We start from the raw sequence: 199,905 nt of genomic DNA, 5'->3' as shown, positions 1-199,905 counted from the left end.
GGGCCGTCGGCTCCGGCACCGAGGGCTACCAATGGCTCTACGCCGGCAGCGCCACCACCGTCGGCGCAGCCAGCGGCCGCGACGAGGACGGCTGGAACACCTTCCTCACCATCGGATAACCAGGCCACGGAACCTGAACACACACGAGCGGCGCCCTGCCCCGGACACCCGTCCGGGGCAGGGCGCCGCCCTCGTTCATCCGCGTCCGCATCGCCCTCAGAGCTCCCGGTCCTCCAGGATCCCCGAGCGGGCGATGAGGAAGCCCAGCTGGGCCCGGCTGCCGCTGCCCAGGGAGGCGGCCAGTTTGGCGATGTGGGCGCGGCAGGTCCGTACGTTCATCCCCAGCCGGCGGGCGATGGCCTCGTCCACGTGTCCCTCGATGAGGAGCTGGGCGATGGACCGCTGCACGCCGGAGATCCCGCCGGGGGTGTGCTGGTAGGTCACCTCGGCCGACAGGGGCACGGCGCGATGCCACAGCTGCTCGAAGACCTTGATGAGGTAGTCGACCAGCCCGGGGTGGCGCAGTTCCAGGGCCGTCCTGCGGTCGTCGCTGGTCGGGATGAAGGCCACCGTGCGGTCGAAGATCATGAGACGCTCCATGAGCTCTTCGAGCGTGCGGATCTCCACCTTCCCCGCGGAGATCCGGTCCACGTAGGCGAGCGTGCCCTGGCTGTGCCGCACGGTGTGCTGGTAGAGGGTCCGTATGCGCACCCCGCGGTTGACGAGGGGGGCGGCGCGCTCCAGCGCCTCCGTGAGGACGGAGGTGGACCGGGCGCCGCCCGGCTGTACGGTCAGCACTTCGGTCCGGCACTCCGCGGTCGCCTGGTCGAGGGCGGTGTGGATCTGGTCGAAGCCCTCCAGCACGGTGATGGCGTGGGTGTTCGAGGGACTCTGGGCGCTGATGGTCAGAAACGGCTCGAATGCGTCGGTGAGATCTATGGTGTCGCGGCGCCGGTCCTGAATCTCCCGTTCCAGCGGATGGAGCCGCTGGGCGAGTGCGACGGACGGGGGAACCGCGCGGAGCTGGTTCGCGTCATCGGGGTCGGGCCGCAGCAGAGCGAATTCGAGCAGGCAGGGGGCGTTCTCGACCTCGCTGCGGGTCACCCGGCCGGTGCTCAGCGCCGCCGTGTAAAGCCGCGTCCCCTCGGCGCACATGGACGTGACGGGGTGGGGATGTGTCGGCTTTGTGTTGTTTCTGGGCAAATCTCCACCCCCCAGGGTCCTGAACATGCAAGAACATGATGCATCGTCCCTGTGGCAGCGACGTGCCCGAATGAGCCATCGTCTGACACACGGGGGAGAAGATTTCCATCAAGTGAGGACGAAGCCGACCATGTACAAGAGAATGCTTCGCTCGGTACTTGCCATTGGGTTCTCCGCCGCCGCGGTCATTGGGGCAGTCAACGCCTTCGGTGGGGACGTGGGGGGTACCGACGCGCCCGCCGTGTCGATAGGCAAGCCCGACCTGGGCTGGGATTCGGCGCCCAACGACTTGGGCTGGGACTCGGCCAACGCGTCGACCAACGACCTCGGCTGGGACTGATGACGCCCGACGATCACGGCTTCCGCCGTGAAATGGCCTCTGCCTACCGCTCCGGCTGGCAGTTCATCGATCTCACCAGCGCCATCCCTTACGTCGGCGACTCGCTGAAGGTCACCCTGTTCGGCCAGCCGATCATCGTGGTGCGGGAAGAGGACGAAGACGTCCGTGCCTACCGCTGTCTGCGCCGTCCCCGGGGCGCACCGCAGCCCGTCCGCTGCGAGATCCGGTACGGCATGGTCTTCGTCAATCTGGACCAGCGTGATCACCAACTTTTCGAGCCCGAATCCGCCGCCACCCCCCGCAGTGCCTGAAGCGATTCCCCTGTCGTCGCAGATCGCTCAGGCACTACCCCCACACAGCGACGCCATCGTGGACCTGACCACGATGGCGTCGCTGTGATGTCCGTGTCCAGTGGTTGAACGAGACAACCGCATGCGGCCGAACCGGACAGCCGCACCAGGCAGACCGGGCGGAAGCGCCGGCTACGCGCGCCCCATCGCCCGGTCCAGGCTGATCTCCACGACCACCCGGTCCGGGTTCGGCGAGGGCGTGCGCCCGTACCGCTCCGCGTAGCGCCGGACCGCCTCCGCGACCGAGGCCTCGTCCGAACGGACCACCGCGCGGCCCTCCAGGGTCGCCCAGCGCCGCCCCTCCAGCTGGCACACCGCCACCCGGGCCCCGCCCTGCGGGCCGCCCTGCGACGCCAGCACGTTGCGGACCTTCTTGCTGTGCTTGTTGCTGATCACCCGTGCCAGCCCGGCCTCCGGGTCGTACGTCACGCCCACGGGCACCACGTGCGGACTGCCGTCGGGGCGGTGGGTGGTCAGCGTGCAGATGTGCCGTTCCCGCCAGAAGGCGAGGTACTCCGGCGTCGGGTTGAGTACGTCCTGAGGCGGGCGGGCCGTGCCGGCCGGGCTGGGAGTCGACATGCGCGAAGGGTACGTCGCTCCACCTTGAGTGGAATAGACTCAACTTTGTGCAGGTTACTCATGTAAAGCACACACAGTAGGGAAGGGAGAAGCCGCCCGTGGATGCGGAGCTGACCAACCGGAGCCGGGACGCGCTGAACGCGGCCACCACCAGGGCCGTCAAGGACGGGCACGCGGACCTGACGCCCGCGCACCTGCTGCTGGCGCTGCTCGCCGGCGAGGACAACGAGAACATCACCGACCTGCTCGCCGCGACCGACGCCGACCAGGCCGCCGTACGCGCCGGAGCGGACCGGCTGCTCGCCGCCCTGCCCAGCGTCACGGGCTCCACGGTCGCGCCCCCGCAGCCCACCCGCGAGCTGCTCGCCGTACTCGCCGAGGCGGACGCGCAGGCCGGGAAGCTCGGCGACGAGTACCTCTCCACCGAACACCTGCTCATCGCCATCGCCGCCAAGGGCGGCGCGGCCGGTGAGCTCCTTTCCGGACAGGGCGCGACCGCCAAGAAGCTGCGCGAGGCCTTCGAGAACGCAAGAGGAGGGCGGCGGGTGACCACCCCCGACCCCGAGGGCCAGTACAAGGCCCTGGAGAAGTTCGGCACCGACTTCACGGCGGCGGCCCGCGAGGGCAAGCTCGACCCGGTCATCGGCCGCGACCACGAGATCCGGCGCGTCGTCCAGGTGCTCTCGCGCCGTACGAAGAACAACCCGGTGCTCATCGGCGAGCCCGGCGTCGGCAAGACCGCCGTCGTCGAGGGCCTGGCCCAGCGCATCGTCAAGGGCGACGTCCCCGAGTCCCTGAAGAACAAGCGGCTGGTCTCCCTGGACCTCGGCGCGATGGTGGCCGGCGCCAAGTACCGCGGCGAGTTCGAGGAGCGGCTCAAGACGGTCCTCGCGGAGATCAAGTCCAGCGACGGCCAGATCATCACCTTCATCGACGAGCTGCACACCGTCGTCGGCGCGGGCGCCGGCGGGGACTCCTCCATGGACGCGGGCAACATGCTCAAGCCCATGCTGGCCCGCGGCGAGCTGCGGATGGTCGGCGCGACCACCCTCGACGAGTACCGCGAGCGGATCGAGAAGGACCCGGCGCTGGAGCGCCGCTTCCAGCAGGTGCTGGTCGCGGAGCCGAGCGTCGAGGACACCATCGCGATCCTGCGCGGGCTCAAGGGCCGCTACGAGGCCCACCACAAGGTCGTCATCAACGACAGCGCCCTCGTTGCCGCCGCCACCCTCTCCGACCGCTACATCACCTCCCGCTTCCTCCCGGACAAGGCCATCGACCTCGTCGACGAGTCCATGTCCCGGCTCCGCATGGAGATCGACTCCTCCCCGCTGGAGATCGACGAGCTCCAGCGCTCGGTCGACCGCCTGCGCATGGAGGAGCTGGCCCTGAACAACGAGTCCGACGCGGCCTCGCGCGAGCGCCTCGACAAGATCCGCAAGGACCTCGCGGACAAGGAGGAGGACCTGCGGGGCCTCACCGCCCGCTGGGAGAAGGAGAAGCAGTCCCTGAACCGGGTCGGCGAGCTCAAGGAGCGCCTGGACGACCTGCGCGGCCAGGCCGAGCGCGCCCAGCGCGACGGGGACTTCGACACCGCCTCCCAGCTGCTCTACGGGGAGATCCCCGCCCTGGAGCGGGAGCTCGCCGACGCCACCGAGGCCGAGGCGGAGGTCTCGCGCGACACCATGGTCAAGGACGAGGTCGGCCCGGACGACATCGCCGAGGTGGTCGGCGCCTGGACCGGCATCCCGGCCGGCCGCCTCCTGGAGGGCGAGACCCAGAAGCTGCTCCGCATGGAGGAGGAGCTGGGCCGCCGCCTGATCGGCCAGGGCGAGGCCGTGCGCGCCGTCTCCGACGCCGTGCGCCGCACCCGGGCGGGCATCGCGGACCCGGACCGGCCGACCGGCTCGTTCCTCTTCCTCGGCCCGACGGGCGTGGGCAAGACGGAGCTGGCCAAGGCCCTCGCGGACTTCCTCTTCGACGACGAGCGGGCCATGATCCGCATCGACATGTCGGAGTACGGCGAGAAGCACAGCGTGGCCCGGCTCGTCGGCGCCCCGCCCGGCTACGTGGGCTACGAGGAGGGCGGCCAGCTGACGGAGGCCGTCCGCAGGCGCCCGTACTCGGTCGTCCTCCTGGACGAGGTCGAGAAGGCCCACCCCGAGGTCTTCGACGTCCTGCTCCAGGTCCTCGACGACGGCCGCCTCACGGACGGCCAGGGCCGCACCGTGGACTTCCGCAACACCATCCTGATCCTGACCTCGAACCTGGGATCGCAGTTCCTCATGGATCCGTCCACAGCTGTGGACGAGAAGAAGGCCCGGGTCCTGGACGTGGTGCGGGCCACCTTCAAGCCGGAGTTCCTCAACCGCCTCGACGACCTGGTGGTCTTCTCCGCCCTGAGCGGGGCCGAGCTGGCCCACATCGCCGAGCTCCAGATCGGCCGCCTCGCCCGGCGCCTCGCGGAGCGCCGCCTGACCCTGGACGTCACCCCGGAAGCCCTGGCCTGGCTGGCGGACAAGGGCAACGACCCGGCGTACGGCGCCCGCCCCCTGCGCCGCCTCATCCAGACGGCCATCGGCGACCGCCTGGCCAAGGAGATCCTCGCCGGCGAGGTCCGCGACGGCGACACGGTCCGCGTCTCGGTGGCCGGCGACGGCCTCCTGGTGGGCAAGGCGCTGTAGCCCCCGGAAGTCACCCGTAAGCCGCCCGGAGCCGCCCGGAAGCCACCCGGAGCGACGCGGCGGTGACGCGGCGGTGACAAGGCGCTGCAATCCGCCGCAATACCGCCTCAGCCGGGCCACGGAATCCCCGGGGCCCGGCTTACCCGGCCCCTACTCCTGTCCGCCCTGCGCGGATCGGGACCTTCCGGGGTGGACACGAGGTGGGCGCGATGGGGGAGGATGGCCGCATCCGCACGAAGGGAAGTCACACGGTGAGCATCGACCCGGCCTCGATTCCGAACTTCGGAGGGCAGCAGCCCGATCCGCAGGCCACAGGACCGGCGGGCCCCGTCGTCCCCGACCAGGATCTGGTCAAGCAGCTCCTGGAGCAGATGGAGCTCAAGTACGTCGTCGACGACGAGGGCGACCTCGCGGCGCCGTGGGAGGACTTCCGCACGTACTTCATGTTCCGCGGCGAGGACGAGCAGCAGGTCTTCTCCGTGCGGACGTTCTACGACCGCCCGCACAAGATCGAAGAGAAGGCTCAGCTCCTCGAGTCGATCGACGACTGGAACCGCCGCACGCTGTGGCCCAAGGTCTACAGCCACACGCACGACGACGGCTCCGTCCGTCTGATCGGCGAGGCGCAGATGCTGATCGGCACCGGCGTCAACCTGGAGCACTTCGTGTCCTCCACGGTCAGCTGGGTCCGCGCGTCGATCGAGTTCGACAAGTGGCTCGTCGAGCAGTTCGGCCTGGAGAAGGACGTCGACTCGGCGGACTCCGCCGACAAGAAGGACGAGGGCACCGAGGGCGGCGACAGCGGGACCAACTAGGTCCTCGCGGTCCGCGCACCACCCCTCACGGCGCCACCCTCACGGCGCCACCCCGGACGCGAGCAGCAGGTACGGCCCGTATCCGTACGAGAGCCCGGCCAGCACCACGGTCACCACGACCGCGGTGCGCGGCCGGGCTCTCGCCATGAGGGCCGCCGCCGGCAGCAGCAGCGGGAACGCGGGCAGCAGGAAGCGCGGCTTCGACTCGAAGAAGCCGGCGCCGCCGTAGGTCATCACCAGCAGCACCCCCGTGTACACGAGCAGCGGCAGCGGGATCCGCCGGTCGGCCGCCAGCAGCCCGGCGAGCACCAGCGCGGCCGTCAGCAGGACCACCGTCACGGTGGTGGCGAGCTCCACCTGCCCGATGCCGGACAGCGCGTGCCGCGCCGAGCGCAGCGCGCCCGCGCCGAAGTCGAAGCGCGAGCCCCAGCCGCTCTGCACGGCGAAGTAGCCGCCCAGCGGATCCTCCCGGCGCACCCCGACGAGCAGGACGTACGAGGCCCAGCCCGCGGGAGCCGCGATCCCGGCGGCCCACACCCGCGCGGGTGCGCGGCCCCGCCGCCGCCAGATCTCGTAGGCCGCGGCCGCCGTCACTGCTGCGGCGACCGCGATCCCGGTGGGCCGGGTCAGCCCCGCGAGGACGGCGAGCCCGGCGGCCCACCCCCAGCGGCCGCGCAGCAGGGCGTACAGGGCCCAGGCGGCGAAGGCGGCCAGCAGGGGCTCGGTGTAGGCGAGGGTCAGCATGAGGGCGTGCGGCAGCGCGGCCCACAGCGCGACGAGCAGCACCCCGGCCCGGACCCCGAGCAGGTGCGCCCCGACCCGGTACACCCCGACGGCGGCCGCGCCCGCCGCGACCCAGGCGACGGCCAGTGCGGCCACGGTCAGGGAGCCGGGCAGCACGAGGGAGGCGCAGCGGATCAGGACGGGGTACAGCGGGAAGAACGCCGAGTCGCTCTGCACGGACCCGATGCCGGGGTAGACCTGGGTCCGGCCGTAGCCGTGCTCGGTGATCCGCAGGTACCAGACGGAGTCCCAGGACTCCCCGAGCACCCGGACGGGGCTGCGCCCGTTCCACCGGGCCGCCACGGCGACCGCCAGCACGCCGAGCCCGCGCACGGCGGCGTAGACCCCCAGCGCGAGGAAGGCGCCCGGGATCCGCCCGGCCCGGCCGGCGGGCCGCCCGGGCCGTGTGCCGTTCGACAGCGTGTCCGTCGCCATGCGTCCCGACTTCCTGGGGCGCTCCCGCACGGAGCCGCCACGATGGGCAAACCCTACGACGACAAGGCCGCCGGCCCCCCGGGGAACGGCCCCGGCGCGGAGGCGCCGGCGCCCGCGTCCGTCCCCCGCTCAGAGGCGGCGCAGGCGTCCCACCGGCTCCTCCAGGGCGTCCGTCCGCTTGCAGAAGGGCAAGGCATGAGCACGGAGCACCAGGGAAAACTCTGGCACTCAGAACACAATCTGAGTACAGTCTGAGTATGAGCCTTGCTTACCTGGGAGCCGAGCCCGAATCGGTCTCGTTCACGGATCTGTCGAGAAACCCGAAGGCCGTAGCCGCCCGGGCTGCGGCCCTCGGCGCTCTGCGTGTCACGCATCGGGACGCGCCCGACATGGTGCTGACGACGGCCGTGCACGCGGAGCGCACCGAGGAGAACCTCACGACGGCATCGCGGCTCTTCCTCGCACTCATGAAGCACGATGACGGAGCCCGGTCGCTCCTGCTGGCGCTGCCCGAAGTCTTCCCGTGGGTGCGGCACCTGGACGACGAAGAGATGCGCGCGTTCACCGTGGAACTCCTGGAAGCGCTTTCCGATGCGGCGGAGCTGGGTGCGCGGGAGGCCGTGCACCGCGCGCTCGTCTCCTGGAGGGCGACGGCTCGTATCAACGCGGATCCGGAGCAGCTCAAGGAGGCTTTGCGTCCGCTCGACGGGGATGACCTGGGGCCGGTCGAGGTGGGCGGTTGAGCCCGAAGAAGGGCGATCGGGTCAGCGTTCCACCCCTGAGCGGATGGAACGTCGTCTTCGGGACCACGGAGGCGGTGACGGGGTGGGAGGAGCTGTGTCGCGTGGCACTGCCCAGTGCCCACCGGTGCCTGGAGGCGCTGCGGACCGACCCGGTGTCGCGTGACAACTGGAATCGTCAGCACCGGTTGCGCGGGAGGCTCGCGACCAAGGAGTGGAAGGGCTCCGCGCTGGAGCAGTGGGAGTTCGAGGTCACGAGTGGCGGCCGCGTGCGCTACCTGGTCAGCCCTGAGACGTCGACCGTAATCATGGTCTACGCGTCCACGAGACACCCCAAGGACACCGAGTAACTCGTGCTGCCCGTGCGGCACGGGCACCGGCTGAGAGGCCGGGCCCTGTGCCCGCACGTCCATCTGGCTCGCGCTCAGCGAGTCAGCCGACCGAGGCGGTTCACCGCCTCCTCCAGGACGTCCGTCCGCTTGCAGAAGGCCCAGCGGACGTGGCTGGCTCCGGCGGCCTTGTCGTCGTAGAAGACCTGGTTGGGGATGGCCACCACCCCGCAGCGTTCCGGCAGGGACCGGCAGAAGGCGAGGCCGTCGCGTTCGCCGAGGGGGGTGATGTCGGTGGTGACGAAGTAGGTGCCCTGCGGGCGGAAGACCTCGAAGCCGGCCGCCGCGAGGCCGTCGGAGAGGAGGTCGCGCTTGGCGGCCAGGTCCGCGCGGAAGGAGTCGTAGTACGCGTCGGGCAGGGCCAGGGCCTCGGCGATCGCGTACTGGAAGGGGCCCGAGGACACGTACGTCAGGAACTGCTTCGCCGAGCGGACCGCCGTGACCAGCTCGGGCGTGCCGGTCACCCAGCCGACCTTCCAGCCGGTGAAGGAGAAGGTCTTGCCGGCGGAGGAGATGGTGACCGTGCGCTCGCGCATGCCGGGCAGGCCCGCCAGCGGGGTGTGGGAGCCCTCGAAGACCAGGTGCTCGTACACCTCGTCGGTGATGACCAGCAGGTCGCGGGAGACGGCCAGCTCCGCGACCGCGGCCAGCTCGGCGGGGGTCAGGACGGTGCCCGTCGGGTTGTGCGGGGTGTTCAGCAGCAGGAGGCGGGTGCGGGGGGTGACCGCCGCGCGCAGCGCGTCCACGTCGAGGCGGAAGTCGGGGGCGCGCAGGGTCAGCGGCACCCGGACGGCCCCGGCCATCGCGATGCAGGCGGCGTAGGAGTCGTAGAAGGGCTCCAGGGCGATGACCTCGTCGCCCGGCTCGAGCAGGGCCAAGAGGGAGGCGGCGATGGCCTCGGTGGCGCCGGCGGTGACGAGCACCTCGGTGTCCGGGTCGTAGGCCAGGCCGTAGAAGCGCTGCTGGTGGGCGGCGATCGCCGTACGCAGCTCCGGGACGCCGGGGCCCGGCGGGTACTGGTTGCCCCGGCCGTCGCGGATCGCGCGCGCCGCGGCCTCGGCGATCTCGGCGGGGCCGTCGGTGTCGGGGAAGCCCTGGCCGAGGTTGATCGATCCCGTGGCGGTGGCCAGGGCGGACATCTCCGCGAAGATCGTGGTGCCGAAGGCCGCGAGCTTGCGGTTGAGGAAGGGGCGGGCGGGGCCGTTGGTGCGTTCGGGATCGCTCATGGGCGCAATCCTGCGGGGAAGCTCTGGACTTGCTCAAGTGTGCTTTGGGTCGCGCAGGGCGCGGGCATCCCCCCAGCACGCGGGACGAAGGGGATCCCGCACCCCGGGGAACCGGGGGACCAGAGAGGGGTCGGGGGATGATCCTCGGAATAGTGATCTTCGTGGCGGTGGTCGTGGTGATCGTCGTGGTGGCGGTCAGGGCCGGACGGGGCGGCGGGGGCCGCGGGGGCCGCGGGGGCCGCGGCGGCGGCAGCGCGGCAGGTGGCGGTGCGGGCTGGTGGGCCGGGAGCGACTCCCACCACGGCTCCTCCCACCACGGCTCCTCGTGCGGCTCCTCCTCGTCCAGCTGCGGATCCTCGTCCTCCAGCTGCGGCTCTTCGTCCTCGTCGTGCGGCGGCGGTGGAGGATGCGGTTCCAGCTGACACGGGGCAGCATGGACTCATGGCTGCCGAAGGACCACCTTCGTACCGCGTCCCGCATACGTGAGGCGCCCGCCGGGCACAACTTCCGTCGGGCGTCTTCTTGTTCGGACGTCACGGCCGCGCATTACGGCGTACGGGCGGCATGTGGTTGAACACGTGAACTGTGTAGCCCCCGAGGGGATGTAAACCCCTGCAACTTGGGTAAAAACGCTGTGAGTGCCGTGCCTTTCATGATTCCCTCGGTTGAGTAGACCAGTCCTCGGACCTCCCTGGACTTCCTGCGGACCCGTGCCGGTGTCCCCCCACCCGTTGACTACCGCTGGCGGGCCCCGGCCCCTCTCCCTCGCGCGTTTGCGGAGCCGACTCATGCTCACGACCCTCCAGACCACCTATACCGACACGCGTGCCGCCGACCTCGCCTGGGCCCTGGGTCGGGAGCGGCTGCCCGCCCTGGCCGTACTGAACCTCGAACTGGGCGGCGCAACAGTGGAGTTGCGCCTCCTCGGGGCCTCCCACCAGGTGCTCCTGGAGGAGGGCGACGTGCTCTGCTCCGAGACCGTCGCCTGCATGCCCGGCAGCAGCACCCCGCTTCCGCTCGGCGTGGCCAAGCGGGTCGGCGACTGGGAGTACGAGTTCGCCGCGCGGGTCGAGAACCTCTCGCGCGGCTCCTTCGCCGGGCGGGCGCAGGAACTGCTCGCGCTGGTCGCCGACCACCCGAACGGGCTCGCCGGCACCTTCCCCGGCAGCCCGCACGCCTTCACCGCGATGCTCGCGCAGCGCTACGAGGGCCAGGTCCGGTGGCGGACCTGGCACGCGTACCCGCAGGAAGGCCAGTTGGTGGCCACCCGCACCCGGGTCGGCGTACGGACGTCCGCGACGGGCGCCGCAGCCGGCGCGGGTGCGACGGGCGCCGCACAGGTGGGCGCGCAGGCGCCGGTCCTGATCTAGTGCTGCGACCCGGATCCAGTGCCGTGACCCGGTGAACCTTTCCGGTCGCGGCACCGGGGGGCGTCCGGGGCGTGCCCCGGCCGGCCCCGGGCGCCGGCGCGGACCCGGCGTCCGGCCGGGGGTTCGGGGTCGCGGGGTGGCGGAGTTGCCGGGCGGTTACGCCAACTGCCCGAACCAGTGCGCCACTTACACCCATGTGGGTGACCGGATGTGAGCATCCCGTGACGTACGGTTCGCTTCATGATCGACCGTTCCACCCCGCGCGGGGTGCTCCGCACCCGGTGGCGCCGCCCCCCGGCTCCGGAGCCGCGCGGTGTGGGCAGCGCCCCCGGTGTCCCGGCCGCCCTGCCCGTACGGCCCAGGACCGGCCGACTCCTCGTCCTGGCCACCGTGTTCGTCTGCGCCGCCTGCGGGCTCGTATACGAGCTGGAACTGCTCGCCCTCGGGTCGTACCTCATCGGCGACTCCGTCACCCAGGCGTCGGTCGTGCTGTCCGTCATGGTCTTCGCCATGGGCGTCGGATCCCTGCTGGCCAAGGCCCTGCGCGCCCGGCCCGCCTTCGGCTTCGCCCTCGTGGAAGCGGGCCTCGCCCTGCTCGGCGGGCTCTCCGCCATAGCGCTCTACGCCAGCTTCGCCTGGCTGGGGGAGTCACGGCCGGCGCTGGTCGCCTTCTCCTTCGCCATCGGCGTCCTCATCGGCGCCGAGATCCCGCTCCTGATGGTCCTCATCCAGCGCATCCGCAGACAGGACGCGGGCGGCGCCGTCGCCGACCTGTTCGCCGCCGACTACGTCGGCGCCCTCGTCGGCGGCCTCGCCTTCCCCTTCCTGCTGCTGCCCGTCCTCGGCCAGCTCACCGGCGCCATGCTCACCGGCACCGTCAACATCGTGGCCGGCGGCGGCCTCGTCCTGTGGCTGTTCCGCCGGGACCTGAGCCGCCGCGCCCGCTGGCTGCTCATCGCCGTCAACATCACCGTCCTCACCGTCCTGGCCTGCGCCACCGTCCTCGCCGACGACTTCGAACGCGTCGCCCGCCGCGCCGTCTACGGCGGCGAGGTCCGCGTCGCCGTCCAGACCGGCGTACAGGAACTGGTCCTCACCGGACCCCCGGACGGCTCACCGCGCTCCCTCGACCTCTTCCTCGACGGCCGCCTGCGGGTCAGCGGCTACGACGAGTACCGCTACCACGAAGCCCTCGTGCACCCCGCGATGACCGGCCCGCACACCAGCGTCCTGGTCCTCGGCGGCGGCGACGGCCTCGCCGCCCGCGAGGTGCTGCGCTACCGCGACGTCGCCTCCGTCACCGTCGTCGAGCTCGACCCCGGAGTCGTGCGGCTCGCCCGGACCGACCCGATGCTCTCCGCGCTGAACGGGCGGGCGTACGAGGACCCGCGGCTCGCGGTCGTCACCGCGGACGCCTTCCGCTGGCTGCGCGCCCCCGGCGCCCGGGGCCGCTTCGACGTCATCGTCTCCGACCTGCCCGACCCCGGGATCACCCCCAGCACGAAGCTCTACTCGCAGGAGTTCTACGGGCTGGCCGCGCGGGCCCTGCGCCCCGGCGGGCGGCTCGCCGTCCACGCGGGACCCCCGGGCACCAGGCCCCGCACCTACTGGACCGTCGAAGCCACCCTGCGCGCGGCCGGCCTGCGCACCGCCCCCTACAGCGCGGGCGGCCGCCTCTCGGGCTTCACCGCAGGCCCCGACCGGGTGCTCGGGGCGGGCTCCGCCCCCGCCGCGAAGCTCCCGCAGGACTGGGGCTTCGTCCTGGCGGCCCGCGAGGGCGCGCCCCCGCTGCGGGTGGACCGGGAGACGCCCGCCCTGCGCTCCCTGTCCACGCAGTCCCTGGCCGACGCGGCCCGGGACACGGAACGCACCCGGGTGGCGGGCCTCCCGCCGTCGACGCTGCCGCACCCGAGGTACTCGTAGCCGGGGGTTCCGTGGCGGGGCTTCCCGTGGCGCGGGCTCCCCGGCGCGCGGGGTCTCGTGGCGGGGCTTCCCGGGGCGCGGGCTCCCCGGCGCGCGGGGTCTCGTGGCGCGGCCTCCTGTGGCGCGGGTTCCCGGGGCCGGGGTACTCGTGGCCGGGCTGCCGCGTCGGTAGGCTCGGGCGCATGGAGCATCAGGTGTTCGTACCGGTCCCCTCCGCCGAGGTCCGCGCCGTGCTGCGCGATCCCGCCCGGCTGGCGCGATGCGTGCCGGGGCTCCAGCAGGACGCCGATACCGAGGCCGGGCCGCTGTCCGGGCGGCTCAAGGTACGGGTCGGCGGACACACCGTCACCTACCGCGGCGCCCTCTCCGTCACCGAGCAGGACCCGGACCGCTTCACCCTCGCGGGCGAGGGCACCGAGGTGCGGGGGAGCGGGACCGTGAAGCTCTCCCTCGTGCTGCGCCTCACCGAGGCGGACGGCGGCACCCTGCTGGAGTTCACCGCCGAGTCCGCCGCCGACGGCCGCGCCGCCGCCTTCGCTCCCGACGCCGCCGCCACGGCCGCGCACCGCCTCCTGGACCGCGCCGCCGGGCACCTCGCGGCCCTCGCGGCGGATACCGCCGCGGACCCGGCCGCGGACGCGGTCGATGCCGCCGCGGACCTGGACCCGGACCCGAGCCCGGACCCGAGCCCGGACCCGAGCCCGGACCCGGAGGAGGACCCCGGCCCGGGGTACACCGAGGTCACCGCGTCCGTGTTCGACACCGACGTCCCGCCCCCGTCCCTGGACCCGTTCCTGGAGGGCACCTTCGAAGGCATGGCCGACCTCGGGGACCTGGGCGGCCCCCCGCGCCCGCCGGCGGAGGCCGCGCACGCCCGCCGCACGATGATCGGCCGCAGCGCCGAGGAGGTCGACCACGCGCCCCCGCGTGGCCGCTACGCCCCGGTCCCGGCCCCCTCCGCCGCCTCCGCGGGCGCGGGCCTGCGCTGGATCGCCCCGGCCGCCGCCGTGGCCGTCGCCTCGGCGGTCCTCCTGGGCCGCGCCCTGCGCCGCCGTCGCTGACCCGGGGACCCGCCGCTTTCCCGCACGGGCCTGATCACCCCGCCGGGCTGACTAAGGTCATGGCATGAGTACGCAACTGCGCGCCGGCGGCGCCGAGGTGACCATCGACCAGGAGAACGGCTGCCGGATCAGCAGTCTGCGCATCGACGGGACGGAGCTGCTGCGGCAGGGGGACCACTACGGGTCCTTCCCCATGGTCCCGTGGTGCGGCCGGACCAGGGACGGGCAGTTCCAGGACGGGGCGACCCTGCACCAGCTCCCGCTCAACCACCCGCCGCACGCCATCCACGGCTTCGGCCGTGACGCCGCCTGGCGCCCCGCCCGGACCACCGGCACCGAGGCCGTCTTCACGTACCCGCTGGCCGACCCGTGGCCCTACGAGGGCCTGGTCACCCAGATCTTCGAGCTCGGCGAGGACGCGCTGACCCTGACCATGGGCATCGAGACCTACCAGGACTCCTTCCCGGCGCAGGCCGGCTGGCACCCCTGGTTCCACCGCAACCTCGGCAACGGCGGCGAGGACGTGCGCATCGGCTTCGAAGCCGCCTGGCAGGAGGAGCGCGGGGCCGACCACCTGCCCACCGGCAACCGGATCGACCCCGAGCCCGGCCCCTGGGACGACTGCTTCGGCATGCCGTACGGGGTCGACGTCACCCTCACGTGGCCCGACGCCCTGGAGCTGAAGGTCACCAGCCGCTCCGAATGGGTGGTGGTCTACGACGAGGAGCCCGAGGCCGTCTGCGTGGAACCGCAGTCGGGCCCGCCGAACGGGCTGAACAGCCTCCCGCAGCTGGTCACCCCCGTGGACCCGCTGGAGATCTCCACGACGTGGACGTGGCGGCGGCTCGGGTAGTGCCCAATTAAGCTCGGGGCCATGAGTGACGTACGCGATGCGCTTCTGCAGCAGATCAAGGACAAGGCCGTCGTGCACGGCAAGGTGATCCTCTCCTCCGGCCGCGAGGCCGACTACTACATCGACCTCCGCCGGATCACCCTGGACGGCGAGGCCGCCCCGCTGGTCGGCCAGGTCATGCTCGACCTCACCGCCGACCTGGAGTTCGACTGCGTCGGCGGCCTGACGCTGGGCGCCGACCCGGTCGCCACCTCGATGCTGCACGCCTCCGCCGCGCGGGGCGCGCGCCTGGACGCCTTCGTCGTCCGCAAGGCGCAGAAGGCGCACGGCATGCAGCGCCGCATCGAGGGCACCGACGTGAAGGGCAAGCGCTGCCTGGTCGTCGAGGACACCTCGACCACGGGCGGTTCCCCGCTGACCGCCGTCGAGGCGGTCCGCGAGGCCGGCGGCGAGGTCGTGGCCGTCGCGACGATCGTCGACCGCGGCGCGGCGGACGCCATCGCGGCCGCCGGACTGCCGTACCTCACGGGGTACCAGCTCGGTGACCTCGGTTTGTCCTAATCCTCGGACAGTGGGCCGTGCTTCCGCACAACTGGTGACTTAGGTCCCCGAAAGTCCGGAAGTAGGCCCTGACCTGGGCTTTTTAGGCCCGGGGGAGTGTTTCACGTGAAACACTCCCCCCGGATCGGCCCGCGCGGCGCCGTCGCGGAGGTGGAGCGGGGGCGCGAGTCTGGAAAGATGGGCACGACGGCAACGTCGCCCCCAGGTCAGGGCCCGCAATAAGCACACTCCCCGCACATCCAAGGAGCGGACAGATGCCCATCGCAACCCCCGAGGTCTACAACGAGATGCTCGACCGGGCGAAGGCAGGCAAGTTTGCCTACCCGGCGATCAACGTGACCTCGACCCAGACCCTGCACGCTGCACTGCGCGGCTTCGCGGAGGCCGAGAGCGACGGCATCATCCAGATCTCCACCGGTGGTGCGGAGTTCCTGGGTGGCCAGTACAACAAGGACATGGTCACCGGCGCCGCCGCCCTGGCCGAGTTCGCGCACATCGTGGCCGCGAAGTACGACATCACCGTCGCGCTGCACACGGACCACTGCCCCAAGGACAAGCTGGACACCTACGTCCGCCCGCTGATCGAGATCTCGGCCGAGCGCGTGGCCCGCGGCCTCAACCCGCTCTTCCAGTCGCACATGTGGGACGGTTCCGCCGAGACCCTGGCCGACAACCTGGCCATCGGCCAGGAGCTGCTCGCCAAGGCCGCCGCCGCGAAGATCATCCTCGAGGTCGAGATCACCCCGACCGGTGGCGAGGAGGACGGCGTCAGCCACGAGATCAACGACGAGCTGTACACCACCGTCGACGACGCGCTGCGCACCGCCGAGGCCCTGGGCCTGGGCGAGAAGGGCCGCTACCTGCTGGCCGCCTCCTTCGGCAACGTGCACGGCGTCTACAAGCCGGGCAACGTCGTCCTGCGCCCCGAGCTCCTCAAGGACCTCCAGGCCGGCGTCGGCGAGAAGTACGGCAAGTCCTCCCCGTTCGACTTCGTCTTCCACGGCGGCTCGGGCTCCACGGCCGAGGAGATCGCCACCGCGCTGGAGAACGGCGTCGTGAAGATGAACCTCGACACCGACACCCAGTACGCCTTCACCCGCCCGGTCGTGGACCACATGTTCCGCAACTACGACGCGGTCCTGAAGGTCGACGGCGAGGTCGGCACCAAGTCGAAGTACGACCCCCGCACGTGGGGCAAGGCCGCCGAGGCCGGCATGGCCGCGCGCGTCACCGAGGCCTGCGCGAACCTGCGTTCCACGGGCACCAAGCTCAAGTAGCAGCGGCTCGCGCAGCAGCAGCTTCCCGGGAGGGCCCGGCTCCACCGTCCGAGGACGGCGGGGCCGGGCCCTTTCCGTAGGCCAGACTGTGGGCATGTCTCTTCACCAGAACCTGCTCGGGGGCCCCGCCCCCACCCACCTGCCCGACGAGCCGGGCATCGCGGCCATCGCCGCGGGCACCCCCGCCGTCGAGGTGGCCGCCGCGCACCCGACCTCCTCCCTGGCCTGGGCCCTCCTCGCCGACGAGGCCTTCGCGGGCGGCCGCACGGTCGAGTCGTACGCCTACGCCCGTACGGGCTACCACCGCGGCCTGGACGCGCTGCGCCGCGCGGGCTGGAAGGGCCACGGCCCGGTGCCGTGGGAGCACGAGCCGAACCGCGGCTTCCTGCGCGCCCTGAACGCCCTGGCCCGTGCGGCCGGCGCGATCGAGGAGAAGGAGGAGTACGAGCGCTGCTCGACCTTCCTGCGCGACTCCTCCGAGACGGCCGCGGACGTCCTCGCGGTCTGAGGCCCGAGGGCCCTGCACGCCCGGAGCCGGGCGGGTTCCCGCATGGGGCCCGCCCGGTCGCGGAAAGTGACGTGCGCCACTGACTATTGAAGCCCTGCGGCACGACGGTCTTATGATGCGGACAGGGGACCGGAGCTCCACTCACCTCACCGGAAGGAGCGGACCGCTACCCGGAAGCGCGTATCGAGGAGACAGCGATGTCGCACGCCCTTGATGCCTCCGGAGACGGCGGTTCGGACACCCCGAACCTCGACTTCGCCGGCACGACCCCCTACGAGGACTACGTCCAGGCGGACGTCCTCACCCACCTCCAGCACCTGCGCTCGGACGACCCGGGCGAGATGGTCTTCCTGGTCACCACCCAGGTCATGGAGCTGTGGTTCACGGTCATCGTCCACGAGTGGGAGACCGCCGCGACGGCGCTCCGCGAGGACCGGCTGCCCGTCGCGATGGACGCGCTGAAACGATCCCTCCGCGAACTGGAGGCCCTCAATGCCTCCTGGCGCCCCCTCGCCCAGCTGACCCCGGGCCAGTTCAACGCGTACCGCGCCGCCCTCGGCGAGGGCTCCGGCTTCCAGTCGGCGATGTACCGCCGGATGGAGTTCCTGCTCGGCGACAAGGCCGCCTCCATGCTGGTCCCGCACCGCGGCGCCCCGCGCGTCCACGCGGAGCTGGAGAAGGCCCTCCAGGAGCCCAGCCTCTACGACGAGGTGCTGAGCCTCCTCGCCCGCCGCGGTCTGCCCGTCCCGCGGTCGGTCCTCGACCGCGACCTGACCCGGCGCTACGATCCCTCGTCCGAGGTCGAAGCCGTCTGGACGGCCCTGTACGCGGACCCGGACACCCACCTGGACCTGCACCGCCTCGGCGAGGTCCTCACCGACGTCGCCGAGCTGGTCTGGCGCTGGCGCAACGACCACCTGGTCGCCACCCGGCGCGCGATGGGCGCGAAGACGGGCACCGGCGGCTCGGCCGGCGTGACCTGGCTGGAGAAGCGCGCCCAGAAGAACGTCTTCCCGGAGCTCTGGACGGCGCGCAGCCATGTCTGAGCCCACACCGATCCCGGATCTCGCGGCCCGCGCCGAAGCGCTGGACGCGGCCGACCCCCTCGGCAAGCTCCGCGACCGCTTCACCCTCCCCGAGGGCGTGGTCTACCTCGACGGCAACAGCCTCGGCGCCCTCCCCGCGGGCGTCGCCGAGCGCCTCGCCGCGGTGGTCACCGAGCAGTGGGGCACCCGCCTGATCCGCTCCTGGACCGAGGGCGAAGCGAACTGGTGGAACGCCCCCGAGCGCATCGGCGACCGGGTGGCCCCGCTGATCGGCGCCGCCGCCGGGCAGGTGGTCGTCGGCGACTCCACCAGCGTCAACCTCTTCAAGGCCCTGGTCGGCGCCGCCCGCCTGGCCGCCCCCGGGCGGACCGAGCTGCTCGTGGACGCCGCCACCTTCCCCACCGACGGCTACATCGCCGCATCGGCGGCCCGGATGACGGGACTGCGGGTGGTCCCGGTCGACCCGGCCGCCGCCGCGGGGGCCATGGGGCCGGACACCGCCGTGGTGCTCCTCAACCACGCCGACTACCGCACCGGCCGTCTGCACGACCTGCCCGCCCTCACCGCGGCGGCCCGTGCCGCGGGGGCGCTCGTCGTCTGGGACCTGTGCCACACCGCCGGCGCGCTGCCCGTGGGCCTCGACGCGCACGGGGTGGACCTCGCGGTCGGCTGTACGTACAAGTACCTCAACGGCGGCCCCGGCGCGCCCGCGTACCTGTACGTCGCCGCCCGCCACCAGGGCGCCTTCGATTCCCCGCTGCCGGGCTGGAACGGCCACGCGGACCCGTTCGCGATGACCCCCTCCTACGAGGCCGCGCAGGGCGTGGCGCGGGCCCGCGTCGGCACGCCGGACATCCTGTCCATGCTCGCGCTGGAGGCCGCCCTGGACGCCTGGGACGGGGTCGCGGTCGAGGACGTCCGCGCGAAGTCCCTCGCGCTGACCGACTTCTTCCTCGACTGCGTGGCGGCGTACGTCCCGGCGGGCAGGGTCGAGCTGGTGACCCCCATCGAGCACGAGCAGCGGGCCGGCCAGGTGTCGCTGCGCACGGAGGACGCCGAGGGGGTCATGCGCGAGCTGATCTCCCGCGGGGTGATCGGGGACTTCCGCGCCCCCGACGTCCTGCGCTTCGGATTCACCCCGCTGTACGTCGGGTTCGCGGACGCGGAGCGTGCGGCGCGCACACTGGGTCACATTTTCGGGTGAACCGGTAGCGAAACGTCACATCACCGCGCGGGCGGGGCTACGGCCCCGCCCGCGCCGGTATCTCCCCGGCCCGCCACGGAGGGGGCCGTTCCGGCCTGATACGGTCCCGCTCTGCCGGGACACCGGAACACCAGTCCCCCTCGTCCCACGCGTTACCGGAGGTTGAGCCGATGACGGACCCCGCTGTCGAACGGGACGCCGCCGAGGCCGCCTCGGCCTTCTCCCATCCGCCCGTGGCCCCCGACGCGACGGCCGCCTACGGTGAACACCCCGACCAGATCGTCGACTTCCACGCCCCGCGCGGAGAGCGGGCGCAGCCCGGCACCGCGCGCTCCGCGCCGCTGGTCGTCGTCCTGCACGGCGGGGCCTGGCGCGCCCCGTACGACCGGCAGCACGTCACCCCCTTCGCGGACTTCCTCGCCCGGCAGGGCTTCGCCGTCGCCAACATCGAGTACCGACGGGGTAGTTCGCTTCCCCATCAGGACGCCGAGGGCCCGGTCGCCGGCCGCTGGCCCGAGACCTTCGACGACGTGGCCGCCGCGCTCGACGCCCTCCCGGAGCTGGCCGCCGAAGCCCTGCCGGAGGCCGACCCCCGCCGCATGGTGCTGACCGGCCACTCGGCCGGAGGCCACCTCGCGCTGTGGGCCGCGGCCCGGCACGTGCTGCCGCAGGACGCACCGGCCGGCTGGAGGCTGCCCGCGCCGCCGCTGCTGCGCGGAGTGGTGGCGCTGGCCCCGATCGCGGACTTCACGGTGGCGCAGGAGCTCGGGGTATGCGGCGGCGCCTCTGCGCAACTCCTCGGCGGAGCAGCCCACTTCGCCGCCCGGCGGCCGTACGCCGATCCGGCGGCGCTGCTCCCGACCGGCATCGCGACGGCGGTGGTCCAGGGGCGCGGCGACATCGTGGTCCCGGAGTCGGTGTCGGAGGCGTACGTCGCGGCGGCCGCGCTGGCGGGGGAGATGGTCGGACTGACCCTGCTGGACGGAGTCGGCCACTTCCCCCTGATCGACCCGGCGGCGGACGGCTGCGCCGTGGTGGCCGAGGAGATCTCCCAGCTGGCCTGGTAGCCGCCGTCAGCGGTGGCCCAGTACGTTGACCACCCGTCCGCTGGGGTCACGGACGAAGAACCGCCGCACGCCCCACTCCTCGTCCTGCAAGGGGTGCACGATCTCCGCACCGCTCGCCCGCAGGAGCGCGTAGGCCGCGTCCACGTCGTCCACCTCGACGCTCATGTCGGGGGTGACGGGCGCGGTCTCGTCCCTGCTCATGATGCTGATCTGGGCGGCCGGACTGGACGGGGAGGCGAGCGTCATGATCCAGCCGTGGTTCATCACCTCCTCGAAGCCCAGCAGACCGTAGAACTCCCGGCTCTCCTGGGCGGCCTCCGACTGGATGTTGGGCACGACACGGCGAACGGCCATCGACGACTCCACGTGAGAGGAAACCTGTCCGTCCCCATGGTCCGCCAGAGCCGGCTCCGGCGGTGGCCCGCCGGACGAGGACGGCGTGGTCGAGGTCGGCTACAGCGTCGTCTCCGCCCACCGCCGCCGGGGCTACGCCCGCGCCATGCTGAGCGCCCTCCTGGCCAGGGCCGCCGAAGAACCTGCCGTCAGGACCGTCCGGGCCACCGTCCGATCGGACAACGCCGCCTCCCTGGCCACCCTCGCGGGCTTCGGCTTCACCCGCGTCGCCGAGCGGGGCAACGAGGCCGACGGCATCGAGATGGTCTTCGAACGCCCGGCGGACCCGGCCTCGGTACGCTGACCATGCATTCGAACATGATCGACCGTAAAGAAAAAAGGGGGAGGGCCGGTGCGTCATCACCGTCTCGTAGTTTCCGCTGCCTTCGTGGCAGCCGGCATCGGACTCGTCCCGGGGATCGCGCAGGCGGCCGGGCCCGTCGTTCCCGCGGCGCAGGGGGCGCCCTCGACCGGGGGCCCCGCCGACGCGGCACCGAAGCTCAAGGGCAGGACCTTCAGCAGCCCGGGCGACCGGACGGTGTCCACGACGCCGTCCGGTGCCAAGGCCGGGGGGACCGCGCGGGCGCAGGGGGCGCCCGCCGCGGGGAAGCAGTACCTTGCGGCCGACCTGTACGCGACGAGTGAGGGCGCGCACTCGATCGACCTGCGGACCATCGTGTCCAACGGGGAGTACACCCTGGTCGACGTCACGATCGCCTGGGGCGACGGGACCACGGACACGTTCCACACCGACCCCCCCTTCTCCGGCGACCTGCGCCACACCAAGCACCGGTACGCGGCCCTCGGCTCGTACGAGGTGAAGGTGACGGTGAAGGACCCGGTGACCGGCGGGGAGGGGGTCAACGGGCTCACGTTCGTCACCGAGGGGACCGAGTTCACCGCGCACGAGCCCACCCGGCTGCTGGACACCCGCGAGGGCATCGGCGCCGGGCGGGCCAAGGTCGGCGCGCGCACGTCGGTGGCGCTCAAGGTGGCCGGGGCCGCGAAGGTGCCCGCAGGGGTGCGCTCGGTGGTCCTGAACGTCACCGTCACCAACACCGTGGCGGCCGGCCACATCTCGGTCGCCCGGGACAAGGAGCTGGCGGAGGAAGCCGAGACGTCGAGCCTGAACTACGTGGCGGGCCAGTCCGTTCCGAACCTGGTGATCGCACCGGTCGGCGACGACGGGTACGTGCACCTGTTCAACGCGGGCTGGGCGCCGGTCGACCTGCTCGCCGACGTCACCGGCTACTTCACGGCGTCGAAGGCGGCCGGCTACGGCCCGGTGACCGCGACCCGTGTCGTGGACACCCGCGAGGGCCTGGGCACCGCGAAGGGCCAGGTCGCCGGGTACGGATCCTTCGGCGTGCCGATCGCCGGGCGCGCGGGCGTGCCCAAGAGCGCCACCGCGGTCGCGCTCAACCTGACGGTCACCAACCCGCGTTCGGCGGGGCACTTGACCGCCTACCCCGCCGGCCGGCCGGCCCCGGCCACCTCCAACCTGAACTTCTCCGCCGGCCAGACCGTCGCCAACGCGGTCATCGTGCCGATCGGCGCCGACGGGAAGATCAGCATCCGCAACGGCGGCTGGAACCCGGCCGACGTGATCGTGGACGTCGTCGGGTACTACACCCCGCAGAGCCGCTCCGCCTTCGTGTCCGCCTGGGTGCCCTTCCGGACCCTGGACACGCGCGTGAACTTCAGCTGGGGCGTGCGCCCGGCCGGTCAGGTGCCGGCCCGCACGCCCGAGGTGATGCAGTACGAAGCCGACACGCACTCGCCCAAGATCGACGCCTGGGCCGTGAACACGACGGTCACGAACGCGACCACCGACGGCTTCCTGTCGGTGGCCCCGGACCCGAACTTCTGGTCCGACTACGAGAAGGGCACGGCCGTCGCGCCGAAGCGGCCCGTCTCCTCGGCCCTGAACTGGACGGCCGGCGGCACCGTCCCGAACCTGGTGCAGACGCCCGGCGGCAAGGGCGGCATCGTCGACTTCTGGAACCAGGGCTGGTCGGGCATCGACCTGATCATCGACCTGACCGGTTACTACCTGACGGACTGAGCACGGGGAAGGGGCGCTGCTCCCGCCGTACGGCGGGAGCAGCGCCCCTTCCTGTGTGACCTGAGCCCGTTCCTAGAGGAACGAGTTGATCTCGATCGTCTCGGTGCGGCCGGGGCCGACGCCGATCGCGGAGATCGGAGCGCCCGACATCTCCTCCAGGGCCTTGACGTACGCCTGGGCGTTCTTCGGGAGGTCCGCGAAGGTCTTGGCCTTGGTGATGTCCTCGGACCAGCCGGGGAAGTTTTCGTAGATCGGCTTCGCGTGGTGGAAGTCCGTCTGCGAGTACGGGAGCTCCTCGACGCGCTTGCCGTCGATCTCGTACGCGACGCAGACCGGGATCTCCTCCCAGCCGGTCAGCACGTCCAGCTTGGTGAGGAAGAAGTCCGTCAGGCCGTTGACGCGGGTCGCGTAGCGGGCGATCGGGGCGTCGAACCAGCCGCAGCGGCGGTCACGGCCGGTGGTCACGCCGCGCTCGCCGCCGATGCGGCGCAGGGCCTCGCCGTCCGCGTCGAACAGCTCGGTCGGGAACGGGCCGGCGCCGACGCGGGTCGTGTACGCCTTCAGGATGCCGATGACGCGGCTGATCTTCGTCGGGCCGACGCCCGCACCGGTGCAGGCGCCACCGGCGGTCGGGTTCGAGGAGGTGACGAAGGGGTACGTGCCGTGGTCGACGTCGAGCAGGGTGCCCTGGCCGCCCTCGAAGAGCACGACCTTGTCCTGGTCGAGCGCCTTGTTGATGATGAGGGTGGTGTCGGCGACGTACTGCTTGATCTGCTCCGCGTAGCCGAGCAGCTCTTCGACGATCTGCGCCGACTCGATCGCGCGGCGGTTGTACAGCTTCGTGAGGAGCTGGTTCTTGCCCTCGAGCGCCGCTTCGACCTTCTGGGTGAGGATCGACTCGTCGTAGAGGTCCTGGATCCGGATGCCGACGCGGTTGATCTTGTCCGCGTACGTCGGTCCGATGCCGCGGCCGGTCGTACCGATCTTGCGCTTGCCGAGGAAGCGCTCGCCGACCTTGTCGAGGGTGACGTTGTACGGCGTGATCACGTGCGCGTTGCCGCTGACCAGCAGCTTCGAGGTGTCGATGCCGCGCTCGTTCAGACCGCGCAGCTCGGAGAGCAGGACGGCCGGGTCGATGACGACACCGTTGCCGATGACCGGGGTGCATCCGGGGGAGAGGATGCCGGAAGGGAGAAGGTGCAGCGCGTACTTCTGGTCGCCCACGACGACCGTGTGGCCGGCGTTGTTGCCGCCCTGGTAACGCACTACATAGTCAACGGATCCACCGAGCAGGTCGGTGGCCTTTCCCTTGCCCTCGTCACCCCACTGAGCTCCGAGCAGCACAAGAGCGGGCACAGGCGTACACCTCTTCCGGATGGGGCATGTCCAAGGTCAGGGGGCGTACGACGATGTACACCGCAGGCTGAGCCGTCGGACCGGTACCCCGGAATAGACGAAGGCCCTGGCGCAATAGCGCAAGGGCCTCTTGCACAAAGATGCTACCCGAGGAAGGACCGAGGTGTCGGCTCCAGAGCCCACCATGAGCCATGCGGGCGCGCCGGTAGGCGGCCTGCTCGTGCTCGTCGACCCGGTCGCCCGCCGTCTTGACGGCGAGTCCGTGCGAATCGCGAAAGATGTGCTGTCAGCGGGAGCGGCGGCAAAAATTTGTCTCCCGGACTCACAGGAGGAGTTTGCGCGGGCCCTCGCCCGCCGGGGTCATCGGCAGCCGGTGATCGTGGGCGACGATCGCGCACTCGTACGGGCCGTCGGGCTGCTGCACCGTGAGCGGGCGCTGTCCGAGGGGGCCGTTTCGCTGATTCCGGTGGGGCCGGCCGGGTCGCTGGTACTGGCGCTGCAGCTCGGCGTGCCGCTGTCGGCCGTGTCGGCCGCGCGGGCGGTCCTGGACGGGGCCGTCGGGATGCGGGACCTGCTGGTCGACGACAGCGACGGGGTGGTGCTGGGCGGGATCGGCATCCCGCCGCCGCCCGTGGGGGCCGGATCCGGATCGCGGTCCGGGGCCCGGTCCGGGGCCGGGGGCGTGCCGCGGCCGGCCGGGCCGTCGGTGTGGAACGCCTACCGCTCGCTGGTCCGTACGTTCGGCCGCCCGCCGGCCGGGGCTCCTTCCGCCGCCGGATCCGCTCGCGGCCACCGGCTGCGGGTGGAGGCCGACGGGGTGGTGCTGGCGGATGTGGACGGGATGGTGGAGGGCGTCACGGTGTCGGCCCGGGAGGGCGACGGGCTGGCGGACGTGCTGGTCCGGCTGGCGGCGGACCCGGACGGCGACCGCGAGCCCGTGGTGCGGGTGCGCGCGTCGGCGGTGACCGTGTCGGGGGCGGATTTCCGCTACCGGTCGGACGTCGCGATCACCGGCCCGGTCCGGCGCCGCACGTGGACCTTGCGCCCGGCGGCATGGGGGCTGACACTGCCGCTGCAGCGCTGACACCGAAGCGCTGACGCTGCGAGGCCGGCGCCGGCCCGGGGGAGGATCGGTGGCGGGGATCGTGGACGTTCCGTGGTGGATCATCGTGGCGGCAGCTGCCGCCCCCGGCAGCGGCAGCCACCGGAACCTCGCGTGGTGACCGGGGACGCCGGGCGCGCCCCGGCCGCCGGGGTTCCGGCCGCCGCGGACCCGGCCGCCGGGGATCCGGCCGCTTCGCCGGGGGCGGCGCCGGAGCCCGGTCCGCCCGGGGAGGCGGCCGTCCGGGACGCGCTCGGTGACTGGCGGCAGGACGCCGCACTGATCGGCCTGCTCCCGGTGCTGTGCTGGCCCGCGCTGATCGGGGCCCTGGTCACCCGCCCCGCGCCCCTGCAGGCAGTCCTGCTGGGGGTGCTGTGCCTGCCGGTGCTCGTCGCCCTCAGGGAGCTCTACGTCGCCCGGCGGGTGCGCCGGGCCCTGCGGGACCCGGAGCTGCGCTGGACCCCGTACGACCTCGGGGTGCTGCGCGGGCACGGGCTGCCCCCGCTGCTGGTCCTGAGCGGCGGCTCCGGCGGCCCGGGCCGCCGCGGGCCGTGGGTGCTGACCCTGGGGCCGCTGGGCCGGCGGGTGCTCCCGCCGCGGGCCTGGCCCCGCACCGACCCGGCCCTCCCGCAGTCGGCCCTGCCGCCTTCGCCGGCGGAGTCGCAGGCCGCGGACCCGCCGCCGGAGCGGTTCGTGTGGCTGGCCGGGGACCCGGGGCCGGGGGCCGTGGTGTGGGCGCCGCGGGCCCGGCAGCTGGGCCGGGCGCGCAGGCCGTGGCGGCGGGGCGCCCTCAGGAGGACGCCGCCGTCTCGATGAGATCGCGGACCGGGCCGGGGAGGGAGCCCGGGGAGGCGTGGCTCGCGTCGAGCTCGCCGGTCCTGCGGGGGTTCGTGGCCGATGGCCCTGGCCCAGTGGGCGTCGCCGCCCCAGAGGCCGTGGACGAGGACGATGGCGCGCATGCCGATGGCGCGCATGCCGATGGCGCGGATGCCGATGGCGCCCCGCGAATACCGCCGGACCGGGCTACGGCAGGTTCAGGGTCGCGCGGTGGGTGCGCCAGCGGTCCATCAGGTCCAGGAGCTCCGTCTGCATGAACTCGAAGAACGCCGCCGTCTCGGCGACCCGGGCGCCCGCGGGGGTGTCGGGGCCGAGGCCGGCCGCGCCGTCGCGGAGGGTCTTCTCCCAGAGGGTCAGGATCTGGTCCCGGCGGGTGAAGGTCTCGTACCAGAGCTCGTTGTGCAGCACGTAGCGATCGCGCCGCGAACCCGGCTCGCGCTCCCGGCTGACCATGTTGACCTGGGACAGGTAGGAGACGGCCCCCGATACCGCCGCGGGGCTGATCCGCAGGGCCTCGCCCAGCTCCGCCGAGGTCATCGCGCCGCCGTCGCTCGCGAGCAGCCGGGCGAAGACGCGCGCGGCCATCCGCTGCATCCCTGCGTCGGTCAGCTGCGCGGCGAACCGCTCGACGAAGCGGGAGACCGCCTCTTCGTCCCGGGAGTCCCCGCCGGTCTTCACGTCGTCGTTCACGTCTTCCGTCACCCTCCCGACTTTACGTGATTCCCGACCTTCACAAATTTGTGAAAGAAGCGTACGTTCAAAAGCATGACGAAGGCAATCAGCGCCGCCGGACTCCACAAGGCGTTCGGTCGCACCCGCGCACTGGACGGCCTCGACCTCACGGTCACCACCGGAGAGGTGCACGGATTCCTCGGCCCCAACGGCGCCGGCAAGTCCACCGCGATCCGTGTCCTGCTCGGCCTGCTGCGCGCCGACTCCGGCGCCGTCCGCCTGCTCGGCGGCGATCCGTGGGCCGATGCCGTCGAGCTCCACCGCCGCATCGCCTACGTGCCCGGAGACGTCACCCTCTGGCGCAACCTCTCCGGCGGCGAGGTCATCGACCTCTACGGACGCCTGCGCGGCGGCCGCGGCGGCCGGTCCGGTCTCGACCCGGCGCGCCGAGCCGAGCTGATCGAGCGGTTCGAACTCGACCCGACCAAGAAGGGGCGCACGTACTCCAAGGGCAACCGCCAGAAGGTGGCCCTCGTCGCCGCCTTCGCCGCCGACGTCGAGCTGCTCATCCTCGACGAGCCCACCTCCGGCCTCGACCCGCTGATGGAGGAGGTCTTCCGCGGGTGCGTCGCCGAGGCCCGGGCCGCCGGCCGCACCGTCCTGCTCAGTTCGCACGTCCTCAGCGAGGTCGAGGCCCTCTGCGACCGGGTCAGCATCATCCGCGCGGGCCGTACGGTCGAGACCGGCAGCCTCGCCGAACTGCGCCACCTGACCCGTACGTCGATCAGCGCCGAGCTCGCCGCCCCGCCGAACGGGCTCGCGCACTTGCCGGGCGTCCACGACGTGCAGGTGCAGGGGCAGAGGATCCGGCTCCAGGCCGACACGGACAAGCTGGACGCCGTACTGCGGTCGCTGGCCACCTCGGGCGTACGGTCCCTGACCGCGACCCCGCCGACCCTCGAAGAGCTCTTCCTGCGGCACTACGCCCGCACTGGGGAAACGGGGGAACCGCGATGACCACGCCGACCACGCCGACCACGCCGACCGCGAGGGCCACGCCGAGGAGCCGTCAACTGGCCGGGACCGGCACCCTGCTGCGCCTCGCCCTACGCCGCGACCGGGTCATGATGCCGGTCTGGATCCTGGCCGTGGCCGCCCTCCTGCTCAGCCTGCCCGCTTCCCTCGCATCGGTGTACGCGACTGCGGCCGAACGGGCCCACCTCCTCACCACCCTGAGCGCGAACGGCTCGCTCCGCGCCCTCTACGGCCCCGCCTTCGGCGATTCGATCGGTGCGCTGACCGCCTGGCGCGGCGGGGTCCTCGCCGGGCTGCTCACCGGATTCATGAGCCTGATCATCGTGATCCGGCACACCCGCGAGGAGGAGGAGTCGGGGCGTCAGGAGCTCTTGTCGGCGGCGATGGTGGGGCGCCGGGCCCCGCTGACGGCGGCCCTGCTGGCGGCCTTCGTGGCCAATGCGCTGGTCGCCCTCCTCGTCACGGCCGGACTCGCCGGGCGGGGCGCGGGCGGAGCGCTCGCCCTCGGGCTCGGGACCGGCGCCACCGGGATGCTGTTCGCGTCGGCGGCCGCCGTCACGGCGCAGCTCACCGAGAGCGCGCGGCTCGCCAAGGGCCTCGCCGGGACCCTGCTCGGCGCGGCCTTCGTCCTGCGCGCCGCGGGCGACGCGGGCTCCGCGGACGGTTCGTCGGCGCTGACCTGGATCTCCCCGCTGGGCTGGCTGGAGCACCTACGGGCCTTCGCGGCCGAACGCTGGTGGGTGCTCGCCCTGTTCGCGGCGGCCTTCGCCGTCCAGACGGCCGTGGCCTTCGTGCTCGCAGGCCGCCGCGACCTCGGCCTGAGCTTCCTGCCGGTCCGCCCGGGCCCGGCCGAGGGGCGGCTCGGCGGGGCCGGGGCGCTGGCGTGGCGGCTGCAGCGGGGCGGGCTGCTCGGCTGGAGCCTCGGATTCCTGGCGGCCGGTGTGGTGTTCGGGGGGATGGCCGACGGGGCCACCGAGCTGGTCGGCGACAACGCCCGGACCCGGGAGATCATCGAGCGGATGGGCGGCGCGGGCGGCGGAGCGGGCCTCACCGAGGCCTTCCTGGCGACGATGGCCGGGATGCTCGGGCTGGTGGCCGCCCTCTTCATCGTGTCGGCCGTACTGCGCCTGGGGACCGAGGAGTCGGGGCAGCGCGCGGAGCCCGTCCTGGCCCATGCCGTCGGCCGGCTGCGCTGGGCCTGCGGACATCTGGCCGTCGCCTTCGGCGGCTCGGCGCTGATCCTCCTGCTGGGAGGGCTCGGCCTGGGCATCGGCCATGGCGCGGACCTCGCGCGGACCGTCGGGGGCTGTCTCGTGCAACTCCCCGCGGTGTGGGTGATCGGGGCCCTCGCGGCCCTCCTGTACGGCGCCGTCCCCGGCTACGCCCCGGCCGGCTGGGCGGTGGCCGGGGCTGTGCTGGCCCTCGGCTGGATCGGCCCCGCGCTGAACCTCCCCGGGGCGGTCCTGGACCTGTCCCCCTTCGCCCACCTGCCCCGGATCCCCGGCTCCGAGGCCCTGACCTGGGCTCCTCTGCTGATGCTGAGCGCAGTGGCGGCGGCCCTCCTGGCGGCCGCCCTCACCGCCCTGCGCCGCCGGGACCTGCCGGCCTGAGCCCCGGGATTCCTTGATCCACGACGTTGCGAAAAGTTGTCCACAGCTGTGGACAACTTTTCGGAACCTCCTAAGCGGGGATCACCAGCCGGGTCTCGTAGGCGAAGACCGCGGCCTGGGTGCGGTCCCGCAGTCCCAGCTTGACCAGGATCCGGCTCACGTGCGTCTTGATGGTGGACTCGGCGATGATCAGCCGGTCGGCTATCTCCGCGTTGGACAAACCCTGCGCGATCAGCACCAGTACCTCGGTCTCCCGCTCCGTCAGCTCCGTGACCGCCGCGGAGCCCACCTGCGGCCGGGTCTCCGACAACTTCGAGAACTCCGTGATCAGCCGCTTGGTCACGGAAGGCGCCAGCAGGGCCTCCCCGGCAGCCACCACCTTCACCCCATCGGCCAGTTGGCGGGCGGAGGCGTCCTTGAGGAGGAACCCGGACGCGCCGGCCCGCAGCGCCTGGTACACGTACTCGTCGAGGTCGAAGGTCGTCAGGACCAGCACCTTCGCGTCCGTGTCGGCGGCCACGATCTCCCGTGTCGCCTCCAGGCCGTTCATCTCCGGCATCCGGATGTCCATCAGCACCACATCCGGCTTCAGCGCCGCCACCTGGGCGATGGCCTCCCGCCCGTTCACCGCCTCCCCGGCCACTTCGATTCCGTCCATCGCGTTCAGCAGGACGGAGAATCCCTCACGGACCATCATCTGGTCGTCGACGATGAGCACCCTGATCGTCATGCCGGGCCCTGCGCCGGGTCCTTCGCCGGATCCGGGCGGCTGCCGGCCACGGGTATGAACACCGCCACCTCGAACCCCCCGGAGGGCAGCTCCCCGACGGTCATCTCCCCTTCCAGCATGGCCACCCGCTCGCGCATCCCGGTGACCCCCTGCCCCGCCCCCGGCGAGGGCCGTACGTCCCCGGTGCCGGGCTCGTTGACGATGCGCAGGCCCAGCCCGCCCAGCACGTAGGACACCTCGACCGCGGCGCCGGCGCCGGGCGCGTGCCGCAGGGTGTTGCTCAGGGCCTCCTGGATGATCCGGTAGGCCGACAGCTCCACACCCGGCGGCAGTTCGCGCACCGCGCCCGTCACGGTCTTGTCCACCCTCAGTCCGGCCTCCCGCACATTGGCCAGCAGCCCGTCCAGCGAGGCCAGCGTCGGCTGCGGGGCGTCCGGCGCCTCGTAGTCCGCGGAGCGCACGACGCCCAGCACCCGGCGCAGCTCGGTCAGGGCCGCCACCGCGTTCTCCCGGATGGTGACGAACGCGGCCTCCAGCTCCGGCGGCGGATTCTTCACCCGGTAGGGCGCGGCCTCCGCCTGGATGGCCACCACCGACATGTGGTGCGCGACCACGTCGTGGAGCTCCCGCGCGATCGTGGTCCGCTCCTCCAGCAGCGTGCGCCGGTCCCGCTCGACCGCGGTCACCTCCTGCTGCGCGGTGACCTCCTGCTCGGCCTGCTTGCGGATGGTGCGGATGCTCACCGCCAGCAGGGCGATCGCCGAGGCGAACGCCATCGGGCCGACGTTGATGTCCTGACCGTGGCCGAGCACGATGGACGTCCCGATGCCGATCGACAGCGTGACCACCCACATCCAGCCGGCCGTCCGGGGACTGGTCCGCATCGCCACCAGCGTCACCGTCGCCAGGTACGAGAAGAAGGTGGCGGGGATCCAGGGCCAGTTGGGATCGGAACCGCTGACGACGGAGAAGATCATGGTGACCGCCACGGCGGCCCAGAACGCCGCCAGCGGCCGCACCAGGGTCATCGCGATCGGGGCGGCCGCGAGCAGTCCCATCACCAGGGAGGCGGCCTGCGGCAGGCCGCTGGAAACCGAGGTGAAGACCACCACGAGGAACGCCACCCCGCAGACGACCGCATGCGGCAGGTGGGCGGCCTCCACCCGTATCCGGTTCGGGAGCCGCCGGGTCAGCGGCCCGTCCGTGCGCATCGGCGGCAGCGGGCGGTAGGCGAAGGCATCGTCGATCAGAGACTGGCGCAGGCTCTGGACGAAGCCCGAAGCCAGCCGGATCTCTGGTGTCCGGGGGGTCGCCCCGGGAGTCGTCTCGGTCATGTTCCCCACGGTAGGCGGGCCCCGTCCTGGTCCGCGTCGCCGCTGAAGGGGATTTCCCGGGGTCCCCCTCAAGTACTACGGGGGTCCCTCAGTAGCCCGTCGGACGGATCAGCCCCGTCTCGTAAGCGAACACCGCGGCCTGGGTGCGGTCCCGCAGGCCCAGCTTCACCAGGATCCGGCCCACGTGCGTTTTGACCGTCTGCTCGGCCAGGACCAGGTGGCCGGCGATCTCCGCGTTCGACATGCCCTGGGCGACCAGGGACAGGACCTCCGTCTCCCGCTCCGTCAGCTCCTCGATCCGCGCCTTCGACGGCGCCCGCGGGGCCCCCAGCCGGGAGAACTCGGTGATCAGACGCTTCGTGATGTTCGGGGCGAGGAGCGCTTCCCCGGCCGCGATCACGCGGACCGCCTCCGCCAGCTGATCGGCGGAGGCGTCCTTGAGGAGGAAACCCGAGGCCCCGGCGCGCAGCGCCTCGTACACGTACTCGTCGAGGTCGAAGGTGGTCAGCACCAGCACCTTCACCGCGGAGCCCGGGGCCCCGGTGATGAGGGAGGTGGCCTCGATACCGCCCATCCCGGGCATCCGGATGTCCATCAGCACCACGTCCGGGGCCAGTTCGGCGACCTTGGCCACGGCCTCGGCGCCGTCGACGGCCTGGCCCACGACCTCGATGTCGGGCTGGGCGTCGAGGAGCACGGTGAAGCCCTGCCGGACCATCATCTGGTCGTCGGCGATCATCACCCGGATCGGGGCAGCAGTCATGAGTCCTTCTTCTTCGTCTCGGGGCCGGCAGAGGTCACGCCGCTCGGGGACACGGGATCCATCGGGAGCACGGCGCTCACCTCGTACCCCCCGTCGGGGCGGGGGCCGGCGGCCAGCTCGCCCCCCAGCATGCCCGCTCGCTCCCGCATCCCCAGCAGCCCGTGCCCCGCTCCCATGCTCGGCGGGGCCGGCCGGGTGGGCGCCGTGTTGGCGACGCACAGGTGCACATCGCGGGGCCCGTAGGCGATGCCGACCTCCACGACCGAGCCGGGCGCGTGGCGCAGGCAGTTGCTCAGCGCCTCCTGCACGATCCGGTACGCCGTGAGCTCCACCCCCGGGGACAGCGGCCGGCGGATGCCCGCGATCTCGGTGGTGACCTCCAGCCCGGCCGCCCGGACGTTGTCCACGAGGCCTCCCAACTCGGCCAGGGTGGGCTGCGGATGGTGTGCGTCGGCATCCTCGCCCGGCTGCTCCGAACGCAGCACCCCCAGGACGCGGCGCAGCTCCGTCAGCGCCTCCACGGCATTCGCGCGGATCCCGGCCAGGTTCTCCTTGAGTTCCTCCGACGGGTTCTCCACGAGGAAAGGGGCCACCTGCGCCTGGATGGAGATCACCGACATGTGGTGCGCGACGACATCGTGCAGCTCGCGGGCGATCCGGCTGCGCTCCTCCAGCAGGGTGCGCCGGGCACGCTCCTCCTCGGTGAGGGTCTCCTGCTGAACGAGCTGCGTCCGGGCCAGCCGGGTCGCGCGCAGGGCGTACCCGAGGAGGCCGGTGAAGGCGAACAGCAGGATGGCCCCGGGAGCGGTGGTGCCGCTGTGCTCGGGCCTGAGGAGTCCCTCGGCCAGTCCGGTGCAGGCGACGACGACGGTCACCGCGCCGACGGTCACCCGGGGAGGCACCCGCAGGGACACCAGCAGCAGCACCGGGGCGAAGGCGAACATCCCGGCGGGCATCCACGGCCAGCTCTGGCCCTGCCCGACGTGCCCGTGGATCTGCGCGGCGATCAGTCCCGCCCCGGTCAGGCCGAGCCAGTACCCGGCCATCGGCCACCGCATCGCGATCACGATGGAGGCGCCGACCAGGGTCGCCAGCAGCGGCCGGACGGAACCGTTGACCCCGTAGTGGTTGCCGAGCTGCTCGGTGGTCACCGCGAAGAAGGCCGCCGCCAGATAGAGCAGCACCAGGTGGGGGAGCCAGGCCAGCCAGCGCGGCTTCGACATCTTCGGGAGGGGAGCGGCCTTCAGGTCCAGGAGACCCCGGGCCACGCTCCGCACCACGGCCGAAGCCCCGTCGGGAGAATCTCCCGGCTGCCCGCCGGCCGCGGCCGGGGCGGGGACCTGGTTCGGGGCCGGGGCCGCGGGCTCGCTCTGCTCGTTCACATCGTCCAGCCTAGGCACCGAGGGTCTCCTTGACGTGGGCGGCCTGCCCGCTGACTGCGCTGTCACCGCCGGGAGTTGGCGCAGCACGGGCAACGGGGGAGGCGCTCTCGCGGGCCCGGGCGGACGAGGCGACGATCCGTGAGGGGGCGGCCGGGATACCGGAGGCCCGGCGCCGGGCCCTGCCCCGGGGGCGTCCGCCGGCCTGCTCGTAGGTGTGGAAGGCGGCCCGGCAGACCGCCAGCGCGGCCGCGAACACGGGCAGCCAGAGCAGCCGGACGGCTATCCATCGCGCGGAGCCGGGCACGGTGTGCAGGCCGGGCAGATCGGGGGAGACCAGCAGTCCCAGCGCGGTGACGGCCATCATCGCCGTCTGGTGCCACAGGAAGACCGTCATGGCGGACAGGTTCACCAGCGCCACCTTCGCCCAGGCCCGCGGCCGGCTCATCGCCTGGGCCAGCGGCTCCCGCAGCAGCAGCGCCAGCCCGCACTGGGCCAGACCGAACGCGACGGCGGCCAGCGTCGGCGGGTTCAGATTTGAGATCGCGGCACCGGGGACGCCGACCATCGAGGCGGGGTACCCGCCCCAGAGGATCAGTGCGGCCGTGGCGGCGATCCCGCCGCCGAGCAGCAGGGCGGCCGGGGTGCGCCGGGCGAAGGCGCCCCGGGACCAGGCGGCACCCAGGGTGTAGGGCACCAGCCAGCCGGCGGCCACATTGACCCAGCCGATCCACGCGGGCCCGCCGAACCCGAAGCGCCAGAGATCGACGGAGGCCACCAGGGCCAGCGGCCACAGCGGGCTCAGCCGGGCGACGAGCGGGGTCGCGGCGGTGAGCGCGGCGAAGACGAGGAGGAACCACAGCGGCGACAGAACGAGCTTGAGCAGGGTCCGCACCGTGTCGGTGCCGACCCCGCCGAGCAGCATGGCACCGGAGGCGACGCTCCAGAGGACCAGGACGGCGGCGACCGGCCGGAACAGCCTGCCCAGGCGCTGCCCGATCCACTGCCCGTACGGGACTGCGCGCCCGCGCGCCGACTCGTATCCCTGGGCGGCGACGTGACCGCCGACCAGGAAGAACACGGCCAGGGTCTGGAACACCCAGGAGACCGGGGCCAGGGCGCTCATGTGGGCCAGCGGGCTGGTGGCGCGGAGGCCGCCGTCGGCGCTCGTGAGCGCGGTGACCAGCCAGTGCCCCAGCACCACGCCGAGGATGGCGAAGGCCCGGAGGGCGTCCACGGCCCGGTCGCGGTGTGCGGGGGTTGCGGCGTCGATGCGGGCCGCGAGGGCGGACCAGCGGGCGAGCGGTTCACGCGTGCGCACGGGAGACCTCCGGGGAGTCGCCGAGGACGATGCCGGCCAGGTTGTCCAGGGACTCGGTACCGGGCTTGAGGTAGTCGCTGTGGCCGCCGCTGCCGGCCGCGAAGGGCAGGGCTCCGAAGGCCGGGTCCACGGGATCGGTGCCGAACCCGACCCCGGCGATCCGGACGTGCGGGACGCCGGAGATCCAGTCGGCGGCGCCCCGGCCGGCCCAGACCCGGGCCCGGGTCGGCAGCTGCGCGGCGGAACCGGACCCGGTGCCCGGGCTGCCGAACAGGGCGATGTCACTGACCTCGGAGCCGGTCCCGGTACGGGCGCAGACGACCGACCCGTAGGAGTGGCAGAGCAGGGAGAGGTGCGCCTGCGGGGCGGCCAGCCGGGCCAGCCGGGGGAGGAAGGCGCCCAGTTCGGCGGCGGCCCCGTCGGCGCGGCCGGTGGTCAGGACGGCCGGGCCGACCGTGTCCGGGGTGTCGTACCCGAGCCAGGCGACCACGGCGGAGCGGGGATGCCCGGCCCGGAGCCGCTGGTCGAGGGCGAGGGCTCCGGCGCGGAACCGCTGGTAGGTGTCCAGCGTCGTGTCCGAGCCGGGCACCAGCACCGCGACCCGGTCGGCGGTCTCCAGATCGCCGAACACCTCTATCGCCCGGCCCTTGCCGCGGCCGTCGAAGGCGAGGAACCGGGCACCGCCGCCCGCCTCCATCGCGCGGAGCTTCGCGGCGCGGTCGTTGCGTCCGGCGTTCCCGGCGGTACGGGCCGCCTCGGCGAGGTTGGCGAGGTTCGCGGCGTACCGGTCGGGGAGGGCGGCGCTCTCGCCGAGGACGGCAGGAGCCGGCGCGGGGACGCTCGGGGAGGCGGCGGCGGAAACGGGCAGCACCACGGCCGCTGCGACGAGCCCCGCCAGCAGCGTGCGGCGCAGACGGCCGCTGCTGCGGCCGTCGGGACGTGCGGTGGGTCGGCGCTTCATGGGCCCGTTCCTTCGCTTGTGCCAGAGGAGGTGCTGCGTCGTTCTCTGGTCACGAAGTTAGGAATCGGGAGCCCTCGTCGGCGTCCCACTGGAGAGCCCACTTGCCAGGTAGCTCTCAGGTATGACAGGTGCTACTCAGCGGCCGGCGCCGGCCCGGAGGAGTTGCCGACCCCGGCCCCAGCCCCAGCCCCAGTCCCAGCCCCAGCCCTCGTCAGTCGGCCGCCAGCGATTCGGCGAACGGCTCCACGAGCGGTTCGACGAAACCGGCGCGCCAGCGCGGGGCCGGGTCCTGGCCCGGGCTGGTCCAGTACTCCCGCGCCCCGGCGATCTGCCCGTCCCGCACGGTCCACAGGGAGACGGCACGATAGACGACGTGGTCCTGGGGTATTTCCACCTCGGTCACGACGAGATCGCCGTCCGCGAGGATCCGGAGCACCTCGACGGATCTCTCGTCCGCGTAGTCGTCATCGCTGATGACGGCGATGAAGTTGTCGCGACCGACGATGCGTTCGCTGCTCACGGGCCACTCGATCACCGCGTCCTCGGTGATCAGCAGGGCCACTCCGTCCCAGTCGCGTGCCTCGATCCGCTCCCACAGTTGTGCCACTACCTTCAACGGCTCCATGTGCCGCAGTGTGAGGGGGGACCGGCGATTGCAACAAGCTTTGCTTGCAGGCTTATTGACTTCGAAATAATTAGCGACGCCGGTACGTGAGCGGAGCGGCGGTGCTGCCGTCGAGCTCGCGCACCAGGTTCCCGTTGGGGAGCAGCCGCAGCGTGCTCCGGCCGCCCGGCGAACACGAGGGCGGCATACCGGAGGTCACCGTGGAGGGGTCGAGTCCGACGCTGTCGGCGGCCGCCGAGCGCAGCGGTGCGGTCCAGGAGCAGCTGAGTCCGGGGGCCTGGAGGGTCAGCGACATGACGTTGGCGCCGGCCGTGCCGGGGGTGAGGACGAGCTGCCAGCTCTGCCCGCCGTAGACGCTGCGCCAGGTCCCGGCGTAGGCCGCGGGAAGCGTCGCCGGAGGGGCGGAGGGAGAAGGGGAGGGGGTGGCGACGGCCTCGGACGCGGCCGCGCTCGCGCCCCCGGAGGCCCGCGCACCGGAGGCAGCGCCGGAGGAGGAGGGGGAGGCGCCGGAGCCGGGCGCACCCTCGCCGGACCCGCTCATGACGGTGTACACCGTGCCGCCCGCCGCCACGGCGACGACCGCGGCGACGGCGACGAGCAGGGCCGTGGAAACGGACCGGGAGCGCGTACGGGAGCCGGACCAGGGGCCGGCGGCGGGATCGTGTCCGGCGTCCGCGGTACCGGGCACGGGCACGGGGGTGAGCGTGGGCGCAGGAGCCGGGGCGGGGGCCGGTTCGGGGTCCGCCGCCGCGGGGAGCGGGGAGGCGGCGGGCTGTTCCGCGGCGCGCTGGGCGGGCAAGGTCACCGGATCGGGCCGGTCCGGGCCGGCGTCGACCCGGTCCAGCAGGGCTATGGCGTGCTGTCCGAGCCGGGCGACGAGCGGCGCGGGCAGCCAGGGCTCCGGGGCGTCCTCCGGGCCGGCGGCGAGCCGTTCGAGCAGCTCGGCGGGGGTGGGCCGGGCGGCCGGGTCCTTGTGCAGGCAATCGCGTACGACGTCACGCAGTGCGGCCGGTACGCCGGCCAGGTCGGGTTCCGCTTCGGTGACGCGCATCAGCAGCGCGGCGATGCCTCCGGGCTGGTCCGGGTCCCCGAAGGGCAGACGGCCGGTGGCGGCGTAGGCGAGCACGCCGCCGAGGCCGAACACGTCGCAGGCCGGGGTCACGGGGGTGCCGTTGATCTGCTCGGGGGCGAGGAAGCCGGGGGATCCGAGGAGTTCGCCGGTCTGCGTGAGGCCGGGGTCGGCGGTGGCGCCCAGGGCCCGGGCGATGCCGAAGTCGATGACGCGGGGGCCGTCGGCGGTGAGCAGGATGTTGCCGGGCTTCAGGTCCCGGTGGACCAGGCCGGCCCGGTGGATGTCCTGGAGGGCGTACGAGAGCCCCTCGCCCAGGACCCGTACGGAGCCGGCCGGCAGCGGGCCGAAGTCGCGGCCGACGGCCTGGCGCAGGCTCGGCCCGGCGATGTAGGCGGTGGCCAGCCAGGGGATCTCCGCGTCGGGGTCGGCGTCGAGGACGGCGACGGTCCAGTCCCCGCCGACGAGCCGGGCGGCGTCGGCCTCGCGGCGGAAGCGGGTGCGGAAGTCGGGGTGCGCGGCGAGGTGGGGGTGGATCAGCTTCACGGCGGCGGTGCGGGTGCCCGTACGGGTCCGGGTGCCGGTGGGAGCTCCGGTTCCCGCACCTGTAACCGCTCCCGCTCCGCTGCCGGTTCCCGTTCCGGGTGCGGTGCCCGCGGCACCGCCCGCGTGGGGGTCGTGGTCTTCGGCGCGGCCGAGGTACACCTGGCCCATGCCGCCCGTTCCGAGGCGGGCGAGCAGGCGGTACGGCCCGATGTGTTCCGCGTCGCGCGGCTGCAGTTGTTCCATGACAGGTGGTCCTCCCCCTCGGACTCGCCGGAGCCCGACAATAGTGCGGCCGGGCGCGATACCGGCTGCGGGGGTGCGGTTGCCGCAGGCCGGGCGAGGGGGCCGGGCCGCCGGGGGTCGGGGCGAACCGGCGGCTCGGGTCCCACCAGGCGTACGGGCGAGGAGCGTTGGGATCCGGTGGCGCTACGGGGCCGCTCCCCGGGGTACCCGATCATGTGAGGAGTCCAGCGAACCCAAGGGGCGGCCCGTGCTGTTGCGCAACGTCGAGCTCGTCGACACCGAGGCCTACGTCAGGATGCGGTGCGATCCCGCCATGATGGCCGACCTGGGCGGGCCCCTGCCGCGGGAGGGCATGGAGGACAAGGTCCGTCGGGACGTCCTCAGGGCGGCCGCGGATCTCGACTGGATCAAGATGATCATCCCGGACCCGGCCGCGCCCGAGGTGGTGGCGGGAACGGTGACCGTCTGGTCCCACGGCGCCGAGGACGGGCCCATGTCGCAGATCGGATGGATGGTCCTGCCCGAACACCAGGGGCGCGGACTGGCCAAACGGGCCGTCCGCACCGTTCTCGAACAGGCGCGGGACGCGGGCCGTTGGGGACTCGTGCACGCCTTTCCCGCAACGGACAACGGCGCTTCGAACGGCATCTGCCGCTCGCTCGGCTTCCGGTTCGTCGACGCACGCGAGGTGGCGTTCGCCGACCGCGTCCTCCGGGCCAACCACTGGGTCGTCGATCCCCGCACCACCCGCACCTGAAGCCCTAGGGGGCCGGGGTGTCAGGGAGGGGCGGCAGGGTGTCCAGGACGGCCGACAGGCGTTCCAGGACGCGGACCGTTTCCGCGAAGCCGTCCTCGCCGAGGGCTTCCGCGAGCCGGGTGGCCAGGGCCGCGTGGCCCGGGCCGATCCTGGCGACGGCGGCGCGACCGGCCTCCGTGGGGCTCAGCAGCTTCGCCCGGCGGTGGGCCGGGTTCGGGACGTACTCGGCGAGGCCCTTGGCGGCCAGCAGGTCGGCGATCCGCTGCACGCTCTGACGGGTGATGCCCATGGACCGGGCGATGCCGGCGACGGACAGCGGCTCGCGGAGCACGGCCCCGAGCACCTGCCACCAGGCCGCGGTCAGCCCCGCCGGGCGGGCGAGCTCCTCCGATACGGAGAGGAACTGCCCGTTGAGCCGGAACACCCCGAGGGCCGTGCGGCTCAGGAGGCCCTGACGGCCGCGTGCGCCGGGGTCGGTGCCGGCTTCGTCAGACATCGCTCGGTTCCCGCTCCTGCTCCTGCTCCGATGCGGCCATCAGGACGGGGTACGCGCTCTCGTCGGAGTCGTGGAACAGGCGGTACCAGGCGTCGAGCACATGTGCCTCGTACACCCCGAGGCGGGCGAAGACCTCGCGGGCGAACGCCACCGGTTCCGTCGGGCCGGCCGTGATCAGGTCGCCGTCGGTGACCGCGTCGGCCTCGACGTAGCGTGCGGCGCCCGCGTAGCCCGGCTGGCCGTCGAGGTAGAAGGGGGCCGCGCTGGTGTGCGTACGTCCGTCCAGGACTCCGGCGCGGGCCAGTCCGGCCGTGGCTCCGCAGATCGCCGCGACCGGGACGCCGGCCGCGAGGAACTCCTCGGCCTTCGCCGCGAAGGGGGCCAGCTCGTCGCCCGCGTCCCACAGGCCGGCGCCGGTCAGGACGAGGAGGGCTGATTCCTCGGGGCGCAGGTCCGCGAGGGCCAGGTCGGGCTGGATGCGGAGGCCGCCCATCGTGGTGACGGGCCGTCCCGTGGCGATGCCGACCGTGCGGACCTCGTAGCCGTGCTGGGTCAGGTGCGCGGTGGTGTGGCCCGTCTCCCAGTCGGCGTAGGTGTCGTACACCGCCACGTGGACCGTACGGACCGCGCCGCCGCCCGCGGGGTGCGTCCCCGCCCCGGCCTGCGTCTGCGCCCCGGTTTCCGCCTGGGTCCGTGCCCCGGGTTCCGCCTGCGTCTTCGCCTGAGTCTGCGCCTGCGTCTCGCTCATCGTGCTCGCCTCCGGTTCGCCGTCGCCGTCACATCCCTCTATGACAGCATGCTGACGGGATGACAGTCTGCTGTCAACCATTCCCCAGACAGACTGCCGAGACCCGCCCCCCACCCGCATACAGACCGCCGATATCCCTCCCCACCTGCACACTTCTACGGTTGCGGCCATGACCCCTCACGTCACCACGGGCGCCTCCGTCAAGGCCGCCGACCGCGCCCACGTCTTCCACTCCTGGTCCGCCCAGGCCCTGATCGACCCGCTCGCCGTGGCCAAAGCCGAGGGGTCGCACTTCTGGGACTACGACGGCAAGCGCTACCTCGACTTCGCCTCCCAGCTGGTCAACACGAACATCGGTCACCAGCACCCGAAGGTCGTCGCCGCCATCCAGGAGCAGGCGGCCACGCTCTGCACCCTGGCCCCCGGTTTCGCCGTGGACGTCCGCTCCGAGGCCGCACGCCTCATCGCGCAGCGGACCCCCGGCGACCTCGACAAGATCTTCTTCACCAACGGCGGCGCCGAGGCGGTGGAGAACGCCGTCCGCATGGCCCGTCTGCACACGGGCCGGCAGAAGGTGATGTCCACCTACCGCTCGTACCACGGCGCCACGGCCGCCGCGATCAACCTGACCGGCGACCCGCGCCGCTGGCCCTCCGACACGGCCGCGGCCGGTGTCGTGCACTTCTGGGGGCCGTTCCTCTACCGCTCGCCCTTCCACGCGGCCACCGAGGCCGAGGAGTGCGCGCGCGCCCTCACCCACCTCGCCGACACCATCGCCTTCGAGGGCCCGGCGACGATCGCCGCGATCATCCTGGAGTCGGTCCCCGGCACCGCCGGGATCATGACCCCGCCCCCCGGCTACCTGGCCGGCGTGCGCGAGCTCTGCGACCGCTACGGCATCGTCTTCATCCTGGACGAGGTCATGTCGGGATTCGGCCGGACCGGGAAGTGGTTCGCCGCCGAGCACTTCGACGTCACCCCCGACCTGATCACCTTCGCCAAGGGCGTCAACAGCGGCTACGTCCCGCTCGGCGGCGTCGCGATCTCCGGCGCGATCGCCGAGACCTTCGCCACGCGCCCCTACCCGGGCGGGCTGACCTACTCCGGGCACCCCCTCGCCTGCGCCGCCGCCGTCGCGACGATGAACGCGATGGAGGAGGAGGGCATCGTCGAGCACTCCGCTCACCTCGGCGAGAACGTGATCGGCCCGGCCCTCGCCGAGCTCGCCGAGCGCCACCCGTCCGTCGGGGAGGTGCGCGGGCTCGGCACGTTCTGGGCCCTGGAGCTCGTACGGGACAAGGAGACGCGCGAGCCGCTGGTCCCGTACAACGCCGCGGGCGCGGACAACGCGCCGATGGCCGAGTTCGCCGCGGCCTGCAAGGCGTCCGGTCTGTGGCCGTTCGTCAATATGAACCGCACCCACGTCGTCCCCCCGTGCAACATCACGGAAGCCGACGCGAAGGAGGGCCTCGCCCTCCTGGACGACGCACTGACCGTCGCCGACAGGCACGTTTCGGCCTGAGTCACCTGACCGGCCCCCGGTCGGCCTCCGTGCGCCCGTACCTCCCCGCGGGCCATCGGCATCCCCTCCGAGCAGCGAAAACGCTCCTGCGCGGGCGCCCCGAACGGGCCCCGCGCAGGAGCGTAACGATCAAGAACTGAGCCCTGATCCGTCCGGATAACGGGCACTAAATCCATATAGCGGCCACAAACCGATCGGTTTCGGCCGCGTCGCCTGGCCTAAGGTGTCCGAAGCCCACAGATGGAGACGGACCCCTATGCCAGGCAGCGGCGCTGTCACCCGCAACACACTTCGCCAGCAGATCGCGGACGCGCTGCGTGACGAGGTGCTCGCGGGGCGCCTGGCGGCCGGGAGCGAATTCACCGTCAAACAGATCGCCGAGCAGTACGAGGTCTCCGCGACCCCCGTCCGCGAGGCCCTGGTCGATCTCTCCGCACAGGGCCTGCTCGACTCGATCCAGCACCGCGGCTTCCGCGTCCGAGTCTTCTCCGTGGATGATTTCCGGGGCATGATCGAGGCTCGTACGTTGATCGTGGAAGGCATCTTCCGCAGGCTCGTGGAACGCGGCACCGCCCCCGGCACCGGGGAGCGGCTCGTCTCGGTGCGCCGCCGGGCGGAGGAGGCGCGGCGGGCGTCGCTGAACGGCTCGCTCGACGTGCTGATCGGCTACGACCTGCGCTTCTGGAGGGAGCTGAGCGGGCTGGTCGGCAACATCTACATCTCCGAGTTCCTGCACCGGATCCGGGTGCAGTGCTGGGTGTTCTCCGTGCCGTACCTGAAGGCGGAGCCGCACCTGCGCGCGGACCTGTGGTCCGGCCACAACGAACTGATGGACGCGGTGACCCGCGCGGACGCCGAGGAGGTGCGCCGCCTCGTGCACGCGTACAACCAGCACGGTCTCGACTGGGCCGACAGCCTGAAGGCGGCCGGCGCGTGAGCGGAGAGGGCGCCGTGGGCGCCCGCCGGGAGACCCCGGCCCAGAGCCCCGGCCAGACCCCCGGCCAGAGCCCGGCCGGTGCGCGCTGGCTCGGTGCCGTCGGACTGTCCGTCGTCGTCCCCGGGCCGGTCCCGGAGGCCTCCCTCACCGCCCTGCGCGAGCACCTCGACGCCCACTGCGGGCCGGGTCCCGGGGCGTGGGAGCTCATCGTCGTGGGCACGGACGACGCGGCCACGGACGAGGCCGCCACCGACGGCACGGTCACCGACGGCCCGGTCACCGAAGACCCCCGGATCCGGCTCATCCGTCCCGGCGGTGGCGACGCCGACGCTGACACTGACGCCGGCACCCAGCACGCCGCCACCGGCAAGGGCGCGGCCCTCCGCGCCGGAGTGCTCGCCTCCGCGGGCGACCGGGTGCTGCTCACCGACGCCGCCCTCGCCGCCCCGCTCGACGAACTGGCCCGACTCGAAGAAGTCCTGGACCAGGACGCGACCCCGGGCCCGGACGACGCGGCCCCCGCCGTGGTCCTCGGCCGCTCCAGGAACGCTCTGGTCCGCACCCTCGGCATCCCCGGCATACCGGGATTCCGCGCCGACACCTGCGCCTTCGCCCTCTTCGACGGCGACCGCGCCCGCGCCGCCTTCGGCGCCTCCGCCCTCGACGGACCGGCCATCGACGCGGAGGTCCTGCGCTGGATCCGCCGCCGGGGCTGGCAGGTGGCGGAGGTCGAGCTCCCGGCAGGCCGCGGCGGCACCCCGAAGACACCGCACGCCCGGGCCGGGGCCCCGCGCCCCGACCGCCGTCAGGCCCTCGGCGAGCTGCTGCGCCTCAACGCGGGCGGCCTCGCCGTGGCCCTGGCCTTCCTGGCGCTCTCCTTCTACGTCCTCCAGGGCCTGTGGAGGGACCTCGACGGCGCCTACCTCGCGGACGCGCTCCAGGACCAGAACCAGTGGGAGTGGTTCGTCGGCGTCACCACCGACAACATCACCCACCTGCGCAACCCGCTCTTCACCCTCTCCCAGGGCATGCCCGACGGCGTGAACCTGATGGCCAACGCCACGATGCTCGGTCTGAACGTCCCGCTGATCCCGGTCACGCTGCTCTTCGGGGAGACCGTCACCTTCGCGCTGGTCCTCACGCTCGGCATGGCCGCCAGCGCCTGGACCTGGTACTGGCTGATCCGCCGCCGGTTCGTGCGCAGCCGCTGGGCGGCCGCCGCGGGCGGGGCGCTGGCGGCCTTCGCGCCGCCGATGGTCTCGCACGCCAACGGCCATCCGAACTTCGTCGTCCTCTTCATGATCCCGCTGATCATCGACCGGGCCCTGCGCCTGTGCGAAGGCAGGAACGTGACCCGTGACGGGGTGCTGCTCGGCCTCTTCGCGACGTACCAGATCTTCATCGGCGAGGAGCCGCTGCTCATCGCCGCGCTCGGGATGCTGGTGTTCTGCCTGGCCTACCTCCTGGTCGACCGCCGCCGCGCCCTGGCGGCCGTGCGGCCGCTGGGCTCCGGGCTGGCCGTCGCGCTCGCCGTGTGCCTGCCGCTGGTGATCGTTCCGCTGTACTGGCAGTTCTTCGGGCCGCAGAGCTACCACTCGGTCCTGCACGGGGACAACGCCGGGAACAGCCCGCGCGCCCTGATCGCGTACGCCTCCCGCTCGCTCTTCGGCGACCCCGAGACGGCCGGCAAGCTCTCCCTGAACACCACCGAGCAGAACGCCTTCTACGGCTGGCCCCTGCTCGCCTTCGGCGTCGCCGTCTGCGTGTGGCTGTGGCGGAGCAAGGCCGTACGGGCCCTCGCGCTGACCGGCTTCGTCGTGCTCCTGCTGTCCCTCGGGCCGTGGGTGCCCGTACCCCGCACGGAGATCGTGCTGCCGGGACCCTGGCGCCTGATGATCAAGCTGCCGCTGTTCGAGTCGGTCATCGAGGGGCGCGTGGCGATGGTGTGCGCCCCCGTCCTGGGCATCCTGCTCGCCCTGGCGCTCGACCGGATCCTGAGGCTGCGCACGCGGGAGCTGCGCACGCTGGGCCTGCTGGGGGCGGCGGCCGCGCTGATCCCGGTCCTGCCGCTGCCGCTGACCGTACGGGACCGCGCGCCGGTGCCCGCCTTCATCACTTCCGGGGACTGGAAGGGCTACGTCAAGGACGGGGAGGCACTCGTTCCGGTACCGCTGCCCGACCCGGGCCAGGCGGACGCGCTGCACTGGCAGGTGGAGGCCGACTTCGGCTTCAGACTGGCCGGCGGCTACTTCAACGGGCCGTGGGGCCCCGACCGGATCGGCATCTACGGGGCCACCCCGCGGCACCTCTCGAACCTCCTGCGCGACGTCCGCTACGGCGCGCAGCCGCCCGAGATCGACGCCGGCTGGCGGCTGCAGGCCCGCCAGGACCTGGAGTACTGGAAGGCCGGCGCGGTCGTCCTGCCCTTCCAGGACCGGGACACCGAGCTGCGGGACCTGCTCACCGGCCTGCTGGGCCGGGACCCGGAGCAGGTGCGCGACGTATGGGTCTGGAGGGTGGGCCCGGGCGAGCCCTAGGGGGTGTTCGCGTCCTGCGTACCTCCAGGTTCTGCTCACCCCTTCGCTGAGCGTGTCCGGCGCACTACGCTGGCCCGATCGGCGGCAACGACTGATCGGAGGCCGAGTGGCCTGTGACCTGTGGCTGGTCCCCCTTGTCGACGTGCTGTGCCACAGCCCCGACAATCCCTTCGCGGAAGAGATCGCCTCGTACGACAAGGCGCTGGGCGAGGCCGGACTGCCGTCCGTGCCGGTGTTCGCGTACATGCCGGGGCTGTCCGGGGACGTCGCCCCGGTGGCCGGTTTCGACTACGACGCCCTGCACTTCCTGCGGCGGGCCTACCTGCTCCAGATCTGCGGGCTGCCGGTGACCCCGGTGGACGAGCTGGGCGGGGACTACGAGCAACTGCTGGAGATGTTCGAGCCGACGGCCCAGCAGTCGCACCTGGTGTGGCACTACGACCACGCGGGGGCCTACGTCCCCGTCGACTTCGCGTACCCGCTGGCCAACGAGGAGCTGCTGGCCGGGGGCGGCCCGCTGGGGTCCGCGCAGGGCCTGCTGCGCGAGCTGGCACTGGTGGCTCCCGCGATCGGGATAGACCCCCGGAACCCGCCGCTGGCCCCGGCGCCCCCGGGGCGGCCGACGTCGCTGGAGGAGCCCGCCGGGCCGATCCCGTACGACGACAGCCCCTTCGCGCGGGAGCGGCACGTGTGGCTGGGCCTGCACGCGGCGGCGACCCGGAGCCTGGGCCAGGGCTCGATGATCATCTTCAGCTGAAGCTGAAGCCGCTCGCTCGTGCTGCATGGGACGGGGCCGGCTCCGCACGCGCGGAGCCGGCCCCGTCCCGTTCAGCGGGGCTGCTCAGGCGGTCTCTGGCGGGGCATGTTCGGGCGGGTGCCCGGGGGGAGCGGGAAGCGGGCCGGCGGCACGTTGGCCTCCGAGCGGGATCCGCCCGCGCCCAGCGACTGCATGACGAGCGGGGCGGGGCCGGAGCTGAACTCCACCATCCACTCCGCGGTCTCGGAGCGCACGAGCTCGGTCACGTCCTCCGAGAAGCGGCGCAGCACGGTCAGACACCGCTCCGCGGCCTCGCTGGCGGTGCCCTCGGTCGGGCCCAGGATCTCGCGGACGTTCTCCGTGGCCCAGTCGAACTGCAGGGTCTGCAGCCGTCGCTGCACGGCCTGCGCCGTCGCCACGTCCCGCATCCAGCCCGAGGTCAGGCCGAAGAACCGGTCGCAGGCCAGGGCGGCCGCGCCCAGGAGCAGTGCGAGATAGCCGTACGAGGCCGCCCCGGGCACCGAGCCGGTCAGTTCCAGCAGCGGCATCGCGGCGCCCGTGACCGCGCCGGCGGCGGCGGCGATCCGCAGGATCCGGGCCCCCCGGCGCTTCCACGCCCGGTCCGACAGGTACCACTCGGCGGTCCGCAGCGCATCGGCTTCGACCCGTCGGTAGAGCTCGTCGAGCCGCTCGGCGGGCTCGCCCCAGTCCCCGAGAGGGAACGGCCGGCCGGTAAGGTCGCCGTCCTCTGCGGGATCCCGGGGTGGCCCCTCGGGCTGCATCTCCGGCTGACTCACCCGGGCACTCCCTCTGCCTGCGCTGAACGTGTGGTGGTGCGCGTGTGCGCAATGGTGCGCATGCTCTTCCTACCTTCGAATGAGACGCGGTGGGCAACGATTCCCGGGATTTCCGCCCTCAAGAGGGGCGTCATCAGGTACGCGCACGCCGCGTCTCTCACTCGAAAGAGTTGGTCCTCACGGCGTAGGGCGCGGCGCGCGGGGAGCACGTAGGCTCGGATTGACCAAGCCGCCGGCGCTTGGCCCGACGCTACGGAGTGAGTGACCTGTGATTCCCGGTGGTGGTCAGCCCAACATGCAGCAGCTGCTCCAGCAGGCCCAGAAGATGCAGCAGGACCTTGCCGTCGCGCAGGAGGAGCTGGCGCAGGCCGAGGTCGAGGGCCAGGCCGGCGGCGGCCTGGTGAAGGCGACCGTCACCGGTTCCGGTGAACTGCGCGCGCTGGTGATCGACCCGAAGGCCGTGGACCCCGAGGACACCGAGACGCTCGCGGACCTGGTGGTCGCGGCGGTGCAGGCGGCCAACGAGAATGCGCAGGCGCTCCAGCAGCAGAAGCTGGGCCCGCTGACGCAGGGGCTGGGCGGCGGCAGCGGCATCCCAGGCCTCCCGTTCTAGTCCCTCCCCGGGCCTCCCCGGCCCGGTGACCCTCCCGAAGTTCCCGCTCCTCCCGCTCGTCCCGCCCCTCCCGTCCCGAAAGAAGGCAGTCCGTTGTACGAAGGCGTGGTCCAGGACCTGATCGACGAACTGGGCAGGCTGCCCGGCGTCGGGCCCAAGAGCGCGCAGCGGATCGCCTTCCACATCCTGCAGGCCGAGCCCACCGACGTCCGCCGCCTCGCGCACGCGCTGCTCGAGGTCAAGGACAAGGTCCGGTTCTGTGCGGTGTGCGGGAACGTGGCGCAGGAGGAGCGGTGCAACATCTGCCGCGATCCGCGCCGCGATCTCACGGTCATCTGTGTGGTCGAGGAGTCGAAGGACGTCGTCGCGATCGAGCGGACCCGCGAGTTCCGGGGCCGGTACCACGTCCTCGGCGGCGCGATCAGCCCGATCGAGGGCGTCGGCCCGGACGATCTGCGCATCCGGGAGCTGCTGGCGCGGCTCGCGGACGGTTCGGTCACCGAGCTGATCATCGCGACCGACCCGAATCTGGAAGGCGAGGCGACCGCCACCTACCTCGCCCGCATGATGAAGCCCATGGGCCTGAAGGTCACCCGCCTGGCCAGCGGGCTCCCCGTCGGGGGAGATCTGGAGTACGCGGACGAGGTCACGCTCGGGCGGGCCTTTGAAGGAAGGCGACTTCTCGATGTCTGACGCAACGCTGCACGCCCTGGGACTGGATCCGGACGATTTCGCGGCTTCGATCGCGGACCAGATCGAGTCCTTCATCGTCGCGGTCACCGAGGTGGCCAAGGGCGAGGACCCGGACAGCGCCGTGCCCTTCCTCCTCCTGGAGGTGTCCCAGCTGCTGCTGGCGGGCGGCCGGCTGGGCGCGTACCAGGACGTCCTGCCCGACGAGCGCTACGAGCCCGACCTGGGCCCGGAGCCGGACGTGGAGGACCTGCGCGAGCGGTTCTCGGTGATGCTGGAGCCGGTCGACGTCTACTCGGAGGTCTTCGACCCCTACGAGCCGCGCAAGGCCCCGGTCCCGCACCGGATCTCCGACGACCTGGCCGATGTGGTGGCCGACCTGCGGCACGGGCTCATCCACCACCAGGCGGGCCGGATCACCGAGGCCCTGTGGTGGTGGCAGTTCTCGTACTTCACCAACTGGGGTCCCACGGCCTCGGCCACACTGCGCGCCCTCCAGTCGCTGATCGCGCACGTCCGTCTCGACCAGCCGCTGGCCGCGCTGGACGGGCTGGACACGGACGAGGACCTCGCCGAGGACGAGCTCGCGGAGCAGGCAGGGCAGGTCATGGCCGAGGAGCTCGGCCAGCTCGGCCGGCGCTGACGTCCGGGAGACACGCGAGACACCCGGCGACATCGGCAGAGATCCGCAGACATCCGGAGACATCCGGGAAAAGTCACCGGCGGGGGAACCCGTCTTCTGATCTTTTCGTCTCATGATGTGGTACGAGGCGGTCGTATCGCGGCCGCTCGTTAGACTGCACCAGCAATGAGACGGACTGAGCGAGGAGCGCACGTGGGCCTTGTCGTGCAGAAGTACGGAGGCTCCTCCGTAGCCGATGCCGAAGGCATCAAGCGTGTTGCCAAGCGGATCGTGGATGCCAAGAAGAACGGCCACCAAGTGGTCGTCGTGGTTTCCGCGATGGGCGACACGACGGACGAGCTGATCGATCTCGCCGAGCAGGTGTCCCCGATGCCTGCCGGGCGTGAATTCGACATGCTGCTGACCGCCGGAGAGCGGATCTCCATGGCCCTGCTGGCCATGGCGATCAAAAACCTGGGCCACGAGGCCCAGTCGTTCACCGGTAGCCAGGCAGGCGTCATCACCGACTCGGTCCACAACAAAGCGCGCATCATCGATGTCACGCCGGGCCGTATCCGCACCGCGCTGGACGAGGGCAACATCGCCATCGTCGCCGGCTTCCAGGGCGTGTCGGCCGACAGCAAGGACATCACCACCCTCGGCCGGGGCGGCTCGGACACGACCGCCGTCGCGCTCGCCGCGGCGCTGGACGCCGAGGTCTGCGAGATCTACACCGATGTCGACGGCGTCTTCACCGCGGACCCCCGCGTCGTGAAGAAGGCCCGGAAGATCGAGTGGATCAACTCCGAGGACATGCTGGAGCTCGCGGCCTCCGGCTCCAAGGTGCTGCTGCACCGCTGCGTCGAGTACGCGCGCCGCTACAACATCCCGATCCACGTCCGCTCGTCCTTCTCGGGACTGCCGGGCACCTGGGTCAGCAACGAGAATCCGCAAGGGGACGAGCCGGTGGAGCACGCCATCATCTCCGGAGTCGCTCACGACGTCTCCGAAGCCAAGATCACGGTCGTCGGCGTCCCGGACAAGCCGGGTGAGGCCGCGGCCATCTTCCGCGCCATCGCGGACGCCGAGATCAACATCGACATGATCGTGCAGAACGTGTCCGCGGCCTCCACGGGCCTCACGGACATCTCCTTCACCCTCCCCAAGGCCGAGGGCCACAAGGCCATCGACGCCCTGGAGAAGGCGAAGGGCACCATCGGCTTCGACTCCCTGCGCTACGACGACCAGATCGGCAAGATCTCCCTGGTCGGCGCGGGCATGAAGACCAACCCCGGCGTCACCGCCTCGTTCTTCCAGGCGCTGTCCGACGCGGGCGTCAACATCGAGCTCATCTCCACCTCGGAGATCCGCATCTCGGTGGTGACCCGCCAGGACGACGTCAACGAGGCCGTCCGCGCCGTGCACACGGCCTTCGGGCTCGACAACGACAGCGGCGACGAAGCCGTCGTCTACGGCGGCACGGGACGTTGATCCCGCCCGCGGCCCGGTCCGCCCCCGCCCCGGCACTCGCCGTGGTCGGGGCGACCGGAGCCGTCGGCTCCGTCCTGCTCCAGATGCTGTCCCAGCGGGCCGACGTCTGGGGCGACGTACGCCTGATCGCCTCCGCGCGCTCGGCCGGCCGCAGGCTGACCGTGCGCGGCACGGAGGCCGAGGTGCTCGCCCTCACCGAAGACGCCTTCGACGGCCTCGGGGCGGGCGACATCGCGCTCTTCCTGACCCCGGCCGAGGTCTCGGCCCGGTGGGCTCCCGTCGTCACCGCGCGCGGTGCCGTCGTGGTGGACCAGTCCGCGGCTTTCCGCGAGGACCCCGAGGTACCGCTCGTGGTGCCCGAGGTCAACGGGCACGCGGCCCGGATCCGGCCGCGCGGGATCGTCGCCGGGCCCGACTGCGTGACCGCGGCGATGAGCGCCGCGGTGGGCGCGCTGCACGCCGAGTACGCGCTGGCCGATCTGGCCGTCTCCACCTACCAGGCCGCGAGCGCGGCCGGCCGGGCCGGGGCGGAGGCACTGCGCCGCCAGCTGTCGCTCGTCGCCGGCAGTTCCCTGGGGGAGCATCCCGGGGACGTGCGCCGGGCCGTGGGCGAGGACACCGGGCCCTTCGCGGGTCCGCTCGCGCTCAACGTGGTGCCGTGGTCCGGTGAGCTCCGCGAGGACGGCTGGTCCTCGCACGAGCTGGCCGTACGGGCGCAGGTGCGCCGGATCCTGGACCTGGCGGAGCTGCCGGTGTCCGTGACCTGCGTACAGGTCCCCGTACTGACCGGGCACTCGCTGACCGTACGGGCCCGGTTCGAGGGCGCGGTCGAGGCGGTGCACGCCCGGGAGATCCTGGAATCGGCGCCCGGGGTGGTCCTCGTGGACGATCCGGCCGCGGGGGAGTTCCCGACGCCTTCGGACGCCGCGGGAACGGATCCGGCCTGGGTGGGACGGGTACGGCGCTCGCTCGACGACCCGCGCTCGCTGGAGTTCTTCGTCTGCGCGGACAACCTCCGTCAGGGCGCCGCGCTCAATGCCACGCAAACTGCGGAGCTCATCGCGGCTGATTTTGGCTCTTTCAGTTTGTAGGATCATCGTTAATACCTTGATCGAGGTGATGGCCCGAGGCCGTCGTCGTACGACGACGCGTGCCCGGGTGAGCAGCTACGCAAGAAGACGATGAGAATCCCGCCGATGAATCTGCCGTGCGCGTACAACCCTGCCGGGGGGACGCGTGTCCAACAGGCGTGGCAGAAGCATTGCTCGAACTCCCCGTCCTCCCGGCGCGCACCGGGATGCTCCCGGTCCCGTCGCGCCTGCGGTCCCGCACGCCCGGCGGGCGCCCGGTGATCGTTCCCGTTCCGCCCGCCGCCACGGCGTCCGGAGCCCCTTCGCTGGAGGGCCTGGTGCCCGCCCCGCGCGACAGCGCGGAGGACGTGCCGGCCGAGGTCGCTGAAGCCGCCGAAGTCGCCGAAGTGGTCGAGGTGATCGCGGGGACCACCGTCGACCACCTCACGGAGACCTACCAGGCGCACTACCGCTCGCTCCTGGGCCTCGCCGCACTGCTCCTCGACGACACCGCCTCCTGCGAGGACGTCGTCCAAGAGGCCTTCATCCGCGTCCACTCGGCCCGCAAGAGGGTCCGGGACCGGGACAAGACGCTGGCCTACCTGCGCCAGACCGTCGTCAACCTCTCGCGCTCCGCCCTGCGCCGCCGCATCCTCGGCCTGAAGCTTCTGTCGAAGCCGATGCCGGACATGGCGAGCGCCGAGGAGGGCGCGTACGACCTGCTGGAACGGGACGATCTCATCAAGGCGATGCGCGGGCTCCAGCGACGCCAGCGAGAGGTGCTGTCGCTGCGCTACTTCTCTGACATGACGGAGGCCCAGGTCGCCGAGACCCTCGGCATATCGCTCGGTTCGGTCAAGGCGTACGGGTCGCGGGGCATTGCCGCGCTGCGGGTGGCGATGGAGGCTGCGCAGTCATGAGTGAGGACCGCAAGAAGAACGAGGGCCGGGAACCGGAGCCGACCGGCCCGACCGGCGGATCCGCGTCCGCCGCCTCCGAGCCCAGGGCCGAGGAGGACGTGCTGCGCGATCTGCTGCGCGGGGCCGTCGGCGGGATCGAGCCCTCGGGTGGCGCGCTGGAGCGGCTGCGGTACGCGGTCCCCGCGCGCCGGGTCCGCAACCAGCGGATCCTCGTCGCCGCCGCGGCGGCCGTCGTGGTGCTGGGCGGCGGGATCCCCTTGGGCCTGCACCTGACCTCCGCCACGGGCGGGAGCTCCGACCGTTCCACGATGGCGGGCCACGGCCAGCAGGGCGGGGACTCGAAGGGGTCCGGCCTGCACCAGAACGGCTCCGGCTCCCGTCCGAAGCCGAAGAAGACCTCCGACAAGGACAAGGACAAGGACGGCAAGGACAAGACGGACGACGGCGACGCCAGCACCCTGCCGCCGCTGCCGCCGGGCGGGGGCGGCGGCCTTCCGAGCATCGGCGGGCCGAACATCACCCCGCCCCGCGCCTCCTCGCCCGTCCCCGGCACCACCGGCTCCGTCGGCGGCGGCATCCCGCCCGTCCCCGGGGTCGTGCCCAACTGCGCCCAGAGCCAGATCTCCGTGGCGGGCAGTACCCGGGCCCCGTCGTCCGGAGGCAAGGTCGCCGGCGGTTTCAAGGTGACCAACGTGTCGTCGAGCAGTTGCACCGTCCGCGGCCCGGAGTCGCTGGCGGCGGGCCCGGCGTTCCAGGGCGGCGCCCCGGTGACGGTCGTCAACCACGTCACGGGCGATGCGGCGACCGGGCTGCTGCCCGACCCGTCGGTGGAGACCCTGCGGCTGGTGCTCCCGCCGAACGGGCAGTACGAGGTCCGATTCGCCTATGTGCCCCCGGAGGGGGGCTGCCCCGGTGCGAACGGCGGGGCCAACCCGCCGGAGCAGGGCTCCGGCTCCGCGGACGCGGGGACGGGCACGGACTCGGGCCAGTCCCAGGGGGCCAACCCGCCGCTCGGCGCCCTGGTGGCCCACACGCCCAATCCGGACGGTCCCGACGGCCCGACGACGCAGCTGTCCATCCCGGAGGCGTGCGGCGGAACGGTCTACCGGACGGGCGTCATCCCGCTCAGGTGACCGGGGCGGAGCCGGCCCCGGCAGGGGCCGGCGCTGCCGGGTCCTGCCTGGTGGGCTCCTGCTCCGCCGGGGCCTCGGCGAGGAGGCCCGCCTCGGCGTCGCGCAGGGTCTCCACCTCGCGGCGGTACAGCCGGAACCACATGAAGAGCACGAACGCGGCGAAGACGAACCACTCGCCGGTGTAGCCGAGGTTCTGGAAGGCCTTCAGGTCCAGCCCGGTGTTGGCCGGTGCCTGCGCGGGCACCGGGGTCATCCCGTCGGCGGGCGTCTGCACGGTCAGCCAGGCGTCGTACAGGCCGTACGGCACGATGTTGACGAGCGAGGCGGCCCCGATGACGCCGAGCTGCCCGGCCGGCAGCCCGCCCGCGGAGTAGACGCCCTTGCTGGTGGAGTTCTCCGAGGCCTGGAGCGCCCCCGTCACCTCGACCCGCCCGGCCGGCGGAGCCGGGGCCCGGCTGGCGTCGGCGTTGCCGGGCAGCCAGCCCCGGACCACGGGGACGGCCTTGCCGGTGTCGGTCTTCAGCAGGGTCAGGACGTAGAAGCCGGACTTCCCGTCGAGCCGCCGCTCGGGGACGAGGAGCTGGTCGGCGTACTCCCCGGAGACCGAAGTGAGCCGTCCGGAGGTCTGCTTGTCCACCGGGAGCAGCGATTCCAGCGGCGCGGCCGCCTGTTCGGCGGGGCGTGCGCTGGTCGCCTCCTTGTGGGTGTCGACGCGGTCCTCGAACCGGCCGAGCTGCCAGGTCCCCATGAACAGGCAGAAGGGAACGCCGAGGGCGACGAAGACGTTGATCCCCCACCAGCGCGGGGTCAGGAGAAACCGGTGCACCCCACCACCGTACGGGGGGCGCACCGGTTCGCCGTTGCCGGGGCTAGCGCGGCAGGTGCTTCAGCGCGAAGTCGATCTCCATCCGGACCTGCTTGATCCGCTCCTCCACGACGAGCGAGCCGTGCCCGGCGTCGTAGCGGTACACCTCGTGCTCCGCCCCGCGCGCCGCCAGCCGCTCCACGTAGTTCTCGATCTGCTGGAGGGGGCAGCGCGGGTCGTTGAGCCCGGCCGCGATGTGGACGGGCGCCTTCACGGCGTCGACGTACGTCAGCGGGGAGGAGGCCTCGAAGCGCTCCGGGACCTCCTCCGGGGTACCGCCGAAGAGGGTGCGGTCCAGGGACTTCAGCGCCTCCATCTCGTCGTGGTACGCCGTCACGTAGTCGGCGACCGGGACGGCCGCCAGGCCCACCGCCCAGTCGTCCGGCCGGGTGCCGAGGCCCAGCAGCGTCAGGTAGCCGCCCCAGGAGCCGCCCGACAGCACCAGGCGCGCCGGGTCCGCGAGCCCGGAGTCCACCGCCCAGGCGCGCACGGCTGCGACGTCCTCCAGCTCGATCAGGCCGACCCGGTGCTTGAGGGCGTCGGTCCACTCGCGGCCGTAGCCGGTCGAACCGCGGTAGTTGACGCGGACCACCGCGAAACCGTGGTCGAGCCAGGCCGCCGGGGTCGCCGCGAAGGCGTCGCTGTCGTGCCAGGTGGGTCCGCCGTGGATCTCGAAGACGGTGGGGAAGGGGCCGTCGCCGTGGCCGACGGGCCGCTGGGCGAGGGCGTGGATCCGCCCGCCGGGGCCCTCGACCCACACGTCCTCGACCGGTACCGAGCCCGGCGGCCGGAAACCGGGAGGGTCGAGCACGACCCCGCCCGAGGTCGACCGGATGACGCTGGGCTCGGCCGCGGAGGACCACTGGTACTCCACGGACCCGTCGGGCCGCGCCGTCGCACCCGACACGGTGCCCGGCGGGGTGTCCAGCCGTACGAGCTCCCGCGCGGCCAGGTCGTAGCGGAAGAGCTCGCTGCGCGCCTCGTAGCCGTGCTCGATCAGCAGCGCGGACCCGTCGGGGTACCACTCGGCGCCGACGTCGCCCGGCAGGTCGACGGCGAGCCCCTCCTCGGTGCCCGCGGCCACGTCCCACACCATCGGCTCCCACCGGCCGCGCCGCTGGTGGCCGACCAGCAGCCGGGTGTCGCCCGCGACGGGCGCGAAGCCGAGCACCATGAGGCCCAGTTCCTCGGTGCCGCCCTTGGAGTCGTCCAGCTCGGCGACGGTGGCGCCGTCCAGGGTGATCACGCGCAGCGCCGAGTGCATCGCGTCGCCGTGCTCGGTGTGCTCGACGGCGAGCAGGGTCCCGTCCCGGGACAGGTCGCCGACGCCGGCGGACTCGCGGTGCCGGTAGACGACGGCCGGCTCCGACCCGTCGGGCCGGACCACGTGGATCGTGGTGCCGTCCTCGTCGGTGGAGCGCCCCACGACGGCCGTCCCGTCCCGCCCGATGGCCAGCCCGGCCGGGTAGGAGGGCTCCAGCCCGGGGGTGGCCGGCTCGTCGGGGCCGCCCGCGAAGGGCTGGCGGACCCAGGTGCCGAACTCGTCGCCGTCGGTGTCGGAGAACCACCAGACCCACGCGCCGTCGGGGGAGAGGGTGCCGTCGGTGGTCCCGTTGGGCCGGTCGGTGGCCTGCCGCTGGACGCCGGTGGCGCGGTCCCAGGCGTACAGCTCGTAGGTGCCGGTGGCGTTGGAGACGAAGAGCGAGCGGTCGGGCGCGTCCTCGGCCCATTCGGGCAGCCCCACGCGCGGGGCCCGGAAGCGCTGCTCCCAGTCGGGCGGGGCGGCGGCGTCCGTGGCGGGGCCGTTGGCGTCGTTCGTGTCGGCGGTGGCGTCAGTCATGCACCCCATGTAACCGGATCGGCCGCGGCCCGGCCCCCGAGATGCCGACGGGGCCGAACGGGCGCAGGGTGGTGTGCGTACGCGGTCCCGCGTACGAGGCTGCGTAGACACGTGTTGACCTGCGCAGATCTGCGGAGAGCTGTGCGAAGGAGTGGCGGTCATGGCGAAGAAGGCGCGTACCGGCAAGCCGTCCCACCAGGATTCCGAGCGGGCGATGGCGAAGAACACCGCGGCCGAGGCGCGCGCCAAGGCCGCCGTCCGCGATGTCCACTCGGTCGCCGCGAAGACCCGGGGCATGCAGCAGAAGGCCCAGGCGAAGCGGGGTTGAGCCGTAGGCTGACGCGATGCGGATGATCGTCCGGGGCGCCCGGCTGCTGCACAGCGAAGGCCTGCACGACGTCGAGGTCGCGCAGGACGGGCGGATCGCCCGCGTGCTCCCGTACGACGACCAGAAGGAGCCGCCGGCGACGGGGGTGCTGATCGAGGCGCACGGCGGCCTGCTCAGCGCGCCCTTCGTCGAACCGCACATCCACCTCGACACGGCCCTGACGGCCGGAGACCCGCGCCCCAACGTCTCCGGGACCCTCTGGGAGGGCATCGCCTGCTGGAGCGAGCGCAAGAAGACCCTGACCCGCGAGGACGTGATCGCGCGGGCCACGGAGGTGCTGCGCTGGCAGGCGGCCCAGGGCGTCCTGCACGTGCGCACCCACTGCGATGTCACCGACCCGGCGCTGACCGCGCTCGACGCGCTGCTGGAGGTGCGCGACCGGGTCCGGGAGGTCATGACCCTGCAGATCGTCGCCTTCCCGCAGGAGGGGATCGTCTCCTTCCCCGGCGGCGAGCGGCTGCTGCGCGAGGCGGTCCGGCGCGGGGCCGACGTGGTCGGGGCCATCCCGCACTTCGAGGACACCCGGGAGGACGGGGTGGCCTCGCTGGCCGTCGCCTTCGCGCTGGCCGAGGAGCAGGGCCTGCGCGTGGACGCGCACTGCGACGAGATCGACGACGAGCAGTCCCGTTTCGTGGAGGTGCTGGCCGCCCACGCCCTGCGCTCGGGGCTGCGCGGGCAGGTGACGGCCTCGCACACGACGGCGATGGGCTCCTACGGCGGCGCGTACAGCTTCAAACTCCAGCGTCTGCTGTCGCGTTCCGGGATCAACCTCGTCTCGAACCCCTTCGCCAACCTCAACCTCCAGGGCCGCTTCGACGCCTACCCCAAGCGCCGCGGCCTCACCCAGGTCAAGGAGATGCTGGCGGCGGGGGTCAACGTGGCCTTCGGCCACGACGACGTGATGGACCCCTGGAACGCCCTCGGCACCGGCAACCCGCTGCAGACCGCCCTCGTCGGCATCTACGCCGCCCAGCTCACCGGGGCCGACGAGATCCCGGTGGCCTTCGAGATGGTGACCGAGCGCGCGGCGCGCGTCCTGGGCCTGTCGCCCTCCGAGTACGGGGTCCGCCAGGGCAACCCGGCCTCCTTCGTACTGCTGCCGGCCGAATCGCCCACCGAGGCGGTCCGCCGCCAGGTCCGCCCCCGCTACGTCGTCTCGCGCGGCACCGTCCTGGCCGAGACCCCGGCGGCTCCGCCCCGGCTGCTCGCCTGGCCGGGAGAGGAGGGGCCGTCGGAGGTGGACTTCCGCCCCCGCCTACGCTGACCTGCCATGACCTTCGTGACATGGACCCTTGACACTCCGTCGGCCCGCGCGGCCCTGGAGATCGCCACCGAATACACGGACGGGGCGCTGCTGAACCACTCGGTCCGGTCGTACGCCTTCGGGGCCGAGTACGCGGACCGGCACGGCCTCGCGTACGACCGCGAGCTCTTCTACGTCAGCGCGCTGGTGCACGATCTCGGGCTGACCGCGCCCTTCGACAGCCACACCCTGCCCTTCGAGGAAGCGGGCGGCCACGTCGCGCGCGTGCTGACGGCGGGCCTGGGCTGGCCCGCGGAGCGGCGGGCGCGGGCCGAGGAGATCATCGTGCGGCACATGCGCGAGGACGTCACGGCCGCCGAGGACGTGGAGAGCCACCTGCTCCAGATCGGTACGACCGCCGACGTCTCCGGGGTCGGCGTCCTCGACGCCGACCCCGTCTTCACCGCCGCGCTGCTCACGGAGTACCCGCGCCTCGGCTTCGGTGACGCCTTCTTCGCGCTCGTCGCCGACCAGGCCGCGCGCAAGCCGCAGTGCGCGGCGGCGGCCTACGTGGCGAGCGGCGCGAAGGAGCGCATCGCGGCGAACCCGCTCGACCGGCGCGGCTAGAACAGCCCGAGGGCGTTGTCCAGGGACCAGACCTGCCAGCCCATCGCGAAGAAGGCGACGCCTGAGATCAGGGCCATCATCAGGTTCTGCCCCTGCTCGCCCCAGTCGTGGATCATCAGGATCAGGTAGACCAGGTTGAGCAGCAGCCCGGCGAGCAGGGCTATCGGGGTCAGGAATCCGACGATGAGGCCAAGGCCCAGGGCCAGTTCGGCGTAGGCGACGAGGTAGGCCATGACACGCGGACGGGGCTTGACGACGACGTCGAAGCCGCGCGTCACGAACCCCCAGCGGTGCTTCTCGGCGACGCCGGCCGCCCAGCGGATGCCGCCTCCGCCGAACCAGTCCTTCTTGTCCTTGTGCCGCCAGCTCTCCAGCCACCACAGCCCGAGCCCGATCCGCAGAACGGCGACCCATTCGGGCCCGCCGAGCCAGATGGTCTGCATCCCCGGTTCCCTTCCTCGTTCCCTCGCAATGATCTGACGATGTGTCAGTTTCGGGGGAAGGGGAGCGCTGTGGCAAGGGGTCGGCGGACGGCGGGCCTCAGCGGCAGACCACGGAGACGGCCTGGGTCTGGTTGTTCGCGAAGCCGCCGCGGTTCCACGGCTGTTCGACCGGCTGTGTGCGTCCCGAGGCGTCGGTGGCGCGGACCAGGAGGATGTGACGGCCCGGCACCGCCGTCCAGTCGGCGTGCCAGCCCTGCCAGGCGTACGGGTGGGCGCCCTGCGGCAGCACCTCGCCGTCGGCCCAGCCGGCGCCCCCGTCGGAGCTCAACTCCACCCGCACGACCGGCCCGTGCCCCGACCAGGCGCGCCCGGCGAGCCGCACGGGGCCGGGGCCGACGATCCGGGTGCGGGACATGAAATCGGGGAACCCCGGCGGGATCAGCAGCGCGCGCGGGGCGATCCGGGTGACGGGCTCGCCGGGCTCCCCGGGGCTCTGCCTGAGCCGGTAGGCCGTGGCCTGCTGGTAGCCGCGGAACGCCGCGCCGACGAGCTCGATGTCGCGCAGCCACTTCACGTGGGCCATGCCGTACCAGCCCGGTACCACCAGCCGCAGCGGATGGCCGTGCTGGGGCGGCAGGGGCCCGCCGTTCATCGTGTGGGCCAGCAGCACGTCCCCGCCGACGGCGACGGGCAGCGGCAGGCTGCGCCGGTAGTCCTGCTCGACGCCCCGCTCCACCCCGTGGTCGGCGCCGGTGAACACCGCCTCCACGGCCTCCGGCGTCACCCCGGCCTCCGCGAGCACCGCGCGCAGCGGCACCCCGGTCCACTCGGCCGTCCCGACCGCCTCCACCAGCCAGGGCTGGCTGACCGGCCGCGGGGACAGCCGGGCCCGCCCGTTGCCGGCGCACTCCATGGTGACCCGGTGGGTGACGGAGGGCAGGGACCGCAGGTCGTCCGGGGTCAGGTCCAGCGGGGTCCGGACGTGGCCGCGGACGGTCAGGCGCCAGGGGGTGTGGCCGGGGGCGGGGGGTGTTGCCGGGATCGTGCCCGCGTCCGTGTACGTGCCGGCGTCCGTGCGTGTGCCCGCGTCCGTGTAAGCGCCCGTGTCCGGGATGTCGTAGTGCACGAGCACGTAGTGCAGGCCCGCCGGGGTGACCTCGTAGCGCAGGGCCTCCAGCGGGAGCCCGTGGTTGCGGGCGGCGAGCGCCAGCTCGTCCTGGCCGATGCCCTCTCCCGGTGCGGCGATCCGGCCGGCGGGGCTGATCCCGGTGAGGGGGCGCTCCTCCTCCATGGGTTCATCGTCCCGCGGTGGGGGCGGAGCGGCTACTCCGCGTGCGGATCATCCGAGCGGACGGTATGAATTGATATGTCCCTTATGTGATCGGAGTGAAGCGTGGACGACTATCCACTGCTCAACCTGTTCTGGACCATGCTCTGGCTCTTCCTGTGGGTCATGTGGTTCTTCCTGCTGTTCAAGGTGATCACTGACATCTTCAGGGATCACGACCTGCACGGCTGGGGCAAGGCCGGCTGGCTGATCCTGGTGCTCCTGCTGCCCTACATCGGCGTCCTCGTCTACCTGATCGTCCGCGGCAAGGGCATGAGCGGGCGCGATGTGAAGCAGGCGCAGGCCAACGAGAAGGCCTTCCAGGACTACGTCCAGAAGGCCGCCGGTCCGCGCAGCAGCCCTGCCGAGGAGCTCGCGAAGCTGTCCTCCCTCAAGGAGCAGGGCCACCTGACCCAGGAGGAATTCGACAAGGCCAAGGAGAAGCTCCTGGCCTGAGGGCAGCCCTCCCTGCCCGCCGAACGGGGGCCCGGCCGTGTTCTCGCGGTCGGGCCCCCGTTCGGGCGTTCCGGATCAGGCCGGCGTTCCGGATCAGGCCGCGGCCGGGTCCGTGTCCTCCAGGAGGTCGATCAGGGACGAGCGGGCCCGGGCCACTCTTGAGCGGACGGTGCCGATCGGGCAGCCGAGCATGAGCGCCGCCTCGGCGTACGGGAGGCCCATGAGCTGGGTGAGGACGAAGACCTCGCGGCGCTCGGCGGGGATCGCCGCCAAGAGCTCCGCGAGGGCGACACCGTCCTCGAAGCCGGGCACGTCGCGGGGCTGGCTCTGCTCGGCCGCGGTCTGCCAGTCGTCTCTGTCGGCGATCTTGGGGCGGGCCGCCTTGTGGCGCAGGCTGTCCACCACGGTGCGCCGCGCGATGGAGAGCAGCCAGGTGCGGGCGGAGGAACGGCCCTCGAAGCGGTGCAGGCTGCCCAGGGCGCGCAGGAAGGTCTCCTGGGTCAGGTCGTCGGCGGTCTGCGGGTCCGCGCTGAGGTAGGCGACGTAGCGGCGCACGTCGTGGTGCAGGGCGCGGACGAACTGGTCCACCGCCACGGGGTCGCCGTCGCGGGCGGCCAGCGCGAGGAGGGTGACCGCTTCGTCGGGGCCGGCCGCCCGGCGGGCGGGAGCGGGCGTGGGGGCCGGCGTGGGGAGAGCGGTGCGGGTGGTGCTCGTGGTGCGGGTGGTGTTCGGGCGCGTGAGCAGGGCAGCGGTCATCGCCTGGTGTCCTTCTGGGAATCCGGCCGGATGCGAGGCCGCGGCGCGGGCGTGCGGGCAGCGCCGTGCATGCGGTGACAGGAGTGACCTGAGGGACCGCAGCTGCGCGGCTGCCCCACTGCTTCGGCGCGTGGGCATCGCGAGGGCCGGGGAACGGGGAGTACGGCCTGCCGGACGGCATGACCGATGCCCGAGGCGCGGTACGAGTACGGGTACGGGTGTTCCGCCCGTGCGCGGCGCGTCGGGAAGCCGGCTGTCAGACGACAGCGATCCCGTGAGGTGGACCCCGTGAGGTGAGGGCGTCGGCGAGCAGCAGCCTGCGGGGCGTCCGGACCCGGTGGTTCCGGGTGGGGCGGACGCGGGGCCGGTGTGCGGGCGCGGGGAGCCGGAAGAACAGGCGCAGCGGTACGAGGAAGCGGGCGGCGACGGCGCGCAGGACGCGGAAGGCGCCGCGTTCGCCGTGGGCCAGCCAGAGACCGCAGAGCAGGGCGGCCAGGAGGTGGCCCGCGAGCATGCCCGTCGGCGACATCGAGCCCATGGCGTGGGCGCTCGGCATCGGGAGGCTCGTCGCGAGGGGGGCGGCGCCGTCGGCCATGCCGTGCATGCCGTGCATGGCGTGCGTGCCGTGTGGCCCGGGTGCTTCGGCCGCCGGTGGGGCGGCGCAGAGCAGGTACTGGATCCAGCGGCGGCCCAGGGAGGTCAAGGCCGAGGGACCGCCCGGTTCCTTGGGCCGTGCCGCGGTGGCCTGGGCCAGCGCGAATCCGCCGTGCAGGGCCGCCTGGACGCCGACGGTGGCGGAGACGACGGCCGCGAGGCCGCGCTCCCGCCCGGCCAGGATCCAGCCGGTCGCCGAGGTCCCGGCGAACGCCGCGGTCATGCCCCACCAGGGAACCGGGGTTCCCGACATGAGGACGTGCCCGAGCGACGAGAGCAGCACGCAGGTGGCCGCGAACATCGCGGCCCGTACGGCTCGGCAACATCGACCGGGTGTCATGGCGGGGCCATCGTTGCATCGGCCGGGCAGGGGCGACAGAGGGCATCAGGTTTTCTCATCGGCCGGAAATCGTGTCCGCGCCGGATGTGGTGCACGACACAACGGGGGCCGGGAACCCGGGTGTTGAGCCGTCCGACTCCTGTCCGGGGTCCAAGGGTCACGGTCCGAGTTTCAAGGCTGAGGGGCCGGAGCTGAGGGGCCAGGGCTGAAGGCCGAGGACCGGGGGCCGAGGGCGGGAAGCGAGGGGTGCGCGGTGGTGGACCGCAGTACGGCGGAGAGGGCGACGCCCGGAGGAGCGGTCGAGGGGGCGACGGGCGGGCTCACTGCGCTGCTCACCGGTGCCATGGCCTTCTCGATGCTCCAGCTCTTCCTGCTCGGCGCGCTCGGTCCGCGCCTGGTCGGGGAGTTGGGGGTGTCGCCGGCGCTGCTCGGCTGGACCACCACGGTCGGGTTCGGGACGGCGGCGGTGCTGTCGCCGCTCGGCGGGAGGCTCGTGGACCGGATCGGGCCGCGCCGTTCCCTCGTACTGCTGCTGTCGGTGTCCGCGGCGGCGCTCGCGCTGATCGGTGCCGCGCCCGGCCCCGGGTACCTGCTCGCTGCGGTGGCGTTGGGCGGGCTGCCCCAGGCCCTGGCCAATCCGGCCACCAACAAGGCGATCCTCGCCGCCGTGCCTCCCGGCCGCCGCGGGCCGGTGACCGGCATGAAGCAGTCGGGCGTGCAGCTCGGAGCCTTCGCCGCCGGGCTGCCGCTCACGGCGCTGGCCGGCGGGATCGGGTGGCGCGGGGCGGTGTGGACGGCGGCGGCCACCGCCGCGCTGGCGGCGGTGTGCGCGCTGCGCGCCCTGCCCGCGGACCCGCAGGCGGCCCCGGCCGGGGCCCGGGCCTCGCTCGTCCCGCGGGGTGACATCGCCTGGCTGGCGGTGTTCTCCCTGTTCCTGGGCTGCGGGATCGCCTCGGTCAACACCTATGTGGCCCTCTTCGGTGCGCAGCGGCTCGGTATGGGCCCCACCGCGGCCGGCGCGCTGGTCGCGGTGCTCGGGGTCGCGGGCATCGCCGGGCGGGTCGGCTGGTCCAGGGCGGCCCGGCCGGGGCGGGCCGAGTGGCTGCCGGGGGCCCTTGCGGCCGGGGCGGTGGGGGCGGCCGTCCTGCTGCTCGCGGCCCCGGGTGCGGGCGCGCTGGTGTGGGTGGCCGCGGTGGCCGTGGGGGTGTTCGCGGTATCGGCCAACGCCGTCTCGATGGTCCTGGTGATGCAGCGCTCCGCCCCCGGCCGGGCCGGCCAGGACTCCGCCCTCGTGGCCGCCGGCTTCTTCGCCGGCTTCGCCGTCGGCCCCCTCCTCTTCGGCCCCCTCGCGAATGCCGGCCACTACGGGACGGGCTGGCTGCTGGTGGCGGCCGAGTTCGGTGCGGCCGGCGCCGTCGGCGTGACTTGGGCGATGCGGGGGCGGGGACGTTGACGACGCGGACGGATCCGTGGGCGGAACGGGCCCTCGCGCGGCTCCTCGCGCAGGTGGCCGTCACGGCGTCCGCCATCGACGCGGAGCGCTTCCCGCTGTACGCGGATCCGGACACGGGGGAGTGGACGACGACCGGCCGCGGTTCCTGGGCCGGAGGCTTCTGGGCGGGCCTGCTGTGGCTGAGGGCCCGGCACACGGGAACCGCCGCCGACAGGGCCGCGGCCTCCGCCTGCACCGCGCGCCTGGCCGGCTGGGTGGACGCCGACACCTCCACGCGCGGGCTGATCCTCTGGTACGGAACGGCCCTGGCCGTCGAGGATCCCGGAGCGCGACAGCTGCGTTCCCGCGCGGCCGGAGCCTGCCTGTCGTCGATGGACGGGGAACTCGGGCTGCTGCCCTGGGGGTCGGCCTTCGGCGGTCCGCGACTGCTGGCCCGGGTGGACGGCCTGCCCGGCACGGTCTCCCTGCTCGCCACCGTCGGCCCGGCTGCCGCGGCATCGCACCTCCAGCGCCACCTGGCCCTGTGCCTGCCCGGCTCCGGGACGCAGGCCCGCCCCGCCCGTGACCTCGTACCGGCCTGGTCCTACGCGGCGGAGACGGGCTGGCGGGAGTGCGCGGAGCCGGCGCCGGGCTGGAGCAGGGGGCCGGCCTGGCTACTGCTCGCGCTGGCCGACGCACTGCACCGGCCCGCCGTGGCCGCGTGCCTGCCGGGCCGGCCTCGGGCACTGGCGGAACGCCTCGCCGACGTGTGGACCGGCCCGGGGACACCCCTCGTACCGCCTGCGGACGCGGCCCGCCCGGACGGCCCGCCGGACACCTCCGCCGCGGCCGTCACGGCCGTCGCCCTCCTGAAGCTGTCCCTGCTGCCCGGCCCCCGCGCCGCTTCGTACGCACAGCGCGCGGCGGAGATCCTGGAGCACCTGGTCGGCCGCCACTTCTCCGGGGGCCGGCTGCTGAACGGCTGCTACGACGCGGACAAGGGGGTCGCGGTCCGCCACGAACTGGTGTGGGGGGACTTCTTCCTGGCCCTGGGCCTGGCCGCCCTGACCGGGCGGGCGGACCTCCGCACGGTCTGATCCCCGGCCCCGAGGGGCTTGCGCGGCCCGCCCCGGCACGATCCGAAGGAGACGGCCTACCCCCCGTACCCGCGCAGTACCCTCCGAGCCACCCCGGTGATGTGGAGCTCGTCCGGGCCGTCCAGGATCCGGGCCGTGCGGCCCGTGCGGTAGAGGGCGGGGAGGGGGGTGTCGGGGCCGAGGCCGGCCGCGCCGTGGATCTGGATGGCCGCGTCGGCGACCTGCTGGAGCATGCGGGCGGCGGCCACCTTGGCGAGGCCCACCTCGACGTGGGCGTCGCGGCCGGCGCTGATCCCGGCCACCGCCTCGTGGACGAGGGGCCGGGTGGTGCGCAGGGCCAGGAGCGATTCGAAGACGTGGCTCTGTACGAGCTGGTGGCTTCCGAGGGGACCGCGGGAGCCGGTACGGGAGTTCACGCGTTCACACATGAGGTCGAACGCGCGCTGCGCCTGGCCGAGCCAGCGCAGGCAGCGCAGGGTGCGGCCCAGTTGCAGGCGTTCCGCGGCGATGGCGAGGGCCTGGCCGCGTTCGCCGAGGAGGTGGTCGGCGGCCACGGGGACCCGGTCGAACGCGATCTCCCACTGGCCGGACGCCCCCAGTACGGGGAGCTCCCGCACCACCCGGAATCCCGGCGCCGAGGTGGGGACGACGAGGAGGGAGAGCCCCGTGCGGTCTCCGGGTCGGCCGTCGGTGCGGGCCAGGACGGTGACCAGATCGGCCTCGGCGGCGTGCGAGGTGAACCACTTGCGGCCGCTCAGGATCCAGCTGCCGTCCGCCTGTTCCTCGGCGCGCGTCGCGGTGAGGTACGGGTCGGTGCCCGGGGTGTCCGGGTCGGTCATGGCGTAGCAGGCGCGCAGCTCGCCGGCGGTCAGCCGGCGCGGGTAGAGCGCGCGGATCCGGTCGCTGCCGTGCCGCCAGAGCATCGTCGCGTCCAGGAGCGGGGCCGATCCCAGTGCGGCCGGCCCGTGGTCGCTGGCGCCCTCGGCCTCGGCGAGGAGGGCGTAGCGCGCCAGGTCGAGTCCCTGGCCGCCCAGTTCCGCGGGGAGGGGGAGGGCCCAGAGGCCCGCCTCCTTCGCCGCGGCCCGCAGTCCGCGCAGGGCCTCCGCGGCGGCGGGGCCGCCCGCGTCGAGGACGGGTTCGAGGGGCGTGACGCGGGTCCGCACGAACTCCGTGACCCGGATCTTCAACTCCGCTGTCGTGGAAGCCGGTTCGGGTGCCGTGCCCTCCTCGTTCTGCGTCACGTGCTTCTCCATCACTTTCCTCCAGCCCGCCGGGAACCCGTGGGAACGGCAGTCCGACTGTCTTCCCGAGGAACTGGTCGGGCGGGCCCGCCCCTTGGTTCCCGCGTACGGGATCACCTGCGGCGCCGGCCGATCGCCGGGCCGGGAGAAGAGGAGAGGCATGGCGTCACCCGCCGTCACCCAGACCGCTCGGCCGCTCGACGGGCTGCGCTTCACCACCTCCGGACCGCCCGCGCTGGCCGACCCGGTGGCCGGGCACCTCAGGCTGCTCGGCGCCGCCGCGGACGCCGGGCCGGACGCCGGGCCGGACGCCGGGCCCGATGCAGGGCCGGACGCCGACGCCGGGCCCGATGCGGGGGGCGGCCCCGATACGGCCCGGGTCACCTTGACGGGCCTCCCCGGCTTCCCGGGCCTCCCGGGCTCCCCGGGCCTCCCCGGCAGCGCGGCCGCCACCATCGCCTGGGCTTCGCCGGAGGCGGCCCGCAGGGGCGTCACCGACGAGGCGACCGTGCAGGCCGCGACGGGGATCATGGCCGTGCACGGCCGCCGCGACGGCCTGCCGCGGGGGCTCGCCGTCGACTACGCCACCGCCGCGACGGCCGTCCTCACCACGCAGGGGCTGCTCGCCGCCCTGCTGGCCCGGGCCCGGGGGTGCGAGGGCGCCGCCGGGCCGTCGCACACGTACGTGGACCGGGCCGGGCTGCTTGTCGTGTCCCAGTACCTCGCCGCGAGCGGCGCCGACGAAGGCGAAGCCGCGGAACTCGCGCCCGGGGGTCCGCCCTTCACCGCGGCCGACGGCACGCTCTTCGAGCTGGAGACCCTGGATCCGGGTGCCTGGGCCGGGTTCTGGCGGGCCCTGGAGGCCCCGTCCGACGCGGTACGGGCCGGGTGGCGGCCCTTCCAGTTCCGGTACGCCACCGCGTGCGCGCCCTTCCCCGGAGCCCTGCACGCCACCGCCCGGGCCCACGGCTGGCAGCGGATCCGCGACGCGGCGGCCGCCTCGGGGGCCGAGGTCTGCCGGCTGCGGACCCTGGAGGAGCGCGCCGCCGAGGACGACGGAGCCGCCCCCTGGTCCCTGGCCCCGTACGGCCCCGGCGGCCGTGTCCGCACCGAGCAGGCGCCCTCCGCCCTGGCCCTGGCCCCCGCCCCGGCCACCGCCCCCGCCCCGGGCCCGCTCGCCGGGATGACCGTCCTGGAGGCCGGGCGCCGCGTCCAGGCGCCCCTCGCGGCCCATCTGCTGCGGCTGCTCGGCGCCGAGGTCGTCCGGATCGAGCCGCCGGGCGGTGACCCGCTGCGGGGCATGCCGCCCGCCTGTGCGGGGATCTCCGCCCGCTGGCTCGCCCTGAACCGGGGCAAGCACGCCGTGGAGATCGACATCAAGTCGCCCGCCGACCGGCTGCGGCTGACCGCGCTGGCGGCCGGAGCCGATGTGTTCCTCCACAACTGGGCGCCGGGGAAGGCCGCGGAGCTGGGCCTGGACTCCGCGGATCTCGCGCAGGTGAACCCCGCGCTCGTCTACGCGTACACCGGCGGCTGGGGCACGGGCCGGATCGCCGACCCGCCGATGGGCACGGACTTCATGGTCCAGGCCCGCACCGGCGTCGGCGAGGCCGCCCGCCCCGAGGGCGAGGTGCCCGCGCCCTCCCTGATGACCCTGCTCGACGTGATGGGCGGGCTGCTCGGCGCCGAAGCCGTCCTCGCGGGGCTGCTGCTGCGCGAGCACACCGGGCGGGGGGTCCGCGTGGACTCCTCGCTGCTCGGCGCCGCCGACCTGCTCACCGCTCCGGCCCTGGAGCGCGCCCGCAGCGGGGGGCGGAGCCGCCGGCCCGCGGGCTTCCGTACGCCCCTGCGCACCGCCGACGGGTGGATCGCCCCGGCCGACGCGGACGCCCGCGCGGCGGCGGCCGTCGTCCAGGGGCTCGGGGAACCGTCCACCGAGGACGCCCTGGGCGCACTGCGGGCGCGCGGGCTGGGCGCGACCGCCGTCACCACCGACCTTGCCGATCTGCACCACGACTCGCGCTTCTCCGGCTCGATCAGCCGGGACGCGCACGGTGCCCCCGCCGTTCCCGACCCCTGGAGCTTCGTATGACCGTCGCACTGCACGATCTGCTGCCCGTGGGCCTGCGCCGCTCGTGGGCGGTCGACGGAACCTGTCCCGACCTCGACCTCTACAGCCTCTTCCGGGCCCGCCAGATCGCCGACCTGCACCACACGGCGGTCATCGACGCCAAGGGAAAGCTCTGCTACACCGCGCTCGACCGCAAGGTGCGATGTCTGGCCACCGGCCTCGCGGAGCTCGGCGTACGGCCCGGCGACGTGGTCGGCGTGCAGCTCCCCAACGGACGCAACGCGGTCGTCGCCGACCTGGCCCTGGCCGCCATCGGAGCGGTGGCCCTGCCCTTCCCCGTGGGCCGGGGCGGCCAGGAGGCCCGCTGCCTGCTGCGCCGTGCCGAGGCCGTGGCGGTGATCGCCGCCGTGGAGCACCGGGGCCACCGGCACGCCGCCGACCTGCTCGCCCTGGTCCCCGAACTGCCCGCGCTGCGCCACGTCGTCGCGGTCGGCGGACCGGCGGGGACCGAGCCAGAAGGAACGATTCGCCTCGCGGAGCTGCTGCGCTCCGACCCGGTCGCCTTCGTCCCCGCCCGCCCCGACCCCGACAGCGCCGCCCGCATCCTGGTGTCCTCGGGCTCGGAGGCGGAGCCGAAGATGATCGCCTACTCCCACAACGCCCTCGCCGGCGGCCGCGGCAACTTCCTCGCCTCCCTGATGCCCGACGGAACCCCGCCGCGCTGCCTGTTCCTCGTCCCGCTCGCGTCCGCCTTCGGCTCCAGCGGCACCGCGGTCACCCTGGCCCGGCACGGCGGGACCCTGATCGTCCTCGACCACTTCACCCCGGAGGCGGCCCTCGCCGCGGTGCGCGAGCACCGGCCCACGCACGTCCTCGGGGTACCCACGATGATCCGCATGATGCTCGACCGCCTGGAGGCGGAGGCAGCCGCGGGAGAAGCGCAGCCGCTCCCCGCGCCCACCGCCCTGATCCTCGGCGGCGCCCCCCTCGACGAGACCACCGCCGAGAGCGCGAGCCGCGCCTTCGGCTGCCCGGTCGTCAACCTCTACGGTTCGGCCGACGGGGTCAACTGCCACACCGGACTGGGCGCCGCGGCCCCGGACCCCGAGGGCACGGGCGTCGCCGCCGGCCGCCCCGACCCCCGGGTCGCCGAGATCCGCATCACCGACACCGAGACGCACGAACGGCTCCCCGACGGCGCGATCGGGGAGATCATCGCGCGCGGCCCCATGACCCCCATGTGCTACGTCGCCTCCCCGGACCTGGACGCCCTGTACCGCACCCCCGAGGGCTGGGTCCGCACCGGCGACCTCGGCTTCATCGACGGGGACGGGGTCCTCCACGTCGTCGGCCGCCTCAAGGACATCGTCATCCGCGGCGGCTCCAACATCAGCCCCGCCGAGGTGGAACGGGAGCTCTCCTCCCACCCCCTCGTCCGCGACGTCGTCTGCGTCGGGGTCCCGGACGAGGTGATGGGCGAACGCCTCGCCGCCTGCGTCGTCCCGCGCGGCGCGCAGCTCCCCACCCTCGACTCCCTCGCCGGGCACCTCACCCTGCGCGGCCTCGACCGGCGCAAGCACCCCGAGCGCCTGCTGCTGACGGCGGAGCTCCCGCTCACCCCGGCCGGCAAACCCGACCGCGCGACGCTACGGGCCCGCCTCGCGGCCGCCTCCGCCGCCCAGGGGCCCGCCCCGCTCCTCCCCGAGCCCGCCACCCCGGCCCGTACGGAGCCCGCCGGGCCGAGCACTGGCCTCGCCGCCCAGGCCCCGGCCGGGGTCGGCGCGTAGCCGAGGGCGGGGCGGCCCTCGGTGGACCGCCCCGCCCTCGCGCCGTACCGGGGGCGCGCGGCCCCCCGCCGTACCGTCGCCTACCCCGCGGACCCGCCCACCTTGCCCATGGCCTTCTTCAGCTCGGCGCCCGCGTTGCGGTAGACCGGCAGCAGGTCCAGGTCGGTCCCCGGGTAGTTGACGATCTCCACCTGGTGCGCGCCGGAGTCCGGCAGCACGGTCCCGGTCGACATGTGCGCGTTGTCCAGGACCAGCGCCGGCTTCTTCGCCGACAGCTCGGCCAGCTGCGCCGGGGTCACCGCCTCGGGGCCGTAGGTGCCCACCGTGGTGGCGCCCGCCAGCTTCGCGGACCAGGCGGTGAAGACCTGGCTCACCACCGCCGGGCTCGTGCCGCCGGGCCAGGCGGCCCGGACGTCCTTCGTGACCCGCCCGTACTCGGCGTCGAAGTCCGCGGTCCACTTCGCGGCGGCCGCCTGGGTGCCGAACAGCGCGCCCAGCCGGGTGACTTCGGCCTTGACCTTGTCGGCGTCGTTGTCGAGGGCGACCTCCACCAGCTTCGCCTTCGACCCGGCGGCGTCCTTGATCTTCGCGGCGTACGGCTCGAACGGCGCGTAGAGCACGAAGTCGGCCCCGGCGACGGCGGCGAGGTCGGAGGGCTTGGGGTCGTAGTCCGGGGCGTGGTGCACGGACTGCGGCACGATCACCTTGACGTCCTGCGCACCCGCGGCCTTGGCGAAGGCGCCCTCCCAGGTGGTGGTCACGACGACGTGCACCGCGGACGGCGCGGCGCCCCCGGTGGAGGCGGAGGCGCCGCCGCCACCGCTCCCGCCCTCGGTTCCGCAGCCGGCCACCAGGGCCAGTGCCGAACTCAGTGCGAGGAGGAAGGTGATGCGGGCCGAGCTGCTGCGGACGCGGGTTCGCGGCGCCATGAGCGGATTCTCCGTTCGGGTACGAGGTGCACCGCGAGGACGAGCGCCCCCGCGGTCAGGACGAGGACGGGCCCGGGGGGCCAGTCCAGCCGGAGGGCGACGAGGAAACCGGTCAGGTTCACGAAGACGCCGATGCCCACCGCCCACCCGGTGATCGATTTCAGCGAGGTGCCCAGCCGGCGCGCGGCCAGGGCGGGCAGCAGGGTGAGCGCGTCGACCAGCAGGGCGCCGGTGAGCTTGATGGCCCCGGCGACCGCCACCGCGACGAGGACCAGCAGGACCGTGGTCAGTGCCCGCACCGGCACGCCCGAGCACTGTGCGAGCTCACGGTCGTACAGCAGCAGGGCCACCTCGCGCCGCCGCCACCAGAACAGGCCGGGCACGAGGACGGCCAGCACGCCCAGCACCACGAGGTCCGCGCCGCCGACGGACAGGATCGAACCCCACAGCAGCGCGAACGCGCCCGAGGCGTTCACCCCGGAGACCGCGAGGAGCAGCAGCGCGGCCGCGATCGCCAGGCTCATCAGCAGCCCCATCGCCCCCGACAGCCCGTCCGGGGTCCGGGCCAGCGGCGAGACCCCGGCTCCGGCCAGGGCGCAGGCCACCAGCGCGCACAGCATGGGGTCCAGTCCGGTGAGCAGTCCGACGGCGATGCCCAGCAGCGCGACGTGCATCATCGCGAAGCGCACCGGCATGATGTCCAGCCCGACGATGACCACACCGATCACGGGCAGTCCGACGGCGGCGAGCAGCAGGGCGAAGCCCGCCCGCTGTACGGGGGCCAGTTGCAGCAGGGTGCCGAGGTCCGCGCTCGCGAGGGAGGCGGCCGCGAGGGTGGCGCTCACCGGACCTCCCGCAGGTGTCCGGCGGCCATCTCCAGGACCCGGTCGCAGCGTTCAGCGAGCGCCCGGTCGTGCGTGACGACGACGAGCGTCACGGGCAGCGCGGCCAGCACGTCGGCGGCCTCGTCCTGCCCGGCGAAGTCCAGGGCGGCGGTCGGCTCGTCGGCGAGCAGCACACCGGCCCCCGCAGCCACGCAGCCGATCGCCCGGGCCAGGTACATCCGCTGCAACTGCCCGCCGGACAGGGTGTGCAGCGGCCGTGCGGTCAGCGGCCCCACCCCCAGCCGGCCGGCGGCCTCGGCGGCCGCGCGCGGATCCCCGCTGCTGGCGAGGAGTTCGCCGCCCAGGAGCGGGAAGCGTCCGGCGGCGGGCTTCTGCGGGATCCACGCGCACGCCCGCCGCCGCCAGACCGGATCGCCCGTACGGCCGCCGACCAGGATCTTTCCGCTGACCTGCGGGTGCAGTCCGAGGACGGCGCGCAACAGGGTGGTCTTGCCCGATCCGTTCGTACCGGTCAGCGCGACGCGCTCCCCGGCGGCGATCTCCAGGTCGACGCCGGTCACGGCCTCGACCCGCCCGTGCCGGCAGCCCACCCCCTCCATCCGCACGTCCAGCCCGCCCATTCCACGCCCTTCCGCTGTCACCGGCCGTTTCTCCGCATGGAGTTGGTCGGACGGAAGGGGCCCGCAGTTCCGGCGATCCGCGATCCGCGATCCGCGATCCGCGATCCGTGATCCGGGCGCAGGGCTGTGATGGGTTCGCGCCGTCCAGCCGGGCGGGACCGGCCATTCCGCGTGGGCGCTCCAATTTCTACAAGAACCCGCGCCCGCTTCGGGACACGATCGCGCCGCCACCTCCCGTGGTGATCAACACGCCTGTGATCAAAGGGAGTCGAGCCCATGCACGAGACCGTCCGCACGCCTGACCGCACCGCTCGCCGGATCCTGCGCGGCGCCACCCGGCGCAGGGTGCTCCTGCACCGCGCCCTGGCGAGCGCCGTCGTCCTGGCCGCGACCGGAACCGTCCTCGCCGCCGCCCCGCAGCCCGCCCATGCCGCGCTGCCGGCGCAGTCGATATCCGACCCCGTGCACTACTGGAACGACGTGCTGCAGAACGTCTTCCGCCGGGTCGGCGGCGGGCCCGTTCCGCTGGCCCGCTCCGCCGCGATGATGAATGCGGCGATCTACGACGCGGAGTCCTCGTACCAGCTGAAGTGGAAGGGCAGAATCACCTCGGAGCCGTACATCAAGGCGGAGAACTACGTGGGCTGGGTCGAGGGCCCCGACGAGGAGGAGCGGGTCATCGGCCGCACGGCCTACAACATCCTCCTCGGCCTCTACGGCAACAAGCAGAGCCGCTACGCCGATCAGACGCAGTACCTCGACGCGCGCTTCCGCGAGCGGTTCGGCACCGAGCCCACCGCCGGCGACTTCCTCGACCTCTCCGTGGTCGGCGCGATGGTCAAGCAGATGACCGACGCCCGCACCGGCGACGGCTCCGACAACCCCCAGGTCTACGTGGGGGACAACAAGCCGGGCGCCTGGCGCCCGACGAGCTACCCGGACATGCCCGACGCCTCCTGCGACGAGGACAGCGACGCGGTCAGCCCGTTCTACGGCCAGGTCAAGCCGTTCTCGCTGACCTCCGGCTCCCAGTTCCGCCCCACCACCCTGACCCAGTACGGCTCGTACGAGGCCCTGGTGGCGAGCGACGAGTACAAGCGGCAGGTTGACGCGGTCCGCACGGCCGGCGCTGACAAGCCCACGGCGGCCACCCCGGTGATCAGCCGGACCCCGGACCAGCTCGCCGCCGCCTGGTTCTGGGCCAACGACAACAACGGCACCTACAAGCCGCCGGGCCAGATGCTCCAGGCCACCCGCGATATCGCCAAGGCCCGCGGCCTCGGGGTCTACGCCAACGCCCGGCTCTTCGCCCTGGTCTCCCTCGCCATGGCCGACACCGGAATCGCGGTCCGCGACGCCAAGTTCGCCACCCCCATCGACCTGTGGCGGCCCGTCTCGGCGATCCGCGAGGGTGGCCTCGACCCCCAGTGGAAGCCGCTGCTGAAGAGCCCGACGGGCGTCAACGTCAGCCCCTGCTTCCCCGCGTACGTCTCCGGCCACGCCTCCTTCGGCGCCGCCTGGGCCGGGGTGATGAAGCGCTACTTCGGCAGCGACGCCATCTCCTTCGACCTCACCACCGACGAACCGCAGGCCCCGGTCAAGACCCGCCACTTCACCAGCTTCAGCGCCGCCGCCAAGGAGGACGCCGACAGCCGCATCTGGCTCGGCGTCCACTACCCGTGGGACGCCGCGGACGGCCTCGTCCTCGGTGACAAGGTCGCGGGCCAGGTCTTCACCACCAAGCTCCGCACCCTCTGAGCCGACTGACCGGCCGCCCCACGGGCCCGACCTGACGGGCCCGGCTCGACGGGCAAGGCCCCACCCGGCCGGATGACGTAAGCCTTTCGTCATCCGGCCGGGCCTGGTCCCGCCCCGCGCCCGCGCGTTGAATACCCGGGACGGCCGGAAGACCCGGGGCCGGACGGCCGCACGCGAGGAAGGGCCCGACGAGTGACACAGAACCCGGCGCGAGACGAGCCGCGGAACCAGCCGCAGCACCCGCCGAGGAAGCGGGGCGCACGCAGGATCCTGACCGTCCTCGCCCTCCCGGCGGCCCTCCTGCTGGGCCTCGGCCTGTACTGGTTCCAGCCGTGGAAGCTCTGGCAGGACGCCACGGTCCACGAGTCCCTCCCGGCGGCGCCGCCCGCCACGGCCCCCACCGCCCCCGGGCCCGCGCCGACCCTCCCGCCCACCGCCCCGGCGGCCCCCGCGGCCCCCGCGGCCCCGCGGACCCTAGCCCAGGGCTCGCTGATCAGCCACGAGCACACCACCACCGGCACCGCGAAGCTCATCCGGCTCCCGGACGGCTCCCTCACCCTGCGCCTGGAGGGGCTCGACACCAGCAACGGCCCGGACCTGCGGGTCTGGCTGACGGACGCGCCCGTGAAGGAGGGCACGGAGGGCTGGCGGGTCTTCGACGACGGCAAGTACCTCAGCCTGGGCAAGCTCAAGGGCAACAAGGGCGACCAGAACTACCCGCTCCCCGCCGACGTGAATCCCTCCGACTACGGCAGCGTCACCATCTGGTGCGACCGCTTCGACGTCTCCTTCGGCGCGGCGGCGCTCACGGCCGTGTGACCCTTGTCCCCGTACCAAGGGCGCGCCGCGGGCGCGGGCAGGATCGGGGGCAGGGCGTGGCAGGACCGCAAGCACCGGAGGACCACCTCCCGGGATACGCCGACCTGCTGGTGGACGCCTGTGCCACGGGACGCCGGCTGACCCGCGCCGAGCTGGAGTCGCGCCGTGCGGAGGGCGAGCGGGCGGCGGAGGCCGGACAGCCGCTCCGCGCACTGATACGCCACCACCTGGCCGCGGCGCAGCTCGTACGGCCGCTCCCCCCGTCCGCCCTGCTCCTGGCGGCCGTCGAGCAGGCGGTCGACGCCTTCGTCGAGGGGTACGAGCGCGCCCAGCACCACGCCGTCCGTCAGGAGGAGGCGGCCCGCCGGGAGTTCATCGACGACCTCCTCTACGGCGGCAGCGACCTGGGCCGGCTCGCGGAGCGCGCCGAGCGCTTCGGGCTGCGCCTCTCGCAGTCGCACGGCGTCGCCGTGGCCACCGGCCCCGAACCGTACGGTGACGGCTTCCCGGTGGCGCGCGGGATCGAGTCGGCGGTCCTCGCCCGGTTCCCCGGCCGGCAGGTGCTGCTGAGCACGAAGGACGGCCGCCTGGTCTGCGTGGCCCCCGGGGACCAGCCCGAGGTCCTGGCGTACTTCGCGAAGCGGGCACACGCGGCCACCGACGGCGGCCGGGTCGGGATCGGCCGCTCGCACCCGGGCCCGGGCGGGGTCGTCCACTCCTACGAGGAGGCCCTCAACGCCCTCGACCTGGCCCGGCGGATGGACCTGGAGGGCCCGGTGCTCCACGCCGTCGACCTCCTCGTCTTCCCGGTCCTGACCCGGGACCGGCAGGCCATGGCCGATCTCGTCGAGAGCACCCTCGGCCCGCTGCGCGCCTCCCGCGGCGGCGCGCAGCCGCTCCTCGACACGCTCACCGCGTACTTCGACAGCGGCTGCGTCTCCACGGAGGCGGCCCGGCGGCTCTCGCTCAGCGTGCGCGCGCTGACGTACCGGCTGGAGCGCATCCACACCCTCACCCGCGCCGACCCGGCCGACCCGCTGAACCGCTACACGCTCCAGACCGCGGTGATCGGCGCCCGCCTGCTGGGCTGGCCGGGCGACGGCGCCTGATCCGGGCGCCCGTACGGTGAAGGCCCGCCGTGCAAGCGTGCGCTGAAGCGGCGCTCTGAAGACATGCCCTGAAGCCGTGCGTCAAAGAGGCGTCAAGATTGCCGACGGCAGGCAATGTGCGAAGCACCCCTCCGCTGACACGATGCCGGTGTCCGGCACGAACGTCACACGGGCGGGGAGGTGCTCCATGGGCTTGTTTCTTGGTCTCGGCATTGCGGGGATCGTGCTGCTGGCCCTCTCCCTGATCCTCGACGGCGTGCTGGAAGGCCTCTTCGACGGTGCGCTCGGCGGACTGTTCGACGGCTGGCTGTCGCTTCCGGTGCTCGCGGGCTTCGTCTCGATGCTCGGGTTCACGGGAGCGATCGTGCTCGGGACCACCGGGTGCGGGCCGGGTCCGGCGACCGCCGCGGGCGCCCTCGCGGGAGCCGGCGCGGGCTGGGCGACGTACCGCCTGAGCCGCGCCCTGATGCGGGACCGCAGCGGGGCCGCCCCGCACCACGACTCCCTCGTCGGCTCGACCGGGACCGTGGTCACCGCGATCCCGCTCTCCGGCTACGGCGAGGTGCTCCTGCGCCTGGCCGGCCAGCCCGTGAAGTACGCGGCGACCGCCGAGGGCCCACTGGCCCGCGGCGCGGAGGTGTGGGTGACGGCGGCTCCGTCGTCCAGCTCCGTCAGCGTCCGCCCCGTAGAGCACTGAGGCCTCACCACCACTTACCACTCACCACTCACCACCATCACCGATCTGCTCCCACGGGGAGGCAGGGGGGATCCGCCATGAGTCCAGTCGTCACCGCGGTCGTCGGAGTCGCCGTGCTCCTCGTCCTGCTCGCCCTGGTCGTCGTCACGCGCTACAAGGTCGCCGGGCCCAGCGAGGCGTTCATCATCACCGGCCGGCGCGGCAAGAGGTCCACCGACCCGGAGACCGGCCGGATATCCACCGACACCACCGGCCAGAAGGTCGTGGTCGGCGGCGGGGTCTTCGTCGTCCCCTTCGTGCAGCAGCGCTACACCCTCGACCTCTCCAGCCGGCACATCCCCATCGCCGTCCGCGGTGCGGTCACCCTGCGCGGCATCAAGGCCAACCTCGAAGGCGTCGCGATCGTCAAGGTCGGCGGCAACGAGGACGCCATCAGGGCCGCCGCCCAGCGGTTCCTCCAGCAGCAGGACGGCATCGTCGGCTTCACCCAGGAGGTCCTCTCCGGAGCCCTGCGCGCCATCGTGGGCCGCATGTCGGTGGAGGACATCATCCGTGACCGCGCCGCCTTCGCGGGGCAGGTCGCCGAGGAGGCGGAGGCCAGCCTGTCCGGGCAGGGCCTGGTCCTGGACGCCTTCCAGATCCAGGACATCACCACCGAGGGCTCCTACCTCGAAGACCTCGGCCGCCCCGAAGCCGCCCGCGCCAAGCAGGAGGCCGACATAGCGGAGGCCAACTCCCGCCGGGCGGCCGAGCAGGCCCGGCTGAAGGCGGAGGAGGAGATCGCGGTCGCCGAGCGCACCCTCTACCTGCGCAAGGCGGAGATCAAGGCCGAGACCGACGCGGCGGCCGCCCAGGCCAACGCCGCCGGTCCGCTCGCCGAGGCCGACCGCCAGCAGCAGATCCTCGGCGAGCAGGAGAAGGTGGCCGAGCGCCAGGCCGCCCTGACCGACCGCCAGCTCGACACGCAGGTCCGCAAGCCCGCCGACGCCCGCCGCTACGAGGCCGAGCAGGAGGCGGAGGCCAAGCGGGTGGCCCGGGTCAAGCAGGCCGAGGCCGAGCGCCTCGCGGCCATCGCCGCCGCCCAGGGCGAGGCGGAGCGCGCCCGTCTCACCGGTGAGGGCGAGAAGCAGCGCCGTTCCGCCCTGGCCGAGGCCGAGGCCATCGAGGGCGCCAAGCGGGGCGAGGCCGAGCGGGCCCGCCGTGCCGCGATCGCGGAGGCCGTGCGGCTGGAGGGCGACGCGGAGGCCGCCGCCATCCTGGCCCGGGGTTCCGCCGAGGCGGAGGCGATGCAGAAGAAGGCGGAGGCCTTCGAGACGTACGGTGACGCGGCGATGATCCAGATGATGGTCGAGGCGCTGCCGCAGGTGGTCGCCAAGGCCGCCGAGCCGCTGTCCGCCATCGACAAGATGACCGTCATCTCCACCGACGGCGCGAGCAGGCTCTCCCGTACGGTCACCGACAACGTCGCCCAGGGCATGGAGCTCCTGAGCTCCACCACGGGCGTCGACCTGGCCGAACTCCTCAAGGGCCTCACCACCCCGAAGGACTCCCAGACCCCGGCGGCTCCCGCCCTCAACGGAAAGATAGAGATCACCGGCTGACCCCGGGGCCGCGTTCGGCCGCAGCCGGCCACCATCGGCAACCGCCCACCGGCATCGGCCGAGCCGCCGCCCCGCCACCCCGTCGTCGCGGGAGACTGGTCCCATGACCACTCCCGCGACCCCGATGGACACCGTCACGCTGGAGCGCCGCATCGCGGCCCGCCCCGAAACCGTCTTCGGCCTCCTCACCGACCGGGAGAAGCAGCCGTCCTGGATGGGCGACGCCGACGCAACGTTCTCCTTCCAGCCCGGCGGCGCGTACCGCACCCGGGTCACCGGCGAGAACGTGGCGTCCGGCCGCTTCCTGACGGTCGACCCGCCCGAGCGGCTCGTCTTCACCTGGGGCTGGGAGGGAGCCGGCACGCCCCTGGCACCCGGCTCCACCCGGGTGGAGATCACCCTCGAACCCACCCCCGCGGGCACCCTGCTCCACCTGATCCACAGCGGCCTGCCCACCACGGAGGCGTGCGAGGCCCACGCGGAGCTCTGGCAGCACTACATCGACCGCCTCACCCTGCACGCCGAAGGCGGCAACCCCGTCCCGGACCCGTGGATGCGCCCCCCGACGGACTGACGGACGCAAGGAGAACGATCTCCACAAACGCAGGAAGGGCCTGACCCGCGATGCGGATCAAGCCCTTGACCTGGTCTTACGAAGTCGGGGTGGCGGGATTTGAACCCACGACCTCTTCGTCCCGAACGAAGCGCGCTGCCAAGCTGCGCTACACCCCGATGTCCACCCTTGCAGCGCTTGCTGCCCTGGCGACATCGATTACTTTAGCGGACCCTCGGCCGGAGACGAAATCCGGTTTTCGCGGGCCGGTCGGTACGGGCGGTAGCGGTCCGCCAGGACCAGGGCCAGGCCGACGGCGTAGAAGACGAGGCCCAGGACGACCGCGTTCAGGGCGACCCGGGCGTAGCCGTACTGGGCGGCGTCGATGAAGGGGTACGTGTACCGGGTCGGGACGTCGGGGGAGAGCAGGGCGCCGCGGATCAGCGCGAAGACCACGTAGAGCAGGGGGTACGCCAGCCACTGCGCGGCGTAGCGCGGGCGCAGGGTGCGGGGGGCGGTCAGGAGGAGGAAGTCCAGGACGGCGCCGATGGGGGTGACCGTGTGGAGGAGCTGGTTGGAGACGGCCTTCGCCCCGGACAGCTTGTCCAGGTCCTCGACCACGTTGAAGGGGCTCGACGGGTTGGCCAGGACCAGGTGGAAGACCAGCCCGGTGATCAGGATGAAGAGGAGCACCCCGCCCCGCCAGAAGGGGGCCACGTCCGGTTCGCGGCGCGCCAGGCGGTAGGCGGAGAGCCCGAAGGTGATCGCGACCAGGATGTTCGTCCAGATCGTGAAGAAGCTCAGGACGACGGGCACGCTCCCGTACGCGCAATCGATGACCAGGCCGGTGACGGCCGCGGCTGCGATCAGCGCACGGAAGGCGACGGTCGGGAGGCGGAGGGCGCCGGGTGTGATCATCATCCTGCCAACGTACCCGCGCGCCCGCCCGTCCCTAGGCCTTCGGAGTCAGTGTCAGCAGTGTCGCCTCGGGCGGGCATGCGAAGCGCACCGGGGTGAAGCGGTTGGTCCCGCAGCCCGCCGATACGTGGAGGTACGCGCGCTGCCCCTCCGCCTCGTGCGTCGAGAGGCCCTTCACCCGCTTGGTGTCCAGGTCGCAGTTGGTGACGAGGGCCCCGTAGAAGGGGATGCACAGCTGGCCGCCGTGCGTGTGGCCGGCCAGGATCAGCGGGTACCGGTCGGCGGTGAAGGCTTCGAGGACGCGCAGGTACGGGGCGTGGACGACGGCCATCGAGAAGTCCGCGTCCGCCTCCGGTCCGCCCGCGACCTTCGCGTACCGGTCGCGCTTGATGTGCGGGTCGTCCAGGCCGGTGAAGGCCAGCTCCAGTCCGTCGAGCTTGAGCCGGCCCCGGGTGTTGGTGAGGTTGAGCCAGCCGGCCGCGTCGAAGGCGTCCCGCATGCCCTCCCACGGGTTGTGTACGGCCCCGACGACCGGCGCGTTGCCGTTCAGCCCGTGCCTGCCCTGCGTCTTCTCCAGCAGGTAGCGGCCGGGATTGCGCAGCCGCGGGCCGTAGTAGTCGTTCGAGCCGAAGACGTACACGCCGGGGAAGTCCATCAACGGGCCGAGCGCGTCGAGCACTTCCGGCACGCCCTCCGTATCGGAGAGGTTGTCGCCCGTGTTCACCACGAAGTCGGGGCGCAGCCCGGCGAGCGACTGCAGCCAGGCGCGCTTCTTGCGCTGCCCGCCGACCATGTGGATGTCCGAGACCTGCAGGACGCGCAACGGGCGCATCCCTCGGGGCAGCACGGGGACCGTGACCCGGCGCAGGCGGAAGGACCGGGCTTCGAAACCGGCGGCATAGGCCAGACCGGCGGCCCCCGCCGCGGCGATCCCGGCGGTGACCTTCAGAGGTACTCCGTAACGCGCACGCATGCCCATATGTTCGCAGACCCGGCAAGCCCGCCGGGAAACCGGCGGGCGCCGGAGCCCCCGTACCTGGCAGACTCGGGGCATGACCACGCTCAAGGCCAAGCTCCAGGAAGACCTCACCACCGCCATCCGCGCGCGCAACGAGCTCGCCTCGTCCACGCTGCGCCTGACCCTCTCCGCCATCACCAACCAGGAGGTCGCGGGCAAGGAAGCCCGGGTGCTCTCCGACGAGGAAGTCCTCAAGGTGATCGCCAAGGAGGCGAAGAAGCGCCGCGAGGCCGCGGATGCCTTCGCGCAGGGTGGCCGTCCCGAGCAGGCCGCGCGGGAGACCGCCGAGGGCGAGTTCCTCGACACCTACCTGCCCAAGCAGCTCGGCGAGGCCGAGCTCGACGCGATCGTGGCGCAGGCCGTCGAGGAGGCCCGTGCGGCGGGCGCCGAGGGGCCGCGGGCCATGGGCGCCGTGATGAAGATCGTGAACCCGAAGGTCGCGGGTCTGGCGGAGGGCGGGCGCGTCGCCGCCGCCGTCAAGAAGCACCTGTCCTAGTACGGGTTCCCCGTACGGGGTGCCGCGTATGGGGTGCCGCGTATGGAGTTCCCCGTACGGGATTCCTTGTACGGGGTTCCCCTCAGGGAACGCCGAGGGCCCCCGCCCGATCCGGATGCGGATCTGGTGGGGGCCCTCCGTCGTTCGGTGCGGTTACGGCGCCTAGTCGCGGCCGCCGATGATCCCCGGCGGGAGCGAGATCCCGCTGAGCGGGTCGTCCCCGCCCGTGCCGCCGTTGTTCCCGCCCGTGTTCCCGCCGGTGGGTCCGGCGGCGGTGCCCCCGCCGGGCCGGCCGTCGCCGGGCTTGCCGTCGCGGCCCGGCTTGCCGGGCTTGTTGGGCTTGCCGCTGCTGGGCTTGCCGCCGGCCGCCGGGCTCGGGGTGTCGGGGATGTTCACCGTGGTGAAGCCCGGGGCCTCGCGGCCGGAGAGGGCGCCGGAGACGGCCTGCTTCCAGATCGGGCCGGGCAGGCCACCGCCGAAGACCTTGTCGTAGTACTGGCCGCCGATGGTGATGTTCTCCATCGACACCTGCTTGGCGCCGCCGGAGCCGACCCAGGTCGCGCCGGACATGTTCGGGGTGTAGCCGACGAACCAGGCGTTGTAACGGCTGTCGGTGGTACCCGTCTTGCCCGCGCTCTGCCGGTCGGTCAGACCCGACTGCTGGCCCGTACCGGAGTCGACCACGCCGAGCAGCAGCGTGTTGATGGTGTCGGCGGTCCGCTCGGTCATCGCGCGGCCGCACTTGGACTTCGGGACCGTCAGCGCCTTGCCGTGCGAGTCGGTGATGGACTCGATGGCGACCGGGGTGCAGTACACGCCGCGGTTGGCGAAGGTGGCGTAGGCGTTGGCCATCGTCAGCGGGGACATGCCCTGACTGCCGAGCGCGATGGCGGGGACCTCGGGGAGCTTGGCGCCGTCGGCCTGGATCACGCCGAGCTTGGCGGTCATCTCGGTGACGGGGCACAGGCCGATCTCGGAGATCATCTCCACGAAGTAGGTGTTGACCGACTTGGCCATCGCCTCCTTCATCCCGTACGGGCCGACCTCGGACTCGGTCTCGTTCTCCACCTTCGCGTTGCCGGTGTTGACCCAGGGCTTGTCGCCGCAGGTCCGTACCGGGCTCGGGTAGTCCATGTCGTACGGGGACTGGTACATCTTCGTCGGCGGCAGGCCGCCTTCGATGGCCGCGGCCGCGACGAAGGCCTTGAAGGTGGAGCCGGTCGGGAAGCCGAAGTTCGAGCCGCCCATCTTCTTGTCCACCGAGAAGTTGATCTGGGTCTCGTTCTTGCCGAAGCCGTACGGCTTGGACTGGCCCATGGCGAGGACCCGGCCGGTGCCGGGCTGGACGAGGGTGACGGCCGTCGCGACCTTGTCGTCCTGGTCCACGTGGTCCTTGATGGAGTCGTTGACGGACTCCTGCGACTGCGGGTCCAGGGTCGTGCGGACCGTCAGGCCGCCCTGGTTCCAGACCTTCGCCCGCTCCTCGCGGGTCTTTCCGAAGGCGGTGTCGTCGAGGAAGCTGTTGCGCACGTAGTCGCAGAAGAAGCCCGCGCCCTTGACGGCGGTGATGCAGCCGTTCTTCGGCTTGGTCACCTTCAGCTGGAGCGGCTTCGCCTTCGCCGCGTCCGCCTCGGCCTGCGAAATATCCTTTATGTCGGCCATTCGCTGGATGACGATGTTGCGGCGCTTCGTCGCCTCCTGCGAGTCGTTCACCGGGTCGTACCGGCTCGGCGACTGCACCACGCCGGCCAGCATCGCCGACTCGTCCAGGGTCAGGTCCTTGGCGGGCTTGCTGAAGTAGCGCTGGGCGGCGGATTCGATTCCGTACGCCTGCTGCCCGAAGTAGGTGATGTTGAGGTAGTTCTCGAGGATCTTCTTCTTCCCGAGCTCCTCCTCGACCTGGATCGAGTACTTCAGCTCGCGGATCTTGCGGCCGAGGCTCTTCTCCTGCGCCTCGCGCACCTTCGTCTCGTCGTCGCCGGCCTCTTCGACGAAGACGTTCTTCACGTACTGCTGCGTCAGCGTCGAGGCGCCCTGCGCCGCGCCGCCCTCCTGGGCATTGCGGTTGACCGCACGCAGGATGCCCTTGAGGTCGATCGCCCCGTGCTCGTAGAAGCGGGAGTCCTCGATGGCGACGATGGCCTTCTGCATGTACGGGGAGATGGCCGTGATGGGGACCACCTGCCGGTCACGTGAATAGACCGTGGCGATCAAGCCACCCTCGGAGTCCAGGATCGTGGTGCGCTGGCTCAACGGAGGTGTCTTGAGATTGGCCGGGATCTCATCGAACCCCTCGACCGTGCCCTTGGCCGCGAGCCCTAGGGCGCCTGCGCCCGGGATCGCGATGCCCGCAAGTACAACTCCGGAGAGAACGGACACACCGAGGAACTTGGCGGCCTGCTGTGGCCCCGTGAGCCCGCCGCCCGAGCGCTTCTTTCCCATGGAGGGCAGCCTACGTTCTCATTCGCCGGACACACGCGAATGCCTTGGCCTAAGCTGTCCTCAACTGTCACAGCAGTGCGGTGGGACATCAACCCCTCGGCTTGTTTTTCACCCTTCCCGAATGGGGTGGACGCATGTCCGAATCTCGCCTCCTGTGATCAGCATGCCCCGTCGATTTCACCCAAATCGCCGGAATGGTCGGGCATGTCGCAGGATCACTCCGTCGGGTGATCTGCCGCTTACCCATAGTCCGTTCGGACCATTCAAGATTGGGCCCGTCGGGGGTGTTGCACTGTGCCCGCCTTCCGTAACGTCCTCAACTGGCAGCGGTGAATATGCCGCTACCGCCGTGGGGGAGCCTCGATTCGGGAGAGGACGGCGCCGGGATGGGCTGGGTTACCGACTGGAGTGCGCAGGCAGCCTGCCGCACTACCGATCCGGATGAACTGTTCGTTCAAGGAGCGGCACAGAACAGGGCCAAGGCGGTGTGCACCGGATGTCCGGTGCGGACCGAGTGCCTGGCCGATGCGCTCGACAACCGTGTCGAGTTCGGAGTGTGGGGCGGAATGACCGAGCGGGAACGACGTGCGCTGCTGCGCCGGCGTCCCACCGTCACCTCGTGGCGGCGCTTGCTCGAAACCGCCCGCACGGAGTACGAGCGCAGTACGGGCATCCTCACCATGGATGCCGACGAGGAGATCGACGTTCCGTACGAGGCGTACCTGGCAGCCGGGTAGACCACCCGGGCACCATGTCGTAGGAACGCCTAAGCTCCGGCCGGAACCCCGGCCGCGAGTCGCTCTCCGATGGCCCGCAGCCCGGCGAGGTCGTGTACGTCGCCGGGCAGGGCGGCCACTTCGGCCACCGCCACCTCGGGGTGCAGCGAGGTGAAGCGGTCACGCGTGCGCTGTTCGCGCGCGATGACCTGCATGCGTTCGGCGTGCAGGCGCAGCAGCCCTGCCGTGATCACGTCCACGTCGGCGTCCACGTCTGCGTTCGCGTCCGCGCGGGTCTCCGCGTCGGCGCGCGCGTCCGTGTCCGCGCTCGTGTCCGCGCCGGCTTCTACGGTGTCGGCGCCGGTCTCTCGCGCAGTGCGGGCGGCGGTGTCGGTGTCGGTCTCCGGGTCGGCCTCGGTGGAGTCACGAAGTCCAGCTTTCCCGGACTCCTGATCCACAATGCCGCCTTCTTCAAGATTCTCCGCGGCGGCCAACGCCCGCTCCGCGGAGAGCTGTTCGGCGTCGCTGCCGTGCACCCGGTTCAGGACCAGCCCGGCCAGCGGCATCCGCTCAGCGGCCAGCCGCTCCACGAAGTACGCGGCCTCGCGCAACGCGTCCGGTTCGGGCGCGGAGACCACGAGGAACGCCGTACCGGGGGCCTGGAGGAGCTGGAAGGTCGCGTCCGCGCGGGTGCGGAAGCCGCCGAACATCGTGTCCATGGCGGCCACGAAGGTCTGCACGTCCTTCAGCAGCGAGGCACCCATCAGCTTGCTCAGCGTGCCCGTCATCATCGACATGCCGACATTGAGGAACTTCATCCCCGCCCGGCCGCCCACCTTCGCCGGAGCCATCAGCACCCGGATGAACTTCCCGTCCAGGAAGGACCCCAGGCGCCCCGGCGCGTCCAGGAAGTCCAGCGCGGAGCGGCTCGGCGGGGTGTCCACCACGATCAGGTCCCAGTCGTCCCGGGCCCGCAGCTGCCCCAGCTTCTCCATTGCCATGTACTCCTGCGTGCCCGCGAAGCCGGCCGACAGGGACTGGTAGAAGGGGTTGGCGAGGATGGCCTGCGCGCGCTCGGGGTCGGAGTGGCCCTCGACGATCTCGTCGAAGGTCCGCTTCATGTCGAGCATCATGGCGTGCAGCTCGCCGCCGGCGCCGCCCTCGGCTCCCTGCACGCCCTTCACCCGGCGCGGGGTGTTGTCGAGCGAGTCGATCCCCATCGACTGGGCCAGCCTGCGCGCCGGGTCGATGGTCAGGACGACCACCTTGCGCCCGCGCTCCGCGGCCCGTACCCCGAGCGCCGCGGCGGTGGTGGTCTTGCCGACCCCGCCCGCCCCGCAGCACACGATGATCCGGGTCTGCGGATCGTCCAGCAGCCGGTCGACCTCCAGCCGCGGGGGAGTCTCCATCGTCGCCTCCGTCGTTCCGGTCTCGCTCATTCCTCGCCCACCTGCTTCCGCAGCTCCGCGGCGAGCCCGTAGAGCCCGGCCAGGTCGATCCCCGCGCCGAGGGCGGGGAGTTCGTACGTCGGCACGTCCAGCTCCGCCAGCACGGCGCGCTGGGCGCGCTCCAGCTCCACCCGGCTCGCGTGCTCCGAGGCCTGCGCGAGCAGCGGGCCCACCAGCCGTTCGGCCGGCCCGCCGCGCCGGGCGCTGCCGAGGCCGGCCCGGGACAGCGCCCGGGACACGTCGGAGCGCCGCTCGCCCGCGGCGGCGCGCAGGGCGTCCTCGTCGAGGTGGTGCGGCCGGACCATGTTGACGATGACCCGCCCCACCGGCAGGCCCGCCTGCCGCAGTTCGGCGATCCCGTCGGCGGTCTCCTGCACGGGCATCTCCTCCAGCAGCGTGACCAGGTGCACGGCCGTCTCGGGGGACTTGAGCACCTTCATGACGGCCTGCGCCTGGTTGTGGATCGGCCCGAACCGGGCCAGGCCCGCCACCTCGTCGTTGACGTTCAGGAAGCGGGTGATCCGGCCGGTCGGCGGAGCGTCCATGATCACGTGGTCGTAGACGAACCGGCCGGCCTTGTCCTTGCGCCGGACGGCCTCGCAGGCCTTGCCCGTCAGGAGCACGTCCCGCAGCCCCGGCGCGATGGTCGTTGCGAAGTCGATGGCGCCGAGCTTCTTGAGGGCGCGGCCGGCCGAGCCGAGCTTGTAGAACATCTGGAGGTAGTCCAGGAGCGCCCGCTCCGCGTCGATGGCGAGCGCGTAGACCTCCCCGCCGCCCGAGGCGACGGCGATCTTCCGGTCCTCGTAGGGGAGCGCCTCCGCCCCGAAGACCTGGGCGAGGCCCTGCCTGCCCTCGACCTCCACCAGAAGTGTCCGCCTGCCCTCGCGCGCGAGGGCGAGCGCGAGTGCCGCGGCGACCGTGGTCTTGCCGGTGCCGCCCTTGCCGCTGACCACCTGGAGCCTGCTCACAGGGCCCGAGCCTAATTCCTCCCGGGCGGCGGCGGTGGTGGCGGGGCCCCGCACGGCAGGCACTACGCTCGCTCCCATGACCAAGAAGTTCGAATACGCGACCGTCCCGCTGCTGGTCCACGCCACCAAGCAGATCCTGGACACCTGGGGCGAGGACGGCTGGGAGCTCGTCCAGGTCGTCCCCGGCCCGAACAACCCCGAGCAGCTCGTGGCCTACCTGAAGCGGGAGAAGGCGGCATGAGCGGAGCGGTCGAGGCGCGGCTGGCCGAACTCGGCCTGACCCTGCCCGAGGTCGTCCCGCCGCTGGCCACGTACCAGCCGGCCGTGCGGTCGGGTGCCTACGTGTACACCGCCGGCCAGCTCCCGATGGTCAAGGGCAACCTGCCCGTCACGGGCAAGGTCGGCGCCGAGGTCTCGGCGGAGCAGGCCAAGGAACTGGCCGCGACCTGCGCACTGAACGCGCTCGCCGCGGTGAAGTCCGTCATCGGCGACCTCGACAAGATCGCCCGCGTCGTGAAGGTGGTGGGCTTCGTCGCCTCCGCCCCCGACTTCACCGCCCAGCCGGGCGTGTTGAACGGCGCGAGCGCGCTGCTGGGCGCCGTCCTCGGCGACAAGGGCGTCCACGCCCGCAGCGCGGTCGGCGTGGCGGTCCTCCCGCTCGACGCCCCGGTCGAGGTCGAGATCCAGGTCGAACTGGTCCCGGGAGCCTGACCTCAGCGTCCCCGGAGGGGCCGGATTGCCCGTAGGGCAGTTCCGGCCCCTCCGGCGTGTGAGGAGCGGGGTCCGGGGCGGAGCCGGGCACTGGCCCGCGCAGCGGTGCTCCGGGGCCACCCCTCGAACATCGGCCCGGATGCCCGTAGCATCCCGCCATGCCGAATGGTCAGTACGGTCAGCAAGAGACCTCCGCCGGAGGTCAGTGGTACCCGCCGGAGTGGCCCGACCGCATCCGCGCCCTCGCGGACGGCGCCCTCACCCCGGTGGAACCCAGGCGCGCCGCCACCGTGATGCTGCTGCGCGACACCCCCCAGGGCCCCGCCGTGCACATGCTCCGCCGCCGTGCCGAGATGGCCTTCGCCGGAGGCGCGTACGCGTATCCCGGCGGCGGCGTGGACCCCCGCGACGAGGACCACCTCATCGGCTGGGCCGGCCCGAGCCGCGGCGAGTGGGCCGAGCGGCTGGGCACCGACCCCGCCACCGCCCAGGCGATCGTCTGCGGAGCCGTCCGGGAGACCTTCGAGGAGGCCGGGGTGCTGCTCGCGGGCGAGTCCGCGGACACCGTCGTCGGCGACACCACCGGCGAGGACTGGGAGGCCGCCCGCGCGGCCCTGGTGGCCCGTGAGCTGTCCTTCGCCGAGTTCCTCGACCGCCGGGGCCTGCACCTGCGCTCCGACCTGCTCGGTGCGTGGGCCCGCTGGATCACCCCGGAGTTCGAGCCGCGCCGCTACGACACCTGGTTCTTCGTCGCGGCCCTCCCCGAAGGCCAGCGCACCCGCAACGCCTCCACCGAGGCCGACCGCACGGTCTGGATCCGCCCCGCCGACGCGGCCGCCGGGTACGACAAGGGCGAGCTGCTGATGATGCCGCCCACCATCACCACCCTGCGCTCCCTGGAGCGGTACGGGAGCCCCGCCGAGGCCCTCGCCGCGGCCGGCGCCCAGGACCTGACCCCGGTCCTCGCCCGGGCCGCCCTGGAGGGCGGGGAGCTCGTCCTGAGCTGGCCGGGCCACGACGAGTTCACCAAGCGCGTCCGCCTCGGCGCCGCCGGCCCCGCACAGCCCGGCCCCGCGCACCCGGGAGGAGCCCCCGCATGACCGATGCCGCCGCCCTGCCCGGCCAGCCGCGCGGAATGGTCGCCTCCGGACCGGCCACCGCCCGCGCGGTCAAAGTCCTGGCCCCGAACGCCTCCCCGATGACCCTCGACGGCACCAACACCTGGATCGTCTCCGAGCCCGGCTCCGACCTGGCCGTGGTGATCGACCCCGGCCCGCTGGACGACGTACACCTGCGCGCGGTCGTCGCCGCCGCCGAGCGGGCGGGCAAGCGGGTCGCGCTCACCCTGCTCACCCACGGACACCCCGACCACGCGGAGGGCGCGGCCCGCTTCGCCGAGCTGACCCGGACGAAGGTCCGCGCCCTGGACCCGGCCCTGCGCCTCGGCGACGAGGGCCTGGCCGCCGGGGACGTGATCCGTACGGGCGGTCTGGAGCTGCGCGTGGTGGCCACGCCCGGGCACACCGCGGACTCCCTCTGCTTCCACCTGCCGGCCGACCGGGCGGTCCTGACCGGCGACACGATCCTGGGGCGCGGCACCACCGTCGTCGCGCACCCCGACGGGCGGCTCGGCGAGTACCTGGACTCCCTGCGCCGGCTGCGCTCGCTGACGGTCGACGACGGGGTCCACACGGTGCTCCCGGGGCACGGGCCGGTCCTGGACGACGCGCAGGGAGCGGTTGAGTTCTACCTCGCCCACCGCGCGCACCGCCTCGCGCAGGTCGAGACGGCGGTCGAGAACGGCCTGACCACCCCCGGGGCCGTCGTGGCCCACGTCTACGCGGACGTGGACCGGTCGCTGTGGCCGGCCGCGGAATGGTCCGTACGCGCGCAGCTGGAGTACCTGAAGGAGCACGGGCTGATCCCCGGGGCCCCCGAGTGAGCGGGCCGCAGGCGGGCTTGGCGGACACCCCCTAGCCCGCCGGACGGGCCGTCTTCGTCCCGTGCAGGGCCGTGTACTCGTCCGCGAGCCACGGGCCGAGGTCCTCGGTGTAGCCGCGCAGCACCGCCGGGTCGGCGACCGGGTCCAGCGCGGCGGCGGCCGCGGCGCGCATCTGGTCGGCGCGCTCGGGGTAGTACCGCGCGAACACCTCCGCCGACTCGGCGAGGTCGCTGGTCCAGCCGCCCCACCGCGGCATCACGAGGGTGAACCCGGTCCGCACCAGGTGCCGGGAGACGGCCCGGCACAGCTTCCGGTACTCCTCCGGGGTGGCCGCGTCCCGGATCCGCTCGCGCACGGCCGGCAACAGCGCGGCCAGGTCGCCGTTGGTCTCGCGGGCGAGCAGGCCGTCGGGGCGGTAGCGGGGCAGGTGCTCGGCCAGGTCCGCGCCGAGCAGCGGGGTGCACAGGCAGGCGAGGAACCAGCCCAGGTCGTAACGTTCCGCCTCGCTCAGCAGCCGGTCCTTGCCGTACAGCAGCACCCCGACCCCGTCGATCTGCGCGAACTCCTCGTCGAGGCCGCGCGCCAGTGCCTCGGTGGTGTCGCGGTCCTCGTCGCCGGGCGGGTGGTGCAGGGCGATCAGCAGGTCGAGGTCGGAGCGCCCGGGCCGTGCGGTCCCGCGCGGCACGGACCCGTAGAGGTAGGCGCTGTGCAGCCGTCGCCCGTACGCCTCCCCGATCCGCTCCCGCGCGGCGGCGACGAGCCCCCGGAACTCGGCCTGCACCTGCCCGAGCGACCCCTCGCGCTCGAAGTACCCGTACGCGTCAAGGCCTCTGTGCTCCATGGGTCCACTGTGCACAATCCGGCCCCGCCGGCGTCGGGGGGCGCGGGGGCCGAGTCCCCGCAATGGCGCCGCGGGCACACGAAAAGGGGCCCCGCCCACCCGGGCAGGACCCCTCTACCGGCTAGGACCGGCGTCAGCGCGAGCGCTTCGCGAGCCGCTCCACGTCCAGCAGGATCACCGCACGCGCCTCCAGGCGGAGCCACCCGCGTCCCGCGAAGTCGGCCAGCGCCTTGTTCACGGTCTCGCGCGACGCGCCGACGAGCTGGGCCAGCTCCTCCTGCGTGAGGTCGTGCACGACGTGGATGCCCTCTTCCGACTGCACGCCGAAGCGGCGCGACAGGTCGAGGAGCGCACGGGCCACGCGGCCCGGCACGTCGGAGAAGACCAGGTCGGACATCTGGTCGTTGGTCTTGCGCAGCCGCCGCGCGACGGCGCGCAGCAGCGCGGTCGCCACCTCGGGCCGGGCGTTCAGCCAGGGCTGGAGGTCTCCGTGACCCAGACCGAGCAGCTTGACCTCGGTCAGCGCGGTGGCGGTGGCGGTGCGCGGGCCCGGGTCGAACAGCGACAGCTCGCCGATCAGCTCACCGGGGCCGAGGACGGCCAGCATGTTCTCGCGGCCGTCGGGGGAGGTGCGGTGCAGCTTCACCTTGCCCTCGGTGACGACGTAGAGCCGGTCACCGGGGTCGCCCTCGTGGAACAGGGCGTCACCACGTGCGAGGGTCACCTCGCCCATGGAGGCGCGGAGCTCCGCGGCCTGCTCGTCATCGAGCGCCGCGAAGAGCGGGGCACGCCGCAGTACGTCGTCCACGAGTCTCTCTCCTATGTCGACCAGCCGGGGGATCGCTCCCCCATTTTGCCGGACGGCTCAAACAGTGCGATCAATCACGTTCATCACAAGGATGCCGGACGTACGGGTGTGCTGTGCGGCGAGAGGCCGATCGGGACGGTGTTACCTGAGGTCCGGGAGTGTCGTCGCCCCCGTGTCCCGGACCGGCCGGGTGTCCAACAGGCCGGTGAGAGCACAGGCCAAGGGGTCCGGGGGAGTGACGGCCACGGAGAATTCAGCCGTGGGCGAACACGGCCGGGCGGGAGCCCTCCCGGAGCAGTCGCGCCCGGTTCAGGGCAAAACTTGGGCCAAGAAACCCCGCCCGGGCGGAGGCCACGTACGGCCACGGGCGGAGGGCTGTGCGGCGTAGCCTTCGGGGATGGCAGAGAGCAAGGTCAAGAAGGCCGGGGCGAAGCCGGAGAGCCATCTGGCGATGGTGCGGCGGGCACGCAGGATCAACCGCGAGCTGGCGGAGGTCTACCCGTACGCGCACCCGGAACTCGACTTCCGCAACCCCTTCGAGCTGCTGGTCGCCACCGTCCTGTCCGCGCAGACCACCGACCTGCGCGTGAACCAGACGACCCCGGCGCTCTTCGCGGCGTACCCGACCCCCGAGGACATGGCCGGAGCCGATCCGGAGGCGCTGGAGGAGATCATCCGGCCGACCGGTTTCTTCCGGGCCAAGGCCAAGTCCCTGCTCGGCCTCTCGCAGGCCCTGCGCAACAACTTCGGCGGTGAGGTGCCCGGCCGGATCGAGGACCTGGTGACGCTCCCCGGGGTGGGCCGCAAGACGGCGAACGTGGTCCTCGGCAACGCCTTCGGCGTCCCCGGGATCACCGTCGACACCCACTTCGGCCGACTGGTGCGGCGCTGGAAGTGGACCGAGCAGGAGGACCCGGAGAAGGTCGAGGCGGAGATCTGCGCGATCTTCCCGAAGAGCGAGTGGACGATGCTCTCGCACCGCGTCGTCTTCCACGGCCGCCGGATCTGCCATTCCCGCAAGCCCGCCTGCGGAGCCTGCCCGATCGCCCCGCTCTGCCCGTCCTACGGGGAGGGCGAGACCGACCCGGAGAAGGCGGCGAAGCTCCTGAAGTACGAGAAGGGCGGCCAGCCCGGCCAGCGCCTGACCCCGCCCCCGGACTACCCGGGCCTGCCGGCCCTGCCACTGGGCAGCTCCTCCGCCCCGTGAGCCCCAGGGCTTACGAGCCTTGCCCCATCCCGTCCGGATCCCGGCCGGCCCCGGCAACGGACCCGCACTTGCAAGGAACGAATCGCTGCCCGCACCGCGTTTGGCGGTGTGGGGAAACGCAGAAGCACGGACAGGGGTGCCTATGACAGAGGCCACGCAGAACCGCCGGGCGGGCACCGCCGCGCACGGGACCCCGTACGACGCCCAGAGCGGCCGGACCCAGGGCGGCCGGCGCGGAAGCATCGACCTCCGCACCGAGGGGCTGCCCGGCTGGCTGGATCCCGTCGTCGAGGCGGCCCGGACGGTCCGGCCCGCGCAGCTCAGCCGGTTCCTGCCGCCGGAGGACGGCCGCGGCCGCCAGTCCGCGGTGCTGATCCTCTTCGGCGAGGGCCCCCGCGGCCCCGAGCTGCTGCTGATGGAGCGTGCCGGCACCCTGCGCTCGCACCCCGGCCAGCCCTCCTTCCCCGGCGGCGCCCTCGACCCCGAGGACGGCGACCCGCGCACCACCGGCCCGCTGCGCGCCGCGCTGCGCGAGGCCGAGGAGGAGACCGGCCTGGACCCGGACGGGGTCCAGCTCTTCGGGGTGCTGCCCCCGCTCTACATCCCGGTCAGCGAGTTCGTCGTGACCCCGGTGCTCGGCTGGTGGCGCGCACCCAGCCCGGTCGGCGTGGTCGACCCGGCCGAGACCGCCCGCGTCTTCACGGTGCCCGTGGCCGATCTCACGGACCCCGGGCACCGGGTCACCGTCGTGCACCCCGGTGGCTTCCACGGCCCTGCTTTCACCGTGGAATCGGCTCTGGTCTGGGGTTTCACCGCCGGGGTGATCGACCGGATCCTGCACTTCGCCGGCTGGGAGCGTCCCTGGGACCGGTCTCGGGAAGTCCCGCTCGACTGGCGCTCATGAGACGGTGACCCCTGTGAACGTGCTGGACATCTTGTTGCTGCTCGCCGCCGTATGGTTCGCGATCGTCGGCTACCGCCAGGGCTTCGTCGTCGGCATCCTGTCGGTGATCGGCTTCCTTGGCGGTGGTCTCGTCGCCGTGTCCCTGCTGCCCCTGATCTGGGACCGGGTCACCGACAACGGCACCCAGGTGTCCACCACGGTCGTCGTCATCGCCGTGGTCGTGATCATCATCTGTGCCTCGATCGGCCAGGCGCTGACCACCCACCTGGGCAACAAGCTCCGGCGCCACATCACATGGTCCCCGGCCCGTGCGCTGGACGCGACGGGCGGCGCCCTGGTGAACGTGGTCGCGATGCTGCTGGTGGCCTGGCTGATCGGGTCCGCGCTCGCCGGTACGTCACTTCCCACGCTGGGCAAGGAAGTCCGCAGCTCCAAGGTGCTCCTCGGCGTCTCCCGGGTCCTCCCCGCGCAGGCGAACACCTGGTTCTCGGACTTCAGCTCCACCCTGGCCCGCAACGGCTTCCCGCAGGTCTTCAGCCCGTTCTCCAACGAGCCGATCACCGAGGTCCAGCCGCCCGACCCGCTGCTGGCGCGCAGCCCCGTGGCCCAGGCCGCCAAGCAGTCGATCGTGAAGGTCGTCGGCACGGCGCCCTCGTGCAGCAAGGTGCTGGAGGGCACCGGATTCGTCTTCGCGCCGGGCAAGGTGATGACCAACGCGCACGTCGTCGGCGGGGTCGGCGAGCCGACGGTGCAGGTAGGCGGCGAGGGCAAGCTCTACGACGGCAAGGTCGTGCTCTACGACTGGGAGCGCGACATCGCGGTCCTGGACGTGCCCAAGCTGAAGGCGCCCGTGCTGGAGTTCACCGACAAGGACGCGGCGAGCGGCAGCGACGCCATCGTCGCGGGCTTCCCGGAGAACGGCTCGTACGACGTCCGCTCGGCGCGCGTGCGCGGCCGGATCAACGCCAACGGCCCGGACATCTACCACCGCGGAACCGTGCGACGGGACGTCTACTCCCTGTACGCGACGGTCCGCCAGGGCAATTCCGGCGGCCCGCTCCTGACGCCCGAGGGCAAGGTGTACGGGGTCGTCTTCGCGAAGTCGCTCGACGACCCCAACACCGGTTACGCCCTGACCGCGGACGAGATCCGCGAGGACATCAGGACCGGGTCCACGGCGGACCGGCGGGTCGACAGCCAGGGCTGCGCCCTCTGAACCCCGAGGGGAGCCCCGGGGGAGCCCTGAAGGGGGTCCTGAAGGGCTTCCGTGGCCCTGCCGGGCCCCTGCCTACGTGCGTTGGTGCCTGAGCCGGGCGGAGACCCAACGGGCCCGCCGGCGCAGGATGCGCGGAATCCCGAGGCGGGGGTCGTCGTGGCCTTCGCGGCCCTGCCCCCTGTGCGTGCCCGGCGTGACCGTCGAGCGGCGTTCGTGTGCGGTGTCACCGTGGTCGTGCATCCAGCTCATACTCCGACTGGTGCCCGTGGCCCAAGGTCGGTAATCGCGCTGGGGGCGGCTATTTGGCCTATGCGTCAGGCAATTGAATGCTTGTCATATAAGCGGCTGAACGGTTTAGCGGTCGGGCTCGGGATCCTTCAGCCAGTTGACCAGCTCGGTGGAGAACGCCGCCGGGTCCTCCTCGTGGGGGAAGTGCCCGAGCCCGTCGAAGAGCCGCCAGCGGTACGGGGCTTCGACGTACTGCCCGGACCCCGCCGCGCTCCGCGTCCGCATCACCGGATCGAGCGAGCCGTGCAGGTGCAGGGTCGGCACCCGTACCGGCCGCTTCATGCGCCGGTTGAACTGCAGGCCGTCGGGCCGGGCCATGGACCGCATCATCCAGCGGTAGGGCTCGACCGAGCAATGCGCCGTGGAGGGGATGCACATCGCCCGCTGGTACACCGCGATGTCGTCCTCCTCGGGAAGCCGCGGACCCGACCAGTCCCGGATCAGCTCGCCCACGAGCGCCCCGTCGTCGGCGACGAGCTGCCGCTCGGGCACGAACGGCCGCTGGAAGCCCCAGATGTGCGAGCTGGCGCGGGTCTGCCCGAAGTCGGACAGCATCGCGGACCGCCAGCGGCGCGGGTGCGGCATCGAGGAGACCACCAGCCGGCGCACCAGCTTCGGCCGCATCACCGCCGCCGTCCAGGCGAGGTATCCGCCCAGGTCGTGCCCCACGAGGGCGGCGTCGGGCTCACCGAGGGACCGTACGACCCCGGTGATGTCCAGCGCCAGGTTGGCCGGGTCGTAGCCGCGGGGGGTGCGGTCGCTGCCGCCCACCCCGCGCAGGTCCATCGCGACCGCCCGGTAGCCCGCGTCGGCCAGCGCGATCATCTGGTGCCGCCACGTCCACCAGAACTGCGGGAACCCGTGCAGGAGCAGCACCAGCGGTCCGTCGCCCAGCTCGGCGACGTGGAACCGCGCCCCATTGGCCGCGACGTCCCGGTGCGTTACGTCCCGCCCGCCGGGGAAGGCGATCCGGACCGCCGTGGCGGCGGTGGGGGGCGTACCGGACGAGCCGGAATCCGACGAGGGGGAGGTCATGAAGACGAGCGTGCCACACCCACGGCGTTGTCACTGACCGAGCGGGCATGGGGCTTGACGGTGCCGACGAGGGCCGCGGTCTCCTTGACCGAGGCGATGGTCTTCACCGGCGGCTTGATCTTCTTGAACTTCGCCATGGCGATCAGCCCGATCACGGCCGCGAGCAGCCAGAACGCCACGCCGACGATCAGGAAGGACCAGGCCAGCCCGAGGCCGAGGTTGTGGATCCCGTACGCCGCCGCGAAGCTCAGCACCGGCAGCGAGAAGAGGAGGAGCACGCCGGCGGCGATCGCGGCACCGCTGCCGATGCCCGCGCGCTTGACGTCCTGCTTGATCTCCACCTTGGCGAGGGCGATCTCGTCGTGCACCAGGGCGGACATCTCGGCGGTGGCCGAGGCGACCAGCTGGCCGAGTGTGCGCTCGGCTCCTGGGGCCCCTTGGTCCACTGCGCTCATCGCTCTCTCCCTCTGTCGTCCGACTGCGACGGCTGTCCTGTCGTCAGGTCAGATCATGCCGGACGGCCGCCGTCGGCGCTGGACCCGCCCGCGGCTTCGGCCGCCGCTTGCCGTGCACCGGCCGCGGCCTCCTCGGCCCTGCGCAGGTGCTCCGCGGCCTTGGCCTCGTAGATCTTCGCCATCCGCAGGTGGTAGTCCGGCTTGTCCTGCTCGTAGATGTCGGGGATGCCGTCGGCGTCCTCGTCGCGCTCCTCGTCGTCGGTGAGCGCCTTGTACTTGCGGTTGCGCATCTTCAGCAGGATGCCCGCGAGGACCGCGGCGATCAGCGAGCCGATCAGGACGGCGGCCTTGACCTCGTCGGCGAGGACGAGGTCGTCGGTGAAGGCGAGCTCGCCGATCAGGAGCGAGACGGTGAAGCCGATGCCGGCGAGCGAGGCGACCGCGAACACGTCCGGCCAGGCGAGGTCGTCGTTGAGCTCGGCCTTGGTGAAGCGGGCGGCGAGCCAGGTGCCGCCGAAGATGCCGAGCGTCTTGCCGACGACGAGGCCGAGCACCACGCCGAGGGTCTCGGGCCGGGTGAAGACCTGTCCGATGGCCTCGTCGGAGAGCGAGACGCCCGCCGAGAAGAGGGCGAAGAGCGGCACGGCCAGACCGGCCGAGATCGGCCGGACCAGGTGCTCGATGTGCTCGCCGGGGGAGTGCTCCTCGCCCTCCTTGCGGTGGCAGCGCAGCATCAGGCCCATGGCGACACCGGCGATGGTGGCGTGGACTCCGCTGTTGTACATCAGGCCCCAGATGACCAGGGCGAGCGGGACGTAGACGTACCAGCCGCGCACGTTCACGCGGAGCAGGAACCAGAAGAGGACCAGGCCCGCGACCGCTCCGCCGAGCGCCAGGAAGTTGATCTCGCTGGTGAAGAACACCGCGATGATCATGATGGCGAACAGGTCGTCGACGACGGCCAGGGTCAGCAGGAACGCGCGCAGGGCGGACGGCAGCGAGGTGCCGATGACGGCGAGGACGGCCAGCGCGAAGGCGATGTCGGTGGCGGTCGGCACCGCCCAGCCGTCCGTCGAGCCGTTGCCGATCACGTTGGTCAGTACGTAGACCAGCGCGGGCACGGCCATGCCGCAGAGCGCGGCGATGACGGGGAGCGCGGCCGCCTTGGCATCGCGCAGGTCGCCCGCGACGAGCTCGCGCTTGAGCTCGATGCCGGCGACGAAGAAGAAGACGGCGAGCAGGCCGTCGGCCGCCCAGTGCTGGAGGGACAGGTCCAGGCCGAGGGAGGCGGGGCCGATGTGGAAGGACCGGACACTGTCGTAGCTCGCCGAGATGGCGGGCACGTTCGCCCAGACGAGGGCGGCGATCGCGGCCGCGAGGAGGAGGACGCCGCCGACCGTCTCGGCGCGCAGGGCGTCGGCCACGAAGCGGCGCTCCGGCAGCGAGAGGCGGCCGAGGAGCTTGCGGCTCTGGGTGTCGGTGGGGTTGGGCGCGGCCACGGGGGGCACCTCCGGGGTGGGTTGGACGGCATGGCGGAACACGTTGCCGACCAGACTTCCCGGCGCACCCTGTGGAGTAATTCTTTAAGTATCTAATACTTTACAGGGTGTACGCATGGGCGGATCCGGTGATCGTCACTTTATGTGCGAAAGGGGCATCCGGCGCGGCGCGCCGGATGCCCCTCACCGTGTGTCGGGACCTCAGTCCTCGCTGCCGGCGGCGGGCAGCTTGCTCTGGATCAGGTCCATGACGGAGGAGTCCGCGAGGGTGGTGACGTCGCCGACGGCGCGGTTCTCGGCCACGTCGCGCAGCAGGCGGCGCATGATCTTGCCCGAGCGGGTCTTCGGCAGCTCCTGCACCGGCAGGATGCGCTTCGGCTTGGCGATGGGGCCGAGGGTGGCACCCACGTGGTTGCGCAGCTCGCCGACCAGGGTGTCCGTCTCGGAGGCGCTGCCGCGCAGGATCACGAAGGCCACGATGGCCTGACCGGTGGTCTCGTCGTTCGCCCCGACGACGGCCGCCTCGGCGACCGAGGGGTGCGAGACGAGGGCCGACTCGACCTCGGTGGTGGAGATGTTGTGGCCGGAGACCAGCATGACGTCGTCGACGCGGCCGAGGAGCCAGATGTCGCCGTCCTCGTCCTTCTTGGCGCCGTCGCCGGCGAAGTACTTGCCCTCGAAGCGGGACCAGTAGGTGTCGATGTAGCGCTGGTCGTCGCCCCAGATGGTGCGCAGCATGGACGGCCACGGCTCGGTGAGGACGAGGTAGCCGCCTCCGCCGTTCGGGACCTCGTTCGCCTCGTCGTCCACCACGGTGGCGGCGATTCCGGGCAGCGCGCGCTGCGCGGAGCCGGGCTTGGTGTCGGTGACGCCGGGCAGCGGGGAGATCATCATCGCGCCGGTCTCGGTCTGCCACCAGGTGTCCACGATCGGGCAGCGGTCGCCGCCGATGTGCTTGCGGTACCAGATCCAGGCCTCGGGGTTGATCGGCTCACCGACCGAGCCCAGCACGCGCAGGCTGGAGAGGTCGAACTTCGCGGGGATGTCGTCTCCCCACTTCATGAAGGTGCGGATCGCGGTGGGTGCGGTGTAGAGGATGGTGACGCCGTACTTCTGCACGACCTCCCAGAACCGGCCCTGGTGCGGGGTGTCCGGCGTGCCCTCGTACATCACCTGGGTGGCGCCGTTGGCGAGCGGCCCGTAGACGATGTAGGAGTGCCCGGTCACCCAGCCGATGTCGGCGGTGCACCAGTAGACGTCGCTCTCCGGCTTCAGGTCGAACACCGCGTGGTGGGTGTACGAGGCCTGCGTGAGGTAGCCGCCGGAGGTGTGCAGGATGCCCTTGGGCTTACCCGTGGTCCCCGAGGTGTAGAGGATGAACAGCGGGTGCTCGGCATCGAAGGCCTGCGGCGCGTGCTCGGCGGACTGGCGCTCGACGATCTCGTGCCACCAGACGTCCCGGCCCTCGGTGAAGGCGGTGTCCTGGCCGGTGCGGCGCACCACCAGGACGTGCTCGACCTGCGGGCACTTGGCGACGGCCTCGTCGATGGCGGGCTTCAGGGCGGAGGGCTTGCCGCGGCGGTAGCCGCCGTCGGAGGTGATGACCAGCTTCGCGTCGGCGTCCTGGATGCGGGAGGCGACGGCGTCGGCGGAGAAACCGCCGAAGACGACCGAGTGCGCGGCGCCGACGCGGGCGCACGCGAGCATCGCGACGACCGCCTCGGGGATCATCGGCAGGTAGACGGCGACCCGGTCGCCGGCCTGCACGCCCAGCTCGGTCAGGGCGTTCGCGGCCTTGGAGACCTCGTCCTTGAGCTCGGCGTAGGTGATCGAGCGGCTGTCGCCGGGCTCGCCCTCGAAGTGGATGGCCACGCGGTCGCCGTTGCCGGCCTCGACGTGTCGGTCCACGCAGTTGTACGCGACGTTCAGCTTGCCGTCCGCGAACCACTTCGCGAAGGGCGGGTTGCTCCAGTCGAGCGTCTCGGTGGGCTCGGTGTCCCAGCTCAGGCGGCGCGCCTGCTCGGCCCAGAAGCCCAGCCGGTCCGCGTCGGCCTGTGCGTACGCAGCCTCGGTCACATTGGCGGCGGCGGCCAGATCGGCAGGCGGTGCGAACCGCCGCTCCTCCTTGAGCAGATTGGCCAGGCTTTCATTGCTCACGACGCATCTCCCTTTCCCAGGGTGTCCGTTGTGTCCCCGGTTGTGTCCCCGGGCATAGCTCATCAGTCAATGGCCCGGGTGACAAGAGGTTGCCGGGAATTGGTGTAGACCTATTACCCTCCCGTGCCCACGCACGAGTGGCCCCCTCCCGCGGCAGGGCGCGGAAGGGGGCCACCGAATGGCACGGATACGGGAGGGTATCGGTTCAGCCGCGGACCGTGCCCGCGCCGACGGTGTCGAAGACCCGGCAGTCGAAGAAGTCCTGCCCCTCCGACAGCAGGTAGGCCTGTGCCTCGCCCACGTGGAAGTACATCCCGTGCAGCTCCAGCGTGCCCTCGGCGAGTCGGCGGGCCACCGATTCGTGGGCCTTCAGGTGCTCCAGCTGCTGCACCACATTGGTCAGGCACAGCTGCTCCACGGCGTCCGCCGGCAGCCTCCCGGAGATCCGTGCCCAGGCGTGGTGGCGGCTGGCCATCCGCTCCAGGCTCGGCAGGCCGTGCCGCAGCCAGCGCCGCAGCGGGGTCATGGGCACCCCGGGCACGGAGTTGAGCAGCGCCTGCATGGCCCCGCACCCCGAATGCCCGCACACCGTGATGCTGTCCACCTGGAGCACGTCCACGGCGTACTCGATGGCCGCCGCGACCGAATCGTCCGTGGACTCGGCCCCCGGGAGCGGGACGAGATTGCCGACGTTGCGGACCGTGAACAGGTCCCCGGGGCCGCTCGCCGTGATCATGCTGGTCACCAGGCGGGAGTCCGCGCAGGTGAGGAAGAGCTGGGAGGGCCGCTGTCCCTCCCGGGCCAGCCGGGCCAGCTCCTCGCGCACGTGCGGAGCGGTGTCCCGCTGGAAGGCACTGATCCCGTTGGCCAGTTGTCCGGCGCCGCGCCCGCGGGGCCCGGCCGGCCGGGCCGGGGCGGGGGCCGGGGCGGGAGGTGCGGCCGGGCTCTCGGCCGCCGCCTGGTCCGTACGGTCCACCGTGCCGCGGTGGTCGCAGTGGTTCTGCCACGGGGTCCAGGGCCGGCAGCACTGGTGGTCCCCGCGCTGCGCCCCGCGCTGGGTGCCTCGCTGAGCGCTTCGCTCGGCCCGCTGGGCCTGCTCGGCTTCGGCGATCCTGGCTCCCGACCGGCCGGTGACCTCCAGCGAGCCCCCGTGGGCCAGGTGGGAGTCCTGCCAGTCCTGGAGGGTCTCGTAGGCCGCGTGGTCCATGAAGGAGCCGTCCAGCTCGATGACGGCGTGCCCGTGGTGCGGGATCTGGTTCAGCACGCGGCTCAGCCGCGGTACCGCGAGGAAGGTCAACTGCCCGCGGGCCCACACCCGGTGGACCCCGCTGTCGAGCAGCTCGACGGTGATCCGGGTCCGGGCCAGGCGGTGCAGGGCCAGGGCGACGGCCATCGCGATGCCGATGGCGACGCCCTCCAGGACCCCGCCGAGCACCACGGCCACGATGGTCGTGGCGTACACGAGGATCTCGCGGTGCCGGGTGACGGTGCGCAGGTGCGTGGCGCTGACCATCTGCACGCCCACCGCCATCACCAGCGCGGCGAGTGCGGCGAGCGGGATCAGGTCGAGGGCGGGGACGAGCAGTCCGGCGGCGAGCAGGATCCACAGCCCGTGCAGCATGACCGAACGGCGGCTGACGGCGCCGGCCTTGACGTTCGCCATGCTGCGGACGGCGCCGCCCGCGACGGGCAGCCCGCCCAGCGCGCCGGAGACGATGTTCGCCGCGCCCTGGCCGCGCAGTTCGCGGTTGAGGTCGGCCCGTGGGGGACGCCCCGCGGTGCCCCGCTGGGCGGCGATCAGCTTGTCGGTGGCCACGGCCGAGAGCAGGGATTCCACGCTGCCGACCAGGGTGATGGTCAGGACCGCGGCGATGATGCCGAGGACCGGGCCCTCGGGGAGTTCCGGCAGGGCGTGGCTGCGCCAGGACGGCAGGTCCACGCGGGGCAGGCTGAGCCCGGCCAGGGCGGCGCAGGCCGTGGCGACGGCGACGGCGGCCAGCGCGGCGGGCACCTTGCGCAGGGCCCGCCCGGTGCGCCCGGGCAGCCGCGGCCAGCAGAGCAGGACGGCCAGGGTGAGCACGCTGACGCCGAGTGCGGCGGGATGCAGATCGGCCAACTGGTCGGGAAGTCCGCGGACGTTGGCCAGGGCGGAGCTCTGCGGGGTGCCGCCGAGCACGATGTGCAGCTGGGCCAGTGCGATCGTCACGCCGACACCGGCGAGCATCCCGTGGACGATCGCGGGGCTGACCATCAGCGCGGACCGGGCGGTCCGCAGTGCGGCCAGGCCGAGCTGGCACACCCCGGCGAGCACGGTGATGGCACAGGTGGTTCGCCAGCCGTAGTGCTGGATCAACTCGGCGGTGACGACGGTGAGTCCGGTCGCGGGACCGCTCACCTGGAGCGGTGTCCCGCCGAGCCGCGCGGCCACGATCCCGCCGGCCGCCGCGGCGACGAGCCCCGCCTGGAGCGGGGCGCCGGTGGCCAGGGCGATGCCGAGGGAGAGCGGCAGGGCGATCAGGAAGACGGCCACGGAGGCGGAGAGGTCGGCCTGGAGGCCGCCCGGAAGGCCTTTGGCGGGGGGAGGGGAAGTGGGGGAGGGGATGGCGGTCATAGGTCCCGTCTCCTCGGGGGAGGGGTGAAGCGGCGGGAGTCTCAACACTCGGTAAATGAACGGTAATGGAGAGTAAAGGTCTGTGGTGAGTAATGCGGGCAAACGGCCTAGGAATTAGCGCTCACGAGTGATTAGGCATTTAGTCCGGCTTGTCACACCTTCCTTAAAACGGACCGCATGGGACGTTGCGGCGCGGAAGTCCTGCGATGGAACTGCGAGGGAAGAGGTGCGGCGGATGACTGCCACCACGAAGAGGACCGCCACGAAGAAGGCAGCCGGGAAGAGGATCGCCGGCGGCCTCGTCGCCACGGCTCTGGTCCTGGGAGTGGCCGGGTGCAGCACCTCGGAGCCCGCCGGCCGTCCGGCCCCCGGAGGTCAGGCGGCGAAGAAGGGCGCACCCGTCCCGGAAGGCCCGGCTCCGGGCAGCGTCAAGCGGCTCATCGGGGACGGCTCGACCTCGTACACGGGCCTGCAGCCGAACGTACGAAAGGCGGAGAAGCTGAAGCCCGGCGAGAAGCCGCCGCAGTTCGTCGTCTATTCGTGGGACGGGGCGGGCGAGGACAGCCAGAAGCTCTTCTCGCATTTCCGTGAGGTGGGCAAGAAGTACAACGCCCGCATGACGTACTTCCTCAGCGGCGTGTACATGCTCCCGGAGGAGAAGCGTTCCCTCTACACCGCGCCCCAGCACTCCGCGGGCCGCTCCGACATCGGCTTCGGCGACCCCCAGGGCATCAAGGACACCGCCGAGCAGGTGCGCGGGGCCTGGCTGGAGGGCAACGAGATCGGCACCCACTTCAACGGCCACTTCTGCGGACCCGAGGGCGGGGTCGGGACCTGGTCCGTGGACGAGTGGAAGAGCGAGATCAACCAGGCGAAGTCGTTCGTCAAGAACTGGAAGACGAACTCGCCCGCGTTCAAGGACATGGAGGCGCTCCCCTTCGACTACGAGAAGGAGATGATCGGGGCCCGCACCCCCTGCCTCGAAGGCCAGAAGAACTTCATGCTGGCGGCCAAGGAGATGGGCGGCTTCCGCTACGACTCCAGCGGCATCAGCAAGCAGATCTGGCCGAAGAAGACGGACGGCCTCTGGGACATCCCGCTCCAGCTCGTCCCCATGCCGGGCCGCGCCTTCGAAACGCTCAGCATGGACTACAACTACCTGGTCAACCAGTCCGGGACCACCACGCAGGGCGACCCCTCCCAGCACGCGTACTGGGGTGAGCAGATGCGCGACGGCCTGGTCAAGGCCTTCGAGCGGACCTACCAGGGCAACCGCGCGCCGCTGATCATCGGCAACCACTTCGAGTCCTGGAACGGCGGCACCTACATGCACGCCGTCGAGGACTCCATCAAGACCATGTGCACCCAGAAGGACGTCCGCTGCGTGCCCTTCCGCGAGCTCGTGGACTGGCTCGACGCCCAGGACCCGAAGGCCCTGGAGTGGATGCGCACCCTCGACGTCGGCGAGGCGCCGAAGGAGGGCTGGAACAAGTTCCTGACGGCGGGGCCGCCGGCCAAGCCGGCCGCCCCCGCCGGGGTCAAGCCGGCTGCGGAGCCGGCTGAAGCGAGTCAGAACGAGGAGTGAGCAGTTCCCGTAGGACGAAACCGGGGTCGATCTGGTCCGCCAGGTCGACCCCGGTCTTCGCGTTGCCCCAGCTCTCCGCGTTGCGCAGGTGGAAGTGGACCATCTGCTGCGTGTACCGCTCCCAGTCGCGGTGCGCGTAGGAGTCGTCGGCCGCGTCCTGCAGCGACTGCAGGGCCAGCCGGTTGGTGGCCTCCAGCAGCTCGAAGGCGGCCGGGCGGCCCTTCTCCATCGCGCGCACCCAGTCCGACTGACCGACGGTGACCAGCAGGTCCTCGCCGGCCTCGTCCTGGAGGAACTCGATGTCCTCCGGGCCCTGCACCTTGTTGCCGACGACCTTGAGGGTGATCCCGAAGTCCCGCGCGTACTCCTTGTACTGGCGGTAGACGGAGATGCCCTTGCGGGTCGGCTCGGCGACCAGGAAGGTCACGTCGAAGCGGGTGAACATGCCCGAGGCGAAGGAGTCGGACCCGGCCGTCATGTCGACGACGACGTACTCGTCCGGGCCGTCGGCGAGGTGGTTGAGGCAGAGCTCGACCGCGCCGACCTTGGAGTGGTAGCAGGCCACGCCCAGGTCGGACTCGGTGAACGGCCCCGTCGCCATCAGCCGTACGGGCTCTCCGTCGAGCGTCAGGGTGCGCGCGCAGGCGTCGTAGACGGGGTTGTCCTCGTCGACCCGGAGCAGCCTGGAGCCGGTGCCGGGCGGCGTGGTCTTGATCATCGTCTCGGCGGAGGCGATGCGCGGGTTGGAGCCCCGCAGGTAGTCCTTGATGAGGGGCAGGTGCGCGCCCAGCGCGGGCAGCGAGGCCGCGTCGTCCTCGCTGAGTCCGAGCGCGGTGCCCAGGTGCTGGTTGATGTCGGCGTCCACCGCGACGACACGGGCTTCATTGGAGGCGAGGTGGCGGATGAAAAGGGAGGACAGCGTGGTCTTGCCGCTGCCGCCCTTCCCCACGAAAGCGATCTTCATGTTCACGAAGCGTAGTGGGTCGGTGGCTTTGTGTTGTATCCCTGAGTGAAGAACACCACTCCAAGGAGGGGTCGGTGCTATGGGGGAGCAGTGCGTAGGCTCCTTACTTATGAGTAGCGCCTCTGCTTCCGCCGCCCCGGCCTCTTCTGGAGCCGCCGCCGCCGATCCGCTCGCCCCGCTGGCCGGTCTGCCGGGCGTCGCCGAGTCCGTGGATTCCGTACGCAAGGCCGTGGACCGGGTCTACGGCCACCGCGTCATGCGCCGCCGCGCCGGTGAGATCACCTCGGAGGCCGCGCTGCGCGGAGCCCGCGGCAGCGCGGCGCTGTCCGGGGCCGACTGGGCGCTGGAGGAGGTCCGCCGCCGGTCCGACTTCGGCTCGGAGCCGGAGGCGCGCACCGTGGGCGCCGCCCTGCGCCTGACGGCGGAGGCCGGCCAGCTGCTGAGCATCTGGCGCCAGTCGCCGCTACGGGTCCTGGCCCGCCTCCACCTGGTGGCCTCGGGCTCCACGGCCGACGGCGACGTGGTCGGCCGGCCCCGGCTGGCCGGCGAACCGGTGGACGAGCCGCTGATCGACCTGCCCCTGCCCGATGCCCAGGAGGTGGCGGGCCGGCTGGACGGGCTCTCCCGCCTGATCATCGCGGGCGGCTCCGCCCCGGCGCTGATCACGGCGGCGGTGGTGCACGGCGAGCTGCTCGCGCTGCGCCCGTTCGGTTCGTACAACGGGCTGGTGGCGCGGACGGCCGAGCGGATCGTGCTGATCAACAGCGGTCTGGACCCGAAGGCGATCTGCCCGGCGGAGGTCGGTCACGCGGAACAGGGCCGGGAGGCCTATGTGACGGCCTTCGAGGGCTACGTCTCCGGGACCGCGGAGGGGATGTCGGCGTGGATCGCGCACTGCGGGCGCGCGATCGGGCTCGGGGTCCGGGAGTCGACCGCGGTCTGCGAGGCGCTCCAGCGCGGCGCGGCCTGAGGCTTCCGGGAGGCCCCCGTCGGGGCGGCCGGAGCCGGACATGGGTTGCGGCGACACCGTACTGCTCTGGTGTCGCCGCTGGCACTTACGCCCAGTTACCAAGCGTCCTCGATGATTGCCCATCAGGTCGGGAGCTTTGCCCGTCACCTGGTGCGGCTGGCCCGTAATCGACGGGTCGACGTCGCGTGGGTGCTCGGCGTTCATGCTTCGGTCCGTGGGCCTTACTGCGTTTTAAAGATGATCCTCTCGGATGTTCTTTGGTCTCGCGGGCCGTTGACTCCTTTGTACTCCGCTTCCGAGTGGAGCGAAACCCCTGGCCGCATTTCTTTGCTTTCCGGGGCGATCGCGGAGGTATCGGACACCTGGTGTTCCCGCAGGTCAGCGCGGTGCGGCGGCGGCCAGTGCGCGGCGCCGGCTCGCGTACCAGACCAGTCCCGCGGTGGCCGCGGCCGCGCCCACCGCGGCGGCGGCGACCAGCGCCGGCCGGGCGGGCATCGACAGTCCCGGGAGCCGCTGCTTCAGCCGCACCGGCCGGTTGAACACCAGTACCGGCCATTCGCGGGCCACCGCCTCCCGGCGCAGCGCGCGGTCGGGGTTGACCGCGTGCGGGTGGCCGACCGCCTCCAGCATCGGGATGTCGGTGGCCGAGTCGCTGTACGCGTAGCAGCGCGAGAGGTCGTACCCCTCGGACTCCGCGAGTTCGCGCACGGCCTCCGCCTTGGTCGGGCCGTAGGCGTAGTACTCGATCTCGCCGGTGAAGCAGCCGTCCTCGCCCACGACCATCCGCGTGGCGACGACCCGGTCGGCGCCGAGCATCTCGCCGATGGGCTCGACGACTTCGGCGCCGGAGGTGGACACGATCACCACGTCGCGGCCCGCCGTGTGGTGGGCCTCGATGAGGGAGGCGGCCTCGTCGTAGATCAGCGGGTCGATGAGGTCGTGCAGGGTCTCGGCGACGATCTCCCGGACCTGCTGCACGTTCCACCCCTTGCAGAGGGCGGACAGGTACTCCCGCATCCGCTCCATCTGATCGTGGTCGGCGCCGCCGGCCAGATAGATGAACTGCGTGTAGGCGGTGCGCAGCACGGCCCTTCGGTTGATCAGGCCGCCCTGGTAGAAGGACTTGCTGAACGTCAGAGTGCTCGACTTCGCAATGACCGTCTTGTCCAGGTCGAAGAAGGCTGCGGTGCGAGGCAAGGAGTGCGGCAAGGGCTGATTTTCCACGACCCGAGCATATGCGCCCACCATTCGGCGTAAAGTGCGGCGCGTGGGTTTGCCTGAGAAGCCTCTCGGGTACACCATGGAAGTCACGGATCGTTCGCGACCGTGCTAACCCGGTCTGGCTCCTCCCCCCCCGAGTCGGACCGTGGGGACGACCCCCGCTCTCCCCCCCGGCGGGGGTCGTCGCATGTCCGGACGCGGTTTGCGTCCCTGCCTTCGACCCCAAGTGATCACTCCTCGGGCCTCCTCGTCTTTGAGGGGCCTGCGCGGCGAAGGCCCTCACCCCACGAACTCGTCACGGTGCGTAGTCGTTCCGGCGCGCTCCGGAACTCACCTGTTGGGGTGAGCGGGTTATTCACAATGGGGCGGCCCTCCACGGTTTTAGAGCAAGATCCACTTCTTTTTCGCGATCCCGTCACGGTGATTCCGGCCGCGAAGTCCGCGGCGCTGGATTTGCTGTGAGAAGGAGGCGGAGATCATGGCTGGATCGAAGTCGTGTGAAGTCCGGGATCTCGCGATGGCGGGCGGGGCCGGGCCGCATCCCGGGGCCGGCGGGGCCGTGGCCGCAGGTGGGCGGCCACTGATCATCACCGAGGACCCCCTGCTGCTCGACGACCTGCTGCGGCTGTGCGCCGCCGCGGGGGCCGAGCCGCACGTGCACCATGCGGTGCCCGAGCAAAGCGGAGCCGGCGGTGACGGCAGTGCCGGCGGTGGCGACGGGAGTGGCGGGAGCGGCGGGGGCGACGGGAGCAGCGCGAGGAGCGGGAGCGGCGCGGGCGCCGTGGCCGTCGCGGGCGTGGGCTGGGAATCGGCGCCGCTCGTCCTGGTCGGCGACGATGCCGCGCGGCGGGTGCGCGGCGCACCCCGGCGGGACGGGGTCTTCCTCGTCGGCCGGGATCTGGACGACCCCCACGTGTGGCAGCGGGCGGTGGAGATCGGCGCCGAGGAGGTCCTGACCCTCCCCGACGCCGAGAACCGGCTCGTCGACCGCATCGCCGATGTCGTGGAGGGGGCCGGGCGCCCCGCCCTCACGGTCGGGGTGATCGGGGGCAGCGGCGGAGCCGGAGCCTCCACGCTCGCCTGCGCACTGGCCCTGCGGGCCGCCCGGGCCGGGGAGCGGACCATCCTCATCGACGGCGACCCCCTCGGCGGAGGCATGGACGTCCTCCTCGGCGGCGAAGCCGCCGAAGGGCTGCGCTGGCCCGATTTCGCCGCCTCGCGCGGCCGCGTCGGCGCCGGAGCCCTGGCGGAGTCCCTGCCCGAGCTGCACGCACTGCGGGTGCTCAGCTGGGACCGCGGGGACCGCGTGGTGGTGCCGCCCGCCGCGATGCGCTCGGTGGTGGCCGCCGCGCGGCGCCGGGGCGGGGTCGTCGTGGTCGACCTGCCGCGCCGGGTCGACGAAGCCGTGGCCGAGGTGCTCGCACAGCTCGATCTGGTGCTGCTGGTGGTGCGGGGCGAGTTGCGGGCGGTGGCCGCGGCCGGCCGGGTGGCCGCCGGGGTCCGGATGGTGGCCCGTGACGTCCGCGTGGTCGTACGGGGCCCCGCGCCCGGCGGACTCGACGCGGAGGCCGTCGCCGGACTGCTGGGGGTGCCGCTGGCCGGAGAAGTACCGGTCGAGGTGGGCCTGCCGGGCCGGGTGGCCGAGGGCGAGCCCCCGGGATCGCACGGGCGCGGCGCCCTCGCCCGCTTCTGCGACGGCTTCTGGCAGCGTGCGCTCGGCTCCGCCCAGGGGGTGACGGCATGACCACCGTGCTCCTCGACGCGGTGCGCCAGCGGCTCGCCGAGAGCGGTGCGGAGCCCACCCCGGCGCGGGTGGCGGCGGCCCTGCGGGCCCAGGGCCGGCTGCTGGGCGACGCGGAGGTGCTCGGCGCCGCCGCCGAGCTGAGGTCCGAACTGGTCGGCGCCGGACCGCTGGAGGCGCTGCTCGCCGACCCCGAGGTCACCGACGTCCTGGTGGCGGCCCCCGACCGGGTGTGGGTGGACCGCGGCGGCGGACTGGAGCTGACCGGGGTGACCTTCACCGATGCCGCCGCCGTGCGCAGGCTCGCCCAGCGGCTCGCCGCCGTCGCCGGGCGCCGCCTCGACGACGCCCGCCCCTGGGTGGACGCCCGGATGCCCGACGGCACCCGCCTGCACGCCGTCCTGCCTCCGGTGGCCGTCGGATCGGCCTGCCTGTCCCTGCGGGTGGTGCGGCCGCGCGCCTTCACGCTGGAGGAACTGGTCGCGGCCGGCACGCTGCCGCCCGGCGGACAGCGGCTGCTGCGGGACATGGTGCGGGCCCGCCTGTCCTTCCTGATCTCGGGAGGGACGGGCACCGGCAAGACCACGCTGCTCAGCGCCCTGCTCGGGCTGGTCGGCCCCGGGGAGCGGATCGTGCTCGCCGAGGACTCCGCCGAGCTGCGGCCCGACCATCCGCACGTGGTGCGGCTGGAGACCCGGCCGGCCAACCAGGAGGGCGCCGGCCAGGTCACCCTCGCCGACCTGGTCCGCCAGGCGCTGCGGATGAGGCCGGACCGGCTCGTCGTCGGCGAAGTCCGGGGCTCCGAGGTCGCGGACCTGCTGGCCGCCCTCAACACGGGTCACGAGGGCGGCTGCGGCACGGTCCACGCGAATGCGGCCGCCCACGTACCGGCCCGCCTGGAGGCCCTCGGGACGGCCGCGGGGCTCGACCGGGCAGCCCTGCACAGCCAGTTGGCGGCGGCCCTGACCCTGGTGGTCCACCTCGTACGGGACCGGGCCGGCCGGCGCCGGGTCGCCGAGGTCCACGTCCTGGAGCGGGATCCCGCCGGGCTCGTGGTCACCGTGCCGGCGCTGCGCTGGGGCGCCCGCGGGTTCGTACGGGACCGGGGCTGGGAGCGGCTGCGCCCGCTGCTCGCGGGTGCCCGGTGAGCGCCGGGGCGGTGGCGGCGGTGCCGGTGTTCGCCGCCGTGCTGTGCGCCGCGGCGGCGGCCCGGGCGTTCGCCGGGGCCGACGGGGAGTCCCGGCGGGCCCGGGCGGTCCTGGCCGGCCCGGGGCGGCCGGTCCCGGCGGGGCCCGCGCCGTGGGAGCGGCTGGCGGCCGGAGTCCGGGTCCGGGCCGCGCACGGCCGGGAGTGGGCCTGCCTCGGGGCCGGGCTGGTGCTCGCGCTGCTGGGCGGCTCGGTGATCCCGCTGCTCGCGGGTGCGGCGGCCGTGCCCCTGGTGCGCCGGTGGCTGCGGGCCGGTCGGCGGGCGCGGGCCCGGACGGCGCGGGCCGCCGAAGTGGTGGCCCTGTGCGGCGCGGTGGTGGGCGAGCTCCGCGCCGGTGCGCAGCCGGGCCGGGCACTGACCGAGGCGATGCGCCGCACGGTGTCGGGCCCCGGCGGCCCGGGAGCCGAGGAGGCCGGGGTCCTGGCGGCTGCTGCCTTCGGCGGGGACGTCGTCGCGGCACTGCGGCAGGCGGCGCGGGAGCCGGGCGCGGAGGGGCTGGCGGCGATGGCCGCCTGCTGGCGGGTCTCGGTGGACGGCGGCGCCGGGCTGGCCGCCGGACTGGACCGGCTGGAAGGGGCGCTGAGGGCCGAGCGGGACCGGGAGGAATCACTGCGCGCCCAGCTCACGGGAGCCAGATCGACGACTGCGGTGCTGGCCCTGCTCCCCGGGGTCGGTCTGCTGATCGGTACCGCGCTGGGGGCCGATCCGCTGCGGGTGCTCCTGCACACGCCGGTGGGATGGGGCTGCCTGCTGGCGGGCGCGGCGCTGGAAGCGCTGGGGCTGCTGTGGTGCGGGCGGATCGTCCGGGCGGGGGAGCGGTGACGGGCGGCCTCGCCGTCCACAGGCTGGGGACGGCCCTGTGCCTCGCGGCGGCGGCACTGTGCGCGGCATCGCTGGTGGCGGCGCGGCTCAGGGCGCGGGCGGCCAGGCGCCGGCTCACCCGGCTGCTCGCGGTGGAGGCACCGCGCAGGCGGCCGCTGTTCGGGCCCCGGCTGCGGGCGGAGCTGACGGCCTGGGCCGGGCCGGCCGGAGCGCTGGCCGCGGCCTGGGTGCTGATCGGCGGGCTCCCGGGTGTGGCGGCCGGCTGTGCCGCGGGCTTCGCGCTCCGCAGGTGGCTCGCGCGGCGAAGGCCGGCCGCGGGGTTCGACCCCGGGGAGGCCGAGCGTCAGCTCCCCTTCGCCGCCGACCTGTTGGCCGCCTGTCTGGCGGCCGGAGCCGGGCCGGTGGACGCCGCCGAGGCGGTGGGGGAGTCGCTGGGCGGCCCCGTGGGCGAGCGGCTCGCGATGGCCGGGGCGGAGCTGCGGCTCGGCGGCGAACCGGGCGCCGCGTGGGGGAGGTTGGCTGAGATACCGGGAGCCCGCGCCCTGGCCGAATGCCTGGAGCGCTCCGCGCGGACGGGGGCGCCCGCCGCGGAATCGGTCTCCCGGCTCGCCTCGACGCTCCGGGCGGACCGCGCCCGCCGGGCGGGGGCCCGGGCGCAGCGGGCCGCGGTCCTCGTCACCGCACCGGTGGGCCTGTGCTTCCTCCCCGCGTTCCTCGCGCTGGGGGTGGCGCCGGTGGTGATCGGAATGGCCTCCGGGCTCCTGTCCGGCACGTGAGGCGCGCCTGAATGACCTGGCGAATGACCGGGCGAATCACCGGCTTGAGATCGGCTGCCGGCCGGCCGCATTCGCCACCTGAAATGACCACCTGAAATGACCATCTGAGAGCACGTCAAAAAGTCGAATCAACGGGAGGTTGTCATGTCGATCATCTGGTTTCGGATGCGGACGGTACTGAAGGGACTGGCGGGACTGAGGCGCCGTCGGGGTGATGCGGGAATGACCACATCCGAATACGCCATGGGCACGATCGCGGCCTGTGCGTTCGCGGCCGTCCTGTACAAGGTGGTGACGAGTGAACTGGTTTCCACGGCACTTCAGTCGACCATCGGGAAGGCGCTCGATGCGCCGTTCTGACCGCGGATTCGTGACGGCGGAGACGGCCCTGGTGATTCCGGCGCTGGTGCTGTTCGCGGGGCTGCTGGTGTGGGCGCTCATGGCGGCCGCCGCGCAGATCCGGTGTGTGGACGCCGCTCGGGCCGGTGCCCGGGCGGCGGCCCGGTCGGAGCCGGCGGGCGCGGTGGTGGCCGCGGCCCGGGCTGCTGCCCCGCCCGGGGCGCGGGTGGAGCTCTCGCGGACGGGCGACCTGTGGCGGGTCAGCGTCTCGGCTCCCGCCCCGGGCCCGGCCGAGCTGCCGGTCCGCCTCACCGCCCTGGCCGCCGCCCTGGCCGAGGACACCGTGGGGCCGCCGCCGTGAGCGGGGCGCGGGCCGACCCGCGGGACCGGGGGTCGGCCACGGTGTGGGGGGTCCTGGTGGCGACCGTGCTGGCGGCGGTGTTCGGCGGGGTGCTCCTGCTCGGGCAGGCCGTGGTCTCCCGGCACCGGGCCGCGGCCGCCGCCGACCTGGCCGCCCTCGCCGCGGCGGCGACCTGGGCCCACGGCCCGGAGGCCGCCTGTGCCACGGCGGTACGGGTGGCGGTGGCGCAGGGCGCCCAGGTCACCGGGTGCACGGTGACGGGCGAGGTCGCGGAGGTCACCGCCCGGGTCCGGGCGGGCCCCTTCGGACCGGAGCTGCACTCCCGCGCGGGCCCACCGCTGGCCGGGGAGTCCCGTTGAGGGGGCCTCCGGGAGGGCGGGCGGCCCGTCTCTCTTCCGGGAGGGGCCGAGGGGGCCCGGGAGTGCTGCTGGGAGGGCCTGCGGGCGTCGGGGCGGGTTCAGGGCCGGGTGTCCCGGTTTGGGCGGCGTCAGGGGCGATATTCAGCCAATCGCCGGTGAAAGCGGAAGCCTGAGTTCCCCCCTGCCGGCCCGAGGGCCGACGGTCCGGTTGCTGGGCCCGGACCCCGGGCCGGGGGCGCCCGCAGGGCTCACGGGGCCGGTGGCGGGGTCGCGGGGCGAGGGGCGGACCTGGCGGTCCCCGGCGGCCCGGGGGACATGGCCCGGGACCCAGCCTGGGGGCCCCGGCCCGGAGCACCCGGCCCGAGGGCTCGCTCAGGGGGCCGGTGGTGGGGTGGCGGGCGAGGGGCCGGCCTGTCGGTTCCCGGCGGCCCGGGGCACCTGGCTCGGGGACCTGGCCTGGGGCCCCGGCCCGGAGCACCTGGCCTGGGGCCCCGGCCCGGAGGATCGGGCCCGGAGTACCCGGCCCCGGGGCTCCCGTGGGCTCAGGGGGTCGGTAGTGGGGTGGCGGGCGGGGGTTCCGAGAGGAGGTGGGTGAGGAGGCGGATGGCGCCGCGCTTGTGCAGGGGGTCGTTGCCGTTGCCGCACTTGGGGGACTGGATGCACGAAGGGCAACCGGCCTCGCACTCGCAGGCGGCGATCGCGTCCCGGGTCGCCGTCAGCCAGGCGCGGGCCGTGTGGAAGGCGCGCTCGGCGAAGCCCGCACCGCCCGGGTGGCCGTCGTAGACGAAGACCGTCGGGAGGAGGGTGTCGGGATGCAGCGGGACGGAGACCCCGCCGATGTCCCAGCGGTCGCAGGTGGCGAAGAGCGGGAGCAGGCCGATGGAGGCGTGCTCGGCGGCGTGCAGGGCGCCGCCGAGGATCTCCGGGTTGATCCGGGCCTCGTCGAGCTGGTCCTCGGTGACCGTCCACCACACGGCCCGGGTGCGCAGGGTCCGGGGCGGCAGGTCCAGTTTGGCTTCGCCGAGCACCTCGCCGGTGATCAGTTTGCGGCGCAGGTAGGAGACCACCTGGTTGGTGACCTCCACGGAGCCGAAGCAGAGCCTGCCGCGGCCCCAGGCGATCTCCGTCTCGGTCTCCAGGACGGAGATGGCGGTCGTATCGCGGGCCGTGGTGGAGAACGGCGGGTCCGCCTGCTCGACCAGCGCGACCGAGTCCTCCAGGTCCAGGTGCTTCACCAGGTACGTGCGGCCCTGGTGGAGGTGGACCGCCCCGTCGTGGACGGCGGTGTGGGAGGCCTCCTCGTCGACGGTGCCCAGCAGCCGGCCCGTGGCGGCCTCGACGATCTGGACCGGGCGTCCGCCGCCGCCCCGGATGTCGGTGAGGTCCGAGGCCCGTTCCCGGCGGGTCCAGTGCCAGGCCGTGGCCCGGCGGCGCAGCAGCTTCGCCGCTTCGAGCTGGGGGAGGAGCTCGCGTGCGGCCGGTCCGAAGAGGTCGAGGTCGGGCTCCGTCAGTGGGAGCTCGGCGGCCGCCGCGCACAGGTGCGGAGCCAGGACGTACGGGTTGTCGGGGTCCAGGACGGTGGCCTCGACCGGCTGCCGGAAGAGGGCCTCGGGGTGGTGGACCAGGTAGGTGTCCAGCGGGTCGTCGCGGGCGACCAGGACGGCCAGCGCGCCCTGGCCCGAGCGTCCGGCCCGGCCGGCCTGCTGCCACAGGGAGGCCCGGGTGCCCGGGTAGCCGGTGATCAAAACGGCGTCCAGGCCGGAGACGTCCACGCCCAGCTCCAGGGCGGTCGTCGCGGCCAGCCCGAGCAGCTCGCCGGAGTGCAGGGCCCGCTCCAGGGCCCGGCGCTCCTCGGGCAGGTAGCCGCCGCGGTAGGCCGCGACCCGCCGGGGCAGCGAGCGGTCCACGGCGGCGAGCTTCTCCTGGGCGATCACCGCGATCAGCTCGGCGCCGCGCCGGGACCGGACGAAGGCGACCGTACGGACGCCCTGGACCACCAGGTCGGTGAGCAGGTCGGCGGTCTCGGCGGTGGCCGTGCGGCGTACGGGGGCGCCCCGCTCGCCCTTGAGGTCGGTCAGCGGCGGCTCCCACAGGGCGAAGACGACCTCGCCGCGCGGGGAGGCGTCGTCGGACACCTCCACCACCGGCAGGCCCGTCAGCCGGGACGCCGCGGTCGCCGGGTCGCTCGCGGTGGCGGAGGCCAGCAGGAACACGGGATCGGAGCCGTAGCGGGCGCACAGCCGGCGCAGCCGCCGCAGGACCTGGGCCACGTGGGAGCCGAAGACGCCCCGGTAGGTGTGGCACTCGTCGATGACCACGTAGCGAAGGGACCGCAGGAAGGAGGACCAGCGCGGGTGGGCCGGGAGGATCCCGCGGTGCAGCATGTCGGGATTGGTGAGGACGTAGTTGGCGTACTGGCGCACCCACTCGCGTTCCTCGAACGGGGTGTCCCCGTCGTAGACGGCGGCCCGGACGGCGTTGCCGAGGGGGCCGGCCAGCTCCCGTACGGCCCGGCGCTGGTCGGCGGCCAGGGCCTTGGTCGGGGCCAGGTACAGGGCGGTCGCGCCCCGGCCGTTGGGTGCCTCGGCCCCGTCGGCGAGGGCGGAGAGCACGGGCGCGAGGTAGGCCAGCGATTTGCCCGAGGCGGTGCCCGTGGCGACGACCACGGACTCGCCGTCGAGGGCGTGCTCGGCGGCGGCGGCCTGGTGCTCCCACGGATGGTCGATCCCGGCGGCCTGAATTGCGGCTACGACATCCGTTCGGATGCGATCGGGCCAGACCGCATGACGACCCTCCCGAGGGGGCAAGTGCTCCGTATGGGTGATGCGCGCAGCTCGGGAAGGCCCCCGTGACAGACGGTCCAGGACCGTGCCGGGGGTGGGTCTGATGTCCTCGGGTGCCGTGGGCCGACCGGGACGGTGAGTGTTGGCCATTGGAACCGAGTGTGTCACCGGCGTGCGGGACAATGGACCGAAGGCGTCGTGCGCGCCTGCCGGTAAGTGATTGAATGCCATCGCGGCAGCCAATCCCTCGCCCGCCTTCGGGTGGGGAGGCCCCTGGGGGGCGCCGCTCGATAGCAAGGTGCTGGAGGATCCGTGGACCTGTCCCTGTCGACTCGCACTGTCGGCGACCGTACGGTCGTGGAGGTCGGTGGCGAGATTGATGTGTATACCGCGCCCAAGCTGCGCGAGCAGTTGGTCGAGTTGGTGAACGACGGCAGCTACCACCTGGTTGTCGACATGGAGCGAGTGGACTTCCTCGACTCCACCGGGCTTGGTGTGCTCGTGGGAGGCCTCAAGCGCGTCCGCGCGCACGAGGGCTCGCTGCGTCTGGTCTGCAACCAGGAGCGCATCCTGAAGATCTTCCGAATCACCGGCCTGACCAAGGTGTTTCCGATCCACAACTCGGTGGAAGACGCCGTCAACGCCACCGACTGACGGCGTTCGGCTGCGAACCGGCCGATGATGGAGCGGGGGGTACCGGACCACAAGCGGTCCGGGCCCCTGTAAGGCACGCCCGTAGTCCGAGGGGGACGCGCATGGCCACCGTTGAACTGCGCTTCAGCGCCCAGCCCGAACACGTCCGGACGGCCCGCCTGGTCGCGGCCGCCGTGGCGCGGCGGGCCGGCGTGGAGGAAGCCGTCCTCGACGAGGTCCGCCTCGCCGTGGGCGAGGCCTGTTCGCGTGCCGTCGGACTGCACCGCACCAACGGCCTGACCGCGCCCGTCCGGGTGGTGCTGACCGAGGAGGAGAAGGTGTTCTCCATCGAGGTCAGCGACGAAGTACCCGGACCGGCCGGCGGCCCGGCCGACGCCGTGCCCGGAATCGATGCCGTCCTGGACCCCGACGCGGACGGCGAGGACGAGATGGGCCTTGCCGTGATCAGCGGCCTGGTCGATGACGTCGATGTCATCAGCGGGGAGAGCGGCGGGACCATCCGGATGAGCTGGCCCGTCTCGGGGACCTCCGAACTGCCGTAACCGGGTAATCGGCCTGTCGGCCGGCCGTAACCGGCCTGCTGGCCTGCCGTGACCGGGTAACCGGCGGCTCCCCGGCCCGGCCCGGACCCCACCTCGCCGTCCCATCGCTGCCCGCCCCGCAGGGAGGCCTTGTGCCGCCCGGCGGGTTTTCGTGCTGCCCGGGGGCTTGGTGCCGCCCGCGCGGCGGCGGTGCCTCGTGTGGGGCTCTGGGGCTGCGGGGGTCTGTGGGGCCTGGGGGGTCTGTGGGTGCCCGGCGGGTTTTGGTTCCGGCTTCCTGGTTTGGGGCTTCCCCGTCGGTTTCGTGCCCCGGGTGGGGTCTGCCGCGGGGCGTTCCCGGAGGCCGGTCGTCTGGCGGCGGGGGACCGGGCGGGTGCCGGTAAGGCGTCGGAGGCGGCCCGGCGGGGGCGCCGGTGATGTTCCGCCGCGGGGGGCGGCGTATCGTCCGATCTTTTTCAACGGGCTGCCTAGCAGGGCCTTTTGAGTGGCTGTAGATCAATTATGTGATCGTTCTCCGCGAGGTTTATTGATCGCTGATCAAGCGTCAATGCTTTTGCCCCGTTACCGCTTTCGAGGGTAATGGAGTGACCAGATCTATTGGTGAGGAGCAAGTGCGAGCCAATTCCGTTTCCTGCGTACTGTTTTGATCGGGTCCCGCTCCCTACAATCCGTCCACATCTTGAGCTCATCACGTCAAGGAGGACGAATGACGGGGCTCTTCACCCCTATCGCGCCGGGTCGCACCACAGACCTGGCATCAGCAGTACTCACGGATGACAATCGGCTCATCGTGATCGTCATTGCGGCCGTGGCCCTCGCCGCGCTCGTCGTCGCGCAGATCCTGGTCCGCCAGGTCCTCGCGGCCGACGAGGGAACCGACTCCATGAAGGAGATCGCCGCCGCCGTCCAGGAAGGTGCCAACGCCTACCTCGGCCGGCAGCTCCGCACTCTCGCCGTCTTCGCCGTCGTCGTGTTCTTCCTGCTGTTCCTGCTCCCCGCCGACGACTGGACGCAGCGGGCGGGACGTTCCGCCTTCTTCCTCGTCGGCGCCATCTTCTCGGCCGCCACCGGCTACATCGGCATGCGCCTCGCGGTCCGCGCCAACGTGCGCGTCGCCGCCGCCGCGCGCGAGGCCACCCCCGCCGAGGGCGAGCCCGCCAAGGACCTGACCGAGGTCTCCCACAAGGCCATGCGGATCGCGTTCCGCACCGGCGGCGTGGTGGGCATGTTCACCGTCGGCCTCGGCCTGCTCGGCGCCTCCTGCGTCGTGCTCGTCTACGCCGCCGACGCGCCCAAGGTCCTGGAGGGCTTCGGCCTCGGAGCCGCGCTCATCGCGATGTTCATGCGTGTCGGAGGCGGCATCTTCACCAAGGCCGCCGACGTCGGCGCCGACCTGGTCGGCAAGGTCGAGCAGGGCATTCCGGAGGACGACCCGCGCAATGCCGCGACCATCGCCGACAATGTGGGCGACAACGTCGGAGACTGCGCGGGAATGGCCGCCGACCTCTTCGAGTCCTACGCCGTCACCCTCGTGGCGGCCCTGATCCTCGGCAAGGCCGCCTTCGGCGACCTGGGCCTGGCCTTCCCGCTGATCGTCCCCGCCATCGGGGTCGTCACCGCCATGATCGGCATCTTCGCGGTCTCCCCGCGCCGCACCGACCGCAGCGGAATGACCGCCATCAACCGCGGCTTCTTCATCTCGGCCGCCATCTCGCTGGTCCTCGTCGGGATCGCCGTCTACGCGTACCTGCCGGGCACCTACAAGGAGCTCGTCGGCGTCGACGACGCCGCGATCTCCGGGCACTCCGGTGACCCGCGGATCCTGGCGCTGGTCGCCGTCGCCATCGGCATCGTGCTCGCGGCGCTGATCCAGCAGCTCACCGGCTACTTCACCGAGACCAACCGCCGTCCCGTCCGGGACATCGGCAAGTCCTCCCTGACGGGCGCCGCCACGGTCGTGCTCGCCGGCATCTCGGTCGGCCTGGAGTCCGCCGTCTACACGGCGCTGCTCATCGGCCTCGGCGTGTACGGGGCGTTCCTGCTCGGCGGCACCTCGATCATGCTGGCGCTCTTCGCCGTGGCGCTGGCCGGCACCGGCCTGCTCACCACCGTCGGCGTCATCGTCGCCATGGACACCTTCGGCCCGGTCTCCGACAACGCCCAGGGCATCGCGGAGATGTCCGGGGACGTCGAGGGCGCCGGCGCGCAGGTGCTGACCGACCTGGACGCGGTGGGCAACACCACCAAGGCCATCACCAAGGGCATCGCCATCGCCACCGCCGTGCTCGCCGCGGCCGCGCTCTTCGGCTCGTACAACGACGCCATCGCGAACGCGGTCAAGGAGGTCGGCGCGAAGACCGCCGGGGAGATGAACCTCAGCCTGGACATCGCGCAGCCCAACAACCTGGTCGGGCTGATCCTGGGCGCGGCCGTCGTGTTCCTGTTCTCCGGCCTCGCCATCAACGCGGTCTCCCGCTCGGCCGGCGCGGTGGTCTACGAGGTGCGCCGGCAGTTCCGGGAGCACCCCGGGATCATGGACTACACCGAGAAGCCCGAGTACGGGCGCGTCGTGGACATCTGCACCAAGGACGCCCTGCGCGAACTGGCCACGCCCGGCCTGCTCGCCGTCCTCACCCCGATCGCCGTCGGTTTCACGCTCGGCGTCGGAGCCCTCGGCTCCTTCCTCGCCGGCGCGATCGGCACCGGCACCCTGATGGCGGTCTTCCTCGCCAACTCCGGTGGTGCGTGGGACAACGCGAAGAAGCTCGTCGAGGACGGGCACCACGGCGGCAAGGGCAGCGCGGCCCACGAGGCCGTCGTCATCGGCGACACCGTCGGCGACCCGTTCAAGGACACCGCCGGTCCCGCCATCAACCCGCTGCTCAAGGTCATGAACCTGGTGGCGCTGCTGATCGCCCCCGCGATCGTGCAGTTCAGCTACGGAGCGGACGCCAGCCCGACGGTACGGGCGATCGTCGCGGTCCTCGCGATCGGCGTCATCGTCGGCGCGGTGTACGTCTCGAAGCGCCGCGGCATCTCCGTGGGCGACGACGGGGCGGGCGAAGGCGCCACCGCGGAGCGGACGGCCCAGCAGGGCGACCCGGCGACGGCGGTCTCCTCCTGAGACGGCCGCCGCGCAGACGGCCCTCGCGGGCCGGGCTCCGGCGGGCCGGGCCCTCGCGGGCTTGACCCGGCTCCTGCGGCTCTGACCCGGCACTCCCGGGCCCGGCCGGCACGACTCGACCGTACGCCCGAACGGCGGACGGGGGGCGCGGACTGACGCGCCGTCCGTCCGCCTTTGCGTTTCCCGGATGGTGGACGTGTATCTTCCGGGCCGAGAGCCTTCGAAGGGACCAATCCGGTGAACAAGAAGCTTGCGGCCGCGGTATCGGGCGCTGCGGTGCTGATGCTCGTCCTGTCCGGCTGCGGCGGGGACGACGGCGACAAGAAGACCGACGCCTGGGCCAAGAAGGTCTGCGACAGCTGGCAGCCAGAGCTCAAGAAGATCGAGCAGGCCAACGCCGACATCAAGCGGGTGGCGACCGAGAGCAGCAAGCCCGAGGAGGTCCAGTCGACCGACTCGGCGGCCTTCGGGACCATGTCGGAGTCGTACAAGGCGATGGGTACGGCCCTCACGAGTGCGGGAGTTCCGCCCGTCAAGGACGGCGAGAAGACCTCGGCCGCGGCGGTCATGGGCTTCGAGTCCACGTCCGCGGGCTACACCGCCCTGAAGACGAAGATGGACGCCCTCGACGCCAAGGACCAGGGCAAGTTCGCCGAGGGCCTCAAGGACGTGGCGGGCGGCCTGGAGGAAGCGACCAAGGGCGGCAAGGAAGCCCTCGACCAGCTCAAGGCGGGCGGGCTCGACAAGGCGATGAACGGTCAGAAGGGCTGCCAGGTGGCGACCCCGTCGCCGGCGAAGTCCTAGAAGTACCCGTGCGGACCGCCGCCTTGGCGGCGGCGCCGCAACGCCGGGGCGGCCGGGCTCCTTCGGGACCGGGCCGCCCCGGCGCATGTCCGGGGTCGCGCGTCCGCGGCCGGGGACGCGCGCCGGGGCCGGAGGCGTCGGGGGACGCGTGCGAGGCCGGGTCCGGCCTTACGGAGCTGCGCCCCGTCGGGGCCCGTCCCGGGGTGCGTCCCCCCGGGCGGGAGCTCGCGGCGCCGGCGGCCGCCCACGCCGAAGGCCGTGTGGCGCGGGCAATGGCGGCGGCAGCGGCCACAATGGGCGGGTGAGTACCACCAGCCTTCCCCCCGGCCTGCCCGTCCGCCTCCCCTCGCCGGCCCGCGCGGCCGAGCTCCGCGCCGCTTTCCTCGCCGCGGGCTTCACCGCCGACGGGCTGCTCGACCTGCTCGGCGCCCCGGCGTACGCCGCGCTGGCCCGCAGCGAGACGGTCCCCGCCCTGCGCGCCACGCGGAGCAGCGGCGACGGGCCGCTCGCGAGCCTGATCCGGCTGTTCCTGCTGCGCCAGCCGGTGCCGTACGCGCACGCCGCGGCCGCCCTGCCCGTCGACGCGGCGCTCGCCGACGGCTGGCTGCGGCGCGAGGGCGACGAACTGCACGCCACCGTGGACGTGCGCCCGTACGGCGGGCCGGACGGCGAGGACTGGTTCATCGTCTCCGACCTTGGCTGCGCCGTCGGCGGGGCCGGCGGGATCGGCCATCGCGAGGAGGGCGTGGTCCTCGGGGTCGGCGGCGCCTCCACGACGCTGGCCGGGATCACCATCCGCACGCCGGTCGGCTCGGCGCTCGACGTCGGCACCGGATCCGGCATCCAGGCGCTGCACGCCGCGCAGCACGCGACCCGGGTCACGGCGACCGATGTCAACCCGCGGGCCCTGGAATTCACCCGGTTGACGCTGGCGCTGTCGGGGGCCCCCGAGGCGGAACTGCTCGCCGGGTCGCTGTTCGAGCCGGTCGGCGGGGCCACGTACGACCTGATCGTGTCGAATCCGCCCTTCGTGATCTCCCCCGGGGCCCGGCTGACGTACCGGGACGGCGGGATGGGCGGCGACGACCTGTGCCGGACCCTGGTCCAGGAGGCCGGGGCCCGGCTCAACCCGGGCGGATACGCGCAGTTCCTGGGCAACTGGCAGCACGTGGACGGCGAGGACTGGCACGACCGGGTCCGGGCCTGGGTGCCGCGCGGCTGCGACGCCTGGATCGTGCAGCGCGACGTGCAGGACGTGACGCAGTACGCGGAGCTGTGGCTGCGCGACGCGGGCGACCACCGCACCGACCCCGCCGAGTACGAACAGCGGTACGAGGACTGGCTCGACGAGTTCGAAGCCCGCAAGACCAAGGCGGTCGGCTTCGGCTGGATCACGCTGCGGCGCAGCGACGCGGCGGAGCCGTCGATCGTGGTCGAGGAGTGGCCGCACTCGGTGGAACAGCCCCTCGGGGAGGCCGTCGTGGCCCACTTCGCACGTCAGGACTACCTGCGCGACCACGATGACGCGGCCCTGCTCACGGGCTACTTCCGGCTGACCGCGGAGGTGGTGCAGGAGCAGGTCGGCGCGCCCGGCGCGGAGGATCCGGAGCACGTCGTGCTGCGGCAGAACCGGGGCATGCGGCGCGCCACCAAGGTCGACACGGTCGGGGCCGGCTTCGCCGGGGTGTGTGACGGATCACTGAGCGCGGGGCGGATTCTGGACGCCATCGCCCAGCTGGTGGAGGAGGACCCGGTGGTGCTGCGGGACCGGACGCCCGAGGCGATCCGGATGCTGGTGGAGCAGGGGTTCCTGGAGCCGGTGACCGGGGCGGAAACGGAAGCGGGAGCGGGGGCGGGAGCCGCCGGGGAGTAGGGGCGGCGGCGCGGCGGTGCGCGGCAATGCGCGGTGGTGCGCGGTGGTGCGCGGGGGGCGCGCAGCGGTGGGCCGCCGGGCCGTCGGGCAGCCGGAGCCGGGATGTAACCCCAGGTTCGCCTGATGTCTCCCCGGGGCTGGAATCCTCCGGTTCAGCGGGATCCGGGGGGATCCCGGGAGCGGCCCGGGGGATGAGGTGAGCGGCATGGAGCACGGTCCGGCGATCTTCGCGGCGGCCGTGTTCCTGCTGTTCGGGGCCGCTCTGCTGGCGTGGACGGGGGCGCGCGCCCTGCGCGGTGCGCCGGTGGCCGAGGGCGTGCGCCCCGTCGTGGCCGTACCAGTGGCCCTGCTCTCCGGCGGGGTCTCGCTGGTCCTCGGGGTCTGGTGCCTCGGGCGGCCGTGACGCCGGGGCGGTGAAACCGGAGGGCGTGTCGCCCCCGGAGTGGCGGCCGCCTCGGGCCGGCCGCGGTGCGGATCGCGGTGCGTGGCTCCGGCCGATCGGCCGGATGTCGCCCGGGCTCCGGTGGCGCGCCGGGTTTCGCCCGGTCGTCCGGAATGCGCGCAGGATCGTACTCACGGGGCAAAGAGCGACGTGAGGAGGGGTCCGGAGGCGGGGCCAGACGGCCCTTCGGCCACTCTGCCCGGTGAGTGCGCAGGGCCCGGCGCGGCATCCGGGCGGCAGAAATGGCACTTGTCGGGTTACCGTTCGAGTGGCCGTTGCGGGCTTCTGCCGTTTGACACGGGGGCGGGTTGTACCGTCACACTCCGCAGCGTCGCCGTACTGCGACCGAGTGCCGACCGGAGAGAAGAGCCAAGTTGTCCCCGACTAGCGAGACCGCAAAGGGCGGCCGCCGACTCGTCATCGTCGAGTCCCCTGCCAAGGCGAAGACGATCAAGGGCTATCTCGGCCCCGGATACGTCGTCGAGGCGAGCGTCGGGCACATCCGCGACCTCCCGAGTGGCGCGGCCGAGGTTCCCGACAAGTACACCGGTGAGGTCCGCCGTCTCGGTGTGGACGTCGAACACGACTTCGCGCCGATCTACGTCGTCAACGCGGATAAGAAGGCCCAGGTCAGGAAGCTCAAGGAGCTGCTGGCCGAGTCCGACGAACTCTTCCTCGCCACCGATGAGGACCGCGAGGGCGAAGCCATCGCGTGGCACCTGCAGGAAGTCCTCAAGCCCAAGGTCCCCGTCCACCGGATGGTCTTCCACGAGATCACCAAGGACGCGATCCGCGACGCCGTCGCCAACCCGCGCGAGCTCAACCAGCGCATGGTCGACGCCCAGGAGACCCGCCGCATCCTCGACCGCCTCTACGGCTACGAGGTCTCGCCGGTCCTGTGGAAGAAGGTCATGCCGAAGCTGTCGGCGGGCCGCGTCCAGTCGGTGGCCACCCGCATGGTGGTCGAGAAGGAGCGCGAGCGCATCGCCTTCCGCTCGGCCGAGTACTGGGACCTGACCGGCACCTTCGCCACCGGCCGCACCGGTGACGCCTCCGACCCCTCCACGCTGGTCGCCCGCCTGAACACGGTGGACGGCAAGCGCGTGGCGCAGGGCCGCGACTTCGGTTCGACCGGGCAGCTCAAGAGCGAGGTGCTGCACCTCGACGAGGCGAACGCCCGGGCGCTGGCCGCGGCGCTGGCGGAGACCTCGTTCGCCGTCAGGTCGGTCGAGTCCAAGCCGTACCGCCGCTCCCCGTACGCCCCGTTCCGTACGACGACGCTCCAGCAGGAGGCCTCGCGCAAGCTCGGCTTCGGTGCGAAGGCGACGATGCAGGTGGCGCAGAAGCTGTACGAGAACGGCTTCATCACCTATATGCGTACCGACTCCACCACGCTCTCCGACACCGCGGTGTCGGCGGCGCGCGCGCAGGTCACGCAGCTCTACGGGGCCGAGTACCTGCCGGAGAAGCCCCGCGTCTACGCGGGCAAGGTCAAGAACGCGCAGGAGGCGCACGAGGCGATCCGTCCTTCGGGTGATCGTTTCCGCACCCCGGCCGAGACCGGGCTGACCGGCGACCAGTTCCGCCTGTACGAGCTCATCTGGAAGCGCACCGTCGCCTCCCAGATGAAGGACGCGGTCGGCAACTCGGTGACCGTCAAGATCGGCGGCCGGTCGGCCGACGGCCGCGACGCCGAATTCAGCGCGTCCGGCAAGACGATCACCTTCCACGGCTTCATGAAGGCCTACGTCGAAGGCGCGGACGACCCGAACGCCGAGCTCGACGACCGTGAGAAGCGCCTCCCGCAGGTCGCCGAGGGCGACGCGCTGTCGGCCGAGGAGATCACGGTCGACGGCCACTCGACCAAGCCGCCGGCCCGCTACACCGAGGCCTCGCTGGTCAAGGAGCTGGAAGAGCGGGAGATCGGCCGCCCGTCGACGTACGCATCGATCATCGGCACGATCCTGGACCGCGGGTACGTCTTCAAGAAGGGCACGGCCCTCGTGCCGTCCTTCCTGTCGTTCGCCGTGGTCAACCTGCTGGAGACGCACTTCGGGCGGCTCGTCGACTACGACTTCACCGCCAAGATGGAGGACGACCTCGACCGCATCGCGCGGGGCGAGGCCCAGTCCGTGCCGTGGCTCAAGCGCTTCTACTTCGGCGCGGAGGACGCGACCGAGGTCGTGCCGGCCGACGGCGACGCGCTCGGCGGTCTGAAGGAACTGGTGACCGACCTGGGCGCGATCGACGCCCGGGAGATCTCCTCCTTCCCCGTCGGCGAGGGCATCGTGCTGCGCGTCGGCCGCTACGGGCCGTACGTGGAGCGCGGCGAGAAGGACTCCGAGGGCCACCAGCGGGCGGACGTCCCCGAGGAGCTGGCCCCCGACGAGCTGACGGTCGAGTACGCGGAGGAGCTCTTCGCCAAGCCGAGCGGCGAGTTCGAGCTCGGCAAGGACCCGGTCAGCGGGAACGAGATCGTCGCGAAGGACGGCCGCTACGGGCCGTACGTGACCGAGATCCTGCCCGAGGGCACGCCCAAGACGGGCAAGAACGCGGTGAAGCCGCGGACGGCCTCCCTGTTCCAGTCGATGAGCCTGGACACGGTCACGCTCGAGGACGCCCTGCGTCTGATGTCCCTTCCCCGGGTCGTGGGCGTGGACGCGGAGGGCGCGGAGATCACCGCGCAGAACGGCCGCTACGGCCCGTACCTGAAGAAGGGCACGGACTCGCGGTCGCTTGAGACCGAGGACCAGCTCTTCGCCATCACCCTGGAGCAGGCGCTCGCGATCTACGCGCAGCCGAAGCAGCGGGGGCGTGCGGCTGCGAAGCCGCCGCTGAAGGAGCTGGGCACGGACCCGGTCAGCGAGAAGCCGGTGGTCGTCAAGGACGGCCGGTTCGGCCCGTACGTGACGGACGGCGAGACGAACGCCACGCTGCGGCGGGACGACGACGTCGAGACCATCACGCCCGAGCGGGGCTACGAGCTGCTCGCGGAGAAGCGTGCCAAGGGTCCGGTGAAGAAGACGGCCAAGAAGGCTCCCGCGAAGAAGGCCCCGGCGAAGAAGGCGACGGCGACGAAGACCGCTGCCGCCAAGAAGACGACGACGGCCAAGAAGGCGACGGCGGCGAAGAAGACCACCGCCACCGCCACCGCCAAGAAGGCGGCCGCCAAGAAGACGGCGGCGGCCGCTCCGGCGGACGAGTAGTCACAGAAGCGACGAGTAGTCGCAGAAGCGGGGCCCGCGCACTGCGCGCGGGCCCCGCTTCGTGCTGTTCAGCCGTCCGGCGCTTGAGGACCGGGGTCCGGGGCGGAGCCCCAAGATCTTCCCGGGTCCGGGCGGAGCCCGGGGAACGGTGGAAGGGCGGGTAGGGGACATGCCCCGCGCAGCGGCGGCACGGACCCCGCGGGCGGAGCCCCCGGGAGGTGGGTCGGGGGTCACACCGGACCTTGTCCACAGCCCTCCGCACCCGCCAAGCGCAGCGGATAGGCTGGGCGGATGACGCGAGCCGAGCAGCCAACGGTCGTGACCGCCACCGCCGACCCCGCCCCCACCTACGACGAAGCCCTCGCCGCGGATTCCCGCGAGCGTGCGGTGCGCGCCCTGCTGCGCACCCCGGGGCTGCGCCGTCTGTGGAGCGCGCAGTTGGTGAGCGGCATCGGCGATGCCCTCGCCCTGCTGGTCCTGGTGCTCCTGGTCTTCCAGGCGGCCGTGGACCAGGAACCCTTCGGGGGTGGTTACACCGGCTGGGCCTTCGCCGTGGCCGCCGTCTTCGGCGTCCGCGTGCTGTCCACCGTCCTCTTCGGTGCGGTCCTCCTCGGCCCCCTGTCCCAGCTCACGGCCCCCGGCGGCAAGCTGGACCGCCGCTGGACGATGATCGGCGCCGACGGACTGCGGCTCGGCCTCTTCGTCGTGGCCCCGCTCTGGCTCGACTGGATCGGGCAGAACGCGGTCACCGCCCTGCTCGCCACCGTGTTCGTCTCCGGCGCCGCCGAGCGGATGTGGGTGCTGGCCAAGGACAGCGCCGCGCCCGGCCTGCTGCCGGGGCCGCCGCCGGAGGGCGCGACCGTCCGGCCGCTGCCCGACCACCTCGACGCCCTGCGCCGGCTGAACCTGCGCACCGCCTTCGCCGCGCTGCCGATCGCCGCGACCGCGCTCCTCGCCTCGACGCTGATCGGCAAGGCCCTCGGCCTGGGCATCGGCTGGTTCGCCGAGAACCAGGCGGCCCTGGGTTCGTACGTGGCCTCCGGGCTGTTCGCCGCCTCCGTATCGCTGCTGCTCCCGCTCGTGCTGCCCGCGACGAAGACCCCGCGTCCGCGCTCCCCGCTGGAGGGCCTGCGCGCCCCCAAGGCGGGGGACCGGCCGGAGAAGGGGCGCACCGGGGCCATCCCGCTGCTCGTCCTCGTCTGCGCAGCCGTCGCCGGAGCCGTGGCCTCGGCCGCCGCCGTGGCCGTCCTGCACGCCACCGACCTGGGGGGCGGAGCGGCCGCGTTCTCGCTGTTCGTACTGGCCCTGCTCGGCGGCACCGCCCTCGGCATCCGCGCCACCCAGGCCGGCAAGGTGCTCCCCTCCCTGTCCCGGCGCCGCCTGCTGGCGCTGGCCGTCGGGGTGGCCGGGCTGGCGCTGCTGCTGACCGGGCTGGTGCCGGACACCTCGACGGTGGTGTTCCTCTCGCTGCTCGCCGGCACCGCCGCGGGCGTTGCCGCGAACACCGGGCACACGCTGCTCGACCAGGAGACCGAGGAGTTCCGCCGGGCCCGGGTCACCGAGCACCTGCAGGCCGTCGTCCGGGTCGCCGTGGCCGTCGGGGCCGTGGCCGCCCCGCTGCTCGCCGCCCTGATCGGACCGCACCGGCTGGCCGCCGGCGAGGTCGTCTTCGCCCACGGTGGCGCGGCCTTCACCCTGATGCTGGTCGGCGCCCTGCTGCTGCCGGTCGCCGTCATCGTCCTGGCCAAGGCCGACGACCGCAGCGGCGTACCGCTGCGCCGCGACCTGCGCGAGGCGCTGCGGGGCGGGGAGCCGGTGCAGGCCGCGTCCGACGCCGGGTTCTTCATCGCCCTGGAGGGCGGCGACGGCGCAGGCAAGTCCACCCAGGTGCAGGCCATGGCCGACTGGATACGGGCCAAGGGCCACGAGGTCGTCGTCACGCGCGAGCCCGGGGCCACCCCGGTCGGCAAGCGGCTGCGTTCGATCCTGCTCGACGTGTCCTCCGCCGGCCTGTCGAACCGCGCCGAGGCCCTGCTGTACGCGGCCGACCGCGCCGAGCACGTGGACACCGTCGTACGGCCCGCCCTGGAGCGCGGCGCGGTGGTCATCACCGACCGCTACGTCGACTCCTCGGTCGCCTACCAGGGCGCCGGCCGGGACCTGTCCCCGACCGAGATCGCCCGCATCTCGCGCTGGGCCACCGACGGGCTCGTACCGAACCTGACCGTGCTGCTCGACGTGTCGCCGGAGACGGCCCGGGAGCGGTTCACCGAGGCCCCGGACCGGCTGGAGTCGGAGCCCGCGGAGTTCCACCAGCGGGTGCGCGCCGGATTCCTGACCCTGGCCGCGGCCGACCCGGGGCGCTACCTGGTGGTCGACGCGGGCCAGGACCCGGAGTCGGTCAGCACCGTCGTGCGCCACCGGCTGGACCGGATGCTCCCCCTGTCGGAGGCCGAGGTGGCCGCGCAGGCGGAGGCCCGTCGGCTCGCCATCGAGGAAGCCAGGCGCAAGGCCGAGGAAGAGGCCGCGCGCAAGGCGGAGGAAGCCCGGCTGCTGGCCGAGGAAGAGGCCCGCAAGGTCCGCGAGGCCGAGGAGGCCCGGATCGCGGCCGAGGCGGAGGCCGCCCGTAAGGCGGAGGAGGCCCGGCTGCGCGCCGAGGAGGAGGCCCGTGCGCGGGCCGAGGCCGAGCGGCTGCGGCGGGAGGCCGAGGAGAAGGCCCGCGCGGTGGAGCAGGAGCGGCTGCGCCAGCAGGCGCAGGAGGAGGCCCGGCTGCGCGCCGAGGCCGAGGAGCGCCGCCTGGAGAAGCAGCGGCGGGCCGAGGAGGCCCTGCTGAAGGCCGAGGAGGCGCGGCGGCTGGCCGAGGCCTCGGCGGCCGAGGCGGCGGCGAAGTCCGCGGCTGCCGCGGCTGCTGCCTCGGTGGCGGCTGCTTCGGCGTCCGTGCCGGCGGCTCCTGCGGCTGCGCCCGCGGCTCCCGCTGCGGATCCGGCTTCCGCGCCCAAGGCCGACCTGCGCAAGGAGCCGCACCACGACGAGGCCGTCACGGTCGAGACGCCGTTCGTGAAGCGGGTCGTGCAGCCGGACGACGTCACCCAGACGGTCCCGGTCCCGCAGGCGGATCCGGCGGCCCGTCCCGCCCCCGCGGCGGGTCCGGCGGACGAGACGGCGGTGCTTCCGCCCGTACGCGCGACCCGTCCGGCGGACGAGACGGCGGTCCTGCCGCCCGTACGCGGGAGCGGTCCGGCCGATGAGACCGCGGTGCTGCCGCCCGTACGCCCCACGGGCGCGGGCGAGGCCGCGGCGACGCGGCCGGCGGCGCCCCGGGCCTCGTACTCCGCGTCGCGGCCGACCGCCCAGCGCCCCGAGGAGAACCCGGCCGACCGGGTCCCGCCGGGCATCTTCCGCGACTCGGGCAACGAGGCGACCCGTGAACTGCCCCAGCTCACCGAGGACGGCCGGCCGCGCCGGCCCCGCTCGGACTGGGCGGAGGAGACTCCGCTGGACGATCTGCCGACGCTGGCGGACGAGCTGCTGGGACCGCGCCGGGACGACGAGGACGACCAGGGCCGGGGGCCGCGCCGCCGCTGACGGCCGCTGACCGCCGGTGGCGGTGGCGGTGGTGTGAGCGGGCCGGGATTGTCAGTGGGAGCCGCCACACTGGGTGAGCAGACGGCACGCAGGGTACGGACGGCACGCGAGGGAAAGGTGGTGGGCGGGATGCCCGTATGGGACGACCTGGTGGGACAGGAGCGGGTCCAGACGCAGCTGGCCGCCGCCGCGGTCGACGCCGACGCCCTGGTCACCGCCATCGAAGCGGGGAGCCCGCCGCCGGCCGCCTCCAAGATGACGCACGCCTGGCTGTTCACCGGCCCGCCCGGTTCGGGACGGGCCACGGCCGCCCGCGCCTTCGCGGCCGCGCTCCAGTGCACCAGTCCGGACCGCGCCCTGGGCGGGGAGCCGGGCTGCGGGTTCTGCGACGGCTGCCACACCACCGTGATCGGTACGCACGCCGATGTGGAGATCGTCCGTACCGATCAGCTGTCCATCGGTGTGAAGGACACCCGCGCCCTGGTACGCCGGGCGCAGCTCTCCCCGGCCGTCGGACGCTGGCAGGTCATCGTCCTGGAGGACGCCGACCGGCTGACGGAAGGCGCGGGCAACGTCCTGCTCAAGGCCGTGGAGGAGCCCGCTCCGCGGACCGTGTGGCTGCTGTGCGCCCCCTCGCTGGAGGACGTGCTGCCCACCATCCGCTCCCGCTGCCGGCACCTCTCGCTGCGCACCCCGCCGGTGTCCGCCGTCGCCGAGGTACTGGTGCGGCGCGACGGCATCGAGCCGGCCGTGGCGCAGGCCGCCGCCCGCGCCACCCAGGGGCACATCGGCCGGGCCCGCCGGCTCGCCACCGACGAGGCGGCCCGTTCACGGCGCACCACCGTGCTGCGGCTGCCGCTGCGCGTGGCCGACGTCGGCGACTGCCTGAAGGCGGCGCAGGAGCTGGTGGACGCCGCCGCGGAGGACGCCAAGCAGGTCGCGGAGGAAGTCGACACCAAGGAGACCGAGGAGCTGCGGGCAGCGCTCGGCGCCGGAGCGGGCACGGGCGGACGGATGCCGCGCGGTACGGCGGGCGTGATGAAGGAGCTGGAGGACCGGCAGAAGCGCCGGCGTACCCGTACGCAGCGCGACAGCCTCGACCTGGCCCTGACCGACCTCACCGGCTTCTACCGGGACGTGCTGGCCCTCCAGCTCGGCTCCGCACTGGCCATCGCGAACGAAGAGATACGGCACGACCTGGACCGGATCGCCCGCGAGTCGGGCCCGGAGCGCACGCTGCGGCGGATCGAGGCGATCATCGCGTGCCGGCAGGCGCTGGACCGCAACGTCGCCCCGCTGCTCGCCGTCGAGGCGATGACGATGTCGCTGCGCGCGGGCTGACGCGGGGGCTGCGACTCGGGTTGACGGCCTCACCCGTTCGAGGGGTCCGGGCGGCGGGCCGCAGACGCCGCCGGTCCGTGCGGGGCGGCGCCCCGTGCCCGGGCGGCCGCCCGCTGCCCGGCGCGGGTGGCACCGCCCCGGGTCTGCCCGCAGGCCGTAGGCTCCGGGAATGGACACCAGTCGCCTGCTGCGCACCACCGGGACCGTGATCGCCGCCGCGGGGCTACTGCTCTCCGGGTGCACTTCGGGCGGTTCGGGAACACCCCGCGCCGCCGCGTCCTCCGGCGGGGCCTCGAAGGCGCCGTCGGCCGAGCCGGCCGCCGTCCCGGCCGCGCTGCGCCCGTACTACGACCAGAAGCTGACCTGGCGCGCGTGCGGTGTGCCCGGCTTCGACTGCACCACCATGAAGGTCCCGCTGGACTACGAGAACCCCGGGGCCGGGGACATCGACATCGCGGTGTCCCGCCGCAAGGCCACGGACCCCTCCAAGCGGCTCGGCTCGCTCGTGGTGAACCCGGGCGGACCGGGCGGCTCGGGCATCGGCTACCTCCAGGCGTACGCGGGCATCGGCTACCCGGCGCCGGTGCGCGCCGCGTACGACATGGTCTCCTTCGACCCGCGCGGCGTGGACCGCAGCAGTCCCGTGGAGTGCCTGGACGGCCCGGCGATGGACAAGTACACCCAGGTGGACCAGACGCCGGACTCGGCTGCGGAGCAGGCCCTGCTGGTGGCCGCCTTCAAGGAGTTCGCGGCCGCCTGCCAGGCGCACTCGCAGCGGGTCCTGCCGCACGTGTCCACGGTCGACGCCGCCCGTGACATGGACGTGCTGCGTGCGGTGCTGGGCGACGAGAAGCTGAACTACGTCGGAGCCTCGTACGGCACGTTCCTCGGGGCGACGTACGCCGACCTCTTCCCCGGCCGGACCGGACGGCTGGTCCTGGACGGGGCGATGGACCCCTCCCGGCCCGCGCTCGAACTGAACCGGGACCAGACGGAGGGCTTCGAGACCGCCTTCCGGGCCTTCGCCGCGGACTGCGCGAAGCAGCCGGACTGCCCGCTCGGCCAGGGCACCCCGGAACAGGTCGCGGGGCGGTTGAAGGATTTCTTCCAGAAGGTCGACGCCCAGCCGATCACCACGTCCGACCGGTCGCGCACCGCGCTCGGCGAGTCGCTGGCGACGACCGGGGTGATCGCCGCGCTGTACGACGAGAACTCCTGGCCGCAGCTGCGCGAGGCCCTGGGTTCCGCGATCAAGGAGGGCGACGGCGACGGGCTGCTCGCCCTCGCCGACAGCTATTACGAGCGCGGGCCGGACGGCAAGTACGCCAACCTCATGTCGGCGAACGCCGCCGTCAACTGCCTCGACCAGCCCGCGGCCTTCACCGGGCCCGGTGCGGTCGAGAAGGCGCTGCCCTCCTTCGAGAAGGCCTCTCCGGTCTTCGGCGCGGGCCTGGCCTGGGCCTCGATGAACTGCACGTACTGGCCGACGAAGGCCACCGGCACGGCCGAGGCCCTGCACGCGAAGGGCTCCGCCCCGATCGTGGTGGTCGGCACCACCCGCGACCCGGCGACCCCGTACAAGTGGGCCCAGGCCCTGGCGGGCCAGCTCGACTCGGGCGTCCTGCTCACCTACGACGGCGACGGCCACACGGCGTACGGCCGGGGCAGCGACTGCATCGACTCCGCGATCAACCGCTACCTCCTGGAAGGCACCGCCCCCGAGGACGGCAAGAAGTGCTGACCCCCGCCACCGCCCCCTGTTCGGGGCACCCCGTTTAACCCTGTAGACTTTGGCCCGCTGCTGATGAGAGCCTCCCGCCAGGGAAGTCCTCGTCTTCCCAGCGGTGCCGCCTTAGCTCAGCTGGCCAGAGCAACGCACTCGTAATGCGTAGGTCTCGGGTTCGAATCCCGAAGGCGGCTCGGATTAGCCCCAGGACTCACTCGCCGTGACCTGGGGCTTTTTCATGCCCCGACGGGGCTCGACGGGACCCGTGTGCGGGCCGGTTGCCGGCCGGGTTGCCCGGTCTCCTTTCTGGTCTCAGAGGCCTGCCTGTGGGGTTCGGGGCTTGCCGGCATTCTCGGCGGTGGCTTGGCCGCGCTGTTCGTCGCGCTGGGTGCGCGCTTCCTGGTGGTCGGGGGAGGGCGGAGCGTCAGGGGTGGTGGGTGGGGAGGCGGGATGCCGGGAGGAGGGCCAGGGCTAGGAGGGTTGCTGCGAGGGCGTACGTGGTGCGGAAGCCTTGTGGGGTGGTGCCTGTCGTGGTCAGGGTGACCGAGAGGAGGGCCGTGCCCACCGAGGCGCCTATCTGGGAGTTGATGCTGAGGAGGGTGCTCGCCGCGGTCATCCGGGATCTGGGGAGGTCACGGCTCGCGGTGGTCATCGTCGGCATCAGGACCATGCCGGCGCCGATCCCCATGACGACCGAGGCGGCGACGAAGCGCCAGGGCGCCGAATCCGGGGATCCGGCCTGGAGGGCGGTCAGGGCCATGCCCAGGGCGCCCACCGCGATGCCGGTGCGGATCAGGCGGCGCGGGGAGACCTTGTCCACGCGGCGCGAGGCGATCTGCATGACCAGCCCTACGGTGAGGCCGGCCGGTGCGCCCAGCAGGCCGGCCGCCGTGGCGGTCATGCCGCGGCCCTGCTGCCAGTACATCGGTCCGAGCAGCATGGAGCCGAAGTAGCCGCAGGTGAAGAGGGTGAGGGTGGCGATGCCCGCCCGGAAGGTGCGGTCGCCCAGCAGCCGCAGGTCGAGCAGCGGCTTCCGGGCGGTCAGGGCCCGGCGGGCGAAGGCGGCCACGAGGACGGCGCCGGCCAGGGTGGGGAACAGGGCGTCGGGCGCGTTGAAGGTGCCGCCCTCCCCGCCGCGGGCCAGGCCTTAGAGGAGCAGGGCGAGGCCGGGGGACAGCATCAGCAGGCCGGGTACGTCGAGCCGGGGCGCGGCCGACGGGTCGCCCGGTGCGTCGGGGCGCAGGAGCTTCGCGGCGAGCAGCAGGGCCACGGCGCCGACGGGCAGGTTGACCAGGAAGATCCACTGCCAGGACGCGGAGTCGACCAGCCAGCCGCCCAGCACCGGGCCGGCCACCGGCCCGACGATGATGGGCAGTCCGAGCAGGGCCATGACCCGCCCGAGCCGGGCCGGGTCGGCCGTGCGCATCACCATGGCCATGCCGACGGGCATGAGCAGGCCGCCGCCGAGGCCCTGTACCGCGCGGAAGGCGATCAGGCTCCCGGCGCTCCAGGCGCAGGCGGCGAGCAGCGATCCGAGCGAGAACAGGGTGAGGGCGCCCAGGTAGGTGCGTTTGGCGCCGAAGCGGCCCATCGCCCAGGCCGAGGCCGGGATGACGGCGGCGAGCGCGAGCGTGTACGCGCTGGCGGCCCACTGGATGGTCGCCAGGGGTGCGTGGAAGGCCTCGGAGAGGCGGTGCAGGGCGACGTTGACGATGGTCATGTCGAGCACCGACATGACGGAGCCGACGATGACCACGCCCGCGGTGCGCCGCAGGAGCACCGCGTCGGATGCCGCGGCGGGGGAGCCGCGCGTGGCCGTGGGGGCGGGCCCGCCGGGTTTCAGGGTCGTACGCATCCTCGTGCCGCCCCCTCAGCCCTGGTACGGGTGGTCGGCGCGGGCGGTGCGCAGGGCCCGTCCCCACCAGGCCAGCTGGCCGATCATGCCCTTGACCGCGCCTTCGGCCACGGCGGTGTCGCGCGGAACGCCGTCCGGGCCGAGTCCGGACCACGGCCCGTGCAGGCTGACGGAGTCGCGGACGGTCACGGCGTGCAGTTCGGCGAAGACCAGCCGGAGCTGCTCGACGGCGCGCAGGCCGCCGCCGAGGCCGCCGTAGGAGACGAAGCCGGCCGGCTTGGCGCGCCATTCCTCGCGGTGCCAGTCGATGAGGTTCTTCAGTACGGCCGGGAAGCTGTGGTTGTACTCGGGGGTGACGATGACGAAGGCCTCGGCGGCGGCCAGCCGCGGGCTGACCTCCGCGAGGGCGGCGGCCGCCTGCGGGCCCGGGGAACCGCCCCAGCCGGGCATGGCCAGCGGCAGGTCGACGTCGGCGAGGTCGATGAGGTCGAGGTCCAGGCCGCCGACGGCGCGCGCGGCGCCGAGGAACCAGTCGGCGACGGCGGGGCCCTGCCGGCCCTCGCGGACGCTGCCGAGGATGACGGCGACGCGCAGTGGAGCGTCCGCGGAAGCGGGAACGGGAGCGGGAGCGGGCGCAGCGGAGGCGGAGGCGGGAGTGGAAGCGGTGGTGGGCATGGCGGCAGGGTCCCCTCGTCGGCGGGGCGGTCGCTCGGTGCGGCCGCTCCTCCGGTAAAGTACAACGGGCGTTGTAAAAAGTGCAACGAATGTTGTACTTCTCGAGTGGAGGTCAAGTGAACGCCGGAACGAATGGAACGAGCGGAACCACTGGAACCGCTGCAACCAGCGCCAAGAAGCTGGAGAAGCAGCTCGCCATCGCGAGCGCGTCCTGCGGGGTCTTCGGCCGCGAGGGCTATACCCGCGCCTCGGTCGACGCCCTCGCCGCCGCGGCCGGCGTCTCGACCCGCACGCTCTACAACCACTTCCCGGGCGGCAAGGCGATGCTCTTCGCCACCGTCGTCACCTGGACCTCGGGCCAGGTGCGCGACGCCCAGATCGCCCAGATCGAAGCCGTCCTGAACCCCGAGCGCCCGCCCCGCCCCGAGGACCTGGAGCGGGACCTGGTCGCCTTCGCCCACCGGGTCATCGGGCTCATGACCGACTACGCCGACCACTTCGCCCTCGTGCGCCACATCCACGCCGAGGCCGACCACGTGCCGCCGGAGGTGCTGGAGGCCTGGGCGAACGCCGGCCCCGGCCCGGTGTCCCGCGCCCTCGCGGACGCGATGGCCGGCCTCGACGCGGCCGGGCTGATCGACGTACGCGGCGACGCGATGCTGGCGGGCGCCCACTTCATGGCGCTGACCTCGCACTCGATCGTGCAGCTCTCGCACTACGGGGTCCTGCCCCTCTCGCGGGAGCAGACCGACCACCTGATCGCAGGCGGCGTGGGCACCTTCCTCCGCGCCTACCAGGCGAGTTGAGCCGCACACGTACCGAGACGCCCCGGTCTCCCGGTCGCCCGGTTCCGTGGGCGGGGCTACGTTGGACGGGTGAGCACGACACGGTTGCGCAGGGCGGCTGTGGGGGTGGCCGCGGTGGGGCTCCTCCTGATGGTGCCCGTGGGGGCCGGTGCCGGGTACGCCGTGGACGTGCCGGCACCACCGGCGGCGAGCAGTCAGGCCGCCGCATCCGATGTATTTCCGCAGCTCAGTCCGGCCGTGGCGCGGCAGTTGGACGATGCCGTCCGGAAGGTGATGGACGAGGCCCACGTGCCCGGGGTGCAGGTGGCCCTGTCGGCGCCGGGCAAGGGAGCGTACGTACGGGCCTTCGGCGTGGCCGACAAGGCCACCGGGGCGGCTATGACGGACGGCCTCAACATGCGGATCGGCAGCGAGACCAAGACCTTCACCGTGACCGCGATGCTGAAGCTCGTCGACGAGGGCAAGATCGGGCTGGACGACCCCATCGGGAAGTACATCGACGGCGTGCCGAACGGCGACCGGATCACGCTGCGCGAGCTGGCCGGCATGCGCAGCGGCCTCTTCAACTACTCGGCCGACGAGGGCTTATTCAAGGCGCTGACCAGCGATCCCCGGCGGCCCTTCACCCCGCAGGAACTGCTCGCCTACTCCTTCAAGCACCCGGTGCTCTTCGAGCCGAACGCGAAGTTCGACTACTGCAACACCAACCTGATCCTGATCGGGCTCGTCGTGGAGAAGATCAGCGGGCGGACGCTCGCCGACTACATCACGAAGAACGTCATCGAGCCGGCCGGGCTGAAGAACACCCTCTTCCCGACCGGCGCCGAGTTCCCGGCCCCGCACGCCCAGGGCTATACGGACCAGACGGCCTCGGGGAAGGTCGAGGACGCGGCCGACTGGAACCCCTCCTGGGGCTGGGCCGCCGGAGCGATGATCTCCGACCTCCCGGACCTGCGGCGGTGGGCCGAGGTGCTGGCCACCGGTGAGCTGCTCACCCCCGCGACCCAGGCCGAGCGGCTCGATGTCGTACCGGCCCTGCCGGGCACCGGCTACGGACTGGGGATCTTCAACGTCCAGGGGTGGATCGGGCACAACGGCTCCATCCCGGGCTACCAGACCCTGGCCGTCTACGACGCGCGGTCCAAGGCCACCCTGGTCGTCCTGCTCAACACCGACATCTCCGCCGAGGGCCAGGAGCCGAGCACGCTGTTCGGCGAGGCGATCACCAGGATCGTCACCCCGCAGCACGTCTACACCCTCCCGGCCCAGCCCGTCACCGGGGACGAGAGCCACTGACCGTCTCCGCCGGCGCGCGTTCCGTCGCGGGGCCGGTCCCGCCCTGCCGGGCCCCCGTGGCGCAGGGCGGCGCCGGTGGGCGGGGAGCCCCCGCGCACAATGGGACCGGCGGCGCGGGAGTGGACGAGGAGAGCGATATGAACGGTCGGACGACGCAGGGCGAAGCCGTGGAGGCCGGATCCGCGGCCGAAGGGGGCAAGGTGGTCCTGCGCGAGGCGGGCGAGGCGGATCTGGACATCGCCGCCGAGCTCTTCCGCGGCTACCTGGAGTTCTACGAGGTGGAGGTCGAGGACCCGGAGCGGCCGCGGGCCTTCCTGGCGGAGCGGCTGGCGGGCGGGGACTCCTTCATCCTGCTCGCCGAGGTCCCGGGTGCGGGCACGGTCGGCTTCACACAGGTCTACCCGATGATCTCCTCGTTGGCGATGAAGCCCGCCTGGCTGCTGGGCGACCTGTACGTGGCCCCGGCCGGCCGCCGTACGGGCGCGGGCCGCGCGCTGCTGCGCGAGGTGCTGCGCCGGGCGCGGGAGGCCGGGGTCTCGGGCGTGCAGCTGGAGACGGCGTACGACAACCTCGTCGCGCAGGGGCTGTACGAGGCGGAGGGCTTCGTCCGCGAGGAGTTCCACATGTACTTCAACGACCTCCACGACCTCTCGGGGACTGCTCCTGAAGGAGTTTGAGGTCGGCTGAAACATTCTGGGCCCCCGTCGCGTCATTGGAGTGAGACGGACGCGAGGGGGAGCGGATGGGGTACGGACGCAGAGAGGGGTTCCGCGAGTTCGCGGAGGGCCGGTCGGCGCACTTGTACCGGTCGGCCTGTCTGCTGACGAGCGGTGACACCCACCTCGCGGAGGATCTCGTACAGGAGACCCTCGGGCGGATGTACCTGCTCTGGGCACGCGTCGCGCGGATCGACAATCCGGCGGCGTACGCGCACACCGTCCTGGTGCGCGCCTTCCTGACGCACCAGCGCCGCCGGTCGGCGGGGGAGCGTCCGGTCGATGAGTTCCCCGACGCGGGCGCACCGGCCGGCGGCGATCCCGCGCTGCGGCTGACCCTGCTGGAGGCGCTGGGGCGGCTCGCGGCCAAGGACCGGGCGGTCCTGGTGCTGCGGTACTGGGAGGACCGCAGCGTCGAGGAGACCGCCGACGTGATGAACGTCAGCTCGGCGGCGGTACGGACCCGCAGCTCGCGTGCGCTGAGCCGGCTGCGGGAGCAACTGGGCGGCTCGCTCGCGGAGTTCGCGGGGCGCTGAGACCCGGTCCGCTCGTGTGTGCACCGTTTCCGCTTTTCTCATCCCATGATCCCTGTGAACGGAAGGCCTGATTCCGCATGCCCTTTGAAGATGAGCTCGGTGATGCCCTCCGGCGCACCGGTGACGGTTTCACCTCCGAGGGCCGCGACCTCGTGGACGCCGGGGAGCGGCGCGGCCGCCGGATGGTGGCCCGTCGCCGGGCCGCCATGGCCGGCGGCTCGGCCCTCGCCCTGGCCCTGATCGGCACCGCCGGGGCCTACGCGAGCGGGCTGCTCGGGCCCGCCCGTGACGGGGGCCGGGCGAACGTGGCGGCCTCGCCGGAGCTGCCCGCGCCGGGAGGATCGGCGCCGGCGCAGCGCCGTAGCCGCGTCGGAACCGGCGCCGTCTCCGCGGAACAGCTGACCGGGGTGCTCAAGCAGCTCCTGCCGCAGGGCACGCTCAGCAACACCGAGGCGCGGGGAACGGAAGACGAGCTCGGCCCGATGGTGACCGCGGTCTTCGACGACGGCGAGGGCCAGAGCCGCATCGGCTTCAGCCTCCACCGGGTCGACCCGCAGGGCGCGAGGGCCGAGGACATGCTCAAGTGCCCCTCCAGGACCACGACGAAGTTCGACAGCTGCACCTCGGAGAAGCTCGCGGACGGTTCGCGGCTGCACCTCTACAAGGGCTACGTGTTCCCGGACAAGCGGGCGGACGTCAAGTCCTGGCGCGCCATCGTCGTGACCCCGCAGGGGTTCATGGTGGACGCCCACGAGGAGAACGCGGCGGAGGAGAAGGGCGCGCCCGTCACCCGTCCGGCGCCGCCGCTCACGATCGCGCAGCTCCAGGCGCTCGTGACCTCCCCGCTGTGGCACCCGGCCCTGAACGACCTGCCCGCCGCCGGTCAGGAGGAGCAGCCCGGGGCGGCCGCCCGCTCGGGGGCGAAGGCGGTGGACATCCTGGAGGAACTGCTGCGCACGGACGGCATCCCGGTCGTGAGCCGGGACGACGACGGGCCCGACCTGGGCTACCTGGTCCTCGACGAGGGCAAGGGCAAGTCGCTGGTCAGCCTCCAGATCCAGACGGTCGACCCGAAGCACCCGGAAACGTGGGCCGACCTGTTCACGGCCGCCGAGACGCTGCCGGACGGAACGAAGGTCCTGACCCGGCAGCAGGACGGGGAGAAGGGCGGGGCCGGCGTGGTCTGGTGGAGCGTCGAAGCACTGCGGCCGAACGGGACCCGGCTGATCGTGAACGCCTTCAACGCCGAGACCCAGTCGTCGGACGCGACCCGGACGGCGCCGGTGCTGCCGCTGCAGCGACTGAAGGAGCTCGCCTCCAGCCCGAAGTGGGGCTCGGAGTACGGGCAGTAGGGCTCTGGAGGGTCACTTCGCGTCCGCGTAGCACTCCACGACGGCCGTCGTGAACGGGAAGCGGACCGGGGTGTCGCCGAAGGTGAGACGGCCGGCCAGGTCGCCCGCCGCGCGGATCGCCTCGGCCACGGCCGGGACCTCCTCCTCGGGGCAGTGCACGATGACCTCGTCGTGCTGGAAGAACACCAGCTCGGCCCGCATCCCCGCCTCCGCGAGCGACCGGCGCAGGGCCGCGAGCAGGAGCAGCGCCCAGTCCGCGGCGCTGCCCTGCACGACGAAGTTGCGGGTGAAACGGCCGCGGGCCCGGGCATCGGTCGAGGCGTAGCTCGGCACCCAGCCGTCGGGGGCCTCCTCCGCCTCCTCCGGATCGGCCGCCGGCGGGCAGGTCCGGCCCAGCCAGGTCCGTACGAGCCGCCCCTCCTCGCCCGCCTTCGCGGCGTCGTCCACGTAGGCCACGGCCCGGGGGAAGCGGCGGCGCAGGGCGGCCAGGTTCTTCAGGCCGTCCCCGGAGGTCTGCCCGTACACCGCGCCGAGCACGGCGATCTTCGCCATGTCGCGGTCGCCGGAGAAGCCCTGGCGGGAGATGGAGGTGTACAGGTCCTCGGGGCGGCCCGCCACCTCCATGAAGGCGGGGTCGCGGGAGATCGCGGCGAGCACCCTGGGCTCCATCTGGTCGGCGTCGGCCACGACGAGCCGCCAGCCGGGATCGGCGACGACGGCCCTGCGGATCACCTTCGGGATCTGCAGGGCGCCGCCGCCGTTGGTGACCCAGCGGCCGGTGTAGGTGCCGCCGGGGATGAACTCGGGGCGGAAGCGGCCGTCGTGGACCCAGTCCGCGAGCCAGGACCAGCCGTGGGCGGTGTAGATCCGGTACAGCTTCTTGAAGGCGAGCAGGGGCTTCACGGCCGGATGCTCCAGATCCTGGATCTCCCAGCGCCGGGTGGACTTGAGCTTGATCCCGGCCTCCGCGAAGGCCTTGATGACGTCGGCGGCCAGCTCGGGCCGCACGCGGCGGCCGAACGCCGCCGAGACCTCGTCGGCCAGCTCCGCGAGCCGGCGCGGCTGCCCGCGGCCCGCGTACCGCTCGCCGAGCAGCTCGGTGAGCAGGGCCCGGTGGACGTCGGCCCGCCAGGGCAGGCCCGCACGGTTCATCTCGGCCGCTACGAGGAAGGCCGCCGACTCGGAGGCCACGAGCAGCCGCATCCGGTCGGGGTGGGCGGTCGCGCCGAGCCGTTTCGCCTGGTCGGCGTGGACGGCGACGAGGGCCTCGAGCGGGACGGGGGCCGGCTGGGGGTCGAAGAGCGAGTGCTGGCTGCCCGGCTCCGCGGCGCGCTGCGGGGGATCGGGCGGTACGGGTGCGTTCGTGAGGCGGGCCCAGGCGGCGGCCGCGGAGCGGGGTTCGCCGAGGCGGCCCTCGTGGGCGAGCAGCAACAGCTCGGCGTCCTCGATGTCGTGGCAGCGGTCCACGCGGGCGCCGGCGGCGAGCAGGCGGGGGTACACCGCGGGGGTCGACCGCCAGACCCAGCGGGTGCCGGCGGGGGCTGCGCGGATCGCCTCGGCGGGGTCGGCGACCGCGATGCGGGCTCCGCCCGTGGGGGCGTCCAGGGGTGCGGCGTGCCAGTGGCCGTCGCCGTCCTCGGCGAGGGCCCACCGGGGGGTGTGCTCGTGCTCGCTCATGAGTTCTCGCTCATGAGTGCGAGTGTCCCACCGGGGTCTGACAGGGTCCGTGCGCGGCGCGCTGGCACAGGTGTGCGCCGCTGCTGCTGCCCTGCGGGGCCGTCCCCTACCCGCCCTTCCACCGTTCCCCGGGCGCTGCCCGGAGCCCGGGGGGGGGGGGGGGGGGGGGGGGGGGGGGGGGGGGGGGGGGGGGGGGGGGGGGGGGGGGGGGGGGGCCGGGGGGCGGGGGCGCCGGCCCCCCGCGCCGCCCCCCCCCGCGGGGGGGGGGGGGGGGGGGGGGGGGGGGGGGGGGTCCGGGGCGGCCCCCGCCCCCCCGGGGGCCCCCCCCCACCCCCCGCGCCTCAAACGCCGGCGGGGCTGGATGTGCCGGCGGCCGGTGCTGGATTTGCAGGGCGCCGAGTGGTCGAGGCGCGGACGGCTCGGAGGGAGGCGGGAGGGGGGCGTGCCAAGCTGGTGGGGTGAGAGACATTGTCGACCGGGCCTGCGAGGCCGCGCTGTACAACCAGGACGATGCCGGGCTGGATGCCGGGGCGTCGGTGCTCGTCGCCGAGGGGGACCGGTGGGACGGGGTCGGGCAGGCGCTGCTCGCGCGCGGTGAGGAGTACGTGCGTCAGGCCTGGGAGCGCGGGTGGCGGCCCGCCGACGTGCTGCGGCTCGTACGCCGGGACCTGGAGCAGGCGCACCTGCGGATCGCCGGCGACCTGATCGCCGCCGAGGCCCGGCGCTACGCGCGGCTGCCCGAGCGGTGGACCGACGCCGAGGTGTGGTGGGGGGACGACACCGCGTACGGGGAGCGGCTGGTCCAGCGGGAGCGCACCGACCGGTTCAGCCTCGCCGGGACCGTGCTCCAGGTGTTCCGGCTGCTGATCCGGCTGCCGTCCATCGAGCCGGTCGGGCCGCTGCCCGGGGATCCGGCCGACGTGCTCGAACACGCGCACATCGAGCCGCGCATGCTCGGGCGGATCCGCGCCCTGCTCGCGAAGGCCGAGGCGACCACCTTCCCGGAGGAGGCGGAGGCGCTCAGCGCCAAGGCGCAGGAGCTGATGGCCCGCCACACCGTGGACTCGGCGCTGCTCGCGGTGAAGTCCGGCACCGCGCAGATACCCGGGGCCTGCCGGATCGGCGTCGAGGCCCCGTACGAGGAGGCCAAGGCGGTGCTGCTCGACGCGGTGGCGAGCGCGAACCGGTGCCGCTCCGTGTGGAACAGCGCGTACGAGTTCTCCACCGTCGTCGGCTTCGAGAGCGACCTGGAGGCGGTGGAGCTGCTGTACACCTCCCTGCTCGTCCAGGGCACCGCCGCCATGACCCGTGCGGAGGCCGGGCAGCGGGCGGGCGGGCGCAAGCGCACCAAGACCTTCCGGCAGTCCTTCCTCCTGGCCTACGCGAGCCGGCTCGGCCAGCGCCTCGCCGAGACGGCGGAGCACACCGTGGCCGACACCGTGGCCGAGGCCCCCGACAACCTGCCGGCGCTGGTCGCCCGGGACGTGGCGGTCACCTCGCGCGCCGAGGAGATGTTCCCCCGGACCACGACGACCCGGCTGCGCGGGGCGACCGACCTCGCGGGGTGGGAGGACGGGACGGCGGCGGCCGATCGGGCGCACATGGCGGATGCGGGCCGGCGGTCCCTGCGGCAGTAGGCCCCGCCGGGCCCCGGATCAGTGCTCGGCCGGGGCCGGTGCCGGTGTCTGGGCCTGGGGTGCCGGGGTTTCCTCGCGCAGCGCGCGGGCCTCCGACTTCAGGATGCGGGCGGACCTGCCCAGGCCGCGGGCCATCTCGGGCAGCTTCTTCGATCCGAACAGCATCAGGCAGACGAGTACGACGATGGCGAGGTGCCAGGGTTCCAGGCCGTTCCTGAGCATGGTGTGTCCGCCTTCCGGTGGGGGCCGGCAGCCTGCCGGGGCGGCGCCGGAAATCGGGCCGTCGGGCCGATGATCGGTGGTGGTGGGGCAGCGGCGCCATAGATCACGCCAAGCCTGAAGAACACCTGAAGCCCGGGCGGGCGGCGGGCCGCCCTGCGGGGCCGTCCCCTACCCGCCCTTCGCCCGTTCCCCGGGGCTCCGCCCCAGACCCCGCTCCTCAAACGCCGGAGGGGCTGGATTGTGCCGCTGCGCGGCAAACCAGCCTGCCCCGCGCACAGCCAGCCGACGCCGGCCAAACTCAGCCTCTCCGGCGTTTGAGGAGCGGGGGTCCGGGGGCCGGCCCCCGGGAACGGCGCCGCACCGGGAAACGGGTCCGGGCGCAGCCCGGGGAACGGTGGAAGGGCGGGTAGGGGACTCCGCCCCCCCGGGCCGGCCCCGACCGCGCAGGGCGGTGGGTGCCCGGGCTCCCGGGTTCCGGACCCGCCCCGGGTAGGGGACTCCGCCCCCGGGGCCGGCCCCGACGCGCAGGACGGTGCGCGCCTGGGCTCCCGGGTTCCGGGGGTGGCGGGGCTACGCTCGGAGGCATGAGCTGGGTCCGGGCGCTGAAGGACACCGCGCGGTCCGGTCTGCGGGTCGAGCGGACCCGGCTGCAACCCCTCATCGCGCTGCGCGCCGCCGTCGGGCTGGCCATCGTCATCGGGGCGGGCCTGGCCTTCCTGGGGCCCGGTTCGGCGGCGAGTTCCGCCTTCGGCGCCTACATGGCGGCCATCGCCACCTTCCAGAAGAGCTGGCGGCCCCGGCCCGTGCTCGCGCTCGCCGCCGGGCTGACCCTGGCCGTGTCCACCTTCATCGGCTACCTCGTCGGGTCCTCGCACACCCTGGCGTTCTTGCTGCTGCTCGCCGTCTGGAGCTTCGCGGCGGGCCTGATGTGGGCGGCCGGGCCCACCGCGGGCATGATCGCCTCCGGCAACGTCGCGATCATGCTGGTCACCGTCACCCTGCCGACCTCCGTGCCCCAGGCCGCCGGGCACGCCGCGATGATCGCCGCCGGCGGGGTGGTGCAGGCCCTGCTGATCGTCCTGTTCCCCATCCGCCGCTGGGGCGCGCAGCGCGACGCCCTGGCCGACGCCCTCGCCGCCGAGGCCGACTACGCGCGCCGCCTGCGCCAGGACCCGGTCGCCTCCTTCGACCCGCAGCCGCTGATGAGGGCACGCGACGCCGCGACCGTGACGGCCCGCCAGTCCCGCCGCCGCCCCTCCGAGCTGCACGGTGCGCGCGGGCTCGCGGAGCGGATCCGCCCGGTGCTGGCGCTGCTGGCGGACCCGGCGGTCGGGGCCCCGGCCGAGGGCCCGGCGCGGGACCGGGCCCGGGAACTGCTCGCCGCGGCCGGGTCGGTGCTGGACGCCGCCGCGTCCGCGATCCGGCACGGGGAGGCGGTGCGGGTGCCCGCGCCGGCCCTCGCGCTGCTCAAGGCTCCGGACACCGCCGATCTGTTCCAGGGGGCCGCGCTGCGCGCCGCGCGCAAGCTCACCGCCCTGCTGGACGACGTACTCGACACCGCCGAGCCGGGTTCGGGGCGCACCGCCGATCCGGGGGAGTCGATGCTGCGGCCCACCCTGCCGGCGCTCGCGCCGATGGTGCTGGCGGCCGTACGGGCGGAGCTGCGTCCCGGGTCGCCGATCCTGCGGCACGCCGTGCGGGTCACCGCCGTGGCCTGCGCGGGCTACGGCATCGGGCACGTGCTGCCCTTCGGGCACGCCTACTGGGCCCCGATGGCCTCCGTGATGGTCATGCGGCCCGATTTCACGCAGACCTACACGCGGGCCGTCGCCCGTTTCGGCGGCACCCTGGTCGGGGTGGCCCTCGCGACGGCCGTCGTCCAGCTCGCGCACCCGGGGATGTACGTGTCCGGGCTGCTCGCGGTCATCAGCGCGGGCCTGATGTACACCTTCATGCGCACCGGGTACGCCGTCTCGATGGTCTTCGTCTCCGCCTACGTCGTCTTCCTGCTGGGCATGGGCGGCCTGCGCTGGGACCAGACCGTGCCGGACCGCGTCATGCTCACCCTGATCGGCGGGGTCCTCGCGATGATCTCCTACGCCGTCTACCCGGCCTGGGAGACCCCGCGGCTGCGGACCCGGCTGGCCGACTGGGTGGCGGCCTCCGGGCGGTACGCGGCGGCGGTGCTCGGGCAGTACGCGGACCCGGCCGGGGCGGACCGCGAGGAGGTGCGGAGCACCCTGCTGGCGGCGCGCGACGCCCGGGTCGCCTGGCAGGAGGCGGTGGACCGGGCCTCCGGGGAGCCGGTGCGCCACCGCGGGATCTCCCGGGCGGCCGCCGAGGACGCGGGCCGGGCCCTGGCCGCGATGGGCCGCCACGCGATGCTGCTGGAGGCGCACTTCCCGGACCGGTCCCGGCCCCCGGTGCCGGGCGCGGCCGAGCTGGCCAGGGCGCTGCGCGAGGCGACGGAGGCGGGCGCCAAGGCGGTACGGGAGCGCCGGGTGCCCGAGTGGGAGGGGGTTCGCACGGCGCTGGCCGACGGGGACACCCCGGACCCGGGCGTGCTGCGCGGGGCGGCGCGGCAGCTGCTGGCTTCCCTGGAGGAGGTCTCCGAGGCCCTGCGGGTCCCGCCGCGGCCCGGGTCCGGGGACGGTCGTCACCCTTAGTGGCAGCGTGCCCTCCGTTCGTGCACGTGCATCTGCCCATGCAGGCGTTCATGAACACAGCTATGATCCGGTGCAGTTGACATCTGCACTATCGGGGGCTTCCTGTGGACCACGCGTACAACGGGATGGCAGCTGCAGAGCTTGACGGGGTGACCTGGCAGAAGAGCAGACACAGCAACTCACAAGGTTCCTGTGTGGAGTTCGCGAAACTGCCCGGAGGCGACGTTGCCATGCGCAACTCGCGGTTTCCGGACGGACCGGCACTCGTGTACACGCCGGCCGAGATAGAAGCGCTGCTGCTGGGTGTCAAGGACGGCGAGTTCGACCACCTGATCAGCTGAAGAACAGCTCAAGATCAGCCATGCACGTGCAGCGGCCGGGATTGATCGCCATGATCAATCCCGGCCGCTTGTCGTATATGCGGTGATCGTGCGGAGGTCGTGAGGTGATCCCGCGGTGCTCGTGCGGGGTCAGTCCTGGAGCGTGAACAGCGCCCAGACCACCTTGCCGGTCAGCCGCCCCGCGAGCGGATGCCAGCCCCAGTTGTCGCTGTAGGAGTCGACGAGGAACAGCCCGCGCCCCGACTCCAGGTCGCTGTTGCGCTCCGTCGCGTCCGGGGCGAAGCATCCGCCGGGCCGGTCCTCGCTGGGGTCCCGCACCGCACACACCAGCCGGGTGCTCCACCGCATCAGGTGCAGCCGCACCGGCGGCTCGCTCTCGCCCGGGGCCGGGCGGGAATCGTCCGGGAGGGCATGGCGCAGCGCGTTGGTGACGAGTTCGGAGACGACCAGTGCCACGTCGTCGAACCGGTCGTCGAGGCCCCACTGGGAAAGGGTGGAACGCGTGAAGGTGCGTGCACCGCGCACCGCTTCGAAGCGGGCCGGCAGGGCGCAGGACGCGGACCCGGAGACAGCCGTGGGGTCGACCGGGGGAAGCCCCTGCCGTAACGGCTCGAGCATGGTCGATCCATTCGTCCCCATGCGAGGCACTCCCGGGATTCGAAAGAACTGCGGGGCACGCAGGTGCGCGGGACCATGCTTCCGAATGCCGGAGCCGGATGCAAGGGCAGATGCACGTGCACGCGCCGGACCTGTCCGGTCCCGTGACGGTTCTTGCTCATTTCTTCCTACGCATCCTTACGGACTTCTTTTACGGTGAGGCCAAATCCGTTACAGAACGAGTACGGGCAGATGCGTTTTGGTGGCAGACTGCGGGCCTTGAGGGGCACGGGGGCCCCTGCGACGCAGCCGTACACGCGCATCCGAACGTATCCATCCACCGCATGGGGAGGGGCAGGACTCGTGACCGCAGAAGCCAGTGGTTCTGTGGTGCGCCGCATCCTCCTGGGCTCCCAGCTCAGGCGACTCCGAGAATCCCGCGGCATCACCCGTGAGGCGGCCGGTTACTCGATCCGCGCATCCGAATCGAAGATCAGCCGCTTGGAGTTGGGAAGGGTGAGCTTCAAGGCCAGAGACGTCGAGGACCTCCTCACGCTCTACGGAGTCACCGACGGCGCCGAGCGGGAGTCCCTCCTGGGGCTGGTCCGCGAGGCCAACGTGGCCGGCTGGTGGCACAGCTACGGCGACGTCCTGCCGGGCTGGTTCCAGACGTACGTGGGCCTGGAAGGCGCCGCCTCCCTCATCCGCATCTACGAAGTGCAGTTCGTACACGGCCTGTTGCAGACCGAGGCCTACGCCCAGGCCGTGGTCAGCCGCGGCATGCCCGGCGCCGGCCGCGCGGAGATCGACCGCCGGGTCGCGCTGCGCCTGGAGCGCCAGAAGGTGCTGGTCTCCGAGAGCGCCCCCGTCTTCCACGCGGTCCTGGACGAGGCCGCCCTGCGCCGCCCGTACGGCGACCGGGACGTGATGCGCGGTCAGCTGGAGCACCTCATCGAGATCTCCCAGCGGCCCAACGTGCACCTCCAGGTCATGCCCTTCTCCTTCGGGGGCCACTCGGGCGAGAGCGGAGCCTTCACCCTGCTGCGCTTCCCCGAGTCCGACCTCCAGGACGTGGTCTATCTGGAACAGCTCACCAGCGCCCTCTACCTCGACAAAGACGAGGAAGTGGGGCAGTACGAGCGGGCGATGCTGCGCCTCCAGAGCGACTGCCCCGACCCCGACCAGACCCGGGATCTCTTGCGCGGTCTGCTCCAACTGTCTTGATTCACACGTACTATGACGCCTGATCAGGCTGTGATGGCCAGAGCATGACGATGACCCACATGACCCCTGGGTCTCCGGTGCAGCGCAAGGACGCGCGTTCGACGTAAGGGATGGCATGTCCATATTCGAGGACCTGGCTCACCAGTACATCGACGGCGAATGGCTGGCCGGGACCGGGTCGTGGGACATCATCGACGTCAACCCGTACAACGGGGAGAAGCTCGCGGCCATCACCGTGGCCACCGTCGAGCAGGTCGACCGGGCCTACCGGGCCGCCGAGCGGGCCCAGAAGGAATGGGCCGCCACCAGCCCCTACACCAGACGAGCCGTCCTGGAACGCGCCCTGCGGATCACCGAGGAGCGCGAGAAGGAGATCGTCGAGGCGATGATCGACGAGCTCGGCGGGACCCGTCCCAAGGCCGAGTACGAGGTCCACCTCGCGAAGGAGTTCATCCGCGAGGCCATGCAGCTGGCCGTCCGTCCCGAGGGCCGCATCCTGCCCTCGCCGGTCGAGGGCAAGGAGAACCGGGTCCAGCGGCTGCCCGTCGGGGTCGTCGCCGTGATCAGCCCGTTCAACTTCCCCTTCCTGGTCACCCTGAAGTCGGTCGCCCCGGCCCTGGCGCTGGGCAACGCCGTGGTCATCAAGCCCAACCAGAACGCGCCCGTCGTCGGCGGCGGGGTCATCGCCAAGATCTTCGAGGAGGCGGGCCTCCCGGCCGGGCTGCTCAACGTCCTGGTCACCGACATCGCCGAGATAGGCGACGCGCTCCTGACCCACCCCGTCCCCAAGGTCATCTCCTTCGCCGGCTCCGACCGGGTCGGACGGCACGTCGGCGCGGTCGCCGCCCGCCACTTCAAGCGGACCGTCCTGGAGCTCAGCGGCAACAGCGCGCTCGTCGTCCTCGACGACGCCGACCTCGACTACGCGGTGGACGCGGCCGTCTTCAGCCGCTTCGTCTACCAGGGCCAGGTCTGCATGGCCGCCAACCGGATCCTGGTCGACGCCTCGGTCGCCGAGGAGTTCACCGAGAAGTTCACCGCCCGCGTGCGCGCCCTGAAGACCGGCGACCCGCACGAGGCCGACACCCACATCGGCCCGCTGATCAACTCCTTCCAGGCCGACGCCCTCACCGCGCTCGTCGACCGCGCCGTCGACTCCGGCGCGCAGGCGCTCGTACGCGGCTCTACGCGCGGCAACCTGGTCGAGCCCACCGTGCTCGCCGGGCTCCCCGAGGACTCCCCGCTGCTCGGCCAGGAGATCTTCGGCCCCGTCGCCCTCCTCGTCGTCTTCGACGGAGAGGACGAGGCCGTCCGCCTCACCAACGCGACCCCGTACGGACTCAGCGGCGCCGTCCACACGCGGGACGTGGAGCGCGGGGTCCGCTTCGCCCGCCGCATCGAGACCGGCATGATCCACGTCAACGACTCCACCATCGGCGACGAGCCGCTCGCGGCGTTCGGCGGGGAGAAGGCCTCCGGCATGGGCCGCCTCAACGGCGACGCCACCGTGGAGGCCTTCACCACCCAGAAATGGATCTCGGTCCAGCACGGCCGGACGCAGTTCCCGTTCTAGTTCCGCGGGGCCTGAGGGGGTGTCTTGCCGATCAGGCCGGGCTCGCGGCGTCTGCCACGCACGCTCGCCGCGTTGTCGTCACTCGCCGACGCTCCGCGTCGACTCCCTCCTCCGCCTTGCGAGCGCACGCGTCAGACGCCGCTCCCTGATCCGGCCTGATCGGCAAGACACCCCCTAGACTCGGGCGGGTCAGGCGAGGACCAGTCCGGGGGAGAGCCGAGTTGAGCAACATACCGGAGACCGGGCGCACGCCCCGGGTCCAGAACCGGCTCGTCATGATCCAGATCGTGGTGTTCTCGCTGCTGCTGACGCTCGGCGGCCGTCTGTGGTACCTCCAGATCCGCAACGGCCAGGAGTACACGGACGAGGCGAAGAACAACAACACCCAGCAGGTGGTCCAGCCCGCCGTGCGCGGCTCGATCCTCGACTCCCGCGGGGTCCCGCTCGCCGACAACGAGACCCGCATGGTGGTCTCCGCCAGCCGCACCGACCTCTCCAAGATGAAGGACCGCGGCAAGGGCGTCCTGACCCACCTCGCCGGGGTCCTCGGCCTGAACCCCGACGACGTGGTCAACGGCGTCCGGCTGTGCGACGCCAAGACCCCCAAGCCCTGCTGGAACGGTTCCCCGTACCAGCCGATCCCCATCACCGACGAGGCGACGACCGACCAGGTCCTGGAGATACGCGAGCACGCGGAGCAGTTCCCCGGGATCACCGCCGAGCCCACCGCCCTGCGCCGCTACGCCGGACCCGACGGCGCCAACACCTCCCAGGTGCTCGGCTACCTGTCCCCGGTGACCGACGAGGAGATCACCAAGGCGAAGAACTCCGACTCCCCGTACCTGCGCTCCGACCAGGTCGGCCGCAGCGGTCTGGAGCGCACCTACGACAAGGAGCTCCGCGGCAAGGCGGGCATCACCCGCTACGAGGTGGACAACCTCGGCCGGATCATCGGCGAGGGAGTCAGCGACAAGCCGCAGGCCGGCGCGAACATCGTGACTTCGATCGACTCGCGCGTGCAGGCGGTGGCCGAGCGCGAACTGAACAACGCGATGGTCGAGGCCCGCAAGGGGCTCGACAAGAACACGGGCCGCAAGTACGAGGCCGACTCGGGCGCCGTCGTGGTCATGGAGGCCAAGACCGGCCGGGTCGTCGCGATGGCCTCCAACCCGACCTACGACCCCAACGCCTGGGTCGGCGGCATCTCCGCGAAGGACTACGCCTCCCTCACCGCCAAGGGATCGAACTACCCGCTGCTCAACCGCGCCATCCAGGGCCAGGCCGCCCCCGGCTCCATCTTCAAGGTGGTCTCCTCGACGGCCGCGGTCAACGCCGGCTACCCCTTCAACAAGCTCTACGGCTGCCCCAGCTCGTACTCGGTCGGCAGCCAGGTCTTCACCAACTTCGAGTCCCAGGGCTACGGCGACATCACCATCGGCAAGGCCCTGGAAGTCTCCTGCGACACCGTCTACTACGGCATCGCCGACAAGGAGTGGAAGAAGGACGGCGGCATCAAGCCCAAGGCGCAGCCCGGCGACTGGTTCTTCAAGACCGCGCACGAGTTCGGCCTCGGCAAGCGCACCGGCATCGACCTGCCCAGCGAGGTCCCGGGCCGGGTTCCCGACCGCCAGTGGAAGAAGGACTTCTTCGAGGCGAACAAGGCCGCCTGGTGCCGCGACGGCAAGAAGGACGGCTCGTACGCCGAGAAGATCGCCTACGAGAACTGCCGCCAGGGCAACCAGCTCCGCGAGGGCGACGCGATCAACTACTCCATCGGCCAGGGCGACACCCTCGTCACCCCGATCCAGATGGCCTCCGTCTACGCCGCCATCGCCAACGGCGGCACCCTGCACCAGCCCAGCATCGGCAAGGCCGTGGTCAGCGCCGACGGCGCCTCGGTCAAGGAGATCGCCCCGAAGGAGCAGGGCAAGCTCCCGATGAACGCCAAGCTCCGCAACGACATCGACGGGGCCCTCGCGGACGTGGCCACCACCGGCAGCGCGGCCTGGCGGTTCGGCGGCTGGCCGCAGAAGCAGATCCCGATGCACGCGAAGACCGGTACGGCCGAGGTCCAGGGCAAGCAGACCACCTCGTGGTTCGCCTCCTACACCGAGGACTACGCGATCGTGATGACGATCTCCCAGGGCGGCACCGGCTCCGGAGCCTCGGGACCGGCCGTCCGCAAGATCTACGAGGCGATGTACGGCCTCGACGAGAAGGGCGCCCAGGACCTGAAGAAGGCCTTGCTGCCCAAGCCGCAGACCGGGCTCCCGCCGGTCCGGCAGGAAAACCAGTGATCCCCGGTCATCCTCCGGCGAGCCCGGTGATTGCGGACCGAATCTGACCGCAAGGGTTCGTACCGTGGTTCTTGTCAGCAGGAAAGACCCGCGGGGCACCGCGGGACACACGGAACAGAAGGCGGTCAGGTCATGGCTCAGATGTCCACGGAGGTCCCCGGTGACGAGCGCCGCACGCTCCTCGCCTTCATCGAGTCCCAGCGCACGGCGCTGCGCGAGGCGGCGCAGGGCCTGACCGAGGAGCAGGCGGCGAGCCGGCCCAGCGCCAGCGAGCTCTCGGTGTCCGGACTGCTCAAGCACGCCGCCATCTGCGAGCTCGGATGGCTGCGGATGGCGCAGGGCGAGACCGAGCGCCCGGAGGGCGACTGGGCCGACGGCTTCCGGCTGGTCGGTGACGAGACCATCACCTCGGTGCTGGCCCTCTGGGACGAGGTCAGGCAGGAGACGGAGGCCTTCATCCTGGCCGTCCCCAGCCTCGACGACAGCTTCCCGCTGCCCCCGGCCCCGTGGTTCCCGCAGGACACCAAGGTCTCGATGCGGTGGATGCTGCTGCACCTGGTGGAGGAGTTCGCCCGGCACGCGGGCCACGCTGACATCGTCCGCGAGACCATCGACGGCACCCGGGCCATGGGCTAGGGGTTGTCTTGTCGATCAGGCCCCGCGAGCCCGGCCTGATCGACAAGACATCCCCTAGGCACAGGACAGTGGGGCCGGGTCAGTAGCCTGGCCCCATGTCAGCGATCCGCCTCCTCGTCCTCGGCGCCGTCCGCCGGCACGGGCGGGCCCACGGCTACCAGGTCCGGGCCGATCTGGAGTTCTGGGGCGCCCACGAGTGGTCGAACACCAAACCCGGATCGATCTACCACGCGCTCAAGCAGATGGCGAAGCAGGGCGTGCTGCTGGCCCACGAGGTGGCCCCGTCCGCGGCGGGCGGCCCGCCGCGGACCGAGTACGAGCTGACGCAGGCGGGCCGCGCGGAGTACTTCAAGCTGCTCCGCGAGGCGCTGTCCTCCGCCGACCAGAGGGCCGACGTGCTCGCCTCGGCCCTCGGCTTCATGGTCGACCTGCCCCGCGCCGAGGCCCTGGCCCTGCTCCGCGAGCGGCTGGGCCGGCTGGCCGCCTGGCGCTCCACCGTCACGGACCACTACCTCCCCGCGGAGGGCCCCGAACCGCTGGGCGCCGAGCCGCTGGGCCACATCGGCGAGATCATGCACCGCTGGATCCACTCGGCGGACGCCGAGGCGGACTGGACCCGGGGCCTGGTCGCCCGCATCGAGGGCGGCGCGTACTCCTTCGCCGACGACCCGGGCGACGCCTTCGCCGGGGTCCTCGCCCCGTCCCCGTGAGGTCCGCCGCCCGAGTCCTGCGGCCGGCCGGGCTTGCACCTCACGCGGCGTGAGGGACCAGGCTGGGCGCGTACCCGAGAAGAGGAGCGGAAAGCGATGGGCTACTCCGTGGGCCAGGTCGCCGGTTTCGCCGGAGTGACGGTGGGGATCTGTCTAAAACCCAGAAACCGCTGGTCAAAGACGTGGGCTTCGAAGCCGCAAAACGCGTTCTCCTGATTTCAAAACGCCTCAGAACCCGCATCCCTGCGCAGGCACCGCGCACCTGAAGTCAGCGGCACGGAGCCTCCTAGCGCACCAGTTGCGCTTGGATTAGGGCAGCCGCGCAGGCGCCGCATGAGCAGAGCTGCCCTCGACGTTTTCAAGCACGATCCTGTGCTGCGCCGAGGCAATCGATGACAGACCAGGTAGGGCTGGAGCGGTCCTCCGGCCGCACCTCGACAGATGCCGGGCTGCGGACTGCACCTCCTCTCTTGCGGCACCGGCCGCAGTGCGGATGGTGCGCTGCCCTGACGCCCTGGTCGAGGACTCAGTCCGCCGCCTGGCCTTCACCACCAACACGGCCGGTGAGCGTGTGCTGGCTCCTGAGGGTTTGTATGGCCGGCGCAAAATGCTGGCTCTCATCCGCCGCGCTCTCCTGCCCGAGCCGGCTTCGGCGCCGTCGACCGCGCCATGCGCTCACTCGACCTCAATGGCGTAGTCCGCGGGCGAAGACCCAGAACCACGATCCCCTACCGCGCCGACGCGCGGGCGCCGGACCTGCTGGACCGCGACTTCACGGCCCCGGCGCCGGATCACCGACTTCACCTACGTTCGCACGTATCAGTCGTTCACCTACGTCACGTCATCGTCGACTGCTTCTCCCAGAAGATCGTGAGCTGGAACGCCTCGGTCAAGCGAGACGTGGAGCTGGTCGACGTGCCACTGCCGGATGGCGTTGTGGCGCCGAACCCACGAGGGCAACCCCGTGGGACGCAGCCAGCTCATCCACCACTCCGATGCCGGGTCGCCCAATATACGAGCGTGCGCTTCACCGAGCACCTGAGCATCGAGGGCATCCGCCCCTCGATCGGCAGCGTCGGGGACGCGTATGACAACGCGCTGATGGAGACGATCAACACCTCTACAAGGCCGAATGCATACGCACCAAGGTCTTGCACGACGGCCCCTGGCGATCGGCCTCGGACGTCGAGTACGCCACCGCCTCCTGGGTCGAGTGGCACAACAACCGTCGGCTGCACGGAAGTCTGGGCATGATCAGTCCAACGGAGTTCGAGGCGGCCCACTACGCTGACACAGAACCAGGAGCCGACTGATCACCGGCCAGCAAACCACCGGCAGGAAAGTCGGAACGGTTCAGTTCCGCGCCTGCCTCTCGGTCGCCGTCGTCGATGAGCTGCTCGACGAATTCGGCGGGTGGCACCAAGGCGCCGCTGAGGAACCGGGAGAGCGTGGAGCGGTCCCAGGAGACTCGGACCGCATAGCGGTTGAGGGTCACGCCTGGCCGCATGACCACACCCTGTCGGCCGCGACAGCTTGCGAAGCAGGACTCACGGCGTCACCCGGATGACGGCACATTACTTGCTGTTTCAATAGCAGGTGTGCAGGCTTGTAGCATGCCCGCTCCACACATCCCGTGGCCCCGCTTCGACCGCCTCGTCTACCTGCTGTTACTCGACGATCAGCGGCGACTCTTGCTGTGCGGCGGCTGCTGCGGCCCCTGGACAGTGCCCCACGTTCGCGTCGACGCCGGAGCCGGCTTCAAGGACGCCGCAGCCCAGTTCCTGCTTGAGCAGCTGAACGAGAGGAACCCCCGATTCGGGTCGGTCTACGGCATGCGTGAATCAACGCATGAAGAGAGCTGGGAGTTCGATCGCGCAACGACTTCGCGAGCGCTCATTTTCCACGTAAGCAACGAACAAGGAGATCGCTTCGAAATAAATTCTCCGTCGCATACCAGGTGGGGAGTTGGCGATCTGAGACGACGCCGGCGGGAAGTCTCACCCGAGGGGCTGGTCCTTCTCGTCACCGGGTACGTGGAGGGTTGGATCCCCGATGGCCCCATTTCGCTTCCCTGAACAGTGCAGGCGATCTCGGTGGGCTCGCTCAGCGCTCCAAGGTCACGAGCCACCAGCCGAGCCAGCGCTCAGCGGTCCCAGGGATCACCTGCTGGAAGCCCGCGCGGTCGAGCAGTTTCTGGCTGGGGCCGTTGTGGCGGTCCACTCGTGCGAACACCGCGACCGACTCGTGGTCGGGCTCCCGCTCGAGGATGTCGTAGAGGGCATTGGCATGCGCGGCCGTTTGCCCGGGCGAGAGGCGATCCGCTCCTCGCGCCTGGATCCGCCCGCGGCCACGTGACCAGCCGCACCGAGGTGAAGTTGTGCTGGACCTCCACTGAAGGAGGGCGGCCTGGAGTCGCAGGAGTTGCGTACCCAGGCCGCCCTCGTGCTTAAGGCCCATCCGGTCTGATGGTGGAGGACTGTTCCGTGGCGGAGTCCTCCGGGACGACACCGGGCCCCGATGGCCGGCCGCCCGGTAGTCCGCCTCGTCGGGGTGGAGCCTTACGCGTGTCTGACGCCACGCCACGTCGAAGGACGGGTCCCCATTGGGGGCCCGCACTGCGCGCCGGGCGTGCCAGCTCGTCCTGGGCGAGAGCAGTCAGCGCCAGATCGTCGTGCTCACGAGCGCCCCCGTCCGCAGTCAGGCGAGATCAACCCGCTCGTCATGGGCCGCCTGCCGCAACCGGTTCGAGGCTCTCTGCCAGGGCCTCCACCAGATCTGCCTGGGCGGGGCGGTCCATAGCGCGCATGGCACCGGCCAGGATGGTGTGGATCATCCTTTTCTGGGACGGCTCGAGCCGCGTGCCCTACGGCCGCCCGGATGGAAGCCGTCACCCAGGCGGGCTTCCATCTCGTACGGGGGGGCGCTGTGCACGGTCGCGGTGGCGTACGCGCTGATCTGCTCGGTGTCGGCCAGGTCAACCGAGATGCACCGCCGTCGTCCGCGTCGGCCGCCCGTTCGTTGACCCCGTCGCTCAGCCAGCAGGTGCGATCCTTGTAGGTGAGGGCCTGAAGGCTTCCGCCGAGGAAACGAGGAGGCGGCAGTAGCCGAGTTCCGCGTGTGCGGCAGCTGCACCCCGCGGCCCAATATGCCGCCGCGCCGTTCCGGCCGGGCCAGACGTTCACCGACAAGAAGGCGGGCATCAGCGTCTCGATGGTGGGTGAGCTGATCCACGGCAGCTGCCGGTTCAGATCATCCGGCCGTAGCGAGATCCGCGACGAAGGCCCGGCTCCCGTGCCGGGCCTCGGCCGGTCAGCCCTGCTCGACCCTCGGCCAGAAGAGATCCAGCCAGACCAGTGTGTCCCGCATGACGTAGTGGTCGGCGTTCGGGCGCAGCGCCGAAAGCAGGAAGGAGCGAGCACCCTCGGAGGGCACGCCCAGGACGGTGATCCGCGGGTCCGCCGTGCCGTCCGGGCCGACGGGGTGGAACTCCGGGGTCAGGTCGAGCCCGCCGGGCTGGAAGACCTCGCCGTCCGCCGACTCGTTGCTCCACAGGCGTACCAGGCCCCGGTCCAGCAGGTTGCGGTAGAGGGGCAGAGCGTCGAGTCGCGGGTCGAAGCCGTGCATCCGGGCCTCGACCAGGACGTCGACGGGGCGGGACAGACCCGTGTGCGGGCCCTCGACCACAGCCTTGCCGGTGGGCTCGTCGAGCGTGACCCGGGCGTCCGGTCCGGCGCCGACGTCCAGCAGTCCGCAGTCGATCAGGGCGGCCATCTTCGCCATGATCTCGGGGGCGGCGCCGTTCGCCAGCCGGTTGTGGTGACGCACGTAGCGGCGGAGGAAGTCCCGCTGGGACGCGGCGGTCAGTCCCGCGTGATCCACGGCGTACGAGATGACGTGGCGCAGGTCGCGCCAGACGCCGTCCGAGGCGGCCTTGTGGGGGTTGGCGAGGTTGCCTTGCCGGGCCCAGAGCTGGTCCCGGGCCATGAACGCACGGACCGACGCCCGGAACTCCCCGGGTGAGCCGGCGGGCGGCACCGGGGAGACTGCCCGGTGCCAGTCGAAGCGGTTGCCGTGGAGGTACGTCTCCAGCCCCGACACCGAGTCGAGGGCGGCGGTCACCTCACCGGGCGGCACCGCCCGCGCGATGCGCAGGGCGACCCCGGCCTCGGCCGAAGGCCCGTACACCGTTCGGGTCCAGTGCAGCAGGACGTCCCGGACCCGCCAGGAGACGGTGGCCTGCGCCAAGGACAGCGCAGACTTGGCGCGCAGTACGGGCTCCAGCACGTCGACGATCTCGTCCACCGCCCGCTCCAGCGGTGCGAGGAGGTGGCCGGCGCCGTCGGCGGGCATACCCGTCAGGAAGGCCAGGTAGCCCGGCAGCGCGCGCTGGGTGAGCAACAGCGCCGCGGCGGGGCCGAAGAGGGTCACGTAGTGCAAGTGAGCCATCTCCAGGACGACCAGCGGCAGGAGGTCCCGCTCGAAGTCGAGCTGCGGCCGGCCCGAGCCACCGGCGGCCGGGGGCCGGCCGACGTGTGCCCGCAGCTGGTCGACCGCCTCGGGCGTCAGGAAGGTGCCGGGGTGGTCGCCGGAACCGTTGCTGGGCTTGTGGTTGTCGGGCCGGGCGAAGGTGAACAGGCCGGAGCCGCTGAAGGCGACGATGGCCGCCGGTTCCCGGCCGCTCGGCCTGTAGACCAGGCCGGCACCGCCCTCGTCAGACTCGTGGAAGGAGCCACCGCGCCCCTCGGTCAGGTGCAGGATCGTGTCGATGGCAGTGAGCCCCATGCCGGCGCATCCGACCACCGCGGCCGGACCGCAGCCACGCGCGTCGAGCCGCTCCTCCAGCGGGTACGGGTGCTGCACGTGGCGGGTCCCGCCGCCCGCGGCGAGGCCGTCCGAGCGACGGCCCGCCGCGGAGCGCTGCGGGTCGTGGTACGAGTGGCCTGTGAGCAGGAGCACCTCGTCCGCGGTGCGGCGCTCGCTGTCGGCGGTGACGACCTCAAGCCGGTGGTCCGGGGTGGGGGCGAGGTCGACGACCTCCGCGTGGTGAAGGTGGAGTTCGGCGCCCGGATGGCGGCGCAGGTCCGCGGCGAAGGCCTGGAACATGTCGCGCAGGGCCAGCCCGTGCACGTAGCGCTTGGGCCAGTCCTCCGGGCCCAGGTCCAGGTCCGGGTCGCCGGTCTCCTCGTAGCGGCGCCGGCACCACTCGTGCAGGGTGGGCCGCTCGGCCGGGGGGCGCAGCGGGCCGGCGCCGGTCACGGTCTCGTCGGCGGCGAAGCCGACCTGGGCGCCGATGCGGTTGAGGTAGCTCGTACGCGCCTGGTCGGGGCTGTGCGCCTGGCCGGCGCCGAACATGCCGGTGCGCTCGTAGAGGTGGACCTCCAGGCGGCGCCCCTCCCCGAGCCGGTCCATCGTCGCCGAGAGCCTCTCCAGGGCGTACGTGGCCCTGGGCCCGCCCCCCACCACGGCGAGGCGGTAGGACTCGGCCGTCGCCGCGGGTCGGCCGGATGCGTCAGCTCGGGGGGTGGTCACGGGCACCTCGTTCGATGGTCGGGTTCTGCCGGGTGCGGGCGCGGGTCAGCCGCGGTCCGACAGGGTGCGGGAGAGCGTGTCGAGGAAGCGGTCGATGTCCTGCTCCGTCATCCGGCCCATGGTCGAAAGCCGGAAGAAGTCCGCCGCCAGCTGTTCCTGGGCGCTGTAGATGACGAACCCCTCCGCCCGCAGGCCGCGGTGCAGTTCGGGGTAGCCGGTGCCGGCCGGGAGGCGGACGGCTGTGAGTGAGGCGGCCCGCTGCCCGGGCGGGAGCAGGATCTCCAGGCCGAGCGTCTCCAGGCCGTCGCGCAGCCTCCGGGCCAGGCCCGAGTAGCGTGCGTGGCGGGCATCCCGGCCTTCGGCCAGGGCGAGGTCGAGGGCAGCGTCGAAGGCGTAGAACGCCGGGATGCCGGGGGTGAACGCCGGGGCCTGGGCCTTCTCCTGGGCCGTGTGGTGGCGGTGCAGGTCGAGGTAGTAGCTGCGGCGCGGGGCGCCGACCAGCCCTTCGAAGGCGGCCTTGGCGGCGCTGACGAACCCGAGGCCGGGGGCTCCCTCCAGGCACTTGTTGGCCGAGCCCGCCAGCCAGTCGATGCCGTCCTCGGCGAGTCCAATGCGTTCCGCGCCGATGCTGCTGACGGCGTCCACGATGACCTCGCGGCCGTGCGCGTGCGCGATCCGGGTCACTGCCGACACGTCGTTGAGCATGCCACTGCTGGTCTCGTGGTGGACCACTCCGACATGGGTGAGGCCCGGGTCGGCGGCCAGGGCCCGGTCCACGGCGTCGAGGTCCACGGGCGTGGCCCAGCCCAGTTCGAGCCGGTGGGCGCGGATGCCGTGGGCGTCCGCGATGTGCCACAGCCGCTCCCCGTAGTGCCCGTTGTCGATGGCGAGCAGGGCGCCGTCCCAGGGCACGGCCGAGCTGACGGCCGCCTCGACGGCGGCGGTGCCGGAGCCGGTGAGGACGACGGAGGTGTGCCGCTCGTCGCCGCCGCAGACGAGGGTGGTCTTGTGCCGTACGCGGGTGAGCAGGCCGGAGAACTCCGGCTCGCGGTGGCACATGTCGGGTCCGGAGAGCGCCGCGCGAACCCGGTCGTCGGTGATGACGGGGCCGGGGTTCATGAGGACGAGCCGCTCCGGGCGGGCGGGCATGCTGCCGTTCATCGGGCGATCGCTTCCTTGAATCGGGCCGCCGAGGCGGGAGGGGCCAGGGCCGGACGGCCGAGGTCCGGGTCGGAGCCCGGGGCTATGCGTACGCGGATCAGCTGGGGTCCCCCGTCCTGCTGGGCGCGCGCCACCGCGGCGCGCAGGGCATCGGCGTCAGACACGTCGTGTGTGGCCCGGTAGCCGCAGGCCGCGGCGATGCCCGCGAAGTCCACGCCGGCGGAGGCGGTGGGCTGGCCACCGGTGGACTCGTAGGACTCGTTGTCCAGCAGGACGTGGCACAGGTCCGTGTCCTGACGGCGGCCGATGGCCGCCATCGCCTCCAGCCGCATGAGCGCGGCGCCGTCGCCGTCGAGGACGGCGACCTGGCGGTCCGGGGCGTACATGGCCACGCCGAGAGCCACGCTGGAGGCGCAGCCCATGGAGCCGACGACGTACAGGTTCTCGGGGCGGTCCCGGTCCCGTTCCAGCTCCCGCGCGGTCTTGCCGGTGGTGGCGACGAGCAGGGTGCTCGGGTCCATGGCGGAGACGATGTGCCCGATCGCCTCGGCCCGCTTCATCAGCCGCGGGGCGGCCGGGTCGGCGGCCCGGCCGGACGTCTCGTACGGGGCGATAGCACCCTTGGGCACGATGAAGGCGAACGGCAGCCCGGTCGCGTCCATGTGCGCGGTTGCCGCGTCCAGCCGCTGCGCGAGCAGGGCGGGGTCGTCCGGGAGCACCTCGTTGCGGATGTCCATGGCGGTCAGCATGTGGGGGGTGACCCGGCCCATCAGATCGTGCTGCGGCTCGTCGGGGTGGCCGGGACGGCCGCGCCAGGTGACGAACAACAGGACGGGCAGGCGCAGGGTGTGACAGAGGGAGGTCAGCGGATTGACGGTGTTGCCCAGCCCCGAATTCTGCAGGATGACCACGGGACGGCGCCCGGCCAGGTGGGCACCAGCGGCCAGGGCGACGGCTTCGCCCTCGTTGGCCGCGATGACGTACTCCTGCGGGTGTTCGGCCTCCAGGCAGGAGATGACCGGGCCGAGGAAGGAGCAGGGCACGCCGGTGAACGGCCCGTGCCCATGGGCTCGGAGCAGCTCGACGAGGGTACGTGCCTCCAGGACGCCCGTGCGGCTCTGGGCGGTCACCGCACTCACCGTGCTCACTGGCCGCCCTCCGGGGTGGCGAGCAGCTCGGTGGCGCGGCTGATGTCCTCGGGGGTCCGCAGTTCCAGCCAGCCGGAACCGATCTCGACCGCGTGGACGCGGTGGCCCGCGACGAGCAGGTCAGTGAGCAGGTCGGCCAGGGTCGCCTCGGCGTCGTTGGCGCGGCGCTTCTCGGCGACCTCGCGCAGCGCGGTGAAGCCCGCAGCGGAGAAGGCCGCGGCGCCGGCGAACTCGACGTCCGCCTCGGCTCCGGCGGCCGCGAGGACCTCGCTGCCCAATGCCCCGCCGATCCGGCGGCCGTCCCGGGCGACGGAGTCGAGGGCCAGCGGCAGGGCATCTGAGCGGCGCTCGGCACCGAGTCCGGCGGACACGTCGACAAGGACGGCGATGTCGCTGCCCGCGGCCGCGAGCCGGCGCAGCGGCTCGCCCTCGACGAAGGCATCGCCGGAGAGCAGCACGGTTCGGCTCAAGTAGGCGTCGTCCAGCGCGAGCACGGCTCCGGCGGCGTCCGCCTGCGCGGGCAGCAGCGTCACGTCCTGCGGGGCGCGCGTACGGTCGCCGCGCACGGCGACCGTCACGGATTCGATGTCCGCCCGGCGCAGCGCGGTGCTCTGCTCCTCCAGCAGGTCCGCGCAGGGTGCGGTGGGGAGGCCGGGGACGACGACCGCGCGGGCCCGGCTCGCGTACGGGGTGATGTACTCGGCCTCGTGCCGCTTCTGGAGGGGCATTCCCTGGAGGTCGAAGACGGTGGCCAGGGGGGCGATCCGGTCCTCGATGCCGGTCGTGCGGTCGTCGCGCAGGATCGACGCAAAGGTCTCGGTGACGGCGGCGATGCCCGCGCGCAGGCCATGGTTGGCGTAGATCACCATCTTGGCTCCGGCCTCGGCCAGTTCGGTGGCCGTGATGGTGTGGTAGGTGGTGGGGACCACGACGACGGGCGTCGGCAGGGTCCAGCGCTCCAGGAAGCGCAGCACCGGCTCCGGGGAGCTGCCCTTGGCGTGGATCAGCACGGCGTCCGCGCCGGCCGCCGCGTAGGCCTCGCCGCGCCGCAGCGCCTCGTCCATGCCCCAGCCCGCGATGAGGGCTTCGATCCGGGCGATGACCATGAGGTCCGGGGTGGTCTGGGCGGCCTTGGCGGCCCGCAGCTTTCCGCAGAACTCGGCGATCGGGGCCAGTTCCTGACGGCCCGGGATGAAGCTGTTGACCTTCGGGAAACGCTTGTCCTCGATGGAGACGCCGGCGATGCCGGCCGCCTCGTACCGGCGGATCATGTTCATGACGTTGTGGGCGTTGCCGTAGCCGGCGTCGCAGTCCGCCACGACGGGGACGCCGACTGCGGCCACCAACGAGGATGCCGTGGCGAGCAGTTCGCTCATGGTCAGGATGTCGGTGTCGGGCACGCCCTGGGAGGCCGAGACCTCCAGGCCACTGGACCAGACGCCGTCGAAGCCGGCGCGCTCGGCGAGGCGGGCACCGAGCGGGTTGTGCGCGCCGATGATGCGTACGGTGCCCGGGCGGGCGAACAGGTCCCGGAGCTGCCGGGCCCCGGACGCCCCGTGGTCCCCGCGTACCTCTGTCGTCCCAGTAGTCATGCCGATTCTCCTGTCGTCCGCATTCGTGCGTGAGGGGCGCAGCATCGTGGGGGGCGGCCCACATCATGCAATTGCCGGAAATCCAAAAGACCGTAGGCGAAGGGGTGGCGGCCATTCATACGGTCGCGGCCGTTCATACGGTGCGCCCGTTTATACGGTGGCGGATACTTATACGTTTGCGGCCGTGATCACGAGGCCGTCGGCCACCAGCCAGCGGCCGGTGAAATGCCGTACGGTACGGCCGCCCACCACCGGGCCGGCGACCAGCAGGCGGGCATGGAACTCGCCTGCGGTGGCGGCCGGGTTCGGGTCCGGATGGAAGCGGAGTTCGGCCTGCGTGAAGTCGAGCCAGCGCCCGGTGAGCGGGAACCACGCCTTGTAGACCGATTCCTTGGCGCTGAACAGGATCTTGTCCCAGTGCAGCCCCGGCCGGGCCCGGGCCAGTGCCCGCAGCCGGCCGCGCTCGTACGGCAGCGCCACCGCCTCCAGGACTCCCGCAGGCAGCGGGACGTGCGGTTCGGCGTCGATGCCGAGTCCTGCCAGCTCCGTGGACCGGGCGGCGGCCGCCGCCCGGTAGCCCTCGCAGTGGGTGATCGCGCCGGCCACTCCCGCGGGCCACAGGGGTTCTCCCCAGCCGCCCACGGAAAGCGGCCCGGCGGGCACGCCGAGGCGGTCCAGCGCGCGGCGCGCGCAGTGCCGCCCGGTGGCGAAGGCCCGCCTGCGCCGCTCGGAGGCCCCCGCCACCGCTTCCAGTTCCTCCGGGTAGAGGGGAGAGTCGGGTACGTCGGCGTACTCCTCCGAACTGGCCACGCCGACGGGTAGGATCCGCTCGATCACGAACCGTGCCCTCCGCTCGCGCGACCGCGTCCCGCGAAGAGGCCGGCGACCGCACCCAGGACCGCCACCGCCGCGGTGGCCAGCAGGGCGTACTGCATGCCCTCCAGGAACACCGACTGGCTGAGCGCGGCCAGGGCTTCCTGCGCCGCGGCTCCCGCCCCCGGCGGCAACCCCGGCTCAGGGGTGAGACCGACTGTAATCCGGCGGGCCGCCTCGTCCAGGGCGCTGGGCGCGAGCTCGATGCCCTCCGCGGCGAGGCGTCCGGGCAGGACGGAAGCGGTGTGGGCGGCGACGATGGCGCCCACGGTGGCCGTGCCCACGCTGCCGCCCACCTGCATGGCCGTCTGCTGCATGCCTCCGGCCACGCCGGACAGCTCCACCGGTGCGCTGCTGATGACGAGTTTGGTGGCGCCGACCATCACCGGGCTGAAGCCGAGCCCGAGCAGGAAGAAACACAGTGTCGTCTGAAGCGTCCCGGACTGCGCGTCCAGGCGGGACAGGGCGCACATGGCCGCGGCGGTCACGAGCAGACCGACGACCACCGGCGCCCGGGGCCCGGACCGGCTGATCCACATGGCCGCGGGCGGTGCGCCCACGATCATCAGCAGGGTCAGGCCCAGGACGCGGATACCCGACTCGGCCGGGGTGAGCGCGAGCACGTTCTGCAGGTAGAAGATCAGGACGAAGGGGGCGCCGAACATCACGAAGGCCATGGCGAGCATCGTCAGGACACCGACGGTGAACCGCCGCGACCGGAAGATCCGCAGCGGCACCAGGGGATCCCCGGCGCGCCGCTCCCACCAGGCAAAGAATGCGCCCAGCAGCAACGCCGCGGTCAGCAGCGCCAGGGTCCGGGCATCGGGACGGCCCTTGTCGGCGATCGTGGCCAGGCCGCCGGTGAACAGGCACAGCGCACCGCCCAGGGCGGCCATACCGAGCAGGTCCAGCCGGCCGGGCCGGGCCTCGTTGCGTACGTCGCGCAGGACGACGACGCCCAACACCAGGGCCAGCCCGCCCAGTGGCAGGTTGAGGAAGAACACCCAGCTCCAGTCGGCGTGTTCGACCAGCAGGCCGCCCACGATGGGGCCGGCCGCGGTGGACGCCGCGATGACCGCGCTACGCACTGCGATCGGCATGTTGAGCCGGTCGGCTGGGAAGGCGCTGCGCAGCAGTCCGAGGGTGGCCGGCTGCATCAGCGCGCCGAACACCCCCTGGAGGACGCGCAGGCCGATGACCCACCCCAGGCTGCCGGCGGCGCCGATGGCCACCGAGGTGGCCGTGAAGCCGGCGGCGCCGATGAGGAAGACGTTGCGGTGACCGTAGCGGTCACCGAGTTTGCCAGCGGCGATCAGCAGGGCGGCGACCGCCAGCAGGTAGCCGTTCGTCACCCACTGGATGCCGGTCAGGCTCGCTCCGAGGTCGGCCTGCATGGCCGGCTGGGCCACGGTGACGATGGTCCCGTCGAGCGAGACCATCATGGCCCCGACCGACAGGGTCACCAGCGTCAGCCAGGGGTGCCCCCGTACGCCGCGCCGCGGCGCGGAGGGCAGGACCTGCCCCTCCGCGGCCGCGGTCTGTCCGGACGCCTTGCTCATGTGAGAACTTCACCCGCCTGTCCCGCGGCCACCAGGCCGGACGGCTGCCCGGACGAACCGCCGGCGTCGGCGCGGTCCTCGGCGGGCTTCCAGCCGGGCGGGCCGAAGACGTAGCCGAGCTTGTGGCGCAGCGTGCGCGCCTGGCGTACGTCGCGGAACATGTTGCCGAACTCGTGCACCTGGATCTTCCAGATGGAGAAGGTCTCCAGCTGCTTGGTCAGGCCGTACGTGGGGCGCTGCACCTCGGGCTGGAAGGTGCCGAAGATGCGGTCCCAGAAGATGAGGATGCTGCCGAAGTTCTTGTCCAGGTACTCCGGGTCGTTGCCGTGGTGGACGCGGTGGTGCGAGGGCGTCACGAAGATGTACTCGATGGGGCGCGGCAGCTTGCCGATCTTCTCGGTGTGCGCGAACAGCCCGTACACCAGGTGGACCGAGTGCATGGTGAAGACGAGTGCGGGGTGCACGCCCAGGAGCGGCAGTGGCAGCCAGATCATCTTCTCGAACCACTGGGCCCACTTGCGGCGCAGAGCAGTCGAGAGGTTGAAGTACTGGCTGGAGTGGTGGACCTGGTGCCCGGCCCAGATGAGCCGGATGCCGTGCGCGGCACGGTGGTACCAGTAGAGAAGGAACTCCACGGCGAAGAAGAGCAGGACCCAGGTGGCCCACGACGTCGACGACAGGTGCCAGGGCGCGACGTACTCGTAGACGAACAGGTAGAGCGCCAGGGCCACGGTCCGCAGCAGGGTGGAGGAGGCCAGCGCGCCGAAGCCCGTGAGGATGCTCGCCCGGTGATCGCGGAGGTCGTACCCGGGCCGCTCGTCGTGGTCGTCGCCGAACTTCATCGCCAGCATCTCGATGGCGATCAGCAATGCCATGGCGGGCAGGGCGTAGACGGCGGGATCATGCAGCCGGTCTATGACCTTGTCGAGCATCGGATTCTCCTTGATTCGGCTTCCGCAAGAGACTAAACGTGCCGCCTAAAAGACCCCCTAAAGCCCGCCTTAACTTCCGCCCGCACTTCAATAACGGGCAGTTTTACAGCAGTTGTTTAGCGTCGTTTTAGCGTCTCCTGGTTACGCTCGCCATCCGCGTCGATCGAAACTCACAATTTCCCGGTCGTCGCCTCTTTTCATTCAACTGACGGCAACGGACCGGGGGCGGTGTGCGGATGAGCGGGAGTCGCGTCACGGTCCGGCTGGACCGACCTGCACGGAGCGCCTACCCGCTGCGCGTGCTCGCACTGCACGGGCTGGCCGCGAGCGGGACCACCTGGCGGGACTTCCGTGAACTGGTTTCGGCCGAAGCTGAGTTGTGGACCGCCGAACTGCCCTGGGGCACGGGCGGCGATTCCGTGTGGAGCCATCACGGTGACCCTGCCGAGTGGATCGGCACTGCGATGCGCGCGGTCCCCGGAGGAGCCGACGTCGTGATCGCGCACTCCTTCTCCGCGACCCTCGCCGTCGAGCACCTCGCCGGCGCCCCGCGCGCCGGGCGGCCGCGCGCCCTGGTCCTCGTCTCGCCGTTCCACCGCACGGACCCGGCCGACTTCCACTGGGACGACGCCGGCCACTACCTGGGCATCTTCCAGGAGGTGTTCGAGGAGGCGCTGCGGATCAACCCGGTGCGCGAACTGGCCCCCGAGACCCGCCGGGACATGGCCGTCCTCGTGCGCGACCGCGTCGGCCCGTACGGCTGGCTGCGGTTCTGGGAGAGCTATCTGCGCAGCCCCTTCGTCGACACCCGCGGCCTCGGCCTGCCGGTGCTGGTCGTGGCGGGCGAGAACGACCGCTTCGCCGACCCGCGGGACGCGGCGCTGCTGGCGGCCGCCCTGCCGCAGGGGCGACTGGAACTGCTGCCGGGCTGTGGGCACTTCCCGATGACCGAGCAGCCCCGGAGGTTCGCAGATACGGTCCACCAGCTGCTCGACGACTGCCGCGCGGAGTCGTCCGCGGATCCGAAGAAAGCGAGTTGACCCCTTGGACGCCTTGGACCCTTCGGATCCTGCTGCCGTTCCCGACGTCTATGTGACCGGACTCGGCGCCGTCAGCTGCCTCGGCGGCACCGCGGACGAGTTCTGGGCCGGCCTGAAGGCCGCCGCCGGGCACCGCCCCACCGCCGTACCCGGCCTGACCGAGCGGGTACCGGACGTGCTCGCCTACCAGGTCCCCGACGGGGTCTGCCCGGAGACCGGCACGTCCGGAGCGCTGGGCCGGGCCGCCCGGTTCGCGCTCGGAGCTGCCCGCGAAGCGGTGGCGGACGCGGGCCTGCTGCCTCGCGAGCTCGCCGGGGCGGCCGTGGTGATCGGCACGGCCGTCGGCGAGAGCGGCGGCCGCGAGGGCCGGGGCACGGGCGAGGACTGGCCGCCGTCCGGTGCCTGGGAGCCGATGTTCTCCGTCGCCGCCACGGTGGGCGGCGAACTCGGCGCGTTCGGTGCGAACGTCAGCGTGAGCAACGCCTGCGCCGCGAGCGGCTACGCCCTGTCCATCGCCGTGGACATGATCCGCCGTGGCGAAGCAGACACCGTGCTGGTGGGAGGCGCTGAAGGCATCTCCTGGGTTCCGCTGGCCGGCTTCAGCCGGCTCGGCGCGGCCGATTCCGAGACCTGCCGGCCCTTCGACGCCGAACGCAGCGGAACCGTCTTCGGCGAAGGGGCCGCCATGCTGGTCCTGCAGTCCGCGCGGGCAGCGGCCGGCCGCCCGTCGTACGGCAGGGTGCTGGGCACGGCTTGGAGCTGCGACGCTCACCACCCCACCACGCCGGATCCGAGCGGTGAGCAGCCGGTACGGGTGGCCCGCGCGGCCATGGACGAGGCGGCGCGGGGACCCGCCGACATCGGCTGCGTCATCCCGCACGGCACCGGCACCCAGCAGAACGACGCCATCGAGTACCGGGTCCTCCAGGAGGTGCTCGGCGGCCATGCCCCTGGCACTCCGCTGTTCAGCCTGAAGGCCTTCATCGGGCACACCGCCGGAGCCGCCGCGGCGTTCGCCGCCGTGTCCGCGGCGCAGATGGCCCGGCACGGCGAGATCCCGCCGAACATCCCCCTGGAGCACCCGGATCCCGAGTGCCCGGTCTGGCTGCCGCAGGGCGGGCCGATCGCGCTGAAGCAGCCGAACGTGCTGGTCAACGCGTACGCCTTCGGTGGAAGCAACTTCACGATGGTGTTCGGGGGTGAGGCGCGGTGACGCCGAGGCCCCCGGCCGTGGTGGCCGAGTCCGTCGTCCACGGTGCGGCGCTGGTCGTGCCGCCGGACGGAACCGACCCGCGCGAGGCCTGGTTCGACCACCGCACGCGGCTGGGACGCGGCCACAAGTACCTGCCGCCCGCCTGCCAGTACCTGCTGGCGGCCTCCCGCACGGCCCTCGCCGCATCCGGTCAGGAGACGGAGCGGTACGCACCGGAGCGCCGCGGCGCGCTCGTGGGAACCAACAGCGCCGTGGCAGCCCTGCACGCCGGCTTCCTGGAGACCGTCCGCCGCGAAGGGGCCGACGCGCTGAGCCCGATGAGCGTGCCCTACTTCTCGGTCAACCTCGTCACCGCCCGGCTGTCGACGGAGCACGTGCTCAAGGGCTTCAACCTGACGGTGACCTCTCCGCGGGTGGCCGGCCTCGAGGCCCTGCACCTGGCCGGCCGCGAACTCGCCGCGGGCCGCAGCTCCGTGGTACTGGCCGGCGCCGCCGAGGCGTCCGACCCCCGGCCCGGCGACGCCGAGCCCGAGGCGGGCGCCGCGCTGCTCGTCCTGCGCCCGGGCGGCGGGCCCGTACCGGCCAGCGGCGCGGTGCTGCGGACCGTACTGCGCTTCCTCCCGCCGCGGGCGCTAGCCGCCGCGGAGGGCCGCGCGCTGGCGGAGGGCTCCGTACGGAAAGCGCTGGAGGCCCTCCGCGCGACCGGCCCCGACCCCTGCGAGGTCGAGCTCCTGGCCGATCCTTCGCCCGTCGGCGACACAGTCGCCCGCGTACTGCGCGCCTGGTGCGCGGACCGCGCGCCGGTGACGACGGAGCGGTCCGGGGCGCGGGCCGGGGCGCTCGCCCCGGTGGTCCGGCTGGCCGAACGCCCCCTGCCGACGGGCGGTGGCGCGCGCCTGGTCGTCGTCGCCTCCCGCGAGGGCAACGTGGCGCTCGCTTCGACACACACCCCGAACTCATCAACTGAGAGGTTCACATGCTGACTTCCGTCAAGGGCTCGTGGTGCCTGATCCTGGGCGCCTCCAGCGGCATGGGCCGGGCCACCGCCCTGGCCATGGCCAAGGACGGCGCGAACATCTTCGGCGTCCACTTCGGCACGGCGGCCCAGCAGGAGGAGGTCGACGAGCTGGTGGAGGAGCTGCGCGCCACGGGTGTGCAGGTCTCCTTCCACAACTGCAACGCCGCCAGCAAGCAGACCCGCGCCGAGCTGGTGCCGCTCCTCGCCGAGCTCACCGGGCCCGGCGGCGTACGGGTGCTGCTGCACTCCCTCGCGTTCGGGAGCCTGCTGCCGTTCCTCCCGCAACACGGCCAGGAGGACGTCATCACCCCGCGGCAGATGGACATGACCGTCGACGTCATGGGCCACAGCCTCGTCTACTGGGTGCGGGACCTGTACGTGGCGGGGCTGCTGCCGCGCGGCGCCAAGGTGTTCGCGCTCACCAGCCGCGGCGACGGCCGCGTGATGCCGAGCTACGGCGCGGTGTCGGCCGCGAAGTCCGCCCTGGCCTCCCACGTGCGCCAGCTGGCCGTGGAACTGGCCCCCTCGGGCGTCTCGGTGAACGCCCTGCGCGCGGGCCTGACCCTCACCCCGGCGCTGCTGCGCATTCCGGGCAGCGACGGACTGGCCGAGCACGCCTCGAAGTCGAACCCGCACGGCCGCCTCACCGTTCCCGAGGACGTCGCCGAGGCCGTCGTCATGCTCTCGGCCACCGACTCCTCGTGGATGACCGGCAACGTCATCGACGTCGACGGCGGCGAAGGCCTCGTCTAATCCCCGCACCGCCCATCGACCCAGGAGAGAACGATCATGACCGAGCAGATCACCGCCCCCGCCACCACCGCCGCCCTGGACATCGAGGACCTGCGGACCCTCATCGCGGAGATCCTGGACGTCGACACCGCTGAGGTGACGGACACCGCCGACTTCCGGGAGGACCTCGACGTCGACTCCCTGCTGGCACTGGAGATCCTCGTCACCCTGGAGCGCAAGTACCGGGTGAAGATGGGCGAGTCGAACCTCCAGCTGATGCGTTCCCTCAAGGCCGTGCACGGCCTGCTGGCCGAGAAGCTCGAGACCGCCTGATGCCGCAGCACGACAGCCGCAAGGTCGCGGTGGTCACGGGCGGATCACGCGGCATCGGCCGAGCCGTGGTGGAGCGATTCCTCACCGACGGCTACGACGTCGCCTACTGCTACCGTTCCCGGCCCGACGACGCCGATGCAATCGAGCGCCTCGCCGCCGAACACGGGGGCCGGGTTTTCGGCGCGGCCGCGGACGTGACCGACGCGGACGCCGTACGCGGCTTCCTGGACGGGGCGCAGGAGCGGCTCGGGGAGATCGACGCCCTGGTCACCAGCGCGGGCATCGTCCGCGACGGATCGCTGGTGACGATGGACCAGGAGGCCTGGAGCAGCGTCATCGACACCAACCTGACCGGCACGTTCAACGTCTGCCGGGCCGCGGTCTTCGCCCTCATGAAGCAGGGCCGGGGAAGCATCGTCACCGTGTCCTCGGTGGCAGGCGTCCGCGGCAGTGCCACACAGGCCAATTACGCCGCCTCCAAGGCCGGGATCATCGGCTTCACCAAGTCGCTCTCCAAGGAAGTGGCCCGGTTCGGCGTCCGCGCCAACGTGGTGGCCCCCGGCCTGATCGCGACAGATATGACCGAGGCAATGACGGCGAAGGCCCGCGAGAGCGTCCTCGCCAAGATCCCGCTCCGCCGGATCGGCACCGCGCAAGAGGTGGCCGACACAGTGGCTTTCCTCGCGTCGGAGCGCGCCGCCTACATCACAGGACAAGTGATCCGGATCGATGGCGGCATCAGCAACTGAGGGAGCGCGTTGATGGCAGCGCAGACGAAATCCACGTCGGTGGTCGTCACCGGGCTCGGTGTGCTCACGCCGATCGGCACGACCGTGGCGGGGTTCTGGGACGCCGCGATAGGGGGAGTGGTCGGCACGGCACCCCTGCGCCGGGCCGACGCCGCCGACTTCCCGGCCCGGCTGGCCGGCGAGGTCGTCGGCTTCGACGCACCACGCGCCGCCGGCGACCGCGGCCTACGGCTCGCCACGGCCGCGGTGTCGGCCGCGGCGGCCGACGCCGGGCTCCCCCAGTGGACGGGCGACCCCTACCGGGCCGGTGTCTGCCTGGGCACACTGCTCGGCGGCCGCGCCGGGCTGGAACCGGCCGTCACCGGCTTCCACCGCGGTACGGAGCCCGGGGCGCCCCCGTACGACGGCGGCCGGCAGGTTGTGGACCTCGCAGCGGTGGTGGCCCGCGAACGCGGCTTCCTGGGACCGGGCCTGACCGTCGCCACGGCCTGCGCATCGGGCAACAGCGCGCTGGCCCACGCCGCGGACACCATCCGGGCGGGCCGCGCCGACGTGATGATCGCGGGCGGAGTCGACGAGCTGTCCAGCGGGATCATGATGATGTTCTCCAGCCTGCGCTCACTGGCCCCCGACTGCCTCCGGCCGTTCGACCGGAATCGCGCCGGGCTGGTGGTCTCCGAGGGCGCCGCCGCGCTGGTCCTGGAGTCGTACGGGCACGCCCGCCGCCGCGGCGCGCACATCTACGCCGAACTGGCGGGCTGGGCCTCGGCGTCCGACGCCCATCACATGACGGCTCCGCACCCGCAGGGCAGCGGCGCCCGCCGTTCGATGCTGCGGGCCCTAGAGCGGGCCGGAATCTCCCCCGACCGCGTCGACCACGTCAGCGCGCACGGCACTGGCACCCCCTCCAACGACCGGATCGAGGCCCAGGCCCTGCTGGAGGTCTTCGGTCCGCGGACGCCCGCCGTGACCTCGCTGAAGGGGGCCCTCGGGCACACCCAGGGCGCGGCGAGCGCGATCGAGGCCGTGGCGTGCGTACTGGCGCTGCGCGACGGCGTGATCCCGCCGACGGCGAACCTGGTCGACCTCGACCCGGAGTGCGCCGTGGACGTCGTACGCGGGGAAGCGCGCGAGACCCCGGTGCGCGTCGCCGTCAACAACGCCTTCGGCTTCGGGGGCAACACCACATGCACGGTCTTCACCCGCATGAGCACCGCTACGAGCACAGCAGGGAGTGCACGATGAGCCCCACGGCCGCCGTCACCGGCATCGCCCTGGCCACTCCGCTCGGCGGCAGCCTCGACGCGACCTGGGAGGCGCTGCTGGCCGGCCGGACCGCTTTCACGGAGACGGCCGCCACCGACGGCCTGTACCCGGGAACCGTGCGGGCAGCGGCCGGCGCCCTGGCCGACGACCTCCCCGACGTACCGGCCTTCGGCCGCCGCAGACTGCGGGCGCTGAGCCGGGAGTCCCTGCTCGTCTCCCGGGCCGGGATGCTCGCCTGGCAGGACGCCGGGTTCGAGTCGGGGACGACGCCGTACCCGGAGGAGACGGCCGTCGTCCTGGGCACCGCCGCGGGCGGCCTGTCGGGGTACTTGCAGGTGATGCGCGACGGGCTGATCCTCGGCCCCGAACTGGTCAGCCCGTACGCGGGTCCGCAGGGCAGCCTGAACGCCGCGGCCTCGGACCTGTCCATCGCCGCAGGCGCGCAGGGCAGCATCGTCACGGTCACGGCCGGGCGCTGTTCGGGGGCCCACGCACTGACCGTCGCAGCCGACTACGTCCGTACCGGGCAGGCGCAGGCCGTGCTCGTGGCCGCCGTGGACGTCCTGGATCCGCTGCGGCTCGCCGCGGGCCGCGCCGACGCGCCGCCCGGTGAGGCCGCGGTGGTGTTCGTGGTCGAGGACACCGCACGGGCCCGGGCCCGCGGTGCGCGGGTGCACGCGGAGATCGCGGGCCTGAGCACGCTGCGCGGCGGCGCGGACGGCGGGAGCGCCGCCGCTCCCGCGATCGCCGCGGCACTGGCCGAGGCCGGGACGCGGGCCGGGGACCTCTCCCTGGTCTGCTCCTCCGCGGCCGGTAACCCACCTGTGCCCGGGGGTACGGGGGCCGGCACCGCCGTCTACAGCCCCTTCGACGCCCTGGGCGACTGCGCGGGCGCCACCGTCCTGCTCCAAGTGGCGCTGGCCGCACGGTCCCTGGCCGAGGGGCGCATCCCTTCGACGGCCGGCGGCCCGCGGGACGTGGGGAGCAGACCCGCGCTGGTGCTGACGACCGACGAGGACGGGCAGGCCGCAGCGGTGGTCGTGCGCCGCCTGTAGGTCCTGCGCGGCCCGCGCCCGGCCCGCGTACCACAAGCCATGAACGAACCAGGGAGCACCGGACCTCCGGATCCCCGCCGTACGGAGGTAGGAAGTGCATCACGACCCGGCTGAGCTGATCGCCATCGTGGGGATGGCGGGGCGGTTCCCCGACGCTCCCGACACGGACCGGTTCTGGGACCTGCTCATGGACCGCGGCGACGCGATCCGCCCCGTCCCGGCGGCCCGTTGGAACACCGATCAGCCCCTGGACGCGGAGAAGGAGATCCAGCGCCACGGCGGATTCCTGGAGGGCGTCGACGAGTTCGACGCCGCGTTCTTCGGGGTCTCGCCGCGCGAGGCCGAGGTCCTCGACCCGCAGCAGCGGCTGATGCTGGAGACGAGCTGGCTGGCGCTGGAGGACGCCGGTGTCCCCACCGCGAGTCTGGGCGGCACCCGGACCGGCGTCTACTTCGGCGGCCTGTGGCAGGACTACGAGCGGCTGCGCGAGGACCGCGGCGCCCGTCCGACCCAGCACTCCATCTCCGGCAACACTCTCGACATGCTCTCCGCACGCATCTCGTACTTCCTCGGTCTGACCGGTCCCAGCCTGACGCTGGAGACGGGCTGCTCCTCCTCCCTGGTCGCCCTGCACCTGGCCTGCCAGGCCATCCGCACCGGCGACGTGGACGGAGCACTGGTCGGCGCGGCCAACCTGATGCTGACCCCGGACGTGACCATCGGGCTCACCCACTTCGGCGGCCTCTCGCCGAAGGGCCGGTGCAGTGCGTTCGGCGCCGGGGCCGACGGGTTTGTACGAGGCGAGGGCGTCGCCGCCGTCTACCTCAAGACGCTGGCGCGGGCCCGCCGGGACGGGGACCGGGTGCACGCCGTGATCGTGCGGACCGCCGCGAACAACGACGGCGGCGGCCCCAGCCTGGTGACGCCCAGCCTGGCCGGTCAGGAGGATCTGCTGCGCCGCGTCTACGAGGGCTCCGGCATCCCGCTCGACCGGGTCGCGTACGTGGAGGCGCACGGCACCGGGACCCGGGTCGGTGACCCGCTCGAGGCGACGGCCCTCGGCAAGGTGCTGGGCCGGGCCCCCGAACGCGCGGGCCGGCCGCTCGGCATCGGCTCGGTGAAGACCAACATCGGCCACCTGGAACCCGTGGCCGCACTCGCGGGCCTCTTCAAGGCGGTGCTCTCGCTGAAGAACGGCGTCGTGCCGCCGAGCCTGCACTCGGCCCAGCTGAACCCGGACATCCCCTTCGACGAACTGGGTCTCGAAGTCGTGCGGGAACCGCTGAAGCTGCCCACGGACGGCCCGGTCTACCTGGGCGTCAGCTCCTTCGGCTGGGGTGGCACGAACGCCCACGCCGTGATCACCGCCGCCCCGCCGGTCGCGGACGACACCGCGGACGAGGCTGCGGGCACGGCCGACTTCGACGCGCCCTTCGTGCTGCCGCTGAGCGCCCACAGCCAGGCCGCGCTGGTGCAGCGCGCCCGCGACGTGCGGGGCGCCCTCGACCGGCCCGGCGCCGATCCGCGGGAGATCGCCGCGACGCTGGGCTGGCAGCGCGACCAGTTCCCCTTCCGCGCGGGCCTCGTCGCCACGGACGGCGACGGGCTGCGCGCGGCGCTCGACGCCTACACGGCCGAGCCGGAGGCCGCCTCGGCGGGCACGGTCACCGGCCGGGCCCGCCGAGGCGGCCGTACCGCCTTCGTCTTCCCCGGCCAGGGCTCGCAGTGGGCCTCCATGGGCACCCGCCTGTACGCCGAGGACCCCGCCTTCGCCTCCGTGATCGACCGGTGCGCCACGGCGCTCGCCCCGCACACCGCATGGTCCTTGACCGATGTGCTCACCGGCCGCGACGGGGACGCCTGGATGGGGCGCGTGGACATCGTCCAGCCGGTGCTGTGGGCGGTCTCCGTGGCCCTCGCCGCCGCCTGGCGCGCCGCCGGCGTCGAGCCGGACGTGGTCGTCGGCCACAGCCAGGGCGAGATCGCCGCCGCCACCGTGGCGGGCATCCTCTCGCTGGAGGACGCCGCCCTGGTCGTGGCACGCCGCAGCGCCGTCCTGCTCCGTACGGCTGCGGGCAACGGCCGCATGCTCGCTGTGGACCTGGACGCGGACTCGGCCGCCGCCGCCCTGGAGGGCTTCGAGGACTGCGTGGCGCTCGCCGCGCACAACGGCCCCGGCTCCTGTGTGCTGTCCGGCGACGGCGACTCGGTGCTGCTGCTGAAGGAACTCCTCGAAGCGGACGGCACGTACTGCCGGCTGGTCAACGTGGACTACGCGTCCCACAGCCCGCTCATGCTCGGTCTGGCCGACGAGCTGCACGAGGTACTGGCCCCGGTGCGGCCGGGCAAGGGCGGGATCCCGCTGATGTCCACGGTGCGCACCGTCGTACTGGACGGTCCGGAGATGGACGGCTCGTACTGGGTGGAGAACCTGTGCCGCCCGGTGACGTTCGCCGAGAGCATCGACGCGCTCCTGGAGCAGGGCGTCACTCATGTCGTGGAGGTCAGCGCCCACCCCGTCCTGGTGCCCGCACTGGAGCGGCTCGGCGCGCTGCGCAAGGAGCCGCCGGCCGTGCTGGGTACCCTGCACCGCGACCGCGGCGCCCCCGGGGACCTGGCCGAGAGCTTCGCGGAGGGCCACGTGGCGGGGCTGACCCCCTACGGCCGCCGCCCGGCCTCACGCGACGCGGGAGTGCCCGCCTACCCGTGGCAGCGCGAGAGCTACTGGGTCGGTGCGGCGCAGCGCGGTGCGGGCCGGTCGGCTGCCTTCGCCTTCCCGCTCGTTCCGCTGCCGACCGAGGCGGGGACCTGGCACGGCACCACCGAGATCGGCACCGGCTCCCACCCCTGGCTCGCCGACCACCGGGTGGACGGCGCCGTCGTCGTGCCCGCGGCGGCCTGCGTCGAACTGTGCCTGGGCACGGCGGCCGCCCAGACCGGCGGAGTCCCGCAGTCGCTGCGCGGCCTGTCCTTCCTGAGCGACATGACCCTCGCGGACGGCGGCCTGCACCTGGGCGGCGTATGGCGCGAGGACGGCGGCGAGGGCGCCGGCCTGGAGGTGCTGTCCCTGGCCGACGGGGCCGACGGCTGGACGCGGCACATGACGGCCCGCGCCTCCTACCGCGGCGAACAGGCCTCCGTACCCGACTTCCCCTTCGCCCTGCTGGCCGAACAGGCCGTCGACGGCGGCGAGTTCTACCGGGCCTGCACCGAGCGCGGCCTCCAGTACGGTCCCGCCTTCCAAGGCGTACGGGAACTGCGCGTGCGCGGCGACGAGACGCTCGGCCGGGTGGTCCTCGCCGAACAGTGCCGGCCCGGCGCTCGCCGGTTCGTACTGCACCCCGCCCTGTGGGACGGGGCGTTCCAGCTCTCCCTCGCACTGTGCGGGCACGAGGACACCGTGGTGCCCGTCGCCATTGAGCAGCTCGCCCTGCTGCCGGGACGGCCCTCGGACCTCACCGAGCTGTGGGTGCACGCCCGGCGGCGGCCCGACGGGCTCTTCGACCTGGACCTGTACGGATCCGACCGCCAGCCCGTCGCCCGGGTGACCGGGCTGGAACTGCGTCGGCTGCTCTCGGGCGACCGGTCCGCGCCGGCCCCCGAGCGCGTGCACCGCTTCGGCTTCCACGAGCAGGAGTACGCGGGGACCGGCCAGGACCTGGGGCAGGAGCAGACACAGGGCCCGTGGCTGGTGTGCGGCCCGGAGTCGGCCGCGCCCGCCGTCCGGGAGCTGGGCGACGCGCTGGGCGCCAGCACCGCGACGGGGCCGCGGTCCGCCACTGCCGACCCTGCGGACTGGGCCGAGGCGCTGCGTGCCGCCGACGGCGGGGAGGTCGTGTTCGTCGCCCCGGACCGCGCGGCGGGCGAGGCGGAGCAACGGGCGGGCCTGCTCGACCTCGGCGCGCTCGCCGCCGCCTGCTCGGACCGGCCTGTGGCGCCCCGCCTGACCGTGCTCACCACGCGGGCGCAGGCCGCCTCGGCCGCCGAGATGCCCGACCCCGGGGCTGCCCTGTACTGGGGTTTCGTACGGGTGCTGCAGGGCGAGCACCCGGGTCTCGCGGCTCGGCTGGTGGACACCGCGCGCGAGGAGCGGTGGGCGGCGGGTGTCGTATGCGAACTGCTGGACGCCGATCGCGAGGACCAGGTCCTGCAGCGCGCGGGCCTGCGGCTGGCGGGCCGCCTGGAGCGGGGCGGGCACCGGCCGGACGACACCGGCGCTCCCCTCCCGTACACGGTCCGCCAGCCCTTCCGGCTGCACCCCGGCCCGCGGCCGGGCCTGTGGGAGTCACTGCGCTACCTGCCGTTGACGCGCCGCGCGCCGGGACCGGGCGAGATCGAGATCGAGGTGGACGCGGCCTCCCTCAACTTCATCGACGTGATGAAAGCGGTGGGCACGTACCCCGATGAGGCGGGCGGCAAGGACCTGCTCGGCGGGGACTGCTCGGGCCGGGTCGTGTCCGTGGGCCACGGTACGACCGGCTTCCGCATCGGCGACCGGGTGGTGGCGTGCGTCTTCGGCGCGATCGTCTCGCACGTGACCGTCCGCGCCGACCACGCACGGCCCGTGCCGGAGGTGATGACGCAGGAGGACGCCGCCGCGCTGCCCCTGGTCCTGGCCACCGCCTGGTACGCGCTGCGCGACCTGGCGCGGACGGAGCCCGGCGAGACCGTACTGATCCACTCCGCGGCCGGCGGCCTGGGCCTGGCCGCGGTGCAGGTGGCCCGGATGCTGGGAGCCGAGGTCATCGCCACGGCGGGCAGCGCGGCGAAGCGCGCCTACCTGCGGGAGCTGGGCGTCGAGCACGTCTTCGACTCACGCGAGCTGTCCTGGGCGGACGCCGTACGCACCTGCACCGGCGGCCGGGGCGTCGACGTCGTCCTCAACTCGCTGACCGGCGCCGCCATCACGCACGGGCTGGAAGTGCTCGCCGAGGACGGCCGCTTCGTCGAGGTCGGCAAGAAGGACATCCACGGGGAGCGCACGCTGGGCCTCGCGCCCTTCCGCAAGGGCATCAGCTTCGCGGCCGTGGACCTCGAAGGACTCGTGATGCGGCGTCCCGAGCGGTTCGCCGGTCTCTTCCGCGCGGTCTGGGACGAGGTGGAGGCGGGCCGGCTCACGGGGCTGCCCGTCACCCAGTACACCTTCGACGACGCGACCGAGGCGCTGCGCGCCATGTCGCACGGCAACCACATCGGCAAGTTCGTGCTGTACGGCCCGCAGACCGTGGACCGGGTGGTGGCGGATCCGCTGCCGGACGGCCGGTTCCGCGCCGACGGCACCTACCTGATCACCGGCGGCCTGGGTGACCTCGGCCTCTCGCTCGCCGAGCACTTGGTGGAGCGCGGGGCGACGGCCCTGGCCCTGCTGGGCCGCTCGGCGCCGGGCGCGCAGGCCGCGGATCGCGTCGCGGCGCTCCGCGAGGCTGGCGCCCGGGTATCGGTGGTCCACGCCGACGTCGCCGACAGCACGTCCCTGGACCTGGCCCTCGCCCGGGTCCGGGCCGAACTCCCGGTGCTGCGCGGCGTCTTCCACGCGGCCGGTGTCCTGTCGGACGCCGTGGTGCGCAACCTCGACGAGGCTGGGGTGGCCCGGGTGCTGGCGCCCAAGGTCGACGGAGCGGCCGGGCTGGACCGGCTGACGGCGAACGATCCGCTGGACCTCTTCGTCCTGTTCTCCTCGGCGGCCGGACTGGTCGGCAACGTCGGGCAGTCCGCCTACGCGGCGGCGAACACGTACATGGACGCACTGGCCACGGCCCGGCGCCATGCCGGGCGGCCCGCGCTCAGCGTGCAGTGGGGCACCTTCGACGGCATCGGTCTGGCGGCCCGGTCCGCGGCACGCGGCGACCGGCTCGCCGACCGTGGCATGGACGGCTTCGAGGCGGCGGAGGCCTGGCAGGCGCTGGAGTGGTTCCTCACGGGCGGCGAGAGCGTCGTCGGGTACGTCGCCCTGGACCCGCGCCGCTGGTTCGAGACGTACCCGGCCGCCGCGGGTCGGCCCAGCTGGAGCCTTCTGCGTACCACGAAGGACCCGGGAGCGGGCTCGGGCGGCGACGTCCGGCAGTTGCTGGCCGGTTGCGCCGCCGAGGACCGGCCCGCGGTGGTCGAGGAACGCGTACGGCAGCTCGCCGGCCGGGTGCTGCGGATCGCCGCGGACGCCATCGACCGGGAGACCCCGCTCAAGTCCCTTGGCCTGGACTCGCTGATGAGCCTGGAGCTGCGCAACCGGCTGGAGGCCGAGTTCGGCCTGCGGCTCTCCCCCACGTTGCTGTGGACGTACGGCGCCCTGCGGCCGCTGGCCGGCGCCCTGGTGGAACGACTCGTGGAACAGGAGGCCTGACAGTGGAACAGCAGCACAGCACCAAGGCGGTGGGCGGGGCGGCTCCGGCGACGGGCGCGGCCCGGGCCACCCCGGTCAGCCGGGCCATGGAGACGATCCGCGCCCTGCGCGAGGAACTGGCGGCCCTTCGGGGCGCGCAGCCGATCGCGGTGGTCGGCGTGGGCCTGCGGGCCCCCGGCGGCATCGACGACCTCGACGGCTACTGGTCGGCGCTGACGGCGGGAGCAGACGCGGTGCGCCCGATCCCGGAGTCCCGGCGCCACCCCTTCGGGGACGCCTGGGACGAGGTGCCGCACCGGGGCGGATTCCTGGACGAGGTCCTGGAGTTCGACGGCCCGTTCTTCGGCGTCGCGCCCCGCGAGGGGCGCTCTCTGGACCCGCAGCACCGGATGCTGCTCGAAGTGGCGTGGGAGGCCCTGGACGACGCCGGTATCCCGGCCGCCCGGGCGGCCGAGGCCGTCACCGGCTTGTACGTGGGCATCACGGGCCAGGACTACCGGGAGTGGATGCCGGGCGGCCCCGACTCGTACTGGGCGACCGGCAACGGGCACTGCTTCTCGGCCGGGCGGCTCGCGCACACGCTGGGCCTCACCGGTCCGGCCATGGCCGTGGACACGGCGTGTTCCTCCTCGCTGGTGACGGTCCACCTGGCCCGTCAGGCACTGCGAGGCGGGGAGTGCGACATCGCCGTGGCGGGCGGGGTGAACCTCGTGCTGTCACCGCGGGCGACCGCGCTCGCCGCGCGTACGGGCTCCCTCTCCCCGGACGGGGTGTGCCGCCCCTTCGACGCACGGGCCAACGGCTTCACCCGCTCCGAAGGGTGCGGCATCGTGGTCCTCAAGCGCCTTGCGGACGCCGTGCGCGACGGCGACCGGGTGCACTCCGTGATCCACGGCTCCGCCGTCAACCACGACGGCCGTGCCTCGGGCTTCACCGCGCCCAATGTGCTGGCTCAGACCCGGCTCGTCGAGCGGGCGCTCGCGGAGGCGGGCCTCGGTCCGGCCGACATCGGCCATGTGGAGGCGCACGGGACGGGCACCTCGCTGGGCGATCCGATCGAGGTGGAGGCGCTGGCGGCGGCCCTGGGGCGGCCCGGCGGCGGAGCTCCTGTTCTGCTCGGGTCCGCCAAGGCCAATCTGGGCCACGCCGAGTCGGCCGCGGGCGTACTCGGCATGCTCAAGACCATGCTGAGCCTGCGGCACCGGGCGATCCCGCCGGTACCGCACTTCACCACGCTCAATCCGCGCATCGACCTCTCGGGCACGGGCTTCCGTATCCCCACCGAGCTGGAACCCTGGCCGGCCGGCGCCGGTGCTTACGCGGGCGTCAGCTCCTTCGGCATGAGCGGTACCAACGCGCACGTGGTGCTGGGCGCCGCCGATCCGCAGCCGTCTGCCACCGCGGCCACGGCCACGGCCGCCCCGGCGGTCACCGGCTTCGAGGTGTCGGCGCGGACCCCGGCCGCGCTGCGGGCCTACGCGGCGCGACTGGCCGGCCGACTGGCCGAGCTGGCGGACGAGGAGTACGCCGCCTTCGCCTACACCGTCACGCACGGCCGCTCGGCGCTGGCCACCCGTATTCGCGTCGAGGCGCCCGACCGGCACCGAGCGGCGGCCGCACTGACCGCGGTCGCGCAAGGGCTCACCCCGCCGGAGGTCGAGGAGGTCCCAACGGGTGTGGCACCCGGCTTCGGGGACCTGCCGCGGCGGGTCCTGGACCTGCCGGCGTATCCGTGGGAACGACGGCGCTACGCCCCGGTGTTCACGGCGTAGGCAGGCGTTCCGCACGGATCAGGGCAACGATCCCGGCGACCGTGACGTCCTTGGTCAGCGCTTCGAGGGGGACGTCGACGGCGAACTCGCGCCTGATCGACGCGGTGAGTTCAACGACACCGAGCGAATCTATCTCCAGCTCACCCAGCCTGGCCTCGTCCGTGATCGCGTCGGGCTCCGCCCCGAAGTCGACGAGTTCGCGCTCGACGAAGGCACGGACGGAAGCAAGTTCGGCGGGTTGGGGCACAACATCCTCGTCTCTGAATCCTGGCAATGAACGCGCAGCAGCGTAACAACCGGCGGATCGCTTCCCGCTAAAGCGATGCTTTCGCCCGCCTGACCGCACGACCAACCCCCCAACCAATTCCAAAGATGGAGACCTGAACATGCTCCGGATGCTGCTGAGGCGGCTTCTCCTCATTCCGCTCAATCTCATCCTGCGACCCCGTGTCAGCGGTACCGAAAACCTGCCGAAGTCCGGCCCCTTCATCATCGCGGCCAACCACTTGTCGTTCTTCGACTCCATATTCATCGCCCTGCTCACCCCGCGGCACCTGTACTTCGTCGGCAAGCAGGGATGGCTCGACATGCCCGGCCTGAAGGGCCGGCTCCAGGGCATGTTCTTCCGCGCCGTCGGGATGATCACCGTCGACAGCACCAGCGGCTCCGGGACCATGGCCGGCCTGGAGACTTCTCTGCGCGTCATCCGCGAGGGGCACGGGGTCGGCGTCCACATCGAGGGCACCCGGTCACCCGACGGCCGTCTCTACAAGGGGAACACCGGCACGGCATGGATTGCGCTGCGCAGCGGCGCACCGGTCATCCCGTGCGGCCTCGCCGGCACGGAGCGGGTGCACCCGGCCGGAGCCAAACGGCTCTACGTCTCACGCTTCGACGTGCACTTCGGCGCCCCCATGACTTTCCCCGAACACGCCGGACGCGAGTCCGACCGCCGGGCGCGCCGAGCGGTGACAAACCGGATCACACAGGAGATATCCGCCCTGTCCGGCCAGGAATACGTGGACATCTATGCGGCAACGGTGAAGAGCCAGTGAGGTAGGTCTCAGAACTCCACGACGAGGGCCTGGCGCAGGATGTCGGCGACCTCGAAGCGGTGTTCCTGCGCCAGGAGAAAGAAGTGGTCTCCGTCGAACCGGCGCACCCGGCACTCGCCGGTGGTGTGGCTCGCCCAGCCGTCCAGGGGCTCATGCGGGACCAGCGGATCCGACGTTCCGCCCAACACGTACAGGGGCGCGTCGAGCCGTACGTCCTCAAACCCTACGGCGGCTTCCCGGCTGAGGGCGATGTCCGCCCGCAGGGCGCATGTGATGTGCTCCAGCATGACCGGATCCTGCAAGAGCCACGCCGGCGTGCCGCCGCTCTCCAGCAGCAGCAGCCGGACGGCGTCCTCGTCGGTGGTGGTCGCGTGGGCGGGGCGCCGGGACCGTCCGGGCATCTGGCCGCTGACGACTGCGGCCCGGCACTGCGGGCCGAGGAGGCCTCCAACGCGGGTGGCCAGGAGCGCGCCGAGGCTGTGCCCGAAGACCACCGTGGGCAGCGGGTCCCGCACGAGTACCTCGTCGGAGACGGAGTCCAGAACCTGGTCGAGCCGGCAGCCGGGGGTCTCGCCGAAGCGGCGCTCCCGGCCGGGCAGCGACAGACCGAGCACTTCCACGTACGCGGGCAGTCCCTCGACGAGGGGGAGCAGGGTGTTGGGGCCAGCCCCGGAGTGCGGGAACACCAGGAGACGCACCCGGGCCGCGTCGGCCACTCCGGTCGCCGCCCGGCCGCGCAGCGACGTCCACCAGGATGCGGTGGAAAGGGAGTTCACTGATTCCACCTCTAGGTCCTCATCACGGGCAGTGGTTGATCCGGCAGTCGCGGAACGGAGCGCCGCGATCCGTGGCAGGCCCGTTCAACCGGCCGACGGACCTCACGCGACCACGACGCCGACCAACCGATCCGCGCCACAGTCGTCCAGGGACGGGTCGTGGGTCAAGATCGCGTGCTGGAGCCGCTGGAGGCGCGGGGCGGGCTCGATCCCGTGGTCCTCGACCAGGTTCCGCCGGACCCGGCCGTACGTCGCCAGCGCCTCGGCGGTCCGGCCGCTGCGGTAGAGGGCGACCATCAGGTAGCCGTAGATGTTCTCCCACGTCGAACGGTCGTCGAGCAGGGAGTAGATCTCGCCGACGAGGGCCTTGTGATTCCCGAGTTCCAGTTCGAGCTCAAACCGCTGCTCACGGGCGAAGGAGCGCCGCTCGTCCAGCCGCCGACCCAGGGATTCGAATGCGGGGATACCGCGCAGGTCTTCGAGGGCCGGTCCGCGCCACAGCGAAATGGCCCGGTCGAGGGTTTCCGAAGCCTTTGCCCGATCACCGGATTCGCTGAATTCGCGACCTTTCGCAAGCAAACGGTCGAACTCGCACACGTCGAGCTCGCACCCGACCAGCCGAAGCCGGTACCCGGGCGGCTGCGTGGTGATGAGGGAGGCCGCGTCGAGGTCCAGGCCCTGGAGGTGCTTGCGCAGCTTGGACACGTAGACGTGCAGCGCAGTGGAGGCGGTCTGTGGAGGAGTGCCTGACCAGAGGGCTTCGATGAGCCGACCGGAGGACACGGTTTCGCCGTGGTGCGCACAGAGATAGGCCAGTAGCGAGCGGACCTTGAGCGCCCTCGGCGACACCTGAGCCCCGTCCGGCGTCTCGATCTCGACCGGTCCGAGCACTTGGAACTTCACGCCATTCCCCCTGTAGATCCCTGCGCCGCGAAGGAGGTGCAAACGACTGGTCTGCGAAGTGCAACCCATCTCCGGACTCCAAGATCCTCATTGGGGAAGCAGATCGAGTCAAGCAAGGCCGCTCCCATCTGAGGAACACTTGAGGTGCGGAGATCGATTCGCCGGATTATGGACGGTCCACGCGAATCCACCACATCGAAGCCATTTTTGGCCAACACATCACTATTAGTTCAAGCCATGCGGGTCTGGCCCCCACGGGCCCGGACCTCAGTGACGGACGTGAGTGGCGGCGAAAGGGCGATCCGGTCCAGGTCGACGGCCACAGCTTCATCTGCACCTGTACCGCTATCGGCCGAACTGTGGATCGAGTTGTGGAGCGTGGCCGAGCTGCCGAAAACCTTCAGCAAGGCCTGCAGACGTGAACTGGGCGCCGTACCACCCCAGTGCGCGGCAACCCGGGGTAGCCGCACAATCGGCACCCTGCTCGTCATCCGATCGCGGTCGCCACCGGCGGCGAGGTCCTCGCCGGCATGGAGATCGCGCACGAGGTGCTCCCCGATGATCCGGCCGGGCTGGCCGAGCTCCTCGAAGCGGCCGAGGCTCACATGGCCGCCACCGTGCCAACGTACGTGTTCGTCGTTCCGAAGGGCGCCATCGCTCAGTACGTGGCCGCACCGGACGGCACCCCCGGCCAGCGCCTGATGCGACGCGCCGAGGCCATCGGACACATCGTCAGTGCCATGTACCTGCGCAGCCTCGCCGTCGCCACCGCAAGCAAAACCGCGCGCGAACTGCAACGCGACTTCGACCGCCCCGAGAACCTTTACGTCGTCGGCTCAACGGGCTGTGCCTCGAGCATCGCCCTGGGCGTGGCCCTGCGCGCCCCCGGCCGCCGCGTCCTTGCCCTCGACGGCGACGGCCCCCGAAGTCATGGCACGATCGCGGCCCGGATGGACTGCGGGCTGCTGGACGTGGGCGCCGGACGCGACGCACGGATCCGGCTGGACGGCGAAGACTCCCGCACCGGGTACGTGCGGCCCGTCGACGTCCTGGTCGAGGCGGACAGGGACGCACCGCCCGAAGCGCTCTGACACCGCGGCGGCACCGCCGTCCACACGGAACGGGCGCGCCCGTGGTTCCTGCCACGTGCGCGCCCGTTCCGAATCTCCCGGGTGTGTGGGCGGGTGACCGCTCAGGCCCCGACCGCCTGCGGGCTGCACTCCTGGTCCGAGCCGGGCACCGGCTCGGACGGGTCCGCGCCCAGCGCAACGATGCGGTTGTCACCGTCGACGTGGACGACCTTCGGCTGCAGCATCCGCGCCTCGGCGTCGGCGACCTGCGCGTAGCTGATGACGATCACCAGGTCACCGGGATGGACCAGATGGGCGGCGGCCCCGTTGATCCCGATCACTCCGGACCCGCGCTCGCCCTCGATGACGTACGTCTCCAGGCGGGCGCCGTTGGTGATGTCGACGATGTGGACCAGCTCGCCGGGCAGCAGGTCAGCCGCTTCGAGCAGGGCCACGTCGATGGTCACCGATCCCACGTAGTGCAGATCGGCCTGGGTCACGGTGGCGCGGTGGATCTTCGACTTGAACATGGTGCGCATCATCGGGGCACTCCTGAATTCCTTACGGGGCCGTGCGGACTCATTGGCTGGTGGCCCGGGTGTAGAGGGTGCCTTCGCTCCATACGCGGTCGACCCTGCCCCAGGCGAGAGCCGACGCGACATCGGGGAAGAATCCGGTCCCATTGAAGTTGGCGCTGGTGTTGCACAGCACCGGGACACCGCTCAGGCTGTGGTAGGCGGCCAGAATGGCGCGCAGTGTGGCGTCGTCGTCCGGGCCGACGGTCTGCAGGCGGGCCGTGGAGTCCAGGTGCAGAACCGCGGGGATCCGGTCCCGCCAGGCCGGGCGCACGACATGGTCGAAGAGCATGTGGGGATCCGGGGAACCCGGAGAGAAGATCTCCGGTGCGTGCTCTTCGAGGCAGATCGGCGCGACCGGACGATAGCTCTCGCGTCCCTTGACCTCGTTCAGCACTTCCTTGGTGGACTCCTGCAAGGGGGCGGCGAGGATGCTGCGGCCACCCAGCGATCGGGGGCCGAGTTCGGCTCGGCCGTTCAGGACGACCACGGGACACCCCGTGGAATGGAGGATTTCAGCGAGATCCTCCGGACTGCACGGACGGGCCTGCCAGCCCTCGGGCGTCTGCGGCGCGGGGGCGAGGGCCGGCCCCAGGCGGGGGTTCCACCGGATCGGCTTGATGCCCGCGGCGCTGATCATGCCGAGCGCCGCAGCTCCGATGGCCGAGCCTGAGTCGTTGGGGAAGGGGGGAACCCACACGTCCCGGAAGAGGTCCATGCGCCGCAGGGCGCTGTTCCACTTGATGTTGAGGGCGCAGCCTCCCACGAAGGACAGGTTCCAAGGGCCCTCGCCCTTCCAGGACAACACCTTGGCGGCCAGTCGCTCGACCAGCACGTCCTCGAGGAACTGGTGCACGCTGGCGAGAACGTCCGCGTCCGGGACGTCACTCGGGATGCGATTGCGGACGTCGCGGAAGAAGGCGTGCACGTAGCGCAGGGACGGCTCGGAGTTGCTGCCGAATCCGCCGACTTCGGCGCGGAAGACGGCCGTGTTCTCATTGTCGGCTTCAAAGTGCTCGTTCATGCACGTCCGCAGCAGATCGATCACCTCCGGCCGGGGGGTGCCGAGCGCTATGTAGGCCATCAGCTTGCCGGCGACCGAGAGGTCGTCGACAGTGCTCGATTCGTCGGTTCGCCGGAACGGGCCGAAATGGTGGGCGGCAGTGGCGTATGTGTGGCCGATCAGCGGGAAGAGCTCACCGCCGTTCTCGACTCCCGATACGGGATCGACCGAGTACAGGCGCGGGAAGAGCCCACCGTCCCAGACGAGGACGAACGAGGGCTCACCCCGCTCTGCGAACGGGCTGGTGCAGTAGGCACTCGAGATGTGCCCGGCGATGTGGACGTAACTGGTGAAGGGCAGGGGCTCGCCCGCGAGGGGAAAGGTGCCGGACAGGCCGGGTTCGAAAACGTCCGGCACCTGCTCGGTCTCGCGGTAGGGCGCCAGTTCCAGGTCGACCGGAGATCCGTGGTCGAGCAGACTGACGTGACCGACCTTGTCACCGTCCCAGCCGTCGATGACCCATTGGTCCACGTCCTCGACCCGGTAGCCGAAGTCACCCAGCAAGCGGACCACCACCGACAGATCACCGATCTGGCTGTAGCGGGCCCCGTTGTTCAGCTTCTCCATCTCGACACTGAAGATCAGCTCGTCGCCGTCGACGAGCGCGACGGCTCCGTCATGGGTCAGCTTCAATCCGCAGACGATCACTTCTGTGTTCCTCCAGTTGCTTTGCCCCGCGCTACTGGCACGGGAGAGTCGTGGTCCCTGACCAGGGGGTTGTCCCGCCGCGCGAGAGGTCGGGCCGACCTTTACGGGACACCTCTCGGCCACGCCCTCCGGTACTTACGTCCAGCTGACGACGGTGCGCTCGTCGACGAATCCCATGAGGAACGACACGTTCGTCCGGTTCCCCGTACAGGCGTCGACGGCGTGGACGTGTCGCCCGTTGAACACGTAGACGTCCCCGCTGCGGACATCGAGGTGTACGACGTCGATGTCTTCAAGAGCGTCCGCCGGGTAGGAAAACCCCGTGTGCTCGATTCCCAGGGCCCGCCGGCTGTCGTCGTCGGGGCGGATGTTCCAAATGACGAGGCGGCCTCCCTCACCCTGCTCGACACACATGTTGACGGCGCAGACCTCGTGGTCGGCGGCGCGCTGAATCTCGAAGCCGGCCTGCCGCGGTTCCTTGCACTGTGCCTCGTCCTCGTGGGGGTCGAGGGCGAAGCTGCCCTCCTTGTCCCATGCGCGGATCAGCGCGGCGCAGGCCTGCTCGCCCTCGTGCTCGGCGATGCGGATGTCCGCACCGTGCCGGGCGAGCTCCTGCGACATCGCCGACCTGAACGAGTGCCAGGGCGAGTTCGGCACGTCGAGCACGTCGAGCACCGCATCAGCCGTCTTCGCGGCATCCTCGAGGTACTCGTCGGTCGACTTGTTCCAGTGGTAGGAGCCGATGCAGTACGAGGGCTCCCCGTCGCGACGCAGCAGCCCGGGGCTGTTCCAGAACCGGGCCACCGACTCCTTCCTCGCGTCCTCGGGTATCACGTCGCGGAAGATCACGCCCAGCCGGCGTCCCTGCAGGACGTCCATCACCAACTCGGGGTCGAATTCATTGCGCTCTTCGAAGCGGAAGAAGTCCGAATCCATCCGGGTGCCAGTGAGTTCAAAGGTTTGCTGCACGATGAGATCGCTCTCCTTGTAGTTCTGTATCAGACGCGCGGGCTGCGCCGCACGGCGAACGTGTTGCCGACGACGTAACCGTCCAGGCCGTGCTCCTCGCCGTACTCGATCAGGTCGCTGGTCCGGTTGATGAAGCCGCGTCCGGAGTAATTGAGCGAGGTGTTGCACAGGACGCTGAATCCGGTGATGTCACGGAAGGCCGTCAGCAAGCTTGCCATCTCCGGGTTCTGCGCCGGCGTCACCGTCTGCGCGCGCGCCGTGCCGTCGACGTGGCTGACGGCCTTCAGGGAATCCGAGTTCACGTGGCTGAAATAGAGCATGTGGGGGTCCGGGATCGAGCCGGTGAACCAGTTCGCGGCGTCGGACTCCAGGCAGATCGGGGCGATCGGCCGGTACCCCTCCCGCTGTTTGATCCGGTTGAGACGGGTGGTCGTCCCATCGGTGAACGGCGCGGCCAGGATCGAACGGTTACCGAGCGCGCGCGGGCCCATCTCCCAACGGCCCTGCGCCCAGCCGATGATGTTGCCGGCTGCCAGGAACCCTGCCACCTCGCCGAAGTCCAGCGGCTTGACCTCGTAGTCCTCGGGCGAGAAGGCGGCGTCCTCGACGAACTCCTCGCCGGCGTAGACGTCCCAGGAGACGGTGGCCGAACCGGTGTAGTGCAGTTGGGCGTCGATCGCCGTTCCCAGCGCCGAACCGCTGTCGTTCGGGCACGGCGGCACGAAGACCTCGGGGAAGAGCCCGCACTCCCGCCAGCGCCGGTTCCACTCGCAGTTGAGCGCGCAGCCACCCGAGATCAGCAGCGGGTAGCCCTCGGTGAGCTCCGCCTTCGCGTACTCGTAGAAGCGGTTGAAGATCGCGTCCGACATCTTCAGGGCCAGGTTGCGGTACTCCTGCGAGTCCACCCCGATGTTGTGGAAGGGGCTCCAGGTCAGCTCGTCCTTCCCCAGATTCGTGATGATCTGGTCCTGCTCCAGGAGGAAGTCGATGAGCTTCTTCTCGTCCTTGGTCAGGGCGCCGGGCTGCGCGAAGCCCGTCAGGGCCATCTGCTTGCCGGCGTCCTGGAGCCGGAGTACGCCCTTGTTCGCCGTGAACTTCGGGTCTGCCAGCGCGAACAGGTAGGCGTACTTGTTCCCCGGGTCGGACAGCACGTGCCGGAGGTGGGTGACCTTGCCGTGCTCGTCGATCAGGTAGAACGATCCGATGTTGCCTTCCCACACCAGGCAGTAGAAGGGCTGTCCGGCCGGGAAGTGCGAGAGACCGAGCGCGGTCATGATGTGCGAACGCTCATGCGTGGAAGAGAAGATCTTCACGTCCTGGCCGAAGAACTTGCCCGCCTCATCGGTGACCGATCCCGGCCCCACACCGAAGTAGCCGGTGCGGGTCTGGGGTTCCGAGGAGAACGTCCCCTTCACCCAGCCGCCCACCGCGAGCGCGTCGGGGATCCGCCCGAGCTTCTCCGTCGCCCGGAGGAGGACGTCGGCCGTCAGCCGGTCGTACCGGGGGAACGAGTCCTTCTCGGCCTCCAGGGAAAAGAGGAGCCGGCCGTCCTCGATCGCGGCGACCGCGCCGTCATGACCTTCCTTGAAACCCAGAATCAGCATTTCTTTCCACCTCCGAGTGAGCCATCTGCCTTTGACTTGAGCAGGGCCATGCGATCAACTTTCCCGTTATGCGTCACGGGGAACGAGTCCAAAATTACAAACCGGTGTGGAAGCATGAAATCGGGCATCTTTTCCGCCGCATAGGTGCGCAGGTCCGGCTGTGCGAGTTCGCCGCCCTGCTCCGCACGGACCGTCAGATAGGCGACCAACCGCCGGTCTTCCGGCCGCTCTTCCGTGGCTACGACCACAGCCTTCTTGACTGCGGAATGCTTCTCCAGAACGGATTCAACCTCAGTGAAATCGACGCGTATTCCGCGTATTTTCACCTGTCCGTCCACCCGGCCGATGAATTCCAGCGGCCCTTCGGCGTGCCAGCGCACAAAGTCGCCGGTGCGGTACATGCGCCCACCTGGCGCCGCGAACGGATCGGCCACGAACCGCTCGGCGGTCATCCCGGGCCTGCCCAGATAGCCGTGGGCCAGTCCGCCCCCCGAGGCGTACAGCTCACCGACCTCCCCCTCGGCCACCGGGCGCAGCTGTTCGTCGAGTACGTAGATGTCCTTGCCGACCAGGTTGCATCCGATCGGCACCGAGCCCAGTGCCGAGTGCTGCGCGGTGACGAGGTGCGTGGTCACGAAGACCATGCACTCCACTGGTCCGTATCCGTTGACGAAACGCAGCTCCGGGAATTCGCTCACCACCCGGGCGGCGTGCTCGGGCGAGAGTGCCTCACCGCCGACGAGCAGGTTCGTCAGTCCCTCCAGAGCCTCCGGGTACTCCTCCATGATCACGTGGAAGAGGACGGTCGGGAGGTTCATCGTGGTGATGCCGTGTTCGGCCACGAGGCGTTCCATCAGGATGGGGTTGGGCCTGCCCGGGTGGAACACGCAGGTGCCGCCGGTCAGCAGGGGGCCCCAGAGCTCCAGGGCGAAGGCGTCCCAGGAGACGGGCGCGCACTGAAGCCAGACCGTGTCGGGGCCGAACCGCGTATAGCTCTGGCCCAGGATGGTGCCGACCACCGCCCTGTGCGGGGCGGCGACGCCCTTCGGCCGACCGGTGGATCCGGAGGTGAAGATGACGCAGGCGATGTCCTCGGGCCCGGCACCCACGACTCCCCGCGTCAATGGCCGGCCAGCGTCCCCGGCCATGCGGACGAAGCCCGCCGAGGTACCCAGCCGGTCCACGTCCGACTCGCTGTCGGCGATCACGACGACGGGCGCCACGTCCTCGGCCATGTCCCGCAGACGGTGCACGGGGAACTCAGGGTCCAGCATCGCGTAACCCGCGCCGGCCTTCAGCGTGGCGAGGATGGCAACGACCATCTGCGCCCCGCGCTCCAGGTGAATGCCCACCAGGGAACCCCGCCGCACCCCCGCGTCCACGAGGAGCTGCGCCATCCGGTCCGCACGCGCGTCCAGTTCGCCATAGGTCAGTTCTTCACTGCCGGAAACCACCGCAAGCGCCTCCGGGGCGGCTGCGGCCCGCTCCTCGAACGTCTCGTGCAGACACCGCGTCGTCATGCCCGCCCCCGTTCCACAGGGAAATCAAAATGCTCTTTGTTGCGCAATTTCGCCTTCTCAGGTCAGCCGGCTGTCGGCATCGTCCAGGGTTGTCCGGCGAAGAGGTCGCTCAGAATGGTGAGGCAATTCATGCCCACTTGGTCAGTGCGTCACTGCGGCTACGAGGTCAGCAGATCCGCTCAATCGCTCCTCCGCAGCGCGCCCCAGCACCGTGTATCCAATTGCCGCCACCGTACCCACCATTCCGCAGATAATCCAGATTGCGTTGACCCCGAAGTGGTCGATCACATATCCAGCGGAAATAGGGGCCACGAGTGCGGCGCCAGAGAAGGCAAGCTGATACATCCCCTGATATCGCCCTCGCGTCGCATCCGACGAGAGCTGCGCAATGAGGCTCATGATCACCGGGGCGAAGACTATCTCACCCAAAGTCCAAATGGCTACTGCCAAGAAATAGAAGGGCAGCGAACTGGCGCCCACTATGATCGCGAGACCGTACCCGCAGAGAAGCGCCGAGGCAGCAAGGACCCGCCTCGGGCTCATGGACTTCACTGCCCTGGAGAGCAACACCTGGAGAATGACGATCATGAACCCGTTCAGGCTGATGACCATTCCGTAGTCCGCACTCGAGAAACCCTTGATGCCCATGGTGATCGGCAGTGCGGTCGCAGCCTGCTGGAACAGTAGAGCCATGAGGAACGTCATTCCCACGATCCCCATGAAGGTCCAGTCCTTGCACACGGAAGCATATCCCGCAAAGAAGCCAGAATTATCCATGTGTTCATGGTTTCGCTTGACGGCCGTCTCCGGGATCCTCGTGTACACGAGGATCGCGCAGACAAACGTGGCCATGGCCTCGACGACGAAGAGGGCAAGGTATCCGTGCCGAGCCACGATACCCACGACGGCTGCGGAAACGCCGAACCCCAGGTTCCCCGCCCAATAGTTCAGAGAAAACGCCTTCTGCCGTTCGGGGCCTTCCGTCAGATCCGCGATCGTCGCCCCGATCGCCGGGCGTGATGCCGCACCCGACACTCCCACCACGAAAGCCATGGCGGCGATCATCACGGCACTTTCGGCGAACCCCAGCACGAGGGTGGACACGCTGGTCGTCAGCTGAGCGACCAGGATGGTGCGCGTACGTCCGATCCGGTCGGTCAGATATCCGCCGAGAATCGAAGCGACGACGGCCCCACCGCCGTAAAGCGACCCCACAAGGCCCGCGAAGCTCGCAGAATAACCTAGGCCACTCGTGAGGTAGAGCGCAAGAAAGATTCCGACGAATCCTCCGAGGCTATTGATGAGTGTGGCAGTCCACAGCCACCAGAATTCTCGGGGGAGACCGGAAAAGGAATCCTTGACGACGCGCTTCATAGGCAGGCATCACATTTCATTCAACTATTGCAGCATGGACGGCACGGGTTCGCGGCAGGCAGGTGCACCTGCGCCCCTGCCTGCCACAGAGGAGAATTCAACGTGCCGAACTCGGCTCCCCGGCCATCGCACGCACAAGGCTGGCCGGCCTCATATCGGTCCACGTCTCGCCTATGAACTCGAGGCACTCCTCGCGAGGTGCCGGGCCCCGCGCGATCGACCAGCCTTCCGGGACCGGAGCGAACGAAGGCCAGAGCGAATACTGCCCTTCGTCGTTGACCAGCGCGGAGTACTGGCCGTCCGGGTTTTCAAACGGATTCGTCATGATGTTCTCCTGTGTAGTGGGGAATCAGAGTCCGAGCTCAGCGAGTACGCGGGAGAGCTCGTCGGCGATGACGGCCGCGGGACCGGGCTTCAGTACTTCGCTGTGCCCGCAGTGCACTTCGTGAAGGACGACGTCGGACGCGCAGCGCTGCCACATCTCCACCTTCGCGGCCGCGGGGAGGCTGTTCGGGTCCGCGGCGGCCGCGAAGAAGTGGAGCCGGCCCGGGTATTCCTCGGGGTGGTAGGTGACGGACCGCTCGATGCTGTTGGCGCACACGTCGACCAGGCGGTTGAGCGTCTGCTCACTCAACCCGTGCATCGGGCCGTCGGCCTTGTACACGCCGGCGACCGTCTGCGCACGACCCAGCGCGCCGGAGGTCGGATAGGGCTCACCGGGCCGTCCCTCGCGCCACAGCACGCGCAGCGACTCCTGCTCGATGGCCTCGGCCCGCCCGGGGTCCGGCGCGCCGACGGGTGCGATCTGCAGCGCGTCGAGCAGTCCGAGCAGTCCTACCGATTCACCCTGACGTTCGAGCTGCACCGCCATCTCGAAGGCGGCCAGACCGCCGAAGGAGCGGCCCAACAGGAGATAGGGACCGTGCGGCTGGATCTCTCGAATGCGTCGAAGGTACTCCGCGGCGATGTCTTCGATGCTCTGTGCCAGCTGGTTCCCGTCGGTGAGCGCGGGGTCCTGCAGGGTGTACACCGGTCGTCCTGCCAGGCGCGGCAACAAGTTGGCGAACGACCAGCCGAGTCCCATCGCCGGAGCGACACAGAAGAGCGGGGTCCGGTCGCCCTGGGCACGCAGACAGAGCACCGTGTCCAGGTGACCGCCGTGCTGCTCCGCCGGAGCCGGAGCATGCTGCTGTTCTCCTGATTCGATCAACGCTGCCAGTCCGCTCGGCGTCGGGTGCTGGAACAGTTCCCGAATGCCCCAGTCGACCCCGAGCCTCGAACGGGCCTGGGACATCAGCCGGATGGCCAGCAGCGAGTGGCCACCTAGATCGAAGAAGTCGTCATCGGTTCCGACCGATTCCAGTCCGAGTACTTCCGCGAACAGCCGGCACAGCGACTCCTCCTCCGGGTTCCGCGGCGAACGCCCTGCCCGGTCGCGTTCCTGGGCAGGAAGTGGAAGAGCCTTGCGGTCCACCTTCCCGTTCGGCGTGAGCGGAAGTCCGTCAAGCACGACGACAACGGCCGGCACCATGTATTCCGGCACTGTCTGACCGCAGTACTTGCGCAGCAGGCGGCCGTCCACCACGTTCGTCCCGGCGCTGGGGGTCACGTAGGCGACGATGCGCTTGTCCCCCGGCTGGTCCTCACGTACCACCACCACAGCACGTGCGACGGAGTCGTGGCTGGTCAGCACAGCCTCGATCTCGCCCAGCTCGATCCGGAAACCACGCACCTTGACCTGGTGATCCGCCCGTCCGACGTACTCCAGGTCACCGTCACCGTTCCAGCGCACCAGGTCACCCGAGCGGTACATCCGCGACCCCGCCGCCCCGAACGGATCCGCCACGAATCGTTGGGCGGTGGCTTGCGAACCGTTCACGTAGCCACGTGCGACACCGGCACCCGCGATGTACAACTCGCCCACCACTCCAACCGGCACGGGCTGCAGCAAGGCGTCGAGAACGTAGACCCGCGCGTTCGGAATCGGCTGACCGATCGGTGGCACCCTTGACCCGTCGGACACCTGGCTCGTCGTTGTCCAGATGGTCGTCTCGGTCGGCCCGTAGACGTTCAGGACGGACCCGGCGATGTCGCACAGCTGCCGGCCGAGGAGATCGGAAAGCGCCTCTCCGCCCACCAGCGCCCTGATGTCCTGCTTCCAGCGGACTCCGCTGTCCACGAGCGACTGCCACCACGGCGGGGTCCCCTGGACGAGGGTGACGTGAGCTCGGTCGATGAGCGACGCCACGGCCTCCGGATCCTTCGCGTCCTCCCTGGTCGCGATCACCATCGCGGCACCCACGAGCAACGGCAGGTACATCTCCAGAGCCGACGTGTCGAAGGAGACACTGGAGATCGCGAGGAACCGGTCACCGGGCCGCAGCCCGAGCTTCCTCTGCATGGCGCTTAGAGAGCTGACAAGTGACCCGTTCGGGGTCAGGACACCCTTGGGTTTCCCGGTCGACCCGGAAGTGTATATCGCGTACACGGGGTTCAATCGGCAGGCGATGTGGGCGTCGTGATCCCTTGCCGGATTTCCCGAAGGGAGTTCATCCAGCATTCCGGCGAAATCCGGGGTGTTGATGTCAATCCTGGCAACCCCCGTCGTCGCGTCGGGAACGAAGGAGTCACCGACGCCTTCGCAGCCTATGACCAGCTTCGGCCGTGCGTCGCGGAGAATGAAGTCGATGCGATCCGCTGGATAATCCGTGTCGATCGGGAGATAGGCGCCTCCCGCCTTCAGGATGCCCAGGATGGCGACCACCATCTCGACGGACCGGGGCACTGCCATCCCCACCAGCTGCTCGGGCCCGACTCCCTGCCCGATCAGGTAGTGGGCCAACCGGTTCGCCCGCCCGTTCAACTCCGCATAGCTGACCTCCAGGTGCTCGAACACCACCGCGACGGCATCCGGAGTCCGGGCGGCCTGTTCCTCGAACAGCTCGGCCAGAGACCCCTCCGGAACCTCGCACGCCGAGTCGTTCGACTCCACCAGGAGCCGCCGGCTCTCCTCCGCCGACAGGATGTCGACCTGCCCCATGGGCAGGTCCGGATCTGCGGCCACCGCCTCGAGGAAGTGCACCAGCCGCGCCGCGATCGCCTCGGCCGACTGACGGTCGAACAGGTCCGTCGCGTAGCTGAGCAGTCCCATCAGCTCGCCCCCGACATCACTCAGGGAGAAACTGAGGTCGAACTTCTCGGCCCCGAGTCGCACCGGCATCTCGGTCACCTGGACACCGGACAGCTTCCAGGTGGCCTGGGAGTTGTTGTCGAACGCCAGCATGACCTGGAACAGCGGGTGCCGCGCCATGGAACGCCTCGGGTTGAGCGCTTCGACGAGCTTCTCAAAGGGGAGTTCCTGGTGTGCGTACGCCGCCAGGTCAACGTCCTTCACCCGCCGCAGGAGTTCACGGAAGCTCGGGTCCCCCGAGGTGTCGGTGCGCAGCACCAACGTGTTGACGAAGAATCCGACCAGATCGTCGAGCGCCTCGTCCGTGCGGCCCGCGATGGCCGAGCCGAGGGGGATGTCCGTCCCCGCCCCCAGCCGGGTCAGCAGACCGGAGAGGGCCGCCTGTACCACCATGAACAGGGTGGACTGGGTTTCCCGCGCCAGATCCATCAGTCTGCCGTGCAGTTCCGGCCCGCACCGGAAGGTCACGGCATCACCTTGGTGGCTCGCCACCGCCGGCCGCGGACGAACCGTGGGGAGCTCCAGTACGTCCGGCACACCATCGAGCGCCCGTGTCCAGTAGGCGAGTTGCCGGGAACAGTTGCTCGCCGGGTCGTCCGCGTCTCCCAGGACGTCCTGCTGCCACAGCGTGTAGTCCACGTACTGCGTCGTCAGCGCGGCCCACGACGGAGCGAGACCGGCGCAACGCGCCTCGTACGCCGCCAGGAGATCCTGCGCAAGCGGCCCCATCGACCAGCCGTCACAGGCGATGTGATGCATCACCAGGACCAGCACGCACTCGTCCGGGCACACTACGAAGAGGGAGGCGCGGAACGGAATGTCCGTCCCCAGATCGAAGGTTTCCTGTACGGCCCGTCCGACCCGCTCCTCCACCTCCGCCTCTGTGACGTTGTGGACGTCGAGCCCGACCTGGACCGAGCCGGCATCCAGGATCTGCTGGTATGGCTCTCCTGCCACCTCGGGGAAGACGGTCCGCAGCGCCTCGTGACGAGAGACGACATCACCGAGGGCTTCCCGCAACGCGACCGTGTTCAGAGTGCCCGACAGCCGGAACGCTGCCGGAAGGTTGTATGCGGAGTTCGGCCCGTCCAGTCGGTCAAGAAACCACAGGCGGCGTTGTGCGAACGACAAGGGGTGCATTTTTGTTCTCACTTCCGGGGCATGCGGCGCAGTGCCGGTCGGGCCTTTTCCGCGACACTCACCTTCGCCGCGATGTCGGATACCCGAGGAGCATCGAAGATGGCGGCAAGCGGTATCTCCACTCCGAGGGCCGCGCGGATCATGCTGACCAGGCGGGTCGCGAGGAGCGAATGGCCTCCCAGCTCGAAGAACCCGTCATCGATCCCGACCTCGTCCAGCCCGAGTACCTCGGCGAACAGACCGCTCAGAGTCTTCTCCAGGGGAGTCCGGGCAGACCGGTGGGAGACCAGCCGACGCGCTTCCGGGGCCGGCAGTGCCGAACGGTCCAGCTTCCCGTTGGACGTCAACGGAAACTCGTCCAGTACCACGACCGCCGACGGGACCATGTACTCGGGCAGGGATTCCTGCACGCGGCGGATCAGCGCCTCGGTGTTCAAGACGTCCGATCGGGAAGCGTTCGGCGCATTGAAGAAGCTCTCGGAACCGGAACTGGAACCGGATCCGGCAGCCCACTCTCCACCGGTGCGCGCGACGCCACCGAATTCATCGAAGCCTTCGGGGACAAGGGTCGCGTCGAAGGCGTAGGGGGACTCCCGCGACCAGTCGAGGGAAGCGCGATACCCGTTGCTCCTGGCGATGGTGCAGATCCGCCCCGGATCGACCGCCTCGGTGGCCCAGAGGTCCGGCACGATCTCGTTGTTCAGCGCGAGTAGCACGCGGAGATCAGCCTCCAGCCTGGCATTCGGCAGACCCGTCAGGCGGAAGGCGTCCGGTCGGCCACGCTTGAGGAGATCAGCCGCCTCCTCGAGGCCATGCACCTCCGTTCCCCAGGCGAGCACCCGGACCTCGTGCGGCGCCGGCTCCCGGCCGCCGACCTTGCAGAGCGCGACGTCATACCGGTAGAGGGAGAGTTCGTTCTTCGCGTCTTGCTCCTTGAGCATGACGCGATGCGATGACAGCTCGCCGACGCCCGCAGTGAGCGCAGAGAAGAAGTCGGGGTCGACAAGAAGCTCCTGCTCCATTTCCGCGCTGCGCTTCGCTGCCGCGGCGTGCTCGATGCCGCCTGGGCCCGAGTCGATTCCCCTCATGGAAACCGCCGCATGGAAGCATTCGAGCAGTTTCAGATTCCGCACGTCACCGACGAACACGGTTCCGCCCGGCGCCAGGTGCTCCACAGCCTTGAGCAGCACCTGCTTCAGGTACTCGCCGCTCGGGAAGTATTGGATCACCGAGTTGATGACGATGACGTCGAAATATCCCTGGGGGATGCCGTCGAAATCGTCCGCAGGCCGGCTGAGCAGGCGAACCCTGTCGGAAAGGCCCGCCTCTTCGGCCACGCGTCGGCCCAGGCTGCCGATGACCTCGGCCGAAAGGTCCGCGCCCCAGTAGGACTCGCAGTGCGGAGCCACCTTCTTCAGAATGAGGCCGCTGCCGACGCCGATCTCGAAGACCCGCTTCGGGGCGAGCTTCAGGACGCGTCCGACGGTCTCGTCACACCACTGCTCCATCTGCTCGGTCGGGATCCTCTGACCGTCGTAGCTGCTGGCCCATCCGGCGAAGTCGTCCTCGGCCGCCGCTTCGCTCCCGTAGTGCCGGTCCTGGATCGCCTTCCAGTCCTCGACCCGCTGAGCATCGGAGAGCTCGTCCACCCCTCCGTCGCTGGTTGCCCGGGTCACGTAGGCGACGATGCGCTTGTCTCCGGGCTGGTCCTCGCGCACGGTCACCACCGCGCGGGCAACGGATTC

General features: G+C 72.2%; 171 protein-coding genes, 2 tRNA genes and 2 pseudogenes. 104 read left to right on the top strand and 71 right to left on the bottom strand.

All coding sequences use genetic code 11. The annotated features are described in order from the left end of the window. Nucleotides 1-216: 216 nt before the first annotated feature. Nucleotides 217-1,230: a helix-turn-helix transcriptional regulator gene (locus ACIA8F_RS22840; protein WP_399381273.1), complete on the bottom strand. Its 1,014-nt coding sequence runs from the start codon at nt 1,228-1,230 to the stop codon at nt 217-219. A gap of 190 nt (nt 1,231-1,420) precedes the next feature. On the opposite strand from ACIA8F_RS22840, the gene ACIA8F_RS22835 reads away from it, so the two are divergent. Then, a complete protein-coding gene (locus ACIA8F_RS22835; RefSeq protein ID WP_399381271.1) occupies nt 1,421-1,543 on the top strand; it encodes a hypothetical protein in 123 nt (40 codons plus the stop codon). Continuing rightward, nucleotides 1,543-1,854 carry a (2Fe-2S)-binding protein gene (locus ACIA8F_RS22830; RefSeq protein WP_250748726.1) on the top strand — a complete coding sequence of 104 codons (312 nt, stop codon included), beginning with the start codon at nt 1,543-1,545 and terminating at the stop codon, nt 1,852-1,854. Before ACIA8F_RS22835 ends, ACIA8F_RS22830 begins: the two co-directional genes overlap by 1 nt. 171 nt (nt 1,855-2,025) lie before the next feature. On the opposite strand, the gene ACIA8F_RS22825 is transcribed toward ACIA8F_RS22830, so the two are convergent. Then, entirely contained in the window at nt 2,026-2,472 is a 447-nt protein-coding gene (locus ACIA8F_RS22825) for a pyridoxamine 5'-phosphate oxidase family protein (protein ID WP_399381269.1), read from the bottom strand. A gap of 98 nt (nt 2,473-2,570) precedes the next feature. Here ACIA8F_RS22825 and clpB point away from each other — a divergent pair, with 98 nt between their 5' ends. Together clpB and ACIA8F_RS22815 are read left to right on the top strand one after the other, a co-directional pair. Beyond that, on the top strand, nt 2,571-5,156 hold the full coding sequence (gene clpB / locus ACIA8F_RS22820; protein ID WP_399381267.1) for an ATP-dependent chaperone ClpB: 2,586 nt from the start codon (nt 2,571-2,573) through the stop codon (nt 5,154-5,156). Between the two features lie 251 nt (nt 5,157-5,407). After that, nucleotides 5,408-5,971: a YbjN domain-containing protein gene (locus ACIA8F_RS22815; protein WP_399381266.1), complete on the top strand. Its 564-nt coding sequence runs from the start codon at nt 5,408-5,410 to the stop codon at nt 5,969-5,971. A 39-nt stretch (nt 5,972-6,010) separates the two neighbouring features. Here the strand turns inward: ACIA8F_RS22815 and ACIA8F_RS22810 are convergent, their stop codons facing one another. Further along, entirely contained in the window at nt 6,011-7,189 is a 1,179-nt protein-coding gene (locus tag ACIA8F_RS22810; RefSeq protein ID WP_399381265.1) for a mannosyltransferase family protein, read from the bottom strand. Between the two features lie 257 nt (nt 7,190-7,446). Between ACIA8F_RS22810 and ACIA8F_RS22805 the strand changes: the two genes are divergently transcribed. Together ACIA8F_RS22805 and ACIA8F_RS22800 are read left to right on the top strand one after the other, a co-directional pair. Next, nucleotides 7,447-7,932, top strand: a complete 486-nt coding sequence (locus tag ACIA8F_RS22805; RefSeq protein WP_266352722.1) for a prevent-host-death family protein — start codon at nt 7,447-7,449, stop codon at nt 7,930-7,932. A 101-nt stretch (nt 7,933-8,033) separates the two neighbouring features. Beyond that, nucleotides 8,034-8,279 (top strand): hypothetical protein, encoded by a 246-nt coding sequence (locus ACIA8F_RS22800; RefSeq protein WP_399381263.1) that lies wholly within the window; start codon nt 8,034-8,036, stop codon nt 8,277-8,279. A 74-nt stretch (nt 8,280-8,353) separates the two neighbouring features. Here ACIA8F_RS22800 and ACIA8F_RS22795 read toward each other — a convergent pair whose 3' ends face one another. After that, nucleotides 8,354-9,544: a pyridoxal phosphate-dependent aminotransferase gene (locus ACIA8F_RS22795; RefSeq protein WP_399381262.1), complete on the bottom strand. Its 1,191-nt coding sequence runs from the start codon at nt 9,542-9,544 to the stop codon at nt 8,354-8,356. Between the two features lie 137 nt (nt 9,545-9,681). Here ACIA8F_RS22795 and ACIA8F_RS22790 point away from each other — a divergent pair, with 137 nt between their 5' ends. The 11 genes from ACIA8F_RS22790 to ACIA8F_RS22740 all read left to right on the top strand — a co-directional run bounded on the left by ACIA8F_RS22790 (nt 9,682) and on the right by ACIA8F_RS22740 (nt 20,414). Further along, the gene (locus ACIA8F_RS22790; protein WP_399381260.1) at nt 9,682-9,966 is read left to right on the top strand and encodes a hypothetical protein; all 285 of its coding nucleotides are present in this window, start codon (nt 9,682-9,684) and stop codon (nt 9,964-9,966) included. A gap of 366 nt (nt 9,967-10,332) precedes the next feature. Continuing rightward, nucleotides 10,333-10,914, top strand: coding sequence for a DUF2617 family protein (locus ACIA8F_RS22785; protein WP_399381259.1), 582 nt, complete (start codon nt 10,333-10,335; stop codon nt 10,912-10,914). Between the two features lie 240 nt (nt 10,915-11,154). Beyond that, nucleotides 11,155-12,837: a polyamine aminopropyltransferase gene (locus tag ACIA8F_RS22780; RefSeq protein ID WP_399381257.1), complete on the top strand. Its 1,683-nt coding sequence runs from the start codon at nt 11,155-11,157 to the stop codon at nt 12,835-12,837. Nucleotides 12,838-13,019: 182 nt separating this feature from the next. Further along, nucleotides 13,020-13,898 carry a CoxG family protein gene (locus tag ACIA8F_RS22775; RefSeq protein ID WP_399381255.1) on the top strand — a complete coding sequence of 293 codons (879 nt, stop codon included), beginning with the start codon at nt 13,020-13,022 and terminating at the stop codon, nt 13,896-13,898. 64 nt (nt 13,899-13,962) lie between these two features. Next, nucleotides 13,963-14,751 carry an aldose 1-epimerase gene (locus tag ACIA8F_RS22770; protein ID WP_399381254.1) on the top strand — a complete coding sequence of 263 codons (789 nt, stop codon included), beginning with the start codon at nt 13,963-13,965 and terminating at the stop codon, nt 14,749-14,751. Between the two features lie 21 nt (nt 14,752-14,772). Further along, the gene (pyrE, locus tag ACIA8F_RS22765; protein WP_328299960.1) at nt 14,773-15,312 is read left to right on the top strand and encodes an orotate phosphoribosyltransferase; all 540 of its coding nucleotides are present in this window, start codon (nt 14,773-14,775) and stop codon (nt 15,310-15,312) included. Between the two features lie 254 nt (nt 15,313-15,566). Next, nucleotides 15,567-16,589 carry a class II fructose-bisphosphate aldolase gene (gene fbaA / locus ACIA8F_RS22760; RefSeq protein ID WP_112446238.1) on the top strand — a complete coding sequence of 341 codons (1,023 nt, stop codon included), beginning with the start codon at nt 15,567-15,569 and terminating at the stop codon, nt 16,587-16,589. A gap of 94 nt (nt 16,590-16,683) precedes the next feature. After that, nucleotides 16,684-17,097: a DUF3151 domain-containing protein gene (locus tag ACIA8F_RS22755; RefSeq protein WP_399381251.1), complete on the top strand. Its 414-nt coding sequence runs from the start codon at nt 16,684-16,686 to the stop codon at nt 17,095-17,097. 197 nt (nt 17,098-17,294) lie between these two features. After that, a complete protein-coding gene (locus ACIA8F_RS22750; protein WP_399381249.1) occupies nt 17,295-18,143 on the top strand; it encodes a tryptophan 2,3-dioxygenase family protein in 849 nt (282 codons plus the stop codon). Continuing rightward, entirely contained in the window at nt 18,136-19,347 is a 1,212-nt protein-coding gene (kynU, locus tag ACIA8F_RS22745) for a kynureninase (protein ID WP_399381247.1), read from the top strand. The genes ACIA8F_RS22750 and kynU overlap by 8 nt, the downstream gene beginning before the upstream one ends. 170 nt (nt 19,348-19,517) lie before the next feature. Then, entirely contained in the window at nt 19,518-20,414 is an 897-nt protein-coding gene (locus ACIA8F_RS22740; RefSeq protein WP_399381244.1) for an alpha/beta hydrolase family protein, read from the top strand. 6 nt (nt 20,415-20,420) lie between these two features. Here ACIA8F_RS22740 and ACIA8F_RS22735 read toward each other — a convergent pair whose 3' ends face one another. Beyond that, entirely contained in the window at nt 20,421-20,768 is a 348-nt protein-coding gene (locus ACIA8F_RS22735; protein WP_399381243.1) for a VOC family protein, read from the bottom strand. 85 nt (nt 20,769-20,853) lie between these two features. Here ACIA8F_RS22735 and ACIA8F_RS22730 point away from each other — a divergent pair, with 85 nt between their 5' ends. Both ACIA8F_RS22730 and ACIA8F_RS22725 read left to right on the top strand, forming a co-directional pair. Beyond that, nucleotides 20,854-21,111: a GNAT family N-acetyltransferase gene (locus ACIA8F_RS22730; RefSeq protein WP_399381241.1), complete on the top strand. Its 258-nt coding sequence runs from the start codon at nt 20,854-20,856 to the stop codon at nt 21,109-21,111. Nucleotides 21,112-21,195: 84 nt separating this feature from the next. Further along, nucleotides 21,196-22,872, top strand: coding sequence for a hypothetical protein (locus ACIA8F_RS22725; protein ID WP_399381239.1), 1,677 nt, complete (start codon nt 21,196-21,198; stop codon nt 22,870-22,872). 72 nt (nt 22,873-22,944) lie between these two features. Here ACIA8F_RS22725 and ACIA8F_RS22720 read toward each other — a convergent pair whose 3' ends face one another. Beyond that, on the bottom strand, nt 22,945-24,228 hold the full coding sequence (locus ACIA8F_RS22720) for an adenylosuccinate synthase (RefSeq protein WP_327305424.1): 1,284 nt from the start codon (nt 24,226-24,228) through the stop codon (nt 22,945-22,947). 184 nt (nt 24,229-24,412) lie between these two features. On the opposite strand from ACIA8F_RS22720, the gene ACIA8F_RS22715 reads away from it, so the two are divergent. Then, nucleotides 24,413-25,312: a diacylglycerol kinase gene (locus tag ACIA8F_RS22715; RefSeq protein WP_399381285.1), complete on the top strand. Its 900-nt coding sequence runs from the start codon at nt 24,413-24,415 to the stop codon at nt 25,310-25,312. A 135-nt stretch (nt 25,313-25,447) separates the two neighbouring features. Next, nucleotides 25,448-26,146 carry a hypothetical protein gene (locus tag ACIA8F_RS22710; RefSeq protein ID WP_399381237.1) on the top strand — a complete coding sequence of 233 codons (699 nt, stop codon included), beginning with the start codon at nt 25,448-25,450 and terminating at the stop codon, nt 26,144-26,146. Between the two features lie 207 nt (nt 26,147-26,353). Here ACIA8F_RS22710 and ACIA8F_RS22705 read toward each other — a convergent pair whose 3' ends face one another. Then, nucleotides 26,354-26,869, bottom strand: coding sequence for a GbsR/MarR family transcriptional regulator (locus tag ACIA8F_RS22705; protein ID WP_399381236.1), 516 nt, complete (start codon nt 26,867-26,869; stop codon nt 26,354-26,356). 63 nt (nt 26,870-26,932) lie between these two features. On the opposite strand from ACIA8F_RS22705, the gene ACIA8F_RS22700 reads away from it, so the two are divergent. Further along, nucleotides 26,933-27,856, top strand: a complete 924-nt coding sequence (locus ACIA8F_RS22700) for an ATP-binding cassette domain-containing protein (RefSeq protein WP_399381234.1) — start codon at nt 26,933-26,935, stop codon at nt 27,854-27,856. Next, nucleotides 27,853-29,484, top strand: a complete 1,632-nt coding sequence (locus ACIA8F_RS22695; RefSeq protein WP_399381232.1) for an ABC transporter permease — start codon at nt 27,853-27,855, stop codon at nt 29,482-29,484. Before ACIA8F_RS22700 ends, ACIA8F_RS22695 begins: the two co-directional genes overlap by 4 nt. A gap of 70 nt (nt 29,485-29,554) precedes the next feature. On the opposite strand, the gene ACIA8F_RS22690 is transcribed toward ACIA8F_RS22695, so the two are convergent. The 8 genes from ACIA8F_RS22690 to ACIA8F_RS22655 form a co-directional block, all read right to left on the bottom strand. Then, nucleotides 29,555-30,214, bottom strand: a complete 660-nt coding sequence (locus ACIA8F_RS22690) for a response regulator (protein ID WP_399381230.1) — start codon at nt 30,212-30,214, stop codon at nt 29,555-29,557. After that, nucleotides 30,211-31,548 carry a sensor histidine kinase gene (locus ACIA8F_RS22685; protein WP_399381228.1) on the bottom strand — a complete coding sequence of 446 codons (1,338 nt, stop codon included), beginning with the start codon at nt 31,546-31,548 and terminating at the stop codon, nt 30,211-30,213. Before ACIA8F_RS22685 ends, ACIA8F_RS22690 begins: the two co-directional genes overlap by 4 nt. Nucleotides 31,549-31,636: 88 nt before the next feature. Further along, nucleotides 31,637-32,311 (bottom strand): response regulator, encoded by a 675-nt coding sequence (locus ACIA8F_RS22680; protein ID WP_399381227.1) that lies wholly within the window; start codon nt 32,309-32,311, stop codon nt 31,637-31,639. Further along, on the bottom strand, nt 32,308-33,693 hold the full coding sequence (locus ACIA8F_RS22675; protein ID WP_399381224.1) for a sensor histidine kinase: 1,386 nt from the start codon (nt 33,691-33,693) through the stop codon (nt 32,308-32,310). Before ACIA8F_RS22675 ends, ACIA8F_RS22680 begins: the two co-directional genes overlap by 4 nt. Nucleotides 33,694-33,703: 10 nt before the next feature. Continuing rightward, complete coding sequence (locus ACIA8F_RS22670; RefSeq protein WP_399381222.1) at nt 33,704-35,011, bottom strand: acyltransferase; 1,308 nt, start codon at nt 35,009-35,011, stop codon at nt 33,704-33,706. After that, nucleotides 34,998-35,972 carry an alpha/beta hydrolase gene (locus tag ACIA8F_RS22665; protein ID WP_399381220.1) on the bottom strand — a complete coding sequence of 325 codons (975 nt, stop codon included), beginning with the start codon at nt 35,970-35,972 and terminating at the stop codon, nt 34,998-35,000. The genes ACIA8F_RS22670 and ACIA8F_RS22665 overlap by 14 nt, the downstream gene beginning before the upstream one ends. A gap of 211 nt (nt 35,973-36,183) precedes the next feature. Beyond that, the gene (locus ACIA8F_RS22660) at nt 36,184-36,597 is read right to left on the bottom strand and encodes a nuclear transport factor 2 family protein (protein WP_399381218.1); all 414 of its coding nucleotides are present in this window, start codon (nt 36,595-36,597) and stop codon (nt 36,184-36,186) included. A 70-nt stretch (nt 36,598-36,667) separates the two neighbouring features. Then, nucleotides 36,668-38,455 (bottom strand): serine/threonine-protein kinase, encoded by a 1,788-nt coding sequence (locus tag ACIA8F_RS22655; protein ID WP_399381216.1) that lies wholly within the window; start codon nt 38,453-38,455, stop codon nt 36,668-36,670. 247 nt (nt 38,456-38,702) lie between these two features. Here ACIA8F_RS22655 and ACIA8F_RS22650 point away from each other — a divergent pair, with 247 nt between their 5' ends. After that, on the top strand, nt 38,703-39,212 hold the full coding sequence (locus ACIA8F_RS22650) for a GNAT family N-acetyltransferase (protein WP_399381215.1): 510 nt from the start codon (nt 38,703-38,705) through the stop codon (nt 39,210-39,212). Between the two features lie 4 nt (nt 39,213-39,216). Here ACIA8F_RS22650 and ACIA8F_RS22645 read toward each other — a convergent pair whose 3' ends face one another. Together ACIA8F_RS22645 and ACIA8F_RS22640 are read right to left on the bottom strand one after the other, a co-directional pair. Next, on the bottom strand, nt 39,217-39,708 hold the full coding sequence (locus ACIA8F_RS22645; protein ID WP_399381214.1) for a MarR family winged helix-turn-helix transcriptional regulator: 492 nt from the start codon (nt 39,706-39,708) through the stop codon (nt 39,217-39,219). Then, complete coding sequence (locus ACIA8F_RS22640) at nt 39,701-40,456, bottom strand: type 1 glutamine amidotransferase family protein (protein ID WP_399381212.1); 756 nt, start codon at nt 40,454-40,456, stop codon at nt 39,701-39,703. The genes ACIA8F_RS22645 and ACIA8F_RS22640 overlap by 8 nt, the downstream gene beginning before the upstream one ends. Nucleotides 40,457-40,625: 169 nt before the next feature. On the opposite strand from ACIA8F_RS22640, the gene ACIA8F_RS22635 reads away from it, so the two are divergent. The 4 genes from ACIA8F_RS22635 (at nt 40,626) to ACIA8F_RS22620 (ending at nt 46,209) form a co-directional block, all read left to right on the top strand. Continuing rightward, nucleotides 40,626-41,978, top strand: coding sequence for an aspartate aminotransferase family protein (locus ACIA8F_RS22635; protein ID WP_399381210.1), 1,353 nt, complete (start codon nt 40,626-40,628; stop codon nt 41,976-41,978). A gap of 256 nt (nt 41,979-42,234) precedes the next feature. Further along, nucleotides 42,235-42,915, top strand: coding sequence for a GntR family transcriptional regulator (locus ACIA8F_RS22630; RefSeq protein ID WP_399381209.1), 681 nt, complete (start codon nt 42,235-42,237; stop codon nt 42,913-42,915). Continuing rightward, nucleotides 42,912-45,452 (top strand): glycosyltransferase 87 family protein, encoded by a 2,541-nt coding sequence (locus ACIA8F_RS22625; RefSeq protein ID WP_399381207.1) that lies wholly within the window; start codon nt 42,912-42,914, stop codon nt 45,450-45,452. The genes ACIA8F_RS22630 and ACIA8F_RS22625 overlap by 4 nt, the downstream gene beginning before the upstream one ends. 106 nt (nt 45,453-45,558) lie before the next feature. Beyond that, nucleotides 45,559-46,209, top strand: a complete 651-nt coding sequence (locus ACIA8F_RS22620; RefSeq protein WP_250744899.1) for a hypothetical protein — start codon at nt 45,559-45,561, stop codon at nt 46,207-46,209. A gap of 71 nt (nt 46,210-46,280) precedes the next feature. On the opposite strand, the gene ACIA8F_RS22615 is transcribed toward ACIA8F_RS22620, so the two are convergent. Further along, nucleotides 46,281-47,006, bottom strand: coding sequence for an SLATT domain-containing protein (locus ACIA8F_RS22615; RefSeq protein WP_399381205.1), 726 nt, complete (start codon nt 47,004-47,006; stop codon nt 46,281-46,283). A gap of 268 nt (nt 47,007-47,274) precedes the next feature. Here ACIA8F_RS22615 and ACIA8F_RS22610 point away from each other — a divergent pair, with 268 nt between their 5' ends. The 7 genes from ACIA8F_RS22610 to ACIA8F_RS22580 all read left to right on the top strand — a co-directional run bounded on the left by ACIA8F_RS22610 (nt 47,275) and on the right by ACIA8F_RS22580 (nt 53,545). Continuing rightward, nucleotides 47,275-47,619, top strand: a complete 345-nt coding sequence (locus ACIA8F_RS22610; protein WP_399381204.1) for a YbaB/EbfC family nucleoid-associated protein — start codon at nt 47,275-47,277, stop codon at nt 47,617-47,619. A gap of 93 nt (nt 47,620-47,712) precedes the next feature. Continuing rightward, nucleotides 47,713-48,312 (top strand): recombination mediator RecR, encoded by a 600-nt coding sequence (gene recR / locus ACIA8F_RS22605; RefSeq protein ID WP_243330636.1) that lies wholly within the window; start codon nt 47,713-47,715, stop codon nt 48,310-48,312. Next, on the top strand, nt 48,305-48,952 hold the full coding sequence (locus ACIA8F_RS22600) for a DUF5063 domain-containing protein (RefSeq protein WP_327305405.1): 648 nt from the start codon (nt 48,305-48,307) through the stop codon (nt 48,950-48,952). Before recR ends, ACIA8F_RS22600 begins: the two co-directional genes overlap by 8 nt. A 192-nt stretch (nt 48,953-49,144) precedes the next feature. After that, nucleotides 49,145-50,422 carry an aspartate kinase gene (locus ACIA8F_RS22595; RefSeq protein ID WP_399381203.1) on the top strand — a complete coding sequence of 426 codons (1,278 nt, stop codon included), beginning with the start codon at nt 49,145-49,147 and terminating at the stop codon, nt 50,420-50,422. Continuing rightward, on the top strand, nt 50,419-51,513 hold the full coding sequence (locus tag ACIA8F_RS22590) for an aspartate-semialdehyde dehydrogenase (protein ID WP_399381201.1): 1,095 nt from the start codon (nt 50,419-50,421) through the stop codon (nt 51,511-51,513). Before ACIA8F_RS22595 ends, ACIA8F_RS22590 begins: the two co-directional genes overlap by 4 nt. A gap of 206 nt (nt 51,514-51,719) precedes the next feature. Then, entirely contained in the window at nt 51,720-52,412 is a 693-nt protein-coding gene (locus ACIA8F_RS22585) for a SigE family RNA polymerase sigma factor (RefSeq protein ID WP_399381283.1), read from the top strand. After that, nucleotides 52,409-53,545 carry a hypothetical protein gene (locus ACIA8F_RS22580; RefSeq protein ID WP_399381199.1) on the top strand — a complete coding sequence of 379 codons (1,137 nt, stop codon included), beginning with the start codon at nt 52,409-52,411 and terminating at the stop codon, nt 53,543-53,545. The genes ACIA8F_RS22585 and ACIA8F_RS22580 overlap by 4 nt, the downstream gene beginning before the upstream one ends. On the opposite strand, the gene ACIA8F_RS22575 is transcribed toward ACIA8F_RS22580, so the two are convergent. Both ACIA8F_RS22575 and ACIA8F_RS22570 read right to left on the bottom strand, forming a co-directional pair. Beyond that, nucleotides 53,538-54,371, bottom strand: coding sequence for an SURF1 family protein (locus tag ACIA8F_RS22575; protein ID WP_399381197.1), 834 nt, complete (start codon nt 54,369-54,371; stop codon nt 53,538-53,540). The two genes, ACIA8F_RS22580 and ACIA8F_RS22575, sit on opposite strands and share 8 nt — an antisense overlap. Nucleotides 54,372-54,414: 43 nt before the next feature. Next, nucleotides 54,415-56,259, bottom strand: a complete 1,845-nt coding sequence (locus ACIA8F_RS22570; protein WP_399381195.1) for a prolyl oligopeptidase family serine peptidase — start codon at nt 56,257-56,259, stop codon at nt 54,415-54,417. A 151-nt stretch (nt 56,260-56,410) separates the two neighbouring features. Here ACIA8F_RS22570 and ACIA8F_RS22565 point away from each other — a divergent pair, with 151 nt between their 5' ends. The 3 genes from ACIA8F_RS22565 to ACIA8F_RS22555 are packed head-to-tail and all read left to right on the top strand — an operon-like array spanning nt 56,411 to nt 58,508. After that, nucleotides 56,411-56,578, top strand: coding sequence for a hypothetical protein (locus tag ACIA8F_RS22565; RefSeq protein WP_399381193.1), 168 nt, complete (start codon nt 56,411-56,413; stop codon nt 56,576-56,578). Between the two features lie 16 nt (nt 56,579-56,594). Then, nucleotides 56,595-57,902: a cytosine deaminase gene (gene codA, locus ACIA8F_RS22560; protein WP_399381191.1), complete on the top strand. Its 1,308-nt coding sequence runs from the start codon at nt 56,595-56,597 to the stop codon at nt 57,900-57,902. Nucleotides 57,903-57,908: 6 nt separating this feature from the next. Then, nucleotides 57,909-58,508, top strand: a complete 600-nt coding sequence (locus ACIA8F_RS22555) for an HD domain-containing protein (RefSeq protein WP_399381189.1) — start codon at nt 57,909-57,911, stop codon at nt 58,506-58,508. On the opposite strand, the gene ACIA8F_RS22550 is transcribed toward ACIA8F_RS22555, so the two are convergent. Next, nucleotides 58,505-58,951, bottom strand: a complete 447-nt coding sequence (locus tag ACIA8F_RS22550) for a DoxX family protein (RefSeq protein WP_399381188.1) — start codon at nt 58,949-58,951, stop codon at nt 58,505-58,507. The genes ACIA8F_RS22555 and ACIA8F_RS22550 overlap by 4 nt on opposite strands. A gap of 97 nt (nt 58,952-59,048) precedes the next feature. Continuing rightward, nucleotides 59,049-60,242 (bottom strand): sulfite oxidase, encoded by a 1,194-nt coding sequence (locus ACIA8F_RS22545; RefSeq protein WP_399381186.1) that lies wholly within the window; start codon nt 60,240-60,242, stop codon nt 59,049-59,051. A 102-nt stretch (nt 60,243-60,344) separates the two neighbouring features. On the opposite strand from ACIA8F_RS22545, the gene ACIA8F_RS22540 reads away from it, so the two are divergent. Next, nucleotides 60,345-60,734: an SHOCT domain-containing protein gene (locus ACIA8F_RS22540; protein ID WP_399381185.1), complete on the top strand. Its 390-nt coding sequence runs from the start codon at nt 60,345-60,347 to the stop codon at nt 60,732-60,734. Between the two features lie 93 nt (nt 60,735-60,827). On the opposite strand, the gene ACIA8F_RS22535 is transcribed toward ACIA8F_RS22540, so the two are convergent. Both ACIA8F_RS22535 and ACIA8F_RS22530 read right to left on the bottom strand, forming a co-directional pair. Then, nucleotides 60,828-61,490 (bottom strand): sigma-70 family RNA polymerase sigma factor, encoded by a 663-nt coding sequence (locus ACIA8F_RS22535; RefSeq protein WP_399381183.1) that lies wholly within the window; start codon nt 61,488-61,490, stop codon nt 60,828-60,830. Between the two features lie 256 nt (nt 61,491-61,746). Continuing rightward, entirely contained in the window at nt 61,747-62,484 is a 738-nt protein-coding gene (locus ACIA8F_RS22530; protein ID WP_399381182.1) for a hypothetical protein, read from the bottom strand. A gap of 256 nt (nt 62,485-62,740) precedes the next feature. Between ACIA8F_RS22530 and ACIA8F_RS22525 the strand changes: the two genes are divergently transcribed. Continuing rightward, nucleotides 62,741-63,937: an MFS transporter gene (locus tag ACIA8F_RS22525; protein ID WP_399381180.1), complete on the top strand. Its 1,197-nt coding sequence runs from the start codon at nt 62,741-62,743 to the stop codon at nt 63,935-63,937. Next, on the top strand, nt 63,934-65,013 hold the full coding sequence (locus ACIA8F_RS22520; protein WP_399381178.1) for a sugar ABC transporter permease: 1,080 nt from the start codon (nt 63,934-63,936) through the stop codon (nt 65,011-65,013). Before ACIA8F_RS22525 ends, ACIA8F_RS22520 begins: the two co-directional genes overlap by 4 nt. Nucleotides 65,014-65,069: 56 nt before the next feature. Here the strand turns inward: ACIA8F_RS22520 and ACIA8F_RS22515 are convergent, their stop codons facing one another. Continuing rightward, nucleotides 65,070-66,254: an acyl-CoA dehydrogenase family protein gene (locus ACIA8F_RS22515; RefSeq protein WP_399381177.1), complete on the bottom strand. Its 1,185-nt coding sequence runs from the start codon at nt 66,252-66,254 to the stop codon at nt 65,070-65,072. A gap of 160 nt (nt 66,255-66,414) precedes the next feature. Between ACIA8F_RS22515 and ACIA8F_RS22510 the strand changes: the two genes are divergently transcribed. Together ACIA8F_RS22510 and ACIA8F_RS22505 are read left to right on the top strand one after the other, a co-directional pair. Further along, nucleotides 66,415-68,346, top strand: a complete 1,932-nt coding sequence (locus tag ACIA8F_RS22510; protein WP_399381175.1) for a CoA transferase — start codon at nt 66,415-66,417, stop codon at nt 68,344-68,346. Continuing rightward, nucleotides 68,343-70,112, top strand: a complete 1,770-nt coding sequence (locus tag ACIA8F_RS22505; RefSeq protein WP_399381173.1) for a class I adenylate-forming enzyme family protein — start codon at nt 68,343-68,345, stop codon at nt 70,110-70,112. Before ACIA8F_RS22510 ends, ACIA8F_RS22505 begins: the two co-directional genes overlap by 4 nt. 80 nt (nt 70,113-70,192) lie before the next feature. Here ACIA8F_RS22505 and ACIA8F_RS22500 read toward each other — a convergent pair whose 3' ends face one another. Genes ACIA8F_RS22500 through ACIA8F_RS22490 form a run of 3 tightly spaced genes read right to left on the bottom strand, consistent with a single transcriptional unit; the run spans nt 70,193 to nt 72,506 of the window. Then, nucleotides 70,193-71,041 carry an ABC transporter substrate-binding protein gene (locus ACIA8F_RS22500; RefSeq protein WP_399381171.1) on the bottom strand — a complete coding sequence of 283 codons (849 nt, stop codon included), beginning with the start codon at nt 71,039-71,041 and terminating at the stop codon, nt 70,193-70,195. Further along, complete coding sequence (locus ACIA8F_RS22495; RefSeq protein ID WP_399381170.1) at nt 70,981-71,886, bottom strand: metal ABC transporter permease; 906 nt, start codon at nt 71,884-71,886, stop codon at nt 70,981-70,983. Before ACIA8F_RS22495 ends, ACIA8F_RS22500 begins: the two co-directional genes overlap by 61 nt. Continuing rightward, nucleotides 71,883-72,506 carry a metal ABC transporter ATP-binding protein gene (locus ACIA8F_RS22490; protein WP_399381169.1) on the bottom strand — a complete coding sequence of 208 codons (624 nt, stop codon included), beginning with the start codon at nt 72,504-72,506 and terminating at the stop codon, nt 71,883-71,885. The genes ACIA8F_RS22495 and ACIA8F_RS22490 overlap by 4 nt, the downstream gene beginning before the upstream one ends. Before the next feature lie 276 nt (nt 72,507-72,782). On the opposite strand from ACIA8F_RS22490, the gene ACIA8F_RS22485 reads away from it, so the two are divergent. From ACIA8F_RS22485 to ACIA8F_RS22460, 6 genes are all read left to right on the top strand, one after another. Next, nucleotides 72,783-74,264 (top strand): vanadium-dependent haloperoxidase, encoded by a 1,482-nt coding sequence (locus tag ACIA8F_RS22485; protein WP_399381167.1) that lies wholly within the window; start codon nt 72,783-72,785, stop codon nt 74,262-74,264. A 267-nt stretch (nt 74,265-74,531) separates the two neighbouring features. Continuing rightward, nucleotides 74,532-75,083, top strand: coding sequence for a DM13 domain-containing protein (locus ACIA8F_RS22480; RefSeq protein ID WP_399381281.1), 552 nt, complete (start codon nt 74,532-74,534; stop codon nt 75,081-75,083). 56 nt (nt 75,084-75,139) lie between these two features. Next, entirely contained in the window at nt 75,140-76,192 is a 1,053-nt protein-coding gene (locus tag ACIA8F_RS22475; RefSeq protein ID WP_399381165.1) for a PucR family transcriptional regulator, read from the top strand. 187 nt (nt 76,193-76,379) lie between these two features. Beyond that, nucleotides 76,380-76,889 (top strand): hypothetical protein, encoded by a 510-nt coding sequence (locus tag ACIA8F_RS22470; RefSeq protein WP_399381164.1) that lies wholly within the window; start codon nt 76,380-76,382, stop codon nt 76,887-76,889. A gap of 77 nt (nt 76,890-76,966) precedes the next feature. Beyond that, nucleotides 76,967-78,490 carry a flotillin family protein gene (locus ACIA8F_RS22465; protein WP_399381162.1) on the top strand — a complete coding sequence of 508 codons (1,524 nt, stop codon included), beginning with the start codon at nt 76,967-76,969 and terminating at the stop codon, nt 78,488-78,490. Nucleotides 78,491-78,593: 103 nt separating this feature from the next. After that, nucleotides 78,594-79,064, top strand: coding sequence for an SRPBCC domain-containing protein (locus ACIA8F_RS22460; RefSeq protein WP_399381160.1), 471 nt, complete (start codon nt 78,594-78,596; stop codon nt 79,062-79,064). An 84-nt stretch (nt 79,065-79,148) separates the two neighbouring features. Here ACIA8F_RS22460 and ACIA8F_RS22455 read toward each other — a convergent pair. From ACIA8F_RS22455 to ACIA8F_RS22445, 3 genes are all read right to left on the bottom strand, one after another. After that, nucleotides 79,149-79,222: transfer RNA gene (locus tag ACIA8F_RS22455), tRNA-Pro, on the bottom strand. 40 nt (nt 79,223-79,262) lie between these two features. After that, a complete protein-coding gene (locus tag ACIA8F_RS22450; protein ID WP_399381158.1) occupies nt 79,263-79,964 on the bottom strand; it encodes a Pr6Pr family membrane protein in 702 nt (233 codons plus the stop codon). A 31-nt stretch (nt 79,965-79,995) separates the two neighbouring features. Beyond that, nucleotides 79,996-80,934 carry a metallophosphoesterase gene (locus ACIA8F_RS22445; RefSeq protein ID WP_399381156.1) on the bottom strand — a complete coding sequence of 313 codons (939 nt, stop codon included), beginning with the start codon at nt 80,932-80,934 and terminating at the stop codon, nt 79,996-79,998. A 79-nt stretch (nt 80,935-81,013) separates the two neighbouring features. On the opposite strand from ACIA8F_RS22445, the gene ACIA8F_RS22440 reads away from it, so the two are divergent. Then, nucleotides 81,014-81,475 carry a GatB/YqeY domain-containing protein gene (locus ACIA8F_RS22440; protein WP_399381154.1) on the top strand — a complete coding sequence of 154 codons (462 nt, stop codon included), beginning with the start codon at nt 81,014-81,016 and terminating at the stop codon, nt 81,473-81,475. Nucleotides 81,476-81,637: 162 nt separating this feature from the next. On the opposite strand, the gene ACIA8F_RS22435 is transcribed toward ACIA8F_RS22440, so the two are convergent. Further along, a complete protein-coding gene (locus ACIA8F_RS22435) occupies nt 81,638-83,917 on the bottom strand; it encodes a transglycosylase domain-containing protein (protein ID WP_399381153.1) in 2,280 nt (759 codons plus the stop codon). A gap of 386 nt (nt 83,918-84,303) precedes the next feature. Between ACIA8F_RS22435 and ACIA8F_RS22430 the strand changes: the two genes are divergently transcribed. Next, entirely contained in the window at nt 84,304-84,654 is a 351-nt protein-coding gene (locus ACIA8F_RS22430) for a WhiB family transcriptional regulator (protein ID WP_327254199.1), read from the top strand. Between the two features lie 29 nt (nt 84,655-84,683). Here the strand turns inward: ACIA8F_RS22430 and ACIA8F_RS22425 are convergent, their stop codons facing one another. Further along, the gene (locus ACIA8F_RS22425) at nt 84,684-86,072 is read right to left on the bottom strand and encodes an ArsA family ATPase (protein ID WP_399381151.1); all 1,389 of its coding nucleotides are present in this window, start codon (nt 86,070-86,072) and stop codon (nt 84,684-84,686) included. Beyond that, nucleotides 86,069-87,049: an ArsA-related P-loop ATPase gene (locus ACIA8F_RS22420; RefSeq protein WP_399381149.1), complete on the bottom strand. Its 981-nt coding sequence runs from the start codon at nt 87,047-87,049 to the stop codon at nt 86,069-86,071. Before ACIA8F_RS22420 ends, ACIA8F_RS22425 begins: the two co-directional genes overlap by 4 nt. Before the next feature lie 76 nt (nt 87,050-87,125). Here ACIA8F_RS22420 and ACIA8F_RS22415 point away from each other — a divergent pair, with 76 nt between their 5' ends. The 4 genes from ACIA8F_RS22415 to ACIA8F_RS22400 all read left to right on the top strand — a co-directional run bounded on the left by ACIA8F_RS22415 (nt 87,126) and on the right by ACIA8F_RS22400 (nt 89,702). Beyond that, complete coding sequence (locus ACIA8F_RS22415; protein WP_112447450.1) at nt 87,126-87,290, top strand: DUF4177 domain-containing protein; 165 nt, start codon at nt 87,126-87,128, stop codon at nt 87,288-87,290. Next, on the top strand, nt 87,287-87,760 hold the full coding sequence (locus tag ACIA8F_RS22410; RefSeq protein WP_399381147.1) for a RidA family protein: 474 nt from the start codon (nt 87,287-87,289) through the stop codon (nt 87,758-87,760). Before ACIA8F_RS22415 ends, ACIA8F_RS22410 begins: the two co-directional genes overlap by 4 nt. Before the next feature lie 158 nt (nt 87,761-87,918). Further along, nucleotides 87,919-88,860: an NUDIX hydrolase gene (locus ACIA8F_RS22405; protein WP_399381146.1), complete on the top strand. Its 942-nt coding sequence runs from the start codon at nt 87,919-87,921 to the stop codon at nt 88,858-88,860. Continuing rightward, the gene (locus ACIA8F_RS22400; protein ID WP_399381145.1) at nt 88,857-89,702 is read left to right on the top strand and encodes an MBL fold metallo-hydrolase; all 846 of its coding nucleotides are present in this window, start codon (nt 88,857-88,859) and stop codon (nt 89,700-89,702) included. The genes ACIA8F_RS22405 and ACIA8F_RS22400 overlap by 4 nt, the downstream gene beginning before the upstream one ends. 31 nt (nt 89,703-89,733) lie before the next feature. On the opposite strand, the gene ACIA8F_RS22395 is transcribed toward ACIA8F_RS22400, so the two are convergent. Then, a complete protein-coding gene (locus tag ACIA8F_RS22395; RefSeq protein WP_399381143.1) occupies nt 89,734-90,543 on the bottom strand; it encodes a nucleotidyltransferase domain-containing protein in 810 nt (269 codons plus the stop codon). Between the two features lie 133 nt (nt 90,544-90,676). Continuing rightward, on the bottom strand, nt 90,677-91,351 hold the full coding sequence (locus ACIA8F_RS22390; protein WP_003981529.1) for a Crp/Fnr family transcriptional regulator: 675 nt from the start codon (nt 91,349-91,351) through the stop codon (nt 90,677-90,679). A 397-nt stretch (nt 91,352-91,748) separates the two neighbouring features. Here ACIA8F_RS22390 and nth point away from each other — a divergent pair, with 397 nt between their 5' ends. From nth to ACIA8F_RS22375, 3 genes are all read left to right on the top strand, one after another. After that, on the top strand, nt 91,749-92,558 hold the full coding sequence (gene nth / locus ACIA8F_RS22385; RefSeq protein WP_399381141.1) for an endonuclease III: 810 nt from the start codon (nt 91,749-91,751) through the stop codon (nt 92,556-92,558). A 142-nt stretch (nt 92,559-92,700) separates the two neighbouring features. Beyond that, nucleotides 92,701-93,462: an NUDIX hydrolase gene (locus tag ACIA8F_RS22380; RefSeq protein ID WP_399381139.1), complete on the top strand. Its 762-nt coding sequence runs from the start codon at nt 92,701-92,703 to the stop codon at nt 93,460-93,462. 13 nt (nt 93,463-93,475) lie between these two features. Further along, nucleotides 93,476-94,678, top strand: coding sequence for a MarP family serine protease (locus ACIA8F_RS22375; protein WP_399381280.1), 1,203 nt, complete (start codon nt 93,476-93,478; stop codon nt 94,676-94,678). A gap of 354 nt (nt 94,679-95,032) precedes the next feature. On the opposite strand, the gene ACIA8F_RS22370 is transcribed toward ACIA8F_RS22375, so the two are convergent. The 5 genes from ACIA8F_RS22370 to ACIA8F_RS22350 all read right to left on the bottom strand — a co-directional run bounded on the left by ACIA8F_RS22370 (nt 95,033) and on the right by ACIA8F_RS22350 (nt 102,723). Beyond that, the gene (locus ACIA8F_RS22370; protein ID WP_399381138.1) at nt 95,033-96,001 is read right to left on the bottom strand and encodes an alpha/beta fold hydrolase; all 969 of its coding nucleotides are present in this window, start codon (nt 95,999-96,001) and stop codon (nt 95,033-95,035) included. Next, nucleotides 95,998-96,456 (bottom strand): phage holin family protein, encoded by a 459-nt coding sequence (locus tag ACIA8F_RS22365; RefSeq protein ID WP_254385539.1) that lies wholly within the window; start codon nt 96,454-96,456, stop codon nt 95,998-96,000. The genes ACIA8F_RS22370 and ACIA8F_RS22365 overlap by 4 nt, the downstream gene beginning before the upstream one ends. Nucleotides 96,457-96,509: 53 nt before the next feature. Beyond that, entirely contained in the window at nt 96,510-97,955 is a 1,446-nt protein-coding gene (gene nhaA, locus ACIA8F_RS22360) for a Na+/H+ antiporter NhaA (protein ID WP_399381136.1), read from the bottom strand. Between the two features lie 201 nt (nt 97,956-98,156). After that, a complete protein-coding gene (acs, locus tag ACIA8F_RS22355; protein WP_399381134.1) occupies nt 98,157-100,112 on the bottom strand; it encodes an acetate--CoA ligase in 1,956 nt (651 codons plus the stop codon). A gap of 205 nt (nt 100,113-100,317) precedes the next feature. After that, nucleotides 100,318-102,723: a SulP family inorganic anion transporter gene (locus ACIA8F_RS22350; protein WP_399381132.1), complete on the bottom strand. Its 2,406-nt coding sequence runs from the start codon at nt 102,721-102,723 to the stop codon at nt 100,318-100,320. Nucleotides 102,724-102,958: 235 nt separating this feature from the next. Between ACIA8F_RS22350 and ACIA8F_RS22345 the strand changes: the two genes are divergently transcribed. Continuing rightward, nucleotides 102,959-104,308 carry a hypothetical protein gene (locus ACIA8F_RS22345; protein WP_399381131.1) on the top strand — a complete coding sequence of 450 codons (1,350 nt, stop codon included), beginning with the start codon at nt 102,959-102,961 and terminating at the stop codon, nt 104,306-104,308. Here the strand turns inward: ACIA8F_RS22345 and ACIA8F_RS22340 are convergent. After that, on the bottom strand, nt 104,262-105,272 hold the full coding sequence (locus tag ACIA8F_RS22340; RefSeq protein ID WP_399381129.1) for an ATP-binding protein: 1,011 nt from the start codon (nt 105,270-105,272) through the stop codon (nt 104,262-104,264). The two genes, ACIA8F_RS22345 and ACIA8F_RS22340, sit on opposite strands and share 47 nt — an antisense overlap. A 109-nt stretch (nt 105,273-105,381) precedes the next feature. Between ACIA8F_RS22340 and ACIA8F_RS22335 the strand changes: the two genes are divergently transcribed. Next, nucleotides 105,382-106,242 carry an oxidoreductase gene (locus ACIA8F_RS22335; protein WP_399381127.1) on the top strand — a complete coding sequence of 287 codons (861 nt, stop codon included), beginning with the start codon at nt 105,382-105,384 and terminating at the stop codon, nt 106,240-106,242. A gap of 378 nt (nt 106,243-106,620) precedes the next feature. On the opposite strand, the gene ACIA8F_RS22330 is transcribed toward ACIA8F_RS22335, so the two are convergent. Then, nucleotides 106,621-107,490 carry an HAD family phosphatase gene (locus tag ACIA8F_RS22330; RefSeq protein ID WP_250745380.1) on the bottom strand — a complete coding sequence of 290 codons (870 nt, stop codon included), beginning with the start codon at nt 107,488-107,490 and terminating at the stop codon, nt 106,621-106,623. A gap of 490 nt (nt 107,491-107,980) precedes the next feature. On the opposite strand from ACIA8F_RS22330, the gene ssd reads away from it, so the two are divergent. From ssd to ACIA8F_RS22295, 7 genes are all read left to right on the top strand, one after another. Further along, nucleotides 107,981-109,207, top strand: a complete 1,227-nt coding sequence (gene ssd, locus ACIA8F_RS22325) for a septum site-determining protein Ssd (RefSeq protein ID WP_399381278.1) — start codon at nt 107,981-107,983, stop codon at nt 109,205-109,207. Next, nucleotides 109,204-110,352, top strand: coding sequence for a TadA family conjugal transfer-associated ATPase (locus tag ACIA8F_RS22320; protein ID WP_399381125.1), 1,149 nt, complete (start codon nt 109,204-109,206; stop codon nt 110,350-110,352). Before ssd ends, ACIA8F_RS22320 begins: the two co-directional genes overlap by 4 nt. Beyond that, nucleotides 110,349-111,233, top strand: a complete 885-nt coding sequence (locus ACIA8F_RS22315; protein WP_399381124.1) for a type II secretion system F family protein — start codon at nt 110,349-110,351, stop codon at nt 111,231-111,233. Before ACIA8F_RS22320 ends, ACIA8F_RS22315 begins: the two co-directional genes overlap by 4 nt. After that, nucleotides 111,230-112,009, top strand: a complete 780-nt coding sequence (locus ACIA8F_RS22310) for a type II secretion system F family protein (RefSeq protein WP_399381122.1) — start codon at nt 111,230-111,232, stop codon at nt 112,007-112,009. Before ACIA8F_RS22315 ends, ACIA8F_RS22310 begins: the two co-directional genes overlap by 4 nt. A 144-nt stretch (nt 112,010-112,153) precedes the next feature. Then, nucleotides 112,154-112,369, top strand: coding sequence for a DUF4244 domain-containing protein (locus ACIA8F_RS22305; RefSeq protein WP_399381120.1), 216 nt, complete (start codon nt 112,154-112,156; stop codon nt 112,367-112,369). Beyond that, the gene (locus ACIA8F_RS22300) at nt 112,356-112,709 is read left to right on the top strand and encodes a TadE family type IV pilus minor pilin (protein ID WP_399381119.1); all 354 of its coding nucleotides are present in this window, start codon (nt 112,356-112,358) and stop codon (nt 112,707-112,709) included. Before ACIA8F_RS22305 ends, ACIA8F_RS22300 begins: the two co-directional genes overlap by 14 nt. Continuing rightward, complete coding sequence (locus ACIA8F_RS22295) at nt 112,706-113,068, top strand: Rv3654c family TadE-like protein (protein WP_399381117.1); 363 nt, start codon at nt 112,706-112,708, stop codon at nt 113,066-113,068. The genes ACIA8F_RS22300 and ACIA8F_RS22295 overlap by 4 nt, the downstream gene beginning before the upstream one ends. A gap of 542 nt (nt 113,069-113,610) precedes the next feature. Here ACIA8F_RS22295 and ACIA8F_RS22290 read toward each other — a convergent pair. Continuing rightward, the gene (locus ACIA8F_RS22290) at nt 113,611-116,082 is read right to left on the bottom strand and encodes a DEAD/DEAH box helicase (RefSeq protein WP_399381116.1); all 2,472 of its coding nucleotides are present in this window, start codon (nt 116,080-116,082) and stop codon (nt 113,611-113,613) included. An 81-nt stretch (nt 116,083-116,163) separates the two neighbouring features. Between ACIA8F_RS22290 and bldG the strand changes: the two genes are divergently transcribed. The 11 genes from bldG (at nt 116,164) to ACIA8F_RS22235 (ending at nt 133,339) form a co-directional block, all read left to right on the top strand. After that, nucleotides 116,164-116,505 (top strand): anti-sigma factor antagonist BldG, encoded by a 342-nt coding sequence (gene bldG, locus ACIA8F_RS22285; protein WP_243339893.1) that lies wholly within the window; start codon nt 116,164-116,166, stop codon nt 116,503-116,505. A gap of 101 nt (nt 116,506-116,606) precedes the next feature. Then, complete coding sequence (locus tag ACIA8F_RS22280) at nt 116,607-117,047, top strand: ATP-binding protein (RefSeq protein ID WP_399381114.1); 441 nt, start codon at nt 116,607-116,609, stop codon at nt 117,045-117,047. A gap of 703 nt (nt 117,048-117,750) precedes the next feature. Continuing rightward, nucleotides 117,751-120,168: a sodium-translocating pyrophosphatase gene (locus ACIA8F_RS22275; RefSeq protein ID WP_399381113.1), complete on the top strand. Its 2,418-nt coding sequence runs from the start codon at nt 117,751-117,753 to the stop codon at nt 120,166-120,168. A 237-nt stretch (nt 120,169-120,405) separates the two neighbouring features. Beyond that, nucleotides 120,406-120,972: a small secreted protein gene (locus tag ACIA8F_RS22270; RefSeq protein ID WP_399381112.1), complete on the top strand. Its 567-nt coding sequence runs from the start codon at nt 120,406-120,408 to the stop codon at nt 120,970-120,972. A gap of 301 nt (nt 120,973-121,273) precedes the next feature. Continuing rightward, complete coding sequence (locus tag ACIA8F_RS22265; protein ID WP_399381110.1) at nt 121,274-122,845, top strand: methyltransferase; 1,572 nt, start codon at nt 121,274-121,276, stop codon at nt 122,843-122,845. A gap of 205 nt (nt 122,846-123,050) precedes the next feature. Then, nucleotides 123,051-123,248 (top strand): hypothetical protein, encoded by a 198-nt coding sequence (locus ACIA8F_RS22260; RefSeq protein ID WP_399381108.1) that lies wholly within the window; start codon nt 123,051-123,053, stop codon nt 123,246-123,248. A gap of 413 nt (nt 123,249-123,661) precedes the next feature. Continuing rightward, nucleotides 123,662-126,493 carry a type I DNA topoisomerase gene (topA, locus tag ACIA8F_RS22255; protein WP_399381106.1) on the top strand — a complete coding sequence of 944 codons (2,832 nt, stop codon included), beginning with the start codon at nt 123,662-123,664 and terminating at the stop codon, nt 126,491-126,493. Nucleotides 126,494-126,784: 291 nt separating this feature from the next. After that, entirely contained in the window at nt 126,785-130,078 is a 3,294-nt protein-coding gene (tmk, locus tag ACIA8F_RS22250) for a dTMP kinase (protein ID WP_399381104.1), read from the top strand. Between the two features lie 129 nt (nt 130,079-130,207). Then, a complete protein-coding gene (locus ACIA8F_RS22245) occupies nt 130,208-131,419 on the top strand; it encodes a DNA polymerase III subunit delta' (protein WP_399381102.1) in 1,212 nt (403 codons plus the stop codon). 169 nt (nt 131,420-131,588) lie between these two features. Beyond that, on the top strand, nt 131,589-133,160 hold the full coding sequence (locus tag ACIA8F_RS22240) for an alpha/beta hydrolase (protein WP_399381100.1): 1,572 nt from the start codon (nt 131,589-131,591) through the stop codon (nt 133,158-133,160). A gap of 105 nt (nt 133,161-133,265) precedes the next feature. Beyond that, nucleotides 133,266-133,339 (top strand) — tRNA-Thr (locus ACIA8F_RS22235). 230 nt (nt 133,340-133,569) lie between these two features. On the opposite strand, the gene ACIA8F_RS22230 is transcribed toward ACIA8F_RS22235, so the two are convergent. From ACIA8F_RS22230 to ACIA8F_RS22220, 3 genes are all read right to left on the bottom strand, one after another. Then, nucleotides 133,570-134,214 (bottom strand): MFS transporter, encoded by a 645-nt coding sequence (locus ACIA8F_RS22230; RefSeq protein WP_399381098.1) that lies wholly within the window; start codon nt 134,212-134,214, stop codon nt 133,570-133,572. 78 nt (nt 134,215-134,292) lie between these two features. Then, entirely contained in the window at nt 134,293-135,000 is a 708-nt protein-coding gene (locus tag ACIA8F_RS22225) for an MFS transporter (protein WP_399381096.1), read from the bottom strand. 15 nt (nt 135,001-135,015) lie between these two features. Continuing rightward, nucleotides 135,016-135,675, bottom strand: coding sequence for an NADPH-dependent FMN reductase (locus tag ACIA8F_RS22220; protein ID WP_399381094.1), 660 nt, complete (start codon nt 135,673-135,675; stop codon nt 135,016-135,018). A gap of 116 nt (nt 135,676-135,791) precedes the next feature. Here ACIA8F_RS22220 and ACIA8F_RS22215 point away from each other — a divergent pair, with 116 nt between their 5' ends. The 5 genes from ACIA8F_RS22215 to ACIA8F_RS22195 all read left to right on the top strand — a co-directional run bounded on the left by ACIA8F_RS22215 (nt 135,792) and on the right by ACIA8F_RS22195 (nt 140,381). Further along, nucleotides 135,792-136,481, top strand: coding sequence for a TetR/AcrR family transcriptional regulator (locus ACIA8F_RS22215; protein ID WP_399381093.1), 690 nt, complete (start codon nt 135,792-135,794; stop codon nt 136,479-136,481). 129 nt (nt 136,482-136,610) lie between these two features. Further along, entirely contained in the window at nt 136,611-137,777 is a 1,167-nt protein-coding gene (locus ACIA8F_RS22210) for a serine hydrolase domain-containing protein (RefSeq protein ID WP_399381276.1), read from the top strand. A 137-nt stretch (nt 137,778-137,914) separates the two neighbouring features. Continuing rightward, complete coding sequence (locus ACIA8F_RS22205; RefSeq protein ID WP_399381092.1) at nt 137,915-138,454, top strand: GNAT family N-acetyltransferase; 540 nt, start codon at nt 137,915-137,917, stop codon at nt 138,452-138,454. 65 nt (nt 138,455-138,519) lie between these two features. Further along, nucleotides 138,520-139,029 carry a SigE family RNA polymerase sigma factor gene (locus tag ACIA8F_RS22200; RefSeq protein WP_399381090.1) on the top strand — a complete coding sequence of 170 codons (510 nt, stop codon included), beginning with the start codon at nt 138,520-138,522 and terminating at the stop codon, nt 139,027-139,029. Between the two features lie 77 nt (nt 139,030-139,106). Next, entirely contained in the window at nt 139,107-140,381 is a 1,275-nt protein-coding gene (locus ACIA8F_RS22195) for a hypothetical protein (RefSeq protein ID WP_399381088.1), read from the top strand. A 12-nt stretch (nt 140,382-140,393) separates the two neighbouring features. Here the strand turns inward: ACIA8F_RS22195 and ACIA8F_RS22190 are convergent, their stop codons facing one another. Then, the gene (locus ACIA8F_RS22190; RefSeq protein ID WP_399381086.1) at nt 140,394-142,058 is read right to left on the bottom strand and encodes a bifunctional 3'-5' exonuclease/DNA polymerase; all 1,665 of its coding nucleotides are present in this window, start codon (nt 142,056-142,058) and stop codon (nt 140,394-140,396) included. A gap of 458 nt (nt 142,059-142,516) precedes the next feature. Here ACIA8F_RS22190 and ACIA8F_RS22185 point away from each other — a divergent pair, with 458 nt between their 5' ends. Beyond that, nucleotides 142,517-143,695: a DUF2786 domain-containing protein gene (locus tag ACIA8F_RS22185; protein ID WP_399381084.1), complete on the top strand. Its 1,179-nt coding sequence runs from the start codon at nt 142,517-142,519 to the stop codon at nt 143,693-143,695. Nucleotides 143,696-143,713: 18 nt separating this feature from the next. Here the strand turns inward: ACIA8F_RS22185 and tatA are convergent, their stop codons facing one another. Next, nucleotides 143,714-143,917 carry a Sec-independent protein translocase subunit TatA gene (tatA, locus tag ACIA8F_RS22180; RefSeq protein WP_399381082.1) on the bottom strand — a complete coding sequence of 68 codons (204 nt, stop codon included), beginning with the start codon at nt 143,915-143,917 and terminating at the stop codon, nt 143,714-143,716. Between the two features lie 584 nt (nt 143,918-144,501). Here tatA and ACIA8F_RS22175 point away from each other — a divergent pair. Continuing rightward, a complete protein-coding gene (locus ACIA8F_RS22175) occupies nt 144,502-146,583 on the top strand; it encodes an FUSC family protein (RefSeq protein WP_399381080.1) in 2,082 nt (693 codons plus the stop codon). Between the two features lie 104 nt (nt 146,584-146,687). Then, nucleotides 146,688-146,924 carry a DUF397 domain-containing protein gene (locus ACIA8F_RS22170; protein WP_112450436.1) on the top strand — a complete coding sequence of 79 codons (237 nt, stop codon included), beginning with the start codon at nt 146,688-146,690 and terminating at the stop codon, nt 146,922-146,924. 129 nt (nt 146,925-147,053) lie between these two features. Here the strand turns inward: ACIA8F_RS22170 and ACIA8F_RS22165 are convergent, their stop codons facing one another. Beyond that, a complete protein-coding gene (locus tag ACIA8F_RS22165) occupies nt 147,054-147,542 on the bottom strand; it encodes an ATP-binding protein (protein WP_399381077.1) in 489 nt (162 codons plus the stop codon). A gap of 342 nt (nt 147,543-147,884) precedes the next feature. On the opposite strand from ACIA8F_RS22165, the gene ACIA8F_RS22160 reads away from it, so the two are divergent. The 6 genes and pseudogenes from ACIA8F_RS22160 to ACIA8F_RS22135 all read left to right on the top strand — a co-directional run. Next, nucleotides 147,885-148,745, top strand: a complete 861-nt coding sequence (locus tag ACIA8F_RS22160) for a helix-turn-helix domain-containing protein (protein WP_399381075.1) — start codon at nt 147,885-147,887, stop codon at nt 148,743-148,745. 115 nt (nt 148,746-148,860) lie between these two features. Beyond that, on the top strand, nt 148,861-150,318 hold the full coding sequence (locus ACIA8F_RS22155; RefSeq protein ID WP_399381073.1) for an aldehyde dehydrogenase family protein: 1,458 nt from the start codon (nt 148,861-148,863) through the stop codon (nt 150,316-150,318). A 221-nt stretch (nt 150,319-150,539) separates the two neighbouring features. Further along, a pseudogene (gene mrdA, locus ACIA8F_RS22150) lies at nt 150,540-152,606 on the top strand (penicillin-binding protein 2); the annotation flags it as partial. A 150-nt stretch (nt 152,607-152,756) separates the two neighbouring features. Continuing rightward, nucleotides 152,757-153,251 carry a DinB family protein gene (locus tag ACIA8F_RS22145; RefSeq protein WP_399381274.1) on the top strand — a complete coding sequence of 165 codons (495 nt, stop codon included), beginning with the start codon at nt 152,757-152,759 and terminating at the stop codon, nt 153,249-153,251. 95 nt (nt 153,252-153,346) lie between these two features. Beyond that, on the top strand, nt 153,347-153,961 hold the full coding sequence (locus tag ACIA8F_RS22140) for a PadR family transcriptional regulator (protein WP_399381072.1): 615 nt from the start codon (nt 153,347-153,349) through the stop codon (nt 153,959-153,961). A gap of 484 nt (nt 153,962-154,445) precedes the next feature. Continuing rightward, nucleotides 154,446-155,274: pseudogene (locus ACIA8F_RS22135) on the top strand (IS3 family transposase); the annotation flags it as partial. On the opposite strand, the gene ACIA8F_RS22130 reads toward ACIA8F_RS22135, so the two are convergent. The 9 genes from ACIA8F_RS22130 to ACIA8F_RS22090 all read right to left on the bottom strand — a co-directional run bounded on the left by ACIA8F_RS22130 (nt 155,244) and on the right by ACIA8F_RS22090 (nt 166,755). Then, nucleotides 155,244-155,456, bottom strand: coding sequence for a hypothetical protein (locus ACIA8F_RS22130; RefSeq protein WP_399381071.1), 213 nt, complete (start codon nt 155,454-155,456; stop codon nt 155,244-155,246). The pseudogene ACIA8F_RS22135 and the gene ACIA8F_RS22130 sit on opposite strands and share 31 nt — an antisense overlap. A gap of 608 nt (nt 155,457-156,064) precedes the next feature. Continuing rightward, the gene (locus tag ACIA8F_RS22125) at nt 156,065-156,193 is read right to left on the bottom strand and encodes a hypothetical protein (protein WP_399381069.1); all 129 of its coding nucleotides are present in this window, start codon (nt 156,191-156,193) and stop codon (nt 156,065-156,067) included. Between the two features lie 1,077 nt (nt 156,194-157,270). Beyond that, complete coding sequence (locus ACIA8F_RS22120) at nt 157,271-159,490, bottom strand: FAD/NAD(P)-binding protein (protein WP_399381068.1); 2,220 nt, start codon at nt 159,488-159,490, stop codon at nt 157,271-157,273. A gap of 45 nt (nt 159,491-159,535) precedes the next feature. Continuing rightward, a complete protein-coding gene (locus ACIA8F_RS22115) occupies nt 159,536-160,651 on the bottom strand; it encodes a pyridoxal-phosphate-dependent aminotransferase family protein (protein WP_399381067.1) in 1,116 nt (371 codons plus the stop codon). Beyond that, nucleotides 160,648-161,781, bottom strand: a complete 1,134-nt coding sequence (aepY, locus tag ACIA8F_RS22110) for a phosphonopyruvate decarboxylase (protein ID WP_399381066.1) — start codon at nt 161,779-161,781, stop codon at nt 160,648-160,650. The genes ACIA8F_RS22115 and aepY overlap by 4 nt, the downstream gene beginning before the upstream one ends. Before the next feature lie 14 nt (nt 161,782-161,795). Beyond that, nucleotides 161,796-163,391, bottom strand: coding sequence for an isocitrate lyase/phosphoenolpyruvate mutase family protein (locus tag ACIA8F_RS22105; RefSeq protein WP_399381065.1), 1,596 nt, complete (start codon nt 163,389-163,391; stop codon nt 161,796-161,798). 168 nt (nt 163,392-163,559) lie between these two features. Continuing rightward, nucleotides 163,560-164,228: a 4'-phosphopantetheinyl transferase gene (locus ACIA8F_RS22100; RefSeq protein WP_399381063.1), complete on the bottom strand. Its 669-nt coding sequence runs from the start codon at nt 164,226-164,228 to the stop codon at nt 163,560-163,562. Beyond that, a complete protein-coding gene (locus ACIA8F_RS22095) occupies nt 164,225-165,823 on the bottom strand; it encodes an MFS transporter (RefSeq protein ID WP_399381062.1) in 1,599 nt (532 codons plus the stop codon). The genes ACIA8F_RS22100 and ACIA8F_RS22095 overlap by 4 nt, the downstream gene beginning before the upstream one ends. Further along, the gene (locus ACIA8F_RS22090; protein ID WP_399381060.1) at nt 165,820-166,755 is read right to left on the bottom strand and encodes a sterol desaturase family protein; all 936 of its coding nucleotides are present in this window, start codon (nt 166,753-166,755) and stop codon (nt 165,820-165,822) included. Before ACIA8F_RS22090 ends, ACIA8F_RS22095 begins: the two co-directional genes overlap by 4 nt. A gap of 236 nt (nt 166,756-166,991) precedes the next feature. Between ACIA8F_RS22090 and ACIA8F_RS22085 the strand changes: the two genes are divergently transcribed. The 10 genes from ACIA8F_RS22085 to ACIA8F_RS22040 all read left to right on the top strand — a co-directional run bounded on the left by ACIA8F_RS22085 (nt 166,992) and on the right by ACIA8F_RS22040 (nt 182,273). Continuing rightward, a complete protein-coding gene (locus ACIA8F_RS22085; RefSeq protein WP_399381058.1) occupies nt 166,992-167,795 on the top strand; it encodes an alpha/beta fold hydrolase in 804 nt (267 codons plus the stop codon). Nucleotides 167,796-167,847: 52 nt separating this feature from the next. Further along, the gene (locus tag ACIA8F_RS22080; RefSeq protein WP_399381057.1) at nt 167,848-169,008 is read left to right on the top strand and encodes a beta-ketoacyl-[acyl-carrier-protein] synthase family protein; all 1,161 of its coding nucleotides are present in this window, start codon (nt 167,848-167,850) and stop codon (nt 169,006-169,008) included. Then, complete coding sequence (locus ACIA8F_RS22075; protein WP_399381055.1) at nt 169,005-169,991, top strand: beta-ketoacyl synthase N-terminal-like domain-containing protein; 987 nt, start codon at nt 169,005-169,007, stop codon at nt 169,989-169,991. Before ACIA8F_RS22080 ends, ACIA8F_RS22075 begins: the two co-directional genes overlap by 4 nt. After that, a complete protein-coding gene (locus ACIA8F_RS22070; protein WP_399381054.1) occupies nt 169,985-170,779 on the top strand; it encodes an SDR family oxidoreductase in 795 nt (264 codons plus the stop codon). The genes ACIA8F_RS22075 and ACIA8F_RS22070 overlap by 7 nt, the downstream gene beginning before the upstream one ends. A gap of 36 nt (nt 170,780-170,815) precedes the next feature. Continuing rightward, entirely contained in the window at nt 170,816-171,091 is a 276-nt protein-coding gene (locus ACIA8F_RS22065) for an acyl carrier protein (RefSeq protein ID WP_399381053.1), read from the top strand. Further along, complete coding sequence (gene fabG / locus ACIA8F_RS22060) at nt 171,091-171,840, top strand: 3-oxoacyl-ACP reductase FabG (protein ID WP_399381052.1); 750 nt, start codon at nt 171,091-171,093, stop codon at nt 171,838-171,840. Before ACIA8F_RS22065 ends, fabG begins: the two co-directional genes overlap by 1 nt. Nucleotides 171,841-171,852: 12 nt before the next feature. Beyond that, entirely contained in the window at nt 171,853-173,085 is a 1,233-nt protein-coding gene (locus ACIA8F_RS22055; RefSeq protein ID WP_399381050.1) for a beta-ketoacyl-[acyl-carrier-protein] synthase family protein, read from the top strand. Continuing rightward, nucleotides 173,082-174,161 (top strand): beta-ketoacyl synthase N-terminal-like domain-containing protein, encoded by a 1,080-nt coding sequence (locus tag ACIA8F_RS22050; protein ID WP_399381049.1) that lies wholly within the window; start codon nt 173,082-173,084, stop codon nt 174,159-174,161. Before ACIA8F_RS22055 ends, ACIA8F_RS22050 begins: the two co-directional genes overlap by 4 nt. 94 nt (nt 174,162-174,255) lie before the next feature. After that, nucleotides 174,256-180,501 carry an SDR family NAD(P)-dependent oxidoreductase gene (locus tag ACIA8F_RS22045; protein WP_399381047.1) on the top strand — a complete coding sequence of 2,082 codons (6,246 nt, stop codon included), beginning with the start codon at nt 174,256-174,258 and terminating at the stop codon, nt 180,499-180,501. Nucleotides 180,502-180,503: 2 nt separating this feature from the next. After that, a complete protein-coding gene (locus ACIA8F_RS22040) occupies nt 180,504-182,273 on the top strand; it encodes a polyketide synthase (RefSeq protein WP_399381045.1) in 1,770 nt (589 codons plus the stop codon). On the opposite strand, the gene ACIA8F_RS22035 is transcribed toward ACIA8F_RS22040, so the two are convergent. Further along, complete coding sequence (locus ACIA8F_RS22035; protein WP_399381044.1) at nt 182,263-182,520, bottom strand: acyl carrier protein; 258 nt, start codon at nt 182,518-182,520, stop codon at nt 182,263-182,265. The genes ACIA8F_RS22040 and ACIA8F_RS22035 overlap by 11 nt on opposite strands. A gap of 139 nt (nt 182,521-182,659) precedes the next feature. On the opposite strand from ACIA8F_RS22035, the gene ACIA8F_RS22030 reads away from it, so the two are divergent. Continuing rightward, the gene (locus ACIA8F_RS22030) at nt 182,660-183,328 is read left to right on the top strand and encodes a lysophospholipid acyltransferase family protein (RefSeq protein WP_399381042.1); all 669 of its coding nucleotides are present in this window, start codon (nt 182,660-182,662) and stop codon (nt 183,326-183,328) included. An 8-nt stretch (nt 183,329-183,336) separates the two neighbouring features. On the opposite strand, the gene ACIA8F_RS22025 is transcribed toward ACIA8F_RS22030, so the two are convergent. Further along, nucleotides 183,337-184,104: a thioesterase II family protein gene (locus ACIA8F_RS22025; RefSeq protein ID WP_399381040.1), complete on the bottom strand. Its 768-nt coding sequence runs from the start codon at nt 184,102-184,104 to the stop codon at nt 183,337-183,339. 102 nt (nt 184,105-184,206) lie between these two features. Next, a complete protein-coding gene (locus ACIA8F_RS22020) occupies nt 184,207-185,007 on the bottom strand; it encodes a BTAD domain-containing putative transcriptional regulator (protein ID WP_399381039.1) in 801 nt (266 codons plus the stop codon). 530 nt (nt 185,008-185,537) lie between these two features. Between ACIA8F_RS22020 and ACIA8F_RS22015 the strand changes: the two genes are divergently transcribed. Further along, entirely contained in the window at nt 185,538-186,098 is a 561-nt protein-coding gene (locus tag ACIA8F_RS22015; RefSeq protein ID WP_399381037.1) for a hypothetical protein, read from the top strand. A gap of 101 nt (nt 186,099-186,199) precedes the next feature. Here the strand turns inward: ACIA8F_RS22015 and panD are convergent, their stop codons facing one another. The 9 genes from panD to ACIA8F_RS21970 all read right to left on the bottom strand — a co-directional run. Continuing rightward, nucleotides 186,200-186,619 (bottom strand): aspartate 1-decarboxylase, encoded by a 420-nt coding sequence (gene panD, locus ACIA8F_RS22010; protein ID WP_399381035.1) that lies wholly within the window; start codon nt 186,617-186,619, stop codon nt 186,200-186,202. Nucleotides 186,620-186,656: 37 nt separating this feature from the next. Further along, on the bottom strand, nt 186,657-188,348 hold the full coding sequence (locus ACIA8F_RS22005) for a carbamoyltransferase N-terminal domain-containing protein (protein WP_399381034.1): 1,692 nt from the start codon (nt 188,346-188,348) through the stop codon (nt 186,657-186,659). Between the two features lie 150 nt (nt 188,349-188,498). Beyond that, nucleotides 188,499-189,332: a hypothetical protein gene (locus ACIA8F_RS22000; RefSeq protein ID WP_399381032.1), complete on the bottom strand. Its 834-nt coding sequence runs from the start codon at nt 189,330-189,332 to the stop codon at nt 188,499-188,501. Nucleotides 189,333-189,361: 29 nt separating this feature from the next. Continuing rightward, entirely contained in the window at nt 189,362-190,936 is a 1,575-nt protein-coding gene (locus tag ACIA8F_RS21995; protein ID WP_399381031.1) for a carbamoyltransferase C-terminal domain-containing protein, read from the bottom strand. After that, a complete protein-coding gene (locus ACIA8F_RS21990; protein ID WP_399381029.1) occupies nt 190,930-192,456 on the bottom strand; it encodes an amino acid adenylation domain-containing protein in 1,527 nt (508 codons plus the stop codon). Before ACIA8F_RS21990 ends, ACIA8F_RS21995 begins: the two co-directional genes overlap by 7 nt. A gap of 141 nt (nt 192,457-192,597) precedes the next feature. Then, nucleotides 192,598-193,830, bottom strand: coding sequence for an MDR family MFS transporter (locus tag ACIA8F_RS21985; RefSeq protein ID WP_399381027.1), 1,233 nt, complete (start codon nt 193,828-193,830; stop codon nt 192,598-192,600). 97 nt (nt 193,831-193,927) lie between these two features. Next, nucleotides 193,928-194,155, bottom strand: a complete 228-nt coding sequence (locus ACIA8F_RS21980) for an MbtH family protein (protein WP_399381025.1) — start codon at nt 194,153-194,155, stop codon at nt 193,928-193,930. A gap of 24 nt (nt 194,156-194,179) precedes the next feature. After that, entirely contained in the window at nt 194,180-198,151 is a 3,972-nt protein-coding gene (locus tag ACIA8F_RS21975) for an amino acid adenylation domain-containing protein (protein ID WP_399381024.1), read from the bottom strand. 17 nt (nt 198,152-198,168) lie between these two features. Further along, on the bottom strand, nt 198,169-199,905 hold a 1,737-nt coding region (locus ACIA8F_RS21970), incomplete at its 5' end, for a phosphopantetheine-binding protein (RefSeq protein ID WP_399381022.1).

The organism is Streptomyces sp. NPDC051563 (genome assembly GCF_044454225.1).
Lineage (GTDB): Bacteria > Actinomycetota > Actinomycetes > Streptomycetales > Streptomycetaceae > Streptomyces.
Note: the sequence above shows the minus strand (reverse complement) of the source record. Positions and strands in the feature narration are given on the sequence as shown.

Coding starts and splice junctions, on each gene's coding strand:
- ACIA8F_RS22715 (WP_399381285.1), top strand. CDS start 24,413: ATGAGCCATGCGGGCGCGCCGGTAGGCGGCCTGCTCGTGCTCGTCGAC.
- panD (WP_399381035.1), bottom strand. CDS start 186,619: ATGATGCGCACCATGTTCAAGTCGAAGATCCACCGCGCCACCGTGACC.
- ACIA8F_RS22445 (WP_399381156.1), bottom strand. CDS start 80,934: ATGCGTGCGCGTTACGGAGTACCTCTGAAGGTCACCGCCGGGATCGCC.
- fabG (WP_399381052.1), top strand. CDS start 171,091: ATGCCGCAGCACGACAGCCGCAAGGTCGCGGTGGTCACGGGCGGATCA.
- ACIA8F_RS22840 (WP_399381273.1), bottom strand. CDS start 1,230: ATGTTCAGGACCCTGGGGGGTGGAGATTTGCCCAGAAACAACACAAAG.
- ACIA8F_RS22030 (WP_399381042.1), top strand. CDS start 182,660: ATGCTCCGGATGCTGCTGAGGCGGCTTCTCCTCATTCCGCTCAATCTC.
- ACIA8F_RS22700 (WP_399381234.1), top strand. CDS start 26,933: ATGACGAAGGCAATCAGCGCCGCCGGACTCCACAAGGCGTTCGGTCGC.
- ACIA8F_RS21990 (WP_399381029.1), bottom strand. CDS start 192,456: ATGACGACGCGGTGTCTGCACGAGACGTTCGAGGAGCGGGCCGCAGCC.
- ACIA8F_RS22805 (WP_266352722.1), top strand. CDS start 7,447: ATGAGCCTTGCTTACCTGGGAGCCGAGCCCGAATCGGTCTCGTTCACG.
- ACIA8F_RS22430 (WP_327254199.1), top strand. CDS start 84,304: ATGGGCTGGGTTACCGACTGGAGTGCGCAGGCAGCCTGCCGCACTACC.
- ACIA8F_RS22415 (WP_112447450.1), top strand. CDS start 87,126: ATGACCAAGAAGTTCGAATACGCGACCGTCCCGCTGCTGGTCCACGCC.
- ACIA8F_RS22785 (WP_399381259.1), top strand. CDS start 10,333: ATGCTCACGACCCTCCAGACCACCTATACCGACACGCGTGCCGCCGAC.
- ACIA8F_RS22565 (WP_399381193.1), top strand. CDS start 56,411: ATGGCGAAGAAGGCGCGTACCGGCAAGCCGTCCCACCAGGATTCCGAG.
- ACIA8F_RS22205 (WP_399381092.1), top strand. CDS start 137,915: ATGAACGGTCGGACGACGCAGGGCGAAGCCGTGGAGGCCGGATCCGCG.
- ACIA8F_RS22440 (WP_399381154.1), top strand. CDS start 81,014: ATGACCACGCTCAAGGCCAAGCTCCAGGAAGACCTCACCACCGCCATC.
- ACIA8F_RS22275 (WP_399381113.1), top strand. CDS start 117,751: ATGACGGGGCTCTTCACCCCTATCGCGCCGGGTCGCACCACAGACCTG.
- ACIA8F_RS22095 (WP_399381062.1), bottom strand. CDS start 165,823: ATGAGCAAGGCGTCCGGACAGACCGCGGCCGCGGAGGGGCAGGTCCTG.
- ACIA8F_RS22370 (WP_399381138.1), bottom strand. CDS start 96,001: ATGACCTCCCCCTCGTCGGATTCCGGCTCGTCCGGTACGCCCCCCACC.
- ACIA8F_RS22505 (WP_399381173.1), top strand. CDS start 68,343: ATGACCGTCGCACTGCACGATCTGCTGCCCGTGGGCCTGCGCCGCTCG.
- ACIA8F_RS22175 (WP_399381080.1), top strand. CDS start 144,502: ATGAGCTGGGTCCGGGCGCTGAAGGACACCGCGCGGTCCGGTCTGCGG.
- ACIA8F_RS22450 (WP_399381158.1), bottom strand. CDS start 79,964: ATGATGATCACACCCGGCGCCCTCCGCCTCCCGACCGTCGCCTTCCGT.
- ACIA8F_RS22090 (WP_399381060.1), bottom strand. CDS start 166,755: ATGCTCGACAAGGTCATAGACCGGCTGCATGATCCCGCCGTCTACGCC.
- ACIA8F_RS22015 (WP_399381037.1), top strand. CDS start 185,538: ATGGAGATCGCGCACGAGGTGCTCCCCGATGATCCGGCCGGGCTGGCC.
- ACIA8F_RS22545 (WP_399381186.1), bottom strand. CDS start 60,242: ATGGAGGAGGAGCGCCCCCTCACCGGGATCAGCCCCGCCGGCCGGATC.
- ACIA8F_RS22115 (WP_399381067.1), bottom strand. CDS start 160,651: ATGAACGGCAGCATGCCCGCCCGCCCGGAGCGGCTCGTCCTCATGAAC.
- ACIA8F_RS22405 (WP_399381146.1), top strand. CDS start 87,919: ATGCCGAATGGTCAGTACGGTCAGCAAGAGACCTCCGCCGGAGGTCAG.
- ACIA8F_RS22210 (WP_399381276.1), top strand. CDS start 136,611: ATGGTGCCCGTGGGGGCCGGTGCCGGGTACGCCGTGGACGTGCCGGCA.
- ACIA8F_RS22305 (WP_399381120.1), top strand. CDS start 112,154: ATGTCGATCATCTGGTTTCGGATGCGGACGGTACTGAAGGGACTGGCG.
- ACIA8F_RS22350 (WP_399381132.1), bottom strand. CDS start 102,723: ATGACCGCCATCCCCTCCCCCACTTCCCCTCCCCCCGCCAAAGGCCTT.
- ACIA8F_RS21985 (WP_399381027.1), bottom strand. CDS start 193,830: ATGAAGCGCGTCGTCAAGGATTCCTTTTCCGGTCTCCCCCGAGAATTC.
- ACIA8F_RS22825 (WP_399381269.1), bottom strand. CDS start 2,472: ATGTCGACTCCCAGCCCGGCCGGCACGGCCCGCCCGCCTCAGGACGTA.
- ACIA8F_RS22665 (WP_399381220.1), bottom strand. CDS start 35,972: ATGAAGCGCCGACCCACCGCACGTCCCGACGGCCGCAGCAGCGGCCGT.
- ACIA8F_RS22535 (WP_399381183.1), bottom strand. CDS start 61,490: ATGACCGCTGCCCTGCTCACGCGCCCGAACACCACCCGCACCACGAGC.
- ACIA8F_RS22145 (WP_399381274.1), top strand. CDS start 152,757: ATGTCCACGGAGGTCCCCGGTGACGAGCGCCGCACGCTCCTCGCCTTC.
- ACIA8F_RS22750 (WP_399381249.1), top strand. CDS start 17,295: ATGTCGCACGCCCTTGATGCCTCCGGAGACGGCGGTTCGGACACCCCG.
- ACIA8F_RS22585 (WP_399381283.1), top strand. CDS start 51,720: ATGCTCCCGGTCCCGTCGCGCCTGCGGTCCCGCACGCCCGGCGGGCGC.
- ACIA8F_RS22580 (WP_399381199.1), top strand. CDS start 52,409: ATGAGTGAGGACCGCAAGAAGAACGAGGGCCGGGAACCGGAGCCGACC.
- tmk (WP_399381104.1), top strand. CDS start 126,785: ATGACGCGAGCCGAGCAGCCAACGGTCGTGACCGCCACCGCCGACCCC.
- ACIA8F_RS22165 (WP_399381077.1), bottom strand. CDS start 147,542: ATGCTCGAGCCGTTACGGCAGGGGCTTCCCCCGGTCGACCCCACGGCT.
- ACIA8F_RS22780 (WP_399381257.1), top strand. CDS start 11,155: ATGATCGACCGTTCCACCCCGCGCGGGGTGCTCCGCACCCGGTGGCGC.
- ACIA8F_RS22635 (WP_399381210.1), top strand. CDS start 40,626: ATGACCCCTCACGTCACCACGGGCGCCTCCGTCAAGGCCGCCGACCGC.
- ACIA8F_RS22550 (WP_399381188.1), bottom strand. CDS start 58,951: ATGCAGACCATCTGGCTCGGCGGGCCCGAATGGGTCGCCGTTCTGCGG.
- fbaA (WP_112446238.1), top strand. CDS start 15,567: ATGCCCATCGCAACCCCCGAGGTCTACAACGAGATGCTCGACCGGGCG.
- ACIA8F_RS22640 (WP_399381212.1), bottom strand. CDS start 40,456: ATGAGCGAGACGCAGGCGCAGACTCAGGCGAAGACGCAGGCGGAACCC.
- ACIA8F_RS22655 (WP_399381216.1), bottom strand. CDS start 38,455: ATGGAACAACTGCAGCCGCGCGACGCGGAACACATCGGGCCGTACCGC.
- ACIA8F_RS22245 (WP_399381102.1), top strand. CDS start 130,208: ATGCCCGTATGGGACGACCTGGTGGGACAGGAGCGGGTCCAGACGCAG.
- ACIA8F_RS22490 (WP_399381169.1), bottom strand. CDS start 72,506: ATGGGCGGGCTGGACGTGCGGATGGAGGGGGTGGGCTGCCGGCACGGG.
- ACIA8F_RS22050 (WP_399381049.1), top strand. CDS start 173,082: ATGAGCCCCACGGCCGCCGTCACCGGCATCGCCCTGGCCACTCCGCTC.
- nth (WP_399381141.1), top strand. CDS start 91,749: ATGGCAGAGAGCAAGGTCAAGAAGGCCGGGGCGAAGCCGGAGAGCCAT.
- ACIA8F_RS22240 (WP_399381100.1), top strand. CDS start 131,589: ATGGACACCAGTCGCCTGCTGCGCACCACCGGGACCGTGATCGCCGCC.
- ACIA8F_RS22630 (WP_399381209.1), top strand. CDS start 42,235: ATGCCAGGCAGCGGCGCTGTCACCCGCAACACACTTCGCCAGCAGATC.
- ACIA8F_RS22105 (WP_399381065.1), bottom strand. CDS start 163,391: ATGACTACTGGGACGACAGAGGTACGCGGGGACCACGGGGCGTCCGGG.
- ACIA8F_RS22685 (WP_399381228.1), bottom strand. CDS start 31,548: ATGACCGAGACGACTCCCGGGGCGACCCCCCGGACACCAGAGATCCGG.
- ACIA8F_RS22790 (WP_399381260.1), top strand. CDS start 9,682: ATGATCCTCGGAATAGTGATCTTCGTGGCGGTGGTCGTGGTGATCGTC.
- ACIA8F_RS22065 (WP_399381053.1), top strand. CDS start 170,816: ATGACCGAGCAGATCACCGCCCCCGCCACCACCGCCGCCCTGGACATC.
- ACIA8F_RS22690 (WP_399381230.1), bottom strand. CDS start 30,214: ATGACGATCAGGGTGCTCATCGTCGACGACCAGATGATGGTCCGTGAG.
- ACIA8F_RS22085 (WP_399381058.1), top strand. CDS start 166,992: ATGAGCGGGAGTCGCGTCACGGTCCGGCTGGACCGACCTGCACGGAGC.
- ACIA8F_RS22795 (WP_399381262.1), bottom strand. CDS start 9,544: ATGAGCGATCCCGAACGCACCAACGGCCCCGCCCGCCCCTTCCTCAAC.
- ACIA8F_RS22555 (WP_399381189.1), top strand. CDS start 57,909: ATGACCTTCGTGACATGGACCCTTGACACTCCGTCGGCCCGCGCGGCC.
- ACIA8F_RS22755 (WP_399381251.1), top strand. CDS start 16,684: ATGTCTCTTCACCAGAACCTGCTCGGGGGCCCCGCCCCCACCCACCTG.
- ACIA8F_RS22470 (WP_399381164.1), top strand. CDS start 76,380: ATGGGCTTGTTTCTTGGTCTCGGCATTGCGGGGATCGTGCTGCTGGCC.
- ACIA8F_RS22530 (WP_399381182.1), bottom strand. CDS start 62,484: ATGACACCCGGTCGATGTTGCCGAGCCGTACGGGCCGCGATGTTCGCG.
- ACIA8F_RS22225 (WP_399381096.1), bottom strand. CDS start 135,000: ATGCGTACGACCCTGAAACCCGGCGGGCCCGCCCCCACGGCCACGCGC.
- ACIA8F_RS22280 (WP_399381114.1), top strand. CDS start 116,607: ATGGCCACCGTTGAACTGCGCTTCAGCGCCCAGCCCGAACACGTCCGG.
- ACIA8F_RS22465 (WP_399381162.1), top strand. CDS start 76,967: ATGAGTCCAGTCGTCACCGCGGTCGTCGGAGTCGCCGTGCTCCTCGTC.
- ACIA8F_RS22770 (WP_399381254.1), top strand. CDS start 13,963: ATGAGTACGCAACTGCGCGCCGGCGGCGCCGAGGTGACCATCGACCAG.
- ACIA8F_RS22055 (WP_399381050.1), top strand. CDS start 171,853: ATGGCAGCGCAGACGAAATCCACGTCGGTGGTCGTCACCGGGCTCGGT.
- pyrE (WP_328299960.1), top strand. CDS start 14,773: ATGAGTGACGTACGCGATGCGCTTCTGCAGCAGATCAAGGACAAGGCC.
- ACIA8F_RS22810 (WP_399381265.1), bottom strand. CDS start 7,189: ATGGCGACGGACACGCTGTCGAACGGCACACGGCCCGGGCGGCCCGCC.
- kynU (WP_399381247.1), top strand. CDS start 18,136: ATGTCTGAGCCCACACCGATCCCGGATCTCGCGGCCCGCGCCGAAGCG.
- ACIA8F_RS22695 (WP_399381232.1), top strand. CDS start 27,853: ATGACCACGCCGACCACGCCGACCACGCCGACCGCGAGGGCCACGCCG.
- tatA (WP_399381082.1), bottom strand. CDS start 143,917: ATGCTCAGGAACGGCCTGGAACCCTGGCACCTCGCCATCGTCGTACTC.
- ACIA8F_RS22775 (WP_399381255.1), top strand. CDS start 13,020: ATGGAGCATCAGGTGTTCGTACCGGTCCCCTCCGCCGAGGTCCGCGCC.
- ACIA8F_RS22260 (WP_399381108.1), top strand. CDS start 123,051: ATGGAGCACGGTCCGGCGATCTTCGCGGCGGCCGTGTTCCTGCTGTTC.
- ACIA8F_RS22335 (WP_399381127.1), top strand. CDS start 105,382: ATGAGTAGCGCCTCTGCTTCCGCCGCCCCGGCCTCTTCTGGAGCCGCC.
- ACIA8F_RS22645 (WP_399381214.1), bottom strand. CDS start 39,708: ATGTCTGACGAAGCCGGCACCGACCCCGGCGCACGCGGCCGTCAGGGC.
- ACIA8F_RS22070 (WP_399381054.1), top strand. CDS start 169,985: ATGCTGACTTCCGTCAAGGGCTCGTGGTGCCTGATCCTGGGCGCCTCC.
- ACIA8F_RS22600 (WP_327305405.1), top strand. CDS start 48,305: ATGTCTGACGCAACGCTGCACGCCCTGGGACTGGATCCGGACGATTTC.
- ACIA8F_RS22500 (WP_399381171.1), bottom strand. CDS start 71,041: ATGGCGCCGCGAACCCGCGTCCGCAGCAGCTCGGCCCGCATCACCTTC.
- ACIA8F_RS22290 (WP_399381116.1), bottom strand. CDS start 116,082: ATGGCATTCAATCACTTACCGGCAGGCGCGCACGACGCCTTCGGTCCA.
- ACIA8F_RS22380 (WP_399381139.1), top strand. CDS start 92,701: ATGACAGAGGCCACGCAGAACCGCCGGGCGGGCACCGCCGCGCACGGG.
- ACIA8F_RS22300 (WP_399381119.1), top strand. CDS start 112,356: ATGCGCCGTTCTGACCGCGGATTCGTGACGGCGGAGACGGCCCTGGTG.
- ACIA8F_RS21995 (WP_399381031.1), bottom strand. CDS start 190,936: ATGCTGATTCTGGGTTTCAAGGAAGGTCATGACGGCGCGGTCGCCGCG.
- ACIA8F_RS22660 (WP_399381218.1), bottom strand. CDS start 36,597: ATGGAGCCGTTGAAGGTAGTGGCACAACTGTGGGAGCGGATCGAGGCA.
- ssd (WP_399381278.1), top strand. CDS start 107,981: ATGGCGGGCGGGGCCGGGCCGCATCCCGGGGCCGGCGGGGCCGTGGCC.
- ACIA8F_RS22395 (WP_399381143.1), bottom strand. CDS start 90,543: ATGGAGCACAGAGGCCTTGACGCGTACGGGTACTTCGAGCGCGAGGGG.
- ACIA8F_RS22435 (WP_399381153.1), bottom strand. CDS start 83,917: ATGGGAAAGAAGCGCTCGGGCGGCGGGCTCACGGGGCCACAGCAGGCC.
- ACIA8F_RS22220 (WP_399381094.1), bottom strand. CDS start 135,675: ATGCCCACCACCGCTTCCACTCCCGCCTCCGCCTCCGCTGCGCCCGCT.
- ACIA8F_RS22735 (WP_399381243.1), bottom strand. CDS start 20,768: ATGGCCGTTCGCCGTGTCGTGCCCAACATCCAGTCGGAGGCCGCCCAG.
- ACIA8F_RS22510 (WP_399381175.1), top strand. CDS start 66,415: ATGGCGTCACCCGCCGTCACCCAGACCGCTCGGCCGCTCGACGGGCTG.
- ACIA8F_RS22410 (WP_399381147.1), top strand. CDS start 87,287: ATGAGCGGAGCGGTCGAGGCGCGGCTGGCCGAACTCGGCCTGACCCTG.
- ACIA8F_RS22140 (WP_399381072.1), top strand. CDS start 153,347: ATGTCAGCGATCCGCCTCCTCGTCCTCGGCGCCGTCCGCCGGCACGGG.
- ACIA8F_RS22340 (WP_399381129.1), bottom strand. CDS start 105,272: ATGAAGATCGCTTTCGTGGGGAAGGGCGGCAGCGGCAAGACCACGCTG.
- ACIA8F_RS22345 (WP_399381131.1), top strand. CDS start 102,959: ATGACTGCCACCACGAAGAGGACCGCCACGAAGAAGGCAGCCGGGAAG.
- ACIA8F_RS22365 (WP_254385539.1), bottom strand. CDS start 96,456: ATGAGCGCAGTGGACCAAGGGGCCCCAGGAGCCGAGCGCACACTCGGC.
- ACIA8F_RS22155 (WP_399381073.1), top strand. CDS start 148,861: ATGTCCATATTCGAGGACCTGGCTCACCAGTACATCGACGGCGAATGG.
- ACIA8F_RS21980 (WP_399381025.1), bottom strand. CDS start 194,155: ATGACGAATCCGTTTGAAAACCCGGACGGCCAGTACTCCGCGCTGGTC.
- ACIA8F_RS22680 (WP_399381227.1), bottom strand. CDS start 32,311: ATGACTGCTGCCCCGATCCGGGTGATGATCGCCGACGACCAGATGATG.
- ACIA8F_RS22190 (WP_399381086.1), bottom strand. CDS start 142,058: ATGAGCGAGCACGAGCACACCCCCCGGTGGGCCCTCGCCGAGGACGGC.
- ACIA8F_RS22570 (WP_399381195.1), bottom strand. CDS start 56,259: ATGGGGTGCATGACTGACGCCACCGCCGACACGAACGACGCCAACGGC.
- ACIA8F_RS22830 (WP_250748726.1), top strand. CDS start 1,543: ATGACGCCCGACGATCACGGCTTCCGCCGTGAAATGGCCTCTGCCTAC.
- ACIA8F_RS22320 (WP_399381125.1), top strand. CDS start 109,204: ATGACCACCGTGCTCCTCGACGCGGTGCGCCAGCGGCTCGCCGAGAGC.
- ACIA8F_RS22740 (WP_399381244.1), top strand. CDS start 19,518: ATGACGGACCCCGCTGTCGAACGGGACGCCGCCGAGGCCGCCTCGGCC.
- ACIA8F_RS22330 (WP_250745380.1), bottom strand. CDS start 107,490: ATGGTGGGCGCATATGCTCGGGTCGTGGAAAATCAGCCCTTGCCGCAC.
- ACIA8F_RS22400 (WP_399381145.1), top strand. CDS start 88,857: ATGACCGATGCCGCCGCCCTGCCCGGCCAGCCGCGCGGAATGGTCGCC.
- ACIA8F_RS22200 (WP_399381090.1), top strand. CDS start 138,520: ATGGGGTACGGACGCAGAGAGGGGTTCCGCGAGTTCGCGGAGGGCCGG.
- ACIA8F_RS22460 (WP_399381160.1), top strand. CDS start 78,594: ATGACCACTCCCGCGACCCCGATGGACACCGTCACGCTGGAGCGCCGC.
- ACIA8F_RS22195 (WP_399381088.1), top strand. CDS start 139,107: ATGCCCTTTGAAGATGAGCTCGGTGATGCCCTCCGGCGCACCGGTGAC.
- ACIA8F_RS22485 (WP_399381167.1), top strand. CDS start 72,783: ATGCACGAGACCGTCCGCACGCCTGACCGCACCGCTCGCCGGATCCTG.
- ACIA8F_RS22425 (WP_399381151.1), bottom strand. CDS start 86,072: ATGAGCGAGACCGGAACGACGGAGGCGACGATGGAGACTCCCCCGCGG.
- codA (WP_399381191.1), top strand. CDS start 56,595: ATGCGGATGATCGTCCGGGGCGCCCGGCTGCTGCACAGCGAAGGCCTG.